This is a genomic window from Nakamurella leprariae (assembly GCF_016918035.1).
Classification (GTDB): domain Bacteria; phylum Actinomycetota; class Actinomycetes; order Mycobacteriales; family Nakamurellaceae; genus Nakamurella; species Nakamurella leprariae.
On the sequence record NZ_JAERWK010000005.1, the window covers coordinates 1 to 228,021 of the forward strand.

Annotated in this window: 216 protein-coding genes, 5 tRNA genes and 6 pseudogenes (1 of these 227 only partly in view); 96 read left to right on the forward strand and 131 right to left on the reverse strand. The window is 72.9% G+C overall.

What is annotated here, in order from left to right; all coding sequences use genetic code 11:
- Positions 1-1,576, forward strand: a 1,576-nt coding sequence (locus tag JL106_RS02830) for a hypothetical protein (protein ID WP_205259184.1), incomplete at its 5' end; no start/stop codon positions are given.
- Positions 1,577-1,657: 81 nt separating this feature from the next.
- Here JL106_RS02830 and JL106_RS02835 read toward each other — a convergent pair.
- The 10 genes from JL106_RS02835 to JL106_RS02880 all read right to left on the reverse strand — a co-directional run bounded on the left by JL106_RS02835 (position 1,658) and on the right by JL106_RS02880 (position 14,738).
- On the reverse strand, positions 1,658-5,581 hold the full coding sequence (locus JL106_RS02835) for a DNA-directed RNA polymerase subunit beta' (RefSeq protein WP_205259185.1): 3,924 nt from the start codon (positions 5,579-5,581) through the stop codon (positions 1,658-1,660).
- A gap of 182 nt (positions 5,582-5,763) precedes the next feature.
- A complete protein-coding gene (gene rpoB, locus JL106_RS02840) occupies positions 5,764-9,237 on the reverse strand; it encodes a DNA-directed RNA polymerase subunit beta (RefSeq protein ID WP_205259392.1) in 3,474 nt (1,157 codons plus the stop codon).
- A gap of 404 nt (positions 9,238-9,641) precedes the next feature.
- Complete coding sequence (locus JL106_RS02845; RefSeq protein ID WP_205259186.1) at positions 9,642-10,040, reverse strand: VOC family protein; 399 nt, start codon at positions 10,038-10,040, stop codon at positions 9,642-9,644.
- 155 nt (positions 10,041-10,195) lie between these two features.
- On the reverse strand, positions 10,196-10,588 hold the full coding sequence (gene rplL / locus JL106_RS02850; protein ID WP_205259187.1) for a 50S ribosomal protein L7/L12: 393 nt from the start codon (positions 10,586-10,588) through the stop codon (positions 10,196-10,198).
- A gap of 121 nt (positions 10,589-10,709) precedes the next feature.
- Positions 10,710-11,303, reverse strand: a complete 594-nt coding sequence (gene rplJ, locus JL106_RS02855) for a 50S ribosomal protein L10 (protein ID WP_205259188.1) — start codon at positions 11,301-11,303, stop codon at positions 10,710-10,712.
- A 333-nt stretch (positions 11,304-11,636) separates the two neighbouring features.
- Positions 11,637-12,359 (reverse strand): 50S ribosomal protein L1, encoded by a 723-nt coding sequence (gene rplA / locus JL106_RS02860; protein WP_205259189.1) that lies wholly within the window; start codon positions 12,357-12,359, stop codon positions 11,637-11,639.
- 94 nt (positions 12,360-12,453) lie between these two features.
- On the reverse strand, positions 12,454-12,888 hold the full coding sequence (gene rplK / locus JL106_RS02865; RefSeq protein WP_205259190.1) for a 50S ribosomal protein L11: 435 nt from the start codon (positions 12,886-12,888) through the stop codon (positions 12,454-12,456).
- Positions 12,889-12,971: 83 nt separating this feature from the next.
- Positions 12,972-13,877, reverse strand: coding sequence for a transcription termination/antitermination protein NusG (gene nusG, locus JL106_RS22345; protein ID WP_407940078.1), 906 nt, complete (start codon positions 13,875-13,877; stop codon positions 12,972-12,974).
- Positions 13,878-14,159: 282 nt separating this feature from the next.
- Positions 14,160-14,558 (reverse strand): preprotein translocase subunit SecE, encoded by a 399-nt coding sequence (gene secE / locus JL106_RS21900; RefSeq protein WP_205259191.1) that lies wholly within the window; start codon positions 14,556-14,558, stop codon positions 14,160-14,162.
- A gap of 107 nt (positions 14,559-14,665) precedes the next feature.
- Positions 14,666-14,738, reverse strand: a tRNA-Trp gene (locus JL106_RS02880).
- A gap of 192 nt (positions 14,739-14,930) precedes the next feature.
- On the opposite strand from JL106_RS02880, the gene JL106_RS02885 reads away from it, so the two are divergent.
- Positions 14,931-16,202 (forward strand): pyridoxal phosphate-dependent aminotransferase, encoded by a 1,272-nt coding sequence (locus JL106_RS02885; RefSeq protein WP_205259192.1) that lies wholly within the window; start codon positions 14,931-14,933, stop codon positions 16,200-16,202.
- A gap of 41 nt (positions 16,203-16,243) precedes the next feature.
- Here the strand turns inward: JL106_RS02885 and JL106_RS02890 are convergent, their stop codons facing one another.
- The 7 genes from JL106_RS02890 to JL106_RS02920 all read right to left on the reverse strand — a co-directional run bounded on the left by JL106_RS02890 (position 16,244) and on the right by JL106_RS02920 (position 20,859).
- Complete coding sequence (locus JL106_RS02890) at positions 16,244-16,675, reverse strand: MaoC family dehydratase (protein WP_205259193.1); 432 nt, start codon at positions 16,673-16,675, stop codon at positions 16,244-16,246.
- On the reverse strand, positions 16,672-17,085 hold the full coding sequence (locus tag JL106_RS02895; RefSeq protein WP_205259194.1) for an FAS1-like dehydratase domain-containing protein: 414 nt from the start codon (positions 17,083-17,085) through the stop codon (positions 16,672-16,674). Before JL106_RS02895 ends, JL106_RS02890 begins: the two co-directional genes overlap by 4 nt.
- A gap of 97 nt (positions 17,086-17,182) precedes the next feature.
- Positions 17,183-17,347, reverse strand: a complete 165-nt coding sequence (gene rpmG / locus JL106_RS02900) for a 50S ribosomal protein L33 (RefSeq protein WP_205259195.1) — start codon at positions 17,345-17,347, stop codon at positions 17,183-17,185.
- A gap of 90 nt (positions 17,348-17,437) precedes the next feature.
- Positions 17,438-17,513 (reverse strand) — tRNA-Met (locus JL106_RS02905).
- A gap of 73 nt (positions 17,514-17,586) precedes the next feature.
- A tRNA-Thr gene (locus JL106_RS02910) sits at positions 17,587-17,659 on the reverse strand.
- 140 nt (positions 17,660-17,799) lie between these two features.
- Positions 17,800-20,577: an EAL domain-containing protein gene (locus JL106_RS02915; protein WP_205259196.1), complete on the reverse strand. Its 2,778-nt coding sequence runs from the start codon at positions 20,575-20,577 to the stop codon at positions 17,800-17,802.
- 200 nt (positions 20,578-20,777) lie between these two features.
- Positions 20,778-20,859 (reverse strand) — tRNA-Tyr (locus JL106_RS02920).
- Positions 20,860-21,052: 193 nt separating this feature from the next.
- Between JL106_RS02920 and JL106_RS02925 the strand changes: the two genes are divergently transcribed.
- The 5 genes from JL106_RS02925 to JL106_RS02945 all read left to right on the forward strand — a co-directional run bounded on the left by JL106_RS02925 (position 21,053) and on the right by JL106_RS02945 (position 25,959).
- Positions 21,053-21,544 (forward strand): YajQ family cyclic di-GMP-binding protein, encoded by a 492-nt coding sequence (locus JL106_RS02925; RefSeq protein WP_205259197.1) that lies wholly within the window; start codon positions 21,053-21,055, stop codon positions 21,542-21,544.
- Positions 21,541-22,536 carry an EamA family transporter RarD gene (gene rarD, locus JL106_RS02930; protein WP_328841115.1) on the forward strand — a complete coding sequence of 332 codons (996 nt, stop codon included), beginning with the start codon at positions 21,541-21,543 and terminating at the stop codon, positions 22,534-22,536. The genes JL106_RS02925 and rarD overlap by 4 nt, the downstream gene beginning before the upstream one ends.
- A gap of 46 nt (positions 22,537-22,582) precedes the next feature.
- A complete protein-coding gene (locus JL106_RS02935) occupies positions 22,583-23,815 on the forward strand; it encodes a GAF domain-containing protein (RefSeq protein WP_205259198.1) in 1,233 nt (410 codons plus the stop codon).
- Positions 23,816-23,968: 153 nt separating this feature from the next.
- Positions 23,969-25,492, forward strand: a complete 1,524-nt coding sequence (exaC, locus tag JL106_RS02940; RefSeq protein ID WP_205259199.1) for an acetaldehyde dehydrogenase ExaC — start codon at positions 23,969-23,971, stop codon at positions 25,490-25,492.
- Positions 25,493-25,623: 131 nt separating this feature from the next.
- Positions 25,624-25,959: a DUF779 domain-containing protein gene (locus JL106_RS02945; protein ID WP_407940079.1), complete on the forward strand. Its 336-nt coding sequence runs from the start codon at positions 25,624-25,626 to the stop codon at positions 25,957-25,959.
- A 158-nt stretch (positions 25,960-26,117) separates the two neighbouring features.
- Here JL106_RS02945 and JL106_RS02950 read toward each other — a convergent pair whose 3' ends face one another.
- Positions 26,118-27,089 carry a TIGR03557 family F420-dependent LLM class oxidoreductase gene (locus tag JL106_RS02950; protein WP_205259201.1) on the reverse strand — a complete coding sequence of 324 codons (972 nt, stop codon included), beginning with the start codon at positions 27,087-27,089 and terminating at the stop codon, positions 26,118-26,120.
- 130 nt (positions 27,090-27,219) lie between these two features.
- Here JL106_RS02950 and JL106_RS02955 point away from each other — a divergent pair, with 130 nt between their 5' ends.
- Positions 27,220-28,836 (forward strand): MFS transporter, encoded by a 1,617-nt coding sequence (locus JL106_RS02955; protein WP_205259202.1) that lies wholly within the window; start codon positions 27,220-27,222, stop codon positions 28,834-28,836.
- Positions 28,837-28,873: 37 nt separating this feature from the next.
- On the opposite strand, the gene JL106_RS02960 is transcribed toward JL106_RS02955, so the two are convergent.
- From JL106_RS02960 to JL106_RS03035, 16 genes are all read right to left on the reverse strand, one after another.
- Entirely contained in the window at positions 28,874-29,884 is a 1,011-nt protein-coding gene (locus JL106_RS02960) for a polyprenyl synthetase family protein (protein WP_407940080.1), read from the reverse strand.
- A gap of 40 nt (positions 29,885-29,924) precedes the next feature.
- Positions 29,925-31,637, reverse strand: coding sequence for an NADH-quinone oxidoreductase subunit NuoN (nuoN, locus tag JL106_RS02965; RefSeq protein ID WP_205259203.1), 1,713 nt, complete (start codon positions 31,635-31,637; stop codon positions 29,925-29,927).
- Complete coding sequence (locus JL106_RS02970; protein ID WP_205259204.1) at positions 31,634-33,376, reverse strand: NADH-quinone oxidoreductase subunit M; 1,743 nt, start codon at positions 33,374-33,376, stop codon at positions 31,634-31,636. The genes nuoN and JL106_RS02970 overlap by 4 nt, the downstream gene beginning before the upstream one ends.
- A gap of 8 nt (positions 33,377-33,384) precedes the next feature.
- Complete coding sequence (nuoL, locus tag JL106_RS02975) at positions 33,385-35,325, reverse strand: NADH-quinone oxidoreductase subunit L (RefSeq protein ID WP_205259205.1); 1,941 nt, start codon at positions 35,323-35,325, stop codon at positions 33,385-33,387.
- A 10-nt stretch (positions 35,326-35,335) separates the two neighbouring features.
- Complete coding sequence (nuoK, locus tag JL106_RS02980; protein ID WP_205259206.1) at positions 35,336-35,632, reverse strand: NADH-quinone oxidoreductase subunit NuoK; 297 nt, start codon at positions 35,630-35,632, stop codon at positions 35,336-35,338.
- The gene (locus JL106_RS02985; protein ID WP_407940081.1) at positions 35,629-36,642 is read right to left on the reverse strand and encodes an NADH-quinone oxidoreductase subunit J; all 1,014 of its coding nucleotides are present in this window, start codon (positions 36,640-36,642) and stop codon (positions 35,629-35,631) included. The genes nuoK and JL106_RS02985 overlap by 4 nt, the downstream gene beginning before the upstream one ends.
- A gap of 23 nt (positions 36,643-36,665) precedes the next feature.
- A complete protein-coding gene (gene nuoI, locus JL106_RS02990; RefSeq protein WP_407940082.1) occupies positions 36,666-37,196 on the reverse strand; it encodes an NADH-quinone oxidoreductase subunit NuoI in 531 nt (176 codons plus the stop codon).
- 127 nt (positions 37,197-37,323) lie between these two features.
- The gene (nuoH, locus tag JL106_RS02995; RefSeq protein WP_205259208.1) at positions 37,324-38,727 is read right to left on the reverse strand and encodes an NADH-quinone oxidoreductase subunit NuoH; all 1,404 of its coding nucleotides are present in this window, start codon (positions 38,725-38,727) and stop codon (positions 37,324-37,326) included.
- Complete coding sequence (locus JL106_RS03000) at positions 38,724-41,279, reverse strand: NADH-quinone oxidoreductase subunit G (RefSeq protein WP_205259209.1); 2,556 nt, start codon at positions 41,277-41,279, stop codon at positions 38,724-38,726. Before JL106_RS03000 ends, nuoH begins: the two co-directional genes overlap by 4 nt.
- A complete protein-coding gene (gene nuoF / locus JL106_RS03005; protein ID WP_205259210.1) occupies positions 41,276-42,655 on the reverse strand; it encodes an NADH-quinone oxidoreductase subunit NuoF in 1,380 nt (459 codons plus the stop codon). Before nuoF ends, JL106_RS03000 begins: the two co-directional genes overlap by 4 nt.
- An 11-nt stretch (positions 42,656-42,666) precedes the next feature.
- Positions 42,667-43,419: an NADH-quinone oxidoreductase subunit NuoE gene (nuoE, locus tag JL106_RS03010; RefSeq protein ID WP_205259211.1), complete on the reverse strand. Its 753-nt coding sequence runs from the start codon at positions 43,417-43,419 to the stop codon at positions 42,667-42,669.
- Entirely contained in the window at positions 43,416-44,819 is a 1,404-nt protein-coding gene (locus tag JL106_RS03015) for an NADH-quinone oxidoreductase subunit D (RefSeq protein ID WP_205259212.1), read from the reverse strand. The genes nuoE and JL106_RS03015 overlap by 4 nt, the downstream gene beginning before the upstream one ends.
- Entirely contained in the window at positions 44,816-45,625 is an 810-nt protein-coding gene (locus JL106_RS03020) for an NADH-quinone oxidoreductase subunit C (RefSeq protein ID WP_328841129.1), read from the reverse strand. The genes JL106_RS03015 and JL106_RS03020 overlap by 4 nt, the downstream gene beginning before the upstream one ends.
- Before the next feature lie 101 nt (positions 45,626-45,726).
- The gene (locus tag JL106_RS03025; protein ID WP_205259214.1) at positions 45,727-46,305 is read right to left on the reverse strand and encodes a NuoB/complex I 20 kDa subunit family protein; all 579 of its coding nucleotides are present in this window, start codon (positions 46,303-46,305) and stop codon (positions 45,727-45,729) included.
- Positions 46,306-46,405: 100 nt separating this feature from the next.
- The gene (locus tag JL106_RS03030) at positions 46,406-46,774 is read right to left on the reverse strand and encodes an NADH-quinone oxidoreductase subunit A (RefSeq protein WP_407940072.1); all 369 of its coding nucleotides are present in this window, start codon (positions 46,772-46,774) and stop codon (positions 46,406-46,408) included.
- Positions 46,775-47,128: 354 nt separating this feature from the next.
- Entirely contained in the window at positions 47,129-48,475 is a 1,347-nt protein-coding gene (locus JL106_RS03035; protein WP_205259398.1) for a geranylgeranyl reductase family protein, read from the reverse strand.
- 419 nt (positions 48,476-48,894) lie between these two features.
- On the opposite strand from JL106_RS03035, the gene JL106_RS03040 reads away from it, so the two are divergent.
- Together JL106_RS03040 and JL106_RS03045 are read left to right on the forward strand one after the other, a co-directional pair.
- Entirely contained in the window at positions 48,895-49,608 is a 714-nt protein-coding gene (locus JL106_RS03040) for a demethylmenaquinone methyltransferase (protein WP_205259215.1), read from the forward strand.
- A gap of 7 nt (positions 49,609-49,615) precedes the next feature.
- On the forward strand, positions 49,616-50,128 hold the full coding sequence (locus JL106_RS03045) for a DUF3592 domain-containing protein (RefSeq protein WP_205259216.1): 513 nt from the start codon (positions 49,616-49,618) through the stop codon (positions 50,126-50,128).
- 20 nt (positions 50,129-50,148) lie between these two features.
- Here JL106_RS03045 and JL106_RS22350 read toward each other — a convergent pair.
- Positions 50,149-50,460 (reverse strand): annotated as a pseudogene (locus JL106_RS22350) (HNH endonuclease signature motif containing protein); the annotation flags it as partial.
- Positions 50,461-50,579: 119 nt separating this feature from the next.
- Positions 50,580-51,032, reverse strand: a pseudogene (locus JL106_RS22355) (DUF222 domain-containing protein); the annotation flags it as partial.
- A gap of 200 nt (positions 51,033-51,232) precedes the next feature.
- On the opposite strand from JL106_RS22355, the gene JL106_RS03055 reads away from it, so the two are divergent.
- Entirely contained in the window at positions 51,233-51,634 is a 402-nt protein-coding gene (locus tag JL106_RS03055) for a hypothetical protein (RefSeq protein WP_205259218.1), read from the forward strand.
- 221 nt (positions 51,635-51,855) lie between these two features.
- On the forward strand, positions 51,856-52,038 hold the full coding sequence (locus JL106_RS03060; RefSeq protein ID WP_205259219.1) for a hypothetical protein: 183 nt from the start codon (positions 51,856-51,858) through the stop codon (positions 52,036-52,038).
- A gap of 49 nt (positions 52,039-52,087) precedes the next feature.
- Here JL106_RS03060 and JL106_RS03065 read toward each other — a convergent pair whose 3' ends face one another.
- Positions 52,088-52,723 carry a maleylpyruvate isomerase family mycothiol-dependent enzyme gene (locus JL106_RS03065; RefSeq protein ID WP_205259220.1) on the reverse strand — a complete coding sequence of 212 codons (636 nt, stop codon included), beginning with the start codon at positions 52,721-52,723 and terminating at the stop codon, positions 52,088-52,090.
- Between the two features lie 116 nt (positions 52,724-52,839).
- Between JL106_RS03065 and JL106_RS03070 the strand changes: the two genes are divergently transcribed.
- Entirely contained in the window at positions 52,840-53,457 is a 618-nt protein-coding gene (locus tag JL106_RS03070; protein WP_205259221.1) for a maleylpyruvate isomerase N-terminal domain-containing protein, read from the forward strand.
- Positions 53,458-53,627: 170 nt separating this feature from the next.
- Here JL106_RS03070 and JL106_RS03075 read toward each other — a convergent pair whose 3' ends face one another.
- Positions 53,628-55,151 carry a glycosyltransferase gene (locus tag JL106_RS03075; RefSeq protein WP_205259222.1) on the reverse strand — a complete coding sequence of 508 codons (1,524 nt, stop codon included), beginning with the start codon at positions 55,149-55,151 and terminating at the stop codon, positions 53,628-53,630.
- A 240-nt stretch (positions 55,152-55,391) separates the two neighbouring features.
- Positions 55,392-57,191 (reverse strand): 2-succinyl-5-enolpyruvyl-6-hydroxy-3-cyclohexene-1-carboxylic-acid synthase, encoded by a 1,800-nt coding sequence (menD, locus tag JL106_RS03080; protein WP_205259223.1) that lies wholly within the window; start codon positions 57,189-57,191, stop codon positions 55,392-55,394.
- A 139-nt stretch (positions 57,192-57,330) separates the two neighbouring features.
- Between menD and JL106_RS03085 the strand changes: the two genes are divergently transcribed.
- Positions 57,331-57,519: a hypothetical protein gene (locus JL106_RS03085; protein WP_205259224.1), complete on the forward strand. Its 189-nt coding sequence runs from the start codon at positions 57,331-57,333 to the stop codon at positions 57,517-57,519.
- Between the two features lie 51 nt (positions 57,520-57,570).
- On the opposite strand, the gene JL106_RS03090 is transcribed toward JL106_RS03085, so the two are convergent.
- The 4 genes from JL106_RS03090 to JL106_RS03105 all read right to left on the reverse strand — a co-directional run bounded on the left by JL106_RS03090 (position 57,571) and on the right by JL106_RS03105 (position 60,227).
- A complete protein-coding gene (locus JL106_RS03090; protein ID WP_205259225.1) occupies positions 57,571-57,852 on the reverse strand; it encodes a DUF3040 domain-containing protein in 282 nt (93 codons plus the stop codon).
- Positions 57,853-57,872: 20 nt separating this feature from the next.
- Positions 57,873-58,331, reverse strand: coding sequence for a hypothetical protein (locus JL106_RS03095; RefSeq protein WP_205259226.1), 459 nt, complete (start codon positions 58,329-58,331; stop codon positions 57,873-57,875).
- A gap of 451 nt (positions 58,332-58,782) precedes the next feature.
- Positions 58,783-59,778, reverse strand: a complete 996-nt coding sequence (locus tag JL106_RS03100) for an o-succinylbenzoate synthase (protein ID WP_328841135.1) — start codon at positions 59,776-59,778, stop codon at positions 58,783-58,785.
- Positions 59,775-60,227: an SDR family oxidoreductase gene (locus JL106_RS03105; protein ID WP_205259227.1), complete on the reverse strand. Its 453-nt coding sequence runs from the start codon at positions 60,225-60,227 to the stop codon at positions 59,775-59,777. The genes JL106_RS03100 and JL106_RS03105 overlap by 4 nt, the downstream gene beginning before the upstream one ends.
- 130 nt (positions 60,228-60,357) lie before the next feature.
- Here JL106_RS03105 and JL106_RS03110 point away from each other — a divergent pair, with 130 nt between their 5' ends.
- Genes JL106_RS03110 through JL106_RS03125 form a run of 4 tightly spaced genes read left to right on the forward strand, consistent with a single transcriptional unit; the run spans position 60,358 to position 64,200 of the window.
- The gene (locus JL106_RS03110; RefSeq protein ID WP_205259228.1) at positions 60,358-61,329 is read left to right on the forward strand and encodes a 1,4-dihydroxy-2-naphthoyl-CoA synthase; all 972 of its coding nucleotides are present in this window, start codon (positions 60,358-60,360) and stop codon (positions 61,327-61,329) included.
- Positions 61,330-61,346: 17 nt separating this feature from the next.
- Positions 61,347-62,672 (forward strand): AMP-binding protein, encoded by a 1,326-nt coding sequence (locus tag JL106_RS03115; protein ID WP_205259229.1) that lies wholly within the window; start codon positions 61,347-61,349, stop codon positions 62,670-62,672.
- Positions 62,666-63,316, forward strand: coding sequence for a mismatch-specific DNA-glycosylase (locus JL106_RS03120; RefSeq protein ID WP_328841139.1), 651 nt, complete (start codon positions 62,666-62,668; stop codon positions 63,314-63,316). Before JL106_RS03115 ends, JL106_RS03120 begins: the two co-directional genes overlap by 7 nt.
- An 11-nt stretch (positions 63,317-63,327) precedes the next feature.
- Positions 63,328-64,200 (forward strand): 1,4-dihydroxy-2-naphthoate polyprenyltransferase, encoded by an 873-nt coding sequence (locus tag JL106_RS03125; protein WP_205259230.1) that lies wholly within the window; start codon positions 63,328-63,330, stop codon positions 64,198-64,200.
- A 13-nt stretch (positions 64,201-64,213) separates the two neighbouring features.
- Here JL106_RS03125 and JL106_RS03130 read toward each other — a convergent pair whose 3' ends face one another.
- The 3 genes from JL106_RS03130 to JL106_RS03140 all read right to left on the reverse strand — a co-directional run bounded on the left by JL106_RS03130 (position 64,214) and on the right by JL106_RS03140 (position 66,591).
- A complete protein-coding gene (locus JL106_RS03130; protein WP_205259231.1) occupies positions 64,214-64,765 on the reverse strand; it encodes a hypothetical protein in 552 nt (183 codons plus the stop codon).
- Positions 64,766-65,122: 357 nt separating this feature from the next.
- Complete coding sequence (gene cds1 / locus JL106_RS03135; RefSeq protein WP_205259232.1) at positions 65,123-66,259, reverse strand: L-cysteine desulfhydrase Cds1; 1,137 nt, start codon at positions 66,257-66,259, stop codon at positions 65,123-65,125.
- A gap of 11 nt (positions 66,260-66,270) precedes the next feature.
- Positions 66,271-66,591: a DUF4229 domain-containing protein gene (locus JL106_RS03140; protein ID WP_205259233.1), complete on the reverse strand. Its 321-nt coding sequence runs from the start codon at positions 66,589-66,591 to the stop codon at positions 66,271-66,273.
- Between the two features lie 485 nt (positions 66,592-67,076).
- On the opposite strand from JL106_RS03140, the gene JL106_RS03145 reads away from it, so the two are divergent.
- Positions 67,077-67,283, forward strand: a complete 207-nt coding sequence (locus JL106_RS03145; protein ID WP_205259234.1) for a BldC family transcriptional regulator — start codon at positions 67,077-67,079, stop codon at positions 67,281-67,283.
- Between the two features lie 229 nt (positions 67,284-67,512).
- A complete protein-coding gene (locus JL106_RS03150) occupies positions 67,513-67,728 on the forward strand; it encodes a hypothetical protein (RefSeq protein WP_205259235.1) in 216 nt (71 codons plus the stop codon).
- Between the two features lie 90 nt (positions 67,729-67,818).
- On the opposite strand, the gene ccsB is transcribed toward JL106_RS03150, so the two are convergent.
- The 11 genes from ccsB to JL106_RS03205 form a co-directional block, all read right to left on the reverse strand.
- Positions 67,819-68,886, reverse strand: coding sequence for a c-type cytochrome biogenesis protein CcsB (gene ccsB / locus JL106_RS03155; RefSeq protein WP_236006647.1), 1,068 nt, complete (start codon positions 68,884-68,886; stop codon positions 67,819-67,821).
- A gap of 53 nt (positions 68,887-68,939) precedes the next feature.
- Entirely contained in the window at positions 68,940-70,685 is a 1,746-nt protein-coding gene (resB, locus tag JL106_RS03160) for a cytochrome c biogenesis protein ResB (protein ID WP_328841144.1), read from the reverse strand.
- A complete protein-coding gene (locus JL106_RS03165) occupies positions 70,682-71,545 on the reverse strand; it encodes a cytochrome c biogenesis CcdA family protein (RefSeq protein WP_328841146.1) in 864 nt (287 codons plus the stop codon). Before JL106_RS03165 ends, resB begins: the two co-directional genes overlap by 4 nt.
- 1 nt (position 71,546) lies before the next feature.
- Positions 71,547-72,155, reverse strand: coding sequence for a TlpA family protein disulfide reductase (locus JL106_RS03170; protein WP_205259236.1), 609 nt, complete (start codon positions 72,153-72,155; stop codon positions 71,547-71,549).
- Entirely contained in the window at positions 72,152-72,967 is an 816-nt protein-coding gene (locus tag JL106_RS03175; RefSeq protein WP_205259237.1) for a histidine phosphatase family protein, read from the reverse strand. Before JL106_RS03175 ends, JL106_RS03170 begins: the two co-directional genes overlap by 4 nt.
- Positions 72,964-73,302 (reverse strand): hypothetical protein, encoded by a 339-nt coding sequence (locus JL106_RS03180; RefSeq protein WP_205259238.1) that lies wholly within the window; start codon positions 73,300-73,302, stop codon positions 72,964-72,966. Before JL106_RS03180 ends, JL106_RS03175 begins: the two co-directional genes overlap by 4 nt.
- Positions 73,299-73,946: a hypothetical protein gene (locus JL106_RS03185; RefSeq protein ID WP_205259239.1), complete on the reverse strand. Its 648-nt coding sequence runs from the start codon at positions 73,944-73,946 to the stop codon at positions 73,299-73,301. The genes JL106_RS03180 and JL106_RS03185 overlap by 4 nt, the downstream gene beginning before the upstream one ends.
- A 229-nt stretch (positions 73,947-74,175) precedes the next feature.
- A complete protein-coding gene (locus JL106_RS03190) occupies positions 74,176-74,784 on the reverse strand; it encodes a DUF4064 domain-containing protein (protein ID WP_205259240.1) in 609 nt (202 codons plus the stop codon).
- A gap of 180 nt (positions 74,785-74,964) precedes the next feature.
- On the reverse strand, positions 74,965-75,654 hold the full coding sequence (locus JL106_RS03195; protein WP_205259241.1) for a hypothetical protein: 690 nt from the start codon (positions 75,652-75,654) through the stop codon (positions 74,965-74,967).
- Between the two features lie 69 nt (positions 75,655-75,723).
- Positions 75,724-77,244 (reverse strand): bifunctional uroporphyrinogen-III C-methyltransferase/uroporphyrinogen-III synthase, encoded by a 1,521-nt coding sequence (locus tag JL106_RS03200; RefSeq protein WP_205259242.1) that lies wholly within the window; start codon positions 77,242-77,244, stop codon positions 75,724-75,726.
- Positions 77,245-77,437: 193 nt separating this feature from the next.
- Positions 77,438-78,160, reverse strand: coding sequence for a redox-sensing transcriptional repressor Rex (locus JL106_RS03205; RefSeq protein ID WP_328841150.1), 723 nt, complete (start codon positions 78,158-78,160; stop codon positions 77,438-77,440).
- Positions 78,161-78,494: 334 nt separating this feature from the next.
- On the opposite strand from JL106_RS03205, the gene JL106_RS03210 reads away from it, so the two are divergent.
- Complete coding sequence (locus tag JL106_RS03210; protein ID WP_205259243.1) at positions 78,495-78,749, forward strand: glutaredoxin family protein; 255 nt, start codon at positions 78,495-78,497, stop codon at positions 78,747-78,749.
- 27 nt (positions 78,750-78,776) lie between these two features.
- On the opposite strand, the gene JL106_RS03215 is transcribed toward JL106_RS03210, so the two are convergent.
- Positions 78,777-81,092 carry a class I adenylate-forming enzyme family protein gene (locus tag JL106_RS03215; RefSeq protein ID WP_205259244.1) on the reverse strand — a complete coding sequence of 772 codons (2,316 nt, stop codon included), beginning with the start codon at positions 81,090-81,092 and terminating at the stop codon, positions 78,777-78,779.
- 212 nt (positions 81,093-81,304) lie between these two features.
- Between JL106_RS03215 and JL106_RS03220 the strand changes: the two genes are divergently transcribed.
- Positions 81,305-82,258 carry an HAD family hydrolase gene (locus tag JL106_RS03220; RefSeq protein WP_328841153.1) on the forward strand — a complete coding sequence of 318 codons (954 nt, stop codon included), beginning with the start codon at positions 81,305-81,307 and terminating at the stop codon, positions 82,256-82,258.
- 31 nt (positions 82,259-82,289) lie between these two features.
- On the opposite strand, the gene JL106_RS03225 is transcribed toward JL106_RS03220, so the two are convergent.
- The 7 genes from JL106_RS03225 to JL106_RS03255 all read right to left on the reverse strand — a co-directional run bounded on the left by JL106_RS03225 (position 82,290) and on the right by JL106_RS03255 (position 87,978).
- The gene (locus tag JL106_RS03225; RefSeq protein ID WP_407940084.1) at positions 82,290-83,282 is read right to left on the reverse strand and encodes a lysophospholipid acyltransferase family protein; all 993 of its coding nucleotides are present in this window, start codon (positions 83,280-83,282) and stop codon (positions 82,290-82,292) included.
- Entirely contained in the window at positions 83,192-84,361 is a 1,170-nt protein-coding gene (locus JL106_RS03230; RefSeq protein ID WP_328841155.1) for an NAD-dependent epimerase/dehydratase family protein, read from the reverse strand. Before JL106_RS03230 ends, JL106_RS03225 begins: the two co-directional genes overlap by 91 nt.
- A 31-nt stretch (positions 84,362-84,392) precedes the next feature.
- A complete protein-coding gene (locus tag JL106_RS03235; protein ID WP_015746237.1) occupies positions 84,393-84,494 on the reverse strand; it encodes a 30S ribosomal protein bS22 in 102 nt (33 codons plus the stop codon).
- Between the two features lie 188 nt (positions 84,495-84,682).
- Positions 84,683-84,865, reverse strand: coding sequence for a helix-turn-helix domain-containing protein (locus JL106_RS22360; protein WP_268927970.1), 183 nt, complete (start codon positions 84,863-84,865; stop codon positions 84,683-84,685).
- A gap of 402 nt (positions 84,866-85,267) precedes the next feature.
- A complete protein-coding gene (gene proC, locus JL106_RS03245) occupies positions 85,268-86,095 on the reverse strand; it encodes a pyrroline-5-carboxylate reductase (RefSeq protein WP_205259247.1) in 828 nt (275 codons plus the stop codon).
- A 98-nt stretch (positions 86,096-86,193) separates the two neighbouring features.
- The gene (ispF, locus tag JL106_RS03250; RefSeq protein WP_205259248.1) at positions 86,194-87,423 is read right to left on the reverse strand and encodes a 2-C-methyl-D-erythritol 2,4-cyclodiphosphate synthase; all 1,230 of its coding nucleotides are present in this window, start codon (positions 87,421-87,423) and stop codon (positions 86,194-86,196) included.
- 72 nt (positions 87,424-87,495) lie between these two features.
- Positions 87,496-87,978, reverse strand: coding sequence for a CarD family transcriptional regulator (locus JL106_RS03255; RefSeq protein WP_205259249.1), 483 nt, complete (start codon positions 87,976-87,978; stop codon positions 87,496-87,498).
- Between the two features lie 452 nt (positions 87,979-88,430).
- Here JL106_RS03255 and JL106_RS03260 point away from each other — a divergent pair, with 452 nt between their 5' ends.
- From JL106_RS03260 to disA, 3 genes are all read left to right on the forward strand, one after another.
- Complete coding sequence (locus JL106_RS03260; RefSeq protein WP_205259250.1) at positions 88,431-89,051, forward strand: copper chaperone PCu(A)C; 621 nt, start codon at positions 88,431-88,433, stop codon at positions 89,049-89,051.
- 111 nt (positions 89,052-89,162) lie between these two features.
- Positions 89,163-90,638: a DNA repair protein RadA gene (radA, locus tag JL106_RS03265; RefSeq protein ID WP_205259251.1), complete on the forward strand. Its 1,476-nt coding sequence runs from the start codon at positions 89,163-89,165 to the stop codon at positions 90,636-90,638.
- A gap of 109 nt (positions 90,639-90,747) precedes the next feature.
- Positions 90,748-91,890 carry a DNA integrity scanning diadenylate cyclase DisA gene (gene disA / locus JL106_RS03270; protein ID WP_205259252.1) on the forward strand — a complete coding sequence of 381 codons (1,143 nt, stop codon included), beginning with the start codon at positions 90,748-90,750 and terminating at the stop codon, positions 91,888-91,890.
- 19 nt (positions 91,891-91,909) lie between these two features.
- Here the strand turns inward: disA and JL106_RS03275 are convergent, their stop codons facing one another.
- Positions 91,910-92,827, reverse strand: coding sequence for a DUF4232 domain-containing protein (locus JL106_RS03275; RefSeq protein WP_205259253.1), 918 nt, complete (start codon positions 92,825-92,827; stop codon positions 91,910-91,912).
- An 82-nt stretch (positions 92,828-92,909) separates the two neighbouring features.
- Between JL106_RS03275 and JL106_RS03280 the strand changes: the two genes are divergently transcribed.
- Together JL106_RS03280 and JL106_RS03285 are read left to right on the forward strand one after the other, a co-directional pair.
- Positions 92,910-93,488 (forward strand): beta-class carbonic anhydrase, encoded by a 579-nt coding sequence (locus JL106_RS03280; protein WP_205259254.1) that lies wholly within the window; start codon positions 92,910-92,912, stop codon positions 93,486-93,488.
- Positions 93,466-94,404: an HhH-GPD family protein gene (locus tag JL106_RS03285; RefSeq protein ID WP_407940085.1), complete on the forward strand. Its 939-nt coding sequence runs from the start codon at positions 93,466-93,468 to the stop codon at positions 94,402-94,404. The genes JL106_RS03280 and JL106_RS03285 overlap by 23 nt, the downstream gene beginning before the upstream one ends.
- Before the next feature lie 123 nt (positions 94,405-94,527).
- Here the strand turns inward: JL106_RS03285 and JL106_RS03290 are convergent, their stop codons facing one another.
- From JL106_RS03290 to lysS, 3 genes are all read right to left on the reverse strand, one after another.
- The gene (locus tag JL106_RS03290; RefSeq protein WP_205259255.1) at positions 94,528-97,059 is read right to left on the reverse strand and encodes an ATP-dependent Clp protease ATP-binding subunit; all 2,532 of its coding nucleotides are present in this window, start codon (positions 97,057-97,059) and stop codon (positions 94,528-94,530) included.
- A gap of 469 nt (positions 97,060-97,528) precedes the next feature.
- Positions 97,529-97,882 (reverse strand): histone-like nucleoid-structuring protein Lsr2, encoded by a 354-nt coding sequence (locus JL106_RS03295; protein ID WP_205259256.1) that lies wholly within the window; start codon positions 97,880-97,882, stop codon positions 97,529-97,531.
- Positions 97,883-98,124: 242 nt separating this feature from the next.
- On the reverse strand, positions 98,125-99,750 hold the full coding sequence (lysS, locus tag JL106_RS03300; RefSeq protein WP_205259257.1) for a lysine--tRNA ligase: 1,626 nt from the start codon (positions 99,748-99,750) through the stop codon (positions 98,125-98,127).
- On the opposite strand from lysS, the gene JL106_RS03305 reads away from it, so the two are divergent.
- The gene (locus tag JL106_RS03305) at positions 99,749-100,711 is read left to right on the forward strand and encodes a class I SAM-dependent methyltransferase (protein WP_205259258.1); all 963 of its coding nucleotides are present in this window, start codon (positions 99,749-99,751) and stop codon (positions 100,709-100,711) included. The two genes, lysS and JL106_RS03305, sit on opposite strands and share 2 nt — an antisense overlap.
- A pseudogene (locus JL106_RS22365) lies at positions 100,708-101,699 on the forward strand (3-methyladenine DNA glycosylase). Before JL106_RS03305 ends, JL106_RS22365 begins: the two are co-directional and overlap by 4 nt.
- On the opposite strand, the gene JL106_RS03320 reads toward JL106_RS22365, so the two are convergent.
- The 11 genes from JL106_RS03320 to dacB form a co-directional block, all read right to left on the reverse strand.
- Entirely contained in the window at positions 101,682-102,242 is a 561-nt protein-coding gene (locus JL106_RS03320; RefSeq protein WP_205259261.1) for a DUF3180 domain-containing protein, read from the reverse strand. The pseudogene JL106_RS22365 and the gene JL106_RS03320 overlap by 18 nt on opposite strands.
- Entirely contained in the window at positions 102,232-102,723 is a 492-nt protein-coding gene (gene folK, locus JL106_RS03325) for a 2-amino-4-hydroxy-6-hydroxymethyldihydropteridine diphosphokinase (RefSeq protein WP_205259262.1), read from the reverse strand. The genes JL106_RS03320 and folK overlap by 11 nt, the downstream gene beginning before the upstream one ends.
- Entirely contained in the window at positions 102,720-103,139 is a 420-nt protein-coding gene (gene folB / locus JL106_RS03330) for a dihydroneopterin aldolase (protein ID WP_205259263.1), read from the reverse strand. The genes folK and folB overlap by 4 nt, the downstream gene beginning before the upstream one ends.
- A 3-nt stretch (positions 103,140-103,142) precedes the next feature.
- On the reverse strand, positions 103,143-104,021 hold the full coding sequence (folP, locus tag JL106_RS03335; protein ID WP_205259407.1) for a dihydropteroate synthase: 879 nt from the start codon (positions 104,019-104,021) through the stop codon (positions 103,143-103,145).
- A gap of 41 nt (positions 104,022-104,062) precedes the next feature.
- Positions 104,063-104,677, reverse strand: coding sequence for a GTP cyclohydrolase I FolE (gene folE, locus JL106_RS03340; protein WP_407940086.1), 615 nt, complete (start codon positions 104,675-104,677; stop codon positions 104,063-104,065).
- Between the two features lie 89 nt (positions 104,678-104,766).
- Entirely contained in the window at positions 104,767-107,103 is a 2,337-nt protein-coding gene (ftsH, locus tag JL106_RS03345; RefSeq protein ID WP_236006648.1) for an ATP-dependent zinc metalloprotease FtsH, read from the reverse strand.
- 224 nt (positions 107,104-107,327) lie between these two features.
- Positions 107,328-107,855, reverse strand: coding sequence for a hypoxanthine phosphoribosyltransferase (gene hpt, locus JL106_RS03350; RefSeq protein WP_328841267.1), 528 nt, complete (start codon positions 107,853-107,855; stop codon positions 107,328-107,330).
- A gap of 260 nt (positions 107,856-108,115) precedes the next feature.
- Positions 108,116-108,679 (reverse strand): pyridoxamine 5'-phosphate oxidase family protein, encoded by a 564-nt coding sequence (locus JL106_RS03355; RefSeq protein WP_205259264.1) that lies wholly within the window; start codon positions 108,677-108,679, stop codon positions 108,116-108,118.
- Positions 108,676-109,731 carry a tRNA lysidine(34) synthetase TilS gene (tilS, locus tag JL106_RS03360; RefSeq protein WP_205259265.1) on the reverse strand — a complete coding sequence of 352 codons (1,056 nt, stop codon included), beginning with the start codon at positions 109,729-109,731 and terminating at the stop codon, positions 108,676-108,678. The genes JL106_RS03355 and tilS overlap by 4 nt, the downstream gene beginning before the upstream one ends.
- Positions 109,707-110,828 (reverse strand): zinc-dependent metalloprotease, encoded by a 1,122-nt coding sequence (locus tag JL106_RS03365; RefSeq protein ID WP_328841175.1) that lies wholly within the window; start codon positions 110,826-110,828, stop codon positions 109,707-109,709. The genes tilS and JL106_RS03365 overlap by 25 nt, the downstream gene beginning before the upstream one ends.
- Positions 110,829-110,874: 46 nt before the next feature.
- Positions 110,875-112,260 (reverse strand): D-alanyl-D-alanine carboxypeptidase/D-alanyl-D-alanine endopeptidase, encoded by a 1,386-nt coding sequence (gene dacB / locus JL106_RS03370; RefSeq protein WP_205259267.1) that lies wholly within the window; start codon positions 112,258-112,260, stop codon positions 110,875-110,877.
- A 365-nt stretch (positions 112,261-112,625) separates the two neighbouring features.
- Between dacB and JL106_RS03375 the strand changes: the two genes are divergently transcribed.
- Positions 112,626-113,204, forward strand: coding sequence for an inorganic diphosphatase (locus JL106_RS03375; protein ID WP_205259268.1), 579 nt, complete (start codon positions 112,626-112,628; stop codon positions 113,202-113,204).
- Between the two features lie 125 nt (positions 113,205-113,329).
- On the opposite strand, the gene JL106_RS03380 is transcribed toward JL106_RS03375, so the two are convergent.
- From JL106_RS03380 to JL106_RS03395, 4 genes are all read right to left on the reverse strand, one after another.
- On the reverse strand, positions 113,330-113,644 hold the full coding sequence (locus JL106_RS03380) for a DUF2516 family protein (RefSeq protein WP_205259269.1): 315 nt from the start codon (positions 113,642-113,644) through the stop codon (positions 113,330-113,332).
- Positions 113,645-113,717: 73 nt separating this feature from the next.
- Positions 113,718-114,302, reverse strand: a complete 585-nt coding sequence (locus JL106_RS03385) for a hypothetical protein (protein ID WP_205259270.1) — start codon at positions 114,300-114,302, stop codon at positions 113,718-113,720.
- Positions 114,303-114,307: 5 nt separating this feature from the next.
- Complete coding sequence (locus JL106_RS03390; RefSeq protein WP_205259271.1) at positions 114,308-115,126, reverse strand: nucleoside/nucleotide kinase family protein; 819 nt, start codon at positions 115,124-115,126, stop codon at positions 114,308-114,310.
- 28 nt (positions 115,127-115,154) lie between these two features.
- Positions 115,155-116,357 carry a DUF445 domain-containing protein gene (locus tag JL106_RS03395; RefSeq protein WP_407940087.1) on the reverse strand — a complete coding sequence of 401 codons (1,203 nt, stop codon included), beginning with the start codon at positions 116,355-116,357 and terminating at the stop codon, positions 115,155-115,157.
- 1,565 nt (positions 116,358-117,922) lie between these two features.
- Here JL106_RS03395 and JL106_RS03400 point away from each other — a divergent pair.
- Both JL106_RS03400 and JL106_RS03405 read left to right on the forward strand, forming a co-directional pair.
- Entirely contained in the window at positions 117,923-118,744 is an 822-nt protein-coding gene (locus tag JL106_RS03400; RefSeq protein ID WP_205259273.1) for a putative protein N(5)-glutamine methyltransferase, read from the forward strand.
- Positions 118,741-119,613, forward strand: a complete 873-nt coding sequence (locus JL106_RS03405; RefSeq protein ID WP_205259274.1) for a M15 family metallopeptidase — start codon at positions 118,741-118,743, stop codon at positions 119,611-119,613. The genes JL106_RS03400 and JL106_RS03405 overlap by 4 nt, the downstream gene beginning before the upstream one ends.
- A 33-nt stretch (positions 119,614-119,646) precedes the next feature.
- Here the strand turns inward: JL106_RS03405 and JL106_RS03410 are convergent, their stop codons facing one another.
- Together JL106_RS03410 and JL106_RS03415 are read right to left on the reverse strand one after the other, a co-directional pair.
- Complete coding sequence (locus tag JL106_RS03410; RefSeq protein WP_205259275.1) at positions 119,647-120,714, reverse strand: ATP-dependent DNA ligase; 1,068 nt, start codon at positions 120,712-120,714, stop codon at positions 119,647-119,649.
- 51 nt (positions 120,715-120,765) lie between these two features.
- Positions 120,766-121,377 carry a maleylpyruvate isomerase N-terminal domain-containing protein gene (locus JL106_RS03415; RefSeq protein ID WP_205259276.1) on the reverse strand — a complete coding sequence of 204 codons (612 nt, stop codon included), beginning with the start codon at positions 121,375-121,377 and terminating at the stop codon, positions 120,766-120,768.
- Between the two features lie 130 nt (positions 121,378-121,507).
- Between JL106_RS03415 and JL106_RS03420 the strand changes: the two genes are divergently transcribed.
- The 5 genes from JL106_RS03420 (at position 121,508) to JL106_RS03440 (ending at position 124,690) form a co-directional block, all read left to right on the forward strand.
- The gene (locus tag JL106_RS03420) at positions 121,508-121,906 is read left to right on the forward strand and encodes an ArsR/SmtB family transcription factor (protein ID WP_328841185.1); all 399 of its coding nucleotides are present in this window, start codon (positions 121,508-121,510) and stop codon (positions 121,904-121,906) included.
- Positions 121,903-122,421, forward strand: a complete 519-nt coding sequence (locus JL106_RS03425; RefSeq protein WP_205259278.1) for an SRPBCC family protein — start codon at positions 121,903-121,905, stop codon at positions 122,419-122,421. The genes JL106_RS03420 and JL106_RS03425 overlap by 4 nt, the downstream gene beginning before the upstream one ends.
- An 82-nt stretch (positions 122,422-122,503) precedes the next feature.
- Positions 122,504-123,628 carry an alcohol dehydrogenase catalytic domain-containing protein gene (locus JL106_RS03430; RefSeq protein WP_205259279.1) on the forward strand — a complete coding sequence of 375 codons (1,125 nt, stop codon included), beginning with the start codon at positions 122,504-122,506 and terminating at the stop codon, positions 123,626-123,628.
- Positions 123,629-123,680: 52 nt separating this feature from the next.
- Positions 123,681-124,169, forward strand: a complete 489-nt coding sequence (locus JL106_RS03435) for a GNAT family N-acetyltransferase (RefSeq protein ID WP_205259280.1) — start codon at positions 123,681-123,683, stop codon at positions 124,167-124,169.
- Positions 124,166-124,690: a hypothetical protein gene (locus JL106_RS03440; RefSeq protein ID WP_205259281.1), complete on the forward strand. Its 525-nt coding sequence runs from the start codon at positions 124,166-124,168 to the stop codon at positions 124,688-124,690. The genes JL106_RS03435 and JL106_RS03440 overlap by 4 nt, the downstream gene beginning before the upstream one ends.
- A 14-nt stretch (positions 124,691-124,704) precedes the next feature.
- Here the strand turns inward: JL106_RS03440 and JL106_RS03445 are convergent, their stop codons facing one another.
- Both JL106_RS03445 and JL106_RS03450 read right to left on the reverse strand, forming a co-directional pair.
- Positions 124,705-125,520 (reverse strand): DUF1295 domain-containing protein, encoded by an 816-nt coding sequence (locus JL106_RS03445; protein ID WP_328841188.1) that lies wholly within the window; start codon positions 125,518-125,520, stop codon positions 124,705-124,707.
- A gap of 46 nt (positions 125,521-125,566) precedes the next feature.
- Positions 125,567-126,217 (reverse strand): N-acyl homoserine lactonase family protein, encoded by a 651-nt coding sequence (locus JL106_RS03450; RefSeq protein ID WP_407940074.1) that lies wholly within the window; start codon positions 126,215-126,217, stop codon positions 125,567-125,569.
- A gap of 104 nt (positions 126,218-126,321) precedes the next feature.
- On the opposite strand from JL106_RS03450, the gene JL106_RS03455 reads away from it, so the two are divergent.
- The 3 genes and pseudogenes from JL106_RS03455 to JL106_RS03465 all read left to right on the forward strand — a co-directional run bounded on the left by JL106_RS03455 (position 126,322) and on the right by JL106_RS03465 (position 127,559).
- Complete coding sequence (locus JL106_RS03455; RefSeq protein ID WP_205259283.1) at positions 126,322-126,684, forward strand: hypothetical protein; 363 nt, start codon at positions 126,322-126,324, stop codon at positions 126,682-126,684.
- 60 nt (positions 126,685-126,744) lie between these two features.
- A pseudogene (locus JL106_RS03460) lies at positions 126,745-127,035 on the forward strand (GNAT family N-acetyltransferase); the annotation flags it as partial.
- A gap of 206 nt (positions 127,036-127,241) precedes the next feature.
- Positions 127,242-127,559 (forward strand): hypothetical protein, encoded by a 318-nt coding sequence (locus tag JL106_RS03465; RefSeq protein WP_205259285.1) that lies wholly within the window; start codon positions 127,242-127,244, stop codon positions 127,557-127,559.
- A 135-nt stretch (positions 127,560-127,694) separates the two neighbouring features.
- Here the strand turns inward: JL106_RS03465 and ligD are convergent, their stop codons facing one another.
- Positions 127,695-128,780: a non-homologous end-joining DNA ligase gene (gene ligD / locus JL106_RS03470; RefSeq protein WP_205259286.1), complete on the reverse strand. Its 1,086-nt coding sequence runs from the start codon at positions 128,778-128,780 to the stop codon at positions 127,695-127,697.
- A gap of 110 nt (positions 128,781-128,890) precedes the next feature.
- On the opposite strand from ligD, the gene JL106_RS03475 reads away from it, so the two are divergent.
- The 3 genes from JL106_RS03475 to JL106_RS03485 all read left to right on the forward strand — a co-directional run bounded on the left by JL106_RS03475 (position 128,891) and on the right by JL106_RS03485 (position 130,522).
- Positions 128,891-129,121, forward strand: a complete 231-nt coding sequence (locus JL106_RS03475; RefSeq protein WP_205259287.1) for a FitA-like ribbon-helix-helix domain-containing protein — start codon at positions 128,891-128,893, stop codon at positions 129,119-129,121.
- The gene (locus JL106_RS03480; RefSeq protein ID WP_205259288.1) at positions 129,108-129,500 is read left to right on the forward strand and encodes a type II toxin-antitoxin system VapC family toxin; all 393 of its coding nucleotides are present in this window, start codon (positions 129,108-129,110) and stop codon (positions 129,498-129,500) included. Before JL106_RS03475 ends, JL106_RS03480 begins: the two co-directional genes overlap by 14 nt.
- Positions 129,501-129,643: 143 nt before the next feature.
- Entirely contained in the window at positions 129,644-130,522 is an 879-nt protein-coding gene (locus JL106_RS03485) for a transglutaminase-like domain-containing protein (RefSeq protein ID WP_205259289.1), read from the forward strand.
- 3 nt (positions 130,523-130,525) lie between these two features.
- Here JL106_RS03485 and JL106_RS03490 read toward each other — a convergent pair whose 3' ends face one another.
- The 3 genes from JL106_RS03490 to JL106_RS03500 all read right to left on the reverse strand — a co-directional run bounded on the left by JL106_RS03490 (position 130,526) and on the right by JL106_RS03500 (position 136,905).
- Positions 130,526-131,476: a DNA-formamidopyrimidine glycosylase family protein gene (locus tag JL106_RS03490; RefSeq protein ID WP_205259290.1), complete on the reverse strand. Its 951-nt coding sequence runs from the start codon at positions 131,474-131,476 to the stop codon at positions 130,526-130,528.
- Positions 131,469-136,556, reverse strand: coding sequence for an Lhr family helicase (locus JL106_RS03495; protein ID WP_236006652.1), 5,088 nt, complete (start codon positions 136,554-136,556; stop codon positions 131,469-131,471). The genes JL106_RS03490 and JL106_RS03495 overlap by 8 nt, the downstream gene beginning before the upstream one ends.
- 88 nt (positions 136,557-136,644) lie before the next feature.
- Positions 136,645-136,905, reverse strand: a complete 261-nt coding sequence (locus tag JL106_RS03500) for a DUF3072 domain-containing protein (protein WP_205259291.1) — start codon at positions 136,903-136,905, stop codon at positions 136,645-136,647.
- Positions 136,906-137,168: 263 nt separating this feature from the next.
- Between JL106_RS03500 and JL106_RS03505 the strand changes: the two genes are divergently transcribed.
- The 6 genes from JL106_RS03505 to JL106_RS03530 all read left to right on the forward strand — a co-directional run bounded on the left by JL106_RS03505 (position 137,169) and on the right by JL106_RS03530 (position 142,686).
- Positions 137,169-137,984, forward strand: coding sequence for a DUF4397 domain-containing protein (locus JL106_RS03505; protein WP_205259292.1), 816 nt, complete (start codon positions 137,169-137,171; stop codon positions 137,982-137,984).
- Positions 137,985-138,091: 107 nt separating this feature from the next.
- A complete protein-coding gene (locus tag JL106_RS03510) occupies positions 138,092-138,829 on the forward strand; it encodes a class F sortase (protein ID WP_236006717.1) in 738 nt (245 codons plus the stop codon).
- Positions 138,830-138,943: 114 nt separating this feature from the next.
- Complete coding sequence (locus JL106_RS03515; RefSeq protein ID WP_205259294.1) at positions 138,944-139,498, forward strand: RNA polymerase sigma factor; 555 nt, start codon at positions 138,944-138,946, stop codon at positions 139,496-139,498.
- Positions 139,485-140,408, forward strand: coding sequence for an anti-sigma factor (locus JL106_RS03520; RefSeq protein WP_205259295.1), 924 nt, complete (start codon positions 139,485-139,487; stop codon positions 140,406-140,408). Before JL106_RS03515 ends, JL106_RS03520 begins: the two co-directional genes overlap by 14 nt.
- 22 nt (positions 140,409-140,430) lie before the next feature.
- Entirely contained in the window at positions 140,431-141,189 is a 759-nt protein-coding gene (locus JL106_RS03525; RefSeq protein WP_328841194.1) for an alpha/beta fold hydrolase, read from the forward strand.
- 150 nt (positions 141,190-141,339) lie between these two features.
- On the forward strand, positions 141,340-142,686 hold the full coding sequence (locus JL106_RS03530) for an MFS transporter (protein WP_205259296.1): 1,347 nt from the start codon (positions 141,340-141,342) through the stop codon (positions 142,684-142,686).
- Here JL106_RS03530 and JL106_RS03535 read toward each other — a convergent pair.
- Positions 142,634-143,326 (reverse strand): HAD-IA family hydrolase, encoded by a 693-nt coding sequence (locus JL106_RS03535; RefSeq protein WP_205259297.1) that lies wholly within the window; start codon positions 143,324-143,326, stop codon positions 142,634-142,636. The two genes, JL106_RS03530 and JL106_RS03535, sit on opposite strands and share 53 nt — an antisense overlap.
- Positions 143,327-143,655: 329 nt before the next feature.
- On the opposite strand from JL106_RS03535, the gene fes reads away from it, so the two are divergent.
- The 6 genes and pseudogenes from fes (at position 143,656) to JL106_RS03560 (ending at position 148,436) form a co-directional block, all read left to right on the forward strand.
- Positions 143,656-144,942, forward strand: a complete 1,287-nt coding sequence (gene fes, locus JL106_RS03540; RefSeq protein WP_205259298.1) for an enterochelin esterase — start codon at positions 143,656-143,658, stop codon at positions 144,940-144,942.
- A 229-nt stretch (positions 144,943-145,171) separates the two neighbouring features.
- Entirely contained in the window at positions 145,172-145,765 is a 594-nt protein-coding gene (locus JL106_RS03545; protein ID WP_205259299.1) for a GAF domain-containing protein, read from the forward strand.
- Entirely contained in the window at positions 145,762-146,493 is a 732-nt protein-coding gene (locus JL106_RS03550) for a GAF and ANTAR domain-containing protein (protein WP_205259300.1), read from the forward strand. Before JL106_RS03545 ends, JL106_RS03550 begins: the two co-directional genes overlap by 4 nt.
- Positions 146,490-147,290 carry an ANTAR domain-containing protein gene (locus JL106_RS03555; RefSeq protein ID WP_205259301.1) on the forward strand — a complete coding sequence of 267 codons (801 nt, stop codon included), beginning with the start codon at positions 146,490-146,492 and terminating at the stop codon, positions 147,288-147,290. The genes JL106_RS03550 and JL106_RS03555 overlap by 4 nt, the downstream gene beginning before the upstream one ends.
- 143 nt (positions 147,291-147,433) lie before the next feature.
- A pseudogene (locus JL106_RS22370) lies at positions 147,434-147,608 on the forward strand (iron-containing redox enzyme family protein); the annotation flags it as partial.
- Between the two features lie 375 nt (positions 147,609-147,983).
- Entirely contained in the window at positions 147,984-148,436 is a 453-nt protein-coding gene (locus tag JL106_RS03560; RefSeq protein WP_205259302.1) for an ArsR/SmtB family transcription factor, read from the forward strand.
- Positions 148,437-148,678: 242 nt separating this feature from the next.
- On the opposite strand, the gene JL106_RS03565 is transcribed toward JL106_RS03560, so the two are convergent.
- Both JL106_RS03565 and JL106_RS03570 read right to left on the reverse strand, forming a co-directional pair.
- Complete coding sequence (locus tag JL106_RS03565; RefSeq protein ID WP_205259303.1) at positions 148,679-149,500, reverse strand: alpha/beta fold hydrolase; 822 nt, start codon at positions 149,498-149,500, stop codon at positions 148,679-148,681.
- Between the two features lie 121 nt (positions 149,501-149,621).
- A complete protein-coding gene (locus tag JL106_RS03570; RefSeq protein ID WP_205259304.1) occupies positions 149,622-150,311 on the reverse strand; it encodes a hypothetical protein in 690 nt (229 codons plus the stop codon).
- Between the two features lie 91 nt (positions 150,312-150,402).
- On the opposite strand from JL106_RS03570, the gene JL106_RS03575 reads away from it, so the two are divergent.
- The 3 genes from JL106_RS03575 (at position 150,403) to JL106_RS03585 (ending at position 151,697) form a co-directional block, all read left to right on the forward strand.
- A tRNA-Arg gene (locus tag JL106_RS03575) sits at positions 150,403-150,475 on the forward strand.
- A 124-nt stretch (positions 150,476-150,599) separates the two neighbouring features.
- Complete coding sequence (locus tag JL106_RS03580; RefSeq protein WP_205259305.1) at positions 150,600-151,034, forward strand: nitroreductase family deazaflavin-dependent oxidoreductase; 435 nt, start codon at positions 150,600-150,602, stop codon at positions 151,032-151,034.
- A gap of 105 nt (positions 151,035-151,139) precedes the next feature.
- Complete coding sequence (locus tag JL106_RS03585; RefSeq protein ID WP_205259306.1) at positions 151,140-151,697, forward strand: hypothetical protein; 558 nt, start codon at positions 151,140-151,142, stop codon at positions 151,695-151,697.
- A gap of 9 nt (positions 151,698-151,706) precedes the next feature.
- Here JL106_RS03585 and JL106_RS03590 read toward each other — a convergent pair whose 3' ends face one another.
- Complete coding sequence (locus JL106_RS03590; RefSeq protein ID WP_205259307.1) at positions 151,707-152,501, reverse strand: enoyl-CoA hydratase-related protein; 795 nt, start codon at positions 152,499-152,501, stop codon at positions 151,707-151,709.
- Positions 152,502-152,907: 406 nt separating this feature from the next.
- On the opposite strand from JL106_RS03590, the gene JL106_RS03595 reads away from it, so the two are divergent.
- The 9 genes from JL106_RS03595 to JL106_RS03635 all read left to right on the forward strand — a co-directional run bounded on the left by JL106_RS03595 (position 152,908) and on the right by JL106_RS03635 (position 163,034).
- Positions 152,908-154,299: an ATP-binding protein gene (locus JL106_RS03595; protein ID WP_205259412.1), complete on the forward strand. Its 1,392-nt coding sequence runs from the start codon at positions 152,908-152,910 to the stop codon at positions 154,297-154,299.
- Positions 154,292-156,277 carry a vWA domain-containing protein gene (locus JL106_RS03600; protein WP_205259308.1) on the forward strand — a complete coding sequence of 662 codons (1,986 nt, stop codon included), beginning with the start codon at positions 154,292-154,294 and terminating at the stop codon, positions 156,275-156,277. Before JL106_RS03595 ends, JL106_RS03600 begins: the two co-directional genes overlap by 8 nt.
- 221 nt (positions 156,278-156,498) lie before the next feature.
- A complete protein-coding gene (locus tag JL106_RS03605; RefSeq protein ID WP_205259309.1) occupies positions 156,499-156,843 on the forward strand; it encodes a histone-like nucleoid-structuring protein Lsr2 in 345 nt (114 codons plus the stop codon).
- A 375-nt stretch (positions 156,844-157,218) separates the two neighbouring features.
- Entirely contained in the window at positions 157,219-158,706 is a 1,488-nt protein-coding gene (locus tag JL106_RS03610; protein WP_407940089.1) for an APC family permease, read from the forward strand.
- Positions 158,703-159,131 (forward strand): universal stress protein, encoded by a 429-nt coding sequence (locus JL106_RS03615; protein ID WP_205259311.1) that lies wholly within the window; start codon positions 158,703-158,705, stop codon positions 159,129-159,131. The genes JL106_RS03610 and JL106_RS03615 overlap by 4 nt, the downstream gene beginning before the upstream one ends.
- A 164-nt stretch (positions 159,132-159,295) precedes the next feature.
- Positions 159,296-160,000 (forward strand): response regulator transcription factor, encoded by a 705-nt coding sequence (locus tag JL106_RS03620; RefSeq protein ID WP_205259413.1) that lies wholly within the window; start codon positions 159,296-159,298, stop codon positions 159,998-160,000.
- A 139-nt stretch (positions 160,001-160,139) separates the two neighbouring features.
- Positions 160,140-161,597, forward strand: a complete 1,458-nt coding sequence (locus tag JL106_RS03625; protein WP_205259414.1) for a sensor histidine kinase — start codon at positions 160,140-160,142, stop codon at positions 161,595-161,597.
- 146 nt (positions 161,598-161,743) lie between these two features.
- Positions 161,744-162,151 carry a mannosyltransferase YkcB-related protein gene (locus tag JL106_RS03630; protein ID WP_205259312.1) on the forward strand — a complete coding sequence of 136 codons (408 nt, stop codon included), beginning with the start codon at positions 161,744-161,746 and terminating at the stop codon, positions 162,149-162,151.
- Positions 162,152-162,260: 109 nt separating this feature from the next.
- Positions 162,261-163,034 carry a MerR family transcriptional regulator gene (locus JL106_RS03635; RefSeq protein ID WP_205259313.1) on the forward strand — a complete coding sequence of 258 codons (774 nt, stop codon included), beginning with the start codon at positions 162,261-162,263 and terminating at the stop codon, positions 163,032-163,034.
- 120 nt (positions 163,035-163,154) lie between these two features.
- Here the strand turns inward: JL106_RS03635 and JL106_RS03640 are convergent, their stop codons facing one another.
- Positions 163,155-164,408, reverse strand: a complete 1,254-nt coding sequence (locus JL106_RS03640; protein WP_205259314.1) for a polysaccharide deacetylase family protein — start codon at positions 164,406-164,408, stop codon at positions 163,155-163,157.
- Positions 164,409-164,941: 533 nt separating this feature from the next.
- Between JL106_RS03640 and JL106_RS03645 the strand changes: the two genes are divergently transcribed.
- From JL106_RS03645 to JL106_RS03655, 3 genes are all read left to right on the forward strand, one after another.
- Positions 164,942-166,288, forward strand: a complete 1,347-nt coding sequence (locus JL106_RS03645) for a citrate synthase (RefSeq protein ID WP_205259315.1) — start codon at positions 164,942-164,944, stop codon at positions 166,286-166,288.
- Positions 166,289-166,390: 102 nt separating this feature from the next.
- A complete protein-coding gene (locus tag JL106_RS03650) occupies positions 166,391-167,797 on the forward strand; it encodes a cryptochrome/photolyase family protein (RefSeq protein WP_328841205.1) in 1,407 nt (468 codons plus the stop codon).
- Between the two features lie 118 nt (positions 167,798-167,915).
- Positions 167,916-169,184 (forward strand): multidrug effflux MFS transporter, encoded by a 1,269-nt coding sequence (locus tag JL106_RS03655; RefSeq protein WP_205259316.1) that lies wholly within the window; start codon positions 167,916-167,918, stop codon positions 169,182-169,184.
- A gap of 22 nt (positions 169,185-169,206) precedes the next feature.
- Here the strand turns inward: JL106_RS03655 and JL106_RS03660 are convergent, their stop codons facing one another.
- The 3 genes from JL106_RS03660 to JL106_RS03670 are packed head-to-tail and all read right to left on the reverse strand — an operon-like array spanning position 169,207 to position 171,562.
- Positions 169,207-170,148, reverse strand: coding sequence for an aldose 1-epimerase family protein (locus tag JL106_RS03660; protein ID WP_205259317.1), 942 nt, complete (start codon positions 170,146-170,148; stop codon positions 169,207-169,209).
- Between the two features lie 44 nt (positions 170,149-170,192).
- Entirely contained in the window at positions 170,193-170,804 is a 612-nt protein-coding gene (locus JL106_RS03665; RefSeq protein ID WP_205259318.1) for a hypothetical protein, read from the reverse strand.
- Positions 170,801-171,562 carry a hypothetical protein gene (locus JL106_RS03670; protein WP_205259319.1) on the reverse strand — a complete coding sequence of 254 codons (762 nt, stop codon included), beginning with the start codon at positions 171,560-171,562 and terminating at the stop codon, positions 170,801-170,803. The genes JL106_RS03665 and JL106_RS03670 overlap by 4 nt, the downstream gene beginning before the upstream one ends.
- A gap of 360 nt (positions 171,563-171,922) precedes the next feature.
- Between JL106_RS03670 and JL106_RS03675 the strand changes: the two genes are divergently transcribed.
- The 4 genes from JL106_RS03675 to JL106_RS03690 all read left to right on the forward strand — a co-directional run bounded on the left by JL106_RS03675 (position 171,923) and on the right by JL106_RS03690 (position 174,316).
- On the forward strand, positions 171,923-172,237 hold the full coding sequence (locus JL106_RS03675; protein WP_205259320.1) for a hypothetical protein: 315 nt from the start codon (positions 171,923-171,925) through the stop codon (positions 172,235-172,237).
- Positions 172,238-172,568: 331 nt separating this feature from the next.
- Positions 172,569-172,781 (forward strand): hypothetical protein, encoded by a 213-nt coding sequence (locus JL106_RS03680; protein ID WP_205259321.1) that lies wholly within the window; start codon positions 172,569-172,571, stop codon positions 172,779-172,781.
- A gap of 244 nt (positions 172,782-173,025) precedes the next feature.
- Entirely contained in the window at positions 173,026-173,355 is a 330-nt protein-coding gene (locus JL106_RS03685) for a PASTA domain-containing protein (protein WP_205259322.1), read from the forward strand.
- Positions 173,356-173,587: 232 nt separating this feature from the next.
- Complete coding sequence (locus tag JL106_RS03690; RefSeq protein WP_205259323.1) at positions 173,588-174,316, forward strand: hypothetical protein; 729 nt, start codon at positions 173,588-173,590, stop codon at positions 174,314-174,316.
- A 4-nt stretch (positions 174,317-174,320) separates the two neighbouring features.
- On the opposite strand, the gene JL106_RS03695 is transcribed toward JL106_RS03690, so the two are convergent.
- The 3 genes from JL106_RS03695 to pdxH form a co-directional block, all read right to left on the reverse strand.
- Positions 174,321-174,728: a nuclear transport factor 2 family protein gene (locus tag JL106_RS03695; RefSeq protein ID WP_205259324.1), complete on the reverse strand. Its 408-nt coding sequence runs from the start codon at positions 174,726-174,728 to the stop codon at positions 174,321-174,323.
- 109 nt (positions 174,729-174,837) lie between these two features.
- The gene (locus JL106_RS03700; protein ID WP_328841212.1) at positions 174,838-176,139 is read right to left on the reverse strand and encodes an MFS transporter; all 1,302 of its coding nucleotides are present in this window, start codon (positions 176,137-176,139) and stop codon (positions 174,838-174,840) included.
- On the reverse strand, positions 176,136-176,837 hold the full coding sequence (gene pdxH / locus JL106_RS03705) for a pyridoxamine 5'-phosphate oxidase (RefSeq protein WP_205259417.1): 702 nt from the start codon (positions 176,835-176,837) through the stop codon (positions 176,136-176,138). The genes JL106_RS03700 and pdxH overlap by 4 nt, the downstream gene beginning before the upstream one ends.
- Before the next feature lie 284 nt (positions 176,838-177,121).
- On the opposite strand from pdxH, the gene JL106_RS03710 reads away from it, so the two are divergent.
- The 3 genes from JL106_RS03710 to sepH all read left to right on the forward strand — a co-directional run bounded on the left by JL106_RS03710 (position 177,122) and on the right by sepH (position 180,726).
- On the forward strand, positions 177,122-178,261 hold the full coding sequence (locus JL106_RS03710) for a citrate synthase 2 (protein ID WP_205259325.1): 1,140 nt from the start codon (positions 177,122-177,124) through the stop codon (positions 178,259-178,261).
- 97 nt (positions 178,262-178,358) lie between these two features.
- The gene (gene serC, locus JL106_RS03715) at positions 178,359-179,486 is read left to right on the forward strand and encodes a phosphoserine transaminase (RefSeq protein WP_205259326.1); all 1,128 of its coding nucleotides are present in this window, start codon (positions 178,359-178,361) and stop codon (positions 179,484-179,486) included.
- A gap of 91 nt (positions 179,487-179,577) precedes the next feature.
- On the forward strand, positions 179,578-180,726 hold the full coding sequence (gene sepH / locus JL106_RS03720) for a septation protein SepH (protein WP_205259327.1): 1,149 nt from the start codon (positions 179,578-179,580) through the stop codon (positions 180,724-180,726).
- A gap of 30 nt (positions 180,727-180,756) precedes the next feature.
- Here the strand turns inward: sepH and JL106_RS21485 are convergent, their stop codons facing one another.
- The 6 genes from JL106_RS21485 to JL106_RS03750 form a co-directional block, all read right to left on the reverse strand.
- Positions 180,757-181,164, reverse strand: a complete 408-nt coding sequence (locus JL106_RS21485; RefSeq protein WP_205259328.1) for a DUF2537 domain-containing protein — start codon at positions 181,162-181,164, stop codon at positions 180,757-180,759.
- A gap of 5 nt (positions 181,165-181,169) precedes the next feature.
- The gene (locus JL106_RS03730) at positions 181,170-181,970 is read right to left on the reverse strand and encodes a TrmH family RNA methyltransferase (protein ID WP_236006735.1); all 801 of its coding nucleotides are present in this window, start codon (positions 181,968-181,970) and stop codon (positions 181,170-181,172) included.
- Between the two features lie 14 nt (positions 181,971-181,984).
- The gene (locus JL106_RS03735; protein WP_328841219.1) at positions 181,985-182,413 is read right to left on the reverse strand and encodes a MarR family winged helix-turn-helix transcriptional regulator; all 429 of its coding nucleotides are present in this window, start codon (positions 182,411-182,413) and stop codon (positions 181,985-181,987) included.
- 135 nt (positions 182,414-182,548) lie between these two features.
- On the reverse strand, positions 182,549-182,869 hold the full coding sequence (locus JL106_RS03740) for a DUF2530 domain-containing protein (protein WP_205259330.1): 321 nt from the start codon (positions 182,867-182,869) through the stop codon (positions 182,549-182,551).
- 61 nt (positions 182,870-182,930) lie between these two features.
- Positions 182,931-186,173, reverse strand: coding sequence for a sacsin N-terminal ATP-binding-like domain-containing protein (locus JL106_RS03745; RefSeq protein ID WP_205259331.1), 3,243 nt, complete (start codon positions 186,171-186,173; stop codon positions 182,931-182,933).
- A gap of 16 nt (positions 186,174-186,189) precedes the next feature.
- Entirely contained in the window at positions 186,190-187,422 is a 1,233-nt protein-coding gene (locus JL106_RS03750) for a DUF3027 domain-containing protein (protein ID WP_205259332.1), read from the reverse strand.
- Between the two features lie 712 nt (positions 187,423-188,134).
- Here JL106_RS03750 and JL106_RS03755 point away from each other — a divergent pair.
- Both JL106_RS03755 and JL106_RS03760 read left to right on the forward strand, forming a co-directional pair.
- Entirely contained in the window at positions 188,135-189,616 is a 1,482-nt protein-coding gene (locus JL106_RS03755; protein ID WP_205259333.1) for an MFS transporter, read from the forward strand.
- A 7-nt stretch (positions 189,617-189,623) separates the two neighbouring features.
- Positions 189,624-190,220 (forward strand): DUF2771 family protein, encoded by a 597-nt coding sequence (locus JL106_RS03760; RefSeq protein WP_205259334.1) that lies wholly within the window; start codon positions 189,624-189,626, stop codon positions 190,218-190,220.
- Positions 190,221-190,301: 81 nt separating this feature from the next.
- Here the strand turns inward: JL106_RS03760 and JL106_RS22375 are convergent, their stop codons facing one another.
- Positions 190,302-190,688: a cold-shock protein gene (locus tag JL106_RS22375; protein WP_205259335.1), complete on the reverse strand. Its 387-nt coding sequence runs from the start codon at positions 190,686-190,688 to the stop codon at positions 190,302-190,304.
- 385 nt (positions 190,689-191,073) lie between these two features.
- Here JL106_RS22375 and JL106_RS03770 point away from each other — a divergent pair, with 385 nt between their 5' ends.
- On the forward strand, positions 191,074-191,313 hold the full coding sequence (locus tag JL106_RS03770; protein WP_205259336.1) for a hypothetical protein: 240 nt from the start codon (positions 191,074-191,076) through the stop codon (positions 191,311-191,313).
- Between the two features lie 39 nt (positions 191,314-191,352).
- Here JL106_RS03770 and JL106_RS03775 read toward each other — a convergent pair whose 3' ends face one another.
- Positions 191,353-191,973: an HAD family hydrolase gene (locus JL106_RS03775; protein ID WP_205259337.1), complete on the reverse strand. Its 621-nt coding sequence runs from the start codon at positions 191,971-191,973 to the stop codon at positions 191,353-191,355.
- A 271-nt stretch (positions 191,974-192,244) separates the two neighbouring features.
- On the opposite strand from JL106_RS03775, the pseudogene JL106_RS20640 reads away from it, so the two are divergent.
- Positions 192,245-192,604, forward strand: a pseudogene (locus JL106_RS20640) (VanZ family protein); the annotation flags it as partial.
- 46 nt (positions 192,605-192,650) lie between these two features.
- Here JL106_RS20640 and JL106_RS03780 read toward each other — a convergent pair.
- The 3 genes from JL106_RS03780 to JL106_RS03790 all read right to left on the reverse strand — a co-directional run bounded on the left by JL106_RS03780 (position 192,651) and on the right by JL106_RS03790 (position 195,615).
- Entirely contained in the window at positions 192,651-193,412 is a 762-nt protein-coding gene (locus JL106_RS03780; RefSeq protein WP_205259419.1) for an HAD-IIA family hydrolase, read from the reverse strand.
- A 118-nt stretch (positions 193,413-193,530) separates the two neighbouring features.
- Entirely contained in the window at positions 193,531-195,045 is a 1,515-nt protein-coding gene (locus tag JL106_RS03785; protein ID WP_205259338.1) for an MFS transporter, read from the reverse strand.
- A gap of 45 nt (positions 195,046-195,090) precedes the next feature.
- Positions 195,091-195,615 carry a DinB family protein gene (locus JL106_RS03790; protein ID WP_205259339.1) on the reverse strand — a complete coding sequence of 175 codons (525 nt, stop codon included), beginning with the start codon at positions 195,613-195,615 and terminating at the stop codon, positions 195,091-195,093.
- Between the two features lie 120 nt (positions 195,616-195,735).
- Between JL106_RS03790 and JL106_RS03795 the strand changes: the two genes are divergently transcribed.
- Complete coding sequence (locus tag JL106_RS03795; RefSeq protein ID WP_328841226.1) at positions 195,736-197,007, forward strand: serine hydrolase domain-containing protein; 1,272 nt, start codon at positions 195,736-195,738, stop codon at positions 197,005-197,007.
- On the opposite strand, the gene aztA is transcribed toward JL106_RS03795, so the two are convergent.
- The gene (gene aztA, locus JL106_RS03800; protein WP_205259340.1) at positions 197,004-197,648 is read right to left on the reverse strand and encodes a zinc ABC transporter ATP-binding protein AztA; all 645 of its coding nucleotides are present in this window, start codon (positions 197,646-197,648) and stop codon (positions 197,004-197,006) included. The two genes, JL106_RS03795 and aztA, sit on opposite strands and share 4 nt — an antisense overlap.
- Positions 197,649-197,679: 31 nt before the next feature.
- Here aztA and aztB point away from each other — a divergent pair, with 31 nt between their 5' ends.
- The 5 genes from aztB to JL106_RS03825 all read left to right on the forward strand — a co-directional run bounded on the left by aztB (position 197,680) and on the right by JL106_RS03825 (position 203,322).
- Positions 197,680-198,558, forward strand: a complete 879-nt coding sequence (gene aztB / locus JL106_RS03805; RefSeq protein ID WP_407940075.1) for a zinc ABC transporter permease AztB — start codon at positions 197,680-197,682, stop codon at positions 198,556-198,558.
- Positions 198,559-198,603: 45 nt separating this feature from the next.
- Positions 198,604-199,887 (forward strand): hypothetical protein, encoded by a 1,284-nt coding sequence (locus tag JL106_RS03810; protein WP_205259341.1) that lies wholly within the window; start codon positions 198,604-198,606, stop codon positions 199,885-199,887.
- A complete protein-coding gene (locus tag JL106_RS03815; protein WP_205259342.1) occupies positions 199,884-200,849 on the forward strand; it encodes a metal ABC transporter substrate-binding protein in 966 nt (321 codons plus the stop codon). Before JL106_RS03810 ends, JL106_RS03815 begins: the two co-directional genes overlap by 4 nt.
- Positions 200,850-200,915: 66 nt before the next feature.
- A complete protein-coding gene (aztD, locus tag JL106_RS03820) occupies positions 200,916-202,184 on the forward strand; it encodes a zinc metallochaperone AztD (protein ID WP_205259343.1) in 1,269 nt (422 codons plus the stop codon).
- A 151-nt stretch (positions 202,185-202,335) separates the two neighbouring features.
- A complete protein-coding gene (locus JL106_RS03825) occupies positions 202,336-203,322 on the forward strand; it encodes an LLM class F420-dependent oxidoreductase (protein WP_205259422.1) in 987 nt (328 codons plus the stop codon).
- 16 nt (positions 203,323-203,338) lie between these two features.
- On the opposite strand, the gene JL106_RS03830 is transcribed toward JL106_RS03825, so the two are convergent.
- From JL106_RS03830 to JL106_RS03840, 3 genes are all read right to left on the reverse strand, one after another.
- The gene (locus JL106_RS03830) at positions 203,339-203,704 is read right to left on the reverse strand and encodes a hypothetical protein (protein WP_205259344.1); all 366 of its coding nucleotides are present in this window, start codon (positions 203,702-203,704) and stop codon (positions 203,339-203,341) included.
- A complete protein-coding gene (locus JL106_RS20645; RefSeq protein WP_205259345.1) occupies positions 203,701-204,117 on the reverse strand; it encodes a YidH family protein in 417 nt (138 codons plus the stop codon). The genes JL106_RS03830 and JL106_RS20645 overlap by 4 nt, the downstream gene beginning before the upstream one ends.
- Before the next feature lie 121 nt (positions 204,118-204,238).
- Entirely contained in the window at positions 204,239-204,592 is a 354-nt protein-coding gene (locus tag JL106_RS03840) for a VOC family protein (protein ID WP_205259346.1), read from the reverse strand.
- 79 nt (positions 204,593-204,671) lie between these two features.
- Between JL106_RS03840 and moaA the strand changes: the two genes are divergently transcribed.
- From moaA to JL106_RS03855, 3 genes are all read left to right on the forward strand, one after another.
- Positions 204,672-205,754: a GTP 3',8-cyclase MoaA gene (gene moaA, locus JL106_RS03845; RefSeq protein WP_205259347.1), complete on the forward strand. Its 1,083-nt coding sequence runs from the start codon at positions 204,672-204,674 to the stop codon at positions 205,752-205,754.
- 1 nt (position 205,755) lies between these two features.
- The gene (locus JL106_RS03850; RefSeq protein WP_328841233.1) at positions 205,756-206,046 is read left to right on the forward strand and encodes a MoaD/ThiS family protein; all 291 of its coding nucleotides are present in this window, start codon (positions 205,756-205,758) and stop codon (positions 206,044-206,046) included.
- A gap of 184 nt (positions 206,047-206,230) precedes the next feature.
- Complete coding sequence (locus JL106_RS03855; RefSeq protein WP_205259348.1) at positions 206,231-207,235, forward strand: hypothetical protein; 1,005 nt, start codon at positions 206,231-206,233, stop codon at positions 207,233-207,235.
- A gap of 82 nt (positions 207,236-207,317) precedes the next feature.
- Here JL106_RS03855 and JL106_RS03860 read toward each other — a convergent pair whose 3' ends face one another.
- Entirely contained in the window at positions 207,318-208,484 is a 1,167-nt protein-coding gene (locus JL106_RS03860; protein ID WP_328841236.1) for an RtcB family protein, read from the reverse strand.
- Positions 208,485-208,586: 102 nt separating this feature from the next.
- Between JL106_RS03860 and JL106_RS03865 the strand changes: the two genes are divergently transcribed.
- The 4 genes from JL106_RS03865 to JL106_RS03880 all read left to right on the forward strand — a co-directional run bounded on the left by JL106_RS03865 (position 208,587) and on the right by JL106_RS03880 (position 212,483).
- The gene (locus JL106_RS03865) at positions 208,587-210,110 is read left to right on the forward strand and encodes a TldD/PmbA family protein (protein WP_328841238.1); all 1,524 of its coding nucleotides are present in this window, start codon (positions 208,587-208,589) and stop codon (positions 210,108-210,110) included.
- Positions 210,107-211,519: a metallopeptidase TldD-related protein gene (locus tag JL106_RS03870; protein ID WP_205259349.1), complete on the forward strand. Its 1,413-nt coding sequence runs from the start codon at positions 210,107-210,109 to the stop codon at positions 211,517-211,519. The genes JL106_RS03865 and JL106_RS03870 overlap by 4 nt, the downstream gene beginning before the upstream one ends.
- Before the next feature lie 75 nt (positions 211,520-211,594).
- Positions 211,595-212,041, forward strand: coding sequence for a MarR family winged helix-turn-helix transcriptional regulator (locus JL106_RS03875; RefSeq protein ID WP_205259350.1), 447 nt, complete (start codon positions 211,595-211,597; stop codon positions 212,039-212,041).
- A gap of 28 nt (positions 212,042-212,069) precedes the next feature.
- Positions 212,070-212,483: an organic hydroperoxide resistance protein gene (locus JL106_RS03880; protein WP_205259351.1), complete on the forward strand. Its 414-nt coding sequence runs from the start codon at positions 212,070-212,072 to the stop codon at positions 212,481-212,483.
- Positions 212,484-212,572: 89 nt separating this feature from the next.
- Here JL106_RS03880 and JL106_RS03885 read toward each other — a convergent pair whose 3' ends face one another.
- The 5 genes from JL106_RS03885 to JL106_RS22380 form a co-directional block, all read right to left on the reverse strand.
- Positions 212,573-213,907 (reverse strand): reverse transcriptase family protein, encoded by a 1,335-nt coding sequence (locus tag JL106_RS03885; protein WP_205259352.1) that lies wholly within the window; start codon positions 213,905-213,907, stop codon positions 212,573-212,575.
- A gap of 92 nt (positions 213,908-213,999) precedes the next feature.
- On the reverse strand, positions 214,000-215,799 hold the full coding sequence (locus JL106_RS03890) for an ABC transporter ATP-binding protein (RefSeq protein ID WP_205259353.1): 1,800 nt from the start codon (positions 215,797-215,799) through the stop codon (positions 214,000-214,002).
- Complete coding sequence (locus JL106_RS03895; RefSeq protein ID WP_236006659.1) at positions 215,792-216,022, reverse strand: helix-turn-helix domain-containing protein; 231 nt, start codon at positions 216,020-216,022, stop codon at positions 215,792-215,794. Before JL106_RS03895 ends, JL106_RS03890 begins: the two co-directional genes overlap by 8 nt.
- A gap of 315 nt (positions 216,023-216,337) precedes the next feature.
- The gene (locus tag JL106_RS03900; RefSeq protein WP_205259354.1) at positions 216,338-216,838 is read right to left on the reverse strand and encodes a hypothetical protein; all 501 of its coding nucleotides are present in this window, start codon (positions 216,836-216,838) and stop codon (positions 216,338-216,340) included.
- Positions 216,835-217,236 (reverse strand): helix-turn-helix domain-containing protein, encoded by a 402-nt coding sequence (locus tag JL106_RS22380; protein ID WP_205259355.1) that lies wholly within the window; start codon positions 217,234-217,236, stop codon positions 216,835-216,837. Before JL106_RS22380 ends, JL106_RS03900 begins: the two co-directional genes overlap by 4 nt.
- Positions 217,237-218,051: 815 nt before the next feature.
- Here JL106_RS22380 and JL106_RS03910 point away from each other — a divergent pair.
- Complete coding sequence (locus JL106_RS03910; RefSeq protein ID WP_205259356.1) at positions 218,052-218,441, forward strand: VOC family protein; 390 nt, start codon at positions 218,052-218,054, stop codon at positions 218,439-218,441.
- A gap of 3 nt (positions 218,442-218,444) precedes the next feature.
- Here JL106_RS03910 and JL106_RS03915 read toward each other — a convergent pair whose 3' ends face one another.
- The 7 genes from JL106_RS03915 to JL106_RS21910 all read right to left on the reverse strand — a co-directional run bounded on the left by JL106_RS03915 (position 218,445) and on the right by JL106_RS21910 (position 225,533).
- Complete coding sequence (locus tag JL106_RS03915) at positions 218,445-218,867, reverse strand: molybdenum cofactor biosynthesis protein MoaE (protein ID WP_205259357.1); 423 nt, start codon at positions 218,865-218,867, stop codon at positions 218,445-218,447.
- Positions 218,867-219,388, reverse strand: a complete 522-nt coding sequence (locus tag JL106_RS03920; RefSeq protein WP_205259358.1) for a MogA/MoaB family molybdenum cofactor biosynthesis protein — start codon at positions 219,386-219,388, stop codon at positions 218,867-218,869. Before JL106_RS03920 ends, JL106_RS03915 begins: the two co-directional genes overlap by 1 nt.
- The gene (gene moaC / locus JL106_RS03925; protein WP_205259427.1) at positions 219,385-219,822 is read right to left on the reverse strand and encodes a cyclic pyranopterin monophosphate synthase MoaC; all 438 of its coding nucleotides are present in this window, start codon (positions 219,820-219,822) and stop codon (positions 219,385-219,387) included. Before moaC ends, JL106_RS03920 begins: the two co-directional genes overlap by 4 nt.
- Before the next feature lie 53 nt (positions 219,823-219,875).
- Positions 219,876-221,354, reverse strand: a complete 1,479-nt coding sequence (locus tag JL106_RS03930; protein ID WP_205259359.1) for an NAD-dependent malic enzyme — start codon at positions 221,352-221,354, stop codon at positions 219,876-219,878.
- A 191-nt stretch (positions 221,355-221,545) separates the two neighbouring features.
- Positions 221,546-223,192, reverse strand: a complete 1,647-nt coding sequence (locus JL106_RS03935; protein ID WP_205259360.1) for a flavin-containing monooxygenase — start codon at positions 223,190-223,192, stop codon at positions 221,546-221,548.
- A 33-nt stretch (positions 223,193-223,225) separates the two neighbouring features.
- Positions 223,226-224,191: an alpha/beta hydrolase gene (locus JL106_RS03940; protein ID WP_205259361.1), complete on the reverse strand. Its 966-nt coding sequence runs from the start codon at positions 224,189-224,191 to the stop codon at positions 223,226-223,228.
- A 178-nt stretch (positions 224,192-224,369) separates the two neighbouring features.
- On the reverse strand, positions 224,370-225,533 hold the full coding sequence (locus JL106_RS21910) for a helix-turn-helix domain-containing protein (RefSeq protein ID WP_205259362.1): 1,164 nt from the start codon (positions 225,531-225,533) through the stop codon (positions 224,370-224,372).
- Positions 225,534-225,714: 181 nt separating this feature from the next.
- Between JL106_RS21910 and JL106_RS03950 the strand changes: the two genes are divergently transcribed.
- Positions 225,715-228,021: the 5' portion of a CaiB/BaiF CoA-transferase family protein gene (locus tag JL106_RS03950; RefSeq protein WP_205259363.1), read on the forward strand. 138 nt of this gene lie beyond the right edge of the window; 2,307 of the gene's 2,445 nt are visible here — the first part of the coding sequence; the start codon lies at positions 225,715-225,717; its stop codon lies off the right edge, out of view.

The window sequence follows — 228,021 nt, forward strand, 5'->3', positions numbered from 1 at the left end:
GGGGCCCCCCCCCCCCCCCACGCCCATCGCGGTCCTGAGCCCGCCCGCGGTCCCCGCTGACGCCGCCACCGGTGCCGCCGCCGGGGAATCGACCGCCGGCCCGGTGGCCGTCGACCCGACCAGCGGCACGCTGCTGGCCAGCACCGATTTCGACATCGCCACCGACAGCTTCGCCTTCGCCAACTACGGCGACGAGCTCCGGGACGACGGCTCGGTCCGGCGCAACCTGGACCCGGCCCAGGTGTGGGCGCTCTACGGCGACGAGGTGTGCGCCCGCACCGAGCCCGACGGCAGCTGCGCGCTCGACGCGATCGCCGAGGTGACCATGGACATCCTCAACGGCTCGATGGACGGCGGCCACTGCTTCGGCATGGCCGCACTGGCCTGGCTGCTGCACAGCGGCCAGGTCGATCCGCGGACGTTGGGCGCGTCGTCGGCCAGTGGCATCCCGTCCGGCGCCCCGGTGGAAGCGCTCATCGCCCGGTACTTCGCGGCCCAGGCCGGCGACCCAACCACCTCGAGCAAGCGCACCCTGTCCGTGGCGGACACCATCAGGGCGCTGCAGGACGCGTGGAGCCGCGGGGACAACTTCGTCCTGGCCTTCTACGACGGCCCCGCGCACAACTCCGGTCACGGCGTCACGCCGATCGCGCTCCGCCAGCTGGACGACGGCCGCGTCGGCATCGTGCTGTACGACAACAACTTCCCGCAGCAGCAGACGATGATGGTGACGGACCCCGCCCGCGACACCTGGGAGTACACGACCAGGGCAGACCCCCGGGACTCGTCCTACCTGTTCGTCGGCTCCCCCGAGAACCGGCTCAACCTCTATCCGGTCGGGACCATCGCCGAGCAGCAGGTGTGCCCGGTCTGCCGGACCGTCGGTGACGACGACAGCGTGCTGGTGCTCATCAACGACCGATCCAACGGCAACGCGACCTGGGACCTCGAGGTGACGGACGCCTTCGGCGCCCCCATCGACGCGGTCGACAAGACCGACGCCCTCGACAACGCCAACTCGCAGCTCATCGCCGTCGACACGGCCGAGCCGGTCCGGATCAGGCTGTCCGAGGTCCCCGAGGGCCAGCGCGCCCAGCTGGACATCGCCGTGCTGAGTGACGGCTGGGTGGGCCGGGTCTCGGGCGCGGAGCTCGAGCACGACGAGCACGCGGTACTGCACGCGGACGCCGGCCGCGGGCGGCTGTCCTGGAACAGCTCCGACGCCGGGGCGCCCGTGGTGTCGGTGGCCGGCCAGCGGGGTGACGTGTCGGTCCGGACCGCCTTCACCGGCGTCGAACTGGACGCCGACGGCACCGTCACCGTCACCAGCGATCCGCGGACCGGCGCGGTCACCCTGACCACGGACGAGTCGCTGCCGTCGCAGCTCACCGTGGCGGCCAAGCGCACCGACGCCGACCGCGACGTCGTGGCCGCGACCGGCACACCGCTGTCCGTGGCCGGCGACGAGGGTGTGGTGGTGCACTGGGGCGACTGGTCGGGCGGTGGCCCGCTGCGGCTGGACCTGACCGCCCCGGACGGGTCGGTACGCGCCACGGTGGGCGTGCCCCTCGCCTGACCGCACCGGCTGCCCCACGAGACGCCGAACGGGCCGGCTCCCCGAGGGGGAACCGGCCCGTTCGCCGTTGCCGGCCTGGGATCAGCGGTAGTCGCGACCCAGGTCGTAGTCGTCCAGCGGCACCGCCGCACCCGAGGCGACCCCGAAGGTGTCGGCCCCGTAGTACGTGTCGTCGAACGCCGGCAGGGTGTACGCCGCCGCGCGTGCCTCCTCGGTGGGCTCCACCTGGATGTCGCGGTAGCGGGCGATGCCGGTCCCGGCCGGGATCAGCTTGCCGATGATCACGTTCTCCTTGAGGCCGACGAGCTTGTCGCTCTTGGCGTTGATCGCCGCGTCGGTGAGCACCCGGGTCGTCTCCTGGAAGGAGGCGGCCGACAGCCACGACTCCGTCGCCAGCGACGCCTTGGTGATGCCCATCAGCGCGGGACGACCGGCCGCCGCCTCGCCGCCCTCGGCCAGCACCCGCCGGTTCGCCGCCTCGAACTCCTTGCGCTCGATGACGGCACCCGGCAGGAACTCCGTGGAGCCGGAGTCGATGATCGTCACCCGGCGCAGCATCTGCCGGACGATGACCTCGATGTGCTTGTCGTGGATCGACACGCCCTGACTGCGGTACACCTCCTGGACCTCGCGGGTCAGGTGCAGCTGCACCTGACGCGGGCCCATGACGCGGAGCACCTCGTGCGGATCGGGGTTGCCCTCGAGGAGCTGCTGCCCGACCTCGACGTGGTCACCGTCCACCAGCAGCCGCTCGCTGCCGTCGACCGTGAGCGTCGCCAACCGCTGCGTCTTGGGCAGCTTGTCGTAGACGACCTCCTCGCTGCCGTCGTCCGGGGTGATGACGATCCGGAAGAACTTGTCGGTGTCCTCGATCCGGATGCGCCCGGCGGCGTCCGCGATGGGCGCCTTGCCCTTGGGCACGCGGGCCTCGAACAGCTCCTGCACACGCGGCAGACCCTGGGTGATGTCGGTCGAACCCGACGCCGCACCCGTGTGGAAGGTCCGCATGGTCAGCTGGGTACCCGGCTCACCGATGGACTGCGCCGCGACGATGCCCACCGCCTCGCCGACGTCGACCAGCTCACCGGTGGCCAGCGACCGGCCGTAGCAGACCGCGCAGGTACCGATGGCGGCCTCGCAGGTCAGCACGGACCGCGCCTTGACCATGGTGATCCCGGCGTCGAGGGCCTGCTGCACGTGCTCGTCACGCATGTCGGTGCCCGCGGGCAGCACCACGGTGCCGTCGGCGGCGACCACGTCGGAGGCCAGCGTGCGGCCGATGATCGAGGTCTCGATGTGCTCGTCGGGCCGCAGCTCGCCGGTGGTCTGATCCGCGTGGGCCAGCGGCAGCGCGACACCGCGCTCGGTGCCGCAGTCCGACTCGCGGACGATGACGTCCTGCGAGACGTCGACCAGACGACGGGTCAGGTAGCCCGACTCCGCCGTGCGCAGCGCGGTGTCGGCCAGACCCTTGCGGGCCGAGTGGGTGTTGATGAAGTACTCCAACACCGACAGACCCTCGCGGAACGAGGACCGGATGGGGCGCGGGATCTGCTGGCCCTTGGAGTTGGCCACCACGCCCTTCATGCCGGCCAGCGACCGGACCTGGATCCAGTTGCCCGCCGCACCGGCCGCCACCAGCGTGTAGACCGGGTTGTCCTTCGGGTACGCCGGCGGGATGGCCTCCTCGATCTCCTTGGTGGCCGCCTCCCAGATCTTCACCAGGTCGTCGTTGCGCTCCGCGTGCGACAGATTCCCGCGCTGGTACGCCCGCTCCACCCGGTCGGCCTGCTGCTCGTAGCGACCCAGGATCTCCTCCTTGGCCGCCGGGATGATGACGTCACCGATGGCGACGGTCATCCCCGAGCGGGTGGCCCAGTGGAAGCCGGCCTCCTTGAGCTTGTCCAGCGTCTGCGCCACGACCGACATCGGGTAGTGGTCGGCCAGGTGGTTCACGATCGCGGCCTGCCGCTTCTTGGGCAGCTCCTCGTTCACGAACGGGTACTCGGCCGGCAGCAGCTCGTTGAACAGCACGCGGCCCAGCGTGGTGTCGGCGATCCACGGCTGACCCGCCTCGTGGCCCTCCGGGAGCATCACGTCCGGACCCGGCAGCACCGTGCCGGGCAGCCGCACCTTGATCGGCGCACGCAGGTCCACCAGACCCGCGTCGTTGGCCATGATCGCCTCGGCCGACGACGAATAGACGCCACCGGCGCCCTTGGCCTCGGCGTCCAGACCGCACAGGTAGTACAGACCGGTGACCAGGTCCAGGGACGGCATGGCCAGCGGCCGGCCGGAGCCCGGGGACAGGATGTTGTTGCTCGACAGCATCAGCACCCGCGCCTCGGCCTGCGCCTCGGACGACAGCGGCACGTGCACGGCCATCTGGTCGCCGTCGAAGTCGGCGTTGAACGCGGCACACACCAGCGGGTGCAGCTGGATGGCCTTGCCCTCGACCAGCTGCGGCTCGAAGGCCTGGATGCCCAGGCGGTGCAGGGTGGGGGCGCGGTTCAGCAGCACCGGGTGCTGGGAGATGACCTCTTCGAGGACGTCCCACACCTGCGGCCGCTGCCGTTCCACCATCCGCTTGGCCGACTTGATGTTCTGCGCGTGGTTGAGGTCGACCAGCCGCTTCATGACGAACGGCTTGAACAGCTCGAGCGCCATCAGCTTGGGCAGACCGCACTGGTGCAGCTTGAGCTGCGGGCCGACCACGATGACCGAACGGCCCGAGTAGTCGACGCGCTTGCCGAGCAGGTTCTGACGGAACCGGCCCTGCTTGCCCTTGAGCAGATCGGACAGCGACTTCAGCGGGCGGTTGCCCGGGCCGGTCACCGGCCGGCCGCGGCGACCGTTGTCGAACAGCGCGTCGACGGCCTCCTGCAGCATGCGCTTCTCGTTGTTGACGATGATCTCGGGCGCGCCCAGGTCGATCAGTCGCTTCAACCGGTTGTTGCGGTTGATCACACGGCGGTACAGGTCGTTCAGGTCGGAGGTCGCGAAGCGGCCACCGTCCAGCTGCACCATCGGCCGCAGCTCCGGCGGGATCACCGGCACGCAGTCGAGCACCATGCCCAGCGGCGAGTTCTGCGTCATCTGGAACGCAGCGACCACCTTGAGTCGCTTGATGGCGCGGATCTTGCGCTGGCCCTTGCCGTTCTTGATCGTGTCGCGCAGCGACTCGGTCTCGGCCTCGATGTCGAAGTCGGCGATGATCTTCTGCAGCGCCTCGGCACCCATGCCACCGGTGAAGTAGTCACCGAAGCGGTCCTCGAGCTCGCGGTAGAGCACCTCGTCGATGATCAGCTGCCGCACGGCCAGCTTCTTGAAGGTGTCCATCACCTCGTCGAGCCGGTCCAGCTCGCGCTGCGCGCGGTCGCGGATCTGCCGCTGTTCGCGCTCGCCACCCTCGCGCACCTTGCGGCGCACGTCGGACTTGGCGCCCTCGGCCTCCAGCTCGGCCAGGTCGGCCTCGAGCTTCTTGGCCCGCGCGTCGATGTCGGCGTCGCGCTGGTTCTCGAGGTTCTTGCGCTCGACCGAGACCTCGGCCTCGATGGTCGGCAGGTCGTTGTGGCGCGCTTCGGTGTCGACCGACGTGATCAGGTACGCCGCGAAGTAGATGATCTTCTCGAGGTCCTTGGGGGCCAGGTCGAGCAGGTAGCCCAGCCGGCTCGGGACGCCCTTGAAGTACCAGATGTGGGTGACCGGGGCGGCCAGCTCGATGTGGCCCATCCGCTCACGACGCACCTTGGCCCGGGTCACCTCGACGCCGCAGCGCTCGCAGATGATGCCCTTGAACCGGACGCGCTTGTACTTGCCGCAGGCGCACTCCCAGTCCCGGGTGGGGCCGAAGATCTTCTCGCAGAAGAGCCCGTCCTTCTCCGGCTTGAGGGTGCGGTAGTTGATGGTCTCCGGCTTCTTGACCTCACCGTGCGACCAGGCGCGGATGTCGTCCGCGGTGGCGAGGCCGATGCGCAGCTCGTCGAAGAAGTTGACGTCGAGCACTTGATTCCCTGTCTGTCGGAACTGCAGGTGACCCGCAGGACGCCCGGGCTGGTGGACCGGGCCCCGGAGTCGGGGGCGAGGCGGGCGACCGGCCGCCGGAGTATCACTCCCCCGGCGGCCGGCTCCGCGTCAGATGACGCTGATCAGGAACGGAACAGTCGGTCCGCCGGTCAGTCGGCTGATCAATTCACCAGGTCGTCCACCGAGGCGGACTCGTTGCGCGAGAGGTTGATGCCCAGGTTGGCGGCGGCCCGCTCGAGGTCGTCGTCGTCCTGGTCGCGCATCTCGATGGTCTGGCCGTCGCTGGAGAGGACCTCCACGTTCAGGCACAGCGCCTGGAGCTCCTTCAGCAACACCTTGAAGGACTCCGGGATGCCCGGCTCGGGGATGTTCTCGCCCTTGACGATCGCCTCGTAGACCTTGACCCGGCCGACGATGTCGTCCGACTTGATGGTCAGCAGCTCCTGCAGTGTGTAGGCGGCGCCGTAGGCCTGCATGGCCCAGCACTCCATCTCACCGAAGCGCTGACCACCGAACTGCGCCTTCCCGCCCAGCGGCTGCTGCGTGATCATCGAGTACGGGCCGGTCGACCGGGCGTGGATCTTGTCGTCGACCAGGTGCAGCAGCTTGATGATGTACATGTAGCCGACGGCCACCGGGTACGGGAACGGCTCACCGGTGCGGCCGTCGAACAGCGTGGCCTTGCCGTCCTCGGCGACCAGCCGGTCGCCGTCCCGGGTCGGGGTGGTCGAGCCGAGCAGACCGGTGATCTCGTCCTCGGAGGCACCGGAGAAGACCGGGGTCGCCGTCTTGGTCCACGCCGGGGCGGACCGGATGGTCTCGTCCAGGTGGCTGGCCCAGTCCGGATCACCGTTGATCGACCAGCCCTGCGCGGCCACCCACCCGAGGTGGGTCTCCAGCACCTGGCCGATGTTCATCCGTCGCGGCACACCGTGCGGGTTCAGGATGATGTCGACCGGGGTGCCGTCCGCCAGGAACGGCATGTCCTCGGCCGGCAGGATCTTGCCGATGACGCCCTTGTTGCCGTGGCGGCCGGCGAGCTTGTCGCCGTCCTGGATCTTGCGCTTCTGGGCCACGTAGACGCGGACCAGCTCGTTGACCCCCGGCGGCAGCTCGGCGCCCTCGTCGTCCCGGTGGAAGACCCGGATGCCGATGACCTTGCCGGTCTCGCCGTGCGGCACCTTCAGGGAGGTGTCGCGGACCTCACGGGCCTTCTCGCCGAAGATCGCGCGCAGCAGCCGCTCCTCCGGGGTCAGCTCGGTCTCGCCCTTGGGCGTGACCTTGCCGACCAGGATGTCGCCGTCCTGCACCTCGGCGCCGATGCGGATGATCCCGCGCTCGTCGAGGTCGGCCAGCACGTCCTCGGAGACGTTCGGGATGTCCCGGGTGATCTCCTCCGGCCCCAGCTTGGTGTCGCGCGCATCGATCTCGTGCTCCTCGATGTGGATCGAGGTCAGCACGTCGTCCTGGACGATGCGCTGCGAGAGGATGATCGCGTCCTCGTAGTTGTGGCCCTCCCACGGCATGATCGCCAGCAGCAGGTTCTTGCCCAGCGCCATCTCGCCGCCGTCGGTGCAGGGGCCGTCGGCGATGACCTGCCCGGCCTCGACCCGCGCGCCCTCGTCGACGATCGGCTTCTGGTTGAAGCTGGTGCCCTGGTTGCTGCGACGGAACTTGTGCAGCCGGTAGGTGCGGTGGGTGCCGTCGTCGGCCATCACCGAGATGTAGTCAGCGGTGACCTCCTCGACCACGCCGGCCTTCTCGGCCAGCACCACGTCACCGGCGTCCTTGGCCGCGCGGGCCTCCATGCCGGTCCCGACCAGCGGAGCCTCGCTGCGCAGCAGCGGCACCGACTGGCGCTGCATGTTCGCGCCCATCAGGGCACGGTTGGCCTCGTCGTGCTCGAGGAACGGGATCATGGCCGTCGCGACCGACACGGTCTGCCGCGGCGACACGTCCATGTACTCGACCTCGGACGGGTCGACCTGGTCGACCTCGCCACCGGCACCCTTGGTGCGGACCAGCACGCGCGACTCGACGAGCCGGCCCTCGGCGTCCAGCCGGGCGTTGGCCTGGGCGACGACGAAGCGGTCCTCCTCGTCGGCGGTCAGGTAGTCGATCTGGTCGGTCACGACACCGTCGACGACCTTGCGGTACGGGGTCTCGATGAAGCCGAACGGGTTCACCCGGGCGAACGTGGCCAGCGAGCCGATGAGACCGATGTTCGGGCCCTCAGGCGTCTCGATCGGGCACATGCGGCCGTAGTGCGACGGGTGCACGTCGCGGACCTCGAGCGAGGCGCGGTCACGGGACAGACCCCCCGGGCCCAGCGCCGACAGGCGGCGCTTGTGGGTCAGGCCGGCCAGCGGGTTCGTCTGGTCCATGAACTGGGACAGCTGGCTGGTACCGAAGAACTCCTTGATGGAGGCGACGACCGGCCGGATGTTGATCAGGGTCTGCGGCGTGATCGCCTCGACGTCCTGGGTGGTCATCCGCTCGCGGACGACCCGCTCCATCCGGGACAGGCCGACCCGGATCTGGTTCTGGATCAGCTCGCCCACGGTGCGCAGCCGGCGGTTGCCGAAGTGGTCGATGTCATCGGTCTCGACGGGCAGGGTGATGGTGTCGCCCGCGGTGCTCGTCCTGGTCCATTCCTCCTGGCCCTCGTGCAGGCGCAGCAGGTACTCGACCGTGGACAGCAGGTCGTCCTCGGTCAGGGTGCCGGTGCCGGTCGGGGCGGTGACACCCAGCTTCTTGTTGACCTTGTACCGGCCGACCTTGGCCAGGTCGTAGCGCTTGTCCTTGAAGAACAGGTTCTCCAGCAGGGCCTGGGCGCTCTCCCGCGTCGGCGGCTCGCCCGGGCGCAGCTTGCGGTAGATGTCCAGCAGCGCCTCGTCGGTGCCGGCGATGTGGTCCTTCTCCAGGGTGGCCAGCAGCACCGGCGACCACTCGAAGTGGGAGCGGATGCGCTCGGCGTCCCAGCCCAGCGCCTTCAGCAGCACGGTGACCGGCTGGCGCCGCTTGCGGTCGATGCGCACGCCGATGGTGTCGCGCTTGTCGATGTCGAACTCGAGCCAGGCGCCCCGGGACGGGATGACGCGGACGGAGTAGACGTCCTTGCCCGCGGTCTTGTCGAGGGTGCGGTCGAAGTAGACGCCGGGCGAGCGGACCAGCTGCGAGACGACCACGCGCTCGGTGCCGTTGATGATGAACGTGCCCTTGGACGTCATCATCGGGAAGTCACCCATGAAGACGGTCTGCGACTTGATCTCACCGGTGTCGCCGTTGACGAACTCGGCCGTCACGAACAGCGGCGCCGAGTAGGTCATGTCCTTGTCCCGGCACTCCTCCTCGGTCGCCTTGACCTCGTCGAAGCGGGGATCGGAGAAGGACAGCGACAGGTCGCCGGAGAAGTCCTCGATCGGGGAGATCTCATCGAGGATCTCGTCGAGCCCGCTCGGGGTGGGCTCGGACTGCCGGTTGCGCCAAGCCGGGCCGCCGACCAGCCAGTCGAAGGACTCGGTCTGTAGGGCCAGCAGGTTGGGGACCTCCAGCGGCTCGCGGAGCTTCGCGAACGACACACGCGGCGACACTGAGGAGGCCTGGGAGTTCTGGGGCGCGGTGACTGCCAAGATTCGTCCTTTCGAGGACTGCACTGTCGAAACACTGTGGGTGCACGAGCGCTGACCCTCCAGGGAGGGGACCCGGTCGCCGCTGGCTCGTCGGCTCCGCCCGGGTCCGGCTGACACCGGACCCGTTCGTGGAACGAGCAACAGGAAAAGGGCAGCGCAAACACGCAGCCTAGCAGAGGACGGGCACGTCTGACCAGACGTGCCCTCCGACGAACTGAAATCCTCCGGGGAACGGTCACCCGGACGGGACATCCAGTGCGGTACAGAAGGACGCGGCCCGCAATATGACCGACGTCGTGGCCATAGCCTGGCTGCCGCGACGGCGTTCGTCAAGCCGACCGGCCGGAACCGGGACTGCTGCTCCACCGCGGGGCCGGGCCGCGGGTCGACCGCCGGACCGTCGCAGGTCAGCCGTGGTGCACGACCTCGAGGTTGTTGCCGTCCAGGTCGCGGAAGAACACCGCGTAGTAGCCGGGGTGGTACTCCGGCCACTCCCGCGGCGGGTGCAGGATCTCGACGCCCGCGCCCAGTGCGGCACCGTGCACGGCGTCCACCGCGGCCCGGTCCCGGGCGGTCAGGGCCAGGTGCGTCTCGCGTCCGGCCGGTGGCCCGCCGTCGGGCCCGGGCACCACCCCGCTCAACCAGAGCGGGACCTCCTGCCCGCCGTCCGGCCCGAACGCCACCACCGGCCCGCCCGGGGTCGGGATGCGGCGTTGCTCGGCGATGCCCAGCGGGGCCAGCACGGTGCCCAGCAACCGGGCCGACGCCTCGACGTCGGCCACCTGCAGTCCCAGATGATCGATCATGCGCCGGACGCTAGCGCGGGCCACCGACCGCCGCCCGACGACCCGGCATCCACCGCCCGGAGACGCCGCAGGGGCGGGCCGGACCGGTTGGTCCGACCCGCCCCTGCGGACGGCACACTGCGGTGGCGCACCCCCGGCTCAGGCCGGGGACGACATCACTTGACGGTGGCCTTGGCGCCGGCCTCTTCCAGCTTCGCCTTGGCGGCCTCGGCGGCCTCCTTGGGGGCCTTCTCCAGGATGGCCTTGGGAGCGGCGTCGACCAGGTCCTTGGCCTCCTTCAGGCCCAGGCCGGAGACGATCTCGCGGACGGCCTTGATGACCTGGACCTTCTTGTCGCCGGCGGCCTCGAGGATGACGTCGAACTCGTCCTGCTCCTCGGCGGCCTCGGCCGGAGCGGCACCGGTGGCACCCGGGGCGGCCGCGACGGCGACCGGAGCCGCGGCGGTGACGCCGAAGGTCTCCTCGAACTGCTTCACGAACTCGGAGAGCTCGATGAGGGTGAGCTCCTTGAAGGCGTCGAGCAGCTCGTCGGTGGTCAGCTTCGCCATGATGGGCGTCCTTTCAACATGCGGGGTTCCCCGCGCTCCCGGCATCCGGGAGATCGGTGGTCTTCAGTGGTCCGGCCGGGTCCGGCCGGGGGTCCGCAGCACGAGCGGCTGCGGGGCGGGATCAGGCCTGCTCGGCCGTCTCCGAGGTCGCGTCGGCGGCGGCAGCGGCGACAGCGTCGGCCGGGCCCCCCGCCGGGGCACCGGCGGCCTGCTTCTCCTGCAGGGCCGCGACCAGCTGTGCCGCCTTGGAGGGCAGCGCGTTCAGGACGACCGCAGCCTTGGTGAGCGTGCCCAGCATGGCGCCGGCCAGCTTGCCCAGCAGGACCTCGCGGGACTCGAGGTCGGCCAGCTTGGTGACCTCGGTGGCGTCCAGCGGCTTGCCCTCGAGCAGGCCGCCCTTGATCACCAGGGTCGGGTTGGCCCGGGCGAAGTCGCGCAGCGCCTTGGCCGCGTCGACCGGCTCGCCCTTGATGAAGGCCACCGCGGTCGGACCGGTGAACAGGTCGTCGATCCCGGTGACGCCGGCCTCGGCGGCCGCGCGCTTGACCAGGGTGTTCTTGGCCACGGTGTACGAGGTGTCGGCACCCAGCGACCGGCGCAGCTCGGTGAGCTGCGACATGGTCAGACCGCGGTACTCGGTCACCACCGCCGCATTCGCGCTGCGGAACTGATCGGTGATCTCCGCAACCGTGGCGACCTTGTCGGCGTTCGCCATGTCGCCTCCTTTCGTCACCGGCCCGGGGTCGGGCCGGTGTTCACGTCGACCGACGGCACCACCGGTGCGGTGCCGTCGGGACCACCATCAGGACCCGGGCCGGGAGACGACGAACGCCCCGGCCGGCAGTCGGCACGGGGCGTGATCAGGCTGGCGCCTGGTTGACCTCGTCCTCCTGCGTGGGCTGCCCGGGGATCCCGGGACCTTCGTCCGCGCACGCGGAAGCCGACGGTCTTCGGTGGAACCAGATCACTGTACCAGAGCGTCCTCCCCGGAACGACCTCAGGCCCTCCCGCACGTGGCAGGAGGGCCCGAGGGCGCAGATCAGGTGGGTCAGGCGGGGACGTTCTCGTCGGCGCCCAGCAGGTTGCGGGTGACCGCCGGGTCGACCGGGATGCCCGGGCCCATGGTGGTCGAGAACGCGACCTTCTTCAGGTACCGGCCCTTGGCCGCGGACGGCTTGGACCGCAGCACCTCGTCCAGCGCGGCGGCGTAGTTCTCGACCAACTTCTCGGTCGGGAAGGACACCTTGCCGATGACCAGGTGCAGGTTGGCGGCCTTGTCGACGCGGAAGTTGATCTTGCCACCCTTGATGTCGGCCACGGCCTTGGCCACGTCCGCCGTCACGGTGCCGGTCTTGGGGTTCGGCATCAGACCGCGGGGGCCCAGCACCCGCGCGATCCGACCGACCTTGGCCATCTGGTCCGGCGTGGCGATCGCCGCGTCGAAGTCCAGCCAGCCGCCCTGGATCCGGGCGATCAGCTCGTCCGAGCCGACCGCGTCCGCGCCGGCCGCCTCGGCCTCGGCGGCCTTGTCGCCGACCGCGAAGACGATGACGCGGGCGGTCTTGCCGGTGCCGTGCGGCAGGTTGACGGTGCCACGGACCATCTGATCCGCCTTGCGGGGGTCGACACCCAACACCATGGCCACCTCGACGGTGGCGTCCATCTTGGTGGCCGAGGTCTGCTTGGCCAGCTCCGCCGCCTCCAGCGGGCTGTACAGGTTGGTGCGGTCGACCAGTTCAGAAGCCTTGCGGTAGGCCTTGCTGCGCTTCATGCGTTCACTCCAGGAAGTCGGTACGGGAGGGCGTGGTGTGACGGGCCAGCGCCTGGCCCTTCCACGGTGGTGCGGTGGTGCCTGACCGGTCGGGTCAGTCGGTGACCGTGATGCCCATCGAGCGGGCGGTGCCGGCGATGATCTTGGCCGCGGCCTCGACGTCGTTGGCGTTCAGGTCGACCTGCTTGAGGGTGGCGATCTCCCGGATCTGGGCCGCGCTCACCGACGCCACCTTGGTGGTGTGCGGGGTGGCCGAGCCCTTGTCCACACCGGCGGCCTTGAGCAGCAGGCGGGCCGCCGGCGGGGTCTTCAACTTGAAGTCGAAGGACCGGTCCTCGTACACGGAGATCTCGACCGGTACCACGTCACCGCGCTGTGACTCGGTCGCGGCGTTGTAGGCCTTGCAGAACTCCATGATGTTCACGCCGTGCTGACCCAGGGCGGGGCCGACCGGCGGAGCCGGGTTCGCCATCCCGGCCTTGATCTGCAGCTTGATGATCGCTGCGAGCTTCTTCTTCTTCGGGGGCATGTCTTCTTCCTTGCTGGGCGGGTGGTGCACCGGGCCGGCGCGCGGCCCGGCGGTGCCGGCCAGAGGCGACCGGCAGGTCTGGATCAGATCTTGGCGACCTGGTTGAACGACAGCTCGACGGGCGTCTCGCGGCCGAAGATCGACACGAGCACCTTGAGCTTCTGGGCGTCCGCGTTGACCTCGTTGATCGTCGCCGGCAGCGTCGCGAACGGGCCGTCCATGACGGTGACCGACTCGCCCACCGAGAAGTCGACCTCGGTGCGGGTGGCGGTGGCGGTGCCACCGGAGGCGGCGGCCGTTCCGGCGCCGGCCTTCTTCTGCGGCGCGGGCGCGAGGATCTTCACGACGTCGTCGAGGCTCAGCGGCGACGGACGCTGGGCGGTCGCACCCACGAACCCGGTCACCCCCGGGGTGTTGCGCACCGCGCTCCAGGACGCGTCGGTGAGGTCCATCCGGACCAGGATGTAGCCCGGGTACACCTTGCGCTGGACCTGCTTGCGCTGGCCGTTCTTGATCTCGGTGACCTCCTCGGTGGGCACCTCGATCTGGAAGATGTGCTCCTCCATCTGGAGCGACCGGATGCGGGTCTCCAGGTTGGTCTTCACCTTGTTCTCGTACCCGGCGTACGAGTGCACGACGTACCAGTCGCCGTCGGCCCGCTTCAGCGCGGCCCGCAGCTCCGCGGCCGGGTCGACGTCCTCGGCCGGCGCATCGGGCTGGTCACCGGCCTGGTCGTCGGCCTGGTCGTCCGCAACGGCCTCGGCGGTGGCGAACTCGGGATCGGTCTCCTCGCCGTTCGCGACGTCGTCGGTGCCGAAGACGTCACCCCCGGCGTCCGCGTCGGTGGCCAGCCGCTCGCCGGCCGGCGTGCTGTCGTCGGCCGAGGCCAGCGTCCCGTCGGCGGCGTCCAGCACGCCGTCACGCTCGGTGTCGGCGTCGGGGCGGTCGTCCGCGGGCGCCTCGGCGGCCTCCGCCTCCAGGTCGCCCAGCTGGGCGTCCCGCAGGTCGGCAGCATCCGCCGCGTCGGACGACCGCTCGTCGGTGCGGTCGTCCGGGTGGTCGGCGTAGGTCGACACGTTCAGCTCGCTTCCTGGTGGTTCGAGAACTACGACTGGAATGGCGGCCGGACCCGGCCGGTCCGGCCGTGGCGGTCTGGTGGCACGACCGTCCGCGAGGCCCGGAGCGTCCGGGCCGATCAGGGACAACGCTCGTCCCCTCCCGGCTGTTCCGCCGCGACCGGGCCGATGGCGTCGCTCAGGGAGACGGGCGGGTCATCCGAACACCGCCAGGGCACCCTGGGCGAACAGCACGTCGAGCCCGTACACCAGGGCGACCATGAAGACGACGAACACGATGACCACGATGGTGTAGGTGACCATCTGGTTGCGGTTCGGCCAGATGACCTTGCGCAACTCGGCGACGACCTCGCGGAGATACCGACCCAGTCGGGCGAACACGTTGGGCCGCTCGCCCGCGGACGCCGCCCGGGAGCGCCCGGACTCGGCCCGCCGGGCCGGGGCCGACTCGGCGCCGGCCGGTGTCGCACCGCCGGCGGAACGACGAGCGGCCGCCCGGGCGGAGCCGGCGGTCGCGCCGACGACCTCGCCGGAGTCGGCCGAGCCGGCACCGGACGACGTCGCGTCGTCGTCGTGCTCGGATTCCTTGCTCACGCCTCGTCCTCACCTGTCGAGAAGGTGCCGGCCCGCTTCCACCGACCCATGGAGGGACCGTCCGCGACCGGCGCACCGGCCCCGGACGGCCCGGGATCGGTGTGTTGCAGGGGCGACAGGACTTGAACCTGCAACCTGCGGTTTTGGAGACCGCTGCTCTGCCAGTTGAGCTACGCCCCTCTGTCCCGTCCCGCGGACACCGGTCTGCTCCGCGACACGTCAGGGATGTGCTCGGACGGACCTGCAACCGGCAGCAGGCACGCTCGCGCACACCCCAGGAGCATGAGTGTAGTGCATCCGGTCGCCGCGCCGGACGCCCGCGGATCCACCGCCGGTGGCGGCCGACCGGCACCACCGTGCCACGATGACCCCATGAGCTCCGCACCGTCCGGCACGGCCCCCACCTCGTCTGCTTCGACGCCTGGTCCGAGCGATCGTCCCCGCCGTCGCGTCTCCGCCCGCATCGGCGGGATCGGCGAGTCGGCGACGCTCGCCGTGGACGCCAAGGCCAAGGCCCTCAAGGCCGCCGGCGTGCCGGTGATCGGGTTCGGGGCCGGCGAGCCCGACTTCCCCACCCCGGAGCCGATCGTGCAGGCTGCCATCGCGGCCGCCGCGGACCCGGTCAACCACCGCTACACCCCCGCCGCCGGCCTCCCCGTGCTGCGGGAGGCGGTCGCGGCCAAGACCGCCCGGGACTCCGGCTGGGCAGTGTCGGCCGGACAGGTGCTCATCACCAACGGCGGCAAGCAGGCGGTCTACCAGGCGTTCGCCACCCTGCTCGACCCGGGCGACGAGGTGATCCTGCCGGCGCCGTACTGGACCACCTACCCGGAGGCCATCGCGCTGGCCGGCGGCGAGACGGTGGTGGTGCCGACCGACGAGACCAGCGGCTACCGCGCGACGGTGGAGCAGCTCGAGGCGGTCCGCACCCCGCGCACCAAGGCGCTGCTGTTCTGCTCCCCGTCCAACCCGACCGGTGCGGTCTACCCGCCAGAGGAGGTCGAGGCGATCGGGCGCTGGGCGCTCGAGCACGGCGTCTGGGTCATCACCGACGAGATCTACGAGCACCTGGTCTACGGCGACGCCCGGTTCAGTTCCATGCCGGTGGTGGTGCCCGAACTGGCCGACATCTGCGTGGTGCTCAACGGCGTGGCCAAGACCTACGCCATGACGGGCTGGCGGGTCGGCTGGATGATCGGCCCGTCCGACGTCATCACGGCGGCCACCAACCTGCAGTCCCACCTGTCGTCCAACGTCTGCAACGTGGCGCAGCGGGCGGCGCTGGCCGCGGTCACCGGCCCACTGGACGCCGTTGCCGAGATGCGCGCCGCGTTCGACCGGCGCCGGCGGCGCATGGTGGAGCTGCTGTCGGCCATCCCGGGGGTGTCCTGCCCGGAGCCGGAGGGGGCGTTCTACGTCTACCCCAGCGTGCAGGCACTGCTCGGGAAGTCCTTCGACGGCGTCCGCCCGGAAACCTCGGCCGAGCTGGCCGCGCTGGTGCTGGACCGGGCGCAGGTGGCCGTGGTGCCCGGCGAGGCCTTCGGCACGCCGGGCTACTTCCGGCTGTCCTACGCCCTCGGTGACGCCGACCTGGAGACCGGGGTCGGCCGGCTGGCCGAGTTCCTGCGCAGCGCGCAGGACTGACGGCGGTCGCCGGCCGGACCGGTCGAGCGTCCGGGTCGTCGTCAGTCGAGTGCCACGACGGCGCGGCACCGGCTGAGCACCGTCTGTCCGCCGCTCCGGGCGGTTACGTCCACCCGGACGGTGCGGGCCTGCTCGTCGACCGCGGCGATCACCGCGGTCAGCTCCAGCTCCACGCCGTCCTCGTCGTCGGGCACGACGACCGGACGGGTGAACCGGCTCTCCAGGCTGCGGACCGCCGCAGGGCCGCCCGCCCAGTCACTGACGATGCGACCGGCCTGAGCCATGGTGAGCATGCCGTGGGCGATGACGTCGGGCAGTCCGACCTGCTGCGCGACGCGCCTGCTCCAGTGGATCGGGTTGAAGTCACCCGAGGCGCCGGCGTAGCGGACCAGCTGGGCCCGGGTGATCCGCACGGTGAGGGCGGGCAGCTGGTCGCCCACCGCGACGGTGCCGAACTGTGGCGTGCCGGTCATGACGCCGCCCGCGCGACCAGGCCGGTGACCGCGGTGCACACCGGATGGCCGGCGGCGTCCCGCACCTCGGTGGTCACCGTGAGCACGTCGTTGCCGGCCAGCTGCTGGATGCCGGTGACGGTGGGCTCGCAGCGCAGCCGGTCGCCCACGCGCATCGGCCGATGGTGGTCGAACCGCTGGTCGCGGTGCACCACCCGGCTGAAGTCCAGCCCGAGATCGGCGTCGAAGAAGACCGACTCCTGCGCACCGGCCACCACAGCGACGGCGAAGGTGGGCGGCACCGCGGCGGTGGCCGGGTCGGTCGGGCGTCCGGCGCCGATGGCCTCGAGGAACTCGGCCACCTTCTCGCCGCCCACCGTGTAGGTGGTCGCCGGCCAGGTGTGACCGAGCATCGACTGGTTCAACGACACGGCTCCCGCTCCCCCATCTGACTGCTCGGCACCGGCCCGGAAACGAGTCGACCGCCCGCACTGCGGGGGCAGCGTCGGGCGGTCGGGACGTCGTGGGTCAGCGGGTCTCGCGGTGGTTGCGATGCACGCCGCAGTTCGGGCAGAACTTCTTGATGTCGAGACGATCGGGATCGTTCCGCCGGTTCTTGCGGGTGATGTAGTTGCGGTGCTTGCACTCCTCGCAGGCGAGGGTGATCTTCGGACGCACGTCGGTGGCGGCCATGGCAGCTGCCTCTTTCCTGATCTCGGGAGCGGCCCGGGCCGCCGTGACGGCTGCGGGAGCCGAGCGGCGCGGGCCGATGGGAACCGTTGCTGGTAGCGGTGGCCGGACTTGAACCGGCGACACAGCGATTATGAGCCGCTTGCTCTACCAACTGAGCTACACCGCCGCGGCGGCCGGACGGCCGCCTGCACAACAAGAGGCCCCGGCCGGATCTGAACCCGGTTCCGGAGCCGCTGTCGAGCCCCTTTACGGAATCGAACCGTAGACCTTCTCCTTACCATGGAGACGCTCTGCCGACTGAGCTAAAGGGGCGTACTGGCCGATCTGCGGGACGCTCCCGGGCCGGACCCTGGAACCTCCTGCCCTCCGGCAGCCTGGACAACTCTACCCCATGCCGGGGGGGTGCTCACACCAACCGGCGTCCGCCCCTGGACCCTGCCGGACGTGCCCCGTCACTGCGCCGGGCGCAGCGGGTCGATGTCGCCACCGGGGTCGTCGCCCACCGACGCGCGAGTCTTCAGCCAGGTCTCGAACTTGTCGACCGGCAGCGGCCGGGACAGCAGGAAGCCCTGCATCTGGTCGCAGCCCATCTTCTCGAGCATCGTCTTGGTCTCCGCACCCTCGACGCCCTCGGCCACCACGACCAGGCCCAGGTTGTGGGCCAGCTCGACGATGGCCTTGACGATGGCGTGGTCGCCCATGTCGGTGGCCATGCCCTGGACGAACGACTTGTCGATCTTCATCTCGTCGATCGGCAGCCGGCGCAGGTAGGCCAGGGACGAGTAGCCGGTGCCGAAGTCGTCCACGGACAGCTGCACGCCCAGGTTGGCCAGGTCGCGCAGCACCGGTAGCGACACCTCGGGCCGGGCCATCACGCTGGACTCGGTGATCTCGAACAGCAGCAGCTCGGGCGGCACGCCGTAGCGCTCGAGCTGGCCGGCGACGGTCTCCAGGAACCGTTCGGCCAGCAGGTTCCGCATCGACAGGTTCACCGAGACGCTGAGCCGGCGGTCACGCGCGGTCCAGGCCTGGATCTGGGCCAGCACGATGTCCAGCACGTGTTCGAGCAGGATCTCGATGGACCCGGTCGTCTCGATCGCCTCGACGAACTCGGCCGGCGACACCAGGCCGAACTCCGGATGCGACCACCGCACCAGCGCCTCGGCGCCGATGACTTCGTCGTCGGACAGCCGCACCTTGGGCTGGTAGTGCACGACGATGTCGCCCTGTTCGACGGCCTGGCGGAACTGGGTGACCAGTTGGAAGCGGCGGCGGTACACCTCGCCCATGCTGGGCCGGTACAGCTGCAGCGTCTCCTGTCCGGCCCGGGCGGCCAGCAGCGCCATGTCGGCGCGCTGCAGCACCACACCGGCGTCCGGCAGCCGGTCCGGCCCGCCGGGCAGCTCGGCCACCCCGGCGACCGCGTGCGGATCGATCTCGATGCCGTCCAGTGAGTACGCGCCGCCCACCGCGGACCGGAGCCGGCGGGCCCGGTCCAGCTCGGTGCCGTGGTCGGCGTCGAGCAGCACCGCGAACCGGTCGCCCTCGATGCGCGCCACCGGATGCCCGCCGGCCGCGGCGACCAGGCGCTGCCCGGCCATCCGCAGCAGTTCCTCGCCGCGCGAGTGACCCAGGGCGTTGTTGACCTGGGACAGCACGTCCAGGTCGACGAGCATCACCGCGCCGCCACCATGGGTGGCGGCCTGGTCGAGGGCGGCGGCGAAGCCCAACCGGTTGCGCAGCCCGGTCACGGTGTCGTGGTAGGCCGCGTGCCGCAGCGTGTCGAGCAGCCGGACGTTGTCCAGCGCGGTGGCCAGGTGACCGGCCAGGGTGCCGAGCAGGGTCAGGTCGTTGTCGGTGAACCGGCCCCATCGGCTGCTCGGGTCGCGCACCTCGAGGAAGCCGCGGCTGCGGTCCCCGGACCGCAGCGGCACGACCATGACGTCCCAGGAGTCCCGACGCTGCAACGCAGTGTGCAGCGCCTGTTCGGTGGTGCGGTCACTGGACACCTTGAGACCGCCCAGCGCGGCCGCCCGCTCCAGCAGCGGGTCGTCGGCGGGTGGCGGCGGCTCCACCGCGGCACCGTCCAGCCGGGCGACCAGGGCGACCGGCCGGGATCCGGGACCGTCGTCCAGGTAGAGCGACGCGGACTTGGCGTTCAGCTGGTCGCGCACCTGCTCCAGCAGCTGCGGCCAGTCCACCTCGGTGGTGGTGGCGGCATCGGCGACGGGGGCGGCCGAGTCGGCCGTCTCCCCCGCCTCCGGGGTGCCCAGCGAGTTCACCCAGCGGCCGAAACCGTACATCTTGGCCAGGTCGGCGTGCTCGCGGAGGAAGTCGGAGTAGACCCGGTAGACGACGCCGAGGATGACGGCCATGGCCACGCAGAGCACGGGCCCGGCCACCGGCACTCCCTCCCAGATGCCGTAGGCCACCAGGGAGAAGGTGACGACCGTGGCCGCCTGCAGCATCGACCGGCTGACCAGCCGGGTGAGCGGCTCCTGGGTGCCCAGCAGGTGGTACAGCACCCCGACGGCCAGCGCGGAGACCAGCGCGGCGGCCAGCACCCCGGCGGCGACGGCCAGGTAGGCCTGCGCCCACAGCGGCTGGCCGGTGACGTCGCCGCGGGCCACCAGCTGGGCGATCACGGCCGCGACCCCGGTCTCGACCAGGATCAGCGACAGGTTCATGGCGCTGCGCCGCCAGCCGTCCTTGCGAGCCAGGTAGACGGTCAGCCCGGCCGCGACGTGCGCGACCAGCACCACCCACGGGGGCATCAGCAGCAGGCCGACGACCAGCGGCAGCTCCGAGAGGCTGATGACCACGGTCTCCCGGCGGACGTCGACCCGCAGTGGGAACAGCTCACCGACCAGGAACGCCCCACCCAGCACCAGGATGCCGACCAGGGCCGCGACCGGATCGACCGAGGACGGGTCCCGCAGCAGCGGGAACCACAGCAGCGCGGAGAGCAGCACCATCACCGTGGCGGCCCGCGGGTACACCCAGTCGGCGGTGCGCCGTCCGCGCTGCGGCCGGGCCTCCCCGACGGTTCCGGCGGTGTCCGTCCCGGACCGGCCCGGCTCGACCGGACCCGGCTCGGGCACGGCGACCCCGGAGGAGGGGGCGGCCTCCGACGGCGGCGCCACCTCGACCGGTCCACCCGACGGTCGCGTCGGGACGGCCTGGACAGCCGGGCGCATGGACGCAGCCCGCGCCTCTGCGTCTCCTGTCACGCACGGAGCGTAGCGTCTGCGGTCCGGATGGACTACCGGTCGGATCACCGATCCCGGTGGAACGACACGCCGATCATCTCGAGTCGTGGACGACGGGACTCGGCACCGGCCCCGATCGCCCGGTCGGGCGAGGCGGCGTGGTCCGGACCCCGATGCACGACGGGAGGCCGGCGCGGGTGCGCCGACCTCCCGGTCATGGGTGGCAGGTGAGGGATTCGAACCCCCGTAGGCAATGCCGGCTGATTTACAGTCAGCTCCCTTTGGCCGCTCGGGCAACCTGCCGCGACGTCGCGGGCGACGCGCCGGGCAACTGTACAAGGACGTCGGTCCGGAACCGAAATCGCGAGGTCGCCGACCCGACCGCACCGGTCGCCGGATGGCAGGATGGTCGGTCGGCCACCCCCGGGGACGGGACGTGCGTGGCGGACCGGGCGCGCGCCGACCAGCGGCCGACACGACCAGAAGGAGACCCCAGATGGCTGACTCGTCGTTCGACATCGTGAGCAAGGTCGACCGTCAGGAGGCGGACAACGCGCTGAACCAGGCGGCCAAGGAGCTGTCGCAACGGTTCGACTTCCGCGGCACCAACGCCTCGATCGCCTGGGCCGGCGAGGAGGGCGTCTCCATCACCGCCGACACCGAGGAGCGGTGCAAGGCGGCGATCGACGTCTTCAAGGAGAAGCTGGTCAAGCGGGGCATCTCGCTGCGGGCGCTGGACATCGGCGATCCGACCGCGTCCGGCAAGACCTACCGGGCCAGTGGGTCCCTGGTCCAGGGCATCTCCTCCGAGCAGGCCAAGAAGATCGCCAAGACCATCCGCGACGAGGGCCCCAAGGGCGTCCAGGCGCAGATCCAGGGCGACCAGCTGCGGGTGACCAGCAAGAAGCGGGACGACCTGCAGGCCGTCATCGCCCTGCTCAAGGACGCCGACCTGGAGATCGCGCTGCAGTTCACCAACTACCGGTGACCGGGGCCGCCGGCCCGGCCGGCCCCGGTGGGCCGGCCCGGTCGGTGGTCGTTCCCGAGGTCGGTCCCGACGCGCTCCCCGGCGCCATGGTCCGGTCGGACACGGGGGGTGCCCCGGTCGACCGGCGCGGCCTGCTGCTGGGTCTGACCGCCTACCTGATGTGGGGCCTGTTCCCACTGTGGTTCCCGTTGCTGGCTCCGGCCGGCGCCGGCGAGATCCTGGCCCATCGGATGATCTGGTCGTTCGTGTGCATGGCCGTGGTGACCAGCCTGATGACCGGGTGGCGACCGCTGTGGCGCCTGGGCCCGCGGCAGTGGCTGATGCTGGCCGCGGCGGCCGTGCTCATCGCGGTCAACTGGGGCGTCTACATCTGGGCGGTCAACGCCGGTCACGTGGTCGACGCGGCGCTGGGCTACTTCATCAACCCACTGATCACCGTGGCCCTCGGCGTGCTGGTCTTCCGCGAGCGGCTGCGGCGCGCGCAGTGGGTCTCGGTGGGGCTCGGCACCGCCGCGGTGGTCGTACTGGTCGTCGGCAGTGGCTCGGCCCCGTGGACGGCGCTGGTCCTGGCCACCAGCTTCGGGCTGTACGGCGCCATCAAGAAGGTGGTGCGCGCGGCGCCCACCGTGTCGATGACCGCCGAGGGCCTGATCCAGCTGGTGCCGGCCGCGGTCTTCCTGGTCGTCCTGCAGGTCCACGGCGGTGGCACGCTGGACCGGGGCGCGGGTCACCTGGCGCTGCTCGCCGTGACCGGTCTGCTCACCTGCCTGCCGTTGCTGGCCTTCGCCGGGGCCGCGCAACGGCTCCCGTTCACCGTGCTGGGCGGCCTGCAGTACCTGGGCCCGGTGCTGCAGCTCCTGCTGGGCGTGCTGTGGTTCGACGAGACCATGCCGCCCTACCGGTGGGCCGGCTTCGTGATCATCTGGCTGGCCCTGGTGGTGCTGAGCCTCGACGCCGTGCGCACGGCCCGACGGGGGCGCGCCCCGGCCTGATCGCCTCCGTTTGTCGGGCGGCGCGGCTCACGGCATCCTGGTGCTCGTGGCGAAGCAGCTGCGACCGCTGGTGGTCGAGTCCTGGCTGCGCTCGGCCGCGGCCGGGGTGGACGCCGATTCCTCCGTCGCCCCGCTGACCGCCGCCCCCGACGAGATCGCCGACACCCGACGGGCCCATCCGCTGGCCCGGGTGGTGCCGCTGCTGGCCGACGTGGTGGGCCGGGCCGCCGCCGACAGCGACGCGGTGATGGCGGTCGGCGACGCGGACGGCACGCTGCTGTGGGTGTCCGGCGCACCGGCCGCCCGCCGCCGCGCCGAGGCGATCAACTTCGTCGAGGGTTCGAGCTGGGCGGAGCGGGTGGCCGGCACCAACGCCCCGGGCACCGCGTTGCGGCTGGACGCGCCGGTGCAGATCCGTCGGGACGAGCACTTCGCCCATTCCGTGCAGCGGTGGACCTGTGTGGCCGCGCCGATCCATGATCCGGCCACCGGGCGCCTGCTCGGCGTGGTCGACGTGACCGGGGGCGTCGAGGTCGCCGGGCCGCAGACGCTGGCGCTGATCCGGGCGGGGGCGCTGCTGGCCGAGGCCGAGCTGGCCCGGCTGGCCACCCGGGACCGTGCCGACCGCGGCCGGGGCGCCGTCGGACCCGCCGGTTCGGTGCTGGTCCCCGAGGCGTTCGCGGTGCCCGGGGAACGGTCCGGGCGGGCCCGCGCACTGGGCGGCAACGAGTGCGTGCTGACCCTGGGCGCCGAGCCGGCCCGGCGGCTGAGCCTGCGGCACAGCGAGATCCTGGTGGTGCTGGCCGATCATCCCGACGGGGTCTCCGGCGACCGGCTGGCCGTCGAGATCCACGCCGACGACGTGGGTGGCTCGACCATGCGCGCCGAGCTCGCCCGGATGCGGGCCGTGTTGGGCGACGTGGTCCGCTCGCGGCCGTACCGGCTGGCCGTCCCGCTGGCCTGCGACTGGCTCACCGTGCCCGCACTGCTGGCCGCCGGAGACGTGCGCGGCGCCGTCGCCGCCTACCCCGGCCCGCTGCTGCCGGCCTCCGAGGCGCCGGGCATCGTCGACCGACGCGACCGCCTGCACGCCCAGCTGCGCGCGGCGGTGCTCCGCGCCGGCATCCCGGACCTGCTGGTCAGCTGGACCCGGACGCCGTGGGGCGCCGACGACCTGCCGGTCTGGCAGCATCTGGCCCGGACGCTGCCGGCCTCCTCGCCGCTGCGCGCGGCGGCCGCCGGGGAGAGCGCCCGCCTGGACGGCCGGCTGCGGGCCTGACCGGCGGTCATCCGGCAGGACCGTCCGGACGGTTGCCGGTGCAGGTCGCGCCAAGGTCGCTGCAACGTCGCTGCAACGTCGCCCGACCTACCGTGCCGGTCACCCGGTCGCCGACGACGGCGACCGGCGGATCACTCGGCCCGGAGGTCAACGATGACTGTGTATTCCCCGCCCGGTTCCGCCGACAGCCTGGTCTCCGTCCAGAGCCGCTACGGCAACTTCATCGGCGGCGAGTGGCGCGAGCCGAGCAAGGGCGAGTACTTCGGCAACCCGTCGCCGGTCACCGGTGCGGTGTTCACCGAGGTGGCCCGCAGCACCGATCAGGACATCGAGGCGGCCCTGGACGCCGCGCACGGCGCCAAGCGCGCCTGGGCCCGCACCTCGCCGGCCGAGCGAGCGGTCATCCTCAACCGCATCGCCGACCGCATCGAGGAGAACCTCGAGATGCTGGCGGTGGCCGAGAGCTGGGAGAACGGCAAGGCGATCCGCGAGTGCTTCGGCGCGGACCTGCCGCTGACCGTCGACCACTTCCGCTACTTCGCCGGCGCCATCCGGGCCCAGGAGGGCGGCATCTCGCAGCTGGACGCCGACACCGTGGCGTACCACTTCCACGAACCGCTGGGCGTGGTCGGGCAGATCATCCCGTGGAACTTCCCGATCCTGATGGCCACCTGGAAGCTGGCGCCCGCGCTGGCCGCCGGCAACTGCGTGGTGCTCAAGCCGGCCGAGCAGACGCCGTGGTCGATCCTCAAGGTCATCGAGCTGATCGCCGACCTGCTGCCGCCGGGTGTGCTGAACGTGGTCAACGGGTTCGGCGTCGAGGCCGGCAAGCCGCTGGCGTCGTCCTCCCGGATCTCCAAGATCGCCTTCACCGGTGAGACCACCACCGGCCGGCTGATCATGCAGTACGCCAGCGCCAACCTGATCCCGGTGACGCTGGAACTGGGCGGCAAGAGCCCGAACATCTTCTTCGAGGACATCGCCGCCCAGCAGGACGACTTCTACTCCAAGTCGCTCGAGGGTTTCGCCATGTTCGCCCTCAACCAGGGCGAGGTCTGCACCTGCCCGTCCCGGGCGCTGGTGCAGCGGTCCATCTACTCGGACTTCATGCGCGACGCGGTGGAGCGGGTGGGTCGGATCAAGCAGGGAAACCCGCTGGACACCGAGACGATGATGGGCGCCCAGGCGTCGAACGACCAGCTCGAGAAGATCCTGTCCTACCTGGACATCGGCCGGCAGGAGGGCGCCAAGGTGCTCACCGGCGGCGCCCGGGCCGAGCTGGACGGCGACCTGGCCGGTGGCTTCTACGTGCAGCCGACCATCTTCGAGGGCTCCAACTCGATGCGGGTGTTCCAGGAGGAGATCTTCGGGCCGGTGGTGTCGGTGACGGCCTTCGACGACGAGGCCGATGCGATCAAGATCGCCAACGACACGCTGTACGGCCTGGGTGCCGGCGTCTGGACCCGGGACGGTGCCCGCGCGTACCGGGCCGGCCGGGAGATCGAGGCCGGCCGGGTGTGGACGAACTGCTACCACCAGTACCCCGCACACGCCGCGTTCGGCGGCTACAAGCAGTCCGGCATCGGCCGGGAGAACCACCGGATGATGCTCGACCACTACCAGCAGACCAAGAACCTGCTGGTGTCGTACGCGCAGCAGCCGGCCGGCTTCTTCTAGGCCGCGCGATGAGCCTCCAGGACGGCAGCCGGGAGAGTGCCGAGGCACCGCCCGTCGAGGCCCCGGCCCCGACGGGCGGGCCGGCGACCCGGGTCGCGCACACCGAGGCGGCCGCGGACCTGTTGCGGCGCATGACGGACCGGCACGGCCCGCTGATGTTCCACCAGTCCGGTGGGTGCTGCGACGGGTCGTCGCCGATGTGCTACCCGCTCGGCGACTTCATCACCTCCGACTCCGACGTGCGCCTCGGCGACCTGGTGGTGGAAGGACTGGAGTCGCCGGTGACGGTGTGGATGTCGGCATCGCAGTTCGAGTACTGGCGGCACACCCACCTGACCATCGACGTGGTGCCCGGCCGGGGCAGCGGGTTCTCGGTCGAGGCACCCGAGGGCGTCCGGTTCCTCATCCGTTCCCGGTTGCTGACCGACGAGGAAGTGGCCGAACTGGACGCGCGACCGGTGGCCTGACCCGGGCCCGGCACACCGGGCCCCAACCGACCCCCTCCGGGAAGCCCGGTCCGGCGGTCACCCCCGCAGCTGCGAGGGTGACCGCCGGACACGGAGGAAACGACGGCAGCTGCTTGACCGTCGCACGCCGGCGACCCTCGCGGACCACCGCTCCGGGTCTACAGGGCGCGCAGCTTCTCCAGCAGCGGCCCGGCCACGACGTCCAGGAACTCCTGCTGCCGTTCGTCCCCGATCTGCACGATGGCGACGTCGGTGAATCCCGCCTCCAGGAACGGCCTCACCGACTCGGCCAGCTCGTCCAGGTCGGGCCCGCAGGCGATCGACTCCGCGACGTCCTCCGGCCGCACGAACTGGCTGGCCGCCTCGAAGCCGGCCGGCATGGGCAGGTCGGCGTTGACGTTCCAGCCGCCGCCGAACCACCGGAACAACCGGTGCGCCCGTTCCACCGCGGTGTCCTGGTCCGGGTCCCAGCTGATCGGGATCTGGCCGATCTTGCGCGATGCCGGCGCGCCGGAGCGCTCGGCGTCCCAGGTCTGCACCGCGTCGGCGTCCGGCTGGGTGGCGATGAGGTGGTCACCGAGCGGGGCGAACCGCTTGATCGAGTGCTCGCCGGAGACGGCCAGGCCGATCTCGACCGGCGTCTCGGGCAGGTCCCAGAGCTTGGCCCGGTCGATCCGGAAGTACTCACCGTCGTAGCTGATCTGCTCGCCGGTGAACAGCTCGCGGATGATCTCGACGGACTCCTGCAGCATGCTCTGCCGGTCGCCCACGGCCGGCCAGCCCTCGCCGACCACGTGCTCGTTGAGCGACTCGCCCGACCCCAGGCCGAGGGTGAAGCGACCGTCGGACAGCACGCCCAGCGTCGCCGCCTTCTGCGCGACGACGGCCGGGTGGTACCGGATCGTCGGGCAGGTCACGTAGGTCATGAATTCGACCCGCTCGGTGGCGTGGGCGACGGCGCCCAGCGTCGTCCACGCGTACGGCGAGTGGCCCATCTCGTCCAGCCAGGGGAAGTAGTGGTCACTGCTGACCTCGAAGTCGAACCCGACGCGCTCCGCCGCCACGGCGTACTGCACGAGGGCCTTGGGCCCGCTCTGCTCGGTCATCAGGGTGTATCCGAAGCGTGTCATGTCATCACTGGTGCCCGACGGCCGTGACGGCGAACCAACGCCACCCGCTCGGGTGCCGGTCGACGTGACCCCGTGGGATCACCCGATCCGATCACCCCGGGAGCACCCGTCCAGTGCGACGATCACCGCCATGGGCGCGCGAGGACAGCAGACCGGGAGGGGCGCAGCGCGGCTGACGCTGCTGGCCATGACGTTGGCCAACGGGATGATCCTGGTCGATCAGACCGCCGTCCCGCTGGCCCTCCCGGACATCATGGGCACGTTCCGGGTGCAGTCGTCCACGGTGCAGTGGGTGCTCACCGCCAGCCTGCTGCCGCTGGCCGGTCTGCTGGTCCTGGGCGGCCGGCTGGGCGACCTCCTCGGCCGGCGCCGGATCTTCCTGCTCGGCAGCGTGCTGTTCGCCGGCGCATCCGCGGTGGCCGGCCTGGCCCCGACGTTCCCGATCCTGCTGGTTGCCCGGGTGGTGCAGGGCGCCGGCGGCGCGCTCATGCTCCCGGCCACGGTGGCCATCGTCCGGGGTGCCTTCCCGCGGTCGGACGCCGGCCGGGCGCTCGGCCTGATGGGCGGCATCGCCGCGGTGGCCGGCGCGCTGGGACCGACCATCGGCGGTGGGCTGACCAGCTCGCTGGGCTGGCGTTCGGTGCTGCTCATCAACCTGCCGCTGCTGGCCGTCACCCTGGTGCTCACCCTGCGCGCCGTCCCGGCCGACCAGGCGCGCTCGGGCCGGGTGCACGTCGACCTGGCCGGCACCGTGCTGCTCTGCCTGACCCTGATCGGACTGGTGCTCGGACTGTCCTCCAGCAGCGGCGACGGCGGCTTCGCCTCCCCCGCGGTGCTGGTCCCGCTGGCCGTCGCGGTGGCCTCGGGCATCGGGTTCGTCGTCCGGGAGCGCCGCTGCCACGACCCGCTCATGGATTTCGGCCTGCTGCGGCGGCACCGCAACTACCTGGGCGCGACGCTCAGCCAGGGCCTCGGCGGCGTGGTCGAGATGGGCCTGGGCATCATCTTCCCGTTGCTGCTGATCCTGAACCTGGAGATGGATCCCGGGCTGGCCGGACTGGCCCTCATCCCCACGACGCTGCCGATGATCATTCTGGCCCCGTTGGCCGGCCGCTGGTACGACGCCGTCGGCGGGCGCGTCCCGCTGGTCACCGGCTTCCTGCTGCTGGCCGTGTCCGGGGTGGCCCTGGCGCTGGCCGTGCACGCCAACGAGTTCCTGCCGATGCTGCCCGGGCTGCTGCTGTACGGCTCGGGGCTGGCCATCGTGCTCACCGTGAACGACCCGGTGTCGCTCGACACCGTCCCCGACCGGGACTCCGGCCAGGCGTCCGGGGTGTCGGCGACGGCCGAGCAGGGTGGCGGGGCCATCGGCATCGCGCTGCTGTACGCCGTGTTCCACACCACCTACCTGGCCAAGCTGGACGACGAGGTCGCCGCCCGCGGCCTGCCGGCGCTGGACGACGTGACCGGGACCGCGCTGCGGGACCAGCTGGTGGCCGAGGAGGCGACCGGGCTGCGGCCGGAAGACTTCGACGCGACGCTGAGCGTCTACCTCGGCGCCTCGCGCCGGGCGTCAGACTTCGGGTACGGGGCCGCGTTCCTGGTCGTCACCGTGGTCGGAGTGATCGGCGCCGCGGTCAGCTGGTGGCTGGTGCGCAAGCCGCCGGCCGATCCGGCTGACCAGATCGACGACCAGATCGACGAGGATCCCTCCAGCGGCCGGCAGTCGGAGCCGAGCGGGCCATGACCGGCCCCGATCGATCAGCGACCGACCAGCGACCGGATCAGCGGGAGCGGACCACCACGAAGTCGACGAGCGAGGCCAGCGCGTCGCGCGAGGTCGACGCGGGCAACGCGGCCAGCGCGTCGCGGGCGGTGTCCGCGTAGCCGGCGAGGGTGCGCCGGGCCTGGTCCATGCCGGGCGAGACGAGCAGCAGGGCGACCGCCTCGGCCACCTCGGCGTCCCCGCTGATCGGCCCGGAGACGAGCTCGCGCAGCCGGGGGTCGGCGGCCGGATCGGCCAGCGTGTACAGCACCGGCAGGGTGGGGACGCCCTCGCGCAGGTCGGTTCCCGGCGTCTTGCCCGAGTCGGACGAGCTGATGTCCAACAGGTCGTCGGAGATCTGGAAGGCCACGCCGACGGCCCGCGCGTACCGGCGCAGCGCGTCGATCTCGGTGTCCGAGGCGCCGGAGAACATGCCCGCGTACCGGCCGCAGGTGTCGATGAGCGCAGCGGTCTTCTCGTCCAGCACGGTGAGGTGGTGCGCGATCGGGTCGGCCCCGGCGGGCGGTCCGACGGTCTCCCGGGTCTGCCCGGTGACCAGCTCGGCGAAGGTCTCCGCGATAATCCGCACCGCCTCGGTGCCCAGCCGGGCGACCAGCCGGGACGCCTGGGCGAACAGGAAGTCGCCGATCAGGATGGCCACCGAGTTGTCCCAGCGGGCGTTGGCCGACTTCGCCCCGCGCCGCAGGTCGGCCTCGTCCATCACGTCGTCGTGGTAGAGCGTGGCCAGGTGGATCAGCTCCACCACCGCGGCCGCGGTGACCAGGTCCTCGTGCTCCGGATCGGGTCCGATCCCGGCCGCGACCAGGGTGAACAGCGGCCGGAACCGCTTGCCGCCGGCGCGCATCAGGTGTGACGCGGCCTCGGTGACGAAGGGCAGGTCACTGGCCAGCTCGGTCTCGAGCAGGTGCTCGACCCGCTGCAGTCCGGTGGTCACGCGGGCCGCCAGCTGCGGATCGGCCAGCTGCACCCCGGCCAGGGTGGGACCGTCGGGACTGCTCGTCGGTTCCACGCCGGCCGCCGTCCCTCCGGTCGAAGTCACGCGGTCGACCCTACGACAGCAGTGGCAGCGGAACGTCCAACAGGTCCAGTCCGAGTGACGGAGCCAACCCCAGCAGCAGCGTGACCAGCGCGCACACCACCAGCACGATCGCAATGGCCGGACCGGGCACCACCACCGACACCGGCGCGGTGGTCGTCTCCAGCAGCGTGCCCGGGGCGCCGCTCACCGTCCGGCTCCCCGGTCCGGAACCCCCGGCGGACCGATCAGCCGACCGATCAGCCCGGTCCGTCGGGGTGAGGTACATGACCACGACGACCCGCAGGTAGAACGCGACGGTGATGGCCGTGGCGATCATGGCGATGACCACCAGCGGGGTCAGGCCGGCGTCGACCGCCGCGGTGAACACGGTCAGCTTGCCGATGAACCCACTGGTGAGTGGGATCCCGGCGAACGACAGCAGGAACAGGGTCATCACCGCGGCCAGCACCGGAGACCGCTTGGCCAGCCCCGACCACTCCTCCAGCCGGGTCGCCTCTCCCGCACCGCGGCGGACCAGCATGGTGATCGCGAACGCCCCGATGGTCGCGAAGCCGTAGCTGAGCAGGTAGAACATCGTGCCGGACGCGCCCCGCTCGGACAGCGACATCACCCCGAGCAGGATGAACCCGGCGTGGGCGATCGAGGAGTACGCCAGCACCCGCTTCATGTCCGACTGGGCCACGCCGATGATCGAGCCGATGAGCATGGACACCACGGCGATCACCGACAGCACCGGGATCCAGATGTCCTGCACCGGCGGCAGGAAGGTCAGGAACACCCGCAGCATGGCCGCGAAGGCGGCGACCTTGGTGCAGGCGGCCATGAACGCGGTGACCGCGGTCGGCGCGCCCTGGTAGACGTCGGGGGTCCACAGATGGAACGGCCCGACCGAGGCCTTGAACAGCAGGCCCACCACCAGCAGGGCCAGCCCGAGCAGCAGCAGCAGGTCGTTGCCCACACCACTGCCGGTCCCGGGATCACCGGCGATCTTCGCCGCGATGTCCGCGAACCGGATCGACCCGGCCCAGCCGTACAGCAGCGCGATGCCGTACAGCAGGATCGCCGAGACGAACGCGCCGAGCAGGAAGTACTTGACCGCCGCCTCCTGGGAGATCAGCCGCCGCCGGCGGGCCAGGCCGCAGAGCAGGTACAGCGGCAGCGACAGCACCTCGAGCGCGACGAAGAAGGTCAGCAGGTCGGACGCGGCCGGGAAGATCATCATCCCGCCGACCGCGAACAGGATGAGCGGGAAGACCTCGGTCTGCATCGGCGCCGGACCCGGGGCTCCGTCAGGTCCGTCCGCGCCGCCCCCGGCGCCGCTGCCCAGGTTCTGCCGCCGGTCACCGGCCGACCCGACCGGGGCGGACCCGGCGGCCACGAAGGCCCCGCCGGGCTCCACGGTCCGGTCCAGCACCAGCAGCACCGCCGGGACGGCGAGCACCAGCAGCACCCCCCAGGCCACGTGGGTGAGCGCGTCCACCGACACCGACCCGGCGAAGGTGACGCCCACCCGGTCCCCGACCGCGGCGACGATGGTCCACACCGCGGCGAACGCCACCGTCAGCAGGGTGAGCGCGGCCTGCACGGCGAACCGGCGGGACCGGCCGACGAAGGCCTCGACCAGCACGCCGACCACGGCCGCGCCCAGCACGACGAGGATCGGCAGCACCAGCACCAGGTCGACCGACGGCGCGACGATGGGCGGGACGGAGGGATCGGTCATCGGGTGCCTCCCAGCGGCGCAGGCAGATCGGTGACCCCGACGTCGACGACGGTGCGCTGTGCGGTCGGGTTGATCACGTCGAGCACGGGCTGCGGGTAGAACCCGAGCAGCAGCACCAACGCGACGAGGGGGCTGAGGATGGCGATCTCGCGGGCCCTGAGGTCCCCGAAGCGGAACCGGCGGGCCGACGCCTCGGTGCGGTGCCGGCCACCTGATGTGGCCGCGGCGGTGCTGACCGGCCGCACCGCGACGGCGGTCCCGCCGGCGGCGGGCGGCGCCGGCGGCACCGGTTCCGGCTCCGAGCCGGGACCGGCCGGCAGGTCCCCGGTCGGCTCGTCGAGCAGCACCGCCGACCCGCGCACCGGCCCGGTCATGACCCGCTGGAAGACCCACAGCATGTAGACCGCGGCGAGCACGATGCCCACCGTGGCCAGCACGGTCCACACCGGGATCCGCGGGAAACTGCCGATGAGGACCAGGAACTCGGAGACGAACGAGTTGGTGCCGGGCACCGCGACGGTGGCCAGCGAGGCGAGCAGGAACAGCCCGCCGAGCACCGGCGCGACCTTCCAGACCCCGCCGTAATCGGTCACCGAGCGGGAGCCGCCCCGACTCACCAGCATCCCCACGAGCAGGAACAGCAGCCCGGTGGCGATGCCGTGGTTGACCATGTACAGCACCGCCCCGGAGATCGCGGTGGTGGTGAAGGCGAAGACCCCCAGCGCGATGAAGCCGAAGTGGGCGATCGAGGTCCAGGTGACGAACCGTTTCAGGTCGGTCTGCCCGGCGGCCACGACCGCGCCGTACAGGACACCGAGCACGGCCAGCAGCAGCAGCAACCAGGCCAGCTCCCGGGATGCCGCCGGCAGCAACGGCAGGCAGATCCGCAGGAACCCGAACGTGCCCACCTTGTCCAGCACGCCGACCAGCAGCACACCCGTCCCGGTCGGCGCCTCGGCGCCCGCGTCCGGCAGCCAGGTGTGCAGCGGCACCAACGGCGCCTTGATCGCGAAGGCGATGGCGAACCCGGCGAAGATCCACAGCTGACTCGACAGCGGGATCTGGTCGGCGATCTCGCGCAGCGTGGCGAAGTCCAGCGTGCCGGACCGGCCCTGCTCGGCCAGCACCCGGCCGGAGGCCACGTACAGCCCGATGACCGAGGCCAGCATGAGCAGGCCACCCAGCAGGCTGTACAGGAAGAACTTCATCGCCGCGGCCTGCCGGCGCGGCCCACCGAAGCCGCCCACCAGGAAGTACATCGGGATGAGCATGACCTCGAACATCACGTAGAACAGGAACACGTCGGTCGCGGCGAACACGCCGACCATGGCCGACTGCAGGGCCAGCAGCAGCGCGAAGTAGCCGCCGAAGGTGCGGCCCTGCGGCAGCCGCTCCTCCCACGAGGCCAGCAGCACGATCGGCACCAGCACGGCGATGAGCGCGATCATCACCAGCGAGAAGCCGTCCAGCCCCAGCGAGAACCGCACGCCGAAGGCGGGGATCCAGTCGAACGAGGTGGTCTGCGCGAACAGCGCGCCCTCCGACCCACCCCCGCTCGTCTGCCAGTTCCGGAAGCCGATCCAGGACAGCACCGCCAGCACCAGCTCGACCAGCGAGAACCCGAGTGCCAGTTGCTTCGTCGCCCGCGCCGGGGCGCCGCGGGCGGCCAGCAGGCCGACCACGGCCGCGCCCACCGCCGGCACCACCAGCATCACCAGCGGGAAGGGAACCTGATCCATGCCGGTGTTCATCCGACGCTCACCACCATGACTGCTCCCACCACGAGGGCCACGCCGGCCAGCATCGACAGCGCGTAGGACCGGACGAACCCGTTCTGCCAGCGCCGCCACCACCCGGCCAGGCCGGACACCACCGTCGCGGTGCCGTGCACCGCTCCGTCCACACCACGCCGGTCGGCGACCAGCAGGCCGCGCATCAGCTCGACACCCGGCTTGGCGACCAACGTCTCGTTGAGCCAGTTGCCGCCGACGTCGGCCCGGGCGAACGCGACGAGCGGACTGACCCGGGCCGGTGCGACCACCGGCACCGGCCGACGGCCGATCAGCAGCCAGGCCACCACGATGCCGGCCGCGATGACCACCAGGGTGGCGATCGTGATGACGATCGGCGCGACCGCCGGGTGCGGCTCCTCGAACGGGCCGACCGACGGGGCCAGCCAGCCGGCCAGCCGGTCGCCCAGGGCCAGGAAGGCACCGGCGGCGACCGACCCGATGGCCAGCACGATCATCGGCCCGGTCATCACCGGGGGCGGGTCGTGCGGGTGCACGGGCTCCGGTGCTCCGCCGCCCCCGGCCGCGATCGCCTCCCACCGCGGCCGGCCCAGGAACGTCATGATCATCAGCCGGGTCATGTAGAACGCGGTCAGCCCGGCGCCGAGCAGCGCCGCCGTCCCCATGATCACGCCCTGCGTGCCACCGGCCGCGTACGCCGCCTCGATGATCGGGTCCTTGGACCAGAACCCGGACAGGAACGGGAATCCGATGAGGGCGAGGTACCCCAGCCCCATCGTCACGAAGGTGATCGGCATCCGCCGGGCCAGCCCGCCGTAGTGCCGCATGTCCACGTCGTCGCGCATCGCGTGCATCACCGAGCCGGCGCCCAGGAACAGTCCGGCCTTGAAGAAGCCGTGGGTGAGCAGGTGCAGGATGCCCAGTGCGTACACGCCGGCGCCGAGCCCGACGGCCAGGAACATGTAGCCGATCTGGGACACCGTCGAGTAGGCCAGCACCTTCTTGATGTCGTCCTTGGCGCAGCCGGCGATGCAGCCCAGCAGCAGCGTCACGGTGCCGACGATGGCCACCACCAGCCGCCCGTCCGGGGTCAGGTCGTAGATCGGGGCGCACCGCGCGATCAGGTACACCCCCGCGGTGACCATGGTCGCCGCATGGATGAGCGCCGACACCGGCGTCGGGCCCTCCATGGCGTCCGGCAACCAGGCCTGCAGCGGGACCTGCCCGGACTTGCCGCACGCGCCCAACAGCAGCAGCAACGCGATCCCGGTGACCACACCGGGACTCTCGGCGGCCAGCTCGCCGATCCGATCGAACACCCCGGTGTAGGTGACGGTGCCGAACTCGGCGAACATCCAGAAGATGGCCAGGGCCAGGCCGACGTCGCCGACCCGGTTCATCACGAAGGCCTTCTTCGCCGCGGTCGCCGCCGCCGGCCGGTCCGACCAGAACCCGATCAGCAGGTAGGACGCGAGACCCACGCCCTCCCAGCCGAAGTAGAGCGTCACGAACGAGTTGCCCAGCACCAGCAGCAGCATCGCGGCGACGAACAGGTTCAGGTAGGCGAAGAACTTCCGCCGGTCGGCGTCGTGGCTCATGTAGCCGATCGAGTAGATGTGGATGAGCGCGCCCACCCCGGTGATCAGCAGCGCGAAGGTCAGCGCCAGCGGGTCGATCAGCAGGCCCAGCGGCACGTCGAACGAGCCGGTGTTCATCCAGGTGAACAGCTCGACCTCGCGGAAGCGTGCGTCGTCCGGCTGTCCCAGTGCGGTGGCGAACAGCACCACGGCGACCACGAACGCCGCGATCACCGTGGCGCAGCCGAGCAGGTGACCCCAGCGGTCGGTGCGGCGGCCCGCGAGCAGCAGGACGGCGGCCCCGAGGGCCGGCAGGGCGATGAGCAGGGCGGCGAGCACCCCGGTACCGGTTCCGGTCATGACCCCGTCCCTAGTACTTCAGCAGACTGGCGTCGTCGACCGAGGCGCTGCGGCGGCTCCGGAAGATCGCCATGATGATCGCCAGGCCCACCACCACCTCGGCCGCCGCGACGACCATGACGAAGAAGGCCACCACCACCCCGTCGAGGTTCCCGTGCATCCGGGAGAACGTGACCAGCGACAGGTTCACCGCGTTGAGCATCAGCTCGACGCACATGAAGACGACGATCGCGTTGCGGCGCACCAGCACCCCGACCGCGCCCACCCCGAACAGCAGCGCCGAGACCACCAGCCAGTGCGTGGTCATCGGGGCTCCCGAGCCGACGAGCCGGTCCGGGCCGGCAGTCCCGCCGCACCCCCGAAGGGGTTGCTGCCGGCCGTCGCGCCGGAGGCGTCGGAGGTATCGGGCGGGGCGGTCGGGGCCGGATCGGCCGACGGGTCGTCGGGACGCGGCACCCCGGCGCCGGCCGCGGCGAGCCCCGGACCCGGCTGCCGGCTGGGCGGCGGCTGCGCGTCGGTGCTCGTGGACGGTGGCTCGCCGCCCAGCGGGACCAGGCTCTGGTGGCCGCGGAACCGCCGGGTCACCCGGTCGCTCTCGGACCGCTCCACCAGCGCCGAGACCGACCCCGGCGCCACCGATCCGTCCGGCAGCAGCGCGGGAGTGGCGTTGCTGGAGCTGGTGGCGAAGACCCCTGGACCGGGCAGCGGCGACATCCGGCCCGAGGCCATCCGGGCCCGGACCCGTTCCGGCTGCCGGGTGCGGGCCAGCGTCGACTTCTCCACGTGGGTGAGCACCATGGCACCGACCGCGGCGGTGATGAGCAGCGCGCTGGTCAGCTCGAACGGGAACAGGAAGTCGGTGAAGACCAGTTCGGCGATCGACCCGACCGCGCCGCGCAGGGCCAGCGCCTCGTCCAGCCCGACGGTGGGCAGGGCGTCCAGCGCCCGCAGCAGCCCCGTGGTGAGCAGTGCGACCAGGGCGATGCCGACCAGGGCGGCGGCCACCCGCTGCCCCCGCAGCACCTCGAACACCGAGTCACCGGCGTCCCGCCCGGTCAGCATGAGCACGAACAGGAACAGCATCATGATCGCGCCGGTGTAGACGATGATCTGCACGAAGCCGAGGAACTCGGCCTGCTGCACCAGGTACGCGCAGCCCAGGCAGAGCATGGTCAGCACCAACCACAGCGCCGAGTGCACCGCGCCGCGGGACAGCACCATGCCGACCGCACCGAGCAGGGCCAGCGGTCCCAGGATCCAGAACGCGATCTGCTCGGCACCGGCCGTGCTGGCGACCGTGCTGGTGGTGTCGGTGATCTCGGCCAGGAACGGCAGCGCGCTCACCGCGCACCCCCCGCCTGCCGGGTCTCCAGATCACGCAGGAAGTCCGGCCCGTTGGCGTAGTAGTCCTGCTCGTCCCCCAGTCGCATCGGGTGCGGCGGCTGCTCCATGCCGTCGGCCAGCGGGGCCAGCAGCATGTCCTTGGTCCAGATCAGCCGCTGCCGTTCGTCGTCGGCCAGCTCGTACTCGTTGGTCATGGTCAGCGACCGGGTCGGGCAGGCCTCGATGCACAGCCCGCAGCCGATGCAGCGCAGGTAGTTGATCTGGTAGTTCTTCGCGTACCGCTCCCCGGGCGAGAACCGGGCTTCCTCGGTGTTGTCGGCGCCTTCGACGAAGATCGCGTCCGCCGGGCACGCCCAAGCGCACAGCTCGCAGCCGACGCACTTCTCCAGCCCGTCCGGATGCCGGTTCAGCTGGTGCCGGCCGTGGTACCGGGACGCCGGCGGGCGCGGGTTGCGCGGGTAGTCCTCGGTGACGACCGGCTTGAACATGGTCCGGAAGGTGACGCCGAACCCTTTCACCGGGTCCAGCGGGGAGTTGGACGGCGACGCCAGCGGCGTGCCGGGGACCGGCGCGGTGGCCGGCTCCGGCGGACCGGCCGGGACCGGCTGGCCGGCCCAGTCGTCCGGGACACGTTCGGGCAGGCCGGGTTCGGACTCAGACACGCTCGCCTCCGGGGGTGGACGGGGCGCCGGCCGGGACCGGCTCGGTGCGAGAACTCGGCAGCGCAGCGGCATCGGGTCCGGCATCGGCGGTACGGTCCCGACGCGGTGGCGCCGGCGGCACCGCCAGGTCCAGCGGCGGCACCGGGTAGGAGCCGACCGATGCCGGCACCACGGTGCCCGGGAGCACCCGGTCCTCCGGCGGGGTCGTCCCGGCCGGCGCGGCCGCCTGGCGCCGCCGGGCCGCCGACCGGGCGAAGAGCAGCCACACCACGATGATCAGGACTGCGGTCGGGATGCCGACCCAGGCCAGCACGGCCCAGCCGGTCAGGTCGGTGGTGGTGTCCAGCACCCGGACGGTGCCGACCACGCCGATCCACACCAGGGAGATCGGTACCATCACCTTCCAGCCCAGACTCATGAACTGGTCGTAGCGGATCCGCGGCAGCGCCCCGCGGATCCAGACGAAGAAGAACATGAGCGCGAGCACCTTGATGAAGAACCAGAGCAGCGTCCACCAGCCCTCGTTCACCCCGGGGATGAGCGAGATCGGCCACGGGGCGCGCCATCCGCCCAGGAACAGGGTGGTGGCGATGGCCGAGACGTTGATCAGGTTGATGTACTCGGCCAGGAAGAACAGGCCGAAGCGCATCGACGAGTACTCGGTGTTGAACCCACCGACCAGCTCCCCCTCGGCCTCGGCCAGGTCGAACGGCGCGCGGTTGGTCTCACCGACCATCGAGATGACGTAGACCACGAACGACACCGGCAGCAGCCAGACGTACCAGCCGCCCTCCTGCTGGTGCACGATCGCCGACGTCGACAGCGTCCCGGAGAGCAGGAACACCGCGACGAAGGACAGCCCCATGGCGACCTCGTACGAGATCATCTGCGCGGCCGAGCGCAGCCCGCCGAGCAGCGGGTACGTCGATCCGGACGCCCAGCCGCCCAGCACGATGCCGTAGACGCCGATCGAGGCCAGCGCGAAGGCGGCCAGTACCCCCACGTTGAGATCGGTGAGCTGCAGCGCGGTCTCGTGCCCGAACAGGGACACCGGCCCGCCCAGCGGGATGATCGAGAAGATCAGGAAGGCCGGCACCGCACACATCACCGGGGCGGCGATGTAGACGAACAGGTCGGCCCGGGCCGGGATGATGCCCTCCTTGAAGTGCAGCTTCAGCGCGTCGGCCAGCGACTGCAGCAACCCGAAGGGGCCGTTCCAGTTCGGACCGGGGCGGTGCTGCATGCGGCCCACCACGCGCCGTTCGAACCAGATGGCGAACAGCGTCAGCAGCAGCAGGCCGGCGAAGATCATCACCGCCTTGATCAGGCTCAGCCAGACGGGATCCCCGGCCAGCAGCGGCTGCACCGAGCCGTCCGGACCCAGCAGCTCGTTCATCGCGCCTCCCTACCGATCCCTGCCCCTGCCATCACCCGGACCGCATGTCCCGCGCTGGTCCCGATCCAGGCCGAGAGCGGCCGACCACCCACCCGAGCCGGCAGCCAGACCGCGTCGGTCCGCATCGGTTCGGTCACCGCCACCGGCAGGGTCAGCCCTCCGCCCGGGCCCCGAACGGTCACCGGCGCGCCGTCCACGACGCCGAGCGCCTGCGCGGACGCCGCCGACAGCCGGACCACCTCGGGCCGCGCGGTGCCGGCCAGCGCCGGCTCACCGTCGGTCATCCGGCCACCGTCGAGCAGCGGTCGCCAGCTGGTGAGCACCTTGTCGTGCGGGGTCAGCCCGTGCGACTCGGGCGGCCCCGACCGGACCGGACCCGCCGGATCGATCGCGGCCGCGGTGCGCTCCGCCGGCCAGCCGCCCAGTCGGCCCAGCTCACCGGCTGCCGCGGCCGGGGTCTGGGTGTACAGGTCGACGTCCATCTCGACGCCGAGCGTGTCCAGCACGCGGCCCTCGTCGAGCCGGCCGACCTCCGGCAGCACCGCCGCGAACGGTCGCATCCGGCCCTCCCAGTTCATGAAGGCGCCAGGCTTCTCCGGCGCCGCGGCGACCGGCAGCACCACGTCGGCCAGTTCGGTCACCGCGCTCGCCCGGATCTCCAGACTGACCACGAAGGACGCCGCGGTCACCGCGGTGAGCGCCGCTCCCGGATCGGGCAGGTCGGCCGGGTCCACCCCGCCGATGACCAGCCCGGACAGGTCCCCGTCCCGCACCGCGGCCAGGATGCCGCCCGTGTCCCGGCCCGGCGTCTCAGGCACGGGAACGCCCCAGGCCGCCTCGACCTCGGCTCGCGCCGCCGCGTCGGTGACCGGCCGCCCGCCGGGCAGCAGCGTCGGGAAGGCGCCCACCTCGAGCGCCCCGCGATCGCCGGCCCGCCGCGGCACCCAGCCGATCCGGGCCCCGGTCGCGTCGGCCAGCGTCTCCACCGCGGTGAGCAGGCCGGGCACCGCCGCCGCCCGCTCCCCGACCAGCAGCACCGCGCCGGCGCTGCGCAGGGCGGCGCCCAGCCGGTTGCGGGCGGCGGCGGCCGCCTCGCCCAGCCCGGTGTCGGCGGTGCCCTCACGCGTCAGCCCGGCCAGCACCGCCGGTTCGGTGCCGGGCGTGGCCGGCAACAGTGTGCCGTCCAGCTTCTCCAGCCCGCGGGTGGCCAACGCGCCGACCGCGAACACGGCCAGACCCCGCGACCGCACGGCCTTGCGCAGCCGCAGGAAGACGATGGGCGACTCGTCCTCCGGCTCGAAGCCGACCAGCAGCACGGCCGGCGCGTGCTCGAGCTCCTGGTGGGTGACACCGCCGCGCCCCGGGCCACGGCCGACCACCCGGCGGGCCAGGAAGCCCGCCTCCTCGGCACCGTTGTCCAGCACCGGCGTGTCGCGCACCCGGAAGTCGATGTCGTTGCTGCGCAGCGCGACCCGGGCGAACTTGGCGTACGCGTAGGCATCCGTGACGGACACGCGGCCGCCGGGCAGCACCCCGACACCTCCGGCGTCGCGGGCCTGCAGCAGCCCGCGGGCCGCCGCCGCCATGGCGTCCGTCCAGGACGCCGGGCGCAGCATCCCGTCGGCGTTCCGGACCAGCGGCTGGGTCAGCCGATCGCCCTGACGCAGGTAGGTGAACGCGAACCGGCCCTTGTCGCAGTTCCACTCCTCGTTGACCTGCGGGTCGTCCGCGGCCAGCCGCCGGGTGATACCACCGGCCCGCGAGTCGGTGCGCAGCGAACAGCCCGACGCGCAGTGCTCGCAGGTGGTCGGGGTGGAGACCAGGTCGAACGGCCGGGCCCGGAACCGGTACGCGGCCGAGGTCAGCGCCCCCACCGGGCAGATCTGGATGGTGTTGCCGGAGAAGTAGCTCTGGAACGGCTCCGTGCGGTTGATCCCGATCTGCTGGGCCGACCCGCGCTCCAGCAGGTCGATGAACCGGTCCCCGGCGATCTGCGCGGAGAACCGGGTGCAGCGCTGGCAGAGCACGCACCGCTCCCGGTCCAGCAGGATCTGGGTGGACACCGGGATCGGCTTGGTGAAGACCCGTTTCGGGTCACGCAGCCGGGAGGCCGACGGCCCGTTGGCCAAGGTCTGGTTCTGCAGCGGACACTCGCCGCCCTTGTCGCAGATCGGGCAGTCCAGCGGATGGTTCAGCAGCAGGAACTCCAGGTTGGACCGCTGCGCCTGCTCGGCCACCGGCGAGCTCAGCTGGGTGTTCACGACCATGCCGTCGGCGACCGTCTGGGTGCAGGCGGCCTGCGGCTTGGGCATCTTGCGGCCGCCCATCTCGACCTCGACCAGGCACTGCCGGCACGCCCCGACCGGGTCGAGCAACGGATGGTCGCAGAACCGTGGGATGGCGGTGCCGATGCGTTCGGCGGCCCGGATGACCAGCTCACCCTTGGGCGCGTCCACCTGGACGCCGTCGATGGTGAGCCGGACGTGGCCGGGCGGCGGCCCGGGCGGCTCCTGCTCGGGCGTGCCGGCCGGCGGGGTGGCGACCTGGGTCATCGGTGCGCTCCCACCGTGCTGGTCCCGGTTCCGACGGTCCCGGCCCCGAGCGCGCGGTCGCCGACGAGCGGTGGCGTGACCCCGGTGACCAGATCCTCGTACTCCTGCCGGAACCACTTGAACGACGACAGCACCGGCGTGGCGGCCGCATCACCCAGGGCGCAGAACGACCGGCCGGCGATGTTGGCCGCCGCGCTGGTCAGTGTGTCCAGGTCCTCGGCAGTGCCGTCGCCGGTGACGATCCGGTGCAGGATCTGCACCAGCCAGCCGGTGCCCTCCCGGCACGGGGTGCACTTGCCGCACGACTCGTGCTTGTAGAACTCGAGCCACTTCCACACCGCCCACGGCACCGAGACGGTCTCGTTGAAGCACATCAGGGCGGTGGTGCCGAGCATGGAGCCGGCCGCGGCCACGTCGTCGAACGACAGCGGGACGTCCAGGTGCTCGGCGGTGAAGATCGGCGTCGACGAGCCGCCCGGGGTGAAGAACTTCAGCGGGATGCCGTCCCGCATGCCGCCCGCACTGTCCAGCAGCTGCCGCAGCGTGGTGCCCATCGGGGCCTCGTACTGCCCGGGCCGGGTGACGTGCCCGGACAGCGAGTAGATCTTCGAGCCGGGCGACTTCTCGGTGCCCATCGAGCGGTACCAGTCGGCGCCGTGCAGCACGATCGGCGGGACCGAGCAGATGGTCTCCACGTTGTTCACCACGGTCGGCGAGGCGTAGAGACCGGCCACCGCCGGGAAGGGCGGCTTGAGTCGCGGCTGGCCGCGCCGGCCCTCCAGCGAGTCCAGCAGCGCGGTCTCCTCACCACAGATGTACGCCCCGGCCCCGGCGTGCACGACGATCTCCAGGTCGTAGCCGCTGCCGAGGATGTCCCGTCCCAGGTACCCGGCCGCCGTCGCCTCGCGTACCGCGCCGGCCAGCCGACGCAGGCAGTGCAGCGCCTCCCCCCGGACGTAGATCGCGCAGAACGGGGCGTTGATCGCGTAGCTGGTGATGATCGCGCCCTCGATGAGCGAGTGCGGGTCGGCCATCATCATCGGGATGTCCTTGCAGGTCCCGGGTTCGCCCTCGTCGGCGTTGATGACCAGGTACCGGGGCGTGGGTGCGGCCGGGTCGAACGGCGGCAGGAACGACCACTTCATCCCGGTCGGGAACCCGGCCCCGCCCCGGCCGCGCAGGCCGGAGGCCTTGACCAGCTCGGTGACCCGGGCCGGTTCCACACCCAAGGCCTTGGGCAGCGCCCGGTAGCCGCCCAGCTCCCGGTAGCTCGCCAGGGTCCAGGACTCGGGCGCCGCCCACCGGCGGGTGAGCACCGGGGTGAGCGGCGCACCGGCTCCGTCGACCGCGGTGGCTCCGACTGCGGTGTCAGCCATGGCAGGTCTCCCTACTTCTCCGGCAGCGGCGGGATGGGCACGTCGTCGCCCGGGGGTGCGTGCTGCCCGGTGCGTTCGGCGTCGCGGACGCCCCGGACGGTCGGCTCGGCCAGCGACGGCCCGGCCACCCGTTCGTCGGCGTCCGGGAAGATGCCGGCGATCTCCAGCTCGGCGGTGCGGAAGTTCCGCAGTGCCGGGCCGCGGGTCGGTGTGGGCGAGCCACCGGCCTGCAGGGCGAGCACGAGATCCAGTGCGGAGTCCGGGGTCTGCTCGTCGAAGTACTCGTAGTCGACCTGCAGCACCGGGGCCAGGTCGCAGGCGGCCAGACACTCGGCGTGCTCGAGGGTGATCGTGCCCGGGGCGCCCGCCTCGGCCGGTTCACCCGTGGTCTCCTCGTGCCCGACACCCAGGTGCGCCGACAGCGTCGAGTAGATGGCGTCCCCGCCGAGCGCCGCACACAGCGTGTTGGTGCACACGCTGACCAGGTGCTCCCCGCAGGGGCGGCGCTTGTACATGGTGTAGAACGTTGCCACCGCCGACACCTCGGCCGCGGTGAGATCCAGCTGTTCCGCGCAGAAGTCGATCCCGGGCTGGGACACGCAGCCCTCCACCGACTGGACCAGGTGCAGCAGCGGGAGCAGCGCCGACCGGGCCACCGGGTACCGCCCGACGATCTCCTCGGCCCGCCGGTGGGTGAGCTCGTCGAACACCTGCCCGGTCTCCAGGAAGACCGGGACGCCGATGCGACCTTCCGTGTGACTCATCGGTCCACCCCGCCCATCACCGGGTCGATGCTCGCCACCGCAGCCACCACGTCGGCGATGAGCGAGCCCTCGGCCATGGCCGGCATGGCCTGCAGGTTCACGAACCCGGGGTCGCGCAGGTGCACCCGCAGCGGCCGGGTACCGCCACCGGAGACCAAGTGCGCCCCCAGTTCGCCGCGCGGGTTCTCGATGGCCACGTAGGCCTGCCCGGGCGGGACCGAGAAGCCCTCGGTGACCAGCTTGAAATGGTGGATGAGCGACTCCATCGACTGGCCCATGATCCGGCGGATGTACTCCAGCGAGTTGCCCATCCCGTCACCGCCGATCGACAGTTGCGCGGGCCACGCCACTTTCGGGTCATCCACCATCACCGGGCCGGGCTCGGCCAGCCGGTCCACCGTCTGCCGCATGATCCGCAGACTCTGATGGATCTCCTCCAGCCGCAACCGGAACCGCGCGTAGCAATCGGCCTCGGTGGCCACCGGCACGTCGAAGTCGTACGTCTCGTACCCGCAGTACGGCATGGTCTTGCGCAGGTCCCAGGCCAGTCCAGCGGAGCGCAGGATCGGCCCGGTGATACCGAGCTGCATGCAGCCCTCCAGCGGCAACACCCCGACGCCGACCATCCGCCGCTTCCAGATCGGTTGTCCGGTCAGCAGTGCGTCGTACTCGGGCAGCCGGGAGTCCATCACGTCGATGAAGCCGCGGATGTGCTCGAGCGCCCCGTCCGGCAGGTCCTGGGCCACCCCGCCGGGGCGGACGAACGCCATGTTCATCCGCAGCCCGGTCAGGTACTCCATGAGGTGCAGGGCCTCCTCGCGTTCCCGGAACCCGGCCGTCATCGCGGTGAGTGCGCCCAGTTCCATGCCGCCGGTGGCCAGCGCGACCAGGTGGGAGGAGATCCGGGTGAGTTCCATCAGCAGCACGCGGATGACCTCGGCCCGGGCCGGGACCTGCAGTCCGAGCAGCCGTTCCACGGTCATGCAGTAGACGGTCTCGTTGAACGCCGGGGACAGATAGTCGGCCCGGGTCACGAAGGTGACACCCTGCGTCCAGGTGCGGAACTCGCAGGACTTCTCGATCCCGGTGTGCAGGTAGCCGATCACCGAGCGGGCCCGGACGACCGTCTCGCCCTCCAGTTCCAGGATGAGCCGCAGCACGCCGTGCGTGGAGGGGTGCTGCGGCCCCATGTTGATGATGATCCGGTCGTCGCCGCCGTCCCCGGCGAACTCCTCGTCACCGGAGGCGCCGGCGTCCGGTCCGGTTCCGGAGAATCCCTCGTCGACGAGACGCCCGGTCCCGCCGTCGAACCCGGCCTCGCTGAGCATCTCGTCCCAGTCACCGCCGGTGACGGTGAAGACCCGGCCCTCGGTGGTGCGGGTGGAGCGTGCGCGTGTCATCCGTATCTCCTGCGCTCGTCCGGGGGCGGGATCTCGGCGCCCTTGTACTCGACCGGGATCCCGCCCAGCGGGTAGTCCTTGCGCTGCGGGTGGCCGTCCCAGTCGTCGGGCATGAGGATCCGGGTGAGGCCCGGATGCCCGGAGAAGACGATCCCGAACATGTCCCAGATCTCCCGCTCGTGCCAGTCGGCCGTCGGGTAGACACCGACCGCGCTCGGCACCGTGGCGTCGTCGACGTCGACGGCCACCTCCAGCCGGATCCGTCGTCGCCAGGTCATCGAAGTCAGCTCGTAGACCACATGCAGCCGCCGCGGTACCCCGATGCCGTAGTCGACCCCCGAGATCGACGAGGCCAGTTCGAAACGCAGGCCCGGGTCGTCGCGCAGCGTCCACAGCAGCGACACCAGGTGTTCTCGTGGAACGGCCAAGGTGATCTCGCCGTGTTCGACGCTCACCTGGCTGATCGCCGAGCCGGGGATGGAGCGCGCCGCCATGGCGTCGGCCAGCCGATCGGCCAGGTCGTCGAACCAGCCGCCGTACGGGCGCTCGGCCGGCACCGGGACGTACGGCGCGGTGATCAGGCCGCCGTAGCCGGAGGTGTCGCCGGAGCCGTGTTGGCCGAACATGCCGTGCCGTTCGGTGCCGGTGACCGGGACCGGCGGTCCCGCGCTCCGGCGCCCGTCGGGTGCGGTGGGCGCGGCCAGGGCCCGGCCGGCGGTGTCACTGCCCTGGGCGCCCTCGCTACCCTCCGGGCCGGCGCTGGCATCGCCCGTGGTGCCCTTCGGCGATTCCGCCGGACTGTCCACGGAGCTGAAACCGCCTCCGCCCGACGTGGTCTGGCCCGACGTACCGCCGGGGGCCGGGTCGGTGCCGCTGCCCGCATCGTCCCGGGGTGGCTCGCCGCCGGTCACGGCTGCCACCCGGGCGCCCCGACCGGGATGTCCCGGCCCTTGCCGTAGCGCACCGAGGAGGCGACCAGTTCGGTGCGCTCGCCGGCCTTCTCGGCCGCCCGCCGCACGCCGAGAGGTTCGTCCATGATCTTGGCGTGCAGCTTGAGGATGGCGTCGATGAGCATCTCCGGCCGCGGCGGGCACCCGGGCAGGTAGATGTCGACCGGCACGATGTGGTCGACGCCCTGCACCACGGCGTAGTTGTTGAACATGCCGCCACTGGAGGCGCAGACGCCCATGGAGAGCACCCATTTCGGCTCGGCCATCTGGTCGTAGATCTGCCGCAGCACCGGCGCCATCTTCTGGGTGACCCGGCCGGCGACGATCATCAGGTCGGCCTGCCGGGGTGACGCCCGGAACACCTCCATACCGAACCGCCCGAGGTCGTACCGCGGCGCGCCGGTGGTCATCATCTCGATCGCGCAGCAGGCCAGGCCGAACGTGGCCGGGAACAGCGACGCCTTGCGGGACCAGTTGACCAGCTTCTCCACGCTGGTCAGCAGGATGCCGTTCGGCAGCTTCTCCTCGAGACCCATCGGGATCTCCTTCCCCGCGGAGCCGGGTCGGCCGCGGTGACGGGACGGGGCGGTGCGTCGGTGCGGCGGGCGGGGCCCGCCGCGGGACATCAGAAGTGGCTCAGTTCCAGTCGAGTCCGCCGCGGCGCCAGACGTAGACGTAGACGGCGCCGACCGTCAGGACGAACAAGCCGATCTCGATCAGCCCGAAGACGCCGAGCTGCACGGCCGACTGGGCCCACGGATAGAGGAAGATGATCTCGACGTCGAAGACGATGAACAGCATCGCGGTCAGGTAGAACTTCACCGGGAACCGGCCGGCCCGACCTGCGGGCAGCGGCGTGGGTTCGATCCCGCACTCGTAGGCGTCCAGTTTCGCCCGGTTCCACCGCCGTGGGCCGACGCCGTCCGAGACGACGGTGGCCATGGACGCGGCGAAGACCAGGGCGAGGACGAGCAGGATCACGATCGGCAGGTACAAGGTCAGCATCGTTGCTTCTCCTGCGGGCCGGGATCGCCGGAGCGGTCCGGTGCTGCGTGCTGCGTGCGGCGTGCCGCTGGCCGGGGCCAGTGCGTCAGGTGCTCGCGCCCCGGATCCACTCTGATCCGGGTCATGCTGCGGGTGGTGCCGACGGCTGATGGTGCCCAGTGCTGGTGGTGCTCAGTGCTGGTGGTGGTGCTCAGTGCTGGTGTTGTCGAGTGCTGGTGCTGTCGAGTGCTGGTGCTGTCGAGTGCTGGTGGTGCGCGGTGCCGGTGGTGCTCTCGGTGCTGGGGTGGTGCGGCGGTGGAGCTGGTGTTCCGCCCGGACTGCGACGGTGCAGTGATCCGGGACGTGTGGGGCGGGTCAGACGCTGGGCGCCACCTTGGTGAGGCCACGGACGACCCGGTCGGCCCAGTCGCCGTCGCGGCTGTCGTGCAGGCCGGCGAGCAGCTTGAGGACCAGGTACATGAGGTGCTTGCGGGGAAGGCCCAGCCGGGTCGCGGTGGCCATGATCTTCGGGTGGCCGATCAGCGACGAGAAGATCCCACCGAGACGGTAGTACGAGCCGAGGTGCTGTTTCATGGCGGCCACGTAGCCGTGCAGCGCCGCCTCGCGGCTGGGCCCGTCGGGGCGGCCGAGCGCCTGCAGCACCGCGTCCGCCGCCATCGCGGCCGACTCCATGGCGTAGGCGATGCCCTCGCCGTTGAACGGGTTGACCGCCCCACCGGCGTCGCCGACCAGCAGCAGACCGTCGCGGTAGTGCGGGGTGCGGTTGAAGCCCATGGGCAGCGCGGCGCCGTTGATGGGACCGATCGCGTGTTCCTCACCGCGCAGTCCCCATTCCGGCGGCGTGCCGTCCAGCCAGGTGCGCAGCAGCGCCCGGTAGTCGGTGCGACCGAACGCCGACGACGAGTTCAGCATGCCCAGGCCGACATTCACGGTGCCGTCCCCGAGGCCGAAGATCCATCCGTAGCCGGGCAACAGTTTCGGGTCCGCGGCGTCGCTGCGGTCCCACAGTTCCAGGTGGGACTCCAGGAAGTCGTCGTTCGTCCGCGGGCTCTCGTAATACCGCCGGACGGCCACACCCAGCGGCCGGTCGTCCCGCTTGGCGATGCCCAGCCCGAGCGCGACCCGGGCCGACACCCCGTCCGCGGCGATGACCACCGGGGCCCGGAAGGTGAGGGTGCGCCTGCCGGCCTTGACCGGACGGGCGTCAGCGGCTCCGACGAAGTCCGATTCGTCGGGCGTGTCGCGGACGGTCGCCTCGACGCCGACGACGCGACCCGTGCGGTCGTCGACCACCGGGCCGGTCACCGTGGTGGCGGTGTGCAGCCGGGCGCCGGCCTTGACGGCCAGCGTGGCCAGCAGGTCGTCGAAGTCGCGCCGCGGTCGGACGAGCCCGAAGTCCGGGTAGTCCTGCAACGTGGGCCACGGCAGCTCGATGGATCGGCCGCCGCCGACGACCCGCAGGCCGCGGTTCTTGATCCAGTCGGGCCCGGAGACGTCGATGCCCAGGGCCAGGACCTGCTTGACCCCACGGGGTGTGATGCCGTCGCCGCAGACCTTGTCGCGCGGGAAGGTCGACTTCTCCAGCAGCAGCACGTCCAGGCCGCTGCGGGCCAGCAGGGTCGCCGCCGTCGACCCGGCCGGACCGGCGCCGACGACGATCACGTCGGCCTCGGTGTCGAGATCGCCGGTCAACCCGGCCATCCCGGCCAGGTCGGACCCACCAGGATGCCCGGTGGAACCCGTACGGACGCTCATGCGCAAGACCCTCCACGATCGTTCGTCTGACCCGGAGGATATCGGCGGCGGCACCCTGGGTCCGACGGCGATCGGATCGCCGGTCGACTTTGTGAAATCCTTCACGAAGTGGTGTGGGTCTCAGTGTAGGACCTCGTCGCCGGAACACCACCCCCTTTCCCCTCGATCGGCCACTCGGTGTCGCGCCGTTCTGCCGGGACCGGTTCGCCGTCGCTCCCCCGACCGGACGCTCGACGCTCGCTAGACTCCCGCCCGGGCCGTCGGCCGTCGCTCGTGGCGGCTGCGCGCCCGACCGTCGACCGAGATCCGACCGCTGGTCCTGACCGACCGCGGGCGGACCAGCCAGCACTTGTGGGGAGCACGCCGTGGCCAGGGCCAGTCTGGACAAGCAGCCGGACCAGGTGGCTGCCATGTTCGACGCGGTCGCCGCGCGGTACGACCGGACCAACACCGTGCTGTCCGGTGGTCAGGACCGACGCTGGCGACGGCACGCCGTCCGCGCCCTCGCCCTGCACCGCGGTCAACGGGTGCTCGACGTCGCCGCGGGCACCGCGGTGTCGACCGCCGCGCTGGCCGCCACCGGCGCCTGGTGCGTGGCCACCGACTTCTCGCTCGGCATGCTCGGGGCCAGCCGTCACCCCGAGCTGCCCCGGGTGGCCGGCGACGCCATGCGGTTGCCCTTCGCGGACGGTGTGTTCGATGCGGTCACCATCTCCTTCGGGTTGCGGAACGTGCTGGACCCGAGCGCCGCGCTCAGCGAGTTCGCCCGGGTCACCCGGCCGGGCGGCCAGCTGCTGGTCTGCGAGTTCTCCCGGCCGCGGCCGGCGCCGGTGCGGTGGGCGTACCACCGGTACCTGCGCTCGGTGCTGCCCTGGCTGGCCGGCCGGGTCTCGTCCGACCCGTCGGCCTACACCTACCTGCAGGAGACGATCGAGCAGTGGCCGGACCAGGTCCGGCTGGCCGGTCTGATCGCCGGCAGCGGCTGGTCGGAGGTGGCCTGGCGCAACATGACCTTCGGCGTCGTCGCCCTGCACCACGCCATCCGTACCGAGGACGCGCCTCCGTCCGTCGCGGGCTGATCGCACGGTGGCTCGCTCCGGAACGGCGGACGGCACCGACTCGCCCGCCCGGGCCGGCCTGGTCAAGATCTGGTCGGCCCGGATCCTGGTCTTGCTGGCCGCCGCGGTGACGATCATGGTCCTCGCCCTCGCCGTCGGCATGCGACTCGACGACCAGGACATCGACCGACACCGCGGCACCGCGACCGCCACCGTGCTGTCGGTGACGCCGCTGCGCACCGGCGTCGAGTTCATCGCCGCCGACGGCATGACGATCCGCCCACCGGACGGCGTGCTCTACCCGGGCCTGCTCAGCGTCGGCCAGCGGTTCATGGTCGAGTACTCCACCGAGTCGCCGGAGACGGTCCGGGTGGCCGGCCGCACCGCGAGCGTGGGCACCATCCCGCTGCTGCTCACGCTCGGAGGCAGCTGGCTGGTCACCCTGCCGGTGGCCTGGTGGTTGCGCCGGCGCTCCGGTCGGCCGTGGATCGCGCTCCCCTGGCGACCGCCCCGCGCCGACGACGCCGCGTCGCCCCGCTGACCTGTCGGTCACCCGGACGCTCACTGCCGCCTCTGCGGTGACGTCATCCCTGTACCCGACCAGGGTTCGGGGTGGTGCAGGTGGTTGCGGCGGGGGTGTTGGTGGGGGTCGATCCACACTGGTGGGGTGTGGTCGGGGTGGCCGTCGGGGTTCATGGTGACGGTCCAGTGGCCGGTGTGGATGACCGTGTGGTGGTGTCGGCAGTACAGGACGGTGTTGTCCAGGTTGGTGGGTCCGCCGTCGGCCCAGTGCTGGACATGGTGTGCGTCGCACCAGCCGGGAGGTCGGTCGCAGCCGGGGAAGGCGCAGCCGCGGTCGCGGTGGCCCAGGGCCAGCGAGGGGTGTGTGCGGGGTCCTGCCCGGGGGGGAGGTCGCCGTCGGGGTCGGCCAAGACGGCCAGGGTGCGTTCCACGGTGGCCCGGACCTCGGCTGGGACGCGCGCCGGGAGGGACCGCAGGGTGGTCTCGATGACGCTGATGTGGTCGCCGTTGACCGACCCGTCGAGCATCGCGTCAGCCAGTTCGGGCAGTCGCGGTGGGGACAGGTGCCCGGTGAGTTGCCGGTCGGGCAGCACGGCCGCGGCGGCGCGGACCAGCTCACGAGCTTGGCCGGGACGGACCCGCAGCACCTCGCGCAGGAGTCCGGCGGTGGACGCGGCGCCGTAGCGGTTGGCCAGGTGGCGGCGGTCCACGGCGCCGGCGGCGGTGATCCGCATGGCGCCGACGAGGCGGTGCAGGTCCTCCAGGGCGCGGGCGCGTTCCAGGACCTGCAGGTCGGTCAGCGCGGTCCAGCCCGCGTCGGCGTGCAGGTCGGCCAGCAGCTCGCGGGCGGAGACCACGGCAGCGTCGATCACCGGGTCGGCCAGCGACCCCAGATCAGGCGCTGCAGCGATGGTCTCGGTCATGACTGGCACCCTGCCACAGGCCACCGACAATTCACTCGCGGCAACCCGATCACAGCGCACGGTGATGAACTGCCAGCGGAACGACTGAGACCGCGCAGCGGAACGATCTCAGCCTCGACACCGGATGAGGGCAACCAGCACGGCGATGCGAACACTTCCGGCCCGTGCCGACCGACCGTCGATGGGCGAAGATCCGAGTCATGGACGTCGTGGCTGAGGGCTTCTCCATCGAGGGCGACCACTGGGTGCTCACGGTGGACGGCGACGCCCGCGACCTGACGACCGAGCTGAGTGTCACCACCGCAGCCGGCAAGCGGCTCTGGGGCCTCGGCAGTCAGGGTCCGGGACGACCGACCGCCGGCCACCTCGAGCTGACCTCGGGCAGCAACGACTTCGGGCCCACCATGCTGATCGTCCGGGCCAGCCCCCTGGTGAGAGCCATCGTGGTGGTGCTGTCCGACGGGACCCGGGAGGACTTGACGCTGCACGGCGATGTCACGCGACTCGGCGGACGGCTGGCGGTGCTGGTGCACCCCCGCCGGCTCGATGTCCACCGCATCGACGCCATCAGCGCCGACGGTTCGAACCTGAACGACGCCTGAACCACCGACGGGCGCGTCCCGCGACCGGGTGGCGATCGTACGGACTCCGTCGTCCATCGCAGGCTTCGTCGTGCAGGCATCGCCCCGATCATTCCTCGATGCACACCGTCGCCCAGCCAGCCCCCTCAACCTCGCACCAAGCGAACCACCGAGCGGACGACAAGCCCTGCGGGCACGGAGATGCCGACCGAGTCACCTCCTCAGACCGCGAGGACCCCGCCATGACCACCAGCACCCCGAACACCACCAGCACCTCGGACACCACCACCGTGCTCACCGAGCTGGCTGCGCACCTGACCGGCACCGTCCTGGCCACGGAGACCGTGCCCGAGCACCCGCGGCTCGGCGCCGGCAGCGATCTGCTCCGGCTGCCGGTCAGCCGAGTGCGGCTGCGCTGGGCATGACGGCACTGGCCCGGGCCGCCGGTTGACAGGGGTCCCCCGCGCGGTGCGGTCAGGCGCCGGTGCGCTGCCGCGGGACGGCGACGCCGGCCCCGGTGAGATCGTCGAACGCCGGAGCTCGCCCCAGCACGGCCGCGGCGAGCGACAGGCTCGGACCGGCCACCACCGCACCGGTGCCGCTGCTCCAGTTCTGGTCGCTGGCCTGCAGGCGCAGGCCGGCCAACCGGCGCCCGGGCAGGAAGGCGATCCGGGCGCGCCGAGTGGTCAGGTACTGCAGCAGCGGGGCCAGCCGCGCTGGATCCCCCCAGTCGGCCCGGACGTCACCGAGGCTCCACCGGATGTCGACGCTGTGCACCACGGCGTCGGTCAACGGAGCGCCGAACGGCTGGCCGGGGGGACGGAACCTCGACCGGGCGTGCTGCCGCAGCAGCGCCAGCAGGTCGTCCGGATCCCGCTCGGCGATCCGCCGGGCCAGCACGTCCATCGCGGCGTCGACGCCGCGCTCGCGTGCCGCGGTCACCAGCAACGTCCGGGCGGAGACCACAAACGGCGTGACCAGATGGCCCAGCACGTCACGCACCGACCAGCCGCGGCACAGGCTGGGCACCTGCCAGTCGTCGTCGGTCAACGACGACAGCCGATCGACCAGGGCCGACCGCTCAGCCGCGATCGTCTCCAGCTCGGTCATCGATCCCGTCCTCTCCCACCCGCCCACCGGCGCCTGCGGTCCTCGTTCCGCAGTGTGGAGGTCGGTCGCCGACGGCCCGAGCGCGGGGTCGACGATCGCTCGGTACCGTGCGGCCCATGGATGATCCGGTGTTCCGCAATGCGGCGTACGCTTTCGCCAACCTGGCCGCCCAGATCCCCGAGGATCGTTGGCAGGAACCCGCTCTCGGGACATGGTCGGTCCGCGACCTGGTCGGACACACCAGCCGCTCGCTGACCACCGTCCGGGACTACCTGGACCGGCCGGCCGAGCGGGTGGAGATCGGGTCCGCGGCCGCCTACTACGTCGCGATCGGCATCATGACCGCGCAGGATCCGGCGCTCACCCCCGAGAAGGTGGCCGAGCGCGGCCGGCAGGCCGGGCGCGACCTGGGCGACGATCCGGTGGCGTCGATCGACGCGCTGGTCACCGCGGCGACGGCCCGGGTGGCGGACGCATCGGGGGACGCGGTGATCAGCAGCATCGCCGGTGGCATCCGGGTGGCCGACTACCTGCCGACCCGGACGTTCGAGCTGGCCGTGCACTGCCGCGACCTGGCCCGGGCGCTCGACATCGACTGGCAACTACCGGATCCGGTGCTGACGGTGGCGGTGCGACTGGCCACCGACATCGCCCTCGAGCTGGGCGCCGGCACGTTCCTGCTGGATGCGCTCACCGGCCGGTCGCCGCTGCCCGAGCACTTCTCGGTGGTCTGAGCCGTCGCTCTCCAGGGATCCCGGGAACGCCCGCAGGCCCGGCCGTCCGCGCTGGGGCGGTCGGCCGGGCCTGGAGCTGGGAGGTGGACTCCGGACCCTGAGGACCAGGGTGGGTCGGTGACGGCGGGCGACTCCCGGCACCCGCCGCCACCGAGTTCAGGGGGTCGGCGTCAGGGCCGGTACCCGCGGGTGGGCTTGAACAGCTTGATGAGGGCGAAACCGGTGAGCGCCAGGGTCATCACGGTGACCACGCTCCAGCCGGTGGTCAGCACGGTCTCCTGCACCTGCACCGACGCCTGGGTGACCCACCACCAGGTGGCCCCGGCCACGGCCGCGCCGCCGAGCAGGATCACGGCCAGCATCTTGCCGATGACGCCGGACCCGCCACCCTTGCCCGCCTCGGCCGCCGCCTGTGCCGCCCAGCCGTCCCGACGCGCACCGAACCAGATGTTCAGCCACGACACCGCGGTCGACCACACCCGGGTGATCAGCCACAGTTCGGCCGGGAAGACCAGCAGCGCGTAGACGATGTCGGCCGGGCGCCGGTCCGGCACCCGCCAGGCGATCTTGACGTTCAGCGCGACGCCGATGGCGATCGGGATCAACCAGATCGGCGACCAGGTGAACTGGTGCACGGTCAGTGCGGCGATCAGCATGGCCAGGAACAGCAACCGGACGAGGCCGTTGGCCAGCATGGAGAACTGCTGCTTCCACGGGATGAAGGTGTTCTTGTCGGGCATCTTGTGCCGCCACAGCAGCGCGGCCATGCCTTCGTCCCACTTGCGCCGCTGGCCCATCAGGCCCTTCATCGTCACCATGGGACCCGCGTAGGCGCGAGCCGTGGCCGACACCAACGTCTTCCGGCCCATCTCGTGCAGCCGCCAGGTCAGCTCCATGTCCTCGACCTGGGCGTCGGGATCCCACGGCGAGTTGCGCTCCAAGTCGGTGGTCACCTGCTGCAGGTGCTTGGTGCGGAAGAGGGTGGCCTGGCCGCCCAGCACGTAGGTGGACCGGTTGCGGGCCATGATGTCGGTCAGCCAGGACGCGAAGTCCATCCGCTGTGCGCGGATCAGCTGCCGGGCGAAGAACGTGGTGCCCAGGTTGATGTCGAAGGTGTAGCGGCACATCACGCCGGCCGCCGACGGCACCCGGACCATCTCGGCCTCGAGCTGCTCGAGCGCGTCCTTGGCCAGCACGGTGTCGGCGTCGACACCGAGGACGAAGTCGTGGTCCAGGGCCCACTGCTGCCAGCCCTGGGTGAGGGCCCCGACCTTCTTGTCGATGTTGCCGACGGTGTGCTGCACCGTCACACCCTGGTAGCGGCGGACGATCGCCTCGGTGCCGTCCGTGCAGTTGTCCAGGATCACCACGATCCGGTCGATCGGCCGGGTCTGGGCGAGCAGACCTTCGATGGTGCGGGCGATGTCGGCCTCTTCGTTGTGCGCCGGCACCAGCGCCAGGATGCGCGGGCGGCCCAGCGTCGCCTTGGTGGCGCTGCGCCGGCCGAACATCGACCGCCACGACTTGGCTGCGCCGGCCCGCACCTGCTGCAGCGAGGCGCGGAAGCCGCCGGCCGGCGCACTGGCCAGCACGGCTCCGTCGACCACGTCGGCGAACCGGGCGTCGAGGTCGTCGTCGGACGGGGCACGGCCGCCGGTGGTTCCGGCACGCCGGGGGGCGAGCATGATCGTCATCGGGAGTCCTCGGGGTGGGAGTGGTGGGGCCCGGGACACCGGGATCGTCGTCGACCGGAGGCCCCCCGTCGTTCAGCTCGAGTTCACCGAACGACTGCACAGACCGTAACGCGTTGACACGTCAATTGGTCACGCTCCGCGAGGTGACGACCCGATCGAGGCTCAGTACTGCCCGGTAGGGTGACACCCTCAGGTCAGCCTCGCCGCGATCTCACGGTCCGCAACCACCCGAAGGTGGGGTCAACCACGCACGGTCACTGCGCGTCGGGCTGCATCGCGAGCCGCCCGGCGCAGCCGCAACTGGTCCTCCCGCAGCCGGGTCCGGTCGGTGACGACCTCGACCAGCCGGATGCCGATGCCCCGCTCGGCGGTGCCGTTCCCGATCGCTGCGGCCAGTTCGGCACCGGGCGGCACCCGGGTGAACGGGATGTGGCAGGCGGCAGCCCAGCCACTCAGGTCCAGTCCCAGCGGGGTGCCGAAGATGCGCTCGAAGGACGGCGCGTAGCTGGCCGCTCCCGATTCGAGCGTGGTGAAGATGCCGCCACCGTCGTTGTTGTTGATCACCAGGGTGAGGTCGGGACGTGGCTCGGCCGGTCCGATGGCCAGGCCGGTCAGGTCGTGCACGAAGCTCAGGTCGCCGAGGTAGGCGACCGTCGGGCGGTCCGTCATGGCCAGGCCGACCCCGACCGCGGTCGAGACCAGCCCGTCGATGCCGGCCACACCGCGGTTGGCCACCACCCGGAGCCCGTCCCGCGGCAGCGCGGCCAGGGCCACGTCCCGCGGCACCTGGGACGACCCGAGCACCAGGACGGCCTCGGTCGGCAGCGCCCGCACCAGGTCCCGCGCCGCCCGCGGGGAACTCGTGCCCGGCAGGCCGTCGAGCTCGGCCTGGACGGCGGCGACCGCGGCCCGGTCGGCCTCCCGCCACCGTTCGGCCCACCGCTGGTCGGCGGCCGGCAGGATGCCCAGGTCGGGCCGCACCGACGTGGCCTGCCCGGCCGGATCCGGGAAGTCCGCCGGCGGCGCGACGACCTCCACCGACCAGCCGATCGGTCCGGCCGGCCGGGCCAGCAGCGACCGCACCGCCCGGTGCAGGGTCGGCCGGCCCAGCACCAGGACCTGCTCGGGCGGCTCGATCTCGAGCAGCTCCGGTACCTCGAGCAGCTGCACCCCGGCGCCCAGCACGTCGCCGCCGTCGGCCCCGCCCACCTCGGAGACCACCACGTGGCCCGCCGCGGCCAGCTGCGCGGCCCGCGGATCACCCAGCTCGGCCACCACCAGCAGCCGCCGCGGCCGGGCCGACGGTCGCTGGGAGATCCGCACCGACGTGTCCGGCACCGGCACGTCGACCGACGTCCAGGCCCGGCCGCCCGGCCGTCCGGACAGCGGCCCGGTCAGCTCGGCGGCGATCATCACCGGGCCGGGACGGTCCGCCCAGGCGGCCGGCCAGGACGGGTCGGCGGTGCCCAGGGCGGGCGGCAGCAGCGGCTCCATCAGCGGCACGTTCAGCTGGACCGGCCCGCACCGGCCCGCACCGCCGGCCGCGGCCGCCACGGCCCGGCCGATCATCGACCGCCAATAGGCGTTCGCGCTGGTCAGCTGGTCGTCCGTGGGCGTACGGTCGAGCAGCGCGAACTCGTGGAACAGCCGCAGCGCGGAGGAGAACACCGTCCGCTGGTCGATCACCTGGTTGGCCCCGACGTCGCGGAGCTGCGCCGGCCGGTCGGTCGAGAGCACCAGCAGCGGCACCCCGCCGTGGTGCGCCTCCAGCACCGCCGGGTGCAGGTTGGCCACCGCCGTGCCGCTGGTGGTGATCACCGGCACCGGGCGGCCGGACCCGCGGGCCAGGCCCAGGGCCAGGAACCCGGCGGTGCGCTCGTCGATCCGCACGTGCAGCCGCAAGCGACCGAGCACGTCGGCGTCGTGCAGCGCCATCGACAGCGGCGCGTTCCGCGACCCGGGCGCCAGCACGGCGTCGGTGATCCCGCAGCGCACCAGTTCGTCGACCAGCACCTGCGCGATGGCGGTCGACGAGTTCACCCGACCATCCTGACACCCGCCGTCACCGGACCCGACCATGCGGGACCGCCCCGGCGTGATCGGTGCGACACGGTTGATCCGGCCGGGAACCGGGTACGGGTCGAGGACAGGATCGGCCGGACGGATGCGAGGACCCGCCATGACCACCGACAACCCCAGTGCTCGCGGACCCCGCAGCACGCGGTTGATGATCGCCTTCGTCGTCGCTGCGCTCGTCTTCATCGGCATCGTGCTCGTCGTCGTGCTCACCATCACCGGCGGCAACGAGACGGAGGACGGTCAGGTCCGCGACCGGGTCACCTCCTCCAGCCAGACCGTCTCGGAGTAGGTCCGGCCGACGGAACCGAGCGTGACGGACGCGGTCTCGAGCCCGCGAGGATCAGTGGGGTGACGGCGGGCGCCACCGGCGCAGCAGCCGCCAGGCGCCCAGGCCGACCAGGGCCCCGCCGACCAGGCTGAGCACCAGACCCCAGCCCACGCTGGCCGCGGTCGTCACCAGCCCGGCGATCAGCAATGACGCTCCCAGCGTCAGGGCCAGCGCTGCTCTGATCCACACCCGGCGGGGACGCCGGCGCAGCCTCTGGGCCAGCGCTGGGTCCTGCAACGCCAACTGCTGTTCCATCGCTGCGAGCTGGTGGCGCTCGTGATCGGACAGTGCCACGGCCGACCGCCTCCCGGGAATCACGGTGGGCACCCGGTCGACGACCGAGGGCTCGGGCAGGTGCGGCCGCTGCGCTGGACCGCGGGGCGGGGTCTCGTGCGGCCCCCAACTGCTGCGGGCCCGGAGCGTGCCAGCCGGAGCCGGGACGCCGACCGGGCGAGGACTCCAGTGTCCTCCTCCGGCGCCGGCCGGCTGTCCTGCGCCGGCGGGACCAGCCCGATGATGAACCCGATGTCCGGGACGTCGTTCGTCACGAAGGCCAGCAGTCTCCAGAGCAGCGCGGCCGGGACCTGAGGGATGACCAGGGCGATCCGGTCCAGCACGGCCACGATCGCGCCGAACCCCGTCGCCACGGCGAAGTACTTCCCGGTCCCCAGCGCGATGGCGGCGAGGGCGTCCAGCGCCGGGCCGCGGCGGTCGCGGAAGCGTGCGGCCCGGGTGGCGAACGTGGCGCTGTCCAGACCCCTGAACAACACCATGGAGACGCACCACCATCGTGGTGGCCAGCCAGGGCAGTGCACCGTGCCGCTGCAGCCAGGTCCGCAGCGGGTGCACCGTGATGCTCAGCACCCCTGCCAGGAAGATCGGCGTCAGGAAGTCGGCCACCGGGCGCATCCCGGCCAGCACGACCACCGCGGACGCCATGCCGAGCAGGATGAGCAGCCCGCGGGGCAGGACCTGCTCGACCCGCACCCCCGATCCCCGACGCGACGGGCGGCCGCGGCTCGGTCCTCCCGCCCGGCTCTGGCGGCTCGGGGTCCGCCACCCGGCGGTCATCCCGTCGTCTCCATCAGTCATCGGGCTGTCGCCTCGTCTCTGCCGGGCACCGCCGGGTGCACCAACCGGGACGACTGCCGCAGACCACGATCACCACATCGCCGCACCGGCGTCAGCGTCCGGCCCACCGGGATGCCCGCTCGGTGACACCGGTCAGGCCCTGGCCAGGTGCCCGTCCTCCGGCAACCCGACCAGCCGGGCCACCCGGGCCAGCCGGGCCGTCCAGCGCGCGGTCGTCTCCTCGTCGGCGGCCACCGTGTCCAGCCGGTCCGGGGACGGCGGCGCCGGCAGCACCGGCAAGGCCCCGTCGACCGGCGCCGGCAGGGCGTCGCTGACGTCCGCGACCAGCAGGGCGGCGGTGGCCAGACCGCACGCGTACGGCAGTTCGGGCAGCGCCGCGGCCAGGGCGAGCCCCGCGGCCAGGCCGACCGCCGTGTCGACGGCCGAGGACACCACGATCGGCAGCCCGTGCTCGGCGACCTGCTCGGCGATCCGCAGGGCGGCCCAGACTCCGCCCAGCGGGGCCACTTTCACCACGGCCAGGTCCGCAGCCCCGGCCCTGGCCACGGCCAGCGGGTCCTCCGCGCGCCGGATCGACTCGTCGGCCGCGATGGGCACCGCGACCCGGCGGCGCACCGCGGCCAGCTCGGCGACGCTGCGGCACGGCTGCTCGACGTACTCCAGACCGCCCGCAGCCCGGTCCAGCCGGCGGATCGCGTCGACCGCCTCGTCCTGGTCCCACGCGGCGTTCGCGTCGATCCTGATCGCACCGTCGGCGCCGATGGCCTCCCGGACCGCGGCCAGCCGGTCGGCGTCCGCGGCCAGGTCGGTGCCGGGGTCGGCCACCTTGACCTTGGCCGTGCGGCAGCCGGAGGCCCGCACCAGCGCGGCCGCCCGCTCCGGGCCGACCACCGGCACGGTGACGTTCACCGGGACGGTGGTCCGCACCGGCGCCGGCCAGGGCCGGGTCGCCGTCTCCACCGCCGACCGCAGCCAGGGCACGCACGCGGCGTCGTCGTAGTCCCAGAACGGCGCGAACTCCCCCCACCCGACCGGGCCGCGCAGCAGTACGCCCTCGCGGACGGTGATGCCGCGGAACCGCGCGCGCATGCCGATGGCGAAGACGCGGGGGCTCGGGGCGCCGGTCACCGCGCCAGCTGCGGCCGCAGCACCTCGAACGCCCACGCCCCCAGGGTGGTCGGGGTGGTGGTGAGCACGGTCCGCGGCTGCTCGGGCACGAACCCGTCCCGAAGGCCGGTCGACATCCCCAGCACCGCCTCGGCCATCCCGGCCGGCATCCCGGAACCCCGCAGCCCGACGAGCATCTCGTCGTCACCGACCCGCTCGTACTCCGCGACCGAGTCGTCGACCATGACCGATGGGGCCACCCAGAACAGGGCGTCCACCCCTTCGGTCGCGGCCATCACCGCGTCCCGGTCACCCTGGTCGACCTGGCGCACGTCGGCGTGCTCGTGCACCTCGGCCGGCAGCCGGTCCGGATGCCGGGCCAGCAGCACCGGGCGCAGGCCGGCACGGATGAGCATGGCGGTGACGTGGCGGCCCACGTTCCCGGTCGGTGTGGTCACGGCGATGCGCACGAGGTCCCCTCCAGGAGCGTGATCCGGTCCGGACGGATCCACCGTAGGCAACGGCGGCGACACCCCACGGCCCGCGGTGCTCCGCCGGCGCTCCCGGGAGGGCCGGGGCGTCCGGCTAGGCTCGTCCGTCATGCGCTCCGAGGTGCCGTCCGAACCGATCGATCCGCCCGCCCGCCCGAGCGAGCTGTTCGACCCGGCCGCCTGGCGGACGGTGGACGGCTTCGACCTGACCGACGTCACCTACCACCGGGCGGTGCGCCGGGACCCGGACGGCACCGTCACCGACCTGCCCACTGTGCGGGTGGCCATCGACCGGCCGGAGGTGCGCAACGCCTTCCGGCCGCACACGGTGGACGAACTGCTGCTGGTGCTCGAGCACGCCCGCACCTCGGGTGACGTGGGCTGCGTGCTGCTCACCGGCAACGGCCCCAGCCCCAAGGACGGCGGCTGGGCGTTCTGCTCCGGCGGGGACCAGCGGATCCGGGGACGCGACGGCTATCGCTACGCCGAGTCCGACGACCCGCCGACGGTCGCCGACGTGGCCCGGGCCGGCCGGCTGCACATCCTGGAGGTGCAGCGGCTGATCCGGTTCATGCCCAAGGTGGTGATCGCCGTGGTGCCCGGCTGGGCGGCCGGCGGCGGCCACTCCCTGCACGTCACCTGCGATCTCACCCTGGCCAGCGCCGAGCACGCCCGGTTCAAGCAGACCGACGCCGACGTCGGGTCGTTCGACGCCGGGTACGGGTCGGCGTACCTGGCCAAGATGGTCGGACAGAAGTTCGCCCGGGAGATCTTCTTCCTCGGGCGCGAGTACACCGCCGCGCAGATGCACGCCATGGGCGCGGTGAACGAGGTGGTCCCGCACGCCGACCTGGAGCGGGTGGCGCTGCAGTGGGCCGCCGAGATCACCGCGAAATCCCCCACCGCGCAACGGATGCTGAAGTACGCGTTCAACCTGACCGACGACGGCATGGTCGGCCAGCAGCTGTTCGCCGGAGAGGCGACGCGACTGGCGTACGGCACCGACGAGGCCGTCGAGGGCCGGGACTCGTTCCTGCAGAAGCGGTCCGCCGACTTCTCGCCGTACCCCTGGGCGTACTGAGCTCCGATGGTGCGCCGATGAGCGGAGCGACCGGCCGGCCGGTGCGGGTGCTGCCCATGCCGCCGGATGACACGGTGCTGCAGCATCTTCCGGCGCTGGCCGCGGCGCTGGCCGGTGACGGCCCGGTGCTGCTGCCGGTGCCCGCGGACGACGACACCACGGCGGCCCGCCTGGCCCGCGACCTGGCCGCGGACGCGCCGGTGCCGCCGGCCGAGGACGATCCCGCCGACCCGGTGGTGCTGATGATCGCCACCTCCGGCTCCACCGGCACGGCCAAGGGTGTGCTGCTGCCGGCCGGGGCGCTGTGTGCGTCGGCGGCGGCGACGGCCCAGCACCTGGGCGGTCCGGCTGATGATCGGGCTGATGATCCGGCTGATGGTGCATCCGCTGGTCCGGCTTCTGATCCAGCCGCGGTGCACTGGCTGCTGCCGCTGCCCAGCTGGCACATCGGCGGCCTCCAGGTGCTGCTGCGCAGCCTGGCCGCCGGCACCGAACCGCTGGTGCTGGCCCCGCCGTTCCGGGCGGCGTCGTTCACCGCGGCGGTGCACCGGATGCCGTCCGGGCCACGGCGTACCTCCCTGGTGCCGACCCAGCTGCGGCGGGTGCTGGACGACGCCGAGGCCACCGCCGCGCTGGCCACCTTCGACGCGGTGCTGGTCGGCGGGGCGGCCACCCCGCCGGACCTGCAGGACGCGGCCCGGGCCGTCGGCATCCGGATCGTCACCACCTACGGGATGAGCGAGACCGCCGGTGGCTCGGTGTACGACGGCATCCCGCTGCCCGGCGCCGAGGTCGGCCTGCTCGGACCGGATGACGCGGCCGGTGACGGCTCGGCGGGGCCGACGTCGGGCGGGATCATCGCGATCCGCGGGCCGATGGTGGCCCGCGGTTACCGCGGCCGGCCCGGTGACCCGGCCTTCCCCGCCGACCCGGGCGCCGGGGCGCTGCGCACCTTCGTCACCACCGACCTGGGCCGGTGGGACGGCGACCGGCTGCAGGTGCTCGGCCGGCGTGACGACGTGATCGTCACCGGCGGGGAGAACGTCGTCCCGCTGCGGGTCGAGGCGGCGCTGCGCCGGGTGCCCGGGGTCCGCGACGTGGTGGTGACCGGTGTGCCCGACCCGGAGTGGGGACAGGCGGTGGTCGCCGTGGTGGTGCCGGACCTCGGAGCCGGGACGGCGACGCTCCCGGCCGCGGTCCGGGCGGCCGGGCGGGCCCTGGACCGGCCCAGTGAACCGCGTCGGGTGGTGCTGGTCGCCCAGATCCCGACCCTCGGTCCCGGCAAGCCGGACCGGGCGGCGGTGCGCCGGCTCGCCGCGGGCGACAGCCCGCCCCCGTGGTGAGGTCGGCCCGGACCGGGTTCACCCGGGACGAGCTGCTGCGGTTCCACGGCGCCCGCGTCGACGACCTGATCGGTCCGGGGCTGCGGCTGCTGTTCGTCGGGATCAACCCGGGCCTGTGGACCGCCGCGGTGAACGCGCACTTCGCCCGGCCCGGCAACCGGTTCTGGCCCGCGTTGGCCGCGGCGGGCATCACGCCGCACCAGGTGGACGCCCGGGCCGGACTCTCGGACGCGGACCGGGCCGTGCTGGCCGACCGTGGCATCGGCATCACCAACCTGGTGCCGATGGCCACCGCCACCTCGGCCGAGCTCACCGCCGCACAGTTGCGGGCGGGCGGCGAGCGGCTGCGACGCACAGTGGCCGAGCACCGCCCGGCCGTGGTGGCCGTGCTCGGGGTCACCGCCTACCGGGCCGCCTTCGGCCGGCGGGACGCCGAGGTGGGACGGCAGACCGACGCAGCGCCCGAGCTCGGTGACACGCCACTGTGGGTGCTGCCCAACCCCAGCGGCCTGAATGCGCACGAGACGGTTGCGTCCCTGGCAGCCGCGTACCGGGAGGTCGCGGTGGTCGCCGGCGTCCCGGTCGGCCCGGTCGTCGCAGCGCGGACCCCCGCGGCGGAACAGGGCGCCTCCGGCACCCTCTAGGGTGAGCGCACGTGGCCACCTTCCAGCAATGGCGCTCCGCCGCCCGCCCCCGCACCCTGCCGGCCGCGATCGCGCCGGTCCTGGTCGGCACCGGCGGGGCCATCGCCCTGCACGGGTTCTCCGCGTGGCGGGCCGCGCTGGCGCTGCTGGTGTCGCTGGCCCTGCAGATCGGTGTGAACTACGCCAACGACTACTCCGACGGCATCCGCGGCACCGACACCCAGCGCGTCGGGCCGATGCGGTTGGTCGGATCTGGCGCGGCCGAGCCGCGGACGGTGAAGCTGGCCGCCTTCGCCTGCTTCGCGGTGGCCGGCCTGGCCGGTCTGGTCCTGGCCGCGGTGACCAGCTGGTGGCTGGTGCCGGTCGGTGCGGCCTGCGTGGCCGCGGCCTGGTTCTACACCGGCGGACCCCGCCCCTACGGCTACGCCGGATTCGGCGAGGTGTTCGTCTTCGTGTTCTTCGGTCTGGTCGCGGTGCTCGGCACCACCTACGTGCAGGCCGAGCGGCTGTCGCCGCGGGTCCTGGTCGCGGCGCTGGGCATCGGCCTGCTGGCCTGCGCGCTGCTCATGGTCAACAACGTCCGCGACATCCCCACCGACGCCGCGTCCGGCAAGCGGACTCTGGCTGTGCTGCTCGGCGGCCCGGCGGCGCGCCGGGTGTACGTGGTCATGGTCGTCGGCGCGTTCGTCGCGGCGGCCGCACTGGCCTTCGGCAATCCCTGGACGCTGCTCGCCCTGCTCGCGGCACCACTGGCCGTGCCGCCGATCCGCACGGTGCTCACCGGGGGTCAAGGACGCGAGCTGATCGGGGCGCTGGGCCAGACCGGCCGGCTGGAGTTCGTCTTCGCGGCACTGCTCGGGATCGGGATGGCGCTCAGCGCCTGACGGAGGCCGGGCCTCAGCTCCAGCCGGAGCGGCGGCGCAGCTCGGCCCAGCCCTGCTCCAGCCGCTCCGCACGCCGGGCCGCGTCGGCGGCCAGGTCCTGCTCGCTCTGCGCTTCCGGCCGGGGCGGTGGCGGTGCTGCCGGTGGGGGCGGCGTGGTGAGCGCTGTGCCGCCCAGGGCCGCCACCTCGGCGGACCGCTCGGCCGGGACGTCGTCCAGCGTCACCGTGCCGCCGCGGGTCAGCCGCAGCACCACCGCCGGAACCCCCGGCTGCGGCGCGGCCACCGACGCCACGTCCGGCCAGCGGATCACCGGGTGCCGCCGCCGCCAACGCCGCTGGATGCCGGTCGAGTCGATGACCGTGGGCGGCAGCACGAACCGGGCGGCGGCCTGCATCCAGAACACGACGGCCAGCAGTGCGCCGCTCCACGTCTGCAGCCAGATCGACCAGATGATCACCCAGGCCGCCGCGGCGACCAGGACGGCGCCGGTCGTCAGCTTCGAGCGGCGCGTCACCGGGGCGTGCGTGCCGACGATCCGCGTGCCGTCGGTCCCGTCCTCGGCCACCGTCCACACCTACCACTGGGAACGATCTTCGTCACCGGATCCCCGCCGGATTCGCCGGTCCGGTCGCCGGGATCGCTGATCCGGACGTGTCTCTGGCCGCCCAGGCCTCGCTCCGCACACCGACCCGGTCGTCCGGATCCCGCGCTCCGTCGGATGCCGCGACGCCCACTTGGGTCCGCCCGCGACCGTCGGCCGATCCAGCCCCGAGGGCGCCGTCGACGGTGGTCCCGACGCCGGACCGCACCAGGCCCGATGAGGAGGAACGATGAGCAACCCCGAGATGCCCGGCCTGCCCGCCCGGTCGTCGGCCCGGACCCTCCAGGGGGTGGGTCCGGGCCGACGCGTCAGCCTGTGCCGTCAGCCGGCGGGCCACACCCCGCTGGTCAGGAAGTCCCGCACGGTCCGGGCCGGGCCGGCCAGGTCCCAGCCCTGCGCCGCGACCCAGCCGTCGTCGTAGTAGGTGTCGGCGTAGCGCTCGCCGCCGTCGCACAGCAGGGTGACCACCGAGCCGGTGCGGCCCGCCCGGGCCAGCTCGGCCACCAGCGAGAACGCCGCCCACAGGTTGGTGCCGGTGGACGGTCCGACCCGGCGGCCGAGCACCGACTCCACCTCCCGCATGGTGGCCACCGACGCGGCGTCCGGCACCTGCACCATCCGGTCGATGGCCTGGCCGACGAACGACGGCTCCACCTGGGGCCGGCCGATGCCCTCGATCCGGGAGCCGGGCGCGGTGACGGTCGGATCTCCCGCGACCCAGGCCGGGTAGAAGGCGGACCCCTCCGGGTCGGGCACGCACACCCGGGTCGGGTAGCCGCGGTAGCGGACGTACCGGCCGATGGTCGCGCTGGTCCCACCGGTGCCGGCGCCGATGACGATCCACTCCGGCACCGGGTGCGGCTCCAGCCGCAACTGCGTGAAGATCGACTCGGCGATGTTGTTGTTGCCGCGCCAATCGGTGGCCCGCTCGGCGTGGGTGAACTGGTCCAGGTAGTGGCCACCGGTCTCGTCGGCGAGCCGCCGGGCCTCGGCGTAGATCGCGGCCGGTTCGGTCACCAGATGGCAGCGCCCGCCGTGCGACTCGATGAGGGCGCACTTGCGCGGTGAGGTGCGGGCCGGCATCACGGCGATGAACGGCAGCCCGATCAGCCGGGCGAAGTAGGCCTCGGACACCGCGGTGGATCCGGAGGAGGCCTCCACCACGGTCGAGTCCGGACCCAGCCAGCCGTTGCAGAGCGCGTAGAGGAACAGCGACCGGGCCAGCCGGTGCTTCAGTGAGCCGGTCGGGTGGGTCGACTCGTCCTTGAGGTACAGCTCGATGCCGGGCTCGTCCGGCGCCGGGGTCAGCCGGGGCAACGGGAACCGAAGCAGGTGGGTGTCCGCGCTGCGCTGGGTGTCGGCCTCGATCCGGCGGACCGCGTCGGCCACCCAGCGGCGGTGCGGCTCGTCCGAGCGGTCCAGCGACGCGGACGCGACGGCCTCCTCGGAACCGGTCACCGCGGCCCGGCTCACCGTCCGGGGCCGGTCGGCCGGGCGGCCGGCGGATCCACGGGGCCGCCACCCGGCTCGGCACTCGGACCGGCGCTCGGACCGGCGCTGAGAGCGGCGCTGCCTTCCAGCGCGGCGCGCAACCGGTCGCGGTCGGCCCGCCGGTGCCGGGACGCACCCGCGATCGCGTCGTTCACCCGGCGGCGCTGGCGCCCGAACACCACCCAGGCCAGCGGCAGCTGCAGCACGATGGCGAACAGCGCGGCGACCACCAACGGCATGAAGATCGACAACAGGGCGGCCAGCGCCACGATCAGCACCACCCGCAGCAGCGTGTACACGATCAGGTCGCGACCCAGCCGCGGTGTCGAGGATGCCGACGACGGGCCCGACGAGGACGCCGGCGGTGCGCCGGAAGGACTGGGCGGAGCGGACCGATCCGGCCCCGACGGCATCACGGACGGCTGCGGGTCGACTGGTGGTTGCGCACTGGGTGACACCCGGCCGAGGGTAATCGGCAACCGGTCCCGCCGTTCCGCTGCCGCACGTGACGTGAGCAGTCGTTGACGGTCAGTTGATCACCGGTTCGGCGCCACCCGGGTGGACGCATCGCCGCGCGAGTGGCGTCATCCATCACGTTCTGTTGTCGCAGCGTTTCCGGATTTGACCGGTGTACCCGGTTCGGCTGCTCGACCGAGTGAGCCCGGAGGAGCACAATGGGCGGGCCTGTCCGCTTCGGTCGAGCCACGGTGCCTGCAATCACCGCGGGCGACACCGCCGCGGAAGGCACTACGAGGCCAGTCGGGGACCTAAGTGGAGGTGGCGCGTGACCATTGAATCGTCAGAGCGACTGTTGACGCCGGGTGAGGTGGCGTTGATGTTCAGGGTGGATCCGAAGACCGTGACCCGATGGGCGTCGGCCGGGCGGATCGGCTCGATCCGGACTCCCGGCGGACACCGCCGGTTCCGCGAGTCCGAGGTGAGCGCCCTGCTCGCCGACCTCACGATGGAGGCGTCCCGCACGAGCGCCTGAGAGAAGGCGCGGAGCGGGACAGCACCGCATCGGACGCCGCTCCGGCACCGTCGATCACGACGGGCCGGGGCGGCGTCCGTCGTTCCGGCCCGTGCCCGGCGCCGCCGCCGGGCCGGGCGGGCACGACGGTCGGGATCACGATCGAGCCACTACCACGACCGTGTGCATCGGACCCCCAGCCACTCCGGCGAAACGTGCGTAGTCTTGTGGACGACGAAGGAGGCGCCGGATGTACATGCTCGTGGCCATCGCCGTGACGGTCCTGGTGATCGCGCTCGCCTGGCGTGGGCTGGGAGCACAGACCAACGCCCGCACCGAGGCTGGCCCGCGCCCGCCGCGGCCCACCCGTCCGCAGCAGCCGCCGCGGATCATCGCGCCGGACGACGACCCCGAGTTCCTCGGCGAGATCGACCGGAAACTGCGGGGCGAGGACAAGAGCGGCTGAGCGGCTCACTGCCCTCCGATCGCCGCAGCGGCACCACGACGAAGGCCCCCGATCCAGCGGATCGGGGGCCTTCGTCGTCCTCGGGTCCGATCAGTTCAGACCGGCGTACGAGTGCAGCCCCGAGACGACCATGTTGATGAAGAACAGGTTGAAGATGATCGACGCGAACCCGACCACCGCGATCCACGCAGCCGGCCGGCCCCGCCAGCCGGCGGTCGCCCGGGCGTGCAGGTAGCCCGCGTACAACACCCAGGACACGAAGGCGCAGGTCTCCTTCGGGTCCCAGCCCCAGTACCGGCCCCACGCCACCTCGGCCCACAGGGCCCCGGCGATGAGGGCGAACGTGTAGATGGGGAAGGCCACGATGGCCGTGCGGTAGGCGATGCGGTCGAGCGAGGCCAGCGAGGGCAGCCGGCTCAGCAACGAACGATCGGCCGCCACGCTGGTGACGCTCCCCGGGAAGACGTCGCCGCCACCCGGGGCCGCGGCCGCGTCGGTCACCGCGCGCTGATCGGCCACCAGTCGCCGCTCGTAGCGGGATCGCAGCAGATAGAGCACGGAGGCGGCCCCGGTGACCAGCAGGATGCTGGACGAGATCGACACGGTGGAGACGTGGATCCACTTCCAGTACGAGTTCAGGGCGGGCACCACCGGGCCGGCCGGCACGTACAGCACCGAGAAGGCGACGCCGGCCAGGATCGTCACCGGCAGCAGCACGAACAGGCCCAGGGCCCGGGCCTTGGTCCGGGCCAGCACGATCAGCCAGCAGACCATGGCGATCGCGCAGATGGCCGAGGCGTACTCGTACATGTTGGCCAGCGGCAGCCGGGAGACGGCCAGACCGCGGAAGAGCACGGAGAGCAGGTTGGCCGCCGTCGCGACGACGGTGACGACGACCGCCGCGGTGCCGAACCGTTCGGCCATCGGCCGCGCGGTGCGCCGCTGGACCGTCCCGATGTGGCCGGGCGCCTCCAGCGTCGTCGTGCCGCCGGCCCGGGCCGCCTGCCGGATCCGGACGCTGGCCGCCTCGGCCTCCGTCGGGACCGCGCCGCGTCGCGCCGCGAAGTCGATGGCGTAGCAGGCCAACGCGACCACGTACCCGGCCAGCGCCGCCTCGAACGCCAGGTCCGACCACCGGGCCAGCGCCTCGTTCACCATGCCGCAACCCGCCTTCCCGTCGCGCGTTCCCGCGCGCCCCTGAGCATTCTGCCCTACCGCCCGGACCGGGCCCCGGGCTCGACCGGGCGGTCCGGCAGCGCCGCCAACCGGTCGAACTCCTCGCCGTAGCCGGCCTGGTCGGTGCGGGCCAGCCCACCGACGTGGACCACGCACCGGGGCCGGGCCGACTCCGATCCCGCGTCGTCGAGCACGGCGATCCGGTACCAGACCCGGCGTCGCTTGATCACCAGCGAGATCATCAGGCCGATCAGCAGCAGTACCGCGAAGACCAGCGCCCAGGTCTGGGCCGGGTCGTAGGACGTCTGCAGGGACACCCACTCGCGGAACCCGGTGAAGGTGATCACGGTGCCGTCGTCGAGGGTCATCGACTCGCCGATGGCCAGGTTGGCCCGGTCCAGCTCGACCAGCTCGCCGTTGTCGACCTGGTCGGTGTCGATGGTGAACACCGACTGCGCGGTGCCGTCCTCGGTACCCAGGTCACCGCGATACGCCTGGATGGCCACGGCCGGGTCGGTCGGCTCCGGGAAGACGCTCACCAGGAAGTTCCCGTCCTGCAGCCATGCGGTCGGGGCGAACAACCCGACCAGGGCCAGCTGGTGCTCCCGCACCTCGTCGCCCACGTACCCGGGCGGGTCGGAGATCTTGACCGCGCCACTGGACAGGAAGTTCGGGTCGCCGTTCTCGGGCTGGAAGGTCTGCTCGTACTCCCGCTGGGTGCCGTCCGGCCAGGTGACCTGGAACTGCGGGGTGAAGCCGTGGCCGAGCAGGTACAGCCGTTCCCCGCCCATCCGCAGTGGGTCGTTGACCTGCAGGTTCGCCGGGTGCCAGACGTCGCTGAAGACCTCGTCCCCGGCCTGGTACTGCACCCGGGCGTCGAACTCGACGGCCTGGCCCAGGTCGGTGTAGCCGGCGTGGAACGAGTCGACCTGCACGCAGAACGGCGACAGGTCGGTGCCGTCGATGGTCAGCCCGGGCCGGAAGTTGTCGTAGTTGGCCGGCGAGCTCGAGCAGAAGACCGACGGGTTGCCGTCCAGGTCCTGTCCGGCGTTCAGGATGACCGAGCCCTCGTAGCCGAACAACCGGCCGGCCGCGATGGCCAGCAGCAGCCCGAGGAGCGACAGGTGGAACACCAGGTTGCCGACCTCGCGCAGGTAGCCCTTCTCGGCCGAGACGGTGACGGAGGAGTCGGGCGAGCGAGGCACGAGCGAGCCCGGGCTCCGACCATCAGACGCTGCGCCGGCACCCGTCGCACCGCCGGCGCGCACCGTCCGGCGCCAGCCGCGCAGGCCGGCGTCGATCCGGGCCGCGACCTCGTCCGGTGTGCCGGTCACCTCGACCCGCGCGTGGTGCGGCAGCCGGGCCAGGTTGCGCGGCGCCGCCACCGGCGGGGTGCGCAGTTGCTGGGCGAACTCCCAGCACCGGGGCAGCAGGCAGCCGACCAGCGAGGTGAACAGCAGCAGGTAGATGGCCGAGTACCAGGGCGAGGCGAACACATCGAAGAACCCGAGCCGGTCCAGCCACGGGCCGAGCGTCGGGTGGTCGAGGAGGTACTGGGCGGTCTTGCTCTGGTTCAGCGACCACTGCGGCAGCAGGGCGCCGGGCAGCGAGGCCAGCGCGAGCAGGAAGAGCAGCACCAGTGCGACGCGCATGCTGGTCAGCTGCCGCCACAGGTTGCGCAGCACGGCCAGCCCCCGCCGCGGCAGGTTCGGTCGTCGGTACGCCGGGGGGCCCGCCGGGTCGCTCGAGGAACCTGTCGTCGTCGCCGTCCCGCTGCTCACAACACCGTCCCGAACTGCGCGGTGTGCACGCGCAACCACGCGATGAACTCGGCCCACGCGCCGCTGACCATGAGGACGCCGAGCAGCACGAGCGCGCCCGCCCCGATGAGCTGGATGACCCGGCTGTGCCGGCGCAGCACGCCGACCGCCCGGCCGGCCCAGCCGAAGCCGAAGGCCAGCAGCAGGAACGGCAGACCCAGGCCCAGGCAGTAGCAGATGACCAGGGCGAAGCCACGCCAGGCGGCTCCGCCCCAGTCGGTCGCCCCGGCCAGCCCGACGACCCCGACCAGGGTCGGGCCCAGGCACACCGTCCAGCCGAGGGCGAACACCGCGCCGAGCAGCGGCGCCCCGAGCACTCGGCCGGTCGGTCGCAGGTGCAGTCGGCGCTCCCGCTGCAGCGGCCGGACGAGTCCGGCCATGACCAGGCCCATCACGATGGTCACCGCGCCGCCGACCCGCATCAGGGTCTCTTCGTTGGCCAGCAACACGTGGGCCAGGCCCAGCACGCCCCAGGCCTGGGCCAGGAAGACGACCGTGAAGCCGAGCACGAACAGCCCGGTGGCCAGCACCAGCCGACGCCGGGAGGTCCGCGCGGCCCGCCGGTCGGCGGTGATCAGGATTCCCGGCTGACCCGCGGTGGCTGCGGCGGTGGTGCGCTCCCCCACCTCGGCGCCGACCAGCCCGGCCAGGTACGACAGGTAGCCGGGCACCAGCGGCACCACGCACGGCGAGGCGAAGGAGATGAACCCGGCCGCCACCGACAGTGCGGCGGCGACGATCAGCGGCCCGTCGGACACGGTCTCGGTGACCGCCGGGGCCGCGGCCAGCGCGACGCCGGTCAGCTCCGCGGCGGACAGCACCTCACTCGCTCCCGACGATGGACTTCACCGCGGCGACCAGTTCCGTCCGGGTGACCGGGCGCAGCCAGATCTGGGCCACCCGGTGCTGCTGATCGAGCACGATGGTCGACGGGATGCCACTGGTCGGGTACCCGCGCAGCGAGAGCATGGTGCGCATGGCCGGGTCGAAGATCGACGGGTACGGCGTCTGCTTGGCCGCCTCGAAGTCGGCGGCCGGGGCGCGGGAGTCCTTGACGTTCAGGCCGATGAACTGCACGCCCAGCGGGGCCAGTTCGGTGGCGGCCGCGTTCAGGTCGTCGGCCTCGGCCCGGCACGGGTTGCACCAGGAGCCCCAGAAGTTCAGCACCACGGCCTGGCCCGGGTAGTCGTCCGTGGAGATGGTGACGTCCGCGTCGTCGACCGACGATCCGCTCATCGGCGAGACCGTCTTGCGCTCGTCCTCCGGGTAGCTCAGCTCGACCTTGCCGTCCGGCGAGACGAAGGTGAACGACCCGCCGTAGACGGCGGCGTCGTCGCCGGTGGAGCAGCCGACCAGCACGGCGATCGCGGCCAGCAGCAGCGCGACCAGCGGCCGGGAGCCGCGACGCTGCCGCCTGGTGGTGCCGTTCATCGCCTGCCTCCGCCTCGGGTCGGTCCGTCGGTGCCGGACGGCTCCACGCCGCCCGGGTCGGCCGTCCCCTCCAGGGTGCCGTCCGCCGTGGGGTCGTCGGGGGTGATCCCGGTCGCGTGCGGTTCCGGATCGTCCACCGCCGCGATGTGCCCGGCGGGTTCCCGGTAGCTGACGCCGACGAAGACGCCGTCCTCGAAGTGCAACGAGGTGAGCGAGGCGACCGCGCACTGCCGGCTGCGCGGGTCGTGCCAGAGCCGGTGCCCGGTCAGGTACCGCCGCACCGTCCAGATCGGCAACTGGTGGGAGACCAGCACCGCGTCCCGCCCGGCGCCGTGGTGGTCACGGCTGTCCAGCGCGTCCAGCGCGGTGTAGACGGCGCCGAGCATCCGGTGCGCGATGTCCAGGTACGGCTCGCCCCAGGACGGACGCAGCGGGTTGCGCAGCCACGGCCACTTCGACGGGTGTCGGAGCAGCTCACCGGTGGTCGTCCGGGCCGTCATCCGCCGGCCCTCGAACCGGTTGCCGGCCTCGATGAGCCGGTCGTCGGTCACCAGCGGGACCCCGAACTCGGCCACCAGCGGCGCCGCCGTCTGCTGCGCGCGGACCAGGGACGACGCGGCCAGGTAGGCCAGGTCGATGCGGCCACCCGCGCCGCGCTCGCCGGCCAGGTCCCGGCAGACCGCTTCAGCCATGGCCTGCCCCGAGCCGGCCAGCACGTACCCGGGCAGCCGGCCGTACAGGATGCCGGACGGGTTGTGCACCTTGCCGTGCCGCAGCAGGTGCACCGTGCCGGTGCGAGCGGTGTCGGTCATCGGGACCCACCGGATCCGACCACGGCCCCGGATCGCAGCGGAGCGCCCGCCGGTTCCGGGACGGACCGGTCGGCGCGCATCCGCACCAGTGCCGTACCGGTCAGGACGGCGGCGATGCCGGCGACCAGCGCCGCGCCGGCCGCCCCGGTGATCCATCCCGGCGACAGGTGGACCAGCCGGGTCGTCCCGGTCACCGTGGTCACCATGTCGGTCCGCACGCCGGCGAACACCGCGAGCACCGCGCCGACCGTCCCCAGCACCGCGACCAGGGCACCGATCAGCACCGCCGACCGGGCCTGGGGCGTCGACGGCGCGACCGCAGACCCCGACGTCACGAGCGCGCTCGCCGCCGCAGCACCTGGAAGTACCGGCTGCCCGGCCCGATCAGCGTCAGGGCGACGGAGGCGAAGAGGAACAGCGTGGCCACCAGCAGCGGCAGGCTCTGCAGACCCAGCAGCAGCGTGCTCGCCACGAGCACGACGGCCGCGGCGATCACCATCCGGCGGCCGACGATCTTCTCGCGCAGCATGAGCACGGCACCGACGATCGACAGCAGACCGAACACTCCGAAGCTGATGCCCAGGATCGTGTTGGTGGTCTTGTAGTTCGAGTAGTCCTCGTCGCCCCACGGCTGCTGGTCGCGGCAGAAGTCGACCCAGGCCTGCTGCTCCTGGTTCGGGTTCTCCGGCACCACCACGGCCTCGCCGCGGCCGCCGACGCGGTCCTGGCACTCGGCCAGGCGGTCGTCCACCCAGGTCGCTGCCTCGCGCGCCCCGGTGTCCACGGTGGCCACGGACGCGACCCCGACGAACAGCAGCGCGAGGCCGGCCACGATGGCCAGCACCACCGACAGCAGCACGGTCCACGGCCGGGCGAGCGGCTTGCCGTCGTCGTCGGGCAACGGCGGTGGGGTCATCGCCGCCCGGAAGGAGTCGAAGAAGCCGGGGCGTCGAGTCGGTTCCCCCGAGGCAGCGCTCATGAGCTGAGAATCTACCGGCCGGAACGGTGCGCGACGGCGTCCGCGCGAGTGGGGGAACGCACGAAGCCCCCGGGGTCCACCCCGGGGGCTTCGTGGTGACCGGCGATCAGCCGGTGCGAGTGGAGGACCTAGGAATTGAACCTAGCAAGGCGTCCCAAGTACGCATCCCCCGTGATCGGTGCCAGCAGAACGTATCACGCTGAGTACACGGCTGGCAACCCGACCTTGATCAGCCGCGCGCCATCACCTGCGCGGCCCGGTGACGGCCGGCGGCCTGGAAGTACTCGTTGGAGGCCGGCAGCCACATCAGGACCAGCGCCAACACCGACAGCACCGGGCCGATGAAGTCCCAGGCCTGACCGGAGCGGTAGCCGGAGAACAGGCTCAGCAGGCCGAGGACGGCGAACACGGTGATGACGATGCGTGCCCAGTTGCGGCCGGCGCGCATCTTGAAGATGAAGAGCAGCCAGACCGCGCCGATGATGAGCGAGATCACGAACGCCACCCACTGGGTGACCTGCACGAGCTGATCGAGGCTCATCGTGGTGTTGCTGGTGTCGGTGACCTCGAGTTCCTCGCGGAGCCGGCGCTCGACCGGCCCGGTGAACACCAGCAGACCGGTGACGATGATGGCGATCGCGCTGATCAGATACAGCACGAAGGCGCCGGTGACGGTGCCCGGCGGCTTGGGCGCGACGGCGGTCATGGAGTCGCCGCCGGGATAGCCGGGCGGCGGGCTCATCGGGTAGCCGGGCGCCTGGTAGGCGGGATCGCCGCCGGCGGTCGGGGCGCCCCAGGTCCCGGACGTGTCGCCCGGAGGTGGCGGTGCAGCGGTCATGACGGTCTCCTCGAGGAAGATGCCGGCTGCGGAGCGCGGATCCCCGCGGACAGGAGCCGACACGGTGGGTCAGCTGTGGAGGACGGACTCGTCGAATCCGCCACTCACCCAGCGTAACCGCAACTACTACATTCTGTGAAGACGCGACGTCAGACCGTATGTCCGCTCCGACCGAGCAGATCAGCCACGCAACAGTTGCATGGCCCGGTACTGCTTGGACTGGTGGAAGTACTGGTTGGACGCGGGCACGTACATCAGCACGATGGCCACCGCGGCGATCACCGCGCCGATCCAGTTGCTCCCAGTGCTGGTGGCCTCGAAGACCTCGCCATTCACCGTGACGGACGCCCTGGTCTGACCGGACAAGCCGCTGAGCACGGTCAGCGCGCTCAACACGGTCAGCACGATCCGCGCCCAGTTGCGCCCGGTGAGCATCTTGATCGCGAAGAGCAGCAGCAGTCCGGCGATGACCACTGCGAACGCGATGACCAGCACACGGGCGAAGGTCACTGCCGTGTCGACGTCGATGGTGGTCTGCGACTGCCGGGCCGCCTCCTCCACGGCGCGGTCCCACACCGAGCTGGTCATCACCACGACCGCCGACACGACGACCGCGACGATGGTGAGCAGGTGGCAGACGAACGCCCCGGTCACCGAGCCCGGCCGGGAGGGTGGCGCCGGCATGGCGTTCCCGCCGCCGTACGGCGCCCAGCCCCCCGGTCCCTGACCCGGGTACTGCTGGTGGGCCTGCGGGTTCGGGTACTGCCCCGGCTGGCTCGGGTACCCGCCGGACTGCGGCGGCTGCCACGCCCCGGACGGCTGCCAGGACTGGCCGGACTCGGGCTGCTGCGGATTCCCCGGGCTGCTCATCGCCGGAGCCTAGCCAGCACGGGCGGGTCAGCGCCGCCCGGTCAGTCCTGCCGGGTCAGTGCTGCCGGGTCAGCGCCGCCGGGGCGCCTTGCGCGGCGGCGGCAGGGTGCCGGCCGCCCGCAGCTGGGTGGCGTGCTCGGCCAGGCACTCGACCATGGCCACCAGGTCGGCGTGCTCCGGCTGCACGTCCACGCGCAGCCCGAACTCCCGCGCCGTCTCGGCCGTCTTCGGGCCCAGACACGCGACGATCGACCGGGTGTGCGGCTTGCCGGCGATGCCGACCAGGTTGCGGACGGTGGAGGCGGAGGTGAAGCAGACGGCCTCGAACCCGCCGCTCTTGATCGCCTCGCGGATCGGCGCGGCCGGCGGCGCGGCCCGCACCGTGCGGTACGCGGTGACGTCGTCGATCTCCCAGCCGCCCTCGCGCAGCCCCTCGGCCAGCGTCTCGGTCGCGATGTCGGCCCGCGGCAGCAGCACCCGGTTGACCGGGTCGAGGATGTCGTCGAACTCCGGGAAGTCGTCGAGCAGCCCGAGCGAGGACTGCTGCGAGGTGGCCACCAGTTCCGGCCGGATGCCCCGCTCGGCGACCGCGGCCGCCGTGGCGTCGTCCACGCAGGCGATCCGCACGCCCGAGAAGGCCCGGGCGTCCAGGCCGAACTCGGTGAACTTCTCCCACACGGCGCGGACCGAGTTGATCGAGGTGAACACGACCCACTGGTAGCGACCGTCGACCAGGCCCTTCACCGCCCGCTCCATCTGGGCGGGGGTGCGCGGCGGTTCCACCGCCACGGTGGGCACCCGCTGCGGGATGGCGCCGTGCGACCGCAGCAGGTCGCTCATCACCTCGTGGTTGTCACGGGTCTGCGGGATGAGCACGCGCCAGCCGTACAGCGCGCGGGACTCCCACCAGGACAACTTGTTCCGCTGACCGACGCCACTGCCGACGGTCACCACCAGCGGCCCGTTCAGGTCGCGGGCCAGCCCGCCCAGGGTGGCCAGGGTGCCCTCCACCGTGCGCTGGCTGGGCAGCGTCGCCCCCGACGTCACCGCGGCCGGCGTCTCTGCGGCCAGCCCGGACTCGGCCAGCAGCGCGGCGGTGTCGGCCAGGTGGCCGGCCGAGGCGTGCAGCACGAGCGTCCCCGGGGCTGCGGCGAGCGCGTCCCAGTCCGAGGTGGTGCGCACGTCGGCGACGGTGTGCACCGACCCGACCGGGATGCCCGAGTACGCGGCCGCGGCGGTGGCGGCCAGCCCGGGCACCACGTCGAACGCGACCGAGGTGCGGGCCACCGCCTGCAGTTCGGTGAGCACCGGATCGGCGGTGAAGACGTCACCGGCGACCAGTCGGACGACCGCCCGGCCCGCCTTGGCCGCCGCCACCAGCGCCTTGGCCACGTCACCGGGTTCGCCCACGGCGGGGCAGATCTCGGCCTGCGTGGCCAGCGCGGTCACGTCCTCGGACACCTCGGGGTCGGTGTAGACGACGCCCGCCGCGGCCAGGGCGGCACCGGCCCGGACGGTCAGCAGGCCGGGGTCACCGGGTCCCGCCCCCACGAACGTGATCCGGCCACCGGTCCTGCGCACTCGGGTCATGTCCTGCTCCTTGCAGACGACGGGACGCCGGTGCGCAGCGACGCCCGCAGGCGACCACCTCGCACCGACCGGGCTACGGACAGATCCGGCCGCACCGGGGCGGCCGGGCCGAACGACGACACCCGCACGGGGCAGACCCGGAACCAGGACCGAGGTCCCGTCGTCCGGCTGCGCTGCACGGATGTCGAGACGATCATCGACGCACCACGACCGCGCCACCGGCGGAACCGGCTGGCTCCCGGTGCGTCTCGTGGAACGCGAGCATCTGGAGTTCCAGGGCGAGGTCGACCCGGCGGACCTGCACGTCGGCCGGCAGGTCGAGCGCGGCCGGGGCGAAGTTGAGGATCGACCGGATGCCCGCGTCGACCAGCGCCTCGGCCACCTGCTGCGCGGCCCCGGCCGGGGTGGCGATCACCCCGATGGCCACGTCCGCCGCCCGACACACGGTGGCCACGTCGGCGATGTCGTGGACCTGGAGACCGGCGACGGTGCCACCGATCCGCTCCGGGTCCGCGTCGAACAGGGCGGCGATGGTCAGACCGCGCCCGGTGAATCCGGGGTACCCGGCCAGCGCCTGGCCGAGATGACCGACGCCGGCCAGCGCGACCCGGTACCGGCGGTGCACGCCGAGCACCTGACTGACCTGGCCGATGAGCGCCTCGACCTCGTACCCGACCCCGGGGGTGCCGCAGGGGCCGACGAAGGAGAGGTCCTTGCGCAGGGTGGCCGAGGTGACGCCGGCCCGGCGCGCCAGGTCGGCGGACGACACGGTCCGCGTGGTGAGATCGCCGAGCACCTGCAGATAACGGCTCAACCGCGCGGCGGAGGCCTGCGGGATCGGACGGGCACCGGAGCGGGCGGGCACGGCGACGCGGCGAGCAGCGTCCTCGTGGACGTCACCGACCTGCGTTGCCACCCGAAAGCCTCCATGGCGGGACGGACCCACCGGCGCCGGGGCGACCCTGGTGTGATAGGCCGCCGGTCACCGAAGCCTAGTCACAGCGACACGCCGGTACCAAGTCGTCGCCGACCACTCGTCCCAGCATCTGGGAACGGCCGCTGACCAGCGCATACCGGCGCCGCGGACACCCGGAAGATGATGTCGGGCAGATCACTTCGGATCGACGAGCGGTCGACCAACGGTCGACCGGCACGCGAATTCCACCCGGCCGGAGCCGGCGAACCGGGCCAGTGCCGGACCGGAGCCGGACCGGTGCCGGACGCTGGCGGACCCGGGCGAAGATGGATCGATGACCGCTCCCGCCGACGCCGCCCGCGTCGTCCTGCACACTCGCGTCGACTGTCACCTGTGCGCCGAGGCGCGCGCGGTCGTCGGCCGCGTCTGCGCCGACATCGGCGAGCCGTGGGTGGAGGTGGACGTCGACAGCGACCCGGAGCTGCAGGCCGAATACGGCGACCGGGTCCCGGTGGTGGTGGTCGACGACGTCGATCACGCCTGGTACGAGGTCGACCCCGACCGGCTGCGACAGGCGCTCACCGGATGACCGGGACCGGCCGGTCCTGACCGGCGTTCAGAACAGGTCGTCGTCGGTGTCCGCGCGACCGCGCTCGCGACGGTCGTCGGTGGCCGGCAGCCGACGGCCCAGCTCGTCCAGCGACGAAGCGGTCTCGGGCTCCGTCTCGGGCGCGGCCCCCGGGGCCGGCTCGGTCCCGGTCTCGGTCTCCGTTGCGGACGCCGTCCCCGCCCCGGTCGATGCCGACTCCGCCGTGCCGCCGGCGGGCGGCAGATCCGGCTCCGGCGTGGTGGTCGGCGGCTCGGCCGGGGTGTCGGCGGTCCGGCGGCGGCGCTCCCGCCTGCGCCGCTCGGACGGCGGCGCAACGCTCGACGCGGTCGACCCGCGCTCCCCGGTTCCGGGGTCGCCCGCGTCCTGAGCGGGCTCCACAGGGGCGGGCACCAGGGTCAGCCGACGGACGGACTCCGGTCGGCGCCGGGACCGACGCCGGACCTCCGTCCGGTCCACCCGCCCCAGTTCGGTGTGCGGCAGCTGGTCGACGGTGATCACCGCGGTCGGCCGCTTGAACGCGGGCAGCCGCTCGGCCAGCCAGCCGGTGAGGGCGTCCACGTCCAGCTCGGCGCCCGGCTCCGGCACCAGCACGGCCACCAGGGCGGCCCCGCCCGACGCGGCCGGATCGCCGTCGGGAGCCGGCGCGTCCAGGCTGATCAGTGCGGCCTCGTGCACCGCTGGGTGTTCGAGCAGCACGTCCTCGACCTCGGACGGCCAGACGGTGAACCCGGCCACGGTGACCGTCTCGGCCGCCCGGTCGACCAGCACCAGGGTGCCGTCGTCGTCCAGGTAGCCGAGGTCGCCGGTGACGAACCAGCCGTCATGGTCGGGCCCGTCCTGACCGTCCGGCCAGTACCCGGAGAACAGGGTGGGCGACCAGACCTGGATCGGGCCCAGCTCGTCGTCCACGTCGATGTCCGCACCGAGCTCGTCCAGCCCGACCCGCTCGGCCGGCGCGGCCGCCGGGTCGGGTGGCTCCGCAGCGCCGCCGTCCGTGACCGGGTCGGGGTCCGCGACGACGACCGGGCGGTCCTCGCCGGCCGGGTCCGCGGGTCCCTTCGCGGCCGGCGTGTCGACCCGGTCCCGCGCGCCGTGCGCCGGCTCCACCGGGTCGGCGGCGCCGACGATCCGGATCCGCACTCCCGGCACCGGCCGGCCGACCGCCCCCGCCCGACGGTCGTCCGGGATCCCCCGTCCCGCGTCCGGACCTGGGTCCGGAGCGCTGCCGTCCGGCACCGGGACCACCGAGAGTTCCTGCGACAACCCGGCACTCGGCCGGGCGGCGGTGCTGACGATCACGCCGCAGGTCTCGGTCAGGCCGTAGCCGCGGTGCACCGGCCGGCCGGTCACCGACCGGGCCAGATCCCGGTCGATCTGGTCGAGCGAGGCCGTGTTCGTGGTCATCGCCCGGACCGATCCCAGCGCCGACTCGGCGTCGGGATGGGTGAACAGGCGGTGGTACAGCAGCGGGGCCCCGGGGAGGATGGTCACCAGCTCCCGCCGGATCAGCTCGAGCACCCCGCCGGGATCCTCCGGGCCCACGTCCGCCGGCACCAGCACGGCCGTCCCGCCGACGGCGGCCACCGGCAGCAGGGCGTGCGCCCAGCCGGTCAGGTGGTGCAGCGGGGTGGCCTGCAGGGCGCGGTCCCCCGGCTGCCAGACCCCGGGCAACCGGCCGGCCAGCTCGACCGCGGCCAGCACCGCCCGATGCGACACCATCACCGGCCGGTGCCCGCGGTTGGCCCGGGCCAGCAGGACCAGGTCCTCCCCACCGGCCGCCGCCGGCACCGGAGCGGGCACCGGTCCCGACCACCACGCCGTCACCTGATCCGGATCGAGCCGGTGGCGCTGCAGGTCGTTCCGGTCCAGGCCCGATCCGTCCCCGTCCGGGCTGACGTCGTCCGGTCCGGCCAGCACAGCGGACGCGTCGACCAGGTCGGCGATGGCCGCGGTGTCGCCGCGGCCCGGTGCGATCGGGACCGCCACCAGGCCGGCCCGGGCGGCAGCGAACAGGACGAGCACCAGGTCCTCGGTGGAGGGCAGCGCGACGACGATCCGGTTGCCCGGGCGCAGCCCGGCCCGGGCCAGCGCGACGGCGGCCCGGTCGGCCGCGACGTCGAGCTCGGTCCAGGTCACGCTCCGGGCCACCCCGGCCAGCGCGGTCAGGCCACCGGTGCGGCGGGCCGCCTCGCGCAGCAGATCGGCCACGTTGCGGCGGTCGACACCGTCCGCAGCGGCGTCGGCATGGGCGCCGGCTCCAGGGCCGGCGACCCGGTCCACGTCGGCGGGCTCGGCATCGGCGGCTTCGGACAGGCTGGACACGGTCCCATTGTTCCCGCCCGTGCCGACGCTCCGTCACCGCCCACACCGGTCCCGCTGTCCGGGCGGGTGCCCGGCGTCCCGACCGCCGGCGCAGCTGCGCTCGGTGACGCCTCCCGCGGCGTCGACGCCGGGGATGTCGGGATCGGGGCCGATACTGTGGTGGACCGCGTTGGGGTGGACGAGCGGCTCCGTCGACGAACCAGGGGGCGAGTGTGACGCGAGGCAGGTCGCGGCTGTTCGGCGCCCGCGCCGGGCGGACCGAGATCGCCGGGGAGGCCTCGGCCGAGGCCGCCTACCAGGCCGCCCACGGGGAGCACAGCACCGCCGGGACGCCGGGGGGCCTGGAGACCACCGGCGACCTCGAACCGCTGGAGCCGGCCCCGGCGACCCCGCCGGTCACCGACCTGACCGCCGGTGCCTTCTTCGACGTCGACAACACGATCATGCAGGGCGCGTCGGTCTTCCACTTCGCCCGCGGTCTGGCCGCCCGCGACTTCTTCTCCACCGGCGACCTGCTCCGGTTCGCCGCGCGGCAGGTCCGGTTCCGGCTGTCCGGCGAGAACCTGCACGACGTGTCCGACGCCCGGGAGCAGGCGTTGTCGTTCGTGGCCGGCCGGCAGGTGTCGCAGATCGTCGAGCTCGGCGAGGACATCTACGACGAGCTGATGGCCGACCGCATCTACCCGGGCACGCTGGCCCTGGCCCGTCAGCACCTGGCCGCCGGGCAGCGGGTCTGGCTGGTCACCGCGACCCCGAGCGAGCTGGCCCAGATCATCGCCCGCCGGCTCGGGCTGACCGGCGCCCTGGGTTCGGTGTCCGAGGTGGACGGCGACACCTACACCGGCGCGCTGGTCGGTGAACTGCTGCACGGTCCGGCCAAGGCGGCTGCGGTGCGGGCGCTGGCTGCCCGCGAGGGCCTGGACCTGCGCCGCTGCACCGCCTACTCGGACTCGGTGAACGACGTTCCGATGCTGTCGGTGGTGGGCACGGCCGTGGCGGTCAACCCCGACGCGGCGCTGCGTGACGTCGCACGCCGACGCAACTGGCAGATCGTCGATTTCCGCACCGGCCGCAAGGCCGCCCGCATCGGACTGCCGTCGGCGCTGGCGGTCGGCCTGGCCGGCGGCGGTGCCGTGGTGGCGCGGCGGTTGATCCGGCCCCGTTGATCAGCGCTGACCGGGCGGCTGACCGGGCGGCTCAACCCAGGAACGGGTGACCGCGCCGCAGCAGCAGTCGGTACAAGGTCTGCTGGATGGTCTCCCGCACCCGGTCCGTCAGGCCGAACACCACCATGGGGTCGTCGGCGGCCCCGTCGGGCAGGTCGTCGGTCGGGATCGGCTCGCCGAACTCGATGATCCACTTGCTGGGCAGCGGCACCGCCCCCAGCGGTCCGAGCAACGGGAAGAACGGCGTCACCGGGAAGTACGGCAGACCCAGCGCGCGGGCCAGCGGCTTGAGATTCCCGATCATCGGGTAGATCTCCTCGGCGCCCACGATGGACACCGGGATGATCGGCACCCCGGCCTGCACGGCGGCGCTGACGAAGCCGCCACGGCCGAACCGCTGCAGCCGGTACCGCTGGGTCCAGGCCTTGCCCACGCCCTTGAAGCCCTCTGGGAACACCGACACCAGTTCACCGGCGGCCAGCAGCCGCTCGGCATCGGGGTTGCAGGCCAGCGTGTTGCCGCCGCGCCGGGCCAGGGTGCCCAGCACCGGGAGGTCGAACAGCAGGTCGGCGGCCAGCACCCGCACCACGCGGTGGGCCGGGTGGTGTTCCCGCACCGCGACCGCGGTCATCACGGCGTCGATCGGGACGGTGCCGGAATGGTTGGCCACCAGCAGCGCCGCACCGGTCATGGGCAGGTGCTCGAGCCCGAGCGCCTCGACCCGGAACCAGCGCTCGAACAGCAGCCGCAGGGGCGGCAGCAGGACGGAGTCGGTGAAGTCGGCGTCGTAGCCGAACTCGTCCACCTGGTAGTCACCGGTCAGCCGGCGCCGGGCGAACGCCAGCGCGTCGGCCAGGGTGTCGCGCCACCCACCGCCGGCGGTCGGGATCGGCTCGTCGAGTCGCTCGGACTCGGCGCGGGGCTGGTGGGCGGTCATCGGCTGTGTCCTCGGGTCAGGCGACCCCGGCGGACGCCGGGTGCGTGGCCGTCGATGCCGATCAGGTGCCGGGCCGGACGGGTGGATCGGGCCCCCTCGGGCGAGCCGGCCGGGGCCGGGCGTGACACCGGCGCGGGCCGGGCACCGGCCAGGTCGGCCAGTCGCACCTCGGCGGACCGGACGGCGGCGGCGGGCAGCACCGGCGGCAGCGACCGGGCGAAGTCGTCGAACGCCTCGGTGGTGGACATGCGGGGCGTGAAGCCGATCTCCCGGTGCAGACGTTCGGTGTCCATCACCCGCGGCCGGGTCAGATCCCGCAGTTGGGCCGGGGACAGGTTGCGGACACCGACCAGCCGGGCCACCGCGGCCAGGGACCGCAGGCCGGTGAGCGGCACCGGGACGGGGATGCGGCCGGTCCGGTGCACCGCCTGGTGCAGGGTCAGCACGCCCTCACCGGCGACGTTCACCGCCCCGGAGAAGTCGCCGAGCACCAACCGGTGCAACAGGGCCACCGCGTCCAGCTCGTGCAGCACCTGCAGCCGCGGATCCCGACCCAGCGGCACCGGCACCAACGGCGACAGCGAGAAGTACCCGGTGAAGGGAGTCCGCACGGACGGCCCGACGACCTCGGCCAACCGCGGGACGGCGACCCGGACGTCGGGCCGGCGACGCATGAAACCGCGGACGTAGCCCTCCATGTCGGTCGCGTCGCGGGCGGCGCCGGCGCCACCGAGCACCTCGGCGTCGGCCTCGCCGAACACGGCCGGGTCGCGGGTGGAGCCGCCGTAGACCGCGGCGGTCGACCGGACGATCAACGACCGCACCGATGGGGCCCGCTGGCAGGCGGCCAGCAACTGCATGGTGCCCAGGACGGTCGTCTCGAAGGTGGCGCCGGCCGGGACCCGGGCACTGGGCGGCGGCGTCAGCCCGGCGGCGTGGACGACGGTGTCGACACCGGCCGCCTCGATGACCCGGTGGACCACCGGGTTGCGCAGGTCGACGCGGGTGAACTCGGCCCGACCCAGGCGGGCGCGGGCCGCGGCGTCGGGCGACACCGCGTCCACGCCGATGACCTTCTCGACCCGGGGATGCCGGGCCAGTTGGCCGGCGAGCGCGGAGGCGACGAACCGGCTGACCCCGGTGACCAGCACCACGGATCCCGCCACGTCGCCCTCCGATCGATCGCCGGCCGACCGGTTACTTGCCGGCCTTGCGGCGGGCCACCCGGGTCTTGCGCAGCAGCTTGCGGTGCTTCTTCTTGGCCATCCGCTTGCGCCGCTTCTTGATGACAGAACCCATGGACAACCTCTTGACGATCGTGCCGCGCAGAGCGGACGGCGATGACGGGCACGGTGCGTCACCGGCCCCTGGACCAGCCACAGCACGGCCGGAACGGCGCCTGCGGACCGCAACATCCTAGCCGCCGCGGGCGAGGGCGCGCCCCGGTCGCAGCGGCCGGACCATGCGGGCCTGACGTCGCGGCGCGGTCAGCCCGCGTCGTGGAACGCCGATTGCAGGTACGCGTGCACGGCCCGCTCGGGCACCCGGTAGGAGCGTTTGACGCGCAGGGCCGGCAGCTCCCCGGCGTGGACCATCCGGTAGACGGTCATCGGCGAGACGCGCATCAGCCGGGCCACCTCGGAGACGGTGAGGAACTTCAGCGTGGCCAGGTCCGGTTCCTCCGCCGAGCGCCGTGGCGGGCCGGGTTCTGCCCGGGTGGTCGCGCTCCGGCCGGTGGTGTCCGGTCCCGGTCCGTTCCGGTCGGTGGACGCCGACCGCCCCCGGGTCGGCTGAGCACCCGGCACGGGGGTCGACGCGGCGGTCGACCCAGCGGTCGACGGAGCCGTCGACGGCTGCTCCGGCCAGCTGTCCCCGCCCGGATCTGTCGATCCGTGCATGGAATGCCTCTTCCGCGCACGGTCCGCGCCGCGGGCTTCCCCTCCCGCAGCTCGACGGCCGTGCTCGGTCCGAACTCTATCCTCCCTGGTCGGCGGGCGACGATGCCCGGATCGGGCGGCTCCCGGCGCCGACCCGGCGGACCGGTGCGCGGGGCGCAGGCCGGCGCGGACCGGTCAGCCGGCCGTCGGTCCGTCGATCCGGTGCGCCCGGCCCAGGTCGCGGGAGCGCAGCGCGGCCGCCTCGATGGCGGTCAGCAACGCGGCCCGCACCCGGTGGTTCTCCAGCTCGCGGATGGCGGCGATGGTGGTGCCGCCGGGCGAGGTCACCGCCTCCCGCAGCGCGACCGGGTGGTCGCCGGTCTCCCGCAGCATGGCTGCCGCGCCCACCGCCGACTGGATGATCAGTTCGGTCGACACCCCGCGGGGCAGGCCGAGCAGGATACCGGCGTCGATCATCGCCTCGACCAGGAAGAAGAAGTAGGCCGGGCCTGACCCGGACAGGGCGGTCGCGGCGTCCTGCTGGCCCTCCGGCACCCGCAGCACCCGACCGACCGACCGCAGCAGTTCCTCGGTCAGCTCCAGGTGCTCAGGCTGCGCGTGCGAGCCGCCGGACACCACGCTCATCGCCTCACCGACGACCATCGGGGTGTTCGGCATCACCCGGACCACCGGGACCCCGGCGGGCAGCCGCGCCTCGTACAGCGCCGTCGGCAGCCCGGCGGCCAGCGAGACGACCAGCGTCGACGGAGCCAGCACCGGCGCCAGCGAGTCCAGCAGCGGCTCGATGTCCTGCGGCTTCACCGCGACGACGACGACGTCCGCCGCGGCAGCCGCGGCAGCCGCGTCCAGGGCCCGCACGCCGTGGCGCTGCGCCAGCTCCTGCGCCCGCTCGGGCGACCGGCGGCTCACGATCAGGTCGGCCGGGTCGCGGCCCGCACTGATCAGGCCGGACAGCAGCGCCTCGCCGATCTTGCCGGCACCGAGGATGGCGATCGTGGTCATGCCGGTCAGCGTCCCACGAGCCGACCGCCCGACCGAATCGGTTGTCGCACAGCCGATCTCGGTGGCAGTCTCGCCGCCGGACCCGGGCTCGGCGGCGGTCAGGACGGGCGGCGCACCAGGAGCGCGGTGGCCAGCGCCGCGCGACCCTCGCCGCGACCGGTCAGCCCCAGCCCGTCCGTCGTGGTGCCCGCCACCGAGACCGGCGCGCCGAGCGCCGCACCGAGCACCTGCTCGGCCTCGGCCCGGCGGGGCGACAGCCGGGGTGTGTTCGCGACGACCTGGACGGACGCGTTCAGCACCCGGAACCCAACGGCCTCCACCCGGCGCCGGACCTCGGCGAGCAGCCGGACCCCGGCCGCGCCGTGCCACTGCGGATCGTCGGTGCCGAACACCGCGCCCAGGTCGCCGAGCCCGGCCGCTCCCAGCACCGCGTCACACACCGCGTGGGCGGCGACGTCACCGTCGGAGTGGCCGGCGCACCCGTCGACCCCGTCGAAGAACAGTCCGGCGAGGTGGCACGGCCGTCCGACCTGCACGGGATGCACGTCCGTCCCGGTGCCCACCCGCAGATCGGGTGCGGAGTCGCCCTGGGCCATCCGCTGCGCCTCCGCCAGGTCCGCCGGTGTGGTGATCTTGAAGGCGGCCCGGTCGCCGGGCACCACATGCACCGGCAGCCCCAGCGCCTCGACCAGCCCGGCATCGTCCGTCACGGAGCCGGCCCCCGGGCCGATCCCCAGGCCCGCGGCCCCGACCAGCCCGTGGGCCCGGGTGAGCACGTCCGGCCTGAAGCCCTGCGGAGTCTGCACGAGCCGCAGCGACGAACGATCGACCACGCCGACGACCGTGCCGTCGGCCGTGACACTGCGCACGGTGTCGGCCACCGGCAGCACCGGGACGACCGCCGGGTGGCCGGCCCGGACCGCGGCCACCACACGCTGGACGACCTCGGGCGGGGTGAACGGACGGGCTGCGTCGTGCACCAGCACCACGTCCGGGACCGGCAGGGCGGATCCGGCATGGTCAGCGGCCTGGTCAGCGGCATGCACCGCGACGCGGGCTGCGGCGGCCACGGAGGCCACCCGGTCGTCCCCGCCGACGACCAGGACGGCCGGCCCCTCGGCGCCGAGCCACTCGGCCAGGTCCTCGCGAGCCCGGTCGAGCATGTCCGCCGCGACCGCCACCACGACCCGGTCCACGCCGGCGTCGAGCAACCCCCGCACACTGCGCTGCAGCAGACTGCTCGATCCGACGCGGACGAACGCCTTGGGCTCGGCCCGGCCGAGCCGGATCCCCAACCCGGCCGCCGGCACCAGGGCCACGACCGTCATCGGCACATCCCGCGGGTGGTCATCACCGGCGGCGCCGTCCACGGATCCACGACAGCGGACCGCCGTCGCGGATCAGGAGGCCAGGACCTCGTTGAGGATGGTCTCGGCCTTGTCCTCGTTGGTGCCCTCGGCCAGGGCCAGCTCCGAGACCAGGATCTGCCGCGCCTTGGCCAGCATCCGCTTCTCGCCGGCGGACAGCCCGCGCTCCTTGTCGCGACGCCACAGGTCGCGGACGACCTCGGCGACCTTGTTCACGTCACCGGAGGCCAGCTTCTCCAGGTTCGCCTTGTAGCGGCGGGACCAGTTGGTCGGCTCCTCGGTGTGCGGCGCCCGGAGCACCTCGAACACGCGATCCAGACCCGTGCGGTCGACGACGTCACGGACGCCCACGATCTCGGCGTTGTCCGCCGGGACCTTGACAGTCAGGTCCCCCTGCGCGACCTTCAGCACCAGGTACAGCTTCTCGACGCCTTTCACCACCCGGGTCTCGGTCGCTTGGATGAGCGCCGCCCCGTGGTGGGGATACACAACCGTTTCGCCGACCTTGAAGACCATGTAGTCAAGCCCCTTTCGCTCCCATCATGCTATCACGTCCTTCGAACCTTCCTCGGGTCGTTCCCGCAGGTCAGACGGGCCGCGGGGGGCTGCGTCGGGCTTGACAAGCCTGTGGTGGCCGTGCATTCCGGCAACCCGGACAGCCGCTCCGAGAATGTTCCGGGCGCCTCCCGGGACGACCGCACGCCGGGGCTCGCGGCCGACCACCGAGCCGGACCGGGGACCACAGCCGCCCTGGCGCCTCGCGGTCGCGACCGCGGTCCGGGCGGCACCGGCGGGTGGCGGACCGGGCGCGCCCGGCGCGACCCGGGTCGGACGGCCGACTAGGCTGGTGCACGAGATCGGCCCCGGGCCGTCGGTACGCTCCCGCCGCGCTGTCGCTCACCGACAGCGGCCGTGCGGGCGCCGTGCCACCGACCGCGCCGACCAGCACCGACCAGAGGGGATCCGCCGTGTCCAGCACCGCCCGCCGTCCGCGCCGCGTGCTCATGTCCGTGGCAGCCGCCGTGGTGGGCGTCGTGGGCCTCTCCGGCTGCGCCGCCGGCATGGTCTCGCAGACCGCTCAGCAGGTGGCCGCCATCGACGGCGCCAACGGGCAGTCCGGCGCCATCGGCATCCTCAACGTGCTGCTGGTCACGACCGAGCGGGACGCCTACCCGGCCGGCTCCGACGTCGAGCTCGACTTCTGGGTCTCGAACGAGAGCCTGGAGGACGACACCCTGGTCTCGGTGTCCTCCCCGCTGGCCGAGTCCGGTGGCATCACCGGCCAGGCCCGTGTCACCGCCCAGTCGCTGACCGACATGGCCACCGTCACCAGCCCCCGGGTCACGTTGGAAGGCCTCACCGAGGACCTCACCTACGGCGAGACGGTCCCGGTCACCTTCACCTTCGAGGCCGCCGGCGACATCACGGTCAACGTGCCGATCGCCGTCCCGGCCCAGCGCTCCACGGACCGGCCGACGGTCAACATCCTGCCGCCGCACGGCACCCCCATCTGGGAAGAGGGCCACGGCGAGGAGGGCGACCACGCCGAGGGCGGCACCGAGTCGACCGGCGAGGCCAGCGGTCACTGACCGATCAGGGTCAGCCGGGTCCGGCCGGCTGATCGGAGGTCCGCTGCCCGCCCGGGCGGCGCTGCCGAGCGGCTGACGGTCGTTGTCGGTGCCTGGTCGTAGGTTCGAACCGTGACCAGCCACCAGTCTCCGTCCTCGTCCCGTACGGCCGGCCGGACGCCGCCGTCCCGTTCGACCGGCGGACGGGCGGGCAAGGCGGACCGCACCCCGTTCCGCTGCACCGAGTGCGGCTTCAACGCGGCCAAGTGGCTCGGTCGCTGCCCGGAGTGCCAGGCCTGGGGCACCCTCGCCGAGACCGCAGCCGGGCCGGCGCCGCTGCGGCGACTGACCCCGGCGATGGTGACCACACCCGCCGTTCCGATCGCCGAGGTCCCGGCCGGCGCGGTCCGGGCCCGACCCAGCGGTCTGACCGAACTGGACCGCGTCCTCGGCGGCGGCCTGGTCCCCGGCGGGGTGGTGCTGCTCGCCGGCGAACCCGGCGTCGGCAAGTCCACGCTGCTGCTGTCCGCGGCCCACGCCTGGGCCGCCGGCGGGCAGGGCCGGGTGCTCATCGTCAGCGGCGAGGAGTCGGCCGCACAGATCCGGATGCGGGCCGACCGCATGCAGTCGCTGCACCCCGAGCTGTACCTGGCCGCGGAGTCCGACCTCGGCGCGGTGCTGGGCCAGATCGAGGCGGTGCGACCGGCCCTGGTCGTGCTCGACTCGGTGCAGACCATCGCGTCCGGCGAGATCGAGGGCAGTGCCGGCGGCGTGGCCCAGGTCCGGGCGGTGGCAGCCGCGCTCACCGCGGCGGCCAAGGAACACCACTTCGCCTGCGTGTTGATCGGCCACGTCACCAAGGACGGGGCCATCGCGGGCCCGCGGGTGCTCGAGCACCTGGTCGACGTGGTGCTGCAGTTCGAGGGCGACCGGCACTCCAGCCTCCGGCTCATCCGCGGGGTGAAGAACCGCTTCGGCCCCAGCGATGAGGTCGGTTGCTTCCAGATGGTGGCCGACGGCATCGTCGGGTTGGCCGACCCATCCGGGGTGTTCCTGTCCGGCCGTCGCGATCCGGTGCCCGGCACCTGCGCCACGGTGGCCATGCAGGGCCGCCGGCCGCTCCCCGTGGAGATCCAGGCCTTGGTGGCCGACGCCGGCGGCGAGCACGGTCGGCGCACCGCCTCGGGTCTCGACGCGGCCCGGATGACCATGGTGATGGCGGTGCTGCAGCGTTGGGGCGGGGTGGCGCTGGCCAACCGCGAGGTGCTGGCGGCCACCGTCGGCGGTGTCCGGGTGACCGAGCCCGGAGTCGACCTGGCCCTGGCCATGGCGCTGTGGTCGTCGGCCCGCGACATCGCGCTGCCGCCCGGCCTCGTGGTGCTGGGTGAGCTGGGGTTGTCGGCCGAGGTCCGGCCGCCGCCGGCCCTGTCGCGGCGGCTGGTGGAGGCCCGCCGGCTGGGTTTCGACCACGCCATCGTGCCGGCCGGTGGGGAGGCCGGGACAGCGCCGCAGGGCCTGCGGGTGGACCGGGTGACCGACCTGGGGCAGGCGTTCCGCAGCCTGGGCAACGACGACGGGGTGGTGCACTGGCTGCAGCAGCGGCGGTGAGTCCGGATCATCCGGCGCGATCCGGCGCGATCCGGCAACGCCGGGCGCCGTCCGGACATGATCAGGTGTGTGCGCGGATGAACCGGTCCGGTTGCCGGGCGTCCCTAGAATGGCTGACCGGGCCGGATCCGGCTCATCCGCTCGAACCGGCTCGGGAGGCTGTGTGGTGACCGACGGGGCTGACGTCGCGGCCCATCGCGATGTCCTGGCCCGGGTCGCCCCCGGCACCCAGCTGCGCGACGGCCTGGAACGGATCCTGCGCGGCCGCACCGGTGCGCTGATCGTCCTGGGGTTCGACCGCACGGTCGAGGCGCTGTGCGACGGCGGCTTCCGGCTGGACGTGGAGTTCTCCCCCACCCGGCTGCGGGAGCTGTCCAAGATGGACGGCGCGGTCGTGCTGAACGACGACGCCACGCGGATCCTGCGGGCCAACGTGCAGTTGATGCCGGACTCGACCATCCCGACCATGGAGTCCGGCACCCGGCACCGCACCGCGGAGCGCACGGCGGCCCAGACCGGCCGACCGGTGATCTCGGTGAGCCACTCCATGTCGATCATCAGCCTGTACTTCGGCGGTCGTCGGCACCTGGTGGTGGATCCGCCGACCATCCTGTCCCGGGCCAACCAGGCGCTGGCCACGCTGCAGCGCTACCGGGCCCGGCTGGACGAGGTGGCCCGGGCGCTGTCCGCGCTGGAGATCGAGGACTTCGCCACCCTGCGCGACGCCATGACGGTGCTGCAGCGGCTGTTGATGGTCGCCCGCATCGCCGACGAGCTGACCGGCAGCGTGGTCGAGCTGGGCACCGACGGACGCCTGCTCGAGCTCCAGCTCGAGGAGCTGCTCAGTGGGACGCCCGGGATGCGCGAGTCCCTCATCCGCGACTACCTGCCGGCCGACGTCGAGGCGCCGTCGGTCGAGCAGGCCGCCGCCGCGCTCGACCAGCTGGGCGACGCCGACCTGCTCGATCTCGGGGTGATCGCCCGGACGCTCGGGTACCCCACCGGCGCCGACCTGGACGCGCCCGCCGCGACCCGCGGGTACCGGCTGCTGGCCGGCATCCCCCGGCTGCCGGCCGCCATCCTGGACCGGCTCATCCAGCACTTCGGCAACCTGCAGGGTCTGCTGGCCGCGACGGCCGCCGACCTGCAGGCCGTCGACGGCGTCGGTGACACCCGTGCCCGGGGCGTCCGGGAAGGGCTCTCCCGACTCGCCGAGTCCTCGATCCTGGACCGGTACGGCACCTCGCTCTGACGAGCCGACTGCCGAGGGCTCAGCCGACGGTGAAGCCGGCCGGGGTGCCGGCCAGCCCGCCGATCGCCGCGACCACGCTGTAGGCGCCCGGCCCGACCACCACCCGGTCCCCGGTGCAGCCCGGCGTCGAGGTGGTGCCCGACCAGCGGACCGAGAACTGGGCCGACGCACCCGGCGCGAGCTCCCGGACGTCGGTGCCGGTCCCCGGGAAGCAGTCCGCGGTCGACCAGACGTGCCCGCCGTTCGCGTCCAGCACCGTGTACACCTGCAGCGGACCGGACAGGTCACGAACGCAGGCCTGTCCTCCGGTGTTGGTGACGGTCATGCCGAGCACCGGCTGCGAGCCCGGCGCCCACTGCGGCTGAGCCGAGGAGGCGACCACCGACAGCATCGCGTCCGCGCACAGCAATCGTCCCTGCTCGTCGTACGACGGGGCCGGCGGCTCGGGCGCCGGCGCGGCCGTCGGCTGGTCGGCGGGCGGCGGCTCCGGGGTCGGCGCGGCGGCCGGGTCGGAGGTCGGCTGGCCCGCGTCCGACGCAGCGGGCTCGGCCGGCGCCGCGGGGTCCGTGGTGGCGGCCGGGTCTGTCACGGTCGTGGTGTCGGCGGCCGGCGGGGCGCTGGTCTCGGTGGTGGACGGCGCCGCCTCCGACCCGGTCGTGGACGGCGTCTCGGTCGTCGACGGAGTCGTCGGGGGGGTCGGGGTCGTCGGCGTCGGGGTGGTCGGGGGGGTGGCCAGCACGCCGGTCAGGCTGGGTCGCGACGAGGTGCTCCCGGCCACCGCGGCACTACCGGGGTCGGACGATCCGGAGGACCGGGCGGCGCTGCGGTTGATCAGGAACCAGACCACACCGATGAGGACGATCACGGCGGCGGCCACCACGAGCAGCCGCCGCATCCAGTAGGTCCTCGACGACTCAGGGCCCACGGGGTGCATCACGCCCAAAGGGTAATGTCGCGCGCGGCCGTGACCGGGGTGCAACGCCGTGCCCGACGGCCACGCGCCCGAGGAGGAGTCGCCGATGACCGCGATCGAGGAGTTGCTGCGCCGCAACGAGGCCCTGGCCATGCAGCATCCGTACTGGATCGGACCGCGCCCGAAGCTCAAGGTCGCCGTGGTCATGTGCATGGACGCCCGGATCGACGCGCACGCCGCCTTCCGCCTGCAGCCCGGTGAGGCGCACCTGATGCGCAACGCCGGTGGCGTGGTCACCGACGACATCGTCCGTTCGCTGGCGATCTCCCAGCACGCCCTGGGCACCGAGGAGATCATGGTCATCCACCACACCGACTGTGGTCTGGCCACGCTGCAGGAGGACGACTTCCGCGCCAAGCTGGCCACCTTCGCGGGCTACCGCCCGACGTGGGCGGTGCAGGCGTTCAAGGACCCGCACGACTCGGTCGCCGAGTCGCTGCGCCGCATCACCGACTCGCCCTTCCTGTTGCACCGGGACCGTGTCCGGGGCTTCGTCTTCGACGTGCAGTCGGGCCTCCTCGAGGAGGTCTCTGCGGGCGAGCACCACGCCCCGCCGGCCCCCGAGGCGGAGCCGGAGCAGCCGCAGGCCGTGCCGCCGGCCGATCCCGACGGTGCCGGTCACTGAGTCGGACCATCCGTCGGACGACGGCGGTGCTCCCGGTGCCGGAGCCGGACCGGGAGCACTGCCGGCCGACCGACTGATCGCCTTCTACACCGACCACCGGCGGGACCTGCCCTGGCGCGAGCCCGGGACCACACCGTGGGGCGTGCTGGTCTCCGAGGTGATGCTGCAGCAGACCCAGGTCGCCCGGGTGGTTCCTGCGTACCGACAGTGGATCGAGCGCTGGCCGACCCCGCCCGACCTCGCCGCGGAGCCCTCGGGCGAGGCCGTCCGGGCCTGGGGCCGGCTCGGCTACCCACGTCGGGCGCTGCGGCTGCACGCCGCGGCCACGGCCATCACCGACCGGCACCACGGCCGGGTGCCGGACACGGTCGACGAACTGCTCACCCTGCCCGGGGTCGGCGAGTACACCGCGCGGGCGGTCGCCGCGTTCGGCTACCGCCGCCGGGCGCCCGTCGTGGACACCAACGTGCTGCGGGTGCTGTCCCGGGCCACCCGGGGTGTCGACACCCGCGCCTCCGCGACGGCCACCGACCGCCGCGATCTGGACCGGTGGCTGCCCCAGGACCCGGACACCGCCGCCACGTTCTCGATCGCGGTCATGGAACTGGGTGCGCTGCTCTGCACCACCGGCGAGCCGGGCTGCTCCCAGTGCCCGATCTCCGACGACTGCGCGTGGCGGGCCGCCGGGTACCCGGCGGCCGCCGCGGTCCGCCGGCAGGGCGCCTGGGCGGGCTCGGACCGGCAGGTGCGCGGGCGGATCATGGCCGCGCTGCGGGACGCCCCCGCCGCCGTGGCCGAGGGCGAGCTGGCCGCGGTGTGGCCGGACGTCCAGCAGTGGCGGCGGTGCCTGGACTCGCTGCTGGCCGACGGGCTGGCCGTCCGGGTCGACGTGGGCTGGATCGGCCTGCCCGGCTGAGTCCCGGGGGCCACGGCACTCGCTCACGTCCCGGAGGCCGACCGAGCCCGAGTGCTCCCCCGACACGCGGAACGGCCCGCCCCGCGACAGCGGGACGGGCCGTTCTCAGCGAGCGATCGGGCGTCAGGCGTCCTTCTCGAGGTTGATCGGGCTGTCGGCGTCGATGGCCAACGCCGCCCCGACCGTCTCGGGCACCAGGCTGGGCTTGGGCTCGCCGCGGAAGGTGAACTCCCGCTCCTTGCCCTCGCCCTGCACGTCGACCAGGACGATCTGCCCGGGCTGGATCTCCTCGAACAGGATCTTCTCGGACAGTTTGTCCTCGATCTCCCGCTGGATGGTCCGGCGCAGCGGCCGGGCACCCAACACCGGGTCGAAGCCGCGCTCGCCGAGTAGCGTCTTGGCCGCGTCGGTGACCTCCAGCGCCATGTCCTTGTTCTTCAGGGCCGTCTCGACGCGCTTGAGCATGAGATCGACCATCTGGTTGATCTCGACCGTGGTGAGCTGGTGGAACACCACGGTGTCGTCGATGCGGTTGAGGAACTCGGGCCGGAAGTGGCGCTTGAGTTCGTCGTTGACCTTGGCCTTCATCCGCTCGTAGTCCGAGGACGCCGAGCCCTGGGAGAACCCGATGCCGACGGCCTTGGAGATGTCCGAGGTGCCGAGGTTCGAGGTGAAGACGATGACGGTGTTCTTGAAGTCCACCGTCCGGCCCTGACCGTCGGTCAGCCGCCCGTCCTCCAGCACCTGCAGCAGCGTGTTGTAGATGTCCGGGTGCGCCTTCTCGATCTCGTCGAACAGCACCACCGAGAACGGCTTGCGCCGCACCTTCTCGGTCAGCTGGCCGCCCTCCTCGTAGCCCACGTACCCGGGAGGGGCACCGAAGAGCCGCGAGGCGGTGTAGCGATCGTGGAACTCGCCCATGTCGACCTGGATGAGCGCGTCCTCGTCCCCGAAGAGGAACTCGGCCAGCGCCTTGGTCAGTTCGGTCTTCCCGACGCCGGATGGGCCGGCGAAGATGAACGACCCCGCCGGGCGCTTCGGGTCCTTGAGGCCGGCCCGGGTGCGCCGGATGGCCTGCGAGACCGCCTTGACCGCCTGCTCCTGGCCGATGATGCGCTTGTGCAGCGCGTCCTCCATGCGCAGCAGCCGGGTGGTCTCGGCCTCGGTCAGCTTCACGACCGGGATGCCGGTCCAGTTGCCCAGGACCTCGGCGATCTGCTCGTCGTCGACCTCGCTGACGACGTCCAGGTCACCGTCCTTCCACGCCTTCTCCCGCTCGGCCTTGCGGGCGAGCAGCTGCTTCTCCTTGTCCCGCAGGGACGCGGCCTTCTCGAAGTCCTGCGCGTCGATCGCGGACTCCTTCTCGCGCCGCACCTCGGCGAGCTTGTCCTCGAACTCGCGCAGGTCCGGCGGCGCGGTCATCCGGCGGATGCGCATCCGGGCGCCGGCCTCGTCGATCAGGTCGATCGCCTTGTCCGGCAGGTACCGGTCGCTGATGTACCGGTCGGCCAGGGTGGCCGCCGCGACCAACGCGTCGTCGGTGATGGTGATGCGGTGGTGCGCCTCGTACCGGTCGCGCAGCCCCTTGAGGATCTCGATGGTGTGGGCCACCGACGGCTCGCCGACCTGGATCGGCTGGAAGCGCCGCTCCAGGGCCGCGTCCTTCTCGACGTACTTGCGGTACTCGTCGAGGGTGGTCGCACCGATGGTCTGCAGTTCACCGCGGGCCAGCATCGGCTTGAGGATGGACGCGGCGTCGATCGCGCCCTCGGCGGCACCCGCACCCACCAGGGTGTGGATCTCGTCGATGAACATGATGATGTCGCCGCGGGTGCGGATCTCCTTGAGCACCTTCTTGAGGCGCTCCTCGAAGTCACCGCGGTAGCGGGAGCCGGCGACCAGCGAGCCCAGGTCCAGCGTGTAGAGGTGCTTGTCCTTGAGGGTCTGCGGGACGTCGCCGCGGATGATCGCCTGGGCGAGGCCCTCGACGACCGCGGTCTTGCCGACGCCGGGCTCGCCGATCAGCACCGGGTTGTTCTTGGTGCGGCGGGACAGCACCTGCATGACCCGCTCGATCTCCTTCTCGCGCCCGATGACCGGGTCGAGCTTGCCCTCGCGGGCGGACTGAGTCAGGTTGCGACCGAACTGGTCGAGCACCAGCGACGTCGACGGAGTGCCCTCGGACCGGCCACCCTCGGCCGCCGCGGTCTCCTTGCCCTGGTACCCCGAGAGCAGCTGCAGCACCTGCTGGCGCACCCGGTTGAGGTCGGCCCCCAGCTTGACCAGGACCTGCGCGGCGACGCCCTCGCCCTCGCGGATCAGGCCCAGCAGGATGTGCTCGGTGCCGATGTAGTTGTGCCCCAGCTGGAGCGCCTCGCGGAGGCTGAGCTCCAGCACCTTCTTGGCCCGGGGGGTGAACGGGATGTGCCCGGACGGCGACTGCTGACCCTGGCCGATGATCTCCTCGACCTGGGCACGGACACCCTCGAGTGCGATGCCGAGCGACTCCAGGGCCTTGGCTGCGACGCCCTCGCCCTCGTGGATCAGCCCGAGCAGGATGTGCTCGGTGCCGATGTAGTTGTGGTTGAGCATCCGGGCCTCTTCCTGGGCCAGGACGACAACGCGACGAGCTCGGTCGGTGAACCGTTCGAACATGTGCACTCCTCACAGGCGTGCGCGGCAGCAAGACGACTCCGGCGGATCCGCGGGACCCCGGCGTGCCGGTGTCCCGCGAGTCCGTGTGACTGCCCGCGGAGTTCCCCGGCCGACCGCCGTCGACACCCGACCGGACACTGCAGCGGTTCGATCCACTGTAGACGCCGGGTGCTGGCGACGACCGGTTCCGCGACCGGTCACGACGGCACTGCGCACGGTGCCGTCGATGCTGTCCAACGCTGCCTGAGCGCTCCTCGTTCCGCCACGACCGCGGCTACGCCGAGGGCGAACATCCCCCGGATGCGTCCCCATCAGGGGTCGCCACGCCCGACCCGGACCGGCCCCGGCGGACGCGGAACGGACGGCCACCCGCTGTCCCGGGTGACCGTCCGTTCCGCGAGCGATGCCCGCGGGCGCTGCTCGGGCCGGGCGGGCGGCGGGACCTCGTCCCGCTGCCGCCACGCCCGGGTCAGTGCGCGGCTTCGAACGCCTCGATGACGGCGGCCGACAGCCGACCCCGCTCGGACACCTCGTAGCCGTTGGCCCGGGCCCACTCGCGCACCGCGGAGGTCTGTTCGCGGTCCGGTGCGGTCCGGGACGCGGGCCGGCTGGACCGCGAGCGCTTGGCCACCGCGCTGCGGCGGCTGCCGTCGACGCGACGGGCGTGCGCGACGTAGAGACTCAACTGATCGCGCAGCTTCTGTGCGTTCTTCTCACTCAGATCGATCTCGTACGCCGCACCGTCAAGACCGAACGAGAACGTCTCGTCCGCTTCGCTCCCGTCGATGTCGTCGACGAGCGTGACGGTGGTCAACGTGGCCATCAGTTCCCCTCCTGGTTGCGGACGTCCGTCAGGCGATTTCCCGGCGCCTACTGGGCGCGGCTCGTCGACTGAGAAACACCGTTGGATTGACGACCCGATCCTAACGCCGCGCAATTGGGAATCGACGCACCCACCATGAGCAAGTCCCCGATCGCCGACAACGGCCCGGTGCCGTCGGGTGACTCGAGACACGATCGGGTCGGCCTGTCTGTGATTTCCCGGTGAACGGCACCGGAGAACGATCAGTCCTGGGCGCGGACGAACGGAAAGAGAATGGTCTCGCGAATACCCAGGCCGGTCATCGCCATGAGCAGTCGGTCGATGCCCATGCCCATGCCACCGGCCGGCGGCATGCCGTACTCCATCGCCCGCAGGAAGTCCTCGTCGAGCACCATCGCCTCGTCGTCGCCCAGGCCGGCCAGCCGCGCCTGGTCCACGAAGCGTCGGCGCTGCACCACCGGGTCGACGAGCTCCGAATAACCGGTCGCGGTCTCGACGCCGCGGATGTACAGGTCCCACTTCTCTGCCAGGCCGGGCGCCGTACGGTGATCACGCGTCAGCGGCGAGGTCTCGGCCGGGTAGTCACGGACGAAGGTGGGTTCGACCAGCGTGTGCACCACGAGCTCGTCGAACAGTTCCTCGACCAGCCGGCCCGGGCCGTGGTGCGGCGCGACCGCCACACCGTGCCGCTCGGCCAGGTCGACCAGTTCGGCTCGCGGGGTCTCCACGGTGATCTCCCGGCCCACCGCCTCGGACACCACGTCGTACAGGCCGATCCAGCGCCACAGCCCACCCAGGTCGAACTCGCTGCCGTCGGCGTGCACCGCCGTCGTCGAACCGAAGACCTCGGTGGTCGCCCGTTGGATGAGATCACGCGTCAGATCGGCGATCCCGTGATAATCCGAGTACGCCTCGTAGGCCTCCAGCATCGCGAACTCCGGCGAATGCGACGAATCGACACCCTCGTTCCGGAAGTTCCGATTGATCTCGAACACCCGGTCCACCCCGCCGACCAGGACCCGCTTGAGGTACAGCTCGGGTGCGATGCGCAGGTACAGCGGCATGTCGAGCGCATTCATGTGCGTGACGAACGGTCGTGCCGCGGCCCCGCCGTGCAGCACCTGCAACATCGGCGTCTCGACCTCGAGGAAATCACGTTCGTGCAGCGTGGACCGCAGCGAACGATTCACCGCGGCGCGCACCTGCACCGTCCGGCGGGCCTGTTCGCGGACGATCAGATCGACGTACCGCTGGCGGACCCGGTTCTCCTCGGACAATTCCTTGTGCGCGACCGGCAGCGGTCGCAGCGCCTTCGCCGCGATCCGCCACTCGTCGGCCAGGACGGAGAGTTCCCCCCGCTTGGAGGTGATCACCCGTCCGTGGACGAAGAGATGATCGCCGAGATCGACGTCGGCCTTGAACGCACTGAGCTGTTCCTCGCCGACCGAGGCCAACGAGACCATCACCTGCAGCTGGGTGCCCGCATCACCGGCACCACCCTCGCGGAGGGTCGCGAAACACAGCTTGCCGGAATTGCGCTGGAACACCACCCGGCCGGTGATGCCGACCAGGTCGTCGGTCTGGGTGTCCGGCGGCAGGTCCGGGTACCGCTCGCGCAGCTGGGCCAACGTGGTGGTGCGCGCCACCGTCACCGGGTACGGCTCGACACCCGCATCCAGCAGCCGCTGCCGCTTGGCCCGGCGCACCTGTACCTGTTCCGGCAGCTCACTGTCCACGGGCCGCCAGCCTAGTGCGCCGGATCGCCGGGCCCGTCCGGGCGGGGCCCCGACGATCCGGGGACGGCGATCTGGGGACGGCGCGGTCCGACACGCACCGCCGATCGCCGACCGGCGGCAGAATGCGGGCATGGGTGGGGTGGGAGTGGACGCGGCGGACGACGATCGCACACCGGCCGGGGCGGCCACGGGGGTGCCCCGGCCCAACTACGGGGACCGCTCGGACCCGGGCCACGCCGCCCGGGCGAGCGCGTTCGCGCTGGCCGCCGGCGAGTACGCCCGCTTCCGGCCGGGCTATCCGGCCGAGGTGATCGCCGTCGCGGTGCCGGACGACGCCGCCTCGGTCCTGGACCTGGCCGCGGGCACCGGCAAGCTGACCGGGGCCGTGGTCGCTCACCTGGTCGGCTCCCGACCCGACCGGGGGGCGGGGGTCCGGGTGGTCGCGGTGGATCCGCTGCCGGAGATGCTGGCCGAGCTGCGCCGGGCGGTGGTCGCGCCGGTCTCGGGTCCCGTGGTCGAGGTGCTCACCGGGTCGGCCGAGCACATCCCGTTGCCCACTGTCGTCGCTGACGGTGTCGCCGACACTGCTGCCGACCCGGCCGGGGTGGACGTGGTGCTGGTCGCGCAGGCGTTCCATTGGTTCGACGCGCCGGCCGCCCTGGCCGAGGCAGCCCGGATCAGCGCCCGGGACGGTCGGCTGGTGTTGCTGTGGAACCTGGAGGACCGTCGGGACGCCCTGGTCGACGACGTGACCCGGCTGTTGGACACGGCCGGACGGCCCGCCGACGCGGATCTGACCGAACCGGACGGGACCCCTCGCCCGCCGTACGCGGACGCCCCCGACTGGACCGACCCCGACCTGACCGTCGTGGAGTGGGTGGATCACCTCACCGCCGGCGAGCTCATTGCCCGGACCCAGACCTACTCGTACCTGATCCGCGCCGAACCGGACGTCCGGGACCGGTTCCTGGTCGAGCTCCGGGACCTGCTGGACCGGGCCGTGCCTGGCAGCGGGCCGTTGGTCGACCGTCCCGTCGAGGTACCGATGCGGACGCTGCTCTGGTCGGCCCGGCGCCGGGGCAGGTCCCGGTGAGCGGCCCGGTCGACGCGCCCACCGTCCTGGGCCGCGCGGCGTGGCAGGCGGCGGCGCGCGCCCATCGGGACCGGGCCGAGGCGCTCACCGCCGGGCACCGCCGCCGCCGTTCGCGCGGCGAACGTCACGCCGTCGAGGACTTCCTCTTCGAGTACTACTCACTCCGCCCGGGGCATCTGGCCCGCTGGCACGCAGGCCTGGGCGTCGCGCTGCAGGATGCTGCGGAGCTGGCCGGTCGCCGGTTCCACTGCGCGGTCGACCCGGACGGGGTGCCGGCGGCGACGGTGGATCCGGTGGCCTTCGCCGCGGTCCGCGGCGAACTGCTGCGCATGCTGGCCGTGCTGCTGGACCGGACCGGACGGGTGCCCGGATCGTTCGGCTGCTTCGGCTGGCACGAGTGGGCCATGGTCTACAGCGGCACTCCGGACAGCACCCCGGCCGTCGCCCCGGACGGCACCGGGGCCCCCGCCGGCACCGCAGCCTGCCGCTGCGGCTCGGTCGCGCCGGCACCGACGCGGTGGTCCGGGCCGCCGACATCCGCTGCTCGCACTACGACGCGTACCGGTTCTTCACCCCGGCGGCCGTCCCGCTGAACCGGCTCCGTCCGACCCCGCAGGGTCGGGTGGGCCTGGAACAGCCGGGCTGCCTGCACGTCTCGATGGACCTGTACCGGTGGGCCTACCAGCTGGGTCCGCTGGTGCCCGGGTCACTGCTGCTGGACTGTTTCGAACTGGCCCGGGACGTGCGGGTGCTGGACATGCGCGCGTCGCCGTACGACCTCACCGAACTGGGACTGGAGCCCGTCGCCGTGGAGACCGCCGCCGGCCGGGCCGAGTACGTGGCCGCCCAGCGGGCGTTCGCGCACCGGGCGGCGCCGTTGCGGACGGCCCTGCTCGACCTGGTCCGCGTCACGCTGGCTGCGGCCGGGCTGCCGGTGCTGACGGCCGCCGGGACCGGGATCGACCGGCCGTCAGCGACGACGGTCTGAACGGTCCGGCGCCCGCAGGCAGTGCTCGAGGACCAACGCTCCGGCCACCATGATCGCGGCGCCGGCGACGCCGATGATGCCCGTGGTCAGGTCACCGGCGGCGGCGGTGACCCGGCCGGCCTCCGGCACCACGTAGCCGAGCAGTCCGAGCCACAACCCGCCGAGCGCGGCCCCGGCCAGTGAGGTGGCCTTGGCCGCCTGCAACGCGCGTGCCGCGGTGAGGGCCGGGACCGGTGGCCGTCCGCCGCCGACCGAGCCGGCCTCCCCCGCCGGGCGGTCGGTCGGCCCGGGCCGCGACGGATCGGGCGACCGCCACTGCTCGCGGATCCGGCCGCGCAGCGCGAGACCCCACAGCGCCTCGGCCACGCCGAGGACGGCGGGCACCGCACCGGCGAAACGGGGCAGCGGCGGCATGCTGTCGTAACTCAGCCGGACCACCAGGTGGCCGACGACGGCGGCGACGAGGGCCACGGCGATCAGGTCCCGGGTGCGGGTGAACCCGACGCTCGGCTCCGGCGCGCCCGGACCACGACTAGTGGACATGCCCGACCCGGTCGATCGCCGAGGTGTCCAGGCCGTCGAGCAGGTCGGCGATCGCGCCGTGTCCCGGCAGCTCCGCCGTCGGGTCGATCTCCGCCCAGGGCACCAGCACGAACGCCCGCTCCGCGGCCCGCGGATGCGGCAGGGTCAGCTCCGGATCGTCCAGCACCACCTCGTGGCCGTGGTCCTGGACGGCGACGACGTCGACGTCCAGGGTGCGGGGGCCCCACCGGACGGCACGTTCGCGGCCGGCCAGCTGCTCGAGTTCGTGCGCCCGGCGCAGCCAGCCGTGCGCGTCCAGGTGGTCGTCCTCGACCAGCACGACGACGTTCAGGTAGTCGTCCTGCGGTACCGGGCCCCACGGCGGCGTCCGGTACAGCGACGACACCGTCCGCACCTGACGGCCCAGCGCGTGCACGGCGCCGCTCAGCAACCGCCGCGGGTCGCCCTGGTTGGACCCCATGGACAACACGGCCCGGCTCATGCCGTGCCGCCTACCCGGTCCGCGTCCGCGGCCAGCGCGGCCGCCGTGCCGCGGGACCGGACCGACCGACGCACCGTCACGGCGACGTCCGCGAAGGTCAGCGGGATCGGCGCCGACGGCTTGTGCACGGTGACCTCGGCGGCGTGCACCCGGAACCGGGCCATCACGGCGTCGGCGATCTCCGCCGCCACCGTCTCGATCAGGTTCCGTGGGGTGCCGGCGGCGATGCCTGCGGCCAGCTCGGCCAGCTCGCCGTAGTGCACGGTGTCGGTGACGTCGTCCGACGCCGCGGCCGGGCCGGCGTCGTACCAGACGGTCACGTCCAGCACGAACTCCTGCCCGTCCCGCCGTTCGTGGTCGAAGACGCCGTGATGCCCGTACACCCGCAGGCCGGTCAGGTCGATCCGGTCGGCCACCGCTCAGCTCACCTCTCGTTCGGCCCGGGGCACCACACGGCGTGGCGCCGGTTCGGTGCGCGCGGCGGTGCGGGTGGCCCCGACCACCGCGATCGCGTCCAGCGAATCACCGATCTCGTGCACCCGGACACCCCACGCGCCGGCCATCGCGGCCAGCACGGTCACCGCGGCGGTGGCCGCCTCCCGGCCGGCCGGCGGGCGCGGGCCCTGGGGCCCGGCCAACAACGCACCCAGGAACCGCTTGCGCGAGGCACCGACCAGCACCGGGAAGCCGAGGCCACCGCCGGCCCGGGTGCCGTCCGGCCCGCCGGTGAACTCCTCGAGTGCGGCCAGCAACTGCCAGTTGTGCTCGGCCGTCTTGGCGAACCCCAGTCCGGGATCCAGGATCAGCCGGTCCGCCCGCACGCCGGCGGCCAACGCCGCCTCCACCCGGGCCGACAGTTCGGCGCGCACGTCGTCGACCACGTCGTCGTACCTGGCCAGGGCCTGCATCGTGCTGCTGTGGCCGCGCCAGTGCATGAGGATCCACGGCACGCCGAGATCGGCCACGGCCGAGGCCATCTCGGGGTCGGCCAGGCCCCCGGACACGTCGTTGATCACCACCGCGCCGGCCTGCACGGCCCGCACGGCGACGGCGGCCCGGGTGGTGTCGACGCTGCACCGCACCCCGGCCGCGGCCAGCGCACCGATCACCGGCAGCACCCGGTCGAGTTCTTCGGTCTCGGGCACCCGCGGTGCACCGGGCCGGGTCGACTCCCCGCCCACGTCGATCAGGTCGGCGCCGCGCTCGGCCATCCGCAGGCCGCGCGCCACCGCCGCGTCCCGGGTCAGGAACCGCCCGCCGTCGGAGAACGAATCGGGCGTCACGTTCAGCACGCCCATCACCCGGCAGCGGGCACCGGGCGGGCCCACCAGGCTGTCCACTAGCGACCCGTGATCAGACTCATCGCCTCGGCGCGCGTCCGCGCCTGTGACTGGAAGACGCCGCGCACCGCGGACGTCACGGTGGTCGCCCCGGGCTTGCGCACCCCGCGCATGGCCATGCACAGGTGCTCGGCCTCGATCACCACGATGACCCCGGCCGGCTGCAGCCGTCGCACCACCGCCTCGGCGACCTGGGTGGTGAGCCGTTCCTGGACCTGCGGCCGGCGGGCGTAGCCGTCGACCAGCCGGGCCAACTTGGACAGGCCGGTGACCCGGCCGTCCGGCCCGGGGATGTAGCCGACGTGCGCCTTGCCGAAGAACGGCACCAGGTGGTGCTCGCAGGTGGAGAACATCTCGATGTCCCGGACCAGGATCAGCTCGGCATGGTGCTCGTCGAAGCTGGTGTCCAGCACCTGATCGGGGTCGGTGTAGAGACCCGCGAACTGCTCCAGGTACGCGCGGGCGACGCGGCCCGGCGTGGCCAGCAGGCCCTCCCGGTCCGGGTCCTCCCCCACGGCCAGCAGCAGTTCCCGGACCGCAGCCTCGGCGCGGGCCAGATCGATGCCGTCCGGCGCGAGCACGCCCAACCCGACCGGGGTGCCGGTGGTGTCCACCACCCGCGCTCCGCCGCTGGCGGAGACAGCCCGGTGGTTACCGCCGTCCGTGCCGGCCGGCCCGTGAGGGCGGTCGGCCGAGCCGGCCGTCACCGCCGCGGCTCGCCGGGTGGCGGCGCCCACGGATCGGTCGGGTCGGCGGAGCCGGGGCGCTCCCCCGACTGCTGGCCCTGACCACTGCCGGCGGGACCGTCCTGGCCTGGCTGGTACTGGCCCGGCTGGGACGGGGCGTGGCCCTGCCCGTTCCCGTTCGCCCCGTTCGCGCCGGTGCCGTTCGGACCGTCGTTCGGCCCCCAGCCGGGCATCGGACCGAGCGGGCCGCGAACGACCCCGGTCCACCCGTTGGGCTGACCGGTGGCACCCGCCTGCCCGGCGGCGCCCGGCCCGGGCTGCCCGGCTCCGACCGGCACCGGGGCGCCCGGGAAGGCGTTCGGGTCGTGCTCGGGGCTCTTGGTCAGCGACCGCTTCGGCGGGGCGGGCGGCGGCCACGGCTCGCCGCGTTCGATGGCCAGCTCGCCCGGGGTCTTGATCGGCGGCCGGTCCGACGGCAGGCGGGAGCCGAACTCGTCGAAGGCGGTGATCCGCGGCCGCTTGGAGATGCCGGAGAAGATGACCTCGAGGTCCTTGCGCTCCAGCGTCTCCTTCTCCAGCAACGCGAAGGCCAGGTCGTCGAGCACGTCACGGTAGGTGTTCAGCACCGTCCACGCCTCGGTGTGCGCGGCCTCGATGAGGGCCCGCACCTCGTGGTCGATCTCGGAGCCGACCTCGATCGAGTAGTCCGGGCTGTGGCCGTAGGTGCGGCCCAGGAACGGCTCGTCGTCACCGGTGCCGTACTTCACCGCGCCCAGCTTGGCCGACATGCCGTACTCGGTGACCATGGCCCGGGCGATCTTGGTGGCCTGGGCGATGTCCGAGGACGCGCCGGTGGTGGGCTCGGCGAAGACCAGCTCCTCGGCGGCGCGGCCACCCATGGCCATGACCAGCCGGGCGATCATCTCGGACCGCGTCATCAGCGACTTGTCGTCCTCGGGCACGACCAGCGCGTGCCCGCCGGTGCGGCCGCGCGGCAGGATCGTCACCTTGTAGACCGGCTCCAGCCCGGGCATCGCCCAAGCGGCCAGGGCGTGCCCGCCCTCGTGGTACGCGGTGATCTTCTTCTCCCGCTCGGAGATGAGCCGGCCCTTGCGGGCAGGCCCGCCGATGACCCGGTCGACCGACTCCTCGAGAGCCTTGTCGGTGATGACGGTGCTGCCCTCGCGGGCGGTGAGCAGGGCAGCCTCGTTGATGACGTTGGCCAGGTCCGCGCCGGACATGCCGACGGTCCGCTTGGCCAGCGCCAGGAAGTCGACATCCGCGGCGAAGGGCTTGCCCTTCGAGTGCACGGCCAGGATCGCCTCGCGACCCTTGAGGTCCGGCTGGGCGACCGGGATCTGCCGGTCGAACCGGCCCGGCCGCAGCAGCGCCGGGTCCAGGATGTCCGGGCGGTTGGTCGCGGCGATCAGGATGATGCCGCCCTTGGCCTCGAAGCCGTCCATCTCGACCAGCAGCTGGTTCAGCGTCTGCTCGCGCTCGTCGTGGCCACCGCCCATGCCGGCGCCGCGGTGCCGGCCGACGGCGTCGATCTCGTCCACGAAGATGATCGCCGGCGCGTTCTGCTTGGCCTGCTCGAACAGGTCGCGGACGCGGCTGGCGCCGACCCCGACGAACATCTCGACGAAGTCCGAGCCGGAGATCGAGTAGAACGGCACCCCGGCCTCGCCGGCCACGGCCCGGGCCAGCAGCGTCTTGCCGGTGCCGGGCGGCCCGTAGAGCAGCACGCCCTTGGGGATCTTGGCGCCGAGCGCCTGGTAACGCGCCGGGTTCTGCAGGAAGTCGCGGATCTCGTCGAGCTCCTCGACCGCCTCGTCGGCGCCGGCCACGTCGCTGAACTTGGTCTGCGGCATGTCCTTGGTGAGCATCTTGGCCCGTGACTTGCCGAACGACATGACCTTGTTGCCGCCGCCCTGGGCGTTGTTCATCATCCAGATCAGGAACAGGATGATGAGCCCGACCGGGATCAGGTAGATGAGCAGCGAGAACAGCGCGCTGTCGGTGGTGACGGTGGTGTCGAAGTCCCCGGAGATCCGGCCTGCAGCCTTGGCCGACTCGACCTGGTCGAAGATCTGCTCGCTGGCCCCGGCCGGGTACTGCGTGTAGATCTTCGTCGAGCCGTCGACGGCGTCGTTGAGGGTGAGCCGGAGCCGCTGCTCCTTGTCGTCGATCATCGCCTCGGCGACGTTGCCGTCCTGCAGCTGGGCGAGCGCCACCGAGGTGGGCTGCTGGCTGTAGCCACGGGTGTCGTCGGAGAAGAAGGACCACACCAGATACAGGACCAGCACGACGCCGATCCAGACCAACGGTGAGCGGAGCAGTCGTTTACGATCCATCCGTGGTGCGGCCGCGACGCGGCCTCGACCCTCCCTGTGTGCGGGCACCCGTGCCGGGCGAGGTTCGGCTGCACCCCGACCTCGCGGGCGCGGCCTGCAGGCCAGACTACCGCCTGGGCCCTTCCCGGCCCGGTGCTTCACCGCACGGCGCAATCGGTCCCCCGTCCGCGCGGACGGGAACTTCCTGGTCCACCCGGACGTCCTGCACGATCACCCCGGGGCGGTCAGCGGTACATGTGCTCCCCGAGCAGCCCGACGTACGGCAGGTCGCGGTACCGCTCGGCGTAGTCCAGCCCGTACCCGACGACGAACTCGTTGGGCAGGTCGAAGCCGACGTACCGGACGTCGACGTCGACCTTGACCGCCTCCGGCTTGCGCAGCAGCGCGACCACGTCGATCGCCGCCGGGTTGCGCGAGGCCAGGTTCTTGAGCAGCCAGGACAGCGTCAGCCCCGAGTCGATGATGTCCTCGACGATGATGATGCGCCGGCCCGTGATGTCCCGGTCCAGGTCCTTCAGGATGCGCACCACCCCGGACGACGTGGTGGCCGAGCCGTACGAGGTGACGGCCATGAACTCGAGCTCGGTCGGGATGGGCATGGCCCGGACGAAGTCGGTCAGGAACATCACCGCACCCTTGAGCACGCAGACCAGCAGGGGCGGGGTGTCCACGTCGTGGTCGGCGGCCACCGCCACGGCCAGCTCCCGGACCTTGGCCCGCAGATCCTGCTCGGACAGCAGCACCGCGGCGATCTCGTCGCGGTAGCCGTACTCGGCACCTGGATCGTCGAGCGCCGGGTCGCCGGGGGCGCGGCGCTGGGCCGGAGCGGCGACGAGCGCCACAGCGGGACCGCTGGGCTGCTGACCGGTGGGACGGGTACCGCTCACGGGCTCCCCTGACAGGTTCGGCGACAAGTGGGGTTCGGGCCGGCCGACGTGCGCCGGGCCCGGACCCAGAGTGTCATCCGGACCGGGCCCGACGGCGACCGGGTCGCCCTGTCGTCGGCGCTGGGTCAGAGCTCGACCGTCCGGTGGTCGCTCGGCATCTGCTCGGGCTGGCGGGTCACCGCCGCCTTGATCATGCCCAGCAGCCGCACCACACCGTTGTCCGGTGAGTCCCAGTACTCGGCGCTGTCCGCGTGCACCTTGATCAGGGCCAGCCCCGGGGTCTCCAACCCGTCCGGGAACCACGCGTTCATCACCGGGTTCCAGAACTCCTGCGCCTTGGCCCGGTCGTGGACGATCTCGGCGGTACCGCTGATCGAGGTGAACGAGGAGTCCTTCGGGTCGGAGAACGAGACGTTGACCGACGGGTTCGCCTCGATCTCCTTGGCCTTGTCGGAGTCGTCGTAGGCCAGGAACCACAGGTCGCCGTCGAACTCGACCTGCTGCAGCGCCATCGGCCGGCTCACGTGCTTGCCGTCCGGGGTCATGGTGGCCAGCATCGCGAACCGGGCGTCCTTCACCAGTTCGGCGATCTTGGCAACGTGCTCGTCGTGGCTCCGGTCGTCCGGCCCCCCGGTCCCGGTGCGCTCGGGATCGCCGGCCGGACCGCTGGTCTGCGTCTGATCAGTCATGCCCCTGCGGTTCCCGGACCACCGGCGGGCCAACCGTCGAGCGGCGCACCGGCCGGCCGTGGGCCGCCCTGGATCACCAGGCCGTCGCCGGTGCGCACCACGTCCACCCCACCGGGCAGCCGGACCGCGGCGCCGACCCGGCGTCCGGTCAGCAGCGCGTCGAGCCGGCTCACGTGGTCGAAGGTCAACGGCGTGGTGGACCGGGCCGACCACCGGCGCAGCACCCGGGTGCGCACCGCCACCGGAACCCCGTCCAGGACCGCCGGGTCCAGCCGGCCGGCGTCCGGCGCCGCGCGTCGCAGCAGCTCGTCGGCCCACTGATCGAGCGCGTCGTTGTCCTGGGCGGCCAGCTCGGCGGTGCGGGCCAGCGCCCCCGCGATGCCGCCGCCGAGCGCCTCGTCCAGCCGGGGCAGCAGGTCGTGCCGGACCCGGACCCGGGCGTAGCGCCGGTCCTGGTTGTGCGGATCGCGCCACGGATCCAGGCCGGCGGCCGCGCACCGCCGCTCGGTGTCGGCGCGTCGCACCCCCAGCAGCGGCCGGCCCCACGGCGCCCGCCACGACCGCATCCCGGCCAGCGACCGCGGCCCCGACCCCCGGGCCAGACCGAGCAGCACGGTCTCGGCCTGGTCGTCGAGGGTGTGGGCCAGCAACACCGCCACCGACCCGCCACCGGCGGTCCGCAGCTCGTCGGCCACCGCGCCGAGCGCGGCGGAGCGGGCACGACGGGCAGCGGCCTCGGGACCGCCCGGGCCGTCGACCCGGACCGGGATCGTCCGCACGTCGCGGTACCCGAGGCCGTCGAGCTGGGCGACCGTGCGCCGGGCCTGGACGTCCGAGCCCGGCTGCAGGCCGTGGTCGACAGTGACGGCGACCAGCGGCCCGTCGACCACGGGCCGGGTCGCCGCGGCCAGAGCCAGCGAGTCGGCCCCGCCGGAACAGGCCACCACCACGGCGGCCTGCGGATGCCGGCGCAGCCAGCCGGCCACGGCGGCGTCGACGGGGTCCGGGACGCCGCGGCGGGTGGCCTTCAGCCCAGGACCCGGGTGATCCACGACGGGGGATCGGTGATCTCGGCCGCAGTGGGCAGGGTGGCTGGCGACGTCCAGACCGCGTTGAACTGGTCCATCCCGACCCGGTCGACGACCTCGCGCACGAACGCGGCGCCTTTGACGTACTGCGCCATCTTCTGGTCCATGCCGAGCAGCTGGTGCAGCACCCGGTCCACCAGGCCACGCCGGCGGGCCCGACGCGCATCGAACGCGGTGCGGATCCGCCCCACCGTGGGGATGACGCTAGGCCCGACGGCGTCCATGACGAAGTCGGCGTGCCCCTCGAGCAGGGCCATGAACGCCATCAGCTCGTCGAAGACGACCTGCAGCGCCGGGTCGCCCATGCGCCGGATCCACGCGGTGTCCGGCTCCGGGGCGCCGCTCCTGGCCCGCCGGCCCGGACGCTCGCCGAGCACCGACCGCACCCGGGACAGCAGCTCCAGTGGTCCCGGGCCATCGGCGTCCTCGCCGGCCGGGTAGGCGGCCTCCAGTTGTCGGGCCACCAGCGCCCGGAAGTGCTCGGGCATCCACGGCACCGCTCGGAACTGCAACCGGTGGGTGGACTCGTGCAGGCAGACCCAGAGCCCGAAGTCGTCCGGATCCACCTGCAGCGTGCGGTGGACCTTGACGACGTTCGGCGCCACCAGCAGCAGCCGGCCGGCCGTGGTCGCCCCCGGTGCGACGCTGAGCGGGTCGTACTGCCCCAGCACCTTGCCGGACAGCAGCGCCAGGGTGGCCCCCAACGGCCGGGCCACGGCGCCGCCGGGCAGCAGGTCCGGGTCGGGTCCGCCGGCCGCGGCGACCAGCCGTTCGGCCAGCGGGCCGATGAGCTGCTCCATCCCACCGGCGGTGGCGGCGACCCAGCCGCGCCGGTCGACCACCTCGGCCGTCTCCGGCGGCCGCCCGTCGTCCAGCCCGGTGGTGTGCCGGGTGGCCGTCTCGGCCTCGACGGAAAAGCGGCGCAGCGACTCGACCACGGCCGCCGCCTCGCCCGCGCTGAGCCGCGGGCCGGTCGGCACCAGCCGCTGCCCGGTGCGGACCGCCTGCTGCCAGTCGATCGGACCCTGACCGGGCGACCCGGACCCGGTGGAACGCCTCACCTGTGCTCCTCCTGGTCGATCGGACGGACGTCGTTCGAGCCGGAGCTCAGCTGCAGCCGCAGCCGCGGAGGGCAGCCGCAACGGCATCCATGGCGTACCGCGTCGGGTTGCCGACCACGCTGTTCGAGTTCAGTGCGAACACGAGCAGGCGACCGTTCTGGTCCGGGACGTACCCGGCCAGTCCGTAGGTCACCGCCACCGATCCGGTCTTGGCCCGGAGCCAACCGGCCGCGTCATGCGACACCGATTCGCGGTACCGCTCATCCAGAGTGCCGGTGGCGCCGGCCACCGGCAGGCCGGTCAGCAGGTCGCGCAACGTCCCTGCGTCCGGACCGACCGCCTGGGAGAGCACTGCGGCCAGGACGGTCGGGGGGACGCGGTCGGATTCGGACAACCCGGAGCCGTCGAACAGTTCCGTCCCGATCGTGTCGATGCCCATCGCCTGGATCGCCTCGATGGTCGCCTGGGCGGCGCCTTCGAAGCTCGGCTCCGCGCCGCGGGCGAGGGCGACCTGCCGGGCAAGGGCTTCGGCCAGCACGTTGTCGGACTGTTCGAGGGCCTGGGCCAGCAGGATCGACAGCGGCTGCGAGGAGACCTCACCGATGACCTGCGCGCCCTCGGGGGCCGGCCCCTCGATCAACGGCAGGTCCGGCTGGCCCAGCGCCGCGGCGAACGCCTTGCCCGCGGTGATCGTCGGGTCACCGGTCCGCCGGCTGTACTGGGTACCCGGATTGATCCGGTCGCCGTCCACCATGAGCGGCGACATCCGGGTGATGGAACCCGTCGTGGTGTCGGTGCCGATGTCAGCGGTCAGCCAGCCTTCGGCGAAGTCGGGGCCGATCCACGCGGTGGCGTCGAGCACGATGCGGCGGACGTCCACTCCGCTGGCGAGGACCTGTGCGGCCAGGTCGGCCATGGTCGGCGCACCCGCGTACTCCGTCTCGACACCCTCGGCTCGGGCCGACAGGGTGACGTCACCGCCGCCGATCAGCACGATGTCGCCCTCCTGGTCACCGGCGACCACTTGGGTGACGAGTCGCGCGTCGGGGTCGGCCGAGGTGAGCAGGGCGGCGCCGGTCAGCAACTTGACCGTGGACGCGGGGATCTGCGGCGTCGCGGCGTCCTCGCTCCACAGCGTCGCGCCACTGGCCGGATCGACGATGATCCCGGAGAGCTGTCCCAGCGCCGGATTGGCCAGCGGGCCGGCCAACCGGGCCTGCACTCCCGCGGCGGTCGGCACCTGGTCCGAGCCGGTGATCGGCGCGACGCGCGACGGCGCGACCGCGACCGGCGGATCGGTCGGCGTGCTGGTCGGGGACGGCGCAGCGTCCTGGCTGGAGTCCGGGCGCAACGCCGTCGCGATGAGGACGCCGGCCACCACCAGCACGATCACCACCGCGGTGGCGATGATCAGCACCCTGCGGGTACCCATCCGACTGCCAGCTGCCACGCTCGTCCTGCCTTCCGCGTCCGGTCGCACGTCCGGGTCGACGCCCGGCCCGTCGGGCCGATCGTCGGCGTCCGGCCCACGGGAACATCACAGCGTCCGCGATGCGGCCCACCGCCGGACGTCAGACTAAAGTCTGGCAGGCGGTCGCCGAGGTGATCGCCACTTCCGCGCCCCCACTGCGCGCCCCCGACCTGCAACCTGTGCGCCCCGGCGACACGGTCGACGCCGGGACGCGCCGGGCCGGAGCTGGACCACAGCGAGAGCACACCGGACCGGGACCGGTCCGCCAGCGCGGCCACCAGGACTGCGCGTGATTCGGGAACGTGATTCGGAAAGGTGGGCGTCGGGTGGAATTCGACGTGACGATCGAGATCCCCAAGGGCAGCCGGAACAAGTACGAGGTGGACCACCACAGCGGACGCATCCGGCTCGACCGGACGCTGTTCACCGCCACGCAGTACCCGGCCGACTACGGGTTCATCGACGACACCCTCGGCCAGGACGGCGACCCGCTGGATGCGCTGGTGCTGCTCACCGAGCCGACCTTCCCGGGCTGCCTGGTGCAGGTGCGGGCCATCGGGATGTTCCGCATGACCGACGAGAAGGGCCCGGACGACAAGGTCCTCTGCGTGTCGGCCAACGATCCGCGGCGAGCGAACCTGCAGGACATCGGCGATCTGCCGATCTTCGAGCGGCTGGAGATCCAGCACTTCTTCGAGGTCTACAAGGACCTCGAGCCGGGCAAGAGCGTCGAGGGCGCGAACTGGGTCGGCCGCGGTGACGCCGAGACCGAGATCCGCATCTCCTTCGACCGGGAGCGCAAGCGCCTGGCGGCCGAGGAGGCCCAGCGCGGCGGCGCCGGCGCGCAGGCCGGCCACGGCGGCGTCGTCGAGGCCCCGAGCCCGGGCCGCGACGTCGAGGACTGACCTCCGGACCGGACAACGCCCGGAACAGCAGGAAGGCCCCGCGGATCGCGGGGCTTTCCTGCTGTTCCGGGGCCGATGTCGGTCCGGGTGATCGTCCGGCGTCCCGGCACCGGCCGGGACGGCGCTCACCAGCGGCCGCGCTGGACCTCACGCAGCCGGGGCCGGACGTCGAACAGGTAGACCAGCGAGCCCACCATGGCGGCCAGCCAGAGCAGGCTCTGCGGGCCGAAGACGCCGAACGGACCGATCACACCGAAGGCGAAGACTGCAGCGCAGGCCACGGTGATGCCGGACCAGGCGCCCTTGGTCTGCTTGTCAGCAGCGGCGAAGGCATCGGGGCGCCGGCTGACCGCGTCCACGGCGGCGAAGACGCCGATCAGCGCACCCCCGACGGCGAGCACCCAGGTGATCGCGATGATGACGGGGTTGACCAGCTCCACACCACCACGATACTGGCTCGGCCACCGGCCGAGCGAGGCACGAGCGGAACCGGCGCCGGATCGACGCCGGTGGTCAGCCGCAAGACTCGCTCGCGGGATCCCGGTGCCCGTCCGGCTCCACCGAACCCTGCACCACCGAGCCGGGACGGGCCGCGGCCCGCGACCAGGACCGGCTGCCCTGGTCGGCCAGCCCCCGGTAGAGGATCCCGGCCAGCCGGGCGGCGTCCTCGATCATCCCGGAGACGACCGCGGCGTCGTGCTCGAGCCGTACCCGGGTGCGTCGGCGGTACGCCGCGTCGCCGATCATCCGGGCGGCCCACCCCGGGGCCCGGCCGACCATCCGTCGCGCCTGCTCACCGGCCTCGGTGACGGCCAGCACGGCCCGCCGCCCCAGCGCCTCGACCACCTGGTCGGTGGTGGCCCGCAGCTCGTCGCGGGTCTCCGGTAGCGACCGCTCGCGCAGTTCGGCGCGGATGCCGGCCCACTGGTCGGCCGCCAGTTCCCCGGCGCCCAGCACGGCCAGCGCCGGCCGCGGCAGGTCCGGGTAGGCGATGGCCAGCCGGGCGACCAGCGCCTCGGAGATCATCCCGACCGGGTCGGCGTGATCGCTCCGGTCGGCGGCGTCGGCCGGGCCGGCACCGCGGCTGGAGTCCGTCACACCGATCACGCTAACCCGCGCACGGCCGGGCTGGCCGGATGGTCGGCCGCCACCACCATGTCGGCGCGGTCCTGCGGGCGCTCCTGGAGGTAGCGCCGCCAGGCCGGCACCCACCACTGCCGGTCGTCCGGCAGTTGCCGGGCCGCTGCCTGCGGCGAGCAGTGCAGGTGCACGGCGAGCTCCCAGGACGGGCGCGCGGTGTCGGATGGTCGGAGCCCGCGCTCGCTCGTCCCTCGCTCGCGCGACTCCTCCGGCTCCAATGGTCGGAGCCCGCGCTCGCTCGTCCCTCGCTCGCGCGACTCCTCCGGGTCCGGCCCGATGGGCGGCAGCAGCAGGAACGGCCCGGACAGCACGGTGACGACCCGGTCCGGCGCCTGCCGGTACGGCTCCCGCACCGACCGGTCGGTGTCCGGGTCACGCAACCGGGTCAGGTGGCGGCCCGAGCCGCCCGGCCCGAGCGGCCCCAGCGCCTCGCGGGTCAGCGCGTCCCCGTCGACCCACCCGGACAGCAGCATGTCGACGTCCTGGTGGCCGAGTTCCAGCCGCAGCGACGCGGCCCGCCACCACCACCGGGTGTCCAGTCGCACCACGGCGACGCCGGTGGCGGCAAGCTCGCCGGCCACCGCGTCGGCGAGCGTCCCGGCGCCGGAGGTGTCGAGACCGTCCACCACCAGACGCACCCGGCCACCGGAGGACGGCACGTCCAGTCGCCGCAGCACCAGGTCGGCGAGCCCGGCCGCCAGCGCCGCCGGGCTGATCGGCCGGAAGCCGCCGCCGGATGCGGCCGTCGTCCTCGCCGGCCGCGCCCCCGGTCCGCGCTTCACCGTCGCCCCGGGACCGCAACCACGACCGTCACAGGAACAGCTGGGCCAGGGTGTAGATGACCAGCCCGGCCAGCGCGCCGACCACAGTGCCGTTCAGCCGGATGAACTGCAGGTCGCGCCCCACCTGGAGCTCGATCTTGCGGCTGGTGGCCTCGCCGTCCCACCGCGCGATCGTCTCGTCGATGATCCCGGTGAGGTTGCGGGCGTGGTTCCGGGCCAGGTATCCGGCGACGTCGCCCGCCCAGCGGTCGACCTTGCCGGCCAGCTCGGCGTCCTCGGTGAGCCGACGACCGAAGCCCATGAGCCCCTCGGTGACCGACCGCCGCAGCGGCGAGTCCGGGTCGTCGGCCGCCTTGAGCAGCGAGTCCTTGATCGAGCCCCACGCGCTCGCGGCCAGCGACTGCACCTGCCGGTTGTCCAGGATGTGGTCCTTGATCCGTTCGGCGCGCTCGATGGTGGCCGGATCGGTCTGCAGCTCGGCCGCGAAGGTGATCAGGAACTCGTCGAGCGCCTTGCGCATCTGGTGCTCGGGGTCCTGCTTGACGGCCAGCGCGAAGTTGAGCACCTCTTGGTAGACGCGGTCGCCGAGCATGTCGTCGACGAAGCGTGGTGTCCATGACGGCGCCCGCTGGGTGACCACCCGGGTCACCGTCGTGTAGTTGTCGCGGATCCACAGGTAGCAGCGGTCGACGACGAAGTCGACGAGCGGATGGTGGTCGCCCCGGGCGAACACCTCACCGGCGATGCGACCCAGCGGTGGGCCGATCTTGGTCTCGTCGATCTTCCGCCGGGCCAGCGCGGCCAGCTGATCGGCGACCTGGTCGTCTCGGAGGACGGTGGTCAGCCCGCGGACGGCGGTGGCCAGTTCGCCGGTGACCCGCTCGGCGCCGGAGCGCCCGGCCAGGAAGCCGCCGAGCCGCCGCGCGACCGAGAAGGCGGCGACCTTCTCCCGGACCACGTCCTCGGACAGGAAGTTGGTCGCGACGAACTCCGAGAGCGACGAGCCGATGGCGTCCTTGCGGGTCGGGATGATCGCGGTGTGCGGGATGGGCAGCCCGAGCGGCCGCCGGAACAGTGCCGTGACGGCGAACCAGTCGGCCAGCGCCCCGACCATGCCGGCCTCGGCGGCGGCCCGCACGTACCGGAGCCACGGGTACCGGTCCTCCAACACCCAGGTGATCACGAAGATCACCGCCATCAGCACCAGGGCGCCGGTGGCGATCGCCTTCATCACCCGCAACCGCCGGAGCCGCTCGGCGTCCGCGGCGCTCACCGCACCGGGATCGGTCAGTGAACGGAACGGGCGCCAGCTCCGCACCGGGGCCTTGCTCGAGGGGTCCACCGGCTCATTGTGGGGTGCCGGCCGCCGGGCCGGACGCCCCGGCGGCGGTCGTCCCCGGTCGCGGCCGCCGGGTCGGACCCGTCCGACCCACACCCCGACCATGATCACGTGATGCCAGCGGGTGACACCGGCGCCGAGCTGGGCGCCGCACCGACCGGCTCGGCGGCGCCCGGACTCACCCGGGAGGGCGGCCGGCGGTCACCGTGCGCGACAGATCGGCCCCCTCCGGTGACCACACGCCACGCTCCCGAGGCATGACGCGACCGGTGCAGCTGGCTACCCTGGAAGACGTTCCACCGGCACCGCCCGACGAGCCGATCACCGTTGATCGAGGTCACCACCCCGACCTGCGCTCGCTGATCGCGCGTCCCGGCGGGACCGTACCCGTTCGGACGACGAACGGCCGAGCCCGTGGCCGCCCCGTCCGCTGACACCGGCCCCGGCCGGAGCGCACCAGGGCACCGCCGCCGGTCGACCATTCCGCGGTCGACGTCCCCGATCCGCACCGCCCGCCCGCAGACCCCGCCTGATCCGCCGATCACCCGATCCCCGAAAGGCCGACCACCATGGCTCAAGCTGCGGCACCGCTCCCCGAGCGGGCGCCCTCGGCACCCGTCAGCACCGGCCGGCCCACGCTCACCGCGGTCCCCGACGTCGTGTCGGCTCCCGTCACCCGTCCCTGCCGGGGCTGTGGGCACGACCGCGACGCCCACCAGCACTACCGCGCGGGCACCGACTGCGCCCTCTGCGCTCCGGGCGCCTGCCTCGCGTACCGGCGCCGCTCCATCCTGCAGACCTTCCGCCGCTGACCCCGGGCCGGCCGGGCAACCCGGACACCCGTGGGGGACGTCGACTCACCGCAACGACGTCGCCCGGACATCTGCGCGACACACCCGGGTGGCCTCCGCCCGCCATTGTTGCGATCGGATCACGGAACGGCCACGGCCGGACCATTCCGGCTGGCCGGGGCGTCGACGGGGAAATGGCGGCGACGCACTTGATCGGTTGAGGGTTGCCTCACGCTTGTGGTGATCCGCGCCACCCGGTAGACCTTGTTCCCGACAGCCCGGACGTGCCCCCGCCGCGAAACCCACTGCTTCCCGGTTTCCCGCTCCGGACACAGCCAGGCCGTCGACGCCGAACCCGTGCTCCCGTCGACTGGCAGCGTGGCCACCGTTCCCTCACCGGTCCCCCGGTGAGGGAGGAGGGTGAGCGGGTCCGGCGTGGCGGAGAACGCCGCGAGGTGCAGCGACGATGCACACCGCGCGGTGGGTCGGCGGCCTGCCGCCGGCCCCTGCTGGTCACGCAATGGGGCGTGCTCACCGGTCATCCGCGCCGTCGGGCGGGGCCTTGACGACAACGTCGTCGTCGGGTCCCGCCTCGTCGGCATCGCGACCCCGGCCGCTCCGGGGTCGGTCCGGCTCGACACCGGGGCCCCCCGCGCGCACCCTGGAGTGGTGGCCGCGCCCGCACCGCTCGACATCCCGGCCCGGCTGCGCGCCGCCGGATGCGTCTTCGCCGAGGACGAGGCCGCCGTGCTGTGGGCCTCCGCGCAGGACGCCGAGCACCTGGAGTCGCTGCTCACCCGTCGGCTCACCGGCGAGCCGCTGGAACAGGTCGTCGGCTGGGCCGAGTTCTCCGGACTCCGGATCCGGGTCGGACCGGGTGTCTTCGTGCCGCGCCGCCGGACCGAATGGCTGGTGGTGCAGGCGCTGGCCGGTCTGCGGGAGACCCCGGGCCGGCCGGCCGTGCTGGACCTGTGCTGCGGTTCCGGCGCGGTGAGCGCGGCGCTGGCCGCAGCGTCCGGCTCCCGACCGATCGAGATGGTCGCCGTGGACTGCGATCCCACGGCCGTGGCCTGCGCTACCCACAACGCCCCGACCGCCACGGTGCTGGTCGGCGACCTGTACGCCCCGCTGCCGGTGGCCTGGCGTGGCAGGTTCGACATCATCACCGCCAACGCGCCGTACGTCCCCACCGACGAACTGGTCGACCTGCCGTCCGAGGCGCGCCTGCACGAGCCGCCGACGGCCCTGGACGGCGGCCGGGACGGACTCGACGTGCAGCGCCGGATCGTGGCCGGCGCCCTCGAGTGGCTGGCCCCCTCCGGGCGGTTGCTCATCGAGACTGGTCGGCACCAGGCCGACCGCACGGCCGGCCTGTTCCGGGCGGCCGGTCTGACCGCCACGGTGTCCACCGACGACGAGATCGCCGCCACCGTGGTGATCGGCAGCCGGCCCCCGGCCCCGGCTCCCGCTCGGGACCACCGACCATGACCATCGACGGGCCCACCGCTCGACCGGCCGGCGGACGCCGGGTCCGGGCCGCCACGGCCGTGGTGACCGCACTGGCCCTGCTCGCCGCCTGTGCGTCGCCGGCGCCCGACCCGGTGCCGGCCCGGCCATCGGCCGGCCAAGCCACCACCGGCACCGCCGCGCCCAGCACCGCCCCGACCCCGACGTCCACCTCGGCGACCACCGCCGCACCACTCGCCATGACCGACACCGACACCGCCGCCCGCGGCCCGGCCCCCGGTGCCGCCCCGCAGCACGCTGCGGCGACCGGGTTCGTGTCCGGCGTGCAGCCGATCGACGCCACGCTGGCCGCGCGGATGGCGCCGAGCTGGCGTCCCGGGTGCCCGGTCCCGCTCGCCGACCTGCGGTACGTCACCGTCACCCACGTCGGGTTCGACGGCGCCGACCATCCCGGCGAGCTGGTCGTCTCGGCCCGCACCGCCGACGCGATCGTGTCGGTGTTCGCCGAGCTGTACCGGCAGCGGTTCCCGATCGCCTCGATGCGCCTGGTCGACGACTTCGCGATCGACGGGATGGCCGACGACGCTGCGTCCATGGCGGCCAACAACACCTCGGCGTTCAACTGCCGCGCGGTCACCGGGGGCAGCAGCTGGTCCGAGCACTCCTCCGGCGAGGCCATCGACATCAACCCGGTGCAGAACCCGTACGTGTCGTCCTCCGGTGCCGTCCAGCCGGCGGCCGGCGCCGCCTTCCTGCCCCGGTCGCCCGGGCCGGGCGTCATCCTGCCCGGCGATCCGGTGGTGCAGGCGTTCGCGCGCATCGGGTGGTCCTGGGGCGGAGCCTGGACGAGTCCGGTGGACCACCAGCACTTCTCGGCGTCCGGACGGTGATCGGCGTCCGGAGGTGATCGCGCCCGGACGGGGTCAGCGGACCTGCAGCACGTCCCGCAGGTCGAAGCCGACCGGCCGGTCCAGTTGCTCGTAGGTGCAGCTGTCCGGTTCGCGGTCCGGCCGCCAGCGGACGAACTGGGCGGTGTGCCGGAACCGTTCACCCTCCAGGTAGTCGTAGCGGACCTCGACCACCCGCTCGGGACGCAACGGGACGAACGACAGGTCCTTGCCGGCGTTCCACCGGCTGCCCTCGTTCTTGCGCGGTGTCCGCTCGCCCTGCTCCTGCGCGGCCCAGTTCCACGGATGGTCCTCGAACGTGGTGACCAGCGGCTCCAGCTCGGTCACCAGCGACCGGCGGGTGGCCATCGGGAAGGCCCCGATCACCCCGACCGAGGCGAGCACACCCCGGTCGTCGTACAGGCCGAGCAGCAGCGAGCCGATCGCGTCCGGACCGGACTTGTGCACCCGGTAGCCGGCGACCACACAGTCCGCGGTCCGCTCGTGCTTGATCTTGCCCATCACCCGCTTGTCGGGCTGGTAGGTCAGGTCGGCCCGCTTGGCGATCAGCCCGTCCAGACCGGCCCCCTCGAACTCGGAGAACCAGCGCCGGGCGGTGTCCAGGTCGTCGGTGATCGGGGTCAGGTGCACGGGGGCCTGCGCCGCGGCCAGCGCCTCCTCGAGCCGGGCGCGGCGCTCGGTGAACGGCCGGTCGAGCAGCGACTCATCGCCCAGCGCCAGCAGGTCGAAGGCCACGAAGCTGGCCGGGGTCTGCTGCGACAGCAGGGTGACCCGGCTGACGGCGGGGTGGATGCGCTGCTGCAGCGCCTCGAAATCCAGGGTGTTGCGGGAGGTGTCGGCCACCACGATCTCCCCGTCGATGACCGCGCGCTCCGGGAGGTTGGCCAGCACAGCCTCGACCACCTCGGGGAAGTACCGGGTCATCGGCTTCTCGTTGCGGCTGCCGATCTCCACCTCGTCCCCGTCGCGGAAGATGATCGAGCGGAAGCCGTCCCACTTCGGCTCGTACCACTGCCCGGTGGGGATCTCCGGCAGCGGCTTGGCCAGCATCGGCGGCACGGGCGGCATCACGGGCAGGTCCATCGACACAGTGTGGCGGGCACCCCCGAGAGCCCGCCGGCCAGGTCGCGCCGATCAGGTGAGCCCGGACGCGCGGCCGGTCCACTCCGACAGCGGCGCGCAGTGCCACTGCCAGTCCACCTGCCGCGGCAGCCCGGCCAGGTCGACCCGGCCGTTCGCCCACAGCAGCGTCTGCCACGGGTCGCGGTCGACCGGCGCCCACGGGAACAGTCGGCGGGCCACCATGCCGGCCAGCACCGGCGGCGGATCGAACCGGGCACCCAGACCCTGCCCCACGTCCCAGGTGTGCACCAGCAGCTCGTCGCAGCCCATGGCGGCGAACCCGGACGCGTCGGCCAGCCCCCAGGAGTGGTGGCCGCGCCAGCCCGCCGGGACGCCGTCCACCACGTGCGCGAGCACGTCGGCGAAGGTGACCAGCGTGGTCACCAGGGCCTCCCGGCTGTTGCCGTCCGGGCCGTCGGGCACGGAGAGCTGCATGGTGTCCAGCGGTTGCGGCCCGTTGGCCAGGTCGGTCGGGTACCAGAGCAGCGTCTCGCACATGTGCGCGACGGTCCGGCTGCCCGTCCAGCCCAGGCTGGGCACGGTCACACTCCAGTCCTGATCGGCCACGGACCGCAGGAACGCGGCCGACGAGCGGGCTGACTGACGCAGGTTGGTCCCGTCCACCCGCGCATTGTCACCGCAGCACCCGTCACCGCAGCACCCGTCACCGCAGCACCCGTCACGCGAGGGGTTCGCCGACGGCCGCCCGGGTCCTGTCGAGCGGATGCGTAACCCAGCAGTTACGCTTCGTCCCGTGCACGTCGTCACCGCCCTTGCCGACCCGGTGCGCCGGGCCATCGTGGAGCGCCTGCACGACGGCCCCCAGCCGGCCGGCAGCATCGCCGCCGGCTTCGACATCACCCGCCCGGCGGTCAGCCGCCACCTCCAGGTCCTGCTGGCCGCGGGCGTGGTGAGCGTGCAGAGCACCGGCCGGGAGCGGCGGTACCGGTTGCAGCCCGAGGCGTTGGCGCCACTGGCCGACTGGATCGCCCGGCTGCGGGAGGCTCCGGGCCGCGAGGACGGGCCCTGGGACCGGCACCTGGACGCGTTGGCCACCGAGGTCGCCCGCACGGTCCGGGAACGCCGGGACCGCGCGCAGGACCAGGCTCAGGGCGAGCAGCACACCGACGAGTTCCCGGGAGTGAGCGCATGACCGTCGACGGCACCGGACGGGTCGAGACCACGGGCGGGACCAGGCGACTGGTGATCGAGCGCGAGTTCCGCGCCTCCCCGGAGGTGGTGTTGGCCTGCCTGACCGAGTCACCGCGACTGGGCCGCTGGATCGGCATCTGGAGCGGCACCGGCGGTCCCGGCCGCACGGTGCAGTTCGTGATGACCGCGGAGGGCGCGACCGAGCCGCAGCCGGTGACCATCGCCGAATGCCGGGCGCCGCACCGGCTGGTGGTGGACTTCGAGCAGGACCAGGACGCCTGGCACCTGGAACTCGACCTCGCCGCCGTCGGGGACGGTGGGACGACCCGGCTGGTGTTCGTGCAACGGCTGGACTTCCCCGGGCTGGAGTCGTCGGTCGGGCCGGGCTGGGAGTACTACCTGGAACGGCTCGGCGCCGCCCTGGCCGCGACCCCCGAGCCCGACTGGCCGACCTGGGACGACTACTGGCCGCACCAGCAGGCGCACTACGGCGGTGCGGATCCCACCGGGCACTGAGCGGCCTGCCCGGGCGCTCGTCCCTGCGTAGGGTGACCCCGCGGGCGCGACCGGTGCCCGCAAGGACGAGGAGGCCGGGCAGATGATCATCCGCGGTGCGGTGCTGGAGGAGATCGGCCGACCCCGGCCGTACCAGGAGTCCGCGCCGGTGTCGATCAGCGAGCTCGACCTGCAGCCGCCCGGTCCGGACGAGGTGCTGGTCCGGATGGAGGCCGCCGGGGTGTGCCACTCCGACCTGTCCGTGGTGGACGGCAACCGGGTCCGCCCGGTGCCGATGCTGTTGGGGCACGAGGCCGCCGGGCGCATCGAGCAGGTCGGCCCCGGTGTCACCGGACTGTCGGTCGGCCAGCGGGTCGTCATGACGTTCCTGCCCCGCTGCGGAGAGTGCGAGGGCTGCGCCTCCGACGGGATCCGGCCCTGCGTGCGGGGTTCCGCGACGAACAACGACGGCACCCTGCTGCACGGCGACATCCGGCTGTCCCGCGACGGTCAGCCGGTGCGGCACCACCTGGGCGTCTCGGGGTTCGCCACCCACGCAGTGGTCGACCGCCGGTCGGTGGTGCCGGTCGGCGACGACATCCCGCCGGAGGTCGCCGCGGTGCTCGGGTGCGCGGTGCTCACCGGCGGTGGCGCGGTCATCAACGCCGGACGGCCACGACCGGGCGAGTCGGTGGCCGTGGTCGGCCTCGGCGGCGTCGGGATGGCCGCGCTCATCACCGCCCTGGCGGTGGACGCGACCACCGTCATCGGCATCGACGCCGTACCCGAGAAACTCGCGGCGGCCACCGGATTGGGTGCCACCGCGGTGTACTCGCCGCAGCAGGCCGCGGAGGCCGGCGTCAAGGCGGACGTCGTCATCGAGGCGGCGGGCAACGTCCGGGCGTTCGAGACCGCGGTCGCCGTCACCGCTCCCGGCGGCCGCACCGTGACGGTCGGGCTGCCGGCTCCGGACGCCCGGGCGTCGATCTCGCCGCTGGGGCTGGTCGCCGAGGGCCGCAGCATCATCGGCAGCTACCTCGGGTCCGCGGTGCCCACCCGTGACATCCCGGTGTTCGCCGGCCTGTGGCGGGCCGGGAAGCTGCCGATCGAGCGGCTGGTCTCGTCCCGCATCCGGCTCGAGGAGATCAACGCCGCGATGGAGCAGCTGGCCGCGGGAGCGGCCATCCGGCAGATCATCTCGTTCGAGGACGACCACCAGCAGGAGTGATTCCGCACAGGGGGCGGTCATGTCAGCAGCGACACCGACGGCGACGATCCGGGTGGCCACATCGGCGGACGCGGCCGCGATCGCCGCTGTGCTGCGCGACTTCCAGGCGGAGTACGAGGAGTTCGCCCCCGAGCAGGACTGGTGGGCCGGCCGGATCGCGGCCCTGATGGACGCCGGGGACAGCGCGGTGCTGCTGGTGGAGACGGGTGCCGACGAGCTGCCGGTCGGCGTCGCCTACCTCCGCTTCCGGCCGTCGCTGTACCAGGACGCTCCGGAGGCCTCCCTGGCCGAGCTGTACGTCCGTCCCGACCTGCGCGGCCAGGGCTTGGGCCGCCGGCTGCTGACCGCGGCGATGGACCACGCGGTGGACCGGGGCGCGACCTCCATGGATCTGTCGACCACCTCGGCCGACACCGCTGCCGTCGCCCTCTACGAGTCGATGGGGTTCGACCGGCACGAGCGCAGCGGCCCGGACGTCACCGCCTACTCCTTCGAGATCGATCTGCGGGCTCCGTCGCAGCAGGCTCCGGCCGCCGGGTGAGCGACCCGGCCGGGCTGAGCATCGAACGGTTCGTGGTCTCCGGGGTGCACCGGCTGGCCGGTCGGCCGTCCGACGGCCCCACCGGCCGCCTCGACGACGATCCGCCGGTGGACGAGATCCGCGTCCGGGCCGGGCTGGGAGTGGTCGGCGACCGGTACTTCAACCGTCCCGCCCACCGGGACGCCTCGGTGACCTTCGTGGCGGTCGAGGCGCTCGAGGCGGTGGCCGACGAGCTGGGCGTCCCGCGCTTCGACCCGGCCGCCGCCCGGCGCACCGTCGTGCTCCGTGGGCTCGGCACCGAGGCGACCCAGCAGCTGATCGGCACCACGTTCAGCCTGGACACCGGAGCCGGGCCGGTGGCGTTCGCCGGCCGTCGGGCGGCCAATCCGTGCGCCTGGATGGACGTGGTGCTGGCCCCCGGGGCGTTCCGCGCGCTGCGCGGCCGCGGTGGCGTCCGGGCGGTGCCACTCACCGACGGCCGGCTCTCGTTGGGCCCGGTGGTGCTGCAGCACGGCGCGTGACGCCCGGGCGCGGGTCAGCCCACCGGCTGCCGGACCGCCCGACGTGGCGGCCACGGCACGATCATGGAGGTGCGCCGCTGGTACTCGGCGTACTCCGGATACTTGCTCGCGGTGATCGACTCGGTGAACACGGTCGAGCCGATGAACAGCAGGGTCAGCAGCACCGCGCCGATCGCCGTCCACTGCCACGGACTGCCCGCGGCGACGGCCCCGAACGCGAAGACCACCCACCACTGCCCCTGCTCGCAGAAGAAGTTGGGATGCCGGCTGGAGCGCCAGAGCCCGGTGGTGAGGAACCCCGGCGTCAGGGTGCGCCCGTCACGGGTGGCGGCCGCCTTGCGCCGGTGGAACTCCCACTGCTGCTGGTCGGCGATGGTCTCGCCGGCCAGGAAGGCCAGGAAGAGCACGGCCAGCAGCACGTCGGCGACGCCGAGCGGACGCGGATGCTCGGTCATCGTCACCGCCGGCACCGTGATCAGCACCAGCAGCACGTTCTGGTAGCCGTTGATGAAGCCGATCTGGAACAGCTGGTACTGCCAGGGCCGCATGCGCGCCCGCAGGATCGGCCAGCGGTAGTCCTCGACCCCGCGGTAGCCGCCCTTGCGGGCGAAGTTGAACGTGAGCCGGGCACCCCACAGCGTGACCAGCACGGCGACCAGGACGACGCGCGCGTCCCAGTCGGCGGACCCGGCGAACACCCAGAGGGAGAGCACCGGCACGATCGACCAGATCCGGTCGACCCAGGAGCTGTCCCGCGTCAGCACCGACGCGATCTCCGTGGCCACCGCGACGACGGCGGCCAGCACGATGACCATCTGCAGGCCTGTCACGAACAGCACCGTAGTCCGCGGTGATCACTGCGCGCGCTGCCGGCGGTCACCGCGGCGGGCGCCACGGTTCGCGATCGTGCGCGAGCCACACCAGCTCGGGATCGAAGGCGCGGATCAGCCGCTGGCCGTCGGTGGTGGGGTCGTCGAGCTCGCCGGAGAAGACGGCCGTGTCCCCCGCGATGACCACCGGCCGGGCGCCGGTGGCGATCACCACCAGCTGCGAGCCGGGTGTGTGCCCGGGCGCGGGGACGAGCCGGATCCCCGGCAGCAGCTCCGACTCGCCGTCGACGGCGACGTACTGCACGCCGGGAGCATCCACCCACTCACGGATCGTGTAGTCGTCCCGACTGCGGGCGTCGTCGAGCTCGCGGCGCTGCACGTGGATGGGGCGGCCGGCGAACAGGCGGTTGCCCCCGCAGTGGTCGAAGTGCAGGTGGGTGTTGACGACGATGTCGATGCTGCCGAGGTCGACGCCGGGCTGCTCGCCCAGCGGGAACAGCCTGGGATCCATGTCGGCCACCGCCGGGTGCAGCTCGGTCATGCCCGTGTCGACCAGCACCCGCCCATCGGGATGGTCGATCACGTGGACGCAGACGGGCATCCGTTCTCCCTCGGCCAGCAACTCGGCGACCAGGACAGGGGTGACCGTCACGGACGCCGTTCCGGCGCTGCCCGTGGTCGTCGATGGGTCCACCATGTCGTTGCTCCCGTCCGGTCCCGCTCGCGCGCCGTGGGGTGGCGCTGACGACCCGACTCCGGTGCGGCGCGGAAGTCATCGGCCTGTGCCCGCATCATGGGCCGATGGCTGATCATCGCGTCGACCTGGGCCGGTACTGGCCGCTGGCCGGACTGCGGCTGGTCACGCCGCGACTGACCCTGGCGCCACTGGTCGACGCGGACTTCGGCGAGGCACTCGACCTGGTCCTGGCCGGCATCCACGATCCCGCCCGGATGCCGTTCGCGGTGCCGTGGACCGACGCTCCGCGGGACCGGCTGATCGCCGACACGGCACCGATGGTCGGCGCCCGCGCTCGCTCGTCCCTCGCTCGCACGACTCCTCCGCGAGGTTCTGGTGGTCGGCCCGGGCGGCCAGCCAGCCGGAGTCCTGGCAGGTGCTGTTCGGGGTGCGCCGGGCGGGCGTCCTCGTCGGCACCCAGGAGCTGAGCGGCCCGGATTTCGTCGTGACCCGGACGGTGCTGACCGGATCGTGGCTGGGCCTGGCCCACCAGGGGGGCAGGCATCGGCACCGAGATGAGGTCTGCAGTGCTGCAGTTCGCCTTCGAACACCTCGGCGCGCAGCGGGCCGACAGCGGCGCCTTCACCGACAATCCGGCCTCGCTGGCCGTGTCGGCCCGGCTCGGCTATCTCCCCGACGGCACCCGGGTGGTGCAGCGCCGGCCATGCGAGCGGGCGGTCGAGCAGCGGCTGACGCTGACCCCGGACGGGTTCCGGCGGCCGGACTGGCGGGTGGCGGTGTCCGGGCTCGATGCCTGCCGGGCCGAGTTCGCCCTCTGATCAGGGTCGACGATCCCGACGTGGCGGCGTGCTCGCTGCCCGTCTGTGGCACGGCACCCGCGGATCCGTCGGGTGTCGACCACGGACAGCAACAATCTCGCGCTCATCAGCGGAAATGCCGCTTGGTCTTTCTTCTGCGCCATTCTGTAGAAATCACCGTGATACAGTCGTGATCAACGCAGAACCGACGACGGAAGGACGAGCTGATGAAGCGGAACCTCCTGGGATTCGGCGGAGCGCTGATGCTGGCCGGAGCCGCAGCAGTGATCGCACCCGGCGTCGCCAACGCCGACGAGGCCACCTGCACCTCCTCGGTCAACTACAAGACCGTCACCTTCACCTGTGACGCCCCGGACGAGGCACGCAAGGTGGAGGTCAAGCTGGAGTGCAACGTCTTCGGCGTGCTCGTGGCCGGATCGGAGCACATCACCGTGCCGGCCGGTGGTGGGTACTGGCAGGAGATGTTCTGCCCGGAGGGCTCGACCGTCGGTGACTACGGCTGGTGGGACCGTGGCGCGGCGTGATCCTGGTTCCCGACGGGAATCACCGACGCGAATTCGTCCGTGATCGAGGGACAGCAAGCCGGTGGATTCCGGGGAATCGTCGGTCGGTGATTCCCCGGGATCCACCACCGCAATTCGAGCATTGCACGCCCGGGATCACTCCCGGCGGCTGCCGTCCTCGTCCCAGTGCGCGGCCACCTTCTTGCTGGGCTGCACCCGCGGCGGCTCACCCGGCATCTTCGGGTACTCCGGCGGGTAGGGCAGGTCACCGAGGCCGTGGTCCCGTTCGTCCCGGGCACTGGCCTCCAGCAGCGGTTCCAGGGAGTACGCGACATCGGCGACCGCGGCATGCAGATCACCGACCTCGGCGAACCGGGCCGGGACGGTGGTCACGTCGAAGTCGTGCGGGTGGACGTCGCCGACCTCGTCCCAGCGCAGCGGCGTCGAGACGGTGGCACGGGCGTTGGCCCGGACCGAGTAGGCGGAGGCGATGGTGCGGTCCCGAGCCATCTGGTTGTAGTCGATGAAGATGCGGGCGCCGCGCTCCTCCTTCCACCAGCTCATGGTGACCTGCTCGGGCAGCCGGCGTTCCAGCTCGCGGCCCAGCGCGATGACCGCCCGCCGCGCCTCGACGAACGTCCAGCGCGGCTCGATCGGCACATACACGTGCAGGCCACGCCCGCCGGACGTCTTGGGGTACCCGTCCATGCCGAGCTCCTGCAGCAGCGCCCGCAGTTCCGGGGCGACCCGGGCGGCGTCGGCGAAGTCGGTACCGGGCTGCGGATCGAGATCGATGCGCAGCTGGTTCGGGTGGTCGACGTCGTCCCGGGTCACCGGCCACGGGTGGAACGTCAACGTGCCCTGGTTGGCGCACCACAGCACCACGGCGGGCTCGGTCGGGCAGATTTCGTCGGCGGTGCGGCCGCTCGGGAAGGTGATGGTCACCGGTTCCACCCAGTCAGGCGCGTGCGGCGAGATCCGCTTCTGGTAGAACGCGTCACCCCGGTTGTCCGCCCGGGTGGACAGCTTGGCGCCCTCGAACCAGCCGGACGGCCAGCGTTCCAGCGTGGTCGGCCGGTGCCGGAGCGCTCCGAAGATGCCGTCCTGCACGGCGGCGAAGTACTGCATCACGTCGAGCTTGGTGAGCCCGCGGTCCGCGAAGTACACCTTGTCCGGACTGGTGATCCGGACCGGACGTCCGCCCACCTCGAGCTCCACCGCCGGAGTCGTCGACCGTGCCATGGCGGCACGGTATCGCGCCGACTCGGATGGCGACCGGTCGTTCCGACGTGACGACATCGGGATCGCCGCTGCTGGTTGCGGATTGGCGGAAGGAGCGCCAAAATGGCGCCATGCCGAGGGTGCAGATCAAGGACGTGCCCGACGAGACGCACGCCGTGCTCCGTCGCCGGGCCGCACTGGCCCATCAGTCGTTGCAGGAGTACCTCCTCGCCAAGTTGATCGAGGAGGCCGCCACTCCCTCGCTCGAGGAGGTGCTCGACCGGGCGAGCGGGCGGGCCGGCGGCAGCGTTCCGTTCGTGGACGCGGTGACAGCACTGCACGACGACCGTGATCGTCGTTGACGCCAGTGTCCTGGCACCCGCGCTCGCCGATGACGGGCCTGACGGTGACCAGGCTCGTGGGCGTCTCCGGGGTGAGGTCCTCGCCGCCCCGCAGGTGATCGACCTGGAGGTCACGTCCGTCCTGCGCCGGGCCGCCGCCAACGGCTCTCTTCCTGATCGCCGCGCCGCACTCGCACTGGCCGACCTGGTCGCCCTGCCCGTCCGCCGGGTGGAGCATCGGCAACTGCTCGAGCGCTGCTGGGGACTCCGGCACACCGTCACTCCGTACGACGCCGCGTATGTCGCACTTGCCGAGGCGCTGGGCGTCGTCCTCGTGACCGCCGACGCACGGTTGTCCCGCGCGCCGGGGATCCGGTGCGACGTCGAGGTCCTCCGCTGAGTTGCACCGCCGCGACGCCTCCCGGTTCCTTCGATCGCCGGTCCTGGTCTTGCGGTGTCCGGGCGGTTGCCGGGCGGTTCCATGTGCATGACCCGGCGCCTTCGGGCTTGGTCCGGCCCGGCCGGTTCCCGCAGACTCCGGCCATGACCGCCGCGCCGTCCGATCCCGTCCTCACCCACGACCCGTCCGGGTCCGCCGCTCCCAGCCATGACACCCCGGTGACGAGCCGGTCGGTGACCGCGGGTCTGGCGTTCGACGTGGTGGAACCGGGCACCGTGGTGCTGCAGATCGCGGTCGCTCAGCTGCCCGGCTGGCAGGTGGACGACGCCCTGACGGTCGAACTGGACGGCACCGCGGTCCCGGTCACCGAGATCATCGGGACCACCGGCGCGCGTCTGCACGTGCTGCGGCCCGGGGTCGGACCGGTGACCGTGCATTACGAGGCCACCGTCACCGGCCGGGCCGATCCGACGCCCGTGGTCGAGGCCGACCTGATCACCTACCGGCGCCCCAGCCGGTACGCCGAGTCCGACAAGCTGGCCGCGGTCGCGCAGCGCGAGTTCGGCTCGCTGACCGGGGCGCCGCTGCTGGCCGCGGTGTCGTCCTGGGTCGGGCAGCACCTGAGCTACGTCTCCGGCAGCAGCGATCCGATCGACGGCGCGGTGGACACCTACCTGCTCGGCGCGGGCGTGTGCCGGGACTACGCGCACCTGGTGGTGGCGCTGCTGCGGGCCCGTGACGTGCCGGCCCGACTGGTCGCGGTGTACGCCCCGGGGCTGGACCCGATGGACTTCCACGCGGTGGCCGAGGCGTACGTGGACGGGGCCTGGCACGTGGTCGACGGGACCCTGCTCGCGCCCCGGTCGGCGCTGGTCCGCATCGCCACCGGTCGCGACGCGGCCGACACCGCGTTCCTGGACGACTTCGGCGGGTCCGTCGACTTCCACAGCGCCACCGTCACCGCGGTGGTCAACGGCACGCTGCCGAACGACGACCCGCGTCGGCTGGTCGAGCTCGGCTGACCGTCAGCGCCGCGGCCGGTACCCGCTCGCCGGGCGCCGGCTCGCGTCGCCGAACCGTCGGGACCGCGGCTCGCTGCCCAGCGGCGTCTGCGGGCGGCCGTCGTCGGTGGGCACCGGGCCCGGCTGACAGGTCGGGCACCAGAACGCGGTGCGCTCCTTGAGCACCGGCCCGATCATCGCGACCCGGACGGTGGTGCCGCAGCGATGACAGGGCCGACCGGAGCGGGCGTGCACGAAGGTCCGCATCCCGGGCCGCGAGTCGTGCGTGGTGGTCTGCACCGACTGGGTGGCGCCCCGCTCCAGCAACCGCCGAGCCCGGCGCAACACCGCGTCCAGGTCGGCGTCGCCGACCCGCGTCCACGGCGAGAGCCGTTGCAGGAACAGGGTCTCCGCCATGTACATGGTCCCGATGCCGGCGACCGTCGTCTGGTCGAGCAGGGCCGCACCGAGGTGCCGGTCGGGGCCGGCGGCCAGCCGGCGCACCGACTCCGGCAGCCCGGAGACCGGGAAGTCGGGCGCCAGGATGTCCGGCCCGAGATGGCCGATCAGCGACGGCTCCTCGGCGGTGGGGATCAGGTCGAGCAGGCCGAGCCAGCTGCCGACCGCGGTCCAGTCCTGGTTGCCCAGCACGGCCCGTACCGCGACGCCACCGGGGCGCGGCCAGTGTTCGTCCCCCGGCGGCACGATCGCCCACCGGCCCTCCATGCGCAGGTGCGAGCGCAGGGTCAGCGGCTCCGCGGAGACGGTCTCGAACCGCCGCCCACTCGCGTCGGGTGCCGCCCCGATCCGGGTGAGGATCTGCTTGCCGTGCGAGCGCACCTCGACCACCCGGCGCCCGGCCAGGTCGACACCGCCCAGGTCCGCCCAGCGCAGCTCGGTCCGGGTCAGCACCCGATCGGCCAGCGCCTGGTGCAACCGGGTGGCCGTCCGCAGCACGGTGTCGCCCTCAGGCACGGACCATCCCCGCTCCGGCGGTCGCCGGCCGGAGCCGCAGTCCGCGGGGCGTCCGGCTGAACCCGGCCTCGACCAGGGCGTCCACCACGGCGCCGGCCGCGGTGAGCGCGTCGGCCTGGTCGACCTTGCTCACGGTGAGCGAGCCGATCCAGCCGCCGGTCACCCGGCTGGCCAGCGCCCGGGCCCCGGCCTCCAGCCGCGCCGGGTCGTCGGTGAAGGTGAGCAGGGACCGGCCGCCGCGCTCGGTGAACAGGGTGAGCTCCCCGTCGACGAGCACGACCAGGGCACCGGCCCGGCGGGCCGGTCGGTGTCGTTCCGACTCGGTCTCCCGGGCCGGCCACGGCAACGCGGCACCGTACGGGTTGGCCGGGTCGGCGGCCGCCAGCACCACCGCCTCCAGTGCCGGCTCGGGGGCGTCCGGCGCGGGCGCGTACCCGCGGATCCGGTCGACCGCTCCGGCGGTGGCGAACTGGGCGGCGCCCAGGCTCTCCACGAAGTACCCGCGCCGGACCCGGCCGGCCTCCTCGAACGCGGCCAGGATCCGGTACACCGCGGCGAAGCCGCCCGGCGTCCCCTCGGCGACCACCGACCCGCGGGTCACCACGCCGTACCGGTCGAGCAGCACCTCGGCCGCGGCGGACGCCCGCACCGTCGGATCCGTCTCCACCTCGGGGACCAGCGACCAACGACCGGCGACCGCCGCCGATCCCGGTCGACGACTGCCGGTGGCCCGGCCGGGCCGGTTGGCCGAGAGCAGCGACAGCCCGGACATCCGGGTCCGGGTGCGCGGCGCCGCCCGGGAAGTGGTGCGGTGCGCGGTGCTGCCCGCGGTCAGTCGGGCGCGGACCGGGGTCAACGTGTCGCCGGTGACCAGACCGCTGAGCACCAGGTCCCACAGCGCCTGCTCCCAGTCGGTGTCCGACACCCGGACCGGGCCACCCGCGCCGCCGTCCCGGGCCAGGTCGGCGCTCGCCGCCTCGACCAGCGCCGGGAAGAAGTAGGCCCCGCCGCGTGCCAGGGTGGCCAACAGCGCCCGGTGCACCGCACCGGCCGGCGGCGTGCGCGGTCGCATCGGGGCGGTGCCCCCGTCGGCCGGGGCGGCACCCCTGTCCGCCGGGGCGTCCCCGCCGCCGGCCGCGGGACCCGCCGCCGGCCCAGACTCCCGGGCGTGCTCCGGCCACCGGTCGTCGTCGGAGATCGGCAGGGTGAGCGCGGCCGTCTCGGCCAGGTGCAGCGACATCCAGCAGTCGGCGCCGCCGAGGGCGCCGTGCCCGGTCCACACCACCTCACCGGAGGCCATCAGCTCGTCCAGCCAGGCCGGCCGGTAGGTGGGCACCCGCGCCGGCAGGATCACCGACTCCAGCGCACTGGCGGGGATGACCGCGCCGGCCAACTGCTCGACCGCGCGCACCACCGCCCCCGGCCCGCCGGACCGACGCGCGCCGCCGCCGCCCGGATCACCGATCGGGGCGATCCCGTTCCAGGCGGGCAGGAACCGGCCGAGCGCGGACGGCGGCACCGGCTCCACCTCGGACCGCAGCGCGGCCAGCGACCGACGGCGCAGCAGCCGCAGCACCTCGGCGTCGACGAACTCCCGGACCCCGTCGGTCGCGGCGTGCCGGGGACCCATGGCAGCACCGGTCGCGCCACCCGGCGCTGCCGCGACTCCGAGCGGCCGGAACTCCCCCTCGGCCAGCCGGCCCGTGCCGACCAGCCGGCGCAGCGCGTCGGCGACCACCGCGGTGCCCAACCCGAAGGTCGTCGCCGCGTCGGCGGCCACGAACGGCCCGCGGGTGCGCGCGTACCGGCCGAGCAGCCGGCCGAGCGGATCGGGTTGCGGATCCAGCAGCGAGCTCGCGATGCCCGGCGGCAGCGGGACGCCGAGCGCGTCCCGCAGCAGCGGGGCGTCGGCCGGGTCGGCCCAGGACTCGCGCCCGCCGACCCGGACCACGATGGCGCGGCGGGCGGCCTGCAGCTCGTCCAGCGCGGCGGCCGGCTCGGGCACCAGCGCCGGGTCGACCCGGGCGGCCACCTGCTCGGTGGTCAGCGGACCGAGGATGCGCAGCAGGTCGGCGATCTCGTCGGGGTTGCGGGCCCGGCGCTGCCCGGAGAGCCGTTGCAGGTCGGCCTCGGTCCGGGCCAGCGCCTCCGGATCGAGCAGGTCCCGCAGGGCCAGACCGTCGCCGCTGCCGAGCAGTTCGGCCAGCAGGGTCGGGTCGACCGTCAGCGCCGCGGCCCGCTTCTCGGCCAGCGGGGAGTCGCCCTCGTACAGGAACTGGGCGACGTAGCCGAACAACAGCGACCCGGCGAACGGCGACGGGCTCTGCGTGGTCACCTCGACGATCCGCACCCGGCGGGCCTGCAGGTCGCGCATCACCTCGACCAGCGCGGGCACGTCGAACACGTCCGAGAGGCACTCCCGCACCGCCTCGGCCACGATCGGGAACGTCGGGTACTGGGCCGCCACCTCCAGCAGCTGGGAGGCGCGTTGGCGCTGCTGCCACAACGGTTGTCGCTTGCCGATCTGCCGGCGCGGCAGCAGCAGCGCCCGGGCCGCGCACTCCCGGAACCGCGCGGCGAACACGGCCGACCCACCGACCTCGGCGGTCACCTCGGCCTCCACGCTGGCCGGGTCCAGCAGCACCGCGTCGAGCAGGGCCGGCCCCTCGGCGCCACCCCCGTCGGCCCCACGGCCGGCGCCGCCGAACGGGAACAGGTCGTCCGCGCCGTCCAGGTCCGGGTCGTCGAACAGCGGCCCGGAGGAGGTGATGTCGGTGTCGGGCAGCCGCAGCACGATGCCGTCGTCGGAGTGCATGGCCTGCACGTCCACGCCGAACCGTTCCCGCATCCGGGCCGCGATGACCAGGGCCCACGGAGCGTGCACCGCGGCGCCGTAGGGCGAGTGCAGCACCAGTCGCCAGTCGCCCAGCTCGTCCCGGAACCGTTCCAGCACCAGGGTGCGCTCGTCGGGGACCAGCCCGACCGCCTCGCGCTGCTCGGTCAGGTAGGCCAGCAGGTTGTCGGCCGCGAAGACGTCCAGCCCGGCACCGGTCAGCTCGACCGCGGCGGCCGGGGCGTCCAGCGAGCTGATCCGGCGGACGAACTCGCCGTGGGCCCGGCCCAGCTCGGCGGGCCGGCCGAGGGTGTCGCCCTTCCAGAACGGCAACCGCCCCGGCTGGCCCGGCGCCGGCACGACCAGCACCTGGTCGTGGGTGATCTCGACGATCCGCCACGAACTAGACCCGAGCGCGAAGACGTCGCCGACCCGTGACTCGTAGACCATCTCCTCGTCGAGCTCGCCCACCCGCCGGGGCCCCCGCCCGCTCGGGTCCTCGCCGGAGGCCAGGAACACCCCGTACAGCCCGCGGTCCGGGATGGTGCCGCCGGAGGTGACGGCCAGCCGCTGCGCGCCCGGGCGGCCGGTCAGCTGGCCGGTGACCCGGTCCCAGGTCAGCCGGGGTCGCAGCTCGGCGAACTGCTCGCTCGGGTAGCGCCCGGAGAGCATGTCCAGCACCGACTCCAGCGGGCCACGGCCGAGCGTGGCGAACGGCGCGGACCGGCGCAGCAGTTCCAGCAGCTCGTCGACGGTGATCGGGTCCATCGCGCAGATGGCCACGATCTGCTGCGCGGCGATGTCCAGCGGGTTGCTGACCACCGACAGCGCCTCGATGGCGCCGTCCCGCATCCGGCCGGCCACCACGGCCGCCGACACCAGGTCACCGCGATACTTCGGGAACATGACTCCGTGGCTGGGCGCCCCCACCTGGTGCCCGGCCCGGCCGATGCGCTGCAGCCCACTGGCCACCGACGGCGGTGCCTCGACCTGGATGACCAGGTCGACCGCGCCCATGTCGACACCGAGCTCCAGCGAGGACGTGGCCACCACCGCCGGCAGCCGGCCCGTCTTGAGATCGTCCTCGATGAGGGAGCGCTGCTCCCGGGACACCGACCCGTGGTGGGCCCGGGCCAGCACGGCCGGCGCCCCTGCGGACGCCCCGGCCTGGGCCATGATCTCGGCCGGAGCGCCGCGACCGGGCTGCCAGCCGCCGTCCTGGCCGTCCGGTCCCCCGTCCCGGTCCACCCCTGCGTCCGCCGCGGCCGCCTCCCGCTCGACGACCCGCTCGGCCTCCCGATCAGCATGGATCTCGTTGATCCGGGCGGTGAGTCGCTCGGCCAGCCGCCGGGAGTTGGCGAAGACGATGGTCGACCGGTGTTCCTCGATGAGGTCGACGACCCGCTCCTCGACGTGCGGCCAGATCGAGGTGCGTTGCGGCTCCCCGGCCGCGTTGCCCGTCAGGTCGCCGGTCTGCTCCCCCAGGGCGGACATGTCGGCGACGGGGACGACGACGTCGACGTCGAGCTCCTTGGTCGATGGTGGGCGCACCACCGTGACGGGTCGGCCGCCGGTGAGGAACCGACCGACCTCCTCCATCGGCCGCACGGTCGCCGACAGCCCGATCCGCTGGGCCGGGGCGTCCAGCAGCAGGTCCAGCCGGTCCAACGAGACGGCCATGTGCGCACCGCGTTTCGTGCCGGCGACGGCGTGCACCTCGTCGACGATCACGGTGGTGACACCGGTGAGCATCTCCCGCGCCCGGCTGGTGAGCAGCAGGAACAGCGACTCCGGCGTGGTGATGAGGATGTCGGCGCCGTCCTTGGCGAACGCCCGTCGGTCGCCGGCCGGGGTGTCACCGGACCGGACCGCCACCGTCGGGGTCCGCAGCGTCTCGCCCCGGCGCGCAGCCAGCGACCCGATGCCGATGAGCGGGGCCCGCAGGTTGCGCTCGACGTCGACGGCCAGCGCCTTCAGCGGCGACAGGTAGAGCACCCGGCAGCGGCGCTCCTTGCTCTCCGGCGGCTCCACGGTGGCCAGGTCGTCGATCGCGGACAGGAACGCAGCCAGCGTCTTGCCCGAGCCGGTCGGCGCGACGACGAGGGTGTGTTCGCCCCGACCGATGGCCGACCAGGCACCCGCCTGGGCGGCCGTTGGCGCGGCGAAGGCACCGGTGAACCAGTCCCGCACCACGGGCGAGAACCGCTGCAGCGCCGGCTCCGCCGCTGTCCCGTCGTCCTGACTCATGCCGTCCGTTCCGTTCGTGACGCCCGCCCACCGGGCCGGCCCCTCGGGCCCCGGTGATCGTTCCCCGACGCCGGCCCGGTCAGACCGGTCAGTCCTGGCCGCGACCGGTCGACTGCTGCAACCGGTCGATGTGCTCGGACGCCTCGGCCTTGGTCAGATCGGCCGGCAGTTCCTCGCCGGCCTCCCGGGCCAGGGTGTCCAGGTAACTGCGCTGCGGACCCGTCATCGGTTCGTCCCCGGTCACCCACTCCGACGGGTCCTTGCTGGCGGTGTTGTCGGGGTCGGGACGAGCACCGCCGAGGGTCTCGGAGCTGTCCGACTGCTGCGCGTTCTTCCCTGTCTCGGTCATGGGCGAGATGGTAGGCCGGACCTCCGACAGCGCCCCTGACGAGCGACCTCGCCGCTCGACCGCTCGGCCGCGCACCGTCCGACCCCGGCGCCCGCGCCGGTTTCCGGAACTCCGTCGCCCGTCCGGATCGGCTGCATCCGCGTCCCGGCCACGCCGTGTAGTCCCTGTGCGCGCACTGATCGACGAACGAGGCCTCTCCACCCAGTTCCACCCGGGTCGTCCCGCTCGGCCGGCCCGGCCACGGACCCAGCTCTGGAGGAGACATGCGACGACTGGCGACAGCTGCCGTCGCCGGCGCGGCCATGGTGGCCGCCTCGGTGATCGCGGCCCCGATGGCCGCGGCAGCGGCGGACGACACCGGCACCGTGTACGTGGTGCACGGCATCCCCGACACCCCCGTCGACGTCTGGGTCGACGGGACCTTGACCCTCGACGACTTCGCCCCCGGCTCGGTGGCCGGCCCGCTGCCGCTGCCCGCCGGCAGCTACGACGTGGCGATCACCGCGCCGGACGCGACCGACGACTCGTCACCGCTGCTCAGCGCCACGGCTGAGGTGGCCAGCGGCGCCAGCGCCACCCTGGTCGCCCACCTGCAGGTCGGTGGTACACCGACCGTCACCGCGTTCAGCAACGACACCTCGTCGCTGTCCGCGGGCCAGAGCCGGTTGGTGGTGCGCCATGTCGCCGACGCGCCGGCGGTCGACGTCCGGGCGGGCGGTGCCGTGGTGCTGTCCGGGGTGACCAATCCGCAGCAGGGCGCCCTCGTCGTGCCGGCCGGCACGGTCTCGGCCGACGTGACCCTGGCCGGCACCGACACCGTGGTGCTCGGCCCGGCCTCGCTGGACCTGGCCGCCGGGTCGGCCACCTTCGTCCACGCCATCGGGTCGGCCGACGACGGCACCCTCTCGCTGGTCGCCTTCACCGTCTCCGGTCTGGGCGGCACACCGTCGGGCGTGCCGGCCGGCGGTGGACCGGCCGACAGCCCCTTGTCGCTGGTGCTGGTGATCGGACTGGTCGCCGCCGGCGGGGCCGCGGTGGCCTTCGGTGGCCGGCGACTGCTGGCCGACCGGCAGCCGTGAGGCCTCCGACCGGGACGGGGTGCGCCACCCCGTCCCGGCCGGAGCCGGACCCGTCCACCGCCATCCCCGGCCGGACCGGTCGGGGACGGCGGGGTCGGGCGGTGGCCATGGTGGTGCTCGGCACGGTGGTGGTCGTCGGCGCCCCGACGGCCCGCTGGCTGACCACCGGCGACGCCGCGGGGCAGCACGTGAGCACGGTGGACGCGGCGGCGGCGCAGGCTCTGGCCGCACCCTCGACCCCCCCGGGCCTGACACCTTCGACCACGACGTCAGCATCCCCGTCAGCACCGTCGACCGCCGATCCCGCGCCGTCCACGACGCCTGCGTCGACGATCGCACCGGAACCATCGCCGGCTCCGACTCCGGCCTCCTCGGCCGCACCGGCACCGGCTCCCGGCGCTCCGGTCGAGATCAGCATCGAGCGGCTCCGTGTCGCTGCCGCGGTGGTCCCGGTCGGCGTCCGGTCGGACGGTCAACTCGAGATCCCCCAGGACGTCCGCACGCTCGGGTGGTACCGGTTCGGCCCCACGCCCGGCGCGACGACCGGGTCGGCGGTCGTCACCGGACACGTGGACGACGCCCGGCAGGGCGCGGGAGTGTTCGCCCGCCTCGGCGACCTGGCTCCGGGCGACCGGTTGCAGGTCGTCGATGAGGCCGGCACCGCGCGATGGTTCACCGTGGTGGCGCGGGAGCAGTGGGCGAAGGCGGACGTGCCACTGGACCGGCTGTTCGACGCAGGTGGGGCGGGCCGGCTGGTGCTGGTCACCTGCGGCGGCGACTTCGACGGCGACGACGGCGTGTACCAGGACAACATCGCGGTCACCGCGGTCCCCGATCAGGCGTGAGCGCGTCGCGCTCGGCGGGCGGGCCCGGTGGCATCAACTAGGGTGGCCCGCGTGTCGGTGCCCGCGTCCCCCTCCTCGGAGTCAGGGAGATCCGCACCGATCAGCGACGCCACGATGAGCCCGCAGGCCCAGGACGAGCTGCTGAACCAGCAGTTCCGGGAGGGCGGTCCAGCGGTGCTCAAGGCGGCCTACGACCGGTACTCGTCGATGGTCTACCGACTGGGGCTGCTCAGCCTGCGCGACCACCACGATGCCGAGGACCTCGTCCAGCAGGTGTTCGTCCGGGCCTGGCGCGGCCGTGGCGGGTTCGACCCGACCCGCGGCTCGCTGCCCGGATGGTTGCTGGGCATCACCCGGCGCCTGGTCGCCGACCGGTTCGCCGCGCTGGACCGGGACCGCAAGGTGCAGGCCGCGGCCCAGAGCGTGGCCCAGCCGACCACCGAGACCAGTGGTGCGGAACGGGTCGTGGACCGTGTGGTGATGGGCGACAAGCTGGAGCAGTTGCCCGCCGCCCAGCAGTTGGTGCTGCGGCTGGCGTTCTTCGACGGATTGACGCACACCGAGATCGCCGAGGCGACGAGCCTGCCGCTCGGCACGGTCAAGAGCCACATCCGGCGAGCTCTGGCGAACCTTCGCAAGCAGTGGGAGGTGGACGGTGCCTCGTCGTGACGACCTGCCGGACCAGGATCTCCCGGACGAGTTCCCGTCCGTGAGCGGCCACCCCGCCACCGACGACCTCGCGGTCCTGGCCCTCGGCGACCACGTCGAGACCGAGGACCTGTACGACCACGTGCTGGAGTGCGCCCGCTGCCAGCAGGTGGTGTCCGAGTTCGAGCACGCGATGCAGTGGGTCACGGCCACCGCGACGCCGGGCCCGACGCCAGGCCCGGCGGTGTGGTCGGCGGTGCTGGGCGAGCTGGGCGACGATCTGACCACCAGTTCCCGTCAGGCCGAGGCCCCGACCGAGTACCTGGGCCGCGGCGGCCTGGTCGTGGCCGGTGCCACCGAGAGCGGCTCGGGCGACCACGTCTTCCGCGGCGAGCCCGGCACCCTGGGCGAGTTCCCGCCGGTCGCGGCGGCACCGGAGACCGACCACGGCGCGCCGGCCGGCGACGAACTCGCCGCCGTCCGCACCCGCCGTCGCCGATGGGCGACGTCGCTGGTGGCGGCCGCGGTCGTCGGAGCCCTGGTCGGTGGCGGCATCGTCTTCGCCACCCGGGACCGGGAACCGGATCTGCAGGTCCAGGCCCGGGCCGACCTCACCCCGGTCGCCGGCGGCATCATCACCGACACCGACCGCACCTTCGGATCCGCGCAGCTGATCGACGCCGGCGGGCGCGAGGAGCTCCGGGTGCGGACCGACGACCTTCCGCAGATCGACGGGACCTACGAGGTGTGGTTGCTCGGCCAGGAGGGCCGAATGGTGTCGCTGGGCGTGCTGCACGACGGACACGGCACCTTCACGGTGCCCGGCGGCACCGATCTGGGCGAGTACCGCCTGGTCGACATCTCGGACGAACCCCTGGACGGCAACCCGGTCCACTCCGGCAACAGCGTCGTGCGCGGTGACCTGCAGTGATCCGCCGATCCCCGTCCGCGAGGTGAGCGCGCCGCCCACGCGGGGCATCGAGGACGCCCGGGCGGAGCCTGCCCCGCACGTCGAGTGGCGACGCGCCCCAGCCAATGCCGCGACCCCCGTGGTGCTGGTGCTGCCCGGGGGCAAGGAGTTCTCGACCGATCCGGTCCCGGACCGCACCGTCGGCCGGGTCCGGATGCGCGCCTTCGCCCGGGTCCTGGCCGAGCGGTGCCCCGAGGTCGCGGTGGGCACCGTGCGCTACCGGCGGCGCGGCTGGAACGACGCCCAGCGGGACGCCGCCGTCGACGTCGAACGGGTGCTCGCCGAGTTGGCCGGGCACGGTCCGGTCGTGCTGGTCGGGCACTCGATGGGCGGTCGCGCGGCCGTCGCCGCCGCGGGCGCGCCCCGGGTCCGCGGCGTGGTCGCGCTGGCGCCGTGGCTGACCGACGGCGACGCGGTGACGCCGGTGCGGGGGCGGACGGTGGTGCTGGCCCACGGGGCCCGGGACCGCTGGGTCCGGCCCGAGCTGTCGCTCCGCTGGGCCGAGCGCGCGGCCGGCGTCCCGGATCGACTGGCCCGGTTCGTGGTGCCCGGCGACGTGCACATGATGTGGGTGCACCGCAGCTGGTGGCACCACCTCGCCGTGGCCGCCGTGTCGGCCTGTCTCGACGGCCCGGTGGACCCGGTGCTGACGGCGGGGTTCGCCGCCGCCGCCGAGGGCCGGCTGGACGTCCCGTTGACCCGCCCGGGCCATCCCGTCACGCCGGTCGAGCGGCCCCACTGACGCGGACCCGGCCGGATCACACCCTGCCCGGATCGGACATCTCGGGCACACTGGACGTTCGCCGCCCCGTCACTCCCCCAGCTGCCCGAGGACGAGGTGCACCCGAGGCCTGGTGGGACCCGCCGCCCTGGGCGGACTACCGTTCGTTCGGTGAACGAACGGTCCGGGTTGCGCGACTTGGCGCCGATCGCCGTGCCGGCCTACGGGCCCACGCTGGTCGGCGCGATCGGCACCGGCGCGGTGCTCCCGGTGATCGCACTGAGCGCCGTCGAACTCGGCGCGGGCGTCGGCATGGCCGCATTGCTCGTGGCCCTGCTCGGCATCGGCCAACTGATCGCCGACCTCCCGGCCGGCGCCCTGGCCGCCCGCCTCGGCGAGCGGCGCGCGCTGATGTTGGCCTGCGGCCTGGAGTTCGCGGGTGGGTTGGGTGCCCTGGTCGCCCCGAACGTCCTGGTGCTGGGCGCGTCGGTCCTGGTCATCGGGTTCGCGGCCGCGGTGTTCGGGTTGGCCCGGCAGTCCTGGCTGACCGCGGCCGTCCCGGTCGGTCTGCGCGCCCGGGCGCTGTCCACGCTGGGCGGGGTGGCCCGGATCGGCATGTTCATCGGACCGTTCGTCGGCGCGCTGGCCATCACCCTCATCGGCATCCGGGGCGCGTACCTGGTCGACATGATCGCCGCGGTGGCCGCGTTCGCGCTGGTCGCCGGCACCCGCGACCTGACCGGCCCGCCGGCCATCGACCGAGCCGGCCCGCCGGCCGATCCGGTCGACACGGTCGACACGGTCGACACGGTCGATCCCAGCGGTCCGGCCGGGCCGGTCCGGCCCGCCGAGCCGGAGCGAGGTGATGGCGTGTTGCGCGCCCTGGTCCGGCACCGCCGGGTGCTCGGCACGCTCGGGGTCGGCGTGCTGCTGTTGTCACTCGCCCGGTCCGGCCGGAACACGATCATCCCGCTGTGGGCGGCGGCGAGCGGGCTGAGCGCCGCACAGGTGTCGCTGGTCGTCGGCATCGCCGGAGCCGTCGACATGCTCCTGTTCTATCCGGCGGGCGCCGTGATGGACCGGCGCGGCCGGCTCGCCGTCGCCTTGCCGAGTCTGGCCGTGATGAGTGCGGGGTTCGTGCTGCTGACCGTCATGCACGGCTTCGTGCCCGTGCTGCTGGCGGCGATGCTGCTCGCCCTGGGCAACGGCATCGGCGCCGGCGTGGTGATGACCCTGGGCGCGGACGCGGCTCCGGCGGCGGGCCGACCACAGTTCCTGGCCGGATGGCGGTTGATGGCCGACTCGGGCGCCGCGCTGGGACCGGCGCTGATCGCCGTGGTGACGGCGGTGGCCACCCTGGCCTGGGCGGCCGTGCTGCTCGCCGTCCTGAGCGTGGCCGGCGGGCTGTGGCTGCGCCGGTACGTCCCGGCCCTCGACCCGGTGATCGCGCGGCCGGCGGACCAGGTCAGCCAGCGCCGGTCGCCGCGGCACGGGCGACGGTCAACCCGGACGCGCTGATCCCGACAACCAGGTCGCGCAGCGCCACCACGGTCGGGGCATCCAGCCGGTCATGGGTGGTCAACACCCCGACGACGGCGCAGCCCGCGGCCCGCGCGGCTGCGACCCCGGCGGGCGCGTCCTCCAGCACCAGGCACTCCTGCGGCGGGACCCCGATCGCCGCGGCCCCGGCCAGGAACGGATCCGGCGCCGGCTTGCCCCGCGGCACGTCGTCCGCGGTGACGATGGCCGGCGGCACCGGCAGCCCGGCGGCGGCGATGCGGGCGGCGGCCAGCCGCCGGCCGCAACTGGTGACCACGGCCCAGCGATCGGCCGGCAGGGCGGCCAGCAGCTCCTGGGCGCCGGGCTGCGCGACCACGCCTCCGGTGTCGGTCGACTCCTGATCGACCATGAAGGCGTGGTGCGCGCGCACCTCGTCCTCGGGCATGTCCGGGTACTGCCGGCGCAGCACCTGGTCGACCGGCATGCCGTGCATGACCGGTTCCAGTTCCGCGAACGGCCGGCCGATCCGGTCGGCCAGCCTGCGCCAGGCCCGTCCCACGCTGGCCGAGGAGTCGATGAGCGTGCCGTCCAGGTCGAACAGCAGGGCCTGGGCGGTCGACGGGAACCCGTCCTCGGTCGGGTGCTGGGCGTCGGTCACCGGACCACCCTGGCACACCCTCCGGACCGCACCCCGATGGCCGTCCGGACCTGCAGAGGACGAACGGCCCGGTGACCGAGCATTTTGACTCGACGAGGGCCCTCGCTCATGCTGGCCCGCGGACGGTCCGTTGGGGACCGCCCACCGGCATGCCGGGCCGGCGCAGGCGCGCCGGCTCGACCGCTCGACGGTCGGCTGCCGACCCCCGCGACGACGCGGCCGCAGCGCACCGGCGCACGACGGATCCGTCCGGCCCGCGGCCGGCGCCGTCGTGCCGCGAACGCCCGGCGAGCGAGCCCGCCGATGTACCGAGCAGGAGACGCCTGAAGATGCCCCCCGGTTCCCGTACCGTCGCGCCCGCTCCGACCGTCGCCGACTCGCCCCTGCTGGCCGAGCTGCTCGAGCAGCACCGGCGGGACGACGCCCAGCGGTCGCTGTCCCCGGCCTTCTGGGTCGACGTGGCCCGGCGCGGCACGCCGCTCGTCGAGGCCGGTCCGGCCGCCGACCGGATGCTGGTCACCTTCCTGTTCCGCGCCGATCCGCGCAGCACGGCCCAGGTCTACCTGGAACTCCTCGGCGTCACCGACCGCTCGCAGCTGGCGGCCAGCAGCCTGCGGCCGGTGGAGGGCACGGACGTGTGGTGGGTCACGCTCGAGCTGCCGTCCGACTGGCGGTCGACCTACCGGCTAGTGCCGTCCCCGGACCCGCTCGTCCCGCCGGCCCCGGCCGGCACCCGGGCCGAGCGCAGCTGGTGGGTGCAGGTCACCGAGGCGGCGCAGCCTGATCCGTACCAGCTGCAGCCGGCACGCCGGGTGCACCACCGCACGGTGAGCCGGCTCGCCGGCCCCGACGCCCCCGATCAGTCGTGGTGGTCGGCGCCGGTGGCCTTCGAGGACCGCGGCGAGACCACGCACCTGCGGTGGGCCAGCGAGCAGCTCGGCGTCGAGCGCACCGTGTGGGTGCATCGCACCAAGGGCGCGTCGGCCGACGGCGACCTGCTCGTCCTGGTCGACGGCCGGGTCTGGATCGAGGACCTGCACGTCGACGCGCTGGCCGACCGGCTGGTCGCCGACGGCCGGCAGCGGCCGCTGACCGTGGTGATGATCGACTCCGTCGATCCCGCCCGCCGCCGGGCGGAGCTGCCGCCGAACCCGGCATTCCTGTGGGCGGTGGTGCACGAGCTGCTGCCGACCATCAAGGACCTACCGACCGATCCGGCTCGCACGGTGGTCGCCGGGCCGTCCTTCGGCGGGCTGTTCGCCCTGTTCGCGGCACTCACCGCACCGCAGCGGTTCGGCCGGGCCCTGGCCCTGTCGGGATCGTTCTGGTGGCCGGGCAACAGCTCTGCTGACGTCGATCTCGACCGGTTCCCGCAGGCCGAGTACCTCACCCACCTGATCCAGCGCGGGGTGCCGGACGACCTTCGGGTCCACCTGCGGGTGGGACTCGGCGAGTTCACCTCGATCGATCCGACCCTGCGGGTGGCCGACGCTCTCGGCAAGGCCGGGGTGGCCGACCAGCCGCACGTGCACCGGTTCGCCGGCGGGCATGACTGGACGTGCTGGCAGGACGGTCTCGTCGCCGGACTGGCTGACCTGCTGCCGCTGCGGCGGTGAACCCGGCGCGGCTGGTTTGACTCCCGGCCGCCGGGGTTCGTAGGTTCCAGGCGCGACCGACGACCGCATGCGTCCTCGGGCGCCCGCCCTGTGTCCGCGGTCAGCCCGATCCGTCCGGGAGGGCTGACTTCGTCGACCTGTTGGAGTGGTGGGTGCCGTCGTCATCGCTGTTCCCCGTGTGCCTCCTGGGCCGTCCGCCCGTCGTCCTGCCGACCTCGTCGGGGCGCCCGTGACGAACGGTGGCCTGGCCCGGGTGCTCGCCGATCTCTCGGCCGAGGTGACGCGGATCGACCTGGCCGCCGCCCGACTGGACCGGGTCGTCCGGGTGGCCCGCGACGTCCTGGGGGTCGACAGCGTCGGGATGCTGCTGCTCGACGAGGACGAGCAGCTGCGCACCGTCGCCACCACCGGTGACGCCGCCGAGGCGCTGGAACGGGTCCAGGAACGCCTGGGGCTCGGACCTGGCGTCGACTGCTCCCGCGACCGGACCGTGGTCGCCGTCGACGACCTGGCCGCCGTACCGGCGTACGCGCCGCTGTGGCACGAGCTGGGCGACCGTGGCGTCCGGGCCGTGCTGGCCGTCCCGGTGGGGATGGGGCACCAGCACGTCGGCAACCTGAACTCGGTCCGCACCGAGGCGTACGCCTGGACCGAGTCCGACGTTCGCACCGCCGCCGCGTTCGCGGAACTGATCGCCGATCTGCTGGCCCTGTCGAGCCCGGGACCGTCCGGCTCGGCGCCGGTGACCGCCGGCGAGGGCGTCGAGGTGCTCGGTCACCTGCACGTCGTGGCTCCCGACCAGGACGCCGGGTCGAACTCGTGAACGCCCGCATCGACGCCGCCGCGCTCGCCTCGAGCCTGCGGCGCCTGGAGCGCCCGCCGCCCGGCGAGCTGCTGGAGACGAGCATCACGCGGTTGCTGGTCGCCTGCCGTGAGTTGTTCGACGTGGCCGGCGCCGGCCTGATGCTGGCCGACCGGGACGGCACGCTGCGGTACTTCCTGGCCATGGAACCGGCCAGCCGCGTCCTCGAGGCGGCGCAGATCAGCACCGGCGAAGGGCCGTGCGTCGACACGTACCTGCTGGACCAGGTGGTGATCACCGACGACGTCACCACCGACCCGCGCTGGCCGTCGTTGGCGCCGCTGATCGCGGACCAGGGCCTCGGGGCGGTCATCGGCGTGCCCGTGCACCTGTCCGGCACCGCGGTCGGCAGCCTGGACGTCTACGCCGACCGGGCGCAGCCGTGGGACGAGAGCACCCGGCAGGGCCTGGTCCGGTTCGGCGAGGTGGCCGACTCCATGCTGGCCGCGGCGACGGCGGCCGAGCAGGCCGGCGAGCTGGCCCAACAGCTGCAGTACGCCGTCGACTACCGCTCGGTCATCGAGCGGGCGGTCGGGTACCTGATGGCCCGGGACCGCCTGTCGGAGACCGACGCCTTCGACCGGTTGCGTCGCGCCGCCCGCGGCAGCCGGCGCAAGATCACCGATGTCGCCCGTGCCCTGCTCGAGTCCGGCCGACTGCCGGGCGAGACGGCCGGGCGACGCGCATGACCGACTCCGTGACCACCGGCGGTGGGCCCGACGGGTTCGACGGGTCCGTCGGGCCCACCGTCCCGATGGAAGACAGGTCCAGCCTGCGTGCCGGCGTGTCCGCGCTGGCCGCCGAGCTCGGCGCGAAGCGCAGCGACGCCGCCTCGGGCCTCAGGCAGCTGCTGCAGTGGGTGTCCGCTGATCTCCCCGAGGGCACCGGGGCCGCCCTGGTCCAGTGCGCCGGGCACTCGATGCGCACCCTGGCCAGCACCACACCGGCGTTGCCGCACCTGGTCCGGGCCCAGCAGGAGCTTCGCCAGGGCCCGGTCCGGGAGGCCACCGCCACCGGGGTGCCCGTGGCGGTGGACGACCTGACCGTGGACCCGCGGTGGCCGGCAGTGCGCGAGGCCGCCCCGACGTTCGGCGTGCGCGCGCTGCTGGTCCAGCCGCTGGCCCCCACCCGGGGTGTGCCCACGATGCTGCTGCTGTCCGCGGCTGCGGTCGGGACCTTCACCGGACCGGTGCGGTCCGCCGTCGAGCTCGCGGCCGGCACGGTCTCGCTGGCCGTCGTCGCGCTGGACCAGCGCGATCAGGTCCGGCACCTCACCCTCGCCCTGGACAGCAACCGGCAGATCGGCGCGGCGGTCGGCGTGGTGATGACGCGGCGGCGGCTCACCTACGACCAGGCCTTCGAGGTGTTGTTGCGGGCCAGCCGGGACGGCAACCGGAAGCTTCGCGACGTGGCTGACTGGGTACTGACCACCGGGACCCTCCCCGAACCTGAGGACGACGGGAGCCGGCTCCCGCCCACCGGCTGATCGACGGATCACCGGCCTTTCCCGCCCATCCCGGCACGCGCAGCGTTGCCGCCGGCTCTCCCGAAGGGGTCGGCACCGTGCTGGCTGTCGGAACCACGACCAGGATGCCCCTGCCCGCGCCCCGTGGCGATGTCAGCCACCACGCCGTCGTCGGACACCTGGCCGCCTTCGAGATGACCTCGTCGCTGCCGAACAAGTCGCTGCCGAACAAGCTGTACGGCAACGGGTTGCGCCGTCTGGGGCTTCGGCGTGGACGCCACCCTGTTCTTCGAACAGCACGTCGAGGCGGACGCGGTCCACGAGCAGGTGGTCGGCCGGCGACTCGTCCCTCCGACCGGTGTCGGGGGGCCTTCCGTCGAGTCGGTGCCGAACGTCCAGGAGCACTCAGTGAGCGACAGTCCGATCGACAGCCGGATCGGTTCGACATCCGATGATCTCGCCGTTCCGGCAGCGCACGCCGTACTGCGACGGGACGCACAAGCTGGGACGGCGTCCACCGGCCGATCCGGCGCCGGCGACCTGACCGGGCCGGTGGAGCGGCCGCCGGGACGGTGCAGGACGAGCTCACAGTGGAGTCACCGGCGCCCGGTACTGTTTGATGCACGTCCTACGGTAGGCCGCCGATGCGGTGCGCGTCGCGGACGGTCATCGAGCGGGCCGGTCGCCGGGCGGCCGGACGGGGTGAGGTGGGCCATGCGCGGTCGCGCTGCACCGGACGTGCTGCAGGGCCCCGAGGTCGGAGACATCGAGTTGCTGGAGTTGCTGAAGGCGCTCGCCGACCCCGCCCGGCTGTATCTGCTCGGCCGGCTCAGCGACGGCCGGTGGCACCGGCTCGGCGATTACCTGCCCGAGCTGCAGGTACACAAGTCGACGCTGTCCCACCATCTCAAGGTGCTGCGCGAGGCCGGGATCACCGCCACCCGGGTGGTCGGCCGGGATCGTGAGACGTGCTTGCGTCGAGACGATCTCGAGCTGCGCTTCCCCGGGCTGCTGCCCGCACTGGCCGCCGGCGCCCGGGGTGCGATCCGGCCCGATCAGGATCCGGACGGCCGAGCGGTGGTGACCACCCCGTCGGGCGCGACCGGCTCGCCCACCGGGGACACCGCGGGTGCCGCGGGTGCCGACGACCGGGCCCGGATCTCCTGACGGAGGGCACGGACCTCGGCCACCACCCGCTTCCACACGACCATTCGCGAACAACGCGCCCGACGATTCGTGCATTCATTTCGACGCACGGCCAGCCGATCACCTGAACCGTTGCTGAGAACGTCCGGCGCCACGACGCCGAACGCACCCGGAGAAGACGACACATCGTGCACCGGATCGATCTCCGAGCGTCGGAACATGCCGTCGACACTGCCTCCGGGAACGCCGGAGCGGACAGGCGGTCAGGAATGTCTGCCGTAGAACGCATCCAGCGTGTCGCACAGCAACTCCGGCGCCTCGTCCGCAACGTCGATGCCGACGTCACCGAGGTTGACGAACTCACCGTGCTGCAGCAGCGGCATGGCCGCGATCGTGTGGTCCAGCAACATCTCTCGCTCACCGACCGCGGCCAGCACGGGACGCGTGACGGCCCGGAAGATGGGCCGGTGGTCGGTCCGACCCACCGTGTTGTGCCCGTCCGGGCGGTGCTCACCGGCGAGCAGGAACTCGGCGGTGGAACGGGCCACCACCCGCGGCGCCACCGACGCACTGCTGATCTCCCACCGGCGCCGCCAGTCGGCCAGCACGTCGTCGCCGTCGGCGGTGTAGACCGGCGGCAGCTCCTCGTCGATGCGGATGCGCACCGGGTCATCCGCCTCGAACAGCGCCAGGCCCCAGACCGCCACCGCCCGCACCCGGTCCGGCCGTTCCGCGGCGATGGTCATGGACACCGACGACCCGGTGTGGTGCCCGAACCAGTGGGCGGAGTCGTACCCGAGGGCGGCCACCGCGTCGCCGACCACCTGCCCGTACTCGGACAGCGTGGGCAGGCTCGGCATCGGGTCCGAGTTCCCGTAGCCGGGGAGGTCGACCGCCATCACCCGGTAGCCGCGACGGGCCAGCGGCTCCATGATCGCCTCCCACATCAGCGAGGAGCTGGCCACCTGGTGCAGCAGCACCAGGGGCACGCCGCCGGGATCACCGGACATGCGGACGTGGACCTGGCCGTGTGGGGCGTCCACGTAGGTCTTGTGGGTCAGGGGCAGGGTGCTCAGCGACGCCATGGCGACTCCGGTTCCGGCTCGAGGACTGCGGGTGCCGACAGCATCGCCGCGCCCGGTTGCCCCCGGAGCGCCGCGCCGTTGCCCCGCCGTTGCGCCGGTGCGGTGCTCCCCGCGCTGGCGGTCAGCCGGCGGCCTGGTCCTCACCGTCGGGCTGCGCCGCTCCCGCGTCGGCCTCGACACCGCCGCGCAGCGCGAGCCGGGTCGCGACGGCAGCCTTGCGCAGCGCGCCGTGCTCGGCCGCGTAGCCACCGACCACCCCGACCACCGGCAACGCGGACAGCATCCGGAACGGCAGCCGACCCTTCGGCCGGGCATCCAGCAGGTCGTCGATCCGGCCCAGCAGGCCGGCCACGCTCAGCAGGGCCCGGACGCTGCCGGTGATGCCCTTGCGGTCCTCCGGCTTGCCCAACGCCTCGTCCACGTAGGGGGCGACACCGCCCCGCAGCAGCTCGGTGACCCGCTCGGCGGTCAGCTCGCGCTCCAGCAGGACCCGGGCCAGCACCGACACCCGCTCCGCCCGGTGCTCGGCACCGGTCAGCCCGTGCTCGCGGGCGACTCCCAGCACCACCAGTGACTGCATCGCGGCCCCGACGGTGTTCTGCAGCGGCAGCAGGTCGGCGGCCTTGCCCATGAACCGTGGCGTGGCCGAGACACCCGCGGCCAGCGTGCTCACCTTGTCGGCCCACCACCGCGCCCGCAGCCCGGGCGGGGCGCTCTCCGGCGACCGGCCGAGCACCGAGATGACCGGTGCCCAGATCTGGTCGACCCGGCTGAGCAGTTCGACGACGAACGAGTCCGATGCGGCTGCCACGCCTGCCACCGTACGGCCGCCCGCTCCGCGCCCGGACGGCGACCGTCCGCATGCTCCGACCGCGGCCGGGGCCGCCTAGGATCCACGTCGGGCCCCCGTAGCTCAGTGGATAGAGCACAGGTTTCCTAAACCTGGTGTCGGCAGTTCGATCCTGCCCGGGGGCACTTCCGCGCGACCGGGTCCACCCGCATCGCTCTCCCGGAATGTCCCGTCTCCCGGCATGGTTCAAGGTCCGTGACCGGACCGATGGCGAGCCGCCACCGGTGACACCAGCACGAGGAGACAGCGATGTCGGACTTCAACGCCCAGGTCATCGAGGAGTTCCGGGCCAACGCCGGGCAGGTCGGCGGCCCGTTCGCCGGCGCCCCCATGGTCCTGGTCCACCATGTGGGTCGTCGCAGCGGGCGCGAGTTCACCGCCCCGATGATGTACCTGCCGCACGATGACGACGGCGACCGCATCTTCATCTTCGCGTCCAAGGGCGGCGCGCCGACCGATCCGGACTGGTACCGCAACCTGATCGCCGCCGGGCGGGGTCGCGTCGAGATCGGCACCGAGACCTTCGACGTCGAGGTCCGCGAGCTCACCGGTACCGATCGGGACCGCGTCTACGCCGAGCAGGCCCGGCGCTTCCCCGGCTTCGCCGACTACGAGCGCAAGACCGCCGGGATCCGCACCATCCCGGTGCTCGAGCTCACTCGGGTCGAGGCCGCCGCCGCCTGACGGCCGGACGCCCCGACCCCTCGGGGTATCGACCGGGGCGCGACCGGATCCGGTGCAGCAGGACGGCGTCCGCCGCCCGTGCCTGCTCAGCAAGGAGCGTGGGCCATGACCACGACCCTCATCCCCACCGGGACCCCGATGTCCACGAGCACCCGGGTCATCGGTCCGGGCGACCTCATCCGCGCCGTACCGGCGCGGACCCGCACGTTGATGCAGGACGCGAAGGGCGACCGGGCCAGGGCCGTCCGGCTGCTGCTGGAGCAACTCGCTTCGATGGGCTTGCTCACCGAGCACGAGGTCGAGACCCTGGCCGAGATGGTCGATCTCGGGTTCGCGGTGAAGGCCCGGACGGTCCCCGCCGCCGATGCGGCGGCGCGCGTCCGCGCCCGGACCGACGAGCTCGTCGCCTCTGGGACGGCGGGCCCGATCGCGCTGGCCTTCGCCACGGCCGCAGCGGCGTCCTACGATCCGACCGACCGGACTCCGGGCAACGGCGCGACCGTCTTGGCGGCGGCCACCGCCGCCAAGAAGGGCGGCTGGATGGAGACCTTGGCCGGCGCCGGGGCCGTCATCGGCACCGTCCTCGGTGGATCGGACGGTGGCGCACTGGGTGCAGCCGTGGGCAGCGTCGTCGGCAAGATCGTCGACGAGTGCCTGGACTGATTCCGGACCTCAGCCGACCGGGCGGCCGCCGGTGAAGACCGGCGGCCGCTTGGTCAGGAAGGCCGCGACCCCCTCGGCGCCGTCGGCGGACGCCGCGGCGGATGCCAGCGTCGAGCCCTCCTGCGCCCACCGGGTCGGCCGGTCGGTCTCGGTGGCCGTGGCCACCATCCGCTTGACCACGCCGAACGCCGCGGTCGGGCCGGACGCCAGCCGCCCGGCCAGCTCCAGTGCGCGCGCCGCCAGCTCCTCATCGGGCACCACCTCGGTGACCAGTCCCCACTCGACGGCCTCGGCCGCCAGGACCGGCCGGTTCAGCAGCAGCACCGCCGAGGCCCGGACGCGGCCCACCGCCCGGGTCAGCGTCCAGGTCAGGCCGGCGTCCGGGCTGAAGCCGATCGCGGTGTAGGCGCTGACGAACCGCGCACCCGACCCGGCCAGCACCACGTCCGCGCCGCAGGCGAGCCCGAACCCGGCTCCTGCCGCCGCACCCTGGACGGCGGCCACCACCGGGCCGTCCAGGTCGGCCAGGATCCGCTGCGCCTCGTGCAGCGCATCGGTCACCGCGTGCAGGTGCCCGGTGAGGGCCTCCGGCCCGAAGGACGCGAACTCGCGCAGGTCACCGCCCACGCAGAAGTTGCTGCCGTCCGCCGTGAGCAGCACGGCGCGCACCTCGGCCGCGCGGCACTGCTGGGCCGCGTCCCGCAGCGCTCGGGCGGTGGCCAGGCCGATGGCGTTGCCCACCTCGGGCCGGGTCAGCCGCAGCCGGGCCAGTCCCTCCGTGATCGTCAGGTCGACCGGGTCCATCCGTGGCATCCCCGTTCCGGCATCGGTGGGCTCCGGCTCGGCTCGGTACGCCGTCGGCCGAACTCGTGCAGGACGGTAACAGTGACCCGCCGGTCGGGCCGCGTCACCCGACCGGCCCGACCAGCCGCCCGCGCTTCGACGCGATGCCGCACGAGCGCCGTTGTCCAGCAACATATCCCGGAGTCCAGACCGCCGGTCGACAGGCCCAGGACGCCCGCCGGCACAGCCCACCGTCAGGCCCGGACGAGCGGCCCGTCGGCCCGAGCCGCGATCCCCGCGGATCACGCCACCGGCCGAACGCCCTCGTCCGGCCACCGTCCCCAGGCGTAGCGTCGATCGGGTGGATGTTGATCCCCAGAACGCACCGGGGCCGCAGGCCGCCGAGACCGCCACCGTCGCCGCACTCGTGCCGCCGCCCGACCTGCCCCGCACGGTCGGCGAGCTGCGCGCGTCCGGGCACACGCTGCGCGGCGTCAAACGAGAGATCCGCGACAACCTGCTGACCGCGCTACGGACCGGCACCGAACCGTGGCCCGGCATCGTCGGCTTCGAGGGCACCGTGCTGCCGCAGCTGGAACGCGCACTGCTGGCCGGCCACGACGTGGTGCTGCTGGGCGAGCGCGGGCAGGGCAAGAGCCGGCTGCTGCGCTCCCTGGTCGGGCTGCTCGACGAGTGGGATCCGGTGATCGAGGGCTCGGAGATCGGCGAGCACCCGTACCAGCCGATCACGCCCGCCTCGGTGCGCCGGGCCAACGACCTGGGCGACGAGCTGCCGGTCCGCTGGCGGCACCGCAGCGAGCGTTACGCCGAGAAGCTCGCCACCCCGGACACCGCGGTGGCCGACCTCATCGGTGACGTGGACCCGGTCAAGGTGGCCGAGGGCCGGTCGCTCGGCGATCCGGAGACGATCCACTACGGCCTGGTCCCCCGCGCGCACCGCGGCATCATCACCGTGAACGAGCTGCCGGACCTGGCCGAGCGGATCCAGGTGTCGCTGCTGAACGTGATGGAGGAGCGGGACATCCAGGTCCGCGGCTACACGCTGCGGCTGCCGCTGGACGTGCTGCTGGTCGCCTCGGCGAACCCGGAGGACTACACCAACCGCGGTCGCATCATCACACCGCTCAAGGACCGCTTCGGCGCGGAGATCCGCACCCACTACCCGCTCGAACTGACGGACGAGATCGCGGTCGTCGAACAGGAGGCCGAGCTGGTCGCCGACGTCCCCGCCCACCTGCTCGACATCGTGGCCCGCTTCACCCGGCACCTGCGCGAGTCCTCGGCCATCGACCAGGGCTCCGGTGTGTCGGCACGCTTCTCGGTCGCCGCGGCCGAGACGGTGGCCGCCGCGGCGCTCCGTCGCGCCGCCCTGACCGGCGAGACCACCGCGGTGGCCCGGCCGATCGACCTGGAGTCGGTGCCGGAGGTGCTGCGCGGCAAGCTCGAGTTCACCTCCGGCGAGGAGGGCCGTGAGCAGGAGCATCTCGAGCACCTGCTGCGCCGGGCCACCGCCGAGACGGCCCGCGCGCGGCTGCGCGGCATCGACCTGACGCCACTGGCCGAGGCGGTGACCCGCACCCCGGTGCGGACCGGGGACGGGGTGCCGGCCGCCGAGGTCGTCGCCGCCCTGCCGGACACCCCGGTGCTCACCGAGGTGGCCCGCCGGCTCGGTGTGGTCGGCACCGAGGATCCGGGACCGATGGCCTCGGCCGCGGAACTGGCGCTGGAGCTGCTGTTCCTGACCCGCAAGGTGGCCAAGGACCCGAGCGACGACGGCACGGCGGTCCGCTATGGCTGACCCGGCCGGGTCCGATCGGCGCGCGCACCTGCGCGGACCGCACCGGTACGCCTACGGCCGCTACACCGGCGGCGCCGATCCACTGGCGCCCCCGGTCGATCTGCGCGCCGCGGTCGATCGGCTCGGCCAGGAGGTGATGGAGGGCAGTTCCCCGTCGCAGGCCCTGCAGGAGCTGCTGCGGCAGGGGATCGACGGCCGGACCGGCCTGGACGAGCTGACCCGCCAGCTGTGGGAACGCCGCCGGGACCTGCAGCGCCGCACCAACTTCGACGGCACCCTGCAGGAGGTGCGCCGACTGTTGGAACGCGCCCTGGAGGCCGAGCGCACCGCGCTGCAGCCGCAGGCCGGGGACGACGCCCGCTTCCGGGAGATGCAGCTGGACGCGCTCCCGTCGGACACCGGCGGCGCCGTGCGTGAGCTGAGCGCCTACGACTGGCAGTCGGCCGAGGCGCGGCAGGCCTACCAGGACATCCAGGACCTGCTGGGCCGAGAGCTGCTGGAGCAGCGGTTCTCCGGGATGAAGGAGGCCCTGCAGCAGGCCACCCCGCAGGACGTGGCCCGGATCAAGGACATGCTCTCGGACCTCAACCAGCTGCTGGAGCACCACCGCGATGGGCAGGACACCACCGCGGAGTTCGAGCGGTTCATGCAGCAGCACGGCGAGTTCTTCCCGGAACAGCCGTCCTCGACGGACGAGCTGGTCGACATCCTGGCCGAGCGCTCCGCGGCGGCCCAGCGGTTGATGAACTCGATGACGCCCGAGCAGCGGGCCGAGCTCGCTGCGCTCACCGAACAGGCGTTCGGCGACCCGCAGCTGGCCGCCCAGCTGGCCGAGCTCGACGCCCAGCTGCAGGGTCTGCGGCCCGGTGGGGACTGGGACGGCCGGAGCCGGGTCCGCGGCAAGGGCGCCGACCCCATGGGCCTGGGCGAGGCGACCCGGGCGTTGCAGGAGCTGGGCCGGCTGGACGCCCTGGCCGAGCAGCTCGGCCAGTCGTACCCCGGTGCCCGGCTCGACGACATCGATCTCGACGCGCTGCGTGAGGCGCTCGGGTCGCAGGCCTCGGCGGACGCCCGGGCCCTGGCCGACCTGGAGCGCGAACTGCGCGGCCAGGGACTGCTCACCCGCGCGCCCGACGGGTCACTCATGTTGTCCCCCAAGGCGCTCCGGCGGCTCGGCGAGGCGGCGCTGGCCGACGTGGTGGAGTCGTTGGGCAGCCGGGCCGGGCAGCGACAGACGCGGCGCAGCGGCGCCACCGGCGAGCCGACCGGCGCCAGCCGCCCCTGGGCCCACGGCGACACCGAGGCCTGGGACGTACCCCGGACGCTGCTGAACGCCACGGTGCGCCGGGCCGGCGGCGACACCCGGCCGCTGGACGTGACCGACGTCGAGGTGGTCGACACCGAACGACGCACCCGGGCCGCGGTGGCGCTGTGCGTCGACACGTCGTGGTCGATGGTGCAGGAGGGCCGGTGGGTCCCGATGAAGCGCACCGCCCTGGCGCTGCACCACCTGGTCTCCACCCGGTTCCGCAACGACGAACTGGCGTTGATCACCTTCGGGCGGACCGCCGAGGAGGTGGAACTCGGGAATCTGGTCGCGCTGGAAGGCGCCTGGATGCAGGGCACCAATCTTCATCACGCGTTGTTGTTGGCCGGACGCCATCTGCGACGTTTCCCGGATGCCACACCGGTGGTGCTGGTCGTCACCGACGGCGAGCCGACGGCGCACCTGGAATCCGACGGAACCCCGCATTTCTCCTATCCGCCGGATCCCCGCACCATCGCCGCCACCGTCGAGGAGATCGACCGGCTCACCGGCCGGTCCGCCGCCTTCACCTTCTTCGTCCTGGGCGAGGATCCGCGCCTGGTCGCGTTTCTGGACACGCTGGCCCGCCGCTGCGGCGGTCGCGTGGTCGCGCCGTCACTGGACGGATTGTCGGCCGAGGTGGTCGCGGACTATCTGCGCACCCGGCGCTGACCGGCGCAGGCTCCACCCGGCCGGCCGTCGTCGACCCGCCGCCGTCACGCTCGGATCACCGGTCGCTCGCGCCGCGCCCGGAATTTCCACCGGTCGAGTGGATCGGCGGACACGGGCGCTCCGCGTATGATGCGCAGGAAATTCCCAGCGGCAGTCGGACGGTATCCGTCAGGAATTTCGTGTCGCACTCACCAGTGATTCCTCCCCATGAAGGGCTCCCCATGGCGCAGCAGACTTCCGTGACGTTGGTCGACGATCTCGACGGCGGCCGAGCAGTCGAAACCGTCTCGTTCAGCCTGGACGGCGCGCAGTACGAGATCGACCTCAGCAAGAAGAATGCGGCCGCCCTGCGGAAGACGTTGTCGCAGTTCGTCGATCACGGTCGCAAGGTGCGCAGTGGCCGTCCCGCGGTGGCGCGCAACCGCTCCCGCCGGGCCACGGCCGGGAGCACCGGGCCGTCGCCGGCCGACGTCCGCAAGTGGGCGATGGACGCCGGGATCAGCGTCTCGCCCCGTGGCCGGATCTCGGCCGACGTCATCCGGCAGTACGAGGAAGCGGTCGGCTGACCGCGTCCCGTGTCACCGGCCACACCGAGCCGGTGACGGCGTTCCATGACGTGCCCGTCCTCGACGATGAGGGCGGGCACCGGCATGTCCGGGCCCGATCCGATCGGGGTGTTCCCGACCTCGACATCCCGGCGCCGTGGACAGGTCACGTCGCGCTGACCACACTTCGAACGCCGGACGTCGCCGCGGACGTCCTTCCGTGACACTGTCGGTCGGCGCCGGCCCGCTCCGGTGGCGATCCACTGCATCCACCAGGAAGGCGAGCACATGGTCGAGTCGGACCCCCGGTCCAGTCACCCTCCCGACCGGACCCCCGGATCCGGCACCGCCGGCGAGGTCGGGCTGAAGCCGGGTGCGATCGGATTCCTCGACTCGATGGTCATCGGCCTGGCGGCCACCTCCCCGGCGTACTCGCTCGCCGCGATCATCGGACCGATCACCGCCCTGGTCGGCGTCTTCGCGCCGGGCATCCTGCTCGCCTCGTTCGTCCCGATGCTGCTCATCGCGTCGGCGTTCTACTACCTGAACCGCGTCGACCAGGACTGCGGCACCACCTTCTCCTGGGTCACCCGCGCGATGGGGCCGTGGTTCGGCTGGATCGGCGGCTGGGCCATCTCCATGACGGGCGTGCTGGTCGTCGGCTCGCTGGCCGACGTCGGCGTCCGGTACACCCTGCTCGCCTTCGGCCTGGATTCCATCACCGAGTCGACGTTCTGGATGCGCACGCTGACCGTGCTGCTCATCCTGGTCATGACGGCCATCTGCGTCATCGGCACCGAACTCTCGGCGCGCCTGCAGAACATCCTGATCATCGCCCAGGTCGCCGCGCTGCTGGTCTTCGCCGTGGTGGCCATCTGGCGGGCGATCGACGGCAGCAGCGACCTGTCCCCGATGACACCGGAACTGGACTGGCTCAACCCGTTCGGAGCCGGCGGCGTGGGCCTGACCGCCGGACTCCTGCTCGGCGTCTTCGCCTACTGGGGCTGGGAGTCGGCGGTCAATCTGAACGAGGAGACCTCCGGCGACTCCCGGACCCCCGGCCGGGCCGCGATCGTCTCCACCTTCGTGCTACTGGTCACCTACCTGGCCGTGGGCATCGCCGTCGTCGCCTACGCCGGCATCGACTACCTGACCGAGAACGCCGACGAGGAAGAGGCGATCTTCGCCTCGCTGGCCGACGACGTGATGGGCGGCTGGTCCTGGGTGGTGCTGCTGGCGGTGAGCACGTCGGCCATCGCGTCGACCCAGACCACGATCATCCCGGCGTCCCGGACCGGCCTGTCCATGGCCCGCCGGGCCGCCATGCCGCGGGCGCTCGGCCGCATCCACCCGCGGTTCCGCACCCCGGACGTCTCCACGTGGCTGGTCGCCGGCATCGCGATCGTCTGGTACCTGGTCATCAGCGCCATCAGCGAGAACGCGCTGCTGGACTCGATCACCGCGTTGTCGCTGCTCATCGCCTTCTACTACGCACTCACCGGCATCGCCTGCGCGGTGTACTACCGGCGCGAGCTCACCGCCAGCGTGCGCAACTTCCTGCTCATCGGCGTCGGCCCGGTGGTCGGGGCCCTGCTGCTGCTGTGGCTGCTCGTCGAGTCGATCATCGACATGGCCAACCCGGAGAACTCCTACAGCGAGGAAGCCTGGCTCGGCATGGGGCCGCCGCTGGTCATCGGGATCGGCATCTTCCTGGTCGGCGTGCTGTTCATGGTCTTCTGGCGGGTCACGCACGGCCGGTTCTGGCAGGAACGTCCCAGTGCCGTCGATGACGCGATGGCGATGGCCGCCGGGATCCAGGCCCACGACGGCGGGCGACCGGATGGCCGACCGGATGGCCGACCGGATGGCAAGGTGGGCCGATGAGCGTGGTGCTGGGCTTCGACGAGTCGCCCGGGGCCCGGCGTGCCCTGGACCTGGCCATCGACATCGCGGGGCGTTCCGACGAACTGCTGGTGCTGGTGCGCAGCGTGGCGCCGCCCGGCGGTCTGGGTGAGGAGTTCACCGCCACCGTCGAGGCGCTCACCGATCTGGCCCGCACAGGTCTGCAGCAGGCGGTGGACGTCGCCACCGCCGCGGGGGTGCGCACCGAGATCCGGCTGGTGCCCGACAGACCGGCGCCCGCCCTGCTGACCGTGGCCGACGAGGTCGACGCCCGGCTCATCGTGGTCGGGCTGTGGGGCGAGAGCCCGCTGCGGGGGGCCGTGCTGGGCTCCACGCCGCACAAGCTGCTGCAGCTGTCGGACCGCCCGGTGCTCTGCGTGCCGGCCCCGGCCGACGAGGGCGACTGACCGGTTCCCACGACGGACATGAGCACAGTTCCCGCACAGGTTCTCCCTGAGGTCGGCACACAGGCCGCCCTCAGCATGGGCTCATGACCCCCAGCCTCTCCTCCCCGGGCGCGCTCTCCTCATCGGGCAGCACCGCCTCCCCCGCTCGCGACGACCGGGCGCGGATGAGCGGCCCGGACGGCCGCCCGATCCGGGTGCTGGTCGTGGACGACGAGACCACGCTGTCCGAGCTGGTCTCGCTGGCCTTGCGGTACGAGGGCTGGGAGGTGCGGACGGCCGAGCGGGGCACCGCGGCGGTCTCCATCGCCCGTGAGTTCCGCCCGGACGTCGCCGTCCTCGACATCATGCTGCCGGACATCGACGGCCTGGAGGTGCTGCGCCGACTGCGGGCCGACGCGGAGCGCATCCCGGTGCTGTTCCTGACGGCCAAGGACGACGTGTCCGACCGCATCGCGGGTCTCACCGCCGGTGGCGACGACTACGTGACCAAGCCGTTCTCGATCGAGGAGCTGGTGCTGCGGCTGCGGGCTCTGCTGCGCCGCTCCCACCTGGGGCTGACCGTCGACTCGTCGACGCTGGAGGTCGGCGACCTCACCCTGGACGAGGACTCGCGGGAGGTGCACCGCGGCGGCGATCTCATCCCACTGACCGCGACCGAGTTCGAACTGCTGCGGTTCCTGATGCGCAATCCGCGCCGGGTGCTGTCCAAGGCGCAGATCCTGGACCGGGTGTGGAACTACGACTTCGGCGGTCAGGCCAACATCGTCGAGCTGTACATCTCCTACCTGCGCAAGAAGATCGACGCCGGACGCCCCCCGATGATCCACACCATGAGGGGATTCGGGTATGTCCTCAGACCGGCGGCCTGATCTCGCCGGTGCCACCGGCCGGCCGGCCGGCGACCCACCGGCCGTGCCGGCGACCGACGACGCCCCCACCGGTCCCCTGCGCACCGTGGCCGACAAGGCGACGCCGGCCCCGCAGGGGTCGGCTCGAGCCCGCCGGCCGATGACCCTGCGCACGAAGCTGCTGGCCGGGATCATGGTGCTGGTCGTCGCGGTCTGTGCCGTCATCGCTGTGGTCACCGAACTGGCCATCGGCCGGTACCTGGTGCAGCAGTTGGACGACCAGCTGGTCGCGGCCCAGCAGCGGGTCCAGTTCGGCGTCGGCCAGGAGGGTGCGGGCGACGCCCCGCCCCGGCCCGCCGGCGGCTACGACGAGGACGACTGCTCCGGCTCGGCGTTCCTGACGCTGGGCGGCGCCTCGGACGGCACGCTCGGGGCCAAGATCTGGGGCGGCCAGGTGCGCTCGGCCGGCATCGCCAGCGGCCCGCAGAGCTGCCTGGTGTTGGACGCCTCCCAGGTCGGCGTGCTGATGTCGATCAGCCCGACCACCGGCCCGGTGACGGTCACGGTGCCCGGACAGGGCGACTACCGCGTCGTCGGGTCACCCAGCCGGTACGGCGACGGCATCCTGGTCACCGGCCTGCCGCTGGAGGAGGTCGAGCAGACCCAGCGGACGCTGGCCCTGGTGATGGCCGCGGTGACCGGCATCGCGCTGATCGCCGCCGGTGGCGGTGGCTGGCTGCTCGTGCGGCGCTCGCTGCGTCCGCTCGACCGGGTGGCGCAGACCGCGCGTGAGGTGTCCTCCCTGCCGCTGGACCGCGGCGAGGTCGATCTCGGCGTGCGGGTCCCCGCCCAGGACACCGATCCCCGGACCGAGGTCGGTCAGGTGGGTGCGGCGTTGAACCAGATGCTCGGCCACGTGTCGCAAGCGCTGGAGGCCCGGCACGAGTCCGAGACGCGCGTCCGCCAGTTCGTGGCCGACGCCTCGCACGAGCTGCGCACCCCACTCGCCGCGATCCGCGGCTACGCCGACCTGGCCCGCCGGGACGGTGACGACCAGGAGGCCGTCGACCACGCCCTGCGGCGCGTGCAGTCCGAGTCACGCCGGATGACCAGCCTGGTCGACGACCTGCTGCTGCTCGCCCGGCTCGACTCCGGGCGGCCACTGTCCAGCGACGAGGTGGACCTGACCATGGTCGTGCTCGACGCCGTGTCCGACGCCCGGGTGGCCGGTCCCGAGCACCGGTGGCAGCTGGACCTGCCGGACGAACCGGTCACCGCGGCGGGCGACCAGGCCCGGCTGCACCAGGTGCTGACCAACCTGCTGGCCAACGCCCGGACCCACACGCCGTCCGGCACCACCGTGGTCACCGGGCTGTCCACCGAGGGCAGCGCCGCCGTGCTCACCGTCACCGACGACGGACCCGGCATCGCACCGGACCTGCAGCCCCAGGTGTTCAACCGCTTCGTCCGCGGCGACACGTCGCGTTCCCGCGCCGCCGGCTCCACCGGTCTGGGCCTGTCCATCGTGGCCGCCGTGGTCAGCGCACACGGCGGCCACGTGAGCGTGTCCAGCCGGCCCGGCCGGACGGTGTTCACGGTACGACTGCCGCGGGCCTGACCTGCTCCTGATCACCGCACCGCTGGTGATCACTTCGCACACCGTGGGCGGTGTGCGGCCGGCGGCCGGGTGTGCGGTGCTTCGGCGGTGGTGCGCACGGCGGCCTGACGCGGGGCGACGGTGGGACCGACGGTGCCCGCGGTGAGATGCCCGGTGCCGGCGGGCCAGCGGCCGGAGGCTCCGGAGCCGGGGCGTCGACCACCGCCCTCGTCGACCTGCTCAACGCCACCGACTCCCGGTGGTCGGCCGCCGTCGTCGGCGACCAGGCCGCGGCCGGGTACATCCTGGCCACCGACACCGCCGTGATGGCCATCGGCGGCTGGAGCGGCGGCGATCCGGCCCCGACGCTCGAACAGTTCCAGCAGTTCGTGACCGACGGCGACGTCTCGTACTTCATCGCGGGTGACGGCATGGGCGGCCGAGCCGACGGCGGGATGAGCGGCGGCACCGAGTCCGCCGGCAGCCAGATCTCCGCGTGGGTGCAGGCGATCTTCCCCGCGACCACCGTGGGCGGCGCCACCGTCTACGACCTCACGGTCCCCGTCACCGGCTGAGCGCGGCCAGCATTCGTCTTGACCCTGACGCGACGTCAGGCCGCACTCTCGGTACCGAGCGGGTCGACCGGCCCGCCCGATCGAGATCACGACGACATCAGGAGCAGTGATGGGCTACTCGGTGGGCCAGGTGGCGGAGCTGGCCGGGGTCACCGTCCGCACGCTGCACCACTGGGAGCAGGTCGGGCTGCTGTACCCACGGGCGCGGTCGGCGGCCGGCTACCGGCAGTACGACGACGCGGACCTGGACCGGCTGCGGGACATCCTGTTCCACCGGCAGCTCGGCCTGTCACTGGAGGCGATCCGCGCCGCGCTCGACGCTCCCGCCGGCGATCGGCGCGACCAGCTGCTGCGGCAGCGGGAGCTGCTGGCGGAGCAGGGCGACCGGGTGGCCCGGATGATCGCGGCCCTGGACGAGGAACTGGAGGCGAGTGCCATGGGCATCGAGCTGACGCCCGAGGAGAAGTTCGAGATCTTCGGCCCGGACTACCGGACCGAGTGGGAGACCGAGGCGCAGCAGCGCTGGGGTGACACCGACGCCTGGCGCGAGTCCCGCGACCGGACCGCCCGGTTCAGCAAGCAGGACTGGGAGCGGGTCAAGCGGGACGGCGACGAGCTGAACCGCCGGCTGGCGGCGACCATGGCCGCCGGCCACGCCCCGGACAGCGAGCCGGCCATGGACGCGGCCGAGGAGCACCGGCGCAGCATCGAGACGTTCTCCTCGTGCCCGCCGTCCATGCATCGCTGCCTGGGCGACCTGTATGTCGCGGACGAACGCTTCACCGCGACCTACGAGCAGCTGGCGCCCGGCCTGGCCGCTTGGCTCCGCGACGCCATCCACGCCAACAGCGATCGGGCAGAACGCCAGGCTGATCCCGCCTGATCACCCCGGCCGGGCCGCGTCCCCGGGGTTCTCGACTTGGTGACGGAACGCGTCTCCTCGGACGGCAGAGGCCCGGCCCCCACTCGGGGACCGGGCCTCTGCCGTCCGACGCGGTTCAGCTCACGGCGCGCTGGCGGCGACGGGCGCCTGGTTGAGGATCTGCTCCAGCACGGCCGGGTCCTGCATCTCCATCCAGGCGATGACGTCCTGGTAGGTGGCGCAGTAGGTGTCGGGCTGCGTGCACTTCTCCATCATGAAGTCGAGCGCCGGCGGGTTGAACGAGTCGCCGTTCCAGACGTTGAAGTGGTTGGCGATCAGCACCGGGGCCCGATTGCCGTGGTACGCCTGGTCGTACATGAAATCGTACGTGCCCTTGACGATCTGGCGCAGTTCGGGGGCGGTCTCGGGCTCGTTCTGGGCCTGGTTGAACTTGAACCAGAAGTTGTAGTCCATGGCCATGACCGAGCCCTCGAAGCCGGGCGAGTAGACGGTCGGCATGTAGAACTCCCAGATGCCGTCCTTCTTCTCCGGCCAGGCGATACCGGAGTACGGCGCCGGCATGGACGAGTCGTACGTCATGTCGTGCGCCTTCCAGGCCGGGACCAGCTGGTCCCACTGGCCCTCGAGGCACGGCGTGCGGCCGCCCTTGACCTCGGTGGTCGGCACCTGCAGGTCCGGCACGTCGGTGTAGTTGTTCAGCGTCTTCCAGTCGGACATGAACTGGAAGAACTGGTCCAGCTCGCTGTTCCAGTCGGCGGTGCTCCACTGATCGCCCGACGGCTCGGCCCCCGCGCAGAAGTGACCGTTGTAGTGGGTGCCGATCTCGTGGCCCTCGGAGTAGGCGCGGTTGAGGTTGTTGACCTCGTTGATGATCGACTGCTCGGTGCCGCCGTAGCCGATGGACGCCGCACCGGTCGGGTGCCCGGGGCCGGTGTAGACGCCGGCGTTCTTCCCGCTGTCACCGATCAGGTAGATGCCGGACAGGAAGCCGGTGAACCGGGCGTTGACCTGCTTGGCCGCGTCCATGAAGATCGGCCACTTGATCTCGGAGCCGGCCCCGTCGAACGAGAAGATGATGAATTGCGGCGGCTTCTCGCCGGGCGCCAGCTTCGTCATCGGGACGTTGCTGGCCGGACGGCCGTCGGTCCCGGTGGTCGGCGCCGCGCTCGAGGACTGATCCGAGGACGACGACGGCGTGTCCGACGACGGGGTGTCCGAGGACGAGGTGTCCCCGTCGGGGACGACCACGGTGTTGGTGACGGTCAGATCCCCACCGCTGGCGGTCGAGTCACCGCTGCGGGCCGTGACGATCAGGACGGTGGTCACCGCGACGAGCGCGACGGCCAGTCCGATGATGAGATACCGCGACCGCATGTCATCCCTTCTGTTGGACTGCGACCGGCGCGCCGCTGTCTGCGGACCGCACCCGTGCCGGAGCGGCGCCCCGGACGAGCCGGGACACCCGGTCGGACAGACGCCCACCGGCCGTCCGGGTTGTCTGCGTGGCGCGACGCCGGCGGACCCGACGCGTGGTCCCGGGACGGGAGCGGCGCCGTGTGCAGGCTACGCAGCGACCGGCGGACCACTGGTCGGACGACCGGTGTGTCCGGATCCGTCACCCGTTCGCCGATCTTCTCAGTGTCTGTCGTGCTTGTCACAGGGCACCCGACGATCTCCGTCACAGCGGTCCGCGGCACCCCACCGACCGGGTTGACCTGCAAGAACGATCCGGGACGGACGCCGCGCAGGCACCGCCCGGCCCGCCCCCGGCTGCGGGCCACCGGCTGCACGGCAGTAACCTCTCCCCTGACCGATGCGGCCGGCACACCCGGCCTGGCTGCGTCTGCGACCCACAGCAGAGCAGCTGAGGCTGTTCGGTGTACCGCGAGCGAGAGGCGAACAGTCCGATGTCCGAAGCCCCGAAGTCGTCCGAGGCCACCGCGGCTGCGGACTCCGCCCCGGCCTCGAACGGCCCAGCCGGTCGCATCACCGTCGGCAGCACCGAACTGGACCTGAAGCTCGTCCCCGCCACCGAGGGCTCCTCCGGCCTGGACATCTCCAAGCTGCTGTCGACCACCGGCATGATCACCCTGGACTCCGGGTTCATGAACACCGGGTCCACCACCTCGGCCGTCACCTACATCGACGGCGACGCCGGGATCCTGCGCTACCGCGGGTACCCGATCGAGCAGCTGGCCGAGAAGTCCTCGTTCCTCGAGGTCAGCTACCTGCTCATCCACGGCGAGCTGCCGACCACCACGCAGCTCGAGGAGTTCACCTCGCGGATCAGCCGGCACACCCTGCTGCACGAGGACCTCAAGCGCTTCTTCGACGGCTTCCCGCGCGACGCGCACCCGATGCCGGTGCTGTCCAGCGCGGTGAGCGCCCTGTCGACCTTCTACCAGGACTCGCTCGACCCGTTCAACCAGGACCAGGTCGAGCTGTCCACCGTCCGGCTGCTGGCCAAGCTGCCGACGATCGCCGCCTACGCCTACAAGAAGAGCGTCGGCCAGCCGTATCTCTACCCGGACAACTCGCTGTCGCTGGTGGAGAACTTCCTGCGCATGTCGTTCGGCTTCCCGGCCGAGCCGTACGAGCTGAACCCGACGCTGGTCAAGGCGCTGGACCAGCTGCTGATCCTGCACGCCGACCACGAGCAGAACTGCTCGACCTCGACGGTGCGGCTGGTCGGCTCGTCCAACGCCAACCTGTTCGCGTCGGTCTCCGCCGGCATCAACGCCCTGTTCGGTCCGCTGCACGGCGGCGCCAACCAGGCCGTCCTGGAGATGCTCGAGAAGATCGACCGCGAGGGTCTGGACATCAAGACCTTCGTCTCCCGGGTGAAGAACAAGGAGCCGGGTGTCCGGCTCATGGGCTTCGGGCACCGCGTCTACAAGAACTACGACCCGCGGGCCGCGCTGGTGAAGAAGACCGCCGACCAGGTCCTCACCGACCTCGGCGTGAACGACCGGCTGCTCGACCTGGCCAAGCAGCTCGAGGAGATCGCCCTCTCCGACGACTACTTCATCGAGCGCAAGCTGTACCCGAACGTCGACTTCTACACCGGCCTGATCTACAAGGCGATGGGCTTCCCGACCCGGATGTTCACCGTGCTGTTCGCCATCGGCCGGCTGCCGGGCTGGATCGCCCAGTGGCGCGAGATGATCAACGACCCGACCACCAAGATCGGCCGCCCGCGCCAGGTCTACACCGGGTACACCGAGCGCGACTACGTCGACCCCAGTCAGCGCTGACCTCCCTCCCCACGGGGAACCAGCCGTTCCAGCAGCGCCGTCCGGAGCTCCTCCGGGCGGCGCTGCTGCGTCCGGGCCCGTCGAGCAGGAGGTAGTGCGTCCGTGAGCGATCCCGATCCCGTCCTGCTGTGGTTCCGCCGGGACCTGCGCCTGCACGACAACCCGGCGCTGCAGGCGGCCGCGGCCGACGGCCGTCCGGTGCTCGCCGTCTTCGTCGCCGACGACGCGCTGCTGGAGCCCTCCGGCGCGGCCCGGCGGCACTTCCTGGCCGGCAGCCTGCGAGCGCTGGACGAGAGCCTGGGCGGGTCGCTGTTCATCGCGCACGGCAAGCCGTGGACCGTGCTGCCCAGGCTGGCTGCGGCCGTCGGCGCCACCGAGGTGCACCACGCTGCGGACGCCATGCCCTACGGCCGGCGCCGGGACGAGGGGGTCGAGCAGGCGCTGGCCGGCCATGACGTCACCACCGTCGTCACCGGGTCGCCGTACGCGGTCACCCCCGGGCGGGTGACCAAGAACGACGGCGCGCCCTTCTCGGTCTTCACGCCGTTCTACCGGGCCTGGAAGCACCACGGCTGGCGCGCCCCGGCCGGGCCGCCCGGGACGGTGTCCTGGATCGACCCGGCCGACGCCTCCTCGACGTCGCTGCGCCGGTGGACCGCCGACCTGCTCGACGCCGAGGTCCCGGGCAGTCTCCAGTTGCCCGAGCCCGGTGAGGACGCCGCCCGAGCACACTGGACGGACTTCCTGGACGAGGGGCTGGCCGACTACGACGAGCACCGCAACCGGCCCGATCTGCCCGGGACCAGCCGCATGTCCGCGTACCTGAAGTGGGGTGCCGTCCATCCCCGCACGCTGCTGGCCGATCTGGCCCGCCGGCGCGGTGACGGGGCCGAGCGCTACCGGTCCGAGCTGGCCTGGCGCGAGTTCTACGCCGACGTGGTGCACCGCGCCCCCCGGTCGGCCCGCTGGTCGCTCGACCCGGTGATCGACGGCATGCAGTGGGACAGTGGTGCCGAGGCCGACGCGCACCTGCAGGCCTGGCAGCAGGGCCGGACCGGGTTCCCGTTCGTGGACGCCGGGATGCGGCAACTGCTCGGGGAGGGCTGGATGCACAACCGGGTGCGGATGGTGGTGGCGTCCTTCCTGATCAAGGATCTGCACCTGCCCTGGCAGCCCGGCGCCCGGCACTTCCTGCAGCACCTGGTGGACGGCGACCTGTCGTCCAACAACCACGGCTGGCAGTGGGTGGCCGGGTCCGGCTCGGCGTCCGCCGCCTTCTACCGGGTGTTCAACCCGATCACCCAGGGCGAGAAGTTCGACCCGTCCGGCGACTACGTGCGGCGCTGGGTGCCGGAGCTGCGCGACGTCCCCGGCAAGGCGGTGCATCAGCCGTGGCTGCTGGCCGACGGGATCCCGGCCGGGTACCCGGAGCCGATCGTCGACCACAAGGCCGAACGCGAGGAGGCGCTGCGCCGGTTCGCCGCCCGCCCGTCGGCGGCGTCGGGCTGAGATATTCCCGTCCGACCGGTCGGCAGTATCACCGCCGGCGGCCGACATCCGTCCCGGGACAGCGCGTACCGTTCGGCCCCGTGCCGCCACGCCGCTCGCCGCAGCAAGGGTCCCGTCCATGAGCCGACCGGCTCCCAGGCCCGCCGGGACGGTGCCGACACCGCCCGAGCGCATCAGCGCCGGCTTCGTCGTCCTGATGGGCGCGCTGATCGCCGTCGCGCCCTTCACCATCGACCTGTACCTGGCCGCGTTCCCGCAGATCACCAGCGACCTGCGCACCGAACCGGCGGCCGTCCAGCTGACGCTCACCACGACGCTGGCCGGCCTGGCCGTCGGCCAGCTGATCATCGGGTCGCTGTCGGACGCGTTGGGTCGGCGACGACCGCTCATCGCCGGACTGGTCCTCTACGTGCTGGTCAGCCTGGCCGTCGCGCTGGTGTCTTCGGTGGCGCTGCTGGCCGTGCTGCGGTTCCTCCAGGGGTTCGCCGCCGCAGCCGGCACGGTGCTGGTCATGGCCATGGTCCGCGACCGGTACTCCGGCGTGCGGATGGGCAAGGTCATCGCCCGGATGCAGCTGGTCATGGGTGTGGCGCCGGTGCTGGCGCCGGTCATCGGCGCGCAGGTGCTGCGGTTCGGCGACTGGCGGCTGCTGTTCCTGGGGCTGGCCGCGCTGGGCGTGGCTCTGGTCCTGCTGGCCACCTTCGTGCTCGGTGAGTCGCTGCCGCCGGAACGGCGGCGCTCGGGCGGGCTGCGCCCCGCGCTGCGCAGTTACCGGGAGCTGCTGGGCGACGGCGGGTTCATCGGTCTGGCCCTGCTCAACGGCCTGGCCTTCGGCGCGCTGTTCACCTACGTCTCGTCGTCCAGCTTCGTGTTCCAGGAGGGCTTCGGGCTGTCCACCCAGCAGTTCGCCCTGGTCTTCGCGGCCGGCTCCATCGGGATCATCTCCGGCACCCAGCTCAGCGGCTTCCTGGTCGGCCGGGTCGCGCCGCGGCGCATGATCCAGATCGGCATCAGCGCGGACATCGCCGCCGCCGCCGCACTGCTGGTCGTCGCGCTGGCCGGCGGTGGCCCCGTGGCGGTGGCTGCGATGATGGTGGTCATCCTCTTCCTGACCGGCTGCGTCCTGCCGTCCGTGCCGGTGCTGGCCCTGGACGCCAACGCCCACCGGGCCGGGAGCGCGGCCGCGCTCCTCGGCGCGATCCAGTTCGGCGTCGGGTCCGCCGTGGCCCCGCTCAGCGGCCTGTTCGGCGCGACCACGGCGACCTCCATGGCCCTGGTGCTGCTGATCGCCCTGACCCTGGCCGGCGTCCTGGTGCTGGTGCTCCGCAACCGGATGCAGCTGCGGCCGACGGAACGGACGCTGGACTCCTCGCCCGTCCCGCACTGACCGTCCGCTCAGCCGATCGGGGTCAGTCGATCGGGGTGAGCCCCCAGGATCCGGTCCAGCGCTCGCCCGGATGCAGCCAGCGCAGCCCCTGCCCGTTGTTCAGGGCATCGGCGTTGCACGTCATCGGCTCGATGGCCAGGCCAGTGCGCGTGCCGTCCTCGCCGGGGAAGTTCGGCGGCACGTAGACCTGCGCGAAGCCGAACGAGGCGTCGGCCCACAGCACCACGCCACGACCGTCCGGCGCGGTGACCCGGTGCTCGTACCGGTCCCCGACCGGGGTCAGGTCGGTGAGTGCGTGGTTGTGACCCAGCCGGTCGCCGACCCGGGCGCCGCCGCGGAAGTCGTGCTCGGTGCCCTCGACGGGGTGCAGCCCGGTCGGGATCATCCGCTCGTCGGTCTCGGCGTAGCTGGCCGCCGCGACGGTCACGGTCAGCTCGTCCACCGGCACGTCCCCGACCCGCAGGTACGGATGGGCGCCCACCCCGAACGGCACCTCGACGGAGCCGATGTTGATCAGACCGTGGGTCACGGCCAGGCCGTCGCCGGTCAGCTCGTGCCGGACCCAGGTCTGCAGCGTGCCCGGCCAGCCGTGCTGCGGGTAGACGTCCGCGCGCTGCTCCAGCACATCGTCACCGAAGTCGACCGTGACGTAGGCGGTGTTGCGCAGCAGCCCGTGACTGGCGTGCCCGGTGGAGACCTCGGTGACGTCCAGCTGCTGCGCCGCGCCGCGGTAGGTCCATCTGCCGTCGGCCACCCGGTTCGGCCAGGGCACCAGCACGATGCCACAGCCCATCGGCGGCAGCCGGTCGTCGGCCCAGGTCTCGGTGTAGCGGACGCCGTCGACGCTGAACTCGCGCAGCACCGCCGCCAGCTCGCCGATGCGGGCCACCGCCGTGCCGCGACGCAAGGTGTGGACCGGGCCGGTGGCCGGCGTGGGTCGGTCGGTCGCCTGGTCCGTCGTCATCCGATCCCCATCTCGTCCCCTACGGGATTCCGTCCGGCATCGCGTCAGGTCCTGGTCCCGCCGGCCAGCCTCGACATGGCCCGGCCGAACTGCAACAGCCGCTGCATCTGCGCCAGCCCACCGTCGGTGACCGACTTGGAGAAGCGATAGGTCTCGACGTACTGGACGCTGCGGGTCTCGTTGGCCTCGGTCAGCTCGGTCATCGACCGCTCGGGCGTCTGGGTGGCCAGGTAGAGGTTCACCGCGTGCATGGTGCGGGACCCGTCGGGCTCGACCCGGAACCGGTGCCGCAGGCCCTGGTCGACCACCGCCGACAACGGCACGGTGCGGATGGCCGAGGTGAACATGACCGGGCCTGACGTGCCACCGGACAGCAGCGACCCGGCGGCCAGCGGATCCTCGGGATCCTGCTCGTCGTCGCCGTGCCAGAGGATCAACCGCCGACCGTCGGTGACGGCGATCTCCTGCCAGATGGCCTCGCCCCAGGGCTGCGGTGTGATGAGCCGCTCCAGGGTGAAGGCGACGACCGCATCCAGGTCGACCACCCCGGCCAGCGCGTCCAGCGCCACGTCGGCGTCCCGCACCGAGGCCCGGACGGCGTCCTCCAGACGCGGGTACGGCGCCCAGTCCTGCGGCACGAACGCCCCTGACGTCATGCGGTCGCCCGCGGCGCCAGCCAGGCCTTGGCCGTGCCGCTGTTGATCAACGACAGCGAGATGATCGGCAGGATGGCGTACATCAGCGGGTAGACCAGGCTGAAACCGACCGGGGCACCCAGCGTCAGCATCCGGACGAAGAAGTAGACGCTCAGCACCAACGACGCCACGCTGCCCAGGACGAGCATCCGCGACCGCCGGCTGAACACCTGGGCGCCGCCGACGATCAGCAGCGCGCCCGCCGCGAGGGTCAGCAGAGCCACGATGGTGATCTCGGCGCCGGCGCCCAGCGCCTCGCGATCGAACTCCTGGACCAGGACCGTGCCGCCGGCCAGCAGCCCGATGCCGGACATGACCACCGTTCCGGCCTGCACGAAGGCCAGCACGGCCGCCGCGGTCACCGCCCCGGGCCGGCCGCGGCCGGGCGCCGGGTACCCGCTCGGACCGGGCATGGCGGCATAGCCGGGCTGGCCGTACGGCGGCCCGTACTGCTGCTGCCCGTACTGCTGGCCGGCCTGGCCGCCGTAGGGCTGGCCGTAGACGCCGTACTGGCTGGGCTGCTGCGGGTACTGCCCCGGCTCGCCGTACGGCTGGCCGTATTGCGGCGCCCCCGGCTGCTCGCCCTTGGCGTAGGGATCACCCGGCTGCGACCAGGCCTGCTGCGGCCAGTCGGCGCGGGGCTGCTCGCCCCACGGCTGGGCCGCGGTCGGGTCGTTCGGCTGCCACCCGGGACCGCCGGGTTCCCCGCTGTTGGTCATGCCTCGCCCCTCCGCTTCGGCCGGTGATCGGCCGCCGCTGCCGGGAACCCGGCGCCGACGACTGCTGAGCATGATGTCAAACGGCCCGGACACCTCGGCCGGACAGCACCACGGGACCGTCCGGACCCGCGCTCCACCGGTGTCTCGTCGTCCGGGAGGCGCTGATCAACCTGGTCGTGGATCGTCCCTCACGCGACGGCCCAGGATCCGGAATCATCATGGAGATGAACGTCCTGGTGAACCGGGCATCGACCGCCGTCGCGGGCATGTGGTGCGAGATCCACCTCCGGGCTCGGCTGTTCCCGCTGCGACGCACACTCGCCCGTCCGCCAGTCTTCATCGAACCGGGTCAGGTCGACGGTGCCGGTCCGCCAGAGCATCTCGACCGGCCCGATGATCCCGGGGAGGACCAGCCGTGAGCCGACCGAGGAGCGTCCTGGTGGCCTCGCGACCGTGGCCATCGTCATCTGCGCCACGATCGCGGCGGGTGTCCAACCCCGCAGCGATCACTGCGCCGGATCGGCCGGGGCGAACGGTATACCGGCCCCCGACGACGCCGTCTACTTCGCCACCACCGACGAGCTGATCGAGTACCTGCGCAGCCAGGGTGTTGACGTCCCCGATGGTGCGTACGACTTGGGCGCCGACGTCGGCGGGACCTCCGCACCGCGCTGATCGGCGCGTTCGACGGCGCGCGCGGGCTCGGTCGGTCGTCACCGTCACGTCCACTCAGACCAGGGTCAACCATCGCAGCACCCACCGCAGCATCGGTCCACGACTGAGCGCTTCGATACGGCTTCCGGACAACTCTCGCCGGGCGTGTCGGCCGACTCGCACCGGCTGTCCGGAACCGGGCGGATTCGGACGACCTCTTCGCTGCGACGAGCCGGACCTCTCCAGATGGAACTCGCCTCGGCGTCGGGTTGATCTTGCTCAGTTGTCGGACATGAGCGGTGGCTCGTCTGGTAGCGAGGTGGAGTCACCTCACGCGGACGGGAGCGGGCCGTTGAGTACCGGAGGCGAGCTGCTGCTCGCGGGCATCTTGCTGCTGGTCTGGGCGCCTTTCGGCTACCTAATCAGCAAGCGCTACTACGAATCGCCGAAGCGACCTGCGGAGACGGCGTCTCGTTGGAAGGGCAGCCCTGGCCGTATCGGCCACATCGTCATGGCTCCCTTCGGAGCAGGGCTGATCATTGCCGCAGTCATCGTCGGGATCTAGAGACCAGTAGCTGAAGGGCAGGCGACAGTAGCCATGGGTTGGTGGTGGGGCGTGCTGTTGGTCGTCGTCGGTATCGGGATGCTCGTTGTCGGGCTGATCCGGGAAGGCCGCCGACAGAGCCGTCGACAAAGGTGACTTGACCAGACGGCGCTGAACTGTCCGGAACCGGACGGATTCGGACACGTATCGCGTCGGTTGATGAGGTGCATCCTCGTGTGATGGCTGTGAGGGCGGTGGCGAGTCGATGGACGACTTCGTGGTGATCGCTCCGCACGTGGTGGGCATGCCGATCGCACAGGCGCAGCGAGTCGCCACGAACGCTGGGTTCGCCCTGGCGCAACCCGACCCTGATGGAGCGCCGTTCTCAGAACTGACCTGGCGACTGCCACCGACGGTGACCATCACCTCTCAGCGACCGCCGGCCGGCACTGAGATGCGTCGCTGGGACTCCCTGGTCGTGACCTGGGGAGACGAGCGTGCGGGCGTCCGTGAACCGCGACGACCGGCCCCTGTCCAGGACCGGGGCATTGAACACCTGGATGGGCCGCCCGACCCGCCCTTCCTGCCCGGCTGACCGAGCACTGACGACTTCGACGGCACTGTCCGAAACCCAACCATTCCGGACACCGGCTCCCATCGCTCGCCGATCACCCTGCCCTCGGTTCATACCCTGCCGACGCGAGCAGCAGGCCATGACGCACGGTGAACCATCGCGAGTCGAGATGACACCGGGCCTCATCGACTCCTTCGGACCCTGACCCGATCCCGCGGTGTGTCGGCGGCGGCCCTCGGCGCTCCGCCGTGGCATGACCCTGCAGCTGCCCGCCACCACGTCGCACCCCGTCCCGGCCCAGCCGTGGAACGAGGTGGCGGTGCGTCTCCGGCCGTCCCGCGCCCGGACCGCGCTGGCCGGCGGCCTGGCCGCCCTGGTCGTCGGCGTCCTGGTCAGCGCCGCCGGCGGCGCCGCCATGCTGCTGACCGACGTGCTGCGTTCGAGCGCGGCGGCGGTCGCCGCCCCGGCCGAGGGACAGCGACCGGTCGTGCTGCCCGACGAGATCGGGGCGCTGCGGCAGCAGGCCCTGCTGCTGGCCGACACCGGCGAGCGGACCGCTGGTCTTCAGGCGCGGCTGGAGGACGCGACCGCCCGCACCGTGGCCACGCTGACCGGGACCTACCGCGCGGGTGCGGGTGCGGCCGCCCACAGCGACGCCGACCTGACCACCATCGCGTGGGCGATGGTCGTCCGCACCGACGTGCCGGCTCCCGCGGTGCTGCCGGCCGGCCCGACCGCCGAGGACCTGCACCTGGCGGCACCGCCGCGCGAGGTGATCACCATCGGTGCCGTGCAGTGCCTGGTGCAGACCGACACGGTGCCGGCCGGCCAGCAGGTCAGCCCCGCCGACCGGCACGTGCAGCACTGCCAGCGCGGCGACGACGACCGCACCGTGCTGACCAGCTTCGGCGGGTCGCAGCCGACGCTCGAGTCCGCCGCCACGTGGACCGACCAGGTGTGGGCGGCCACGGCCGGCGTCTGAGACGTCAGGACCGGGCGACGGCCCCGAACGCGTGATCGATGAGCTGGGTGTCCATGTACTCGTCGGACTCGACGATCTTGCCGTTCTCCATGCGGAACACCGCGCAGTAGAACTGGTCGTACGGCTGGTGGCCCTGGGCGAACCGGCCCTCGGTGTGGAACTGGCACACCACGTGGTCACCGTCGGCCAACAGCAGGTCGATGGTCATCGACCCCGGCGTCTCGATGAGCTCGAACAGCGGGCCCCACAGCTTCTCCCGCAGCTCCTGCGGGCTGTGCCAGGTGCCGGAGAACTTCGTCCGGCCGAAGATCGTCCATCGCACGTCCGGGGCGAGGGCCTCGACCAGAGCGTTCGGTCCGCCGCTGCCGTCCAGGGCCCGCCGGACGATCTCCTTGTTCTCCGCTGCTCCCACGTCACGCCTCCGCGTTCGTCGATGGCCCGGGCGCCGGTGCCCGTCCGGCGCGGACCGTATCGCAGTGATCCGGCGGCGCCGCCCACAGGTCCGGGCCGCATCCAGCAGCTCAGCCCGCGTCCGGCTCGTGCTTGCGGTTGTCGAACCGCCACAGCGACGGCCCCAGCCACGCGGCGACGACCACGCCCACCACGGTGAGGATGCCGCCGGCCACCACGGCGATCTCGGTGGTGGTCGCGGACGCGGCGAATCCGTGCGCCAGGTCGGCGACCCGCGGTCCGCCGGCCACCACGATGAGGAACACGCCCTGCATCCGGCCGCGCATCTCGTCGGTCGCCTCGACCTGCAGGATCGTGGTCCGGAAGGTGGCGCTGACCATGTCGGCCCAACCGCCGATGGCCAGCCAGAGCACGGCCAGCCACAGCACCGACGTCATCCCGAAGAACGTCACCGCGACGCCCCACAGCACGATCGCCGCGATGATCGCGATGCCCTGCCGGTGCACCCGCTGCAGCCACCCGCTGGTCAGCCCACCGATGAGGGTGCCGATGCCCATGGCCGCGTTCAGCCAGCCCAGGGCCAGCCCGCCCTCCGGCGGCCCGCCGAAGGTCTCGGTCGCCATCTGCGGGAACAGCGCCCGAGGCATGCCGAACACCATCGCGATGATGTCGACCACGAAGGTCATCAGCAGCAGCGGCTTGAGCTTGAGGTACTTGAGGCCGTCGACCACCTTGGCCCGGCCCCGACGCTCCCCCAGCGGCGGCAGGTGCGGCAGCCGGAACACCGCGTAGAGGATGCCGACGGTGGCCAGGGCGTCCAGGAAGTACAGCCAGGGCAGCCCGACCAGCGGCAGCAGGATGCCCAGCAGCAGCGGGCCGATGATGATGCCGGCCGCGAAGATGGTGGTGCTCAGGGCGTTCGCCGACGGCACCAGGGCCAACGGCACGATGCGCGGGATGATCGCCGAACGGGTCGGCTGATTCACCGCGAAGAAACCCGACTGCAGCGCGAGCAGGGCCAGGATCACCCACACCGACTCCGAGTCGGGCAGCGCCGCGAGCCACAGCCCGATGCTGGTCAGCGCGATCCCGCTCGAGGTGATCATCAGCAACGTGCGCCGGTCGTAGGTGTCCGCGATCGCCCCACCGAGCAGCCCGAACACGACCAGCGGCACCAGAGCGACCAACGACGAGACTCCGACCCAGGCCGAGCTGCCGGTGATGTCGAAGATCTGCGCCTGCACCGCGACCGCGGTCAGCTGGGTGCCGATGACGGTGAACACCTGCCCGATGAACAGCCGCCGGTACTCCGGCACCGCGAGCGGGCGCAGGTCAGGTCCCCACCGGGGCGGTGGAGGCAGCGGGGTGTGATCGGGCGGGTCGTCGGGTGCGCTGGTGGACGGCCCGGTCACGGAGCGAGCCGCTGCACGGTCCAGGCGGCCGGGTCGAGCACGTCGCTGCCGGCGTCCCGGACGAAGACCAACCGGTCGTGCATGCGACCGCGCCGCCCCTGCCAGAACTCCACCAGCGTGGGCACGATCCGCCAGCCACCCCAGAACGGCGGCACCGGCACCGCCGGCGCCTGCTCGTCGTCGGCCGCGCCGAACCGGGCTTCGACCTGCAGCTGCAGCGCGTCCAGCGCGGCCCGGTCGGTCAGCGGCCGCGACTGCGGACTGGCCCAGGCCCCGATCTGCGAGCCGCGGGGACGCTGCGCCCAGTAGGCCTCGGTCTCGGAGGCGTCCACCCGCTCCGCCCGACCGCGGACGTGGATCTGCCGCTGCAGCTCGTACCAGGGGAAGGTGGCGCTCACCGACGGGTTGACCGCCAGGTCCCGGCTCTTGGCCGACTCGTAGTTCGTGTAGAAGACGACGCCACGTGCGTCGTACCCCTTGGCCAGCACCGACCGCGACGAGACGGTGCCGTCGGCGGACGCGGTCGCCACCACCATCGCGTTCGGCTCCCGGAGGCCGCCGCGGACCGCGTCCTGCATCCACCGGCGGAACTGGGCGGGCCAGTCCGGCTCGAGGTCGGTCTCGGTCAGGCCGGCCCGCTCGTAGCTCTGCCGCATCTGCGCCAGGTCCGGACCCGTCTGGTCCTGCTCGGTGCTCATCGCCTCGTCGTCCCCGTGGTCGTCCGTCGCGGCCCGTCCGGGCCAGCTCCTTTCATACGCCGTCCGAAGGACCCGCCGACACCGGGCCAGTCCCGGACCGGTGGCCCGGTCGCCGGGGAACGGCCGCACCCGGCATCGGGCACGTGACCAAGCACACCCCACGGCGGCCTTCCCGCCCGGCCGCCACGCGCCGACAGTGGGCGCATCCCGCCCCACTGCTGTGGCGAGGCCCATCGGCGCGGCAGCATCCCCTGCATCCGACGGCCTGCCGGAGAGGACCAGTCATGACCACATCGACCACCGGCACCGCCACGACTCCCGCCACCGGGCCGGACACCCCGCCCGCCTTCGTCCCGGGCCTCGAGGGCGTCGTCGCCTTCCACACCGAGATCGCCGAGCCGGACAAGGACGGCGGCGCCCTGCGCTACCGCGGCGTCGACATCGACGACCTCGTCGGCCGGGTCGGCTTCGACGACGTCTGGGCCCTGCTCGTCGACGACGCCTTCGGCCCGAAGCTGCCGGTCGAGACCGCGTCGCCGGCCATCCGCACCGGCAACGTCCGCGTCGACGTGCAGGCCGCGGTGCCGCTGCTGGCCGCCGAGCGCGGCTTCGAACCACTGCTGGACGTCACCGTCGAGCAGGCCCGCGACCAGCTGGCCCAGACCACCGCGGCGGTCCTGTCCTACGCCGCCCGCTCCGCGCGGGGTGACCGGCCCGCCGTGCCGGACGCCACCCTGCAAGCCTGCGACGGCGTGGTCGAGCGGTTCCTCACCGCGTGGTTGGGCGAGCCGAGCCCCGAGCAGATCACGGCCATCGACGCCTACTGGGTGTCCGCCGCCGAGCACGGCATGAACGCCTCCACCTTCACCGGCCGGGTCATCGCCTCCACCGGCGCGGACGTGCCCGCCGCGTTCGCCGGTGCGATCGGCGCCATGTCCGGTCCGCTGCACGGCGGGGCGCCGGCCCGGGTGCTGCCGATGATCCAGGAGGTGGAGCGGACCGGGGACCCGAAGGCCCTGGTCACCCGTCTGCTGGACAGCAAGGAACGGCTGATGGGCTTCGGCCACCGGGTGTACCGGGCCGAGGACCCCCGCGCCCGCGTGCTCCGCCGCACCTGCCAGGAGCTCGGCGCGCCCCGCTTCGAGGTGGCGGCCGCGCTGGAGCAGACCGCGCTGGCCGAACTGCGCGAGCGCAGCCCCAACCGGGCCATCGAGACCAACGTCGAGTTCTGGGCCGCCGTCATCCTGGACTTCGCCGGGGTGCCCGCCCCGATGATGCCGGCCATGTTCACCTGCGCCCGGACCGCCGGCTGGAGCGCGCACATCCTGGAGCAGCGCAAGCTCGGCCGGCTGGTGCGTCCGGCCGCGGTCTACGACGGCCACGGGCCGCGGTCCGTCGAGGAGGTCGCCGGCTCCCGCAGCTGACCACGGCGGGACGGACGACGCTGCCCGCGGTGGCAGGATGGGCCCGGCCGGGCCCGCCCTGGACCCGGCTCGCGCCCGGATGAGGAGCAGCCCCGCCATGGTCGATGTGACCAGCCTGACCATTCCCGACGAGCTCAAGCCGGCCGACGGCCGCTTCGGCTGCGGACCGTCCAAGGTCCGTCCGGAGGCCCTCGCCTCCCTGGCGTCCGAGGGTGCGTCGGTGATGGGCACCTCCCATCGGCAGGCGCCGGTCAAGGACCTGGTGCGCCGGGTCCGTGACGGCCTGGGTCAGCTCTTCTCGCTGCCCGACGGTCACCAGGTGATCCTGGGCAACGGTGGCACCACGGCGTTCTGGGACGCCGCCGCGCTCGGCCTGGTGCGGGATCGGTCGCACCACCTGACCTACGGCGAGTTCTCCAGCAAGTTCGCCACCGTGACGAAGAAGGCGCCGTTCCTGGCCGACCCGGTCGTCGTGTCGTCGGACCCGGGCACCGCCCCGGACGCCGTGGCCGCCGAGGGGGTCGACGTCTACGCCTGGGCGCACAACGAGACCTCCACCGGCGTGGCGGTTCCCGTGCAGCGACCGGCCGGGGCGACCGAGGACCAGTTGGTGCTCGTGGACGCCACCTCCGGCGCCGGCGGGCTGCCCGTCGACCTCGCCCAGGCCGACGTCTACTACTTCGCGCCGCAGAAGGTCTTCGCCTCGGACGGCGGCCTGTGGATCGCGCTGGCCTCCCCGGCCGCGCTGGACCGGGTGGCCGAGATCGCCGCCTCCGACCGGTGGATCCCGGAGTTCCTGTCCATCGCCACCGCGCTGGACAACAGCACCAAGGACCAGACGCTGAACACCCCGGCGGTGGCCACGTTGTTCCTGCTGGCCGACCAGATCGAGTGGATGAACGGCCAGGGTGGGCTGGACTGGGCGGTCCGCCGGACCGCGCAGTCGTCGGGACACCTGTACTCGTGGGCCGAGGCCAGCGAGTTCGCCACCCCGTTCGTGCAGCGCCCCGAACTGCGCTCGCAGGTCGTCGGCACCATCGACTTCGCCGACTCGGTGAACGCCGCCGACGTGGCGAAGGTGTTGCGGCGCAACGGGATCGTCGACACCGAGCCGTACCGCAAGCTCGGCCGCAACCAACTGCGGGTCGGCATGTTCCCGGCCGTCGAGCCCTCGGACGTGCAGGCCCTGACCGCCTGCATCGACTGGGTCGTCGGCCGTCTCTGACCGCTGCTCCCGCCGGGCCCGGCGCGCCTGACCGAGGCGCCGGGTCCCGGCGGGCTAGCCTTCGCCGGACGGCGTTCGGGAGGAGATCGCGATGCGGATGCTGCAGGTGACCGGGCTGGACGAGGACCGGTCCTGCGTGCGGTGCACGGATCCGGAGACCGGTGACAGCTTCGGCATCGCCGTCGACGACCAGCTCCGGGCGTTGCTCACCGCTCCCGCTCGGCCGACCGTCCGTACCCCCGCCCGCCCGGCCGGTCCGTCGGCGTCGGCCCAGGCCGCCGACTCCGTGCTCACCGAGCCGCAGCTGCGGCCCCGCGAGATCCAGGCCCGCATCCGGGCCGGTGCGACCGTGCAGGAGGTCGCCGACGCGGCCGGGGTCGGCGTCGGCCGGATCGAGCGCTTCGCCTACCCGGTGCTGCTCGAGCGCTCGGCGATGGCCGAGAAGGGCCGTCGGGCCGTCGCCGTCATCGGCGGCACCACCTCGCGCAACACCCTCGAGGACATCGTCCGCGACACCGTCGCCGCCCGCGGACAGGACCCGGCCCAGCTCACCTGGGACGCCCACCGCACCCAGGACGGATGGGTGATCTCGGCGGTCTGGCTGGTCGGGCGCAGCGCCAACCGCGCCCAGTTCATGGTCCACCCCGGTCCGGGGTCGGGCACCGTCACCGCCTTCGACGACGCCGCCCGCCAGCTGCTGGATCCGGCCCCGCAGCCGCTGCGCACCGTCGACCGGCGCGCCGAGACGGTGCCGGGTGTCTCGTCCGCCGACGAGCAGGCCGCCCGGACCGTCGGCGGCAGCGAGTTCCTGGCCGCCCTGGAGACGTCGCGGCACCCCGCGCTGCGGGCCCGCCGCACCGGCACCTCCGGTGACTTCCCGATCGTGCCGGCCGGCCGGTCCAGCGCCGCCCCGGCGCACCGGCCGATGTCGGCGCCGGTGGTCCGCCCCACCGAGTCGGCCCCGACCCCGGTGCTGCCGGCCGAGTCGGTCGCGCCCGCGGTCGTCGAGCCGCCCGCACCGAGCACCGTCTCCACTCCGACGGCCACTCCGGCCACCACCGGAACCTCCGAGCCGTCTGCGACCACCCCGGCGGTGCCGGCGTCCGGCGCCGCTCCGCTGGACGCCCTGTTCGCCACGCCCGAGGGCACCCCGGGGGCTCCAGCCCAGGCGCCCAAGCGTCCGCGGCCGACCATGCCGTCCTGGGACGACCTGCTGCTGGGCAACAAGCCGCGCAGCTGATCCGACACGGAGGGGGCGTGGCATCGCCGGTCAGACGATGAGGACCACGCCGATCCAGCCGGCGACCACGCCGACCGCCGCGCCGGCGGCCAACCAGCGCAGCACCGGCACCCGCCGCAGGATCCACAACCCCGGCATCACCCCGACCGCGACGATGAGCGAGACCAGCACCGCGACGAGCGGCTGATCGGTCAGCACCGATCCGAGCGTCAGCACCGCCACCGCGGCCACCAGGGCGCACACGGCGGCGACGGCCAGACCCGGACCCCACGGCACGCCGTCGGCGGTGGCGCGGGCGGTCTGCACCCAGGCCCACGACTCCCCCGGCTCGCGCGGACCGGGCGGCCCCTCGGCCGGCCCGCCGTCGAACTCCACGAGATCGTCGGCGCTGTCGGCAGTCTCGGGCGCAGCGGGCGGCGTCGGGTCGGCGGTGCTCACGCCGCTCAGTCTCCCGGATCGACGGACGCGAACGCGATCGCCCCGGCGGTCGCCACGTTCAGCGAGTCGACCGTCCCGCTCATCGGGATCCGCACCCAGGCGTCCGAGGCGGCGAGCGCCTCGTCCGTCAGGCCCGGTCCCTCGGAGCCGAGCAGGACGGCCACGCGTCCCCGCAGGTCGGCCCGGCGCAGTGGGACGGCCTCCGCGCGTGGCGTCATGGCCACCACCCGGAACCCGTGCGCGCGCACCAGCTCCAGCCCGGCACCGACGGGACCGGGCAACGGCGCGAACGGCACCGCGAGTACGTTGCCCATCGAGACCCGCACGCTGCGCCGGTACAGCGGATCGGCGCAGCCGGGCGCGAGCAGCACCGCGTCGACCCGCAGGGCGGCGGCGTTCCGGAAGATCGACCCGAGGTTCTCGTGATCGCCCACACCCTCCAGCACGGCGACCGTGCGGGCCCGGGCCAGCAACTCGGCCGCCGGTGGGAAGAGGGCCCGGTCGGCCGTGGCCAGCACGCCGCGGTTGAGGTGGAAGCCGACGACCTCGGCCATCACCTCGGCCGATGCGACGAAGCACGGCAGCTCGGGCCGGTCGACCAGGCCGTCGGCCAGTTCCTCGAACCGCCGGGCCACCCCCAGCATGCCGCGCACCGGATAGGCGGACGCCAGCATCCGGCGCACCACCACGGTGCCCTCGGCGATGACCAGCCCCTGTCCGCCGGGCCGATCGGGCCGGCGGTCGGCCCGCTTGAGGTCGCGGAAGTCGGCGAGCCGCGGGTCGTCCGGGTCGGTGACCGGGATCAGCACGGGCGGCTCGTTCAGTCGGACGCGGCGAGCCGGTCCAGGATGCCGGTGGCCTTCTCCAGCACGGCACGGTCCCGCTGGGACAGCTGGGCCAGCTGCTGGCCGAGCCACAGCTCCCGGGCCCGGACCAGGTTCTCGATCTCCGCGGTGCCGGTGTCGGTGATCGTCACCAGCACCTGCCGACCGTCGTCGGGATTGCCCTGCCGGGTGACCAGGCCGGACTGTTCCAGGGCGCTGACCACACGGGTGATGGACGGCGGTTTGACCTGCTCCTTGGCGGCCAGCTCGCCCGCGGTCAGCGGTCCTTCCCGCCAGATGACCGACAGCGCCGACATCTGGGTCAGGGTCAGGGCGTGGGCCGGGTGATCCTCCTGGCGCATCCGGCGGGTGAGCCGGTGCACGGCCAATCGGAGCTCGCTGGCCAACTCGGCGACGTCAGGCACGCCGCTGAGCCTAGTGGTCAGAGGATCACCCGCGGGTGAATCACGTTCGCGGATGGGGATCTGTGTGATTCGGGTCCGGCATCACGGGGAATCCCTCACGGTCCCCGGTCCATCGCCCAGGACCCCGGGTCCGGGTCAGCGCAACTGCTCGTCGAGCGCCATCTGGTTGGCCGAGCGGCGACCGCGGCGGGCGGCGTGCCGCTGCCAGAAGTAGATGGACAGCCCCATCAGCCCGAGCACCCAGCCGGCCAGGCAGGTCCACAACCAGATCATCGCGTCGTGCTCGCGCAGCGGCCTGGTGAAGAACAGCAGCACCACGAAGGCCACGAACCACAGCGCGGTGGTGGGGATGACGATGTGGGCGAGGTTGGCCCGGACCGGCGGCAGCGGCGGCGGCGGCGGCGTCAGGGTCGGGACGGGGGCATCGTGATCGGGCTGTCGCTCCGGCTGCACCACAGGCGACAGCGTACGGGCCGCACCCCGCCCACCCACGCACCTCGGCGATCACCCGCCGACCTCACCACGGATCGAGCGCGGTCTCGGCCAGTCCCACCGGATCGGCCGCGGCGGCGGCCACCGCGCGGGCCCGCGCCGACCAGCGGCCACTCACCCAGGCCGCGATCCGGCCGGTCCCGTCGGCCGAGCCGTCGGTCCACCAGCGTCCGCCGTCGCCCGGCCACCACCGGACGGGCACCGACCGGTCGCCGTCCAGCACGGCCAGCCCGGGCCGGGCGTCGACCCGGTCGACCAGCGCCTCGACCGCCGGCCCGATCCAGCCCAGCGCGGCCGCAGCCGTACGGATGGCGACCGTCAGGTCCTGGCGCGACGGCCCCGCCGGATCACCATGGTCGGAGCCCGCCACCGGCAACCCGCCCACCACCTCGGAGGCCAGGTCGAGATCGAGGATCTCGGCGGCCTGCCGGGCGTCTCCGGCAGGCGCCACGCTCCGCGCGGCCGGGAAGATCTGCGCGGCCCACGGTGCGTCGAGCACGGCCGCGTCGTCCGCCGGCACCACCGCCCCGGTCAGGGTGCGGACCTCCGCGGGCAGCTCGACGGGCACGACGGCGTCCCGGTGCTCGGTCAGCACCGCGAGCACCGCAGCGGTGGCCGGACCCACCACCGCCGCGGGCAGCGTCCGCCGGTCGTCGGCCCACCGGTCGACGAGCACCTGCGGCTCCTCCGCCGCGTCGGCCAGGTCGGTGAGCAACCCGATCCGGTCGGCCAGGGGCAGCGCCGTCCCCACCGGGGCCTCGTCGTACAGGCCGACCAGCTCGTGCGCGGACGACGTGCGCCACCGCCGCAGCGGCACCCCGTCCAGCTCGGCCCAACGGGCCAGCCACCAGCGGGTGTACGACGGCCGCCCGGCCACGTCGGCCAACGCCGGGCGGACCGCCGGATCGGCGGCCAGCAGGGCCAGCGCCTCCGGCCACCGGTGGCGATCCACCAGATCCAGGTCGGTGACGACGCTGAGCTCCCCGGGCGGCAGCACGCCCGCCGCCTCGCACTCAGCCCACCACGCGTCCAGATCGGGCACGCCGTCCGGAGCGTCGTCCGGGTCGGTGAGGTCGGTGACCAGCAGCACCCGGAAGCCGGACCGGACCCCGACCGCCTCCAGCACCGCCGCCGGGTAGCGCTGCGCCCAGGGCGGTGCGACGACGGGCAGCTCGGCATCCGCGGCCAGGACCGCGGCCAGCGGCGATCCCGGCGCGAGCAGCTCCCCGGCCGGCCAGGCCTGGCCGTCCTCGTCGGACAGCAGCAGGGCGTCCAGCACCCCGGGCGCCGCCCGGCCACCGACCGCGACCAGGTCGAGCAGCACCGCGGCGAACGCCTCGAGCTCGGCCGGCTCCGGGTCGACGTCGTCGAGGTCGTCCCGTCGGCGCTCCAGGTCGGCGACGACGGCCGGGTGGCCGAGCACGGTGTCCGGGTCGGCCCGGCGGGCGCCGATCCGCTCCAGCAGCGGGTGGGCAGCGGCCGGGTGGACCAGCGCCAGCCCGGGCACGGCGCGACCCGCGGCCAGCACCACCGCCGCGTCCGGGCCGGACGGCGGCAGCAGGCAGCGGGCCGGCCCGATCACCGTCCGCCCGTCCACCAGCGGCACCGGCAGGTCGGCCAGCTCCTGGGCGTCCTGCTCGGCGAGCGCGTCGTACACCGCCGCCCAGAAGGCCGGTCCCCGGTCCAGCGCGCCCAGCGCGGCCGACACCTGCGACGGGCCGATCGCGGACGCTCCGAGGGTGCGCAGCAGCGTGTCCGCCGAGGTGCCCGGAGGCAGCGGCCAGTCGGTGACGGCGAGCAACCCGGGCACCGCCTCGGCCAGCACCGCCGCCCCGTCCGGCGTCAGGCCGGGCAGCCACTGGGCCCGGTCCGGCGTCACCGGCTCGCCGGTGGCCGACGGGAGCCACGGGGTGTCGCGCAGCAGGTCCAGCAGGGCGGTGCGGATCCGGGCGTCCACCGGTCCGGCCGGGAACCCGGACACCGGGACCACGGCGGCGCGGTGTCGCGGGGCGACCGCCGACACCAGGTCGAGGTGGGTCAGCGCCGCCTGGTCCAGCAGGAAGTCGTTCAGCGGGCCGGCGGCCAGCCGACGCCGGGTGTCGTCCACCGCGAACGTCCCGATCAACCGGGCCGAGGCGGTGATCAACTCGTCGGTGGGCGTCGGCGCGCCCAGCGGGGCCGCCGCCACCGGGCCGAGGTGCGGCACCGCCCCGCCGGCGGCCGGACCGTCCAGCGGATCGTCGGCGGGTCGCTCGGCGTCGCCGTCGGTCACCGGGTCGATCATCGGGTCGATCATCGGGTCGATCATCGGGTCGGTCATCGGGGTGGTCATCGGGGTGGTCACCGGGAGGATCCAGCGCACCGACCACGTCGTGCGGTCACGCTCCTCCACCGGCCGCCCGGTCAGCAAGTCCGGAGGGACCCGGCCGGTCCGACCCGCAGCCAGGTAGGACCGGTCCGCGGACGGACCGTCGGGCCGGCGGACGCGCAGGGTGAACACTTCGGTCGTCGCGGCGGGCGACGGATCCGGGGCGGCCGGTGTCCGGGTGACCACCACCTCCGGGAGATCGAGCTCGGCCAGGCCGGGCAGCGACCAGAACAGTTCGTCGGCCCATCCCGGCCCGGGGTCGGCGGGAGCGGCCAGGTGCCGCGACCAGTCCGCGGCGCTCTCCGGGTGCCGCAGCGGCAACCGGATCTCCGTGGTGAAGCCGGCCGGCGGCCGGGTGTCCGGCCCGACCGGGACCGGCCACGGCAGCCGGAGCGCCGGGACCGCCCCGTCGCGTCGGCTCACTTCGGCGGTCAGCGCCGCGACGTCCAGCCGGGTCGCCGCGGCCAGCGTCGCGGCCCGGTCGAACCGCACCGATCCGCTGGTCGACAGCACGATCGGGGCGTCGGTGACGTCCAGGACGGCGGTGAAGCCGACCCCGAAGTGCCCGACCGACGCGGACCCGGCGGCACGCTTGGCCGACGCGCGCAGCGAGGCCAACGCGACGACGCCGTCCGCGGTCACCGGCGCGCCGGTGTTGGCCACCCGCAGCTCGCCGCCCACCAGCCGGATCCGCAGCCGCGCGGGCACGCCGGCGTCAGCGGCCGCGTCGACGGCGTTGGCGGCCAGCTCGGTGAGCACCCGCCCGGCGTAGCCGCCGACGGCCAGCGCCTCCTCGGCGTTGGCGTCCTCCCGGAACCGGGCCGGGGAAGCGGCCCACGCCTGCAGCACGGCACGGCGGATCGCGCCGGTGTCGAACGGGTCCGGATCGTCCGGGGTCACGCGCAGCGGATCCGGCTCACTCGGCGGACGGACCGGTGGAGTCCTCCTCGGACGGATCGGCGTCCGACCCGGCCGCGGCGGCCGCCTCGGCCTCGGACCCCGGCACCTCGGACCCGCCCTCGACCTCAGGCGCGTCGATCTCGGTCACCAGCGCGACCGGCTCGTCGACCGTGGCGTCCGGCGCGGACTCGCCGTCACCCGGCACGGTGACCTCCGCCGCCGCCTCCACCGCGGCGATGACCGCCTCGACCTCGGCGGCCGGCGCCTCGTCGACCGGCCCCTCGTCGACCGACGGCTCGGCCGGCCTGTCGTCCTCGGTCACTTCGACGTGGGTTCCGTCGGTGACCGTCACCTCGGCCGGCACGGCCTCGTCGGCCACCGCCAACTCGGCGGTGCTCTCGTCCCGGGGCCCGGCCGTATCAGCGTCGTCCGCCGGCGCCGGCGGCCGCGGCTCCACGTCCATGAGCAGTTCGTCGACCACCGCCGCGGTCGTCGTGGCCAGACCGGCCGGTTCCACCTCGGTCTCCGAATGCGCGCCGCACCCGAAGCCGACCGAGACGACCGACAGTTGCGCCGGCGAATACTCGTTGCCGCAGGCGCCGAACCCGGCGCCCAGCGCCCCGGCCAGCGGCAGGTAGAAGCCGCAGCTCCCGCACGGCCCCGGGGCCTGCCGAGCCGCGGGGCTGTCCGGACCGAACGGCCCGGTGGCCCAGCGCTCGGCCGTCTCCTCGCGGCCCAGCCGGCTCAGCACGTGCACGCGACCGACGCCGAGCTCGTGGGCGACCTCCTCGACCGCGGGGTCGTCGGATTCCAGGTAGGACGGGACCAGCCGCGGGTCGTCCGGCGGCGGCGGCAACAGGTCGCCGGGTCCGACGTCGCCGGCCCGGATCCGCTGCGACCACGGCAGCCAGGCCGGCGCGAGCAGCGCGTCCGGCCCGGGCAACAGCACGACCTCGCTGACCGTCGGCGGCGTCTCCTCCAGCACGGCCAGAGTGACCGCCCAGCGCCAGCCGTGGTAACCGCGGTTGGTGCTGGCGAAGAAGACGGTGACGGCCACGGTGTCCTCGGCGACGGCCCCGGCCAGGTCACCGACCTCGGCGGCCGCGCCGGCGTCCTGCTCGGCGGCCAGCCGCGCCACCGCGACCAGGTCGGGCGACGGGTCGATCGGGCGGCTGACCGGCGGCTCGGTGAGGACGTCGGATCCGCCGGCGGACGGGTCGGGGTCGCTGACCGCGGTGGAGAGCGTCACCCGGCCATGATGCCGCACCGGGACACCCGTTCCGACCTGGCCGATCCCGGGAGTTCGGGTCGGCGGGCGGCGCGACGCCGCGGGCCGGGTGCCGTGCGGCAGGATGGACGACGTGCAGCGCGGGGAGCCAGACCAGGACGGTGTCGGCGGTCGTCCCGTCGGCGACCGTCCTGATCGGGGCGCTGATCGGGCCCCGGACGACGCCGCCTGGGACCAGCCCTGGGAACCGGCGCCGTGGGAGCGCGACCGTTCCCCGCAGCGCGGTCGGTCCGATCCCGCTGGGGGCTGGGCCCCGGAGCAGCCGACCACGGCGCTGCCGCGGGACACCGCCCGATGGGCGCCCCCGCCGACCGACCAGCCGACCACCGACCTGCCCCGCCGGCCGGCCACCCCGCCGCGATCCTGGTCGCCCACCGGCGGTCGCCTCCCGGCCGGACCGCCGAGCACCACGCCTCCGCCGCCCCCACCGCCCCCGCCGCGCAGACCCGCTCCCCGCGGGAGCGCGCTGCCGCCGTACACCAACCGCTGGGAGCAGCCCGCACCGTCGACATCCCCGACCGACCGGCCCCGACCGCCGGCCCCGCGGCGGGAACCCGCCGCCGGCCGTGCCCAGGACCACCGGCCCGATCAGGACCCGCACGGCGCCGGATCCGACCGTGCCGATGCGCCGACCACGGCGGGCGCGAACCCGTACGGGCTGCGCAAGGTCACCGTGACCCGGGTTGCCGCCATGCGCAGTCGCGAACTGACCACCCGCGGCGTCCAGCTGTTCCACAAGGCCGCCACCGCCGACGGGGCCGACCGGTCAGGACTGACCGCGCTGACGTACGCGGTGATGGGCAACTATGCGGTCGACGCGGCACTGGCCGTGGCCCTGGCCAACACCCTGTTCTTCGCGGCCGCCACCGCCGAGAGCACCGGCAAGGTGCTGCTCTACCTGCTCATCACGGTGGCGCCGTTCGCGGTGATCGCCCCGCTCATCGGACCCGCGCTGGACCGGCTGCAGCACGGCCGACGCATCGCGCTGGCCGCGTCGTCGATGGCGCGCGCGGTGCTGGCGATCATCCTGATCTTCCAGTTCGAGACGTGGGTGCTCTACCCGTGCGCCCTCGGCATGCTGGTGCTGTCCAAGTCGTTCGGTGTGCTCAAGGCCGCCCTCACCCCGCGGGTGCTGCCGCCGGACATGACCCTGGTCAAGACCAACTCCCGGCTCACCGTCTTCGGACTGCTGGCCGGCGGCGCCGCCGGTGCGATCGCGGCCGGGTTGGGCGCGGTGTTCGGCTCCCCCGGCGCCATGGTCTTCACGGCGCTGTGCGCGGCGGGCGGCGCCGTGCTGTGCCTGCGCATCCCGGCCTGGGTGGAGTCGACCGAGGGTGAGGTGCCGGTCGCGCTGCCCGGCAGCACCAGCGGCCGCCCGCAGTTGCCCGTCTCGGTCCGCACCACGCTGTGGCTGAACACCACGGTGCGCATCGAGACCGGCTTCCTCATGCTGTTCATCGCCTTCGTGGTCAAGAGCGAGTACGCCGACGAGAGCGCGTTCACCCAACTGCTGCTGCTCGGCATCGTCGGTGCCGCCGCCGGCCTGGGCGGGTTCGTGGGCAACGCGCTCGGCGCCCGGCTGCCGCTCACCGCCCCCGAACTGACCTCGCTCATCGCGGTGGCCTGCGTCGCGGTGAGCACGCTCATCGCCGTGCTGGCCCCCGGGCTGGTCATGGCCGCGGTGGTCGGCCTGGTCGGCTCGACCGCGTCGTCGCTGGCCAAGGTCTGCCTGGACGCGACCATCCAGGAACACCTGCCCGAGGTCAGCCGGGCCTCCGCGTTCGGTCGCAGCGAGACCGCCCTGCAGCTCGGCTGGGTGTTCGGCGGGGTGATCGGCCTGCTCATCGGCGGGGTCTGGTCCTTCGGGCACGACCAGGTCTACCCGATCGGCTTCGGGGTGATCACCGTGCTGCTGATCCTGGGGCTGGTGCAGAGCCGACTGGTGCAGTCCGGCCGCTCGATGGTCCCGGCCGTCCGGCTGCCCCGCCCCCGCCGGCGGAGCCGGAAGGCCGGAGCCGCCGGGGACGCCACCGCCCCGCTCACCGATCCGGCCGCGCCCGCCGCATCGCCGTCCACCACCCTCACCGACTTCGGCGCTGGCTCCCGTCCGGACGCCGATGGGCCGAGCCGGCCCGACCTCCGGAAGGACACCTGATCCCCTCATGACCATCGCGACCACCCCGACCACCCCGACCCGATCGCGCCGCAGGCGGATCGCCGGGGTCGCCGCCCTGGCCGCTTCACTGGCCGTGCTGGCCGGCTGCACCGCGCCCCACCCGGACGTGACCTTCTACAGCAATCGGACCGCGGTCGAGATCGGGCCCGCGCTGTGGTGCAACGCGGACATGTCGCAGGCGCTGACCTTGGAACAGCGCTGCGGCGAGTACGACGGGTCCGATGCCGACCGCTTCGCGCGCCTGGAGGTGCGGCCGGGTGATCCGGTCCAGATCAACGTGCCGACCGAGGTCGCCGAGCAGCCATGGAGCGTCTACTTCCGATACGTCGACGCCGACGGTCAGCTCGGTGACGGGGCCACGGAACTCTTCGACGACGGCCGCTTGGCCTACACCCTGCGGCCGTTCGCCGACACCGACCGGTTCGTCCTGGTTGCGGTGAGATCCGGGTTCACCGTCGTGCCGAACGACGGCAGCGTCACCGACTCGACCGGTGTCGGATTCGTCGAGACGCAGGGCTGGGGCCTGTTCATGAGCGAGGCGCCTGCCCCCGACCCGACCGGCGAGGCCGACGGCCAACCCTGACCGTCCTGCCCACACGCAGCAGGGGCGCCGACGGCTGAGCCGTCGGCGCCCCTGGTGCGTCGTTCCGAGCTGCGCGCTGCGTCAGGCGTCCAGCTCCGCCGCCACCGCGCGCAGCACCGTCGCGATCCGCGAACCCATGGCACGGTCCGGGTAGCGACCGCGACGCAGATCGGGCAGGGCCTTGGACTCCAGCAGCTTGATCATGTCGTCGACCAGCCCGTGCAGCTCCTCGGCGGGCCGGCGGGTCGCGGCCACCACCGACGGCGGCGCCTCGAGCACCGTCACCGACAGCGCCTGCGGACCGCGGCGGCCGTCGGCCAGGCCGAACTCGACCTTCTGCCCGGGCTTGAGGCTGGTGATGCCCGAGGGCAGCGCGGAGGAGCGGACGTGCACGTCGGCCCCGCCCTCCTGGGCGATGAACCCGAAGCCCTTGTCCGCGTCGTACCACTTCACCTTGCCGCTGGGCACCCCACTCACCTGTTCTCTCGTCCGGGGGTCGTGCGTGGATCCGGGATCCCCGGACCACCTGTCTCGTCGCATCCGGCACTCCACCCCGGCCCCGGATGCGGGCAGGCCGACGATCGGCCGAGGGAACGACCGACCACCTGGAGGGATTCGCCGCGGGGTGACCGTGTGCCGGCCAGGTCCCCGACGTGCGGATGTGCCTGATCCAGCCTACTGGCGTTCCCACCCGGCCGACTCCGCCCGGCCGGACCGCACGGTGCGCGGCCCCGGCCGACGGTCCGGGACACCCGGGCGACCCGCCTATGCTGGTCGGGTGTCCTCACCGGCCGAGCGCGGAGGCAGCGCGCCTGAACAGTCGACCCCGAACGTGTCTACCCGGATACCGCGAGTGGACCGCGCCACCCGGCGCACGTCGTCCCCACTGATCAAGGCGGGCATGATCATCTTCGGCGTCGGCCTGGTGGCCATCTTCGTGATCATGATCCTGTTCGCCACCGGCCGGCGCGACCTGCCGTGGTGGCTGAACGTGCTCGCCGCGGGAGCCGTCGGTGTCGGATTCGCCCTCGGCCTCGTCGCGGTCTTCGTCGAGGCCAGGCGCAGCCGGAGCGCTGCTTCCGCCAACCGCTGACCCTCTGTCCGCCGGACCCAGCGGTCACGGCCCCCGGCGTCAGTGCACCGTGGCCAGCAGGTAGGTGTCCAACCAGGCCGGGAACCCGGTCAGGTCCTCGAGCACCACGTCGGCCCCGGCCGACCGCAGGTCGTCCGCGCTGATCGGTCCGGTCGCCACCGCCACGGCCAGCGCGTCCGCGACCCGGGCCCCGGTGATGTCACCCAGGTGATCGCCGACGTAGACCTCCGCGTCGTGCTGTTGCAGCGCCACGGCCTTGCCGGCACTCCACAGATCACCGACCACCGCACTGGCGTCGATGCCGAGCCGGTCCAGGTGGGCCTCGGCGTTCGGTCCGAACTTGGCGGTCACCACGACGGCCCGGCCGCCGCGGGCGGTCACCGCCCGGACCGCGTCCAGCGCCCCGGGCAGGGCCACGGTCTGCGGCAGCACCACGTCCTGGTAGCGAGCCCGGTACCGGTCGACCAGCGCGGTGATGGTGTCGTCGTCCAGCCCGTAGCGGGCGAACTCGTGCGAGAGCGGTGGGCCGAGCCGGGTGACCCAGGCACGCCCGTCGAGGGGGATCCCGGTCTCGGCGGCCAGTTCGTCGAACAACGCGATCATCCCGGCGCGCGGGTCGATCAACGTCATGTCGAGGTCGAAGCCGACGGTGAAACTCACGGCAGGCAGCGTACGGCCGGTGATCGGGGGTCCGTGGCGGTGCGAGCACCCCGGCGCCGATCGGTGATCCAGCCGTTATCAACTCATCGACGGACGGTGACCTGGGCCGTGATGCATCGAACAGGTGACGAGAGCCGGACGACACCACGGTCCGCAGTCGGCCGGTCCCGCCGGTGCGGACATCTCGCGCGGTGGACACTCGATCAGCCCTTACCATCGGCTGGTGCCCGTCGCTCCGCTGACGTCGACGCCCAGGCAGCGTCGAGCGGCCATGGGCTGGCTGGTGCTGTTCCTGGCCGTGGTGGCCGCGATCGTCTTCTGGCCCGAGCCACCGGCCGGGGACTCGCAGCAGTGGCTGGCCACGACGCTCCGCCGACTGCACGCCGAAGGGGTCCTGCCGGGCTTCGTCAGCTTCGGGCTCATCGAGTCGGCCGCCAACGTGGTGATGTTCGTGCCCATCGGTTTCTTCGGCGCACTGGCCATGCGGGCCCGGGTGTGCTGGCTCATCGTGCCGACCGCCGCCCTGCTGTCGACCGGGGTGGAGTTCGTGCAGCAGGCGCTGCTGCCGGACCGGTTCGCCGACCCTCGGGACGTGGCGGCCAACACGGCCGGGGCGGCCCTGGGCCTGCTCGTCGCGTGGTGGGTGCTGCGCCGCCGCACCCGGCGGGTGGACCGGCTCAGTGGCGGGCGAACGGATCGGCCGTCCGGCCCACCAGGTCGGCGATCGAGTCCACCACCAGGGTCGGCCGGAACGGGTAGCGCTCGATCGACGCCCGGTCCGCGATCCCGGACATCACCAGGATCGTCGCCAGCCCCGCCTCCATCCCGGCGATGACGTCGGTGTCCATCCGGTCGCCGATCATGATCGTGGACTCGGAGTGAGCGCCGATGGACCGCAGCGCGGACCGCATCATCAACGGGTTCGGCTTGCCGATGAAGTACGGCTGCTTGCCGGTGGCCTCACGGATCAACGCGGCCACCGCGCCCACCGCCGGCAGCACGCCGTTGCGGCTGGGACCGGTGGCGTCCGGGTTGGTGGCCACGAACCGCGCCCCGCTGTTGATCAGCCGGATGGCCGTCGTGATCTGCTCGAACGAGTAGTTGCGGGTCTCGCCGAGCACCACGTAGTCCGGGTTCTGGTCGGTGAGCACGAACCCGGCCTCGTGCAGGGCGGTGGTCAGCCCGACCTCGCCGATGACGAACGCCGACCCGCCCGGGCGCTGCCCGGCCAGGAACTGCGCGGTGGCCAGGGCGGAGGTCCAGATCCGGTCCTCGGGGATGTCCAGACCGCTGTTGAGCAGCCGGACCCGCAGATCGCGCCGGGTGAACATCGGGTTGTTCGTGACCACCACGAAGTTGACGTCGGCCGCGCGCAACTCGGCCAGGAACTCGTCCGCCCCGGGCACCATGTGCTCCTCGTGCACCAGCACGCCGTCCATGTCGGACAGGTAGGACCACTGCGCCGGCTGCGACTGCTCGCCGCTCTCCTGGGTGTCACTCACCGGCACATCCTCCCCGATCGGGGGGTCGCGGCCGGCATCCGCGCGACGACGCCCGTCACGCCCCCGGCGTCCGCCGCCCCATCACCTCGGGACCGGTGACCGGACAGTGCACGTGGGCCGGCTCCGGTCCACGATCATCCGGAGCCGCCGGGCTGTGTCCCGCCACGGTGGTCCAGGCCAGGACCGCCCCGACCACCAGCAGGCCCGCTCCCACCCACAGCACGACGGTGAAGCCGGCGGCGAAGGCCGCCGGGTCGGAGAGCGCCGCGCCGGTGAGCCCACCGATGACCGGGAACGCGGCGACGGCCAGCAGGTTGGCCGCCCGGGCCACGGCGTTGTTCACCCCGGAGGCGATGCCGGCGTGCTCGTCGGCCACCGCGCCCAGCACGGCCGAGGTGAGCGGGGCGACCAGGACGGACAGGCCCAGGCCGAGGACGACCACCGCCGGCAGCACGTCCGTGAGGTACCCGGCCCCGGGCCCGATGCGCAGCATCAGCAGCACCGAGGCCGCACACAGCAGCGGGCCGACGGTCATCGGCAGCCGGGCGCCGATGCGCTGGGCCAGCCCGCCGGACCAGGCCGACAGCAGCAGCATCAGGACCGTCACCGGCATCGTGGCCAGCCCGGCGGCGAGCGGGGTGAAGCCGACGACCACCTGCAACTGCAGGGTGAGCAGGAAGAACACCCCGCCGAAGACGGCGTAGACCACGAAGGTGACCGCGTTGGTGGCGGTGAACTGCCGACTGGCGAAGATCGACAGCGGCAGCATGGGCGCCCGGGCCTGCCGCTCCCGCACCACGAAGGCGACGGCGGCGAGCACGCCGGTGCTCGCCGGGACGAGCACCGGGGCCGCGCCGATCCCGTCATCGGGCACCGCGATGACGGCCGCGGTCACACCGGCCAGGGCCACCACGCTCAGCGCGCCGCCGAGCAGGTCGAGCCGCCGCGGTGCATCCGGGTCGCGCGTCTCCGGCACGTGCCGGAGCCCGATCAGCACGACCGCGGCGGCCAGCGGCAGATTGATCAGGAAGACCAGCCGCCAGGACACCGCCTCGACGAGCCAGCCGCCGAGGAACGGACCGGCGGCGGTGGCCACCCCGCCGAAGGCGGACCAGACCCCGATCGCCTTCGGCCGGTCGTCCCGGCGGAACGACGCCTGGATCATGGCCAGGCTGCCGGGCGTGAGCAGCGCCGCCCCGACGCCCTGCACGGCTCGGGCGAGGATCAGCACGGGGGCGTTCGGGGCCAGGCCGCAGGCCAACGAGGCGACCGCGAACCAGACCACGCCGACCAGGAAGACCCGGCGCCGCCCGAACCGGTCCCCCATCGATCCGCCGAGCAGGATGAGCGAGGCCAGGGTCAGCGTGTAGCCGGTGATCGTCCACTGCAGGGCGCCGAACTCGGCGTCCAGGTCCCGACCGATGGCCGGCAGCGCCACGTTGACCACCGTGGCGTCGATCCCGGCCAACGCCGAGCCCAGCACCGCGGCCACCAGCAGCCAGCGCCCGGCCGGCGAGGCCAGTCGCAGGTCCGGGGCGCCGGGTCGGGCCCGCATCTCGCCGTCGTCCATCCGGTCACTGTCCCCCGCGTCCACGGACGACCCGACCCGGGATGTTCAGCCCATCGACTTCCGGCCGTCGATCGTCTCCCGGAGGAGGTCGGCGTGGCCGGCGTGCTGCGCGGTCTCGGCGACGATGTGGACGAACACCCGGCGGGCCGACCACCGGACACCGGGCGGGTACCACGGTGCCTCCGGCAGCGGGTGGCCGGCGTCCAGGTCGGGCAGGTCCCGGACGAGCGCGTCGGTGCGCGCGGCGACCTGCCGGTAGCGCTCCAGGATCCCGGCCAGGGTGTCGTCCCCCATCATGCGGAAGCCCTCCGCGTGCGCGCGGTAGGTCGCCTCGTCCGGCGGACCGGACGAGGTGTCACCGTGCTCGATGAAGTCGTCCCACGAGGCCTCGGTGATGGCGACGTGCTTGATGATGCCGCCGAGGCAGAGCGCGCTGGCCGTGGGCCGCGCGGCCGCCTGCTCGTCGGTGAGGCCGTCGACGGTGCCGATGAGCAGCCATCGGTGTTTCGCCAGCGCATCGAGCAGGTCGGCCCGCTCCCCCGTCGCGATTGATCGGGCCTGATCGGTCATCGGATGCCTCCAGGAGTCGCCGGTGTGGGCGGTGCCGGGACCAGTACCGCACACACCACCGACAGCCGGCCTGCCGGGCGCGGCGAGAGTCCGGGCCGCCGCCGGGCAGACTGGGCTCCCGTGTCGACCGCGCGCACCGACCGAGTTCTGGATCCGGCCGTGATGACCGGGTTCCCGCCACCCCCTGAGCAGCGCTGGACCCTGGCCACCTGGCAGCAGCCGCCGGTGAACCGCTGGTCGTTCAACCACCTCCGGGAGGTGCTGCGCACCGCGCGGGTCGGCCGGGGATCCGGACCCGTCCGGTCGCTGCGGCCGGGCGAGGCGCTGGATCTGTCGGCGATCACCTGGCAGCGGGGCCGGCACACCGGGACGGTCGCCGGCCTGCTCGGCGTCGCCACCGAACCGGAGCCGGACGATCCCGGCACCGACGCGTTCGTGGTCCTGCACGACGGCGCCGTGGTCGCCGGAGGATCGCCCGGCCCGTTCGCCGCGGCCGACCGGCCACACCTGCTGATGTCCTGCGGCAAGGCGATGATCGGTGCGCTGGTCGGGATCCTGGTGGATCGCGGTGCGCTCCGGCTGGACGTGCCGGTGCAGTCCTGGATCCCGGAACTGACCGACACCGGGTACGCGGACGCCACCGTGCGGCATCTGCTCGACATGCGTTCGGGCATCCGGTTCGTCGACACCGGCGGCGCCGGCAGCCCGGCCCGTCGGCTGCGGGAGGCGATCGGCTGGACGCCACCCACGCACCCGGACCTGCCCACCTCGATGTACGACCTGCTGGCCACCCTGTCCGCGGACCGGCCGCACGGCGGAGCGTTCCAGTACCGCTCCAGCGAGACCGACCTGCTCGGCTGGCTGTGCGAACGGGCCACCGGGGTGCGGATGCCCGACCTGCTGGGCGAGCTCCTCTGGGCGCCGCTCGGCGCGGCCCAGGACCTCGACGCGGTGGTCGATCCGGCCGGCGCGGTCGTCGTGGACGGTGGCTTCGCCTGCACCATCGGCGATCTGGCCCGGTTCGGCCAGCTGCTGTGCGACGACGGGGCGGTCGGCGACCGTCAGGTGGTACCCGCGGCCTGGCTGGCCGACGCGCGCGCCGGGGGCGGTGACCCGACCACCGCCGTCGACGTCGCGGCCGCGTTCGCGGCGTCCCAGAGCGCCGCCCTGTTCCCCGGCGGCGCGTACCGCAGTCACCACTGGCTGCCCCGGGCCGACCGCGGGGTGCTCATGTCGATGGGCATCCACGGGCAACTGCTGTGGGTCGAGCCGGACCGTCGGCTGGTCGTGGCCGTGCTCTCGTCCTGGGCCCGACCGCAACCGATGTCCGCCCTGCACGCCACGTTCGCCGCCGTCGACGCGATCGGCACCGCGGTGGCCCAGCGGTCCTAGCGGCCTCCCAGCGGTTCCGCCACTCGCCCGGCCGCCAGGTGCAGCCGGTGGTCCGCCCGCCGGACCTGATCGGCGTCATGGGTGACGTGCACGACGACCACCCCGCGCCGGGCCTCGGCCGCCATCGCGTCCTCGATCCACCGCCGCGCCGTCTCGTCGACCCCGGCGGTGGGCTCGTCGAGCAACAGCACCGGAGCCCGCTGGGCGAGCGCCTGGGCGACCAGGGCCCGCTGGCGCTGGCCACCGGAGAGGGCGTCGAGCGGCCGGCGCGCCAGGTCCGCGAGTCCCAGCTGCGTCATCGCCTCGGTGACCAGGGTGCGATCGTCCGCCCGGAGCCGGGCCCACGGGCCCCGGTCACGCCACCGTCCCATCGCGACGGCGGACCGGACGGTCAGCGGCAGCGGGCGTTCCGCGCTCCACGACTGCCGGACGAAGGCGACGCCACCGGCCGGCCGCAGCACCCGTCCGGCGGCCGCCTGATGCACCCCCGCGACCACGGCCAGCATCGTGGACTTGCCGGATCCGTTCCCACCGGTGACGACGGTCACCGTCCCCGGAGCGAACACCGCGTCGACCGCATCGACGGCGAGAACGGTTCCGTGGTACGCGGTCACGCGCTCCACCTGGACGAGATCGGTCATGCAAGGATCGTATCGAACGATTCCGATTCTCATGTACGGTGACCCGGTGCTGTGGCTCCTCGACCCGTTCTCCGCCGGCTTCATGGCTCGCGCTCTGATCGGCGGCGTCCTGGTCGCGGTGATCTGCGGCGTCGCCGGGACCTGGGTGGTGATCCGGGGATCCGCGTTCCTGGGCGAGGCGCTCGCGCACGGCATGGTCCCCGGGGTCGCCCTGGCTGCACTGCTCGGCGTGCCCACCGTGCTGGGGGCGGCGGTCAGCGCCGCCGCGATGGCCACCGGGGTCGGCCTGCTGACCCGGCGCCGCCGGCTGTCCGACGACACCGCCATCGCCCTGCTCTTCGTCGGCATGCTCGCCCTCGGCGTGCTCATCGTCTCCCGGTCCCGGTCGTTCGCCACCGACCTCACCGCCATCCTGTTCGGTGACGTGCTGGCCATCCGGACCGGCGACGTCGTGCAGTTGGCGGTCGCGGTGGTCCTGACCCTGCTGGTCGCGGCGGTCGGGCACCGCGCGTTCGTCGCGCTGACCTTCGACCCGGTCAAGGCGGCCACCCTGGGCCTGCGGCCGGGCGCCGCCCGTGTCGCGCTGACCGTGCTGGTCACGCTGGCGGTGGTGAGCTCCTACCAGGCGGTGGGCAGCCTGCTGGTGGTCGGGCTGCTGGTGGCGCCGGCCGCCGCGGCCCGGCCGTGGACCACCGGCATCGTGTCCACCATGTCCCTTGCCGCCGCGATCGGGGCGGTCGCCGTCACGGTCGGGCTGCTGGTCTCCTGGCACGCCGGCACGGCCGCCGGCGCCTCGATCGCCCTGGTCGCGGTGGCCGCGTACCCGGTGTCGACGCTGCTCCGCACCCTCACCGCCCGGCTCGGGGCACCGCGGAGTGCCCACCGCCCCGAGGTCGCGACCGCGCGCTGACCGTTCCTGCCTCCGATCCGGCACCACCCACCAGAAGGGCCTCCTGTGCTGACCCCTGCGCGCCGCACCGCGCCCCTGCTCCCTCTGGGCCTGGTCGCCCTCGGGCTGACCGTCGCCGCCTGCTCCGGTGGCTCGCCGTCCGGACCGACGAGCAGCTCACCCGCCGCGTCCGCGCCCAGCACCGCAGCCGATGGGGCGGGGGACGGCTTCGGCGACGGCTACGGCGCGTCGGCCGGTGCGGCCGAGATGACCGAGGCGCAGCTGCGTCTCGCCGTGGTGGCCCCGGACGGCCGGACCACCGGCATCGACCTGCTCACCGGTGGTCCGCTCGAGCTGCCCGACCTGCCGGCACCCGACACGGTCAGCACCGACGGCCGCTACCTGTTCGCCACCGCACCCGACGGCCTGACCGTGCTGGACACCGGAGCGTGGACCGTGCCGCACGGCGACCACTCGCACTACTACCTGGCCGAACCCCGCCTGATGGGCCCGATCCCGGCCGGCACCGACACCCGGGCCGCGTCCGCGATCGCCACGGTGGCGCTGCTCGATCCGGCCACCGGTCACGGCACCGTACTCGACGGTGCCGCGCTCGGTGACGGCGAGATCACCTCCACCGCCACGGACGTCGAGGCCGCCGGCGTGCTGGTCCCGCTGGGCGAGCAGTTGATCGCCGGCACGGCCGCGGCCGACGCCGTCCGGGTGCTGGACGCCACCGGGACCCCGGTGCCCGGCGCGGAGGTCGGCTGCCCGGATCTGGCCGGCACCATCACCAGCCGGGTCGGCGTGGTCGTCGGGTGCGCGGACGGCGCCGTGCTCGCCACCGCCGGGGCGACCGCCGACGACCCGGTCACCCTGGACCACATCGCCTACCCGGAGCCGGTCGCCGCCGCCGAACGGGCTCGGGAGTTCGCCGCCCGCAAGGACCGTCCGTCCGTGGCGGCGCTCGCGGGCGAACGCGGCGCGTGGGTGCTGGACACCCGGAACCGGGCCTGGTCGCTGCTCGAGACACCGGTCCCACTGCTCGCGGTCACCGCGGTCGACGACCGGGACCACACCGTCGTCGCCGTCGATCGGGACGGGCGGATCCTCACCCTCGACGCCGAGACCGGCGCCGTCACCGGGAGCAGTGAGCCACTGCTGGCCGACTCGGTGGCCGATCCCGTCCTCCGCGAGGCCGTCACCATCGAGGTGGACGCCAACCGTGCCTACGTCAACGACCCGGCCGGACGGCGCGTCCTGGAGATCGATCACGGGGATGCGGCCCGGATCTCGCGCGAGTTCGCCACCCCCGACGTGCCGCTGTTCCTGGCCGAGTCGGGCCGATGAGCCGCCGCCTGCGCGCCGGCCTGGCCGTGCTCGCCGTCGTCCTCATCGGTCTGCTGCCGGCCTGCGCGGCCGGCGGCAACGGCGGGTCGGGTCGACCGCTCGTCGCGGTGAGCACCAACATCCTGGGCGATGTCGTGCGGGCCGTCGTCGGCGACCAGGCCGACGTCCTGGTGCTCATGCCGGCGGGTTCCGACCCGCACTCGTTCGAGATCTCGGCCCAGGAGGCGGCCCGGGTGCGCCAGGCAGACCTGTTGGTCGCCAACGGTCTCGGCCTCGAGGAGGGCGTTCAGCACCATCTCGACGCGGCCGCCGCCGACGGCGTCCCGCAGTTCGTGGCCGGCGAGGCCATCGAGCCGATCCCCTACGGCACCGGGGACGTCGCACCGGCCGGTCCCGACGACGAGCGGGGGGCACCCGGACTCGGCCCGGACCCGCACCTGTGGACCGATCCGCAGCGGATGGTCCAGGTCATCGACGCCCTGGAACCGGCGCTCGCCCAGCACGTCCCCGCCCTGGACACCGAGACGCTGGCCAGCTCGGCCGCGGCCTACCGCCAGCAGCTGCAGGAGCTGGACACCGAGCTCGGGATCCTCTTCGCGACCATCCCGCCGGAGCGGCGCGCGCTGGTCACCAACCACAACGTCTTCGGCTACCTGGCCCAGCGGTACGGGTTCTCCGTCGTCGGCACCGTCCTGCCCGGCGGGAGCACGCTCGCCGCGCCGAGTGCGAGCGACTTCGACGACCTGGTCGCCGATCTCGAGGCGGCCGGCGTGACGACCGTGTTCGCCGACGCCGCCCGGCCGGAGCGGCTGATGCAGGTGCTGGCCGACGAGGTCGACCTCGACGTCCAAGTCGTCCCGCTCCACACCGAGTCGCTCAGCCCGCCCGGCGGGGACGCGGCGACCTACCTGCAGATGATGCGCACCAACGCCGACCGGATCGCCGCCGGGCTGACCCGGTGACCGGCAGTCGACACAGAACTCCAGACCCTTCGTTAGTTGAGAATGATTCTTGATAGGATGCACACCATGAGAACCTCCCGTCCGACCCGCTCGCTCGCGCTGGTGGCCGGCGCCGGCCTGTTGCTCGCCGCCTGTGGCTCCGGTGAGTCGAACGACACGTCCGCGAGCTCAACGTCTTCCGAGTCAGCGTCGTCCTCGTCGTCCGCCGCATCGAGTGCTTCGTCGTCCGTCGCCGCCGCCGACGGCTCGCGCGTCACCCTGACCTACGACGGCGGTCTGCTGGTGCTCGACGGCGAGACCCTCGACTTGGTCGCCGATCTCCCGCTGGCCGGCTTCAACCGCGTCAACCCGGCCGGCGACGGCCGCACCGTGATGGTCTCCACGTCCGAGGGCTTCCAGGTGCTCGACACCGGAACCGCGGTCGGCGGTGACGAGACCGAGCCCACCCTGACCGACGTCGTCTTCACCGCCCCGAAGCCGGGTCACGTCGTCCGGCACGCGGGGAAGACAGTGCTGTTCTCCGACGGCACCGGTGACATCACCGTCATGGACACCGAGGACCTGACCGGGGCCACCGAGCCGCCCGAGACCCAGGTCATCGCATCCGAGGCGCCCCACCACGGCGTGGCCATCCAGCTCGAGGACGGCACGGTGCTGTCCACCCTGGGCACCTCCGAGTCGCGCAGCGGGGTCCGCGTGCTCGACGCCTCCGGCACCGAGGTCGCCCGCAACGAGGAGTGCCCGTCGGTGCACGGCGAGGGCACTCTGTCCGGCGAGGTCGCCGTCTTCGGCTGCAGCGACGGCGTCCTGGTCTACCGGGACGGGGCCTTCACCAAGTTCCAGGCGCCCGACGAGTACGGCCGGATGGGCAACGCCTACGTCAGCGAGACCTCCCCGATCCTGGTCGGCGACTACAACTCCGACCCGGACAGCGAGGGCTCCCTGCTCTCCGAGCTGGTGCTGCTGGACACCAGCACCGACCAGCTGCAGGTCGTCGACCTGCCCCAGGGCGTCCGGTACACCTGGCGGGACGTCGGCCGCGGGCCGGCCGACGAGATCGTCCTGCTCAGCACCGACGGCACGTTGAACTCCCTGGACCCGGCCACCGGCGAGATCCAGCGGTCGTGGGACGTCATCGCTCCGTGGGAGGGCCCGGCCGAGTGGCAGGATCCGCACCCGGCCCTGGTCGTGCACGGCGACATCGCCTTCATCACCGAGCCGGCGCAGCAGCGCATCCTCGCCGTCGACCTGACCAGCGGCGAGGTCCTGGCCGAGGGCGAGCTGCCGGCCACGCCGAACGAGATCGCCGTCGCCACAGGCATCGCCGCCTCCTGACACCAGGACCGGCCGCCGGTTCCCGCGGGTCGGGAGGAGCATGCCCCGACCCGCGGGAACACCCCGCCCACGCGCCGACCGAGCCCGAACCCCGCTCCCGGAGCGCCGCGGGCCCCGACCTACGCTGCAGGCCATGACCGCATCCCCCCGCATGCGTTTCGGACTGTTCATCCCCCAGGGCTGGCGGATGGACCTCGCCGGCATCGAGCCGAGCGAACACTGGGCCACCATGTCGACCCTCGCGGCCCGCGCCGACGCGGGCCCGTGGGAGTCGATCTGGGTCTACGACCACTTCCACACCGTCCCCGAGCCGACCGACGACGCCACCCATGAGGCGTGGACGCTGATGGCCGCCTTCGCCGCCAGCACCCAGCGGGTCCGGCTGGGCCAGATGTGCACCTGCATGAGCTACCGGAACCCGGCCTACCTGGCCAAGGTCGCCGCCACCGTGGACATCGTCTCCGGCGGGCGCACCGAGATGGGCATCGGCGGCGGCTGGTACGAGCACGAGTGGCGGGCCTACGGCTACGGCTTCCCGCCGGCGCGGGACCGCCTGGGCATGCTCGACGAGGGCGTGCAGATCATGCGCCAGGCCTGGACCACCGGGAAGGCCACGCTCGACGGCAAGCACTACCAGGTCGACGGGGCCATCGTCCGGCCCACGCCGCTGCAGCCCGGCGGCATCCCGCTGTGGATCGCCGGTGGCGGCGAGAAGGTGACCCTCAAGATCGCCGCCAAGTACGCGCAGTACACCAACTTCCTCGGCACCCTCGACGAGTTCAAGGCCAAGTCGGCGATCCTGGCCGACCACTGCCGCACCGTGGGCACCGACTTCGACGCGATCACCCGGTCGGCCAACTACAACATCGCCGTCGGCACCACCCAGGACGAGGTCGACAACCGGATCACCTGGTACGAGGATCACATGAACCGGTACGTCAGCCCGGACAAGGCCCAGCAGCAGGTCAACTCGGTGCGTGGCATGCCGGGCATGGGCACGCCCGAGCAGCTCGTCGAGCGGTTCACCGCGCTGCGCGACGCCGGGATGACCTACGCCATCTGCTACTTCCCCGAACTGGCCTACGACACCTCCGGCCTGGAGCTGTTCGAGCGCGAGGTCATCCCCGCGCTGATCTGAGTCCGTCCGGATCCGTTCACCGGCCGAGCGCGCGGGTCAGCGACGCCACGCCGGCCACCGCCCCCAGCACGGCCAGCAGCACACTGAGCGCCGCCGTCCCGGCCAGCAGGACGGCGGCGCTCAGTCGTGCCGGGCGGTCGCCGCGACCGGCCGGGATGACCCACACGGTCATCACCGCGACCCCCACCGCGAGCACCGCCCCGGCCACACCCAGCACCACCAGGTCGAGCCGGGCACCGACGAAGGCGACGGCCAGCGCGCCGGTCGCCGCCACCGCCCCGGTCCGCTGCCAGGCCTGCGCCGTCCGCTGCGGCTGCAGGCCGGGGTCGTCGGCCAGTGCGACCACCCGGGGATCGGGACGCCGACCGGGTCGCGCACTCACGCGCCGGCCACCCGGCTGATCGCGTACCCGGCCATCACCAGCGCCAGCACCGCGACCGCGACCACCAGCACCCGCAGCACGATGGGCGGCGGCAGCGGCCGCCCGGCCCGGATGGCCCGCTCGGTGCGCTGCCAGGACAGCCACGACGCCACCGCGACCGCGGCGCCGATCAGGCACACCAGTACTGCGACGACGTCCAGGAACGCCGGCAGGTCGGCCAGGGAGGCCAGCGACGTGACCGCCACCCCACCGGCGACCAGGGCCAGCGAGGTGCGCACCCAGGCCAGGGCGGTGCGCTCGTTGGCCAGGCTGAACCGCGGGTCCGGCTCGGTGCCGACGCCGTAGACGCTGCGCGGCCGACGGGTGTCGGGCTGGTCGGGTCCCCCGTCGACCCCGGACGGCTCGTCGCCCACGGCACCGGTCTCCGTCCCGGCCGACGGTCGCGGCCCCGCCGTCACCCTGCCACGACGGCGCCCGCGATCTGTGCCGGATGGTCGGAGCCCGCGCTCGCTCGTCCCTGGCTCGCACGACTCCTCAGTCCGCGTGCCCGACGATGTTCACCACCACGCCGTGCGACTCCTTGACCAGGAAGCGGCGCACGCCCCAGGACTCGTGGGTCAGCGGCCGGACGATCTCGTAGCCCCGCCGCTGCGCGTCCGCCCAGGCGGCGTCCACGTCGGCGACCTGGACGGTCAGCGACGAGTCCTCCGGCGAGGTGGCGTCGCCGGCGACCAGGCTGACCTGCAGGCTCGGGTTGGCCGGCGACCGGAAACTGGTCACCCAGCCGAGGCTGAACTCTTGCCGCAGCCCGAGGAAGTCCTCCCAGAACTCGTGCCCGGTGGTGGCATCGTCGACGGTGAGGTTGGGCACGATGCGCCGCAGTTCCATGGCTCGATCCTGCTCGTCGTGGGCGTCGACCGCCCGGTGGGGGCGCGATCCGGGCCGCCGCCCTGGTTACCCTGACGGGATGACGAGCGTGGCGTTGGGACTGCCGAGCCTGTTGCGGCGCCCCCCCACTCCCGCTGACCTGGCCGCCCGACCGGCCGTTCCCGGGCTCGTCGACCGCTACGGCCGCCAGGCGCACGACCTGCGGGTCTCGCTCACCGACCGCTGCAACCTGCGCTGCACCTACTGCATGCCGGCCGAGGGCCTGGACTGGATGCCCGGCGACGAGCTGCTGTCCGACGACGAGCTGCTGCGGCTGATCCGGGTGGCGGTCGAGCAGCTCGGGGTGCGGGAGATCCGGTTCACCGGCGGCGAGCCGCTGTTGCGCCGCGGCCTGGAGGACCTGGTCGCCGGGGCGGCCGCCCTGACTTCCCGCCCCGAGCTTTCCTTGACCACCAACGGCATCGGCTTGGCCCGCCGAGCCGAGCGGTTGGTCGCGGCGGGGCTGGACCGGATCAACGTCTCGCTCGACACGCTCGACGCGGACACCTTCCTGCGGCTGACCCGGCGCCCACGGCTGCCCGACGTGCTGGCCGGACTCCGCGCCGCGGCCGACGCCGGGCTCACCCCGGTCAAGGTCAACGCCGTGCTGGTCCGGGACGTCAACGACGACCAGGCGCCCGAGCTGCTCGCGTACTGCCTCGAGCAGGGCTACCAGCTGCGGTTCATCGAGCAGATGCCGTTGGACGCCGGCCACGTGTGGAGCCGGCAGCGGATGATCACCGCCGAGGAGATCCTCGACCGGCTGCAGGCCCGGTTCACGCTCACGCCCCATGCCGCCCCCCGGGACGGTGCCCCGGCCGAGTTGTTCGACGTGTCCGACAGCACCGGGACGACCCTCGGCACGGTCGGCGTGATCGCGTCGGTGACCCGGCCGTTCTGCGGCGACTGCGACCGGACCCGGCTCACCGCGGACGGGCGGGTCCGCACCTGCCTGTTCTCCCGCACCGAGACCGACCTGCGCGAGCTGCTCCGTTCCGGTCTGGACGACGCGACACTGGCCGACACCTGGCGGACGGCGATGTGGGGCAAGTTGCCCGGCCACGACATCGACGATCCGTCGTTCCTGCAGCCGGACCGGCCGATGAGCGCCATCGGCGGCTGACGTGTCGACCCCGCCCGCGACCATCACCGCCGCCGCTCCGGTGACGGTCACCGTCCGCTACTTCGCCGCGGCCCGGGCGGCCACCCGTCTCGATCAGGAGACGCTGACCCTGGACGCGCCCGCCACCGTCCAGCACGCCGCGGCGGTCGCCGTGCAGCGGCACGGCCGCGCCCTGGCCTCGGTGCTCACCCGGTGCAGTTTCCTGCTCGACGAGGTGGCCGTGCACGGGCTCGACCAGCCGGTGTCCGATGGTGCCGTGATCGACGTGCTGCCGCCCTTCGCGGGCGGCTGACCGCACCGGCGTATCAGCGCCCCCGCTGGGGCATCAGTACGTCAGACCGGCGCCCGCAACCCGAACGGACGCGCCGCTCCGTTCGTGTGTGTCCACTGTCCGTGGTCGCCTACGGCCGCTAAGTTCATTCTCGGGCGTCCGCCCGTTGACGGGTGTCGCCGTTCCACACGACCAGGAGGTCGCCGTGTCACAGCCCCCGGCGGGGAGTTCCCCGTCTTCCGGTCAGCCCGACGAGCCCGCGGGCGGTTGGCAGCCCCCGACCGACCCGGGCTCGGCTCCTGACTTCAGCAAGGCCGCGCCCACACCACCCGGCCCGCCGCCGTCCTCCGGCCCGCCCGGCCAGTACGGCGCGCCGGCCCAGGGCGGTCAGTGGGGTCCCCCGCCCGGTGGCCAGCAGGGTGGTCAGCCCGGCGGCCCGCAGGCCGGCTACGCCCCGCCGGCCGGCACCCCCGGCTACGCCCCGCCCGGCAGCTACCCGCCGCCTCCCGGCTACCAGCCCGGCGGCCAGCAGGGTGGCTACCCACAGCCCGGTCCCGGCCAGCCCGGTGCGTACCCGCCCCAGGGCGGCTACCCCGGCCCCGGTCAGTACCAGCAGCCCGGCTACGCCCCGCAGCCCGGGTACGGCCCGCAGCCCGGGTACGGCCCGCCGCCCGCGCCGGGTGGCTGGGGACCCGGTGGCCAGCCCGGACCGCACGGCTACGCCCAGCCGAACAACGTCGACTTCTCGAAGCTGTCGGTGTCGACCTGGGGGGTACTCGGCGCGGCCGTGCTGACCCTGGTGTTCAGCTTCTTCCCGTTCTACTCGATCCGGATCAGCGGCATCGGGTTCAGCGGCGCCAGCGTCAGTGGCTGGACCTCGTGGTGGTGGATCCCCACCCTGATCGTGGTGGCGGTCCTGGTCATCTTCCTGCTGCAGCTGTACAAGGTGATCTCGCCGGCCCAGGTCCAGCCGGTGTGGCTGGTCTACGCCTCAGCGCTGTCGTTCCTGCTCTACATCGGCGTGCTCATCCACGCCTTCGCCAACGGCGGCAGCGACGGCGACGAGGAGTTCGGGATCTCGGCCTCGGCCGGACCCAGCTTCGGCATCTGGGCCTGCCTGGTCACCAGCCTGGCCCTGACCTACTTCGCCATGCTGAACGCCCAGAAGCGCGGCGTGAAGCTGCCGTTCACGGTGCCCGGCCCCGCCTGATCACCGCCTGATCGGCGCGACCACGACAGCGCCGCGGTTCCCACTCTGGGGTGGGAACCGCGGCGCTGTCCGCGTGCTGGACTCAGTCGCCCTTGACGTTCACGATCTGCCGCAGCGTGTGCCGGATCTCGACCAGATCGGCGGCGTCGGCCATGACCTGGTCGATGTCCTTGTACGCGGCCGGGATCTCGTCCAGGAATGCCTCGGTGTCCCGGTACTCGATGCCGACCATGGCCTTCCGCAGGTCCGCCAGGCTGAACGACCGCCGGGCCGCGTTCCGGGACAGCCGCCGCCCCGCGCCGTGCGGCGAGGAGTGCAGCGACAGCTCGTTGCCCAGCCCGCTCACCACGTACGACGCGGTGCCCATCGACCCGGGGATGAGGCCTGGCTGCCCGAGCCGCGCCTCGATGGCACCCTTGCGGGACACCCACAACCGCTCACCGAAGTGCTCCTCGAGCTCGGTGAAGTTGTGGTGGCAGTTGATCCGCTCCGCCTCGGCCACCGGCGCGCCGATCCAGTCCTGCACGCAGCCGATCAGCCGGTCCATCATCTCCTCCCGGTTGAGCAGCGCGTACCGCTGCGCCCACCGGAGCTCGGCGATGTAGGCGTCGAACTCGGCCGTGCCCTCCTGCAACCAGGCGAGATCCCGGTCGGGCAACCGGTCCCCCCGGGCCGCGCTCTGCTGCTGCGCGACGAGGATGTGCCGCTGCGCGATCCGGTTCCCGACGCCCCGGGAGCCCGAGTGCAGGAACAGCCACACCCGACCCAGTTCGTCCCGGGTCACCTCGATGAAGTGGTTCCCCGACCCGAGGGTGCCCAGCTGCAGCGCCCACTCCCGCTTGGCGTGCGCCGGATTGAAGCCGGCCGCGTCCGCCGCCTCGGCCAGCTCCGCGATCCGCGGCTCGGCGGTCGGCAGGATCGTCCGGTTGGCCACGCCGGCCGACAGCGGGATGGCCCGCTCGATGGACGTCCGCAGCCGGGCCAGGTCACCGGTGAACTCGTCGACGGTGAAGCCGGTGCGGACGGCGATCATGCCGCAGCCGATGTCCACCCCGACCGCGGCCGGGATGATCGCCTCGGACGTCGGGATGACCGAACCGACGGTCGCCCCCTTGCCCAGGTGCGCGTCCGGCATCAGGGCCAGGTGCGGGCGGATGAACGGCATGGACACGGTGCGCAGCGCCTGCTCGCGGGTCGCCGGCTCCAGCACGGACGCCCAGTTCAGCAGCCTGTCGTTGATGCGCTCCACGGTGGTGCCCGCTCTCCCTGTCCTGCCGCCGGGCGGTTCCCGACGGCCTGACCATCGTCCCGACGACCGCCAGTGGATTTCCGCGTGCCTAAGCTTGGCCGGGTGACCGGCTCGATCTCCTGTCCCGACGTGGACGCCGACTTCCTGGCCCTGCCGCTGACCGCACTGGCCGACGCGGCCCTGGCCGCTGCGACGGCCGCCGGCGCCGAGCACGCCGACTTCCGCTTCGAACGCATCCGCGGCGCCGACATCATGGTCCGCGACCACGCCCTGCAGCGCTCCAGCGAGGCGGTGACCAGCGGGTACGCGGTCCGCGTGATCGCCGGCGGCAGTTGGGGCTTCGCCGCCTCCGACGAACCGACGGCCGACGCGGCCGCTCGGACGGCGCGCCAGGCGGTGGCGGTGGCCCGGGCGGTGGCCGCGCTGGGCGGCGAGCGGGTGGAGCGGGCGGACGAGCCGGTGCACGCAGGCGCCCGCTGGTGCAGCGATTACCGGATCGATCCGTTCGCGGTGCCGGTGGCCGACCGGATCGGCCTGCTGCTCGACCGCTCGGAGCGGCTGCTGGCCGGCGACGGCGTCGACCACACCGCGATCGGCGTCGAGCTGGTCAAGGAGCAGAAGTTCTACGCCGACACGGCCGGCAGCACCATCTGGCAGCAGCGGGTCCGGATGCAGCCCGAGTTCACCGCGATCACCGTCGACACCGCCGCCGGATCGTTCGAGGACATGACCAGCCTGGCCCCGCCGGTCGGCCGCGGCTGGGAGTACCTGACCGACGGGACGTGGGACTTCGACGGCGAACTGGCCCGGATGCCGGGGCAACTGGCCGAGAAGCTCAAGGCCCCGTCGATCGAGCCGGGCCGGTACGACCTCGTCATCGACCCGACCAACCTGTGGCTGACCATCCACGAGTCCATCGGCCACGCGACCGAGTACGACCGCGCCATCGGCTACGAGGCGGCCTACGCGGGCACCTCCTTCGCCACCCCGGACGGGCTGGGCACGCTCAAGTACGGGTCGCCGGTCATGCACGTCACCGGCGACCGGACCGTGCCGCACGGCCTGGCCACCGTCGGGTACGACGACGACGGGGTCGCCGCTCAGCGCTGGGACCTGGTCAGCGGCGGCATCCTCACCGGCTACCAGCTCGACCGGGTGTTCGCCCACCGGCTCGGTCTGGAGCGGTCCAACGGCTGCGCCTTCGCCGATTCCCCGTCCAACGTGCCGATCCAGCGCATGGCCAACGTGAGCCTGCAACCGGATCCGGCCGGCGGGACGCTGGACGACCTGGTCGCCGACGTCGAGGACGGCATCTACGTCGTCGGCGACAAGTCGTGGTCGATCGACATGCAGCGCTACAACTTCCAGTTCACCGGTCAACGGTTCCACCGCATCCGCAACGGCCGCATCGAGGGCCAGGTGCGGGATGTCGCCTACCAGGCGACCACCACGGACTTCTGGGGTGCGATGGACGCGGTCGGCAACCCGAGCACCTACCTGCTGGGCGGGGCGTTCAACTGCGGCAAGGGCCAGCCCGGGCAGACGGCGGCCGTCTCGCACGGCTGCCCGGTGGCCCGGTTCCGCGGCATCTCGGTGCTCAACACGGTCCGGGAGGCCGGCGCATGAGCCACATCTCGACGCCCCAGCAGCTGGTCGAGGCTGCGCTGGCCGCGGCCGCGACCGAGCCCGGCGAGTGCATCGTCGTCGTGCAGCCGTCCAGCCAGGCCAACCTGCGCTGGGCCAACAACACGGCCACCACCAACGGCATGTCCACCGCACTGGACTGGTGGGTGGTCGCCGTCGTGGACGGCGCCGTCGGCACCGTGGCCGCGGCGCGCGACGCGGCCGGCGCCTCCGACTCGGTCACCGAGGTGGTCGTGGCCACGCACCGGGCCGCCCGGGACGCCGCCGGATCCGGCCGCGCCCGCGACGAGCAGCCGCTCATCCGACCCGAGGACGCCGCCGGCGCACAGGATTTCGACCTCCCGCCGGAGCACACGTCGTTCGACGCGTTCACCGGACTCCTGCCCACCCTGCGCCAAGCGTTCGACACGGCCCGCAGGGCCGACCGGATCCTCTACGGCTTCGCCCGGCACGAGCAACACACCGTGTACCTGGGCACCTCCACCGGCGTGCGGGTCCGCTGGGTGCAGCCCACCGGCACCGTCGAACTGAACGCCAAGTCAGCCGATCTGACCCGCTCGTCCTGGGCCGGCGTGTCCGCGCCGGAGATGACCGGCATCGACATCGCCGCCATGGCGGTCGATCTGGACCGTCGCCTGGAGTGGGCTCGGCGCACGGTCGACCTGCCCGCCGGCCGCTACGACACCGCCCTACCACCGACCGCGGTGGCCGACTTCCTCATCCTGCTGGCCTGGGGCGCCGGCGCCCGGGCCGCACACGAGGGCCGGTCGGCGTTCTCGGCGCAAGGTGGCGCCACCCGGCTCGGCGAGCGCCTCACCGGGCTGCCGCTCACGCTGGCCGCGGACCCGGCCGACCCGACACACCCGACCGCGCCGTTCCTCACCGCCACCGCCTCCTCGGACGACGTCTCGGTGTTCGACAACGGCGCCCCGATCGGTCGTCTGGAGTTCCTGCGCGACGGTGTGCTCTCCGGACTGATCCGCTCCCGGGCCGACGCGGCCGAGTTCGGCGGTGCGGCCAGCCCGTTCGCCGGCAACCTGGCCCTCACCGGCGGCCAGGACGGCCGCGACGTGCTCGACCTGGTCGCCGGGATGGACCGCGGCCTGCTGGTCACCAGTCAGTGGTACCTGCGCGAGGTCGACCCGCAGACCATGCTGACCACCGGCGTCACCCGGGACGGCGTGTTCCTGGTCGAGGGCGGCGAGGTGGTCGGCGCGACCCCGAACTACCGGTTCAACATGTCACCGCTGGACGTGTTGCGGCAGGCCGAGGCGGTCGGCGCCACCGTGCCGACCCTCTCGCGCGAATGGTCGGACTGGTTCACCCGCACCGCCATGCCGCCGATGCTCGTCCGCGACTTCAACATGTCGTCGGTGTCCCAGGCCCAGTGACCCCTGCTGTCCCGTCCACACGGAAGGACCGACAAATAGGTTGTGCGCAACTGAATTGTGTGCAACTCTTCATCTGTGTCCGACGCCCTGCTCGATCACCAGCTCTGTGTCGCGGTGTACCGCGCCGCCCACGCCTTCACCGGCGCCTACCGGTCGATGCTCCAGCCGCACGGGCTGACCTACCCGCAGTACGTGTTGCTGATGGCGCTGTGGGACCGGTCGCCGCAGACGGTGTCCGACCTCGGCGGCGTGCTCGATCTCGACTCCGGCACCCTGAGCCCGCTGCTCCGCCGACTGCAGGACGCCGGCCTGGTCATCCGCAGCCGGTCCGCGCGGGACGGACGGGTCGTCGAGGTCGCGCTCACCGAGCAGGGCCGGGCCATGCGGGCCGAGACCGAGCACGTGCGGCGGGAGATCGTCGCGTGTACCCGACTGACCGTCGACGACGGCATGGCCCTGCTGTCCGGGCTGCACTCCCTGACCCACAACCTGCGCCGGTCACCCGAACCGGCGTCCGCCTGAGCTGCCCCGAACTCACGAGGAGACCTTGATGGACACCTTCTACACCGCCTCCGCCACCGCGACCGGCGACGGCCGCAACGGCCACGGCCGCAGCTCGGACGGCGTGCTGGACGTCGATCTGGCCAGCCCCGGCTCCAACCGGCCCGGCACCAACCCGGAGCAGCTGTTCGCCGTCGGCTACGCCGCCTGCTTCCACAGCGCGCTCAAGCACGTCGCCTCGGCCCATAAGGCCCCCGTCGCCGACACCGCGGTGACCGCGGACGTCAGCATCGGCACCCTGCCGACGGGCGGCTTCGGCCTCGCGGTGGCCCTGCACGTGGAGATGAGCGGCGTCGACCAGGAGACCGCCGACACGCTGGTGGCCAAGGCCCACGAGGTCTGCCCCTACTCCAACGCCACCCGCGGCAACATCGAGGTCGAGCTCGACACCGTGGTGGCCTGACGGATCGCCTGTCCGTCTCCAGTCCCGGGCCCCCGCCGACGTCCAGCCACCCGGCGGGGTTCGGTCATGTCCGGGCCACGATCGACGCGTCAGTTCCAGTCGATCCGGTCGGCCAGTGCTCGCAGCCGCTCGCCCCGGCGCGCGTCCGTGGACGCCACCCAGGCGATCCGCCCGAGCAGGTGCGCGCGGAAGTCCTGGACGCCGGAACGGTTCTGGCTCACCGGGCCGAACCGGACGCAGTTGAACAGGGTCGCCCGCAGCGCGTCGACCTCGTCCCGGGCCACCGCCGGACGATCGTTGACGACCACTCCGGTGACGCGTTGCCGCTGCCACGCCCGCCGGACCCGGGTCTTGGCCGGATTGATCGAGAAGCCCTCGGCGGTGGCAATTCTGGCGACCGTCCCGATCAGCCGGTCCGCGGCCCGTCCCAGTGAAGGCGCCCCGGAGAAGGTCAGGTCGTCCGCGTACCGCGTGTAGTCGGCGCCGAACCGGCGCGCCAGCGCGGTGAGCCGCCGGTCCATCCCGAACGCGGCCAGATTGGCCAGGTGTGGCGACGTCGGGGCACCCTGCGGCAGGTGCGGCGCGGCCAGCCGACGCCGCAACCGGAACCGCTCACCGCCCGCCTCGGCGCCGGGCATGGCCCGCAGCACGGCCATCGGCACGGTGGAGCAGACCAGCGTGGTGAGCGCCCAGCTCACCGCCTCCGGGTAGCCGGCCGATCGCAGCACCCCGGCCACCCGGGACGCGGTCAGCCCGGCGAAGAACTGCTCCAGGTCCAGGGTGATCACCGTGTCCCGCCCGGCGTGCACGGCGGCGCCGGTGAGCACCGATCGCCCGGCCACGAACCCGTGCACGGCCGGGTGCACCGCCACCGGCGCGAGCAGTTCGTCGAGCACCTGGCGCTGCAGGGCCTTGAGCCGCGGGCGCGGTGCCTCCAGCAGCCGCGGTGTCCGGCCCGGACGGCTCAGCCAGCGGAACCGGTAGTGCTGCAGCACGCTCCGCGGCTCCCGGCGCTGCCAGCCACGCCGGTCGCCGAACCAGTCGAGCTCGCCCACCGTGAGCCCGAGGCGCTCGGCCAGCGCCGCCACGTCGTCGACCCGCGGCAGCGGGAACCGGCTGCCGACCATCGAGGTGGTGAACAGCAACCGGCGGACCACCCGGATCCGCGGGGTCGGTAGGAGCGGTGCCCCCTCGGCGACCACCGGCACCGGCGCGCTGAGCGGGAGGCCGAGCAGCAGGTGCTGCAACGAGCGCGGCGCGTCCACCGGCGGCGTGGGATGGGCGGCGAGCACCACGTCCACGACGTGCGCCAGTTCCACCGGCACCGGCGCGAACACCAGCCGAGCGCGCGCAACCATCCGGCCGGCGTCCCACGGGCCGGTCAGCAGCGCGTCCGCCAGCGCGACAGCATGCTCGCTCCGCATCGCGCCTCCGCCTCGTCGCACGGCTGAAGATGATCAGCGGCAGGCTAACGGCTCACCACGATCGCCGTCACCACCGTGATCACCACCCAGCCTCAGGCCAGCAACTGATGCTCGGCCAGCTGCCGGTAGAGCTCGGACGTGGCCAGCAGCTCGGCGTGCCGTCCGGCGGCGACCACCCGCCCGGCGTCCATCACCACGATCTGGTCGGCCTCGATCACGGTGGCCAACCGGTGGGCCACGATCATCACCGTTCGCCGCGAGCTCACGGAATGGATGGCCGCGGTGAGCGCCTGTTCGGTCACCGAGTCCAGGCTGGCCGTGGGTTCGTCGAGCAGCAGCAGCGGGGCGTCGGTGACCAGCGCCCGGGCGATGGCCAGCCGTTGGCGCTCCCCGCCGGAGAGCCCGGCTCCGGCGTCGCCGAGGACGGCATCGAGTCCGTCGGGGTGGGCGTCGACCCGGTGCAGCAGGTCGACCGCCGCGAGCACCTCACGGCACCGCGCGTCGCCCACGTCCGGCGCGGCCAGGACCACGTTGTCGCGGATGGTCCCGGCCAGCACCGGGGCGTCCTGCTCGACGTAGCCGATCCGGGACCGCACCACGCTGCGCGGCAGGTCGCGGACGTCGACGCCGTCCAGCCGGATCGCCCCGCCCGTCGGCTCGTAGAACCGCTCGATGAGCGCCAGCACGGTGGACTTCCCGGCGCCGGACGGACCCACCACCGCCGTGGTCGACCCGGGCGGCACCGCGAACGACACCCCGGCGAGGACGGGCCGGTCCGGTCGGTAGGCGAACTCGACATCCCGGAACTCGACGCCGATGCCGCCGCCACCCGGGGCGGGCCGAGGGTCGGCGCGCCGGGCCGGGTCGCGGTCCGCCTCCGGTGCGACCGCCAGGATCTCGTCGATCCGGGCCAGCGCACCGAGCGCGGCGCGCACCGTGGTGATCGCGGCGAAGAACTGCCCGAGCGGCATCACCATCATGAACAGGAACAGGATGAAGGTGATCAGGTCGGCGACGCTCAGCGAGCCGTTGGCGACCCGGTAGCCGCCGACGCCCAGGACGGCCAGGAACGAGCCCTGGACGGCGAGACCGCTGATCGGCCACAGGATCGCGCCGATGCGGGCCACGCGGACGCCGAACCCATAGGCGTCCTGCGCCTCGTTCGAGAGCCGGTCCACCTCCCGGTCGGTGGCCCCGGCGGCCCGGATCGTCCGGACGGCCGACACCGCCCGTTCCACCCCGGAGGCCAACCGCCCGACCGCGTCCTGCGCCGACCGGCTCAGCCGCTGGATCCGCCCCGAGGCCACGATGACGCTCACCGCGGCGATGCTCACCACGCCCAGGGTGATGCCCAGCAGCACCGGGTCGATGAGCACCATGGCCACCAGCGACCCGACGAAGACCAGTGCGCCACCGAGGGCGTCGACCAGACCGCCGGTCAACGCGGTGCGGACCATGGTGGTGTCCGACCCGACCCGGGACACCAGATCGCCGGCCCGCCGAGTGTCGTACACCCGGATCGGCAGCCGCAGCAGATGGGTGACCAGCCGTCGACGGGCGGACAGCACCAGCCCCTCGGCGGTCCGCTCCAGCAGGAACTGCTGCACCGCCCCGACCACCGAGGAGGCCAGCACCACGGCGATGAGCAGGGTCGCGGCCGCGGCCAGCGAACCTTCGCCGCCCACCGACGCGATGATCCGGTTGATCATGAGTGGTTGCAGCAGCGTCAGTCCCGCGCCGATCAACGACAGCAGCACGACGACGACCAGCACCCGGCGGTGCTCGCCCAGGAAGCCGATCAGACTGCGCAGCGGCGCCGGCTCGAGCTGCGGTTCGGTGGAGCCGGTCTCGTCCGGCGACGTGGTCTTCGGGTCGGACACGGTGTCAGTCACGGGAGAACCTCGACCCACCGTGCTTGCGGTGCACGGCCTGTCGGGTGACGCCGAGGGCGTCGGCGATCCCCGCCCACGGCAGGCCCGCGGTCCGGGCCCGCCGCACCGCCACCGCCTCCAACCGCGACAACTCCACGTGGATCAATCGGATGGCCCGCAACGCGGTCACCGGGTCGTCACTCATGGCGTCGACGGCGAGGTCGTCCAGCGGTCTGACGCTCATCGGCGCCTCCCTCGGTCCGTGGTTGTCAACCAGTGTTGACAACCACGGTACCCAGGCGTCGACGGGCGCGTCAACACAAGTTGACACGCGTCAGCTCACGGGAATCCCGATCTCGGGTCAGCGGCGACGACGACCTGCTCGCCTGTGCGGGCCGCGACAGAGGTGGAGCCTGTCGTCCGGCCTGCGGTGCTCGCCCTGTCGGCCCAAGGCTGCCTTGAGTCGCCGCCCGCGGCAGTCTTACGCGGGCCTGAATCGTTTCGTCACCCAGCGAGTCAGTGCAATTCCGCAACGCGCCTACTGGACCGCTTAACTTGACTAATCTACGTCGATCTCGACTTCGCCCGAGCCGCCGTCGATGCTATGCAGAATATCCATCGTAAACGGCGGGAATCCAAGGCGTCCAACCGTTGACTGGACGGTTTCCCGCGCGTAGGGATGGAGGGCCATCGCCCCCACCAAGACGGCGAAGCAGGTCAGATCTGCACTGTCGAGCAAAGCTGAATTTCCGCCCCGGCGCCCCCAAGTGCCGACCATCTCAAGCTCCACTCGCCAAGCTACAGGTCGCGCCTCCTCGATGGAGTCGTCATCTTGGACCGACCTAGCCTGCACCACATACTTTGAGAAGACGTACACCTCTCGCGCCGAGTCCTCAGCCGGAGACCGAACGCTGAGGGCCGTGGAGACCTCGAAAGGGCCAAAGTCGATCGGTTGTTCGGCTTCGCAGCTCATGGACACGAGTCGTACGTCAGTCATGTCTTGCAGTTGGTCCAAGACAGCGGATGCCCGGCTACGGAGTTCGGCGACGGTCAGCTTCATGAGGCGCGTGCGTCACTCAGTTGATGGACTCCAACCTTCGTCAATTCGCGAGATCGATACGCCTGATCGGCCGGCATCGGCCAATCTAGGCGCCGCTGCTGAGGCCGCAAAGACTGCACTTGGGCTGTGAACGAGGGGCGATGTGTCACAAGATGCGCACTGAGTTCGTACCCGAGAGCGTGCAACATTGCGGCGAACGACTTAATGGATAAGTTCCTCTTCCCGCTGAGTCGCTGCGATACTTCGGAGGCAGAGACGTTGAGTCTGCGCGCGAGCGCAGCTTGACTCACGCCCGACCGCGCCATGGCCTCAGAGATTAGCTCCACGGCACCCAAGGCCATCCGCTCCTCAGCGAGAAGCGATTCAGATCGAGGGGTGCCCCGGAACCAGTCAGCCATTGATCCACTCTCCAAATATGGTGCGCGCGAGCTCGACTTGCTTTGGAACTTGCTTGTCCTTCGGCTTCCTAGCCCCGTGTGTCGCGACCCAACGCCGCTCCGCGGAGGCGGCTGGCGCAGCGATTAGGTACAGCCTCCAGCCCGGACCGTGCGGAGCCTTTACTTCCCAGACAACTGGAACCCCCGAAACAAGAAGTCGTCGAAACTGCTCAGGTGTTCGTAGGAACCCCTTATCAACCAGCAACTCGAGTCGGGCGCGGAACTGTGCCTGAGGCCGATCATCGAGTCGCTCCAAGAAATCCAGCGCAGGGCAGCTGCCATCTGTTCTCCTAGCGCCAAGGACCCTGCCGGCATCGCCGACAGCAAGCTCTACGACCTCGTCGTCGTTAGCCATAACTTAAGCTCGTCACCGCCACTGTCGCAAGCTGTATGCCTCTAACGTGATCTGCGACTCTACTTCGCCCAACGGCAAGCACAGGCTCGTCACGGCTAGATAGGCCCATCGGGTGATCGCCTTCGCCCATTTGCGCAGGTCGAAGCCGGGACTCGACACGACCTAGTCGCCCGCGGAGTCAGCGGCGACGACGACCTGCTCGCCTGTGCGGGCCGCGACAGAGGTGGAGCCTGTCGTCCGGCCTGCGGTGCGCTGCGGTGCTCGACCTGCTGGCCCCGGGGTTGCCCCGGAGGCTCCGGCATCGGCCCGGCGGACCGGGCCGGCCCGGCGTCCTCGCCGCCGCCGCTGACCCGATCACCCTGACACGAACCGCCCCGCCCCGACCAGGCCCGGTGTCGGTACCGCTGCCTACCCTGCCCGCATGACCGACTCCCCCACGATCACGCTCGGCGCCGTCAACCTGGACGCGGACGATCCGGTGGCCCTGGCCGGGTTCTGGCAGGCGGCCGTGGGCGGCGAGGTCTCGCCCGGCCCGGCGGGCACCGCCTTCCTGCAGGGCCGGCCCGGCGGCTTCTCCATGTTCTTCCAGCCGCGCAGCGAGCCGCGGCCGGAGCACCAGGCCCAGCACCTCGACCTGGACGTGCCGTGGGGCAGCCGGACCCGGGAGGTGGAGCGGTTGATCAAGATGGGCGCGACCCATCGCTGGGACGTGCTCGGGGAGGTCCCGTGGGTGCGGTGGACCACGCTGGCCGACCCGGAGGGCAACCTGTTCTGCGTGGCCGAGCACCCGCCGGCGGAGCCGCCGGCCTGAACCTCAGGCCGACCCGACCCACTCGTCGCTGCCGTCGGTGAAGACCTGGCGCTTCCACACCGGGAGCCGGCGCTTCACCTCGTCGACCAGGTCGCTGCAGGCGGCGAACGCCTCGGCCCGGTGCGCGGACGACACGGCCGCGGCCAGCGCGACGTCACCGATGCGCAGCGTGCCCACCCGGTGCGAGACGGCGACCGCGACGATGCCGGGCCGGTCGGCGATCTCGGCCGCCACCTCCGCCACCACGGCCGCGGCGGTGGGATGCGACTCGTAGTCCAGTTCGGTCACCGACCGGCCGTCGTCGTGGTCCCGCACCACGCCCAGGAACGACACCACCGCGCCGGCGGTCGCGTCCTGCACGGCGGCCACGTGCGCGGCCGCATCCAGCAACTCGGACCCGACCCCGGTGAGCACGACGCGGCCCATCACACGCCCCCACCGGGACGGTGGTCGCCGCCGCCGGCCAGCTGGTCCAGCGCGTGGTCCAGCACGCCGTCGAGCACGCCCAGCCCGTCGCGCACCCCTCCGGTGGATCCCGGCAGGTTCAGCACCAGCGTGCGGCCGGCCACCCCGGCCAGGCCGCGGGAGAGGACCGCGGTCGGGACCGTGTCCGAGCCGGCCCGGCGGACGGCGTCGGCCAGGCCAGGGATCTCGTGGTCCAGCAACGGCGCGGTCAGCTGCGGGGTCACGTCGGTCGGCGACAGCCCCGTCCCACCGGAGGTCAGCACCAGCTGCACACCCGAGACGAGCGCGCCGGTCAGCGCCTCCCCCAGTTCCGGCCCGTCCGGCACCACCACCGGCTCGTCGACCACGAACCCGCGCTCGCGCAGCCAGGCCACCATCACCGGCCCGGTCCGGTCCGGGTAGACCCCGGTCGCCGCGCGGGTCGAGGCGATGATCACCACCGCGGTCCGGGCGGTCACGGCTTCCGGTTCCGGCGCGCTCATCGGTCCACCGGCCGCGTCCAGGTCCCCGTCTTGCCGCCGTCCTTGGATTCCACCCGGACCGCGTCGAGCACCGCGGCCGGGTCGACCGCCTTGATCATGTCGTGCAGGGTGAGGCCGGCCACCGCGGCGGCGGTGAGCGCCTCCATCTCCACCCCGGTCCGGTCACTGGTCTTCACCGTCGCCCGGATGGCCACCGTGTCGAGGCCCGGCTCGAGATCGATCGTCACGCCGGACACCGCGATCGGGTGGCAGAGCGGGATCAGGTCCGGGGTGCGCTTGGCGGCCATGATGCCGGCGATCCGGGCCGTGGCCAGGGCGTCACCCTTGGGCAGGCCGTCCCGACGCAGCAGGTCGACCACCTCGGCGGTGGTGCGCACCACCGCCGAGGCGACCGCCCGCCGGTCGGTGACCGCCTTGCCCCCCACGTCGACCATGCGGGCCGCACCCGCCGCGTCGACGTGCGTGAGCTCCGGATCGCCGGCCACGCTCACACCCCTGCCGTCGGGTCCGCGTCGTCCGGCGCGAAGCCGGCGGCCGCACCGTGCACTCCGGCAGCCGAGGCCTTGGCGCCGCCGGCCCGCGGGGTGGGGCTGCAGGTGGCCACGATGGCCCGGGCCACGGCCGGGGACACCTGCTCGTCGAACACGCTCGGCACGATGTAGGACGCGTTCAGCTGGTCCGGTGCGACGACGTCGGCGATCGCCTCGGCCGCGGCCACCAGCATGTCGTCGGTGATCACGTGGGCCTGCGCGTCCAGCAGCCCGCGGAACACCCCGGGGAACGCCAGCACGTTGTTGATCTGGTTCGGGAAGTCCGACCGCCCGGTGGCCACCACCGCGGCGTGCGCCTGGGCCTCCAGTGGGTCGATCTCCGGATCCGGGTTGGCCAGCGCGAAGACCACCGCGTCGTCAGCCATCGCGGCCACGTCGGCGCCGGTGATGATGTTCGGCGCGGACACCCCGATGAACACGTCCGCCCCGACGATCGCGTCGTGGATGGTGCCCTGCTGCTTGGCCCGGTTGGTCCGCGCGGCCACGTCGGCCAGGTTCGGGTCCATGCCCGGCCGGCCCTCCCAGACGATGCCCTTGATGTCGACCGCGACGATCTCGGCCGGGCGCTGGTGCAGCAGCAGCCGGATGATGGCGTTGCCGGCGGCGCCGACCCCGGAGACGACGATCCGGCAGTCGGTGATGTCCTTGCCGACCACGCGCAGCGCGTTGCGCAGGGCCGCGACGACGACGATCGCGGTGCCGTGCTGGTCGTCGTGGAACACCGGTATGTCCAGCCGCTCCCGCAGCCGCGCCTCGATCTCGAAGCACCGCGGGGCGGCGATGTCCTCCAGATTGATGCCGCCGTACACCGGGGCCAGCAGCTCCACGGTGCGGATGATCTCCTCGGTGTCGGTGGTGTCCAGGCACACCGGCCAGGCGTCCACGCCGGCGAACTTCTTGAACAGCGCGGCCTTGCCCTCCATCACCGGCAGCGCCGCGGCCGGGCCGATGTTGCCCAGTCCGAGCACTGCGGTGCCGTCGGTGACCACCGCGACGGTGTTGCGCTTGATGGTCAACCGGCGCGCGTCCTCCGGGTTCTTGGCGATGGCCTGGCACACCCGGGCCACGCCGGGCGTGTACGCCCGGGACAGGTCGTCGCGGTTGCGCAGCGGCACCTTCGAGGAGATCTCGATCTTGCCGCCCAGGTGCACCAGGAACGTCCGGTCCGAGACCTTCCGGACGTGCACGTCGCCCAGGGCGTCCACCGCGGCGGTCAGCTGTTCCGCGTGCTCCGCGGACAGGGCGTTGGCCGAGAGGTCGACCACCATCCGCCCGGCCGTCGACTCGACCACGTCGAACGCGGTGATGACCCCGCCGGCCTGCCCGACCGCAGTGGTCAGGTCACCGGCGGCCGACGCCGACGGGGGCGCCTCCACCCGCATCGTGATCGAGTACCCGGGACCCGGTAACGCCATTGCCCACCACTCCTCGCCTCGTCCGCGGCGCCCGGGCGCGAGCCCGAGGGCCCGTCACCACGTGCGGGCGAGCCGACGAACCGTCACCGGTTCCGCGCGCCTTTGCCGCAGCAGACGATAGTCGCGCGTTCCCGCCGGGCGGGTCGACCGCCCGGTCGGGAACGCGCGGGGACGAGGGTGACGCCGGACGGTCAGGAGTGCACGAACCCCTGGTAGCCCGAGTCGGCGATCTTCTGGCAGTGCACCCGGTAGTTGCCGACACCGCCGACGTACGGCATGAAGATGCGCGGCTTGCCGGGGATGTTGGCGCCGCGGTACCAGGACGCCGCCTTGTTCATCAGGGTCACCGACGCCACGTCGTTGACGTGCTGCACCCAGTCGTCCTCGGCCGGGACTTCGGCCTCGGACCGCTGCAGGTCGTGGTCCCGCAGGTGGTTCAGGTGGTCGGAGATCCACTCCACGTGCTGCTCGATCGAGACCAGCATGTTGGACAGCACCGACGGGCTGCCCGGGCCGGTGATCATGAACAGGTTCGGGAACCCGGCAGTGGACACCCCCAGGTAGGTGCGCGGCCCGGCCGCCCACTTGTCCTTGAGCGCCACGCCGTCGACGCCGCGGATGTCGATCTTCAGCAGCGGTCCGGTCATCGCGTCGAATCCGGTAGCGAAGACGATGGCGTCGAACTCCATCTCCTCGTCCCCGGCCCGGATGCCGGTCGCGGTGATCTCCTCGATCGGCTGCGAGCGCAGGTCGACCAGCCGGACGTGGTCACGGTTGAACGTGTCGTAGTAACCGGTGTCCACGCAGAGCCGCTTGGCGCCGATCGGGTAGTCCTTCGGGCTCAGCAGATCGGCGGTCTGCGGGTCCTTGACGATGTCGCGGATCCGCTCCCGCACGTACTCGGCCGCGATGGCGTTGGCGGTCTCGTCCACCGAGGTGTCGGTGAAGCCACCCAGGAAGGTCAGACCACCCTCGGCCCAGCGCGAGTCGAACTCCTGCCGGCGTTCGTCCTCGGGGGTCTCGAGCGCCGCCTTGGTCGGCGGGTTCTTGACGATCATGCCGCCGGCGGTCAGCCGGAGCTCGGCGCGGATCGACGGGTAGTCGGCCTTGACCCGGGCGACCTCGGCCGGGTCCAGCGTCCGGTTGTGCGCCGGGATGCTGAAGTTCGGGGTCCGCTGGAACACGGTCAGCTGGGACGCCTGCTCGGCGATGAGCGGGATCGACTGGATGCCGGACGATCCGGTGCCGATCACCGCGACCCGCTGGCCGGTGAAGTCCACGCCCTCGTGCGGCCACTTGCTGGTGTGGTACTGCTTGCCCTGGTAGTGCTCCAGGCCCGGGAAGTCCGGGACCCGGGCCGCCGACAGGCATCCCACCGCGGTGACCAGGTAGCGGCTGCGGATGACGTCACCGCCGTTGGTCTCGAGCACCCACTCGGTGGCGTCCTCGTCCCACACCGCGTGCTCCACGGTGGTGTTGAACGAGATGTCCCGGCGCAGGTCGAGCCGGTCGGCCACCCAACCGGCGTACTGCAGCAGCTCGGGCTGCGGCGCGTACTTCTCCGACCACTCCCAGGTCTGCTGGATCTCCTCGTCGAACGAGTAGCTGTAGTACAGGCTCTCGATGTCGCAGCGGGCACCCGGGTACCGGTTCCAGTACCAGGTGCCGCCGACGTCGTCGCCGGTCTCGTAGACATGGACGTTCCAGCCCTGCTGACGCAGGGTGTGCAGCATGTACATGCCGGCGAAACCGGCGCCCAGCACGGCCACGTCGTAGCGCGCGGTGGGCTCCTCGCCGGCGTGCTCGTGCTGGCCGGGCAGGTTCAAGGTCTGGGTCATCGTCGATCCGTCCTGGAAGTCAGTGGGGCGCGCTCAGCCGGCCGACGCGGCGGCGGTCGGGGCGGTGGTGGAGTCGGGGGTCCGGCCGAGGTGACGGTTGACGCCGTCGACGACGTACTGCATGCCGGCACCGGCGCCGGGCAGCACGTCGACCATCTGGAAGAAGCCGTGCATCTGGCCCTCGAACATGCGGTGCTCGACGGTCACGCCGGCCGCCTCGAGCGCGGCGGCATAGGCCTCGCCCTCGGACCGCAGCACGTCGTGCTCGGCGACCAGGCTGATGGTCGGCGGCAGCCCGGCCAGGGACTCGGCCCGCAGCGGCGCGGCGTCCAGGCTGAACCGCTGGGTGGTGTCGGCGTAGTGGTCCCAGAACCAGATCATCGTCTCCTTGGAGAGCATCAGCTGGTTCTGCGGGTCGAGGTAGGACGCGGTGTCCAGATCGGCATCGGTCACCGGGTAGATCAGCACCTGCAGGTCGATCTGCGGACCGCCGGCGTCCCGGGCCCGCAGCGTCATGACCGCGCTGAGGTTCCCGCCGGCGCTGTCGCCGCCGACGATCAGCGGGACCTGCCGACCGGCGATCCGCTCCATCGAGTCGGCGGCCCAGCGCAGCGCCTGCCAGCTGTCCTCGACCGCCGCCGGGAACGGCGCCTCCGGGGCCTTGCGGTAGTCGACCATCACCACCGCACAGTTGGTGCCGGCGGCGAGTCGGCGGCCGACGGTGTCGTACCGGTCGATGTCGCCGAGCACCCAGCCGCCGCCGTGGATGTAGACGAAGATCCCGGCCGGGGACTCGGTGGGCACCAGGGTGCGGACCCGGAACGAACTGCCGTCGGCGGTGGGCAGGGTGTCCTGCTCGACGCGGACCATCTCCGGCCCGGCGGGCCCGGGAGGCACGGGCATCGCCCGCGCCTCGGCCGGCTGCATCTGGTGCAGCGGCTGCCCACCGAGCGCAGCCATCTGGGCCAGCAGGGCGGTCGTCGCTTCGTCCAACGCCATCGGTGGAGTCCTCCTGATCCGGCAACGGTGCCGTGCGTGCGTGCAGGCGGTCGCCAGGTGGCGCGACCGACCGTTCATCAGGGTGCGACGACCTGTGAGCGCAGTCACGGTGCAGCTGGCGCAGACTCAGCGGTGCTGGTCGCCAATTGCCCAATGCACTGGTCGAACGAACGGGCGGTCAGCCGGAGCTGTCCGCCTCGCCCTCGGAGAAGTCCCGCAGGCGCTGCATGACCAGCGCGAGCATCAGCCGGAACCGGCCGTACGGCGTGTTCACCGAGAAGCCGAGCAGGCGCTCCGCCCGCGCCGTGCGGTGACCGACCGAGTTGTGGTGCAGGTGCAGGTGCGCGGCGGCCCGGCGGAACGACTCGGTGGCCGCAACCACCTCGAGCGTGCGCAGCATGGCGCGGCCCTCGGTCTCGGCGGCGAGCCGGTCCAGCACCTGTACCTCCGGGACCCGGTTGATCGCGTCGGCGGTCAGTTGCTCGGCCAGCAGCTGGAACCCGCCGCCCATCGCCGCGGCGTCCACCGCGACCGCCTCGTCGGCGGTGTACGGGCCGCGCGGCCGCGGACTGGGCAACGAGTAGCGCATGCCCAGCCGAGCCTGCCGGGCCGCCGCGGCCAACGCGGACGCCGGGAACGGCGCACTGAAGCCGAGTCGGGCGCCGATCGGGACCCCCAGGTCGGGCGGCAGCTCTCCGGGCGTCACCACCAACCACGCCCGCGCCTCACGGCCGACCCGCACCCCGGCGCTGCTGCCCCCGAGCTGACGGACGACCTCGTCGACCGCCGCCGCCGGCCCGAGCATGGCCAGCACCCGGAACGACGACGCCGCCGGTAGCCGCAGCGCGCGCAGCGCGGCCGCCCGGAAGGTGGCGTCCTGCCCGTCGGTCAGGATGGCGGCCACCAGCGCGGCCTCGTCCTGGTCGTCGACCCGGCGGGCCAGGTCGTCCAGCACGATGCTGCAGGTCACGGCCAGCCGGTCCAGCACCACGGCGACCGGCAGCCCGGCCGACGCCTCGGGGCGGTCGAGCATCCAGACCTCGTCGCCCGAGGCGGTGGTGACCACGGTCGCCCCGGCCGGTGGATCACCGTCCTCGGGGGGCCGCCCGGGCTCGCACCACCGGCGCACGCGCCGCGATGCCGAGCGGATCCCGACCGGTCCGCCGGCGATCCGCGCGCCGCGGACCAGCACGGCGTCGAGCCGCGGCGACTCGTGCAGGACGCGGTCGAAGGCGTGCACCACGGTCAACACCTGATCGGCGGTCGGCGGCACGGCTCCGCCCTCGAGGGCCCCTGCGGCCGCACCGCCGTCGTTGGCGGTGCTGGTGGCGACGTCGCTCACCCGGCGAAGGGTACGCGGAGTTGCGGATCTTGCCGTGCGGCCGGGTCGGCACGGACGACCCCCGCCGTCCTCCGCCCCGCCCACCCACTTCCGGACGCCTGGCGTCGGGAAGTAGCGTGTCCTCGGGCGCCTCCGGGTGCCGCAGTTCGTTCGTGGCCGATGCCGTCCACAGGAGGATGCGATGACGCAGCCGCCCAGCGCCGACCGTGCTGCCCCGCGCGGCGGCCCCGACCTGCCGTTGACCGGCCTGCGGATCGTCGACGCGGTCGACGGCCCGTTGCAGGGCGCCACCCGGATCCTGGCCGACCTCGGCGCCGAGGTGATCCGCATCGAGCCCCCGGCCGGGTCCTCCGCCCGCGGCACCGGGATGGTCGTCGACGGCCACGACGTGACCTTCGCGCTCCGCAACGCCAACAAGGTCGGCGGTACGGCCGATCTGGACGACCCCGCCGACCTGGCCCGGCTGCACCAGGTGCTGGCCACGGCCGATGTCTTCGTCCACGACGATCCACCGGCAGCGGCCCACGCACGCGGACTCGACCCGGACTCACTCCGGGCCCTGAACGCCGAGCTGGTCACCGTGTCGCTGCGCGACTTCGGCGCGGCCGGGCCGCGTTCCGGCTGGCTCGGGACCGCGGACGTGCACGCGGCCCTGAGCACGGTGCTCTCGAGATCCGGCCTGCCCGAGGTGCCCAGCCCGTTGCTGCCGCCGGAGTTCCTGGCCTACCAGGCCGCCTCGGCCCAGGCGGCCTGGGTGATCATGCTGGCGTTCTGGCACGCCGCCCGCACCGGGCAGGGCGACTTCGCTGACTTCTCGGTGTCCGAGGCACTGATCCAGATCCTCGATCCCGGCCTCGGTTCCGCCGGCAGCGCCCGGGCCGGACGGCCGGGCCTGGACCTGCCGCGGGGCCGGCCCGACGCCAGGCACCTCTACCCGATCTTCCCGGCGGCCGACGGGTGGGTCCGCTTCTGCGTGCTGTCCGCCCGGCAGTGGCGGGGGATGTTCCGCTGGCTGGGCGAACCCGCCGAGTTCGCCGACCCCAAGTACGACAACGGCGTGATCCGGTTCGGTGCCGCCGACCGGCTCTACCCGCTGATCGGCGCGATGGTCGCCCCACTCACCCGGGCCGAGGCGGTGGAGCAGGGTCAGGCGTTCGGCGTGCCCACCGCCGCGCTGCTGTCGGTGCAGGAGGTGCTGGAGACCGACGCCTACCGCGAGTCCGGCTCGTTCACGACCACCGAGCTGGAGCCGGGCCTGACGGTGACCGCACCGACCGGCCTGTACGAGCTCGACGGCGTCCACCTCGACATCCGCCGCCCGGCACCCACGGTCGGCACGCCGCTCCCGTCGCCGGACCGGGCCACCCGGCTCACCGCCCCGGCGGCGACCGCCGGTACCCGGCCGTTCGAGGGGCTCCGGGTGCTCGACCTGGGGGTCATCGTGGTGGGCGCCGAACTGGGCCGGCTGTTCGCCGACCACGGCGCCGACGTCATCAAGATCGAGAGCACCGCGTTCCCGGACGGCAGCCGACAGGCCCATGACGGCTCACAGATGACCCACGGCTTCGCCTGGGGCCACCGCAACAAGCGCAGCCTCGGCCTGGACCTGCGCTCCGAACGGGGCCGCGCCCTGTTCACCCGGCTGGTCGAGCAGGCCGACGTGGTGCTCACCAACTTCAAGCCGGGCACCCTGGCCAAGCTGGGCTTCGACCTGGAGGCGCTGACCGCCATCAACCCGCGGATCGTGCTGTCCGAGAGCAGCGCGTTCGGCAACGTCGGGCCGTGGAGCCGCCGGATGGGCTACGGCCCGCTGGTCCGGGCCAGCGCCGGGCTGAGCCTGCAGTGGCGTTACCCGGACATCGAGGGTTCGTTCAGCGACGCCATCACGATCTTCCCCGACCATGTGGTGGGCCGGCTCAACGCGATCGCGGTCACCGCGCTGCTGCTGCGGCGGGAACGCACCGGCCGCGGCGGCCAGGTCGGGACCGCCCAGGTCGACGCCATCTTCAACGCCATGGGCGACCGGCTGGTCGCCGAGTCGGTGCAGCCCGGGACCATCCGGGCCGAGGGCAACGACCGGCTGCTGGACGCGCCGCGCGGCATCGTCCCTGCCGCCGGGGACGACGACTGGGTGGTCGTCGACGTCCGGGGCGACGACCAGTTCGCCGCGGTGGCCCGGACCATCGGTCGCCCCGAGTGGCTCACCGACCCCTCTCTGGCCACCGCGGCCGGGCGGGTGCAGGCCCGGGACCGACTGCGGGCGGAGCTGGCGGCCTGGACCGCCACTCGCCCGGCCGTCGAGGCGGCCGAGATCCTGCAGACGGCAGGGATTCCCGCCGGCAATCTGGTCCGGGTCCCGGACCTGCTCACCGACGACCATCTGGCCGTCCGGCAGGCGTTCGACCGGCTCCCGCAACCCCAGTTCGCCGATCCCCTACCCACCCACGGCGCCGAGGCCCGCTTCCGCGAGGTGCCCGTCCCGGAGTGG

Coding starts and splice junctions, on each gene's coding strand:
- JL106_RS03665 (WP_205259318.1), bottom strand. CDS start 170,804: ATGACGTCAGGGGCGTTCGTGCCGCAGGACTGGGCGCCGTACCCGCGT.
- JL106_RS03515 (WP_205259294.1), top strand. CDS start 138,944: ATGAGCCCGCAGGCCCAGGACGAGCTGCTGAACCAGCAGTTCCGGGAG.
- ccsB (WP_236006647.1), bottom strand. CDS start 68,886: ATGGTGAACGAGGCGCTGGCCCGGTGGTCGGACCTGGCGTTCGAGGCG.
- JL106_RS03920 (WP_205259358.1), bottom strand. CDS start 219,388: ATGAGCGCGCCGGAACCGGAAGCCGTGACCGCCCGGACCGCGGTGGTG.
- JL106_RS03660 (WP_205259317.1), bottom strand. CDS start 170,148: ATGACGACGGACCAGGCGACCGACCGACCCACGCCGGCCACCGGCCCG.
- JL106_RS03760 (WP_205259334.1), top strand. CDS start 189,624: ATGACCATCGCGACCACCCCGACCACCCCGACCCGATCGCGCCGCAGG.
- JL106_RS03280 (WP_205259254.1), top strand. CDS start 92,910: ATGACCGCGATCGAGGAGTTGCTGCGCCGCAACGAGGCCCTGGCCATG.
- JL106_RS02925 (WP_205259197.1), top strand. CDS start 21,053: ATGGCTGACTCGTCGTTCGACATCGTGAGCAAGGTCGACCGTCAGGAG.
- JL106_RS03840 (WP_205259346.1), bottom strand. CDS start 204,592: ATGGAACTGCGGCGCATCGTGCCCAACCTCACCGTCGACGATGCCACC.
- aztD (WP_205259343.1), top strand. CDS start 200,916: ATGAGAACCTCCCGTCCGACCCGCTCGCTCGCGCTGGTGGCCGGCGCC.
- JL106_RS03645 (WP_205259315.1), top strand. CDS start 164,942: ATGTCCGAAGCCCCGAAGTCGTCCGAGGCCACCGCGGCTGCGGACTCC.
- moaC (WP_205259427.1), bottom strand. CDS start 219,822: ATGGTCGACGTGGGGGGCAAGGCGGTCACCGACCGGCGGGCGGTCGCC.
- nuoF (WP_205259210.1), bottom strand. CDS start 42,655: ATGGCTGACACCGCAGTCGGAGCCACCGCGGTCGACGGAGCCGGTGCG.
- rpmG (WP_205259195.1), bottom strand. CDS start 17,347: ATGGCCGCCACCGACGTGCGTCCGAAGATCACCCTCGCCTGCGAGGAG.
- JL106_RS02955 (WP_205259202.1), top strand. CDS start 27,220: ATGGGCGCGCGAGGACAGCAGACCGGGAGGGGCGCAGCGCGGCTGACG.
- JL106_RS03030 (WP_407940072.1), bottom strand. CDS start 46,774: ATGCTGACCTTGTACCTGCCGATCGTGATCCTGCTCGTCCTCGCCCTG.
- aztB (WP_407940075.1), top strand. CDS start 197,680: ATGTACGGTGACCCGGTGCTGTGGCTCCTCGACCCGTTCTCCGCCGGC.
- JL106_RS03055 (WP_205259218.1), top strand. CDS start 51,233: ATGGACGTCGTGGCTGAGGGCTTCTCCATCGAGGGCGACCACTGGGTG.
- JL106_RS03790 (WP_205259339.1), bottom strand. CDS start 195,615: ATGACCGATCAGGCCCGATCAATCGCGACGGGGGAGCGGGCCGACCTG.
- JL106_RS03170 (WP_205259236.1), bottom strand. CDS start 72,155: ATGAACGGCACCACCAGGCGGCAGCGTCGCGGCTCCCGGCCGCTGGTC.
- JL106_RS03305 (WP_205259258.1), top strand. CDS start 99,749: ATGGGTGGGGTGGGAGTGGACGCGGCGGACGACGATCGCACACCGGCC.
- folK (WP_205259262.1), bottom strand. CDS start 102,723: ATGAGCCGGGCCGTGTTGTCCATGGGGTCCAACCAGGGCGACCCGCGG.
- JL106_RS02945 (WP_407940079.1), top strand. CDS start 25,624: ATGACGGACCGGCACGGCCCGCTGATGTTCCACCAGTCCGGTGGGTGC.
- JL106_RS03710 (WP_205259325.1), top strand. CDS start 177,122: ATGACCACATCGACCACCGGCACCGCCACGACTCCCGCCACCGGGCCG.
- ispF (WP_205259248.1), bottom strand. CDS start 87,423: ATGACGGTCGTGGCCCTGGTGCCGGCGGCCGGGTTGGGGATCCGGCTC.
- lysS (WP_205259257.1), bottom strand. CDS start 99,750: ATGCCCGCATTCTGCCGCCGGTCGGCGATCGGCGGTGCGTGTCGGACC.
- JL106_RS03500 (WP_205259291.1), bottom strand. CDS start 136,905: ATGACCGAGACAGGGAAGAACGCGCAGCAGTCGGACAGCTCCGAGACC.
- JL106_RS03295 (WP_205259256.1), bottom strand. CDS start 97,882: ATGGCCACGTTGACCACCGTCACGCTCGTCGACGACATCGACGGGAGC.
- JL106_RS03195 (WP_205259241.1), bottom strand. CDS start 75,654: ATGAGCAGCCCGGGGAATCCGCAGCAGCCCGAGTCCGGCCAGTCCTGG.
- JL106_RS03455 (WP_205259283.1), top strand. CDS start 126,322: ATGGCTGATCATCGCGTCGACCTGGGCCGGTACTGGCCGCTGGCCGGA.
- JL106_RS03150 (WP_205259235.1), top strand. CDS start 67,513: ATGTACATGCTCGTGGCCATCGCCGTGACGGTCCTGGTGATCGCGCTC.
- JL106_RS03075 (WP_205259222.1), bottom strand. CDS start 55,151: ATGACGATCATGCTCGCCCCCCGGCGTGCCGGAACCACCGGCGGCCGT.
- JL106_RS03610 (WP_407940089.1), top strand. CDS start 157,219: ATGGTCATCGGCCTGGCGGCCACCTCCCCGGCGTACTCGCTCGCCGCG.
- JL106_RS02950 (WP_205259201.1), bottom strand. CDS start 27,089: ATGACACGCTTCGGATACACCCTGATGACCGAGCAGAGCGGGCCCAAG.
- rplA (WP_205259189.1), bottom strand. CDS start 12,359: ATGAAGCGCAGCAAGGCCTACCGCAAGGCTTCTGAACTGGTCGACCGC.
- JL106_RS03200 (WP_205259242.1), bottom strand. CDS start 77,244: ATGACCCGAGTGCGCAGGACCGGTGGCCGGATCACGTTCGTGGGGGCG.
- JL106_RS03615 (WP_205259311.1), top strand. CDS start 158,703: ATGAGCGTGGTGCTGGGCTTCGACGAGTCGCCCGGGGCCCGGCGTGCC.
- JL106_RS03025 (WP_205259214.1), bottom strand. CDS start 46,305: ATGGGTCTCGAGGAGAAGCTGCCGAACGGCATCCTGCTGACCAGCGTG.
- rplL (WP_205259187.1), bottom strand. CDS start 10,588: ATGGCGAAGCTGACCACCGACGAGCTGCTCGACGCCTTCAAGGAGCTC.
- JL106_RS03590 (WP_205259307.1), bottom strand. CDS start 152,501: ATGGACCCGGTCGACCTGACGATCACGGAGGGACTGGCCCGGCTGCGG.
- nuoK (WP_205259206.1), bottom strand. CDS start 35,632: ATGACCACGCACTGGCTGGTGGTCTCGGCGCTGCTGTTCGGGGTGGGC.
- nuoL (WP_205259205.1), bottom strand. CDS start 35,325: ATGACCGGAACCGGTACCGGGGTGCTCGCCGCCCTGCTCATCGCCCTG.
- proC (WP_205259247.1), bottom strand. CDS start 86,095: ATGACCACGATCGCCATCCTCGGTGCCGGCAAGATCGGCGAGGCGCTG.
- JL106_RS03785 (WP_205259338.1), bottom strand. CDS start 195,045: ATGGACGACGGCGAGATGCGGGCCCGACCCGGCGCCCCGGACCTGCGA.
- JL106_RS03065 (WP_205259220.1), bottom strand. CDS start 52,723: ATGACCGAGCTGGAGACGATCGCGGCTGAGCGGTCGGCCCTGGTCGAT.
- JL106_RS03600 (WP_205259308.1), top strand. CDS start 154,292: ATGGCTGACCCGGCCGGGTCCGATCGGCGCGCGCACCTGCGCGGACCG.
- nuoH (WP_205259208.1), bottom strand. CDS start 38,727: ATGAACGAGCTGCTGGGTCCGGACGGCTCGGTGCAGCCGCTGCTGGCC.
- JL106_RS03495 (WP_236006652.1), bottom strand. CDS start 136,556: ATGAGTCAGGACGACGGGACAGCGGCGGAGCCGGCGCTGCAGCGGTTC.
- JL106_RS03780 (WP_205259419.1), bottom strand. CDS start 193,412: ATGGACGGCGTGCTGGTGCACGAGGAGCACATGGTGCCCGGGGCGGAC.
- JL106_RS03915 (WP_205259357.1), bottom strand. CDS start 218,867: ATGGGCCGCGTCGTGCTCACCGGGGTCGGGTCCGAGTTGCTGGATGCG.
- JL106_RS02890 (WP_205259193.1), bottom strand. CDS start 16,675: ATGACCGGCACGCCACAGTTCGGCACCGTCGCGGTGGGCGACCAGCTG.
- JL106_RS03670 (WP_205259319.1), bottom strand. CDS start 171,562: ATGACCAACAGCGGGGAACCCGGCGGTCCCGGGTGGCAGCCGAACGAC.
- JL106_RS03255 (WP_205259249.1), bottom strand. CDS start 87,978: ATGGTCTTCAAGGTCGGCGAAACGGTTGTGTATCCCCACCACGGGGCG.
- JL106_RS03320 (WP_205259261.1), bottom strand. CDS start 102,242: ATGTCCACTAGTCGTGGTCCGGGCGCGCCGGAGCCGAGCGTCGGGTTC.
- JL106_RS03930 (WP_205259359.1), bottom strand. CDS start 221,354: ATGGCGTTACCGGGTCCCGGGTACTCGATCACGATGCGGGTGGAGGCG.
- JL106_RS03900 (WP_205259354.1), bottom strand. CDS start 216,838: ATGAAGCTGACCGTCGCCGAACTCCGTAGCCGGGCATCCGCTGTCTTG.
- rplJ (WP_205259188.1), bottom strand. CDS start 11,303: ATGGCGAACGCCGACAAGGTCGCCACGGTTGCGGAGATCACCGATCAG.
- pdxH (WP_205259417.1), bottom strand. CDS start 176,837: ATGAGCACCGAGCAGGACCAGACGGGTCCGGACCTGGCGCAGATGCGG.
- JL106_RS03175 (WP_205259237.1), bottom strand. CDS start 72,967: ATGACCGACACCGCTCGCACCGGCACGGTGCACCTGCTGCGGCACGGC.
- nuoN (WP_205259203.1), bottom strand. CDS start 31,637: ATGACCGATCCCTCCGTCCCGCCCATCGTCGCGCCGTCGGTCGACCTG.
- dacB (WP_205259267.1), bottom strand. CDS start 112,260: ATGGGTACCCGCAGGGTGCTGATCATCGCCACCGCGGTGGTGATCGTG.
- ligD (WP_205259286.1), bottom strand. CDS start 128,780: ATGGCACGGTCGACGACTCCGGCGGTGGAGCTCGAGGTGGGCGGACGT.
- nuoE (WP_205259211.1), bottom strand. CDS start 43,419: ATGAGTCACACGGAAGGTCGCATCGGCGTCCCGGTCTTCCTGGAGACC.
- JL106_RS03290 (WP_205259255.1), bottom strand. CDS start 97,059: ATGTTCGAACGGTTCACCGACCGAGCTCGTCGCGTTGTCGTCCTGGCC.
- JL106_RS03870 (WP_205259349.1), top strand. CDS start 210,107: ATGAGCCACATCTCGACGCCCCAGCAGCTGGTCGAGGCTGCGCTGGCC.
- JL106_RS03085 (WP_205259224.1), top strand. CDS start 57,331: ATGACCACCGACAACCCCAGTGCTCGCGGACCCCGCAGCACGCGGTTG.
- JL106_RS03815 (WP_205259342.1), top strand. CDS start 199,884: ATGAGCCGCCGCCTGCGCGCCGGCCTGGCCGTGCTCGCCGTCGTCCTC.
- JL106_RS03605 (WP_205259309.1), top strand. CDS start 156,499: ATGGCGCAGCAGACTTCCGTGACGTTGGTCGACGATCTCGACGGCGGC.
- JL106_RS03425 (WP_205259278.1), top strand. CDS start 121,903: ATGACCGTCGACGGCACCGGACGGGTCGAGACCACGGGCGGGACCAGG.
- JL106_RS03035 (WP_205259398.1), bottom strand. CDS start 48,475: ATGGCCGGGTTGACCGGCGATCTCGACACCGAGGCCGACGTGATCGTC.
- JL106_RS03585 (WP_205259306.1), top strand. CDS start 151,140: ATGACCACGACCCTCATCCCCACCGGGACCCCGATGTCCACGAGCACC.
- JL106_RS03410 (WP_205259275.1), bottom strand. CDS start 120,714: ATGGACCTGCCCGTGATGCCGCCCGTGCCGCCGATGCTGGCCAAGCCG.
- folP (WP_205259407.1), bottom strand. CDS start 104,021: ATGGGCGTGCTGAACGTGACGCCCGATTCGTTCTCCGACGGCGGGCGG.
- JL106_RS03510 (WP_236006717.1), top strand. CDS start 138,092: ATGGTGGTGCTCGGCACGGTGGTGGTCGTCGGCGCCCCGACGGCCCGC.
- JL106_RS03885 (WP_205259352.1), bottom strand. CDS start 213,907: ATGCGGAGCGAGCATGCTGTCGCGCTGGCGGACGCGCTGCTGACCGGC.
- JL106_RS03395 (WP_407940087.1), bottom strand. CDS start 116,357: ATGAAGGCGATCGCCACCGGCGCCCTGGTGCTGATGGCGGTGATCTTC.
- fes (WP_205259298.1), top strand. CDS start 143,656: ATGCCCCCCGGTTCCCGTACCGTCGCGCCCGCTCCGACCGTCGCCGAC.
- JL106_RS02885 (WP_205259192.1), top strand. CDS start 14,931: ATGAGCTCCGCACCGTCCGGCACGGCCCCCACCTCGTCTGCTTCGACG.
- JL106_RS03060 (WP_205259219.1), top strand. CDS start 51,856: ATGACCACCAGCACCCCGAACACCACCAGCACCTCGGACACCACCACC.
- JL106_RS03465 (WP_205259285.1), top strand. CDS start 127,242: ATGAAGCGGAACCTCCTGGGATTCGGCGGAGCGCTGATGCTGGCCGGA.
- JL106_RS03355 (WP_205259264.1), bottom strand. CDS start 108,679: ATGACTGATCAGACGCAGACCAGCGGTCCGGCCGGCGATCCCGAGCGC.
- JL106_RS03625 (WP_205259414.1), top strand. CDS start 160,140: ATGACCCTGCGCACGAAGCTGCTGGCCGGGATCATGGTGCTGGTCGTC.
- aztA (WP_205259340.1), bottom strand. CDS start 197,648: ATGACCGATCTCGTCCAGGTGGAGCGCGTGACCGCGTACCACGGAACC.
- JL106_RS03450 (WP_407940074.1), bottom strand. CDS start 126,217: ATGGTGGACCCATCGACGACCACGGGCAGCGCCGGAACGGCGTCCGTG.
- JL106_RS02970 (WP_205259204.1), bottom strand. CDS start 33,376: ATGGATCAGGTTCCCTTCCCGCTGGTGATGCTGGTGGTGCCGGCGGTG.
- JL106_RS02845 (WP_205259186.1), bottom strand. CDS start 10,040: ATGATCGATCATCTGGGACTGCAGGTGGCCGACGTCGAGGCGTCGGCC.
- JL106_RS03210 (WP_205259243.1), top strand. CDS start 78,495: ATGACCGCTCCCGCCGACGCCGCCCGCGTCGTCCTGCACACTCGCGTC.
- JL106_RS03895 (WP_236006659.1), bottom strand. CDS start 216,022: ATGAGCGTCAGACCGCTGGACGACCTCGCCGTCGACGCCATGAGTGAC.
- JL106_RS22380 (WP_205259355.1), bottom strand. CDS start 217,236: ATGGCTGACTGGTTCCGGGGCACCCCTCGATCTGAATCGCTTCTCGCT.
- JL106_RS03880 (WP_205259351.1), top strand. CDS start 212,070: ATGGACACCTTCTACACCGCCTCCGCCACCGCGACCGGCGACGGCCGC.
- sepH (WP_205259327.1), top strand. CDS start 179,578: ATGCGGATGCTGCAGGTGACCGGGCTGGACGAGGACCGGTCCTGCGTG.
- JL106_RS03935 (WP_205259360.1), bottom strand. CDS start 223,192: ATGACCCAGACCTTGAACCTGCCCGGCCAGCACGAGCACGCCGGCGAG.
- JL106_RS03690 (WP_205259323.1), top strand. CDS start 173,588: ATGACCCTGCAGCTGCCCGCCACCACGTCGCACCCCGTCCCGGCCCAG.
- exaC (WP_205259199.1), top strand. CDS start 23,969: ATGACTGTGTATTCCCCGCCCGGTTCCGCCGACAGCCTGGTCTCCGTC.
- JL106_RS03580 (WP_205259305.1), top strand. CDS start 150,600: ATGTCGGACTTCAACGCCCAGGTCATCGAGGAGTTCCGGGCCAACGCC.
- JL106_RS03430 (WP_205259279.1), top strand. CDS start 122,504: ATGATCATCCGCGGTGCGGTGCTGGAGGAGATCGGCCGACCCCGGCCG.
- JL106_RS03565 (WP_205259303.1), bottom strand. CDS start 149,500: ATGGCGTCGCTGAGCACCCTGCCCCTGACCCACAAGACCTACGTGGAC.
- JL106_RS03620 (WP_205259413.1), top strand. CDS start 159,296: ATGAGCGGCCCGGACGGCCGCCCGATCCGGGTGCTGGTCGTGGACGAC.
- ftsH (WP_236006648.1), bottom strand. CDS start 107,103: ATGGATCGTAAACGACTGCTCCGCTCACCGTTGGTCTGGATCGGCGTC.
- JL106_RS03640 (WP_205259314.1), bottom strand. CDS start 164,408: ATGCGGTCGCGGTATCTCATCATCGGACTGGCCGTCGCGCTCGTCGCG.
- JL106_RS03685 (WP_205259322.1), top strand. CDS start 173,026: ATGGACGACTTCGTGGTGATCGCTCCGCACGTGGTGGGCATGCCGATC.
- JL106_RS03940 (WP_205259361.1), bottom strand. CDS start 224,191: ATGGCGTTGGACGAAGCGACGACCGCCCTGCTGGCCCAGATGGCTGCG.
- JL106_RS03190 (WP_205259240.1), bottom strand. CDS start 74,784: ATGACCGCTGCACCGCCACCTCCGGGCGACACGTCCGGGACCTGGGGC.
- JL106_RS03405 (WP_205259274.1), top strand. CDS start 118,741: ATGACCATCGACGGGCCCACCGCTCGACCGGCCGGCGGACGCCGGGTC.
- JL106_RS03115 (WP_205259229.1), top strand. CDS start 61,347: ATGAGCGGAGCGACCGGCCGGCCGGTGCGGGTGCTGCCCATGCCGCCG.
- JL106_RS03185 (WP_205259239.1), bottom strand. CDS start 73,946: ATGAGCGCTGCCTCGGGGGAACCGACTCGACGCCCCGGCTTCTTCGAC.
- JL106_RS03235 (WP_015746237.1), bottom strand. CDS start 84,494: ATGGGTTCTGTCATCAAGAAGCGGCGCAAGCGGATGGCCAAGAAGAAG.
- JL106_RS03095 (WP_205259226.1), bottom strand. CDS start 58,331: ATGGTGTTGTTCAGGGGTCTGGACAGCGCCACGTTCGCCACCCGGGCC.
- rplK (WP_205259190.1), bottom strand. CDS start 12,888: ATGCCCCCGAAGAAGAAGAAGCTCGCAGCGATCATCAAGCTGCAGATC.
- JL106_RS03560 (WP_205259302.1), top strand. CDS start 147,984: ATGCGCGGTCGCGCTGCACCGGACGTGCTGCAGGGCCCCGAGGTCGGA.
- JL106_RS03110 (WP_205259228.1), top strand. CDS start 60,358: ATGCGCTCCGAGGTGCCGTCCGAACCGATCGATCCGCCCGCCCGCCCG.
- JL106_RS03485 (WP_205259289.1), top strand. CDS start 129,644: ATGACCGCCGCGCCGTCCGATCCCGTCCTCACCCACGACCCGTCCGGG.
- serC (WP_205259326.1), top strand. CDS start 178,359: ATGGTCGATGTGACCAGCCTGACCATTCCCGACGAGCTCAAGCCGGCC.
- JL106_RS03070 (WP_205259221.1), top strand. CDS start 52,840: ATGGATGATCCGGTGTTCCGCAATGCGGCGTACGCTTTCGCCAACCTG.
- JL106_RS03630 (WP_205259312.1), top strand. CDS start 161,744: ATGCCCGGTGCCGGCGGGCCAGCGGCCGGAGGCTCCGGAGCCGGGGCG.
- JL106_RS03825 (WP_205259422.1), top strand. CDS start 202,336: ATGCGTTTCGGACTGTTCATCCCCCAGGGCTGGCGGATGGACCTCGCC.
- JL106_RS03655 (WP_205259316.1), top strand. CDS start 167,916: ATGAGCCGACCGGCTCCCAGGCCCGCCGGGACGGTGCCGACACCGCCC.
- JL106_RS03505 (WP_205259292.1), top strand. CDS start 137,169: ATGCGACGACTGGCGACAGCTGCCGTCGCCGGCGCGGCCATGGTGGCC.
- JL106_RS03000 (WP_205259209.1), bottom strand. CDS start 41,279: ATGACCCAGGTCGCCACCCCGCCGGCCGGCACGCCCGAGCAGGAGCCG.
- moaA (WP_205259347.1), top strand. CDS start 204,672: ATGACGAGCGTGGCGTTGGGACTGCCGAGCCTGTTGCGGCGCCCCCCC.
- disA (WP_205259252.1), top strand. CDS start 90,748: ATGGCTGACCGGGCCGGATCCGGCTCATCCGCTCGAACCGGCTCGGGA.
- JL106_RS03910 (WP_205259356.1), top strand. CDS start 218,052: ATGACCGACTCCCCCACGATCACGCTCGGCGCCGTCAACCTGGACGCG.
- JL106_RS03015 (WP_205259212.1), bottom strand. CDS start 44,819: ATGACACGCGCACGCTCCACCCGCACCACCGAGGGCCGGGTCTTCACC.
- JL106_RS03635 (WP_205259313.1), top strand. CDS start 162,261: ATGGGCTACTCGGTGGGCCAGGTGGCGGAGCTGGCCGGGGTCACCGTC.
- JL106_RS03555 (WP_205259301.1), top strand. CDS start 146,490: ATGACCGACTCCGTGACCACCGGCGGTGGGCCCGACGGGTTCGACGGG.
- JL106_RS03475 (WP_205259287.1), top strand. CDS start 128,891: ATGCCGAGGGTGCAGATCAAGGACGTGCCCGACGAGACGCACGCCGTG.